Genomic DNA, 230,686 nt, shown 5'->3' with positions numbered 1-230,686 from the left:
TTCGCCGAACGCGAGAAGCCGATGATCGCCATGCCGATGCCGCCCGATTGCGACGACAACGCCGCCTTGCCTTGCACATCGTACGGTGTGCAAAACGTTGCACACAGATTCTTCGGCGTGTAGTAGAAGCCGTAAATATTCGGCCCCATCAGGCGAATATCGTATTCGCGCGCAATCGCCACGATTTCCTGCTGGCCTTCCACGTTGCCTGTTTCGGCAAAGCCCGACGGAATCAGCACCGCGCCCGGAATGTGCTTCTTGCCGACTTCCGTCAACGCGCCGGCGACGAACTTCGCGGGAATCGCAAACACAGCGACGTCGATATTCCCCGGCACGTCCAGCACACTCTTATAGGCCTTGTGGCCCATGATCTCGTCGGCCTTCGGGTGGATCGGATAGATCTCGCCCTTGTAGCCACCGTTGATCAGGTTCTTCATCACCGAGTTGCCGATCTTGCCGTCTTCCGCCGATGCACCGATCACCGCGACCGAATCCGGCTTCATGATGCGGTTCATTTGCCGCACGATGTCTTCCTGACTCGGCCGATAGCGCTCTACCGGCGGGGCGAAATCGAGCACGATGCGCACGTCGGCGGCAATCGCACCACGCTTGCTCGCGAACACCGGGTTCAGATCCAGCTCGGAGATTTCAGGGAAGTCCGACACGAGCCGCGAGACGTTTTCGATCAACCCGGCGAGCGCCTCGCGGTCGACCGGTTCGCCGCCGCGCACGCCCTTGAGCATGTCGGCAGCCGCAATGCCGTCGAGCATCGAGCGAGCGTCGTCGCGCGTGGCCGGCGCGAGGCGGAACGTGATGTCCTTCAGCACTTCGACCAGCACGCCGCCAAGACCGAACGCGACCAGCTTGCCGAACGACGGATCGGTCACCGCGCCGACAATCACTTCCTGCCCGCCGCCGATCATCTGCTGCACCTGCACGCCAAGCAGATTCGCGTTGGCGTTATAGCGCTTCGCGTTCTCCATGATCGTGGTGAATCCTTGCGCCACGTCCGCAGCGTTCTTCACGCCGACGAGCACGCCGCCCGCTTCGGTCTTGTGCAGAATTTCCGGCGAGACGATCTTTAGTACCACTGGAAAACCGATGTCCGCCGCGAATTGCGCGGCTTCGTCCGCGGTCGTCGCAAGCGCTTCCTTCGGCACCGAAATGCCGTAGACGTCGCACACGAGTTTGCCTTCCGGCGCGGTCAGCGAGTTGCGGCCTTCGGCTTTCGCGTGATCGAGAATGTGCCGCACGACGTCCTTGTTGGCGACCTGCGCGCGGTCGTCCGGCGTGTGTGCGGTACCGCGTTCTTTCAGTGAGAGCGTGTCTTCGTATGCCATGTCCTGCCGTCTCCAATGCGGGTTCGAAAGGCGCCGCCCGGCACCGCGCTCGCCTGAATGGCGAGCGGCGGGCGGCCTGCACTACGGGTTTTTCTATGCGCTAGATGGCGCCAGCGGTGCGCAGTGCGCTGATCTGCTCGGGCGAGTAGCCCAGTTCCGCCATGACTTCGTCGGTATGTTCGCCAAGCAGCGGCGAGCGCTTCACTTCGGTCGGGCTATCGGACAGTTTGATAGGATTGCCAACGGTCAGATATTTGCCGCGCGTCGGATGATCGACTTCGACAATCGTGCCGGTCTTGCGCAGCGAGGGCTCCTCGGCGATCTCTTTCATCGACAGAATCGGCCCGCATGGAATGTCGTACTTGTTGAGAATCTGCATCGCCTCGAACTTGGTCTTGGTCATCGTCCAGCGTTCGATTTCCGCGAAAATGTCCTTCAGACGCGGCAGGCGTGCGGCGGGCGTCGCGTAATCGGGGTCCGTGGCCCACTCTTCCTTGCCGATCACGTTGCAGATCTTGGCCCACACCGGCGCCTGCGTGATGAAGTAGATGTACGCGTTCGGATCGGTCTCCCAGCCCTTGCATTTCAGAATCCAGCCCGGCTGGCCGCCGCCCGACGCATTGCCCGCGCGCGGCACCGCTTCGCCGAACTTGCCGTTCGGATATTGCGGATACTCCTTCATCACGCCGGTGCGTTCGAGCCGCTGCTGATCGCGCAGCTTCACGCGGCACAGATTGAGCACGCCGTCCTGCATCGCAGCGAGCACGCGCTGGCCGCGGCCCGTCTGCGTGCGCTGATAAAGCGCGGTGACAATGCCGAGCGCGAGATGCAAGCCCGTGCCGCTATCGCCGATCTGCGCGCCGCTGACGACCGGCGGGCCGTCGTCGAAACCCGTGGTGGACGCCGCGCCGCCCGCGCATTGCGCGACGTTCTCGTAGACCTTGCAGTCTTCGTACGGACCTGGGCCAAAGCCTTTCACCGACGCGACGATCATGCGCGGATTCAGCTCCTGGATGCGCTCCCACGTAAAGCCCATGCGATCCAGTGCGCCCGGCGCGAAGTTCTCCACCAGCACGTCGCATTTCTGGATCAGTGCCTCCAGAACCTGCTTGCCTTCGGGGTTCTTCGTATCGATCGTGACCGAGCGCTTGTTGTGATTGAGCATCGTGAAGTACAAGCTGTCCACGTCGGGAATATCACGCAGTTGCTCGCGCGTGATGTCGCCGGCGCCGGCCCGCTCCACCTTGATCACGTCCGCGCCGAACCACGCCAGCAATTGCGTGCAGGTCGGGCCCGATTGCACATGCGTGAAATCGAGAATGCGCACGCCGTCGAGTGCTTTGCCCATGTCGTGTCTCCTAAGGTGTCCGTATTACTTGTACATGGTCTGATTCTTGGTGCCCGGCGCATACTCGCGCGGATCGACCCAGATGTTGACGACTGCGGAGCGGCCGGTGCGATGGATCGACTCGCGTGCACGCTGCAATGCGCTTGCGATCTGCGCGGGATCGCGCACTTCCTCGCCGTAGCCGCCGAGCATTTCGGCGAACTTGCTGAACGGCACATCGCTCAGCAGATTGCCGACGTTGCCGCGCTCGTCGCCGTATTTGGCGAGCTGGCCGTAGCGGATCTGGTTCATCGCCGAGTTGTTGCCGATCACCGCGAGGTACGGCACGCCGAAGCGGTTGGCCGTTTCCATGTCGAACGCGGTCATGCCGAACGAGCCGTCGCCGTAGTAGCACAGCACTTCCTTGTTCGGATGCGCGATCCCCGCTGCGAGCGCAAAGCCGGTGCCGACGCCGAGCGAGCCGAGTGCGCCTGGGTCCATCCATTGACCAGGGCGGCGCGGGCGAACCGCTTGGGCGGAAATTGTCACGACGTCACCGCCGTCGCCGATATAGATCGTGTCGTCGGAAAGGAACTCGTTGAGTTCATAAGCGACGCGGTACGGATGAATCGGCGTGCTGTTGGACTTGAACAGCGGCATCAGTTTTTCGGTCGCGGTTGCTTCGGCATCCTGAAGTTGCGCCATCCACTTGCGGCGTGCCTGGCGCTTGTCGTCCTTCAGGCGACCGCTCGCGGCTTGCAGCACCGCAGCGAGAATCGCGCCCGGATCGCCGACCAGACCAAGGTCGATGTCGCGATTCTTGCCGACTGTCCGGTAGTCCATATCGATCTGCACCAGCGTCAGTTCCTTGCTGATGCGCTTGCCGTAGCCCATGCGGAAATCGAACGGCGTGCCGACGACGATCAGCACGTCCGCATTCGCAAACGCCTGCGAACGCGTGCGATCGAAGTGATGCGGATCGCCCGGCGGCAGCAAGCCGCGGCTCGCGCCGTTGAAATAACCAGGAACGTCGAGACCGCGCAGCAATGCAATCGCTTCCTCGTGACCGCGCGCGGTCCACACCTGCTGTCCGTACAGGATCGCGGGGCGCTCGGAATTGACGAGGATGTCGGCCAGTTTCTCGATGTCGCGCGGATCGCCAATCGACTTCGTCGACGCGCGATAGTGCCCCGGCTGCGGCACGACGGCGCGCGTGAGTTCGACTTCACGGTCGAGCACATCGCGCGGAATTTCCAGGTAAGCCGGGCCGGGCGCGCCGTTGAAGCACTCGCGCGCGGCCATCGAGATCATGTCCGCGACGCGCTCCGTGCTCGACACGCTGGCGGCGAACTTCGTGATCGGCGACATCATGTCGACGTGCGGCAGGTCTTGCAGCGAGCCCATCTTGTGCTGCGTCAGCGCGCCTTGTCCGCCGATATGCAGCACCGGGCTCTCGGAGCGAAATGCCGTCGCGATGCCGGTCACCGCGTTCGTGCAGCCGGGGCCGGCCGTCGTGACCACGCAGCCGAGCTTGCCGGTCTGGCGCGCGTAGCCGTCTGCTGCGTGCGCCGCGACCTGCTCGTGGCGCACGTCGATGATGCGAATCCCTTCGTCCACACAACCATCGTAAATGTCGATGATGTGGCCGCCGCACAGCGTGAAGATCGTATCGACGCCTTCGTTTTTCAGCGCTTTCGCGACCAGATGGCCGCCCGAAACGACGCCCGCGTTGCGCGTCTTTTGCTTGAGCGTGTCTTCGGCCGTGGTGCTGCTCGTGGCGGAGTTCAGGGATGAAACAACTGCAGACATGGTCGTCTCCTGTGTGTCGACCGGCTTGGCGCGTCAGTGCTTGCGCCGGTCCCGTGCTTTGCATCGGCCGGTGTTGCGCATTAGCGCTTGCGCCGGCCCCATGAAAGACTGCTGCTTATCGGTTGTGCAACGCTTCTCAGAACATGCCGCCCTGCTTGCTCACATACGGTATGTGATATATCAGATTCAGGCAAGGACGATTTCATGCTCCGGGTCCGCTCTGCGTTTCTGCTGCAATCCCTGCGGGACATGGGAAAGCGGCTGTTTCGAGATCCGCTTTCGGCCTTCCGCAAGGGAAAACACTGAGCGCTGGTTAAGATCGCTCACTGTTGATATATCACATACCACATTTCACCAGACGTCAAGCGCGGTGTTTCCCTACGCAGCGCGGACAAACGAAAAAAGCCCGCGGTGCGTGAACACCGCGGGCTTCAATGCCTGCGTGACTTGGTTGCTACAGTGACGGGCGCGGGCAGGCCCGGCGAAACTCCGCGCCGAACGCCAGACGTGCTTAACGTACCTAACGCCGCACGCTACGCCTATTCAGCCGTCAATCGAGAAAATCGCAGTTCTTCTCCACGAAGGCCGCCAGATCGAGCGAATGCTGGCGCGTAAGACGCTCGGCCAGTTCGGTATCGCGCTTCTCGAGCGCCTCGATAATGCGCAGATGATCGACGATGGACCGCGACGCGCGATCGCTCTGCGAGATGGTCATGCGCCGGATAGCGCGCACGTGGATAAAAATATTCTTGATGGTGTCGAGAATGATCTGCGACTTCGACAACTCGACGATCGACTGGTGAAACGCGATGTTCGCGTCCGAATACTCGGCGATGTGCTCGGCCGGCGTGGCGTCGCGGAAATTGTCGAACATGTGCCGCAGGCGAGCGATTTCCTCGTCTGTGGCGCGCTGGGTCGCCAGACGTGCGGCCATGCTTTCCAGCGCGGCCCACATGTGAATCATCTCGACGATCTCGCGCTTGCTTTTGCGGACGATGTAAATGCCGCGCCGCGGCACCATGCGCAGAAAGCCTTCCTGCTCGAGCAGCGTCATCGCCTCGCGCACAGGCGTGCGGCTGACGCCAAGCGTCTCGCTGAGCACGCGTTCGTCCAGACGGATTTCGTCGCGCGTCTGGTAGATGTCCGCATCGGCAATCGCCTGGCGCAGCATCGCATAAGCCTGATCGCGCAAGCTCGCGCTTGCGCCGATAGGCTGCAACGACAACGTCAAAGGTGTTGCCACCGCTTCAGTTTGAAGTTCCGACGACATTCATCGCCTCTGGTTGAACATGCATACGATAAGGCGCCACCGCTGCCCCACGTTGCTCGCTCAATCCGACGAAACGGCCATGTTGCGCTGCAAGTTGCGCGACAGGCTGCGGAATCCAGCGAGCGATAAGAACCGTGGCGGCACTGCCCAAGCCCACAACAGCGACGGCCAGCAGCGAGAGAGGAACAAATTCCATTTGTAGCTCCAACTGATTGAGTGATCGAATGACTCAATCATATGCTGCATCGCCGCAAAAATCAATATTGTGTATGTAGTATATCAGTGACTGTTGTTTTTCGATCAATGACTACGGTAGCATGCGCCGCGTTCTCCCGCCTGCCGCTTGTTGCCGGCGCGCCGCGGCTCCGTGTATACGCCAGGAACGCGCGCTATTCGCGCAGACGCGTTCGACTATCGCGCAATCCACGTCGAGTGCCGATTGTGCGGCAAGCGCAGCGTCATTAATCTTCCGCACAACCTGCAAGCGATCGGCGGCCCGCAGAAGGCGCCGACGCCGCGCCGCCAGCACGCGGCCGGTCACGCAGTAGTCCAAGAATCTCACGGAGACCCCGTCATGAGCACCACTCTCTCGCCGGCCGCCACAGCCGACAACCGCATCGCCCGCAGCCGGGCACGCAAAGCCGCGCTGGGCAGCTTCGTCGGCGCAGTCGTCGACTGGTACGACTTTCTGCTGTACGGGATTGTCGCGGCGCTCGTCTTTAACGCGGAGTTCTTTCCGAAAGTGAGCCCGGCAATGGGCACGCTTGCGGCCTTCGCGACATTCGGCGTCGGCTTTCTGTTCCGGCCGCTCGGCGGCTTCGTGTTCGGCCATTTCGGCGACCGGCTCGGCCGCATGCGCATGCTCGTGCTGACCGTGATGATGATGGGTCTCTCCACCGCGGCCATCGGCCTGCTGCCGTCGTTCGCGACTATCGGCTGGCTCGCGCCGGTGCTGCTCGTCACGCTGCGCGCGATCCAGGGCTTCGCGGTCGGCGGCGAATGGGGCGGTGCGGCGTTGATGGCGGTCGAAAGCGCGCCCGAGAAAAAAAAGGCGTTCTACAGCAGCGGCGTCCAGGTCGGCTACGGCGTGGGCCTCGTGCTGGCGACGGGGCTGGTCGCGCTGATCAGCCGTTCGATGGATAACGCGTCGTTCATGAGCTGGGGCTGGCGCCTGCCCTTCCTCTTCAGCGTAGTGCTGGTGCTGATCGCGATGTGGATCCGCTCGAGTATGGAAGAGTCGCAGGAATTCGTCGAAAAAGTCGGCGCGCACGGCGAGCGCCGCGTGCGGCTGCCGATCGTCGAAGCGCTGCTGCGTCACCCGAAAGCGTTCCTGCTGATCATCGCGCTGCGCCTCGCCGAACTGTTCACGATGTATATCGTGACCGCCTTCGCGCTCAATTACTCGACGGCGAACCTGCACATGCCGCGTGAGTTCTTCCTGACCATCGGTCTGCTGGTCGGCGCGGTGAGTTGCGTGACGATTCCGCTTTTCGCGATGCTCGCCGACCGCTTCGGCCGCCGCCGCGTGTACATGATCGGCGCGCTCGTCGGTATGTTCAGCGCCGTGCCGTTCTTCCTGGCCCTTGAAGCACGCTCGACGGTATGGATCGTGGTTTTCGCCGTGATGCTCGCGAACATCGCGCACGACATGGTGGTCAGCGTGCAGCAGCCGATGTTCACCGAACTCTTCGGCACCGAGTACCGCTACAGCGGCGCGGGCGTCGGCTATCAGGTGGCGAGCGTGGTGGGCGGCGGCTTCACGCCGTTCATCGCCGTTGCGCTCGTGAGCTTTGCCGGCGGTTCGTGGCATCCCGTGGCCGGCTATCTGGCGATCGGCTGCCTGATTTCTGTGCTCGTGGCCGCAAAAATGAAGACCGGGCGCAGCGTTTGAACGGTTGATCGCGGTTCGAAGAGGCCGGCGTGGCGTTGCAGCCACCGCCGGCCTTTTTTGCTTTGAAGGCGCGGTTCTGGCCGCACGCCAAGTTGCGCCAGACCCGACATCTGGGACCCACTGCCGCGATCCGGCAGATGCGCGTCGCATTTCCTCGGGCAATGCCTTATGCATTTCTATCTCATATTGCCAACCTAGGTCCGCCGCCCTATCGTTCGACCAGGCAAGCTCCATCCGGGACTTGCGCACGTTCATATGAAGCCCAGCCGCATATATGAGCGCCCCATCGGGTAGCAATTCTCACGCCGAAGCACTAAAGGATTCGGTCTGATGCGCCGATAACAAAGACTTCGCTTTCCGGGAGACCGACCATGAGCAGCATGACCGAGCCACAGCACAATTCAGGCTCCGCACCATTTTTTTCGAAAGAAGCCACCATCGCGAAACCGGGGTTCTCGCGCTGGATGGTTCCTCCCGCGGCACTCGCCGTCCATCTCTGTATCGGCCAGGCGTACGCGTTCTCCGTGTTCAACGGCCCGTTGACCAAGGTGATCGGCATCACGCAATCCGCGCCCGATGACTGGTCGCTGACTTCCCTTGGCTGGATTTTCTCGCTGGCGATCGTGTTCCTCGGTTTGTCGGCGGCGTTCGCGGGCAAGTGGCTCGAGCACGTCGGCCCGCGCCGCACCATGTTCACCGCGGCCTGCTGCTTCGGCGGCGGCTTCCTGATTTCCGCGCTGGGCGTCTACTTCCACCAGATCGCGTTGCTGTATCTCGGCTACGGCGTGATCGGCGGAATCTCGGGCTCGGCCTCGGCTATGTGTCGCCGGTGTCGACGCTGATCCGCTGGTTTCCGGACCGCCGCGGCATGGCGACCGGCATGGCGATCATGGGCTTCGGCGGCGGCGCGATGATTGCCGCGCCGCTGTCCGTCGCGCTGATGAACCACTTCAAGAGCGCGACGAGCATCGGCGTGGCCGAGACGTTCATCGTGCTCGGCATCGTCTATTTCATTTCGATGTCGATCGGCGCGTTGGCCATTCGCGTGCCGCCGACGGACTGGAAACCGGCAGGCTGGACGCCGCCCGCGACCTCGCAGCAAAAGATGATCACGCGTAACCACGTGCACATCGACCAGGCGCTGAAGACGCCGCAGTTCTATCTGATCTGGCTCGTGCTGTTCCTGAACGTGACGGCTGGCATCGGCATTCTCGGCCAGGCTTCGGTGATGATCCAGGAGAGCTTCAAAGGCACCGTGACGGCTGCCGCCGCTGCGGGTTTCGTCGGCCTGCTGTCGCTGTTCAACATGGGCGGGCGCTTCGTGTGGGCATCGGCGTCGGACTGGATCGGCCGTAAGAACACCTACTTCATCTTCTTCGCGCTTGGCGCCGTGCTGTATTTCCTCGTGCCGAGCTTCGCCGCGTCCGGCCAGATGGCACTCTTCGTGCTGGCGTACTGCATCATCCTCACGATGTACGGCGGCGGCTTTGCGACGGTGCCCGCGTATCTCGCGGACATGTTCGGCACGGCGTTTGTCGGCGGCATTCACGGACGCCTGCTGACCGCATGGGCCGCGGCCGGCGTGGCGGGTCCGGTGCTCGTGAACTACATCCGCGCGTACGAAGTCGCGCACGGTGTCGCGAAAGCCGACGCCTACACGATGACGGTTCACATCATGGCCGTGCTGCTGGTGGTCGGCTTCATCTGCAATCTGTTGGTCAAGCGTGTGGACGACAAGCATCACATGACCGACGCACAAGTCGCCAAAGGCGCATAAGGAGACTCGCATGTCGACCATTGAACCCGTGCACCCGACCAACAAGGTCAAGATCGCCGTCTTCTGGCTGTACGTGATGATCCCGCTCGCGTGGGGCGTGTTCAACACGCTATCGCAAGCGATGAAGCTGTTCCAGTAAGCGTACCCGCGCCCCGCCGCCCGCACCGCGGGGCGCGCGGGGCGCCTTCGATTTGCCGCCGGCAGTTCTCGCCGGCTGGCTTCCCTTGCTACCACTGATAAGCGGCGCCGGCGCCGACCGCCGTGGTCACCGAACTTATGCCCGCGCTCAGCTTCACCTTGAAGTTCTGCGCGACGCGCGCCGACAGCCCCACGGCCACCGCCTGATAACCCATGTAACCCGCCGTGCCTACGCCGATGGCGAGGTTCTTCGTCGCGTCGACTTCGGGGACCATGGTCATTGCCATCGCGGACGCCGTTCCCGCATACGCACGCCGCGCCAGATCGCCCATGCCGCCCTGGAACTGCTGCATGTTGACGGCGTCGCCGGGCGCCTGGCCTGCGGCGAGGTTCGTGATGCGGCGCTCGTTACCCGACGAGCCGACGGAAACCGTGTTCGGCTGATCCGCGACCGAACCTTCGCCCAGCGCGACGGTGTTCGCCGCCGACGCTTTCGCTCCGCCGCCGACCGCCACAGAACCGTTGCCGGTTGCCTGCGGCGCGCTCGCGGAACTGTTCACGGCCGTATAGCCGTTGCCGCTCGTCGCATAGTTTCTGACGGTCTGGTCGATGCTGCTGATCTGCTGATTGGTTTGCCAGAGCTGCGCGCCGGTTACCGCATCGCTGCTGGTTGCCGATACTTCGCCGTTCTTCAGGTTGGTCAACTGCACGGCCGGCGCATTCGCCGCCGTGCCGCCGAGCGTCATCTTGTCGTGCGCGGAACTGTCGTACTGAACGGCATTCGCCACCGTTCCGTTGATGCGGCCAACCGTGTTCTGCAGACCCGCAATGTCGTTGCTGTTTTGCGTGACGCGGCCGTCGAGATTGCCGAGCGCGCCGCCGACGTTGTTGATGACCTGCCCGCCCACCTTGTACGAAGGCGCGCTGACCGAGCCGTCCGCGTTCACCGTCGAGCCGCCGCCGAGCGCCGTCGCCGTGCTCGCGGCTTGCGCGAACAGTTGCGAGCCGTTGACCGCGTCGGTGCTCGCCGCGTTGAGCGAGCCGCGTCCGACGCCGGTGACGACGCGGTTGCCCTGCGTGCCCGCCACATTGATCGCCCGGCCGTCGGTCGAGGCGCCGATCTTGATGACGCGCGAAGACGGGTCTTGCGTCACCATGCCGGCGCCGCCCTGCTGGACGTTCTGCTGCAGTGTGCTGAGCCCGCTGTCGAGCGAATCGAGCGCGTCGCCGACGTTCTTCTGCGTGCCGCCTTGCACGTGATACGACGGGCCGGTCACGGAGCCGTCGATATTGACCTGCGCGCCGCCGCCAAGCCCGGCGACCACCGGCCTCAACTGCGCAAAGTTGACCGCGGACGTGTCGGCCAGGCCCGCCGCGACGCCGGTCAATTGACGCGCGCCACTCGTGCCCGCGAAGTCCACGCGCGCGCCGCCTGCATCTTGCCCGACGCTAATGACGCGCGAGGTCAGGTCCTGCTGAACCAGCCCGATCTCGCCGTTCGTGATCTGCTTCGCGACGTTCGTCACGTTGCCCTCGAGCGCTGTAGTGCGCGTGTCGAGGCCGGCGATTTTCGTCGTGTTGACGCTCACGCGCTGGTCGAGATTCGAAATGTCGCTCGCGTTGCTGCCGACGCGCCGATCCAGGCTTGCAATGTTGTCGCCGTTTTGCGCCACCGCCTGATTGGTCGCGAACAGCTGGCCGCCGTTCACCGCGTCCAGGCTGTCGCTGTCCAGCCTCGTGGCGCGTACGTTGGTCACGCGGACCGGCGCGCCGGCGTTGCCGAGCGTCAGGGTGTCGTGCGCGGCGGAGTCGTACTGGACGGAGTCCGCCGTGGCCGCTGCAATCGCCTTCGCGCTTGCTGCGGCACTCGCCGTGGTGCTGGTTGTCACGCTCGTGTTGACGGCCGCCGCGAGCGCCGAGCCGACGTCGCCAAACGTGTTTCCGCCGATGGTGTAAAGCGGCGGCTTGACCGTGCCGTCCGCTTTGACCGCCGCCTGGCCGCCGAGCGCGGCCGCCACGCTCGCGGCATTGCCGTAAAGCTGCGCGCCGTTGACCGCGTCGCTGCTGGACGCGTCGATCGCGCCGCGCGCGAGCCCTGTAAGCGTGCGGTTGCCGTTCAGGCCGGCCACGTTCATCCGGATACCCGTCGACGACGGCGCGATCAGAATGTCGCGCGTTCCGAGGTCCTGCTTGACGAGACCGATGCTGCCCGACACGACTTGCGACTGCAGCGTGGCGATGCCGGTATCGAGCGAACTCAGCGCGCCGCCGACGGTGGTTTGCGTGCCCGACTGCATGTAGTACCGCGGGCCGACGGTCGAGCCGCTCGCGCTCACCGACGCGCCGCCGCCGAGCGTCGACACGACTTCCTTAAGCTGCGTAACGTTGACCGCCGATTGAGCAGTCGTCCCCGCCGCGACGCCGCGCAGTTCGCGCGGGCCGCCGGTTCCGGTGAAGTCCACGGACGCGCCATCGGTGCCCGCGCCAATGCTCAGATTGCGCGTGCCCAGGTCCTGCCGCGCGAGTCCTGTCTGACCGCTTTCGATGTTGCCCGCGAGGTCCGAGATGCTTGCCGCGTTCTGCGAGACGGCATCGTTCGTGGCGTGCAGTTGCGCGCCCGTTACCGCGTCCGTGCTGTAGGCGTTGAGCGCGCCTTGGGCGACGTTCGTCACTCTGACCGGTGTGCCCGCATTGCCGAGCGTCGCGCTGTCGTGCGCGTCGCTATCGTAGAACAGCGCGTCGGCGACATTCGGGCAGCCGGAGGGCGCGCACTCCTGGGCGCCGGCCGGTTGCGCGAACACCAGCGCGCCGAGCAAGCCCGCCGCCGCGGCGGCCAGCGCCCAGCATACCGAAGCGCACTTCGCACCCCCGCTTTTCGTGACTTCCGATGCGGCCACATAGACGCGCCTCGCTTCATTCCATACCGCTTTATAGGTCTTGTTCAACATTCCTCCTATTCTTTTTATTTACTGTCTCTTGCCGAGACTTTTCTTATGCCATCCTAAGTATTTGATCGACTAAACAGACTCAGGACGCACTGCGCTTTTACTTGGCCAACAAGGCTGGAGCGACGAGTGTGCAACCGCGTCCGCGGTTCGCGAATACGATTAATCCTAAAAGCGATTTTTTAGCTTTAATTAGCTAAATGGCATAGTGCGATTCAGACGAAAACTGCCAAAGCTCTTAATTCCAAATGCGGACGATTAAGCGTTTTTAGTCGAATGCTGAGAGTGGCCGAGAACCGGCATGGAGGAAATGCGAGCCCGTCGATGCCGGCTCGCAATCAAAGCATGAACGCGCGACGCAGACGCCGCGCGTGCAACTTGCATGGGCGTCCGAAAAACGCCCGGCGATGCTCAGATCTTTTCGAACAGCACGTCTTGCGCGCCTTCCCACAAAACCTGGACGCCGACTTCGCGCAGCTTCTCCTTACCTTCGACGATGGTCAGGAAGTGGTTGCCCGCGAGCTGTCCCATCTTGCTCGCGAAGCAGCACGAGCCGTAGGCGATCAGAATTTCGGTTTCGCTATAGCCGCCCGGATAAAACAGAATGTCGCCGACCGACGGATGGCTCGTGTGATTTTCGAAGCCGACCGCCGCGCCGTCGTTCTCGAGCTTGAATTCGCCGAGCGGCACCCAGCAGCCTTCGCCGCTCCAGCGTACGTGGATGATCTTCTGCCGGTACGGCAACAGCTTCAGGAAAGCGGCCACGGTTTGCGGCGCGTCGGGGTTCGTTTCGGCGATAAAGACATGGCCGCAGGAGGTGATTCGAAGTCGGGTCATCGCTTGATATCCGGTATGACGGTGAATGTTGGATGAAGTGGTCGGTCAGACGCGGCTCGGGCCAAGCCGTGGGCTGGTCATTCTGTCGTGCCGTGCAAGGGTTCGACAGATACAGTTCGCGCGGGCCCGGTCAGGCCAGTTCGACCGCAAGCGCCACGCGCCAATCGGACCGTGCGTGAGTCGACATAGCATGGCCATGCCAGCTTTGCAGGTTGTCGCGCCACGAAAGTTCGTAGTTTGCAAGCCGCGCAATGCACAGCACACTTCGAAAGGTGCGTGATTCCTACAGACGGCTTCCAGCTTCGCTTCTTCCTGCGTGGCGCAGTCCGGCCGGCCGCCAAACCAAGCGCGAACGAAAGGCGCAGCGCCGCCATGCATCGGAGGGCACCGCTCGCAGCGGCGAGCGCAGCGGACGCCGTCCATCACCGGCTGTTGCCGCTGTTGCCTAGTGTTGCCGGCCGTTGCCGGCCCTTGTCCAATAACCTGTCTGAGGCTGAACTGGCCATTTTGCTGGTCGGCTGCTTGTCCGTTGCTGATCGCTTACCGGCGCAAGCGTTGGCTGCCGCACGGTCCGCACGTCAGCCGCGCAACCGGTAAGCCAGCGGCGTCACGCCGTAATCACGCTTGAACTGCACGGAGAAATGACTGGCATTCTCGTAACCAACCGCAATTGAGATCTGCTGCACGGTCTGATCGGTCGAACGCAAGAGCCTGGCCGCTTCTTCGAGTCGCAAGCGCGTCACGTATTGATGCGGCGTTTCGCCGGTTTCGCGGCGGAACACGCGAGCAAAGTGGAAGCTGCTTAAGCCGGCCTGCGCGGCAAGTTCGCCGATGGTCAGGTCGGCACTGAGATTCGCCCGGATGTAATCGGTTACACGCCGGATGCGGCGCGGCACCAGCCGTTCGGGTTGATCTAAGCGCGCCGTGCCCGCTTCCCGGCCGCGCGAATAATGTTGAAGAAGATGCGCGGCGAGCGCGTGAACCAGCGCATCGACATACAGGCGCGAGTCGGCCGGATCACTGGCGGCGCGATGCAATGCAGAAAGCATCGCGGCAACCAGCGGATCATGAAACCGCATCGCGTCGCCGAGCGACAGTTCGCGGCACGACCCGCCAAGCTCCATCTGATCTGCGACGCTGTCGATCAGACTGCGCTCGATATGTAAATGGACGGTCGACAGCGGCTCATCGCTGATCGAACGCCAGCGCCAGGAAATCGGCGCGGGCGGCACATACCAGAGTTCGCCCACTCGCAGTTCGGCGCTTTCCCAGCGCCCGTTCAGATTGCGCTCGAGATGCTCGGCGCCGCTTGCCAGCGTCATCAGCGTGAGGTCCTGCAGGCCGGGCGCTTCCAGCAGTTCCTGCTCGTCCGGCTCGAGATAGGAGCGCAACACCAGATGCCGCCACGGGCGATCCACGCTCGACACCAGTTTCTGGCCCGCCATGTAGCGGTCGTAGGCAAGCGTCGTTGTCAGCTTTGGAATTCGTGTCTTCACGTCCATTCCCAAGGAGGTGCCGTATGCAAAAGAGAGAAACCCGTCAAACCCGCGTGGCCGGTCGGCTGTCAGCGCAAGATCGCAAAAATGATAGCAAGGAACCGGCTACCGTAATTTTTGGAAATAGCTAATCATTCAGGTTGTCGTCTTTCACGCGTTTCGAACGCCGGAGCTACCGTTTCATGGAACACGAATGCGATACGCTGCCGCATTGGCTGACCGGTTCGCCGCAGGGCGAAGCCGGCCATGCGTCGGCAGCATACAACCCAGCGGTCACCGCACAACCGGCCTACCCGGCCGGTACGCGGCAGGCCGCGAAGTCAGCCCACGCGGCTGAAGCATCGATCGTATCTGGCCGCGCGGCAACAGGCGCGGCGCCCGCAGGCTTCCTCACGCTGTTCACCGAGGAAGAGATCGGCACGCCCGCGCCGGCCGCGCGGCGCGCGCCGGTCATCAGTCCGCTGGTGCGTTTCGGCAGTGCGCAGGACCGCATCGAATTCGTGCGGCAGCGCATCAGGCAACTGGGCTTCAACTCGTTCAGCTATACGGCCACGCGCACGTCGGCGCATCGCAAGACCATGTTCGTGCTGACAAGCTACGAGTCGCAAAGCTGGCTCACGCGCTATTTCCGCGAGCGTTATTTCGAGCTCGATCCGCGCGTGGCGCTCGCATCGCCGACCGGCATGCCGTTCCTCTGGAACACGGTCGACATGCGCGCCGATCTGCCGCGTGCGCAAATGCGCAGCGAGCGGCTCGGCGGGCTGATCGACATGCTGGAGGCAACCGGGCGCAAGAGCGGCATTCTCACGCAGATGCCGCTGCCCGAGCCGGAACTGAGCGCGAGCCTGTGCTTTAACTCGGAGATCGCCAATCCGCGCTGGATGACCGAATCGATCGTGGCCGAAACGCTGATGTTCGCGCACACGATTCATGAGTTCATCTGGACGCACGCGAAGAGCGTGATCGGCATGACGCCCGCGCAGCAGCATCGCGTGACATTGAGCGAGTTGCAGCACGCAGTGCTGAAGGCGGTGGTTCAGGGGCAGCGCGACAAGGAAATCGCGTATTTCCTCGGGCTGTCGCCGCACAATGTGGACTACCATCTGCGCCGCTTGCGGCAGTTGTTCAATGTGCGCAATCGCGTGCAACTGATCAACGTCGCGAAGGCTTACGTGTCGTAGCCGCGGGTAGTACGCGGAGTACGCACGGAGCACGCACGTAGTGCAGGCAGGCCACGAAAACGGCGTGGCGGCTTCCCGCCGCCACGCCGTTTTTTTAATTCGTGCGCTTTGCGCCTAACTCTTCAACCGGTAGCCCGTCTTGAAGATCCACGCAACGATCGCAAGAAACACCGCGAGAAAGAGCGCCGTCATGGCGAGGCTTATTTCGACGTTGACATCCGCGAGACCGTAGAAGCTCCAGCGGAATCCGCTCACCAGATAGACGATCGGATTGAACAGCGTCACGATCTTCCAGAACGGCGGCAGCATGTTCACCGCATAGAAGCTCCCGCCGAGGAACGTCAGCGGCGTGATGATCAGCAGCGGCACGAGTTGCAGTTTCTCGAAGCTATCCGCCCAGATGCCGATGATGAACCCGAGCAGACTGAACGTGACCGCGGTCAGCACGAGAAACAGGATCATCCAGAACGGATGCTGCACTTGCAGCGGCACGAACAGGCCCGCGGTGGCGAGAATGATGAGCCCGAGCAGGATCGACTTGGTGGCCGCCGCGCCCACATAACTCACGACGATCTCGAGATACGACACGGGCGCGGACAACAACTCGTAGATGGTGCCGGTAAAGCGCGGAAAGTAAATGCCGAACGACGCGTTCGAAATACTTTGCGACAGCAGCGACAACATGATCAACCCCGGCACGATGAACGCGCCGTAGCTGATGCCGTCCACTTCCTTGATACGCGAGCCGATGGCCGCGCCGAACACGACAAAGTAAAGCGACGTGGAAATCACCGGCGCGATGATGCTTTGCATCAGCGTGCGCCAGGTGCGCGCCATCTCGAACTTGTAGATCGCGCGAATGGCGTAGATGTTCATTGATTACCTCGAAGCAGGCTCACGAAGATGTCTTCAAGCGAACTCTGCGTGGTGTGCAGGTCCTTGAAACGGATGCTGGCGTCGTCGAGCGCCTTGAGCAGCGCGATGATGTCCGTGCGGCCGCCGTCGCCTTCATACGTGTAGATCAGTTCGTTGCCGCCTTTGGCGACATCGAGCCCGTAGCCGGCGAGCGCGGGCGGCAGTGCGTCGAGCGGGCTCTCCAGTTGCAGCGTCAATTGCTTCTTGCCGAGCTTGCGCATGAGTTCGGTCTTCTCTTCGACGAGCATGATCTCCCCGCCGTTGATCACGCCGATGCGGTCCGCCATTTCCTCCGCTTCGTCGATGTAGTGCGTGGTCAGGATGATCGTCACGCCGCTTGCCGCCAGCGAACGCACGAGCTTCCACATATCGCGGCGCAATTCGACGTCGACACCGGCCGTGGGTTCGTCGAGGAACAGCACGCGAGGTTCGTGCGACAGCGCCTTCGCGATCAGCACGCGCCGCTTCATGCCGCCCGACAGCGTAATGATCTTGCTATTGCGCTTTTCCCACAGCGACAGATCGCGCAGCACCTTCTCGATATGCGCGGGATTCTTCGGCTTGCCGAACAGGCCGCGGCTGAACGAGACGGTCGCCCAGACGGTTTCGAACGAATCGGTGGTGAGTTCCTGCGGCACGAGGCCGATCAGCGAGCGCGCGCCGCGATAGTCGGCGGCGATATCGCGGCCGTCCACCATCACGCTGCCTTCGCTAGCGTTGACAATGCCGCAGATGATGCTGATGAGCGTGGTCTTGCCCGCCCCGTTTGGCCCCAGGAGGGCAAAGATTTCTCCGCGGTTGATCCCGAGGTTGATGTTTTTGAGCGCCTGAAAACCGCTTGCATAGGTTTTCGACAGATTCGTGACTGAGACGATTGGCTGCATGGATTCGACGATGGCAGACACCGTTGTTTAAGTGGATGAAATGACGCGCAAGCGCGGCCGCACCCGCAATGTAATGGAAACTGCGAAAGCCTGCAGCGCAACGGATCGAAGTCTACGGGAAGTCGCGTACCGCCGAACTCATCGCCGAGCCGTTTCGCTGCAGCGCAAGATAGTTCGGTTTCCGTAACGATATGGGCGCGATGCGCGTCGTCTCCCGCAGCGTTCCCCGATCGCCCAGCAGACTCCCGCCGCCACCGTCCCGGGAACGCCGCGTGCTCGATTTCAGCCGTGCTGCTGCGCCCGTGCGCGTCGCGCCGGCATCCAAGGCACAGTGCTTGCGGCAGTTTGTTCATGTGAGTGCAAGGCGCTCGCGTGACATCAATCGACTCTATGGAGATGAACCATGAAACGCTTTACCAAAACGATTTTTGCTTCAGCGCTCGTAATGGCACTCTCGGGCGGAGCCTTTGCACAAGCGGGCGGCGGTGCCGGTGCCGGCGGTAGCGGCGGCATGGGCGGCGGTGGTGCGGCAGCGGGTGCGGGCGGCTCGGGCGGCGGTAACGGCGTGGGCGCCGGCGGCGGCACGACGGGCGGCGCGGGCGGCACCGCGGCGCCAGGCGTCGGCCCCGGCACGATGAAGCACCCCGGCGATTCCGGCTATGGCTCGCCGGGCGTGACCGGCACCGGCGGCGGCATGGGCACGGGCACCGGCGCATCGCCGAACAGCGCAACCACGAACCGTTCGAATAGCGGCAGCATGAGCAACGGTACCCGCAGCGGCACGAGCGGTACTAACGGTACGATGCAGAACGGGCAGTAATCACGTTAAGGGAAGACTCGCGCTCGGGCCGGGGCAGTCGTATGAATTCGAGGCCCTGATTTAAGAGCGCGAGGAAAGATGGACGGCGGCGCCGCTTGACGGCATCGCCGTCCATTTGTTTTTTCACCCGCAATCAGAGCGCTTGCAATGCTCCAGCGTCGATGGTGGATTTTGCAACGGCTCCAATGTAAAGAAGTCGCGCTTCGCTTTACGGCTCGCCGTCACGGCTCCGCGCATACGAAGCTGCTCGCGAGATTCACATTGCCCTTGCCCGCGTAACGCGGAAACGTCGGATAGCGGCACAACGGTCGCGAGCGTCCATTGGTTGCGGCGGCGATGTCGGTGGCGATCAACGTTTCCGGCGATGCGCCGCGCGTGACCCAGCTATCGAGCGCGCCAAGCAGATCCACCGACGGCACGAACGCGCCGCTGCCATGCTGAAACCCCGGCACCATGTACAGACGCATGAAACGGTTGACCTCGTCCACACCGTAACGATCGACGAGCGCCTGACGGTAGGCAATCGTCTGATTGGGGCTGATGACTTCGTCCGCGAGACCTTGCAGCGTGATGAGCTTGCCGCCGCGCGCCATGTAGCGCGCGAGGTCCGTGTTCATTGCGCCGATGGTCTGCGACAGCGCGATCAATTGCGTGCGATATTTGCCGGGACGTTGCGGGTCGAACTTCAGCGAGTCGAAGTCCGCGTCGTGTGCAACGAAGTAACGCACATAGCCGTCGCCCTGCGCAAACAGGTAACCGTTGGCGAAGAATCTCGGCGTCGGGAGCCGCTCCGCCTGGTGCCCGAGGCCCAGCGAACCGGCGAAATACGTGCCCTGAAAAACGTTGTAACCGCGATAGCCGCCGACGTTCCAGGCGAGCTTGTACGGCAGCGACAAACCATCGCGCAGCACCATCAACGTAGCGAGTTGCGGCTCGTTGACGCATTCGTCGCGTGAGAATGTGTGCCCCGCGCAACGCAACGAATCGACGATCTCCGCTTCATGCTCCCGGCATGCGGCGACGTCGCTCACGATGCCGTCGGCGGCGCCGTCGAGCCGGTCGCAAACCGCAAGCGTTCGTCGATACACATGATCCAGCAGCAGCGGTGGAATGAAGCCGCCCGGCGTCGCATATTCGGCCTGGCCGACCTTCACGCCGATGAGCCGCACGCCGGAAAAATTGAGTGCCGGCGAATTGGCGATCACGCCGTCGTAGTCGTCGGGAAAGCGCTGCATCACCGTGTAGCCTTCGCGGCCGCCCGTCGAGCCGCCGGCGAAATACATGCGCTGCGGCGGCCGCCCATAAGCGCGCGCGATCAACGCAAGCGCGGCGTCGTGTGTCTTCTTCAGATGCGCGTAGCCGAAGTTCGTCACGGCTTCGTCGACGAGACCGAACACCGCCAACGACGAATCGCCCACATGCCCGGAATCGTCGCCGAACGTCGCATAGCCTTGCGCAAGCGGCGCGCGATCCGGTGAAAACGGCATCACGCCGACGCCGCTCACCACCACGCCGTTATAGCCGCCGCCGCCCACTTGCAGCGCGCGGCCGTTCCAGTGGCGCGGCAGATTCAGGTCGAAGCGGATGTCGGGCGTGGTCGGCTTCGCCGCCTTGATGCGCCCGGTGATGCGGCAGTATTCGCCGCCCTGCTGATTGCCCGGCGCGGTCGCGCCGACCATCGACGCGCTCTCGATCTGCGCGCCCGCAGTCGGCAATGCGATGAGTTCCGGAGGCAAGACGGCGCCCGCGAATTCGGCGCAACGCATCGAAAGCGGCGCCTCCTTTTGCGCGGCGAGCACCGTACGCGAGCCGGGTCCGAACAGCACGCCGGCAAGCGTGGCCGCTATTGCGACCGAGATTGCTAATGCGCGTAGCCGCGAAGCTCGCGGAACAGCCGTGCGGCGCGAGCGCGCCCTCATCCTCAACGCGCCCCGCTCGCTGCCGCGCGCAGTTGCTGCCCTTTCCATCCGTGCCAGCCGCGCGCAAGAATCAGCAGTGCGCCGATCGCGACGACATCGCCGGCCAGCCCGATCAGCACGCCGCGAAAGCCATGAAACATGTGAGGCGTCGCCGTATCGACGATCAGGGACACGAGCGTGCCGCCGACAAAACACACGAGCCCCGTGCGCCCCACGGTAACGACAGCAGGCAGGCGCTGCGCAAGCCGCGCGATGCTGCCCAAGCGCACGAGCCGCGCGGCAAGCCATGCTATGACGATGAAATTGATCACGCGGTCCACGGAAAGATTCTGTTTAAGGGTGCCGGGCAAAGGCTGCGTCAGCACGGAAAGTTTAACCGCGGCAAACGCGAGCACGGCGGCGACGGCCGCCCACGTCAACCAGCGAGCGGCCTTCCCTGCATGAAAGCGCTCGCTGACCGGCGCCAGGCGGCACACGATGCCGAGCACGAACATCAGTTGCCACGCAAACGGATTAAAAGCCCAGTCGGCGATGTCGTCAATGCTTAGAAGCGCCGCAAGCGGCCGCGCGAGCCACCATACGGCGGCGCTCAGGGCCAGCGCCGCCACGCGCGAGCGCATGGCCAGCGGCACCATGGCCGGCACCAGCAGCGCGTAAAAGACGTACATCGGCAGCACGCTCGATAGATACGGCTGCCGGCGCAACACCGCGATTTCAAGCACCTGATGCAGCGGCTCCGCGGCGAAAGGCGACCAGCCGGTGAGTTCGATCATCGCGTGATTCAGATTGAGGAACGCGAGCACCGCGCCCGAAAGCAGCGTGAGCAGCGCCGTCAACAGATAGGCGCGGTAGATTTCCCAGCAACGCAGCACGAAGCGCAGATTAGCGGCCTTCTCGCCGCGCGTGGCGAGCACCGCCGTATAAGCCGCCGCCGACGCATAGCCGCCGAGAAACACGAACACTTCCGCCGAATCGCACAACGCGTACGCATGCAGCATCAGATGCGAAAGCGTGCTGCCCGGCATGTGATCGAGCACGATGACGATCAGCACGACCCCGCGAAAGAAGTCGACTTCGACGGAGCGTCCGCGGCGAATGTCCATTCGGTTCTCGCAGCAAGGTTATCCAGCAACACAGCACGATATAACGTTTGGGGCGGCGTCGTGCGATGAGTTCATGCACGCTGACAGGCAGCCTCCTGTTTGCAGTGGCGCGGTGGCAATCTGAAATCGCGCTGTCGGCAAGCGGTAATTGTGATTCAGGCGATTGGCGCGATTACGGCGATTCACGCAATTCAGAATTCGCGATGGAAATGGCATTCGATGCGCGGCAAGTTTTGCGGCTTTCACAGCTATTTGCGAATGCACCGGTAATTGCCGCCGAAAAAAATCCGCGCATTGCGGTGTGCGATTTTTTTCGCTTTTTTTCATCGTAGGATGGTTTCATGCACGACCGTCGGAGTTCGCGCGTCCCGCTCGAACGATGCTCCGCACGGCGGCCACTCATGTGGACCGGATACGCCTGCCCGGTCATTCACGCGGCACCGGTCCTTCCATTACCGACCTGAACGGTTCGCGCACGCGCACCGCCTTCGCATTGGAAGACACTCACATGAACAAAAGAATTGCCGGCTTCGACGGACTGCGCGCCATTGCAGTCCTGATGGTCTTTCTTCAGCACCGGCTATTCGGCGACATCGGCGAAATAGGCCATCTCGGCGTATGGATCTTCTTTGCGCTGAGCGGCTTTCTGATTATCGGCATTCTCTCGGCACAACGGCTTCGCATCGAAGAAAACGGCAGCGGGTTCGTCGTGGAGCTGAAGCGTTTTCTGTTTCGCCGCACGTTGCGCATCTTCCCGACTTATTACCTGATGCTGACCGTGATGTGCGTGCTGATGCTCTTCGGCATCGCGAGTCCGGAACTGGCGAGCGGCATGCCGTTTCATTTCGCTTATCTGTCGAACTTCTGGATCGGCTCAGTGTTGCATTACTGGCCAGGGCGCTACTCGCATTTGTGGAGTCTCGCGATCGAGGAGCAGTTCTATGTCGTCGTCGCGCCGCTGCTGTTGCTGCTTGCCGCGCGCCGCCATTTCGTCGCGTGCGTGATGATCGCGGCGACGGGACTCGTTGCGCTCTTCGCGATGCGCGCCGGGCATTGGCAGGAGATCACGATCTACACGCATCCGTTGAGCAACTTCTGGCTATTGGCGCTCGGCGGAATGGGCGGCCTGATGGTCGCCGGCAACGCAGCCGGTGTGCGTGCGTGGCTCGGCCACGGCGCCACGCTGTTTGCGTTGAGCGTTTGTCTCGTGGGCTTTTGCGCGAGCGAGCCGGTGTGGAGCGAGTTGCACGATCCGCTGCTGTTCACCGTCGTCAATGCCGTGTACGGTACGGGTATGCATCGCGGCGCTCGTGTGTTCGATTGCATGCTGCCGCAATGCGGTCGTCGTGGGTCTGCTGGAAGCGCGCTGGCTCGCGGGGCTCGGGCGGATCAGCTACGGCTTCTATCTGTATCACAACCTGATTCCCGACCTGACCCGCAACCATCGCGCGCAGGCGTTGTTCGGCGGTGCGGTGCCGCTGTGGGCGCATACGCTGGGAATTGCGGCGTCGTTCGGCATCTCGCTCGGGCTCGCGCTGCTGTCATGGCGGCTGATCGAGGAGCCGATTCTTCGATTGAAGACGCGGGGGGTTTCGGTGGATAACGCAAAGTCTGCAGCGCCGCAGCACGATAAACGCGGCGCGCGCGTGCTGACAGACGATGATGCGGCTTCCGAGGTCGCTTGAGGTTGTCGAAGTCGACCCCTTGGGCACGCGCATTGCTGCCTGCCTGTCGTGACTGCAATCAACTGGAGATGCGCCGTGGCCACTCAGCCCGATAGCCCGAACGAGCACGACCAGAAGCCAGACGAAACAAAAGACCCCGGCGGTCCACCCACCGAGGTCTCAAAGCCTATCGGCGATGCAATCCCGACGCCGGTCGAACCGGGGCTTGATCAGCCGCTGCCCGAGAAAGGCGAAACGCCGCCATCGGATGACGACGAAGCGAAGCGCGACCCTTTGGGCGAAACGGAGACGCCTCCGGGCGTTCCGCCGCCGGGGCCATCCGACTTCGCCTAGCGCGCGTCGGCTTATCCGCCTTTACGCGGCTTCCGGCTCAGGCTCCTGCTCGTGCACGATCTTCAGCGTGCTTTTATGCTCCCTGATCAGCCGATACACCGTCTCGCCAGGCACCGTTTCGTGCTCGAGAAGTTCGTCGGCGATAGCGCGCAGCACCGGCTCGTACGCATGCAGCAGGCCATAGCACTGCTCGTTCAATTCCTTCAGCAGCACGTTCGCCTGCTCGATCGCGCTCTTCATCTGAAGACCCGCGTATTGCGAAGGCAACGCGGCGAGGCTGAACAGATTGCCGTCGCTGTTAAAGCCGAACTTGGACACCATGTCGAGGCCGATGCGCGAAGCCTCCTGCAAATCTGAAGCCGCTCCGCTCGACGCTTCGGAGAACGCTAGAATTTCCGCGTTGCGCCCGCCGAGCAGCACCTTGATCTCGTTGCGGATCTCGGTCTCGCGGTACAGATGCTTGTCCTGCGCCTTGGTGATCAGCGCCACGCCGAGCGCGCCGCCACGCGGCAAAATCGTGACTTCTTCGAGTACGCCTGTGCCGAGCAGCGCGGCCACGAGACCATGCCCCGCTTCGTGCACGGCGATGCGCGTGCGTTCGTCTTCGGTCAGCGCGCGCTCGGCGCCGCTCACGTCGCCGATACGCGCAATCTTGATCGCCTCGATGAAATGCTTCGCCGCGATTTCCGTGTCGCCGGCCTTGCGCGCGACGAGCCCCGCCTGGTTCACGACCATCGCGACGGTCGCGGGTGACAGGCCCGTGGTCAGACGCGCGAGCTGATCGTAGTCGATGTCCGCCGCTTTCGATTTCAGCTTCTCCGCATAGAAGCGGAAAATCTTCGCGCGGTCTTCGCGATCCGGCAGGCGAACCTGCACCGTGCGATCGAAACGGCCCGGCCGGCGCAATGCTTCGTCGAGATTGTCGGGATGGTTCGTGGCCGCGACGATGATCACGCCTTCGTTCGAAGCGAAACCGTCCATTTCCGCGAGCAACTGATTGATGATGCGGTTGCTCTCGGCTTCGACAGGGCCGCCGCCTGTGTCGGTGCGCTTCGCGAGGCCGTCGGCTTCGTCGATGAAGATCACCGTCGGCGCATTCTTGCGCGCCATTTCGAACAGGTGCTTGACCTTCTGGATGCCGACGCCGTAATACTTCGCGCTGAAATAGCTGCCGGTGATCGAGATGAAGTTCGCGCCGCATTCGCCGGCGAGCGCCTGCGCAAGCCGCGTCTTGCCGACGCCTGGACCGCCCACCATCAGAATGCCGCACGGCGCGCGCACACCCATCGACGTGAATTGCTTCGGGCTCGACAGATAACCGCGGATGTCCGCGAGCGCCGCCTTCGCTTCGTTCGCGCCGATCACGTCGTCGAAGCGCAGCGTGGGCGCCTTCGTCAACAGCGACGCGCCGCCGCGCATTTCGCGGCGCATGAACCACACCATGCCGCCGATCAGCAGTAGCGGCAGAAGCAGGCTGATTACGTCGCGCGTCTGGTCGAACACCTGAAGCCAGCGCGAGCCGCCCGTGCGAATGTCTGCGTCGGGCAACCACACGAGCTGATAGGAAGCGGCGTCGCCGGTTTTAGGTTCGCCAAGCAGCAGCGCATGCGAGAACGTCGCGTTGTGGTCGGTCACGAAGTACTTCGAACCGTCGCGCTTCGACACGAGAATCGCACTCGGACTCACGCCGATCGCCGCAACGTTCGCGTCATGAATGTCGCGCAGCATTTGCGACGCGTCTTTCTCCTCGCGCGTCCACGCGGACGTATCGTGTGCCGCATCTGACTCGCGACGCCGGTTAGCGCGGGCGCAACCTGCGCCGAGCGCTGCTGGTAATGCCACAAACTGAATGCGAGCACGAATGCAATGAGCGCGGCCACAGCCGCCACGGTGATTTTGCGCGCACGTCTTTTCTCAAGCGAGTTCTTTCCCGGCTTCATGAGTCACTTCCAAAAACAGGCCCGAGCGAGCCCTAATACATGTCAAATCAGAGGATGAGCGGTTGGGAGAGGAATCGGCTTTCGCGACGCCACGCCTGCCCGGAAGAGAGGATGCCCAACCATGCATCCCTTTTACCAGTCGCGTACGAGCCAGTATGCCGTGCGGCTGCTTCTTCCAAATCGCAGAAAAGGCCTGTTTCTACCGCCTATCCCGCCGTTTGATGAAGGCGGAATATAGGGCGCAAGCCGCGCATGAGATGCGGTAGAAAACTGCTCCGGCGCACAGTTTAGCAGCGTAAAAAAGGCCGTGTATTCTGTAGACCTATCATTTTCAACCCGCCCTATTTTTTGTCATGCGCTGTCGAGCGGCGATCGGTCAGTTGTTCCTGATTATTCGTTTCTGGACCGCGCGCATTTTTTTGTTAGGCTTCGCCATTCTTCATGCTTGATCCCGCAGACGACGACATCGCCTTGCGCGGCAAGCACATTCAACACGCCACAACTTATGCTTCGATTCGAAAACCTCAGCAAGCGCTATAACGACCGCATCGTTTTCGCGGGACTGCATCACGACTCCGCCGCCGGTTGCGTCGCGCTCAACGACGAGTCGGGAAGCGGCAAATCCACCTTGCTCGCGATTCTCGCCGGCGCGCTCGCAGCCGATTCCGGCGATGTCTGGGTCGGTGGCCATTCGGTGAACGCGGCGCCCGTCGCCGCCAGGTCGCTTTTGACGTACGTGCCGGAGGATTGCATGCCGTCGCCCGATCCGGCCGGCCGCGAGTACTTGCAGCGCGTGGCCGCGGCGCGCAACGCGAGCGTCAGCGACGCCACGCTGACGCTCGCCGATCGTTTCGGGCTCACGCCGCATATGGACAAGCGCTTCGAACAGATGTCGTTCGGCACGCGCAAGAAGTTCTTTCTGACGTCGGCGATGCTCGGCGAAACCAGCGTGCTGATCGCCGACGAGCCCGTAGGTGGACTCGACGCCGCCGCGCGCGCCGTGCTGGTCGATCTCTTCACGACACTCGCCCAAACTCGCACGGTGTTTTTCTCGAGCTATGACGAGGCGTTCACTGAAGCCTGCGCGGCTAGCCGCATCACGTTTGCCGATCTCGCGCAGCGCGGCTAAACCTGGCGGCCCGTGCACCGCGCCGCGCTCAAATCGACACGCAGATCTTCCCGAAGTGCGCACCCGACGCCTCGTGCCTGAACGCATCCGCGAGTTGCGCGAGTTCGAACGTGCTGTCGATCACCGGCTTGATGCCCGTCACTTCGAGCGCGCGAACCATATCGCGCTGGTCCTGCCGGCTGCCGACGATCAAGCCTTGCAGCCGCTGTTGCCGCGCCATCAGCGCCGCGGTCGGCACGGGGCCGGCGCGACCCGTCAGCACGCCGATCAGCGCAATATGCCCGCCGATCCGGCACGCCGTGATCGACTGCGGCAACGTGCCCGGACCGCCCACTTCGATCACATGATCGACGCCTCGTCCGCCGGTCAGCGAGCGCACTTCCTTGCCCCATTCGGGATTGTCGCGGTAGTTGATCGTATGATCGGCGCCGAGCGCGCGCAGCTTCTCGAGCTTCGCATCCGATGAAGACGTCGCGATGACCGACGCGCCCATGGCTCTCGCAAGCTGCAAAGCGAAGATCGACACGCCGCCGGTGCCGAGCACGAGCACCGTGGCGCCCGCCTTCAACTGACCGTCGACCACGAGCGCCCGCCACGCGGTGAGCCCCGCGGTCGTCAGCGTCGCGGATTCGGCATGGCTATAACCCTGCGGCGCATGCGTGAAATACTGGCTCGGCAGCACGACGACTTCACGCGCATAGCCGTCGACGCCGTCGCCCGGTGTGGTCGTGAAATCGCCGATGGCGGGCGGGCCGTTCTCCCAGAACGGGAAGAAACATGACACCACGTGATCGCCGGCCTTGAATCCGTCGACGCCTGCGCCGACCGCCTCGACGACGCCCGCGCCGTCCGCCATCGGAATGCGCCCGGCCTCGGCGGGCAGCACGCCGCTGACGACGCCATAGTCATGGAAGTTCAACGAGCTCGCGTGAATGCGAACCCGAAGCTGGCCCGCGCCGGGCTGTCCAGGATCGCTGATATCGACGACCTGGAGACTATCGACGCTGGCGGGTGAACCAATCTTGACGGCTTTCATATCGCGGCTCCTTTAGGTTTTGTCAGGCGCTCGACGCGCGCCCTGCTTCGCCAAAGAATATCGCAAGCAGGTGTTGCATGTCGGCGAGCGCGGCATCGCGAACTGTGCGTTTATCTGTGTTCTACCGGGCCAACGTGAACGCGCGATGCCACCCCACTAGCGCACAAAAGAGCCGTAGGTCTTGCCCAGTTCATAACGACGCTTCAACTCGTCCGCGATACGCGCGATGACGTCCGTCCAATTGTCCCGCTCCGGCTGCGTGAAGATGCGCACGCCCGGATACCACGGACTGTCTTCGCGATCGCGCAGCCAGCGCCAGCAACCGGCGAAGCGATTGAGCAGCCAGACCGGCTTGCCCATCGCAGCGGCGAGATGCGCCACAGACGTATCGACGGAAATGACCAGATCGAGGTTGTCGATAATCGCCGCGGTGTCCGCGAAGTCCGCGACTTCATCCATCCAGTCGGTCAAGTACGGTTTCGTGGCGGCGCTCGGACGCTTCGCGAGGTCGTCGGTCTTTTGCAAGCTGATCCAGCGAAGCGGCGACGACGCGAACAATGGCGCCATTTGCGCCGAGCTCAGACTGCGTGCGCGGTCTTCGGTAAGCCCCGAGTGACCGCCCGCCCACACGACGCCGACGCGCGGCAGCCCTTGTTGCGGCAACGCGTCGAGTCTCGCGCGCCAGGTCGCGGAGCGCTGCGGGTCCGCGTACAGATACGCGTCGGCTGGAATGTTGTCGAGGCGCGTGCCGAACGCGCGCGGCAGCGACATCAACGGACATTGCCAGTCCCATTGGCTGATGTCCGGCATGACGTCGTCGAGCATCACGAGACCTGGCCAGCGGGCGCACAACGACTCTTCGTAAAGCCGCCGCAACGACGGCGGACAGATATAGCCCACCTGGGCAAAGCGTTCGAGCGCGAGCGGCAGATAACGCACGAATTGCAGGCTGTCGCCGTGGCCCTGCTCGGGCAACACCAGCAGACGCGCGCCGCTCGCGTTGAGACCATGCGCGCCGCCCACCGCGTCGGGGCGCTCGCCCTTCCATTGCGGCAACGGCAGTTGCGGCGCCTGCGACGCGGGCTGCCCGCGAGCATCGACGAAATTCGCGGTGCGCTCCTCGAAGTACGGCCACGCCTCTTCGTAGCGGCCTGCCGCGAGCAGCACCAGGCTGAGACTCGCGCGCGCACCGCGATTCGCGGGATCAAGCGCGATGGCTTGCCTGATATGCCGCTCCGCGTCGCTCAACGAGCCCAGATCCTTGACGACGACGCCGAGGTTCGCATGCGCCTGCGCGTAGTCCGGCTTCAGCTCGATCAAACGCCGATACACAGCCGCGGCCTCGTCGGCACGCCCTTGCAATTGCAGCGCCACGCCCAGGTAGTAGTGAAGCGGGAGCGAATCCGGCTGATGGACAAGTCCCGCCTTCGCGGTCTGTGCGATGCTCGCGAACATGCGCAGCTTGATCTGGACGAGGCACAGCATGTCGAAGAACGGCGGCTGCGGCTCGACTTCGATCGCGCGCTCGATCCAGCGCTGCGCCAACGGAAGCTGATCCGACGCGAGCGCCACCAGCCCACGCGCATAAAGAGCCCCGGCGTGCGTCGAATCGTGCATGATGATCCGGTCGAGCAGCGCCTGCGCCGTATCGAGCCGGCCTGCGACGCGCGCCTCCTCCGCCTCGTTGAACCAGAGCGAGATGACTTCAGACGAGACTTCAGATGACAGCGGAGTTGGGCTTTGCATGATCGCAAGAATGAGATTGCGTTGATGAACCGTGGAGGCGTTGCCCGGGCGCGGGCTGCGAACGCTGCGTTGCTGCGAGCTGCGTCGATTATCGATGCCCCGCGCGCGAGCTTGTGTAGGACCGTTCCGAATCGGACGCGCACATTGGCGTCAGCAATAAAGTAAAAACGCCGGGATACGGACTTGACCTTACCCCCGTGGGAAGGTCCAAGATCGCCCTGAGATTTATCTCAGGAGATTCGAAATGGAACTGGAATTAGCGGTGAAAGATATGTCGTGCGGCGGCTGCGCCAACTCGATCGCTCGCGCGCTCACCGGTGTCGATCCGGCTGCGGCCGTCGACATCGACGTGTCCACAAAAATCGTCAAGATTGCTTCGACGCTGCCGGCCACGCAACTGATCGAGGCGATCGAAGCGGCGGGCTTTCATCCGTCGATAAAAAACTGATCATGTATGTTTCGCTCGAAAGAGCTTTTAAACGGGAATCGACTATGAACAAATTTCGCGCGTTTCGCCCGCTTCGTGTCCTATGCGTATCGGTATCCGCCGGCCTCGCATGCGCCGTTGCCGCCGTGCCTGCCCATGCGCAGCACACGGCGTCCATGCCCGGCATGGACATGTCCTCACCGGCCGATGCCGGCTCGGGCGACTCGACGCCGGCATTCAAGGCCGCCGACGACAAGATGATGAAGAACATGAGCGCGCCGGCCTACACCGGCGACGCCGACAAGGACTTCGTCGCGCACATGATCCCGCACCACGAGGGCGCGGTCGACATGGCGCAGGTCGAGCTCAAGTACGGCAAGGACCCCGAACTGAAGCGCCTTGCCAGGAACATCATCAAGGCGCAGCACGAAGAGATCGCCTTCATGCAACGCTGGCAGGCGAAACACGGCGCGAAGTAGTCTCGCAGGCGAGGACGGAGCCGCTCAGTGCTGGGTGGCGCCCGCTCCGGAACCGGCTTCCATGTCGTCCGCCAACGCGTCGTCTGCCGACTCCGCCTGCTCGGCGGCCGCGCTGTTCGCGGCCTCCTGCAGCAGGCGCGCGGCATGGCTCGCCGTGATGCGCTTGCGGGCAACTCCCTTTGCATCCAGTCCGATAACCTGGAACAATTCGCGGTCGCACGCGAGTTCCTGCCGATACTGCTCGCCAGTACTGACGAGTAATTCGAGCATGCTCTGCTGACGGTGGCGCTCGTCGGCCGTGACGGCAGGATTCCTACATATCGTGGACGCAAGTGCAACCAGCGTATCCAGTTTGCTCATCTGCCGGTCACAGAAATGGAAAGCCGACAACGCGAGCTTTTCGTACTGGAGAGCATCGACAGGCGGGCGAGAATCGGCTTGCGGCGGCTTCTTGTTCTTACTCATTGTGCGATCTCTCTAAGACATCAGTGGGTCGCCCGCATCCTGCTGCTGGACGATGCGGTTACGATCGCAGGCGGTCAAACCTGGTCATCGGTTGTTCTTCAACGGGCTGTTGATTATAGCGAGTACCGAGCCGTGAAAGTACAACCAGGCAAGCTAAATATGACGATGTTTCGTCACCCGAATTATTTCGTTTAGCCTGGCAGCCGCGATCGTCCATCGACGCACAAATCCGAGATACGTCGCACGGCTAAACAGCCGCGGGCACCCTCACCCAACCTTCCATCAACACGCGCGCGCTGCGGCTCATTACCGCCTTCTTCACGACCCACTCGCCGCCTGCGAGCGCCGCCTCGGCCCCGACTCGCAGCGTGCCCGACGGATGCCCGAATCTCACGGCTTCGCGCTCGCCGCCGCCGGCCGCCAGGTTCACCAATGTGCCCGGAATCGCCGCCGCCGTGCCGATTGCGACCGCCGCCGTGCCCATCATCGCGTGGTGCAGTTTGCCCATCGACATTGCGCGCACAAGCAAATCGACATCGCCCGCATTGATCCGCTTGCCGCTCGACGACACGTAATCAGCGGGCCGCGCGACGAACGCGATTTTCGGCGTGTGCTGCCGCGTCGCGATTTCGTCCAAATTCTTAACGAGTCCCATACGCAGCGCGCCATGAGCGCGAATTGTCTCAAACATGGCCAGCGCTTTTTCATCGCTATTGATGGCGTCCTGCAACTCCGTGCCCTTGTAGCCGATCGCTTCCGCATCCACGAAAATGGTCGGAATGCCGGCGTTGATCATCGTCGCCTTCAACGTGCCGACGCCCGGCACGTCCAGGTCGTCGACGAGATTGCCCGTCGGAAACATCGAGCCGCCCGCGCCGTCTTCTTCCGCGGCCGGGTCCATGAATTCGAGCTGCACTTCCGCAGCCGGAAACGTCACGCCGTCGAGTTCGAAGTCGCCGGTTTCCTGCACCGCGCCGCCCGTCATCGGCACATGCGCAATGATCGTCTTGCCGATGTTCGCCTGCCAGATGCGTACGGTCGCGATGCCATCGCGCGGAATGCGGCTCGCGTCGACCAGACCCGCGCTGATCGCGAACGGTCCGACCGCCGCCGACAGATTGCCGCAGTTGCCGCTCCAGTCGACAAACGGCTTGTCGATCGACACCTGGCCGAACAGATAATCCACGTCATGATCGGGCCTGCTGCTTTTGCCGACGATCACGGTCTTGCTGGTGCTCGACGTCGCGCCGCCCATGCCGTCAATCTGCTTGCCATACGGATCAGGACTGCCGATCACGCGCAGCAGCAGCGCGTCGCGCGCGGCGCCGGGCATTTGCGCCGCGTCGGGCAAATCCTGCAAGCGAAAAAACACGCCCTTGCTCGTGCCGCCACGCATGTACGTGGCCGGAATCCTGATTTGCGGTTGATGCGCCATGAAAGTGTCCTTAAACGAAATCGTGATCAAGCCGCCGCTCGCGACGACTCCAGAAAGTCCTGCGCAAAGCGCTGCAACACGCCGCCGGCCTCGTAGATGGAAACCTCTTCGGCGGTATCGAGCCGGCACGTCACCGGCACCTCGACGCGCTCGCCGCTCCGGCGATGAATCACCAGCGTCAGGTCCGCGCGCGGCTTGCGTTCGCCGACCACGTCGAAAGTCTCGGTACCGTCAATCGCGAGCGTGATGCGGTTCACGCCCGGCTTGAACTCGAGCGGCAACACGCCCATACCGACGAGGTTCGTGCGGTGAATGCGCTCGAAGCCTTCGGCAACGATCGCTTCCGCGCCGGCGAGGCGCACGCCTTTCGCGGCCCAGTCGCGCGACGAACCCTGACCGTAATCCGCGCCCGCGATCACGATGAGCGGCTGCTTGCGCTCCATATACGTTTCGATGGCTTCCCACATGCGCGTGATCTTGCCCTCGGGCTCGATGCGCGCGAGAGAACCGGCCTTCACCTTGCCGTCCACCACGACCATCTCGTTCTTCAAGGTCGGGTTCGCAAACGTCGCGCGCTGCGCGGTCAGATGATCGCCGCGATGCGTCGCGTACGAATTGAAATCCTCTTCGGGCAAGCCCATTTTCGTGAGGTATTCGCCCGCTGCGCTGTCCGGCAGAATCGCGTTCGACGGCGACAGGTGATCCGTCGTGATGTTATCGCCGAGCACGGCAAGCGCACGCATGGCCTTTAACGTGCGCTCGCCTGCCAATGCGCCTTCCCAATACGGCGGACGGCGAATATACGTGCTCGTCGGGCGCCAGTCGTAGAGCGGGTCGGCTTTATCTCCAGTGTCGACGGAAACCGCGAACATCGGCTCATACACTTTGCGGAACTGCTCGGGCTTCACGCTCGAAGCGACGATCGCGTCGATCTCTTCGTCCGACGGCCAGATGTCCTTCAACGTCACCGCATTGCCTTCGGCATCGACACCGAGCACGTCTTTTTCGATGTCGAAGCGAATCGTGCCCGCAATCGCATACGCGACCACCAGCGGCGGCGACGCGAGAAACGCCTGCTTCGCAAAGGGATGAATGCGTCCGTCGAAATTGCGGTTGCCCGACAGCACGGCAGTCGCGTAAAGATCGCGCTCCACGATCTCCTTCTGAATGACCGGATCGAGCGCGCCCGACATGCCGTTGCACGACGTGCACGCATATGCGACCACGCCGAAACCGAGCTGCTCGAGTTCGGGCAGCAAGCCGGCTTCTTCCAGATACAGCGTGACGGCTTTCGAGCCCGGCGCAAGCGATGTCTTCGCCCACGGCTTGCGAGTCAATCCGCGCCGGTTCGCGTTGCGCGCGAGTAGACCGGCCGCAATCATGTTGCGCGGATTGTTGGTGTTCGTGCAGCTTGTAATGGCCGCGATGATCACCGCGCCGTCCGGCATCAGGCCCGGCTCGTTTTCGACTTTGCCGCTGATGCCGCGCGCGGCCAGCTCCGAGACCGGCAAGCGCCGATGCGGATTCGACGGCCCGGCGAGCGTGCGCACGACCGTGGACAGATCGAATGTGAGCACGCGTTCATACCCGGCTTGCTCGAGGCTGTCGGCCCACAAGCCGGTTTGCTTCGCATACGTTTCGACGAGCGTCACGAGTTCGTCGTCGCGGCCCGTCAGCTTCAGATACTTGATGGTCTGTTCGTCGATATAAAACATCGCGGCCGTCGCGCCGAATTCGGGCGCCATGTTGGCGATGGTCGCGCGGTCGCCGAGCGTGAGCTTCGTCGTGCCTTCGCCGAAAAATTCCAGGTACGCGCCGACGACTTTCTCTTTGCGGAGGAACTCGGTGAGCGACAGTACGACGTCGGTTGCAGTGATGCCTTCGCCGGGCTTGCCCGTCAACTCCACGCCGACGATATCCGGCAGCCGCATATACGACGCGCGGCCGAGCATCACGCTTTCCGCTTCGAGTCCGCCCACGCCGATGGCGATCACGCCGAGCGCGTCGACCATCGGCGTATGCGAGTCCGTGCCGACGAGCGTATCGGGAAACGCCACGCCGTCTTGCACCTGCACGACGGGGCTCATGCGTTCGAGGTTGATCTGATGCAGGATGCCGTTGCCCGGCGGAATCACGTCAACATTCCTGAACGCGCGCTTCGTCCAGTCGATGAAATGAAAGCGGTCTTCATTGCGGCGATCTTCGATGGCGCGATTCTTCGCGAACGCATCGGGATCGAAACCGCCGCATTCCACCGCGAGCGAATGATCGACGACGAGTTGCGTCGGCACTACCGGATTGACGAGCGCCGGGTCGCCGCCCTGCGCGGCAATCGCGTCGCGCAAACCTGCGAGATCGACGAGCGCGGTCTGGCCGAGAATGTCGTGACACACGACGCGCGCGGGAAACCACGGAAAATCCAGCTCCCGTTTGCGCTCGATAATCTGTTTCAACGACGCGACGAGCGTCACCGGATCGCAGCGTCGCACGAGATTTTCCGCGAGCACGCGCGAGGTGTACGGCAGCTTGTCGTAGGCGCCGGGCTGGATTGCGTCGACGGCGGCGCGCGCGTCGAAGAAATCGAGCTCGGTGCCGGGAAGGCGTTTGCGGTAGGCAGTATTCATGGCTTGGGGACGATCGGTAATGAAGCGCAAACAAGGCGGCGACGTGCGTCGAGCGCGCCCTAAGCGCAGGCGCGTTCCGGTATTTAAAGCAGGCGCTTCGGTCTAGTGTAGCTCGCGGCTGCGAAAGCGCGGCCTCCGTTCGCTATCGAACCGAGGCCGTCAACATCAAACGCGCTTTTCCAGCGGCACGAACGACAAATCGTCAGGCCCCGTGTAATTCGCGCTCGGACGAATGATCTTGTTGTCGATCCGCTGTTCGATGATGTGCGCGCTCCAGCCCGCAGTGCGCGCGATCACGAAGAGCGGCGTGAACATCGCCGTGGGCACACCCATCATGTGATACGACACAGCGCTGAACCAGTCGAGATTCGGAAACATCTTTTTCACTTCAGCCATAACTGTTTCAAGACGCTCGGCGATATTGAAGAGCTTGTTGTTGCCCGCTTCTTTCGACAGCTTCTTCGCGACTTCCTTGATGACCTTGTTGCGCGGGTCCGAGATCGTATAGACCGGATGACCGAAGCCGATCACCACTTCCTTGTTCTCGACGCGCCTGCGGATGTCGGCTTCCGCTTCGTCCGGCGTCTGATAGCGCGACTGGATTTCGAACGCGACTTCATTGGCGCCGCCGTGTTTCGGTCCGCGCAATGCGCCGATTGCGCCGGTAATCGCCGAGTAAATGTCCGAACCCGTGCCCGCGATCACGCGCCCGGTGAACGTCGACGCGTTGAACTCGTGTTCTGCATACAGATTGAGCGACACATGCATCGCCTCGACCCACGACTTCGGCGGCTCGACACCATGCAGCAGATGCAGGAAGTGGCCGCCGATCGAATCGTCGTCGGTTTCGACTTCGATGCGCTTGCCGTTGTGCGAGTAGTGATACCAGTAAAGCAGCATCGAGCCGAGCGACGCCATCAGCTTGTCGGCGATGTCGCGCGCGCCCGGCAGGTTGTGATCGTCCTTTTCCGGCAGCACCGTGCCGAGCACCGACACGCCGGTGCGCATCACATCCATCGGATGCGCGGCGGCGGGAATCCATTCGAGTGCGGCCTTGACGTTCGCGGGCAGGCCGCGCAACGCCTTCAACTTCGTCTTGTAGGCGGTGAGTTCGGCTTGCGTCGGCAGCTTTTCATGCACGAGCAGATAGGCGATTTCTTCGAATTCGCAATTGCCCGCGATGTCGAGAATGTCGTAGCCGCGGTAATGCAGATCGTTGCCGGTCTTGCCGACCGTGCACAGCGCCGTGTTGCCCGCGGTCACGCCGGACAGCGCGACGGATTTTTTCGGTTTGAACGCGCCGGCGTTGGTGGTGCTGGTGCTGTTGTCTGCTTCGCTCATCGTTGTCTCCAGATGCGTTAGGGATTCTCGAACGCGGCCTTAAATGCAAGGAACGGGCCATCGTCGCAGGCTTGCGCTAAGTGCCTGATTTGTCACGGCGGACCGCTTTGCGCGAAACGGCGCACGTTTCGGCAATGAAATCATGAAATTTCATTTTTGAAACCGACGCGCGCATAATAGCCGGACCCTGCCACTCACCTCGCGCGAGCCGCAACTTGAGCACTCCATCGTTCGATACAGCCCGACGCCCGCGCATCTGGGCGCTCAGCATCAGCCGTCTGCGCGACCTGTTTATCGACATCGCGGGCGAATACGTGGAACGCGCGGATCTGCGCATCGTCGCACAAGGTTTCGAAGACGCCGTGCGCGAAATCGACGCCGCCGGCGCGGGTCGTCCCGACGTCGTGATTGCGGGCGGCTCCAACGGCGCTTACCTGAAAACGCGCGTCGCGGTGCCGGTCGTGATGATCACGCCGACGGGCTTCGACGTCATGCACGCGCTCGCCCGCGCGCGCCGCGACGGCGCAAAGGTCGCGCTGGTCACGCACGGCAAAACGCCCGACGAAGTGCGCCGCTTCGTCACGGCGTTCGGGCTCGACGTGACGTTCGCCTCGCATCAATCCGCGCAGGACGCCGAAAGCGTCGTGCTGGACCTGCGCGATCGCGGCATCGACGTGGTCGTCGGCCCCGGACTCGTCACCGATCTCGCCGCGCACGCCGGCATGGGCGCGGTGTTTCTGTACTCGCGCGATTCGGTGCGCGCCGGCTTCGACACGGCGCTCGAAGTCGCGCAGGCGACGCGGCGCGAAACGATACGCCGTCAACGGCTCGACAACCTGCTGCAACACTTGCGCGATGGCGTCGTCGCGCTCGACGCCGAGGGGCGCGTCGAGGCGATGAACCAGCGTCTTGCCGCCGTGCTCGGCGTCGACGCCGCTAATGCAGCGGGCCGCGCGCTGCTCGAACTCGCGCCCGATCTCGCCGGCAGCTTGCCCGACTCGGACGGCGACGCGTTCTGCACCGTGCGCGGCGCGAGCTACGTCGTGCATCGCGGGCCGCTTGCGAGCGGCGGCGCAGCGGCGGGCACGGTGCTGACGTTTCAGGAATCGCGTGCGGTCGAACGGCTGGACCGCACGCTGCGCTCGCGTCAACGGGTGCAGCAGTTCAGCGCGCGTTACCGCCTGGAAGATATGGTCGGCGCGGCGGAATCCATGCAGCGCGTGCGCGCGCTCGTGCAGCGCTACGCGAGGTCGGACGCCACCGTGCTGATTCTCGGCGAAAGCGGCACAGGCAAGGAAATGGTCGCGCAGAGCATGCATCAGTTGAGCGCGCGGCGCGACTTCGCCTTCGTCGCAATCAATTGCGGCGCGTTTCCCGAGGCGTTGCTCGAAAGCGAACTGTTCGGCTACGAGGAAGGCGCGTTCACCGGCGCGCGCAAAGGCGGTAAGGCGGGGCTCATTGAAGTCGCGCACCGCGGCACCTTGTTTCTCGATGAAATCGGCGAGATGCCGTTGTCGTTGCAGAGCCGTTTGCTGCGCGTATTGCAGGAGCGCGAAGTCGTGCGGCTCGGTTCGACGGAACCGACGCGCGTCGACATTCGCGTGGTTGCCGCGACGCACCGCGCGTTGACCGAGGGTATCGAAGCAGGCCGCTTTCGCGCCGATCTTTACTACCGGCTCAACATTCTCAGCATTGCGCTGCCGCCGCTGCGCGAGCGTCCAACCGATCTGCTGCCGCTTGCCGCCGAACTGCTGTTGCAAGCCGCGGCGCGTGAGCCGAGGCTCGCCGCGCGCCTGCCCGACGCCGCTGCCGCCGAACGCATTCTGGCCGCGCTCGCCGAGCCGTTGCGGCGTTACGCGTGGCCGGGGAATGTGCGCGAGTTGCAGAACGTGATCGAGCGGATTGCAGTGGAGCTTGCCGAAATGGAGTCAGACGCCGACTCGCCGGCGCAGACGCAACCGCTCATCACGCGAGACATGCTGCGGACCATCGCGCCGGAAATCGTCGAACCGCAGCAGCCGCGCACGCAGAAGACCGCGCTTACGCTGCGCGAACGCAGCCGTCATGTCGAAGCCGATGAAATCCGCGCCGCGCTGGCTGCGCACGACGGCGACCGCGATGCGGTGTGCGACGCGCTCGGCATCAGCAAGACGACGTTATGGCGGAAGCTGAACGGGGCGCGCTAGCTTTTGCGATGCTCGCGGCAGCGCCGTGCTTGCCCGCATTAACCGCCGCGCGCTGCTGGATGAACATGCTCGGCGTCATGCCGCAGCATCGCTTGAAATGCCGGCCAAAATGGCTCTGATCGAAGAAGCCGACCTCGGTCGCGACCACCGAACCAGGCACGCCTTCGAGCAACAGCATCTGTGCCCGCTGAATCCGCACGCCGCACAGATAGCGATACGGCGACGAGCCGTACTGCTGCCGGAACACCGTCGCAAAACGCGACACGCTGAGCGCGGACAGCGCCGCGAGTTGCGCGAGCGTCACCGGCTCGTTGAAATGCGCTTCAATAAAAGCCCGCGCGGCATTGAGGCTGAGGGACTGTTTCATGACGTCGCGATGGGCTCTTTTGCAAAACGCTGGATGGAGAACCTGTCGAGCGGAATCGGCGTGCTGCCCGTATCGACGAGTTCCGCCATCGTCTCGCCGACGCCCGGCCCGATCTGAAAACCCGAGCCGCTGAAGCCGAACGCGTAGAAGAGTCCGTCGACCTTGCTGCTCGGGCCGATCACCGGTTCGCTGTCAGGCAGATAACTTTCCACGCCGCTCCACACGCGGATCACGTGCAGCGGTGCGAGCGCGGGCACGAGCCGCCGCATCTGCGCGAGCTGGCGCACCGTGTTCTGCGGCAGCACCGACGCGCGGCTCGTCGCGGCATCGGCCGGACCCGCGGGACCGCCGCCGACGATGATATTGCCGCGCGGAATCTGCCGGAAGTAAATGCCCTCCTGCTTGATCGACGTGAACACGCCCATCGACGATTTGAAGACGTACGGCACCGGCTCCGTCACGCACATTTGCGGTCCGCTGACGACGAGCGGCGCGCTTTCGCCGAACTGTTCGGTCAGACGCGTGGCCCACGCGCCCGCGCAGATCACGAGTTGAGCCGCGCGATACACGTCGCCGCGCGCGCTTTCCACGCGAAAGCGAGATCGCCCTCTTTTTCCACCCGCACGATCTCCGTGTTCTCGATCACCTGCGCACCGAGCCGCGCGGCCGCGCGTCCGAATGCGGGGGCGGCGAGCCGCGGATTCGCGTGGCCGTCGAGCGGCGAACTGGACGCCGCCAGCACTTCGCGGCTCAGAAACGGAAAGCGCCGGAACAACGCGTCGCCATGCAGCACTTCGAGTTCGAGCCCGTAGGCGCGCGCGTCGATTGCATATTGGTCGAAATTCTCGACGTCCTTCTGGTGATAGCACACGCGCGTATGGCCGACCGGCAAGAATTCGACGTCCTCGCCGAGCAGTTCCGCCGAACGCTGCCAGGTGCGCAGCGCGCGATTGGCCATCGCGAGTTGCGGCAATGCGCGGCCTTGCCGCCGCACGCCGCCGAAGTTCACGCCGCTCGCCTGCTGCCCGGTCAGTCCGCGTTCCAGCAGGATCACCGAGCGATTGCGCCGGCGCAAAAAGAACGTGGTCGTCGTACCCATGATGCCGCCGCCGATCACGATGACATCCGCTTCGTTGCGAGTCGCGCTCATTGCGCTGCCTCCTCGGTGAGCGCGACAGGCAGCGGCTTGACCGGCGCCTGGCCGCGCAGGCGTCCCACGGAAGCGAGCGGCACGCACGCCGCCGCGGCAATGACTTCCGCGCCCGCATGTCCGCAATAACGCCCCTGGCAACGTCCCATGCCGACGCGCGAAAACGCCTTCGCGCGATTGGCTTCCTGCGCGCCGGTTTCGCGAACGACGCGGCGCAATTCGCCCGCCGTGATCGCTTCGCAGCGGCACACAATCGTCTCGTCCGGCAACGCGGCGGCGAATTGCGCGGGCCACGGAAACGCTTCACGCAAGCCCGCGGCAAAGCGCGAGAAGCGCGCGAGCTCGTCGCGCAAACGCTGCATATCGCCGATGCCCGCCGCTTGCACGCCGTGGTCCTGCAGCGCGGCGAGCGCGGCGAGGCGGCCCGACCGTTCGGCTGCGTCCGCGCCGCGCACGCGCGCGCCATCGCCCGCGAGATAGACGCCCTTGACGCTGCTGCGGCCATCGCTGTCGATTTGCGCGAGCCACTGCTGCGCGGCGTCGTCGAAGATAAAGCGGCAGCCGGCGAGATCCGCGAGCTGCGTTTCGGGGCGTAGGTGGTAGCCAAGCGCAACGGCGTCGCACGCGAATTCCATGCGCTTGCCGCCGGCCAATGCGACTTCGACGCCGCTCACACCCGTTTGCGGCGAACCTTTGATTTCGACGGGCTGCACGCCGCGATAAACCGGCACGCCCGCCTTCGACAACACGCGCGTCAACGCAATGCCTTTTTTCAGCGCGGCGGGAATCGCCAAGAGACGCGGCAACGCGGCGATGCGCTGCATGAACGTCGACGTATCGAGCACCGCCGCGATCTGCGCGCCGGCCTTCACGTATTGCGCGGACACGAGGTAGAGCAGCGGCCCGCTGCCCATCATCACGATGCGCGAACCGATCGCGCAGCCCTGCGATTTCAGCGCGACCTGCGCGCCGCCGAGACTATAGGTGCCCGCCTGATGCCAACCCTTGACGGGCATGAGCCGATCGGTCGCGCCGCTGCACACGATGAGCGCGTCGAACGGCAGCGTGCCGTAACGCGTGCCGCTCACGGTATGCACCGCGTTCGCCGAAATATTCCAGACCAGCGTTTCGGGCAAATAGTCGATGCTGCGTTTCAGCGCATCGAAGCCCGTATGCAACGACGCCGCGCGCTCGGCCTCGGTGCCGTACAGCGTGTCGTAGCTGCGCGAAAAGCCTTCCGGTTGACGCCGGTAGATCTGTCCGCCGTCGCGCCGGCCTTCGTCGATCACAGTCGGGCGCAGACCCGCTTCGACGCATGCCTGAGCGGCGCGCACGCCCGCCGGCCCCGCACCGATGATGACTACACGCGGGGCCATACGCCCTCCCCGTCTTCAGCGAGACTCGTGACGATCGACATGCCCGGCGCCGCCGGCGTGCTGCACGCGCGCACGCGCTCGCCTTGCGCGGTCCACACCCAGCAATCCTGGCACGCGCCCATCAGACAGAAACCGGCGCGGCGGCCGTCGCCGAATTCGGAGTCGCGCAGCGTGGTGCCGTTGGTGAGCAGCGCGACCATCAGCGTGTCGCCTTCGGCGGCTTCGCGCACTACGCCGTCGACGGTAATCGGAAAGGTCTTGCGACCGGTTTCCGCGAGCCGCACAAATCGCTGGTTCATGCCGGGATCGTCTCCACGTTTTGCAAACGGCTCAACTCGGCCGCCGAGTGATGACAAAGAATCTCCGCGCCCGAAGGCAGTTTCTTCAGCGACGGCGGCGTCATGTTGCAGATACCGTCGATGCGCACCGGGCAGCGTGAGCGGAACGAACACAGCTCGGGCACGGCGGCGCTCTCGCCCATCGCGGGCAACTTGCAGGCGGCGACGTGGCGGCGCGCGTCGAGCCAGCCCGGTTTTAGTTCGGGCACCGAATCAACCAGCAAGCCCGTGTACGGGTGATACGGCGGCGCGGCGAGCACGTCGCGCTGCCCGGCTTCGACACGCTGCCCGGCGTACAGCACGATCACTTCGTCGCAGATCGCGCGCACCGTCGAAATGTCGTGGCTAATGAACATGTACGAGACGCCCAGTTCGCGCCGCAATTCCGCGAGCAGATCGAGAATCGCGGCGCCCACTACCGTATCGAGCGCGGACGTGACTTCGTCGCAGAGAATGAGCGCGGGATCGGCGGCAAGCGCGCGCGCGAGGTTCACACGCTGCTTCTGGCCGCCCGACAGACCCGCGGGGGTGCGCGTTGCAATCGAAGCCGGCAGCTTCACCAGATCGAGCAACGCGAGCATGCGCTTCTTCGCCGCCGCGCCACGCAGATGGTGATAAAACGCGAGCGGCCGGCCAAGAATATCCGCGATAGAATGGCTCGGATTCAGCGCGGTATCCGCATTCTGAAACACGATCTGAATCTGCCGATACTGCTCCGGCGTGCGGCGCGATAGCTGCGCGGGCAACGGCTCGCCGTTGAACAGCACATCGCCGCGCGCACGGTCGACGAGACCCGCGACCACGCGTGCCAGCGTCGTCTTGCCCGAGCCCGATTCGCCGATCACGCCGAGCGCGCTGCCGCGAGCAATGCTGAGGCTCACGTCGTCGAGCACACGAACGGCTGGCACGCCGTCACGGCCGATACGTCCGTAGCCCGCCGACAGCCCGCGAATCTGTAGCAGCGGCGGCACCTGTCCCGCGCCGTCCTGCAACGCGGCCGAGGGCGCTTCCGGGCGGCGCGTCGCGGCGAGCAACTGGCGCGTGTAGGCATCCACGGGCGCATCGAGCACTTGCGCGACCGCGCCGTTTTCCTTCACCGCGCCGCCGTTCAGCACGACGATGCGGTCGGCCATCTGCGCGACGACGGCAAGATCATGCGACACGTACACCGCCGTCGTGCCGAGTTCGCGCACCACCTTCTTGAAGGCCGCGAGCACTTCGATCTGCGTGGTGACATCGAGCGCCGTGGTAGGTTCGTCGAACACGACGACCGCCGGATCGGTGATCAACGCCATCGCCGCCATCAGACGCTGCAATTGCCCGCCGGAAACCTGATGCGGATAACGCTCGCCAATGGTATCCGGCGCGGGCAGCGCGAGCGCGCGAAACAGTGCGATCGCTTTGGCGCGCGCGGCGTCTTTCGTCATCAACTGATGCAGCAGCGCGGGCTCGGTCACCTGATCCATGATCGTGCGCGCCGGGTTGAAGCCCGCCGCCGCGCTCTGCGCGACATACGCGACCGTGCGCGCGCGCAACGCGCGGCGTCCTTTGGCATCGAGCGAGAGCACTTCCACCTCGCCGATGCGCACCGAGCCGCCGCTGATCGAACAGCCCGCGCGTGCATAACCGAGCAGCGACAGCGCAATCGTCGTCTTGCCCGAACCGGATTCGCCGATCAACGCGAGCACCTCGCCCTTCTTCACCGAAAAGCTGACGCCCTTGACGATCTCCGTCACCGGCCCGTGCGCCGCGCCCGCGACGACACGCAGCCCTTTCACTTCAATCATGTCCCGATCGGTCATCATGCGTCTCCGTGGCTACGGCTGCGACGCCGCAAGTTGTCGATCAGCAGATTCATGCCGATGGTCAGCGTGGCAATCGCGACGGCCGGCATCAGCACCGCAGGCGCGCCTTCCGACAAGCCGCCGATGTTCTCGCGCACGAGCGAACCCCAATCGGCGTTCGGCGGCTGCACGCCGAGGCCGAGGAAACTCAGCCCGCTCAGCAGCAGCACGATGAACACAAAGCGCAGGCCGAAATCGGCGAGCATCGGATGAATCATGTTCGGCAATACCTCGACACGCGCGATATATAAGAGCCCTTCGCCGCGAGCCCGCGCAACCTGCACGTATTCGAGTCCCATCAGGTTCAATGCGAGCGAACGCGAGATGCGAAACGCGCCGGGAATGTAGGCGAGCGCCGCGACCGTCGTCAGCATCGGGATCGACGAACCGAATGCCGCGATCACGACGAGCGCAAGCACCTTGCTCGGAATCGAAATGAGCGCGTCGAACAGGCGGCTCAGCACTTCATCGACCCACTTGCCCGACACCGCGGCAAGCAGACCGAAGAACGTGCCGATCACGCTCGCCAGCACGGCCGCCGCGAGCGCGAGGCCGACCGTATAGCGTGCGCCGTAGAGAATGCGGCTCAGCATGTCGCGGCCGAGGTAGTCGGTGCCAAGCGGATACGCCGCGCTATAACGCCCGAAAATTTCCGTCGACGTCAGCGCGCCGCCCTGGTAAGGCGCGACGAGCGGCCCGACGAACGCGACCAGCAGCCAGAACAGCACCATCACGAGGCCGAGCAGGCCGAGCACCGAAAAGCGGTGGACGAGGCGTTGCAGCGGGTTGTACTTCGCCGGTGCGCTCGTGGTTGCGGTATCGGCGGCCAGCGTTTCAGCCGCCATGTCAGCCGGTATATCGGCGACGAGTTCGTCGCGGCTCACGCCGTACAGCTCGGTGCCCGCGTGAGGGACGTGGTGATCAGGTTGGCTCATCATCGACGTAGCCTCGGGTTGGATACGATTTGACACAGGTCCGCGATCAGCACGAGCGCGAGATACGCGGCGCAGAACACCATCACGCAGCCTTGCACGAGCGGCATGTCGCGGTTCGTCACGGCGTCGACCATCAGGCTCGCGAGGCCCGGATAGTTGAAGATGGATTCGACGATCACCACGCCGCCGAACAGGTACGACAGGCTCAGCGCGACCGCATTCGCAATCGGCCCGATGGTGTTCGGCAGCACGTGCCGCAGCACGACGCGCACGGGCGACGCGCCCTTGAGCATCGCCATTTCCACATACGACGAATTGAGCTGGTCGAGTACTGCGGCGCGCGTCATGCGAGCCATCTGCGCGACGATCACGCAGCACAGCGTCATGACGGGCATTGCATAGATACGCAATAACGCGCCGAACGAATTCACTTCGGACAGGTAAGACAGCGCGGGCAGCCAGCGCAGCTTCACGGCGAAGATCAGCACGGCGATGGTCGCGACGAGAAACTCGGGTACGGCTACCGTCGAGAGCGTCAGCACGTTCAATGCGCGATCGAGCAGCGAGCCGCGGAACATCGCGGATGAAATGCCGATCAGCAGCGCGAGCGGCACCGAGACCACCGCGGTCAAACCGGCGAGCACGAGCGAGTTCGGCAGACGCGTCGCGATCAACTGACTAACGGGCAGATTGTTCGACATCGACGTGCCGAAGTTGCCGGTGACGATATGAAAGAGCCACTGGCCGTAGCGCTGAAGCGCCGGCTGATCGAGCCCGAACTGATGCCGCAATGCGGCGACGGCCTCCGGCGTGGCGGCCTGGCCGAGCGCCTCTTGCGCGGCGTCGCCAGGCAGCAGTCCTGTCACGCCGAACACGATGGCCGACACCAGCAGCAGCGTGAGCAGCGCGAGGCCGAGGCGCGCGGCGATGAGTCGTTGCGCGTGTGCTTTCATTGAAAGTCGCCTCCAGTTGAAGCATGCGCGCGGCGTCGCGGCGCCGCGCCAGTGCATGTATTGCGTGTATTGCGTGTATTGCGCGCAGGTGCGAAGTCGTGGCGCTCCGGCTCAATGAGCCGGAGCGCCTTCGCGTTACGCCTCTAGCCAGACGTTTTCCGCGAACGCAAAACCCATCAGACCGGCAAGCGGAATCGAACCGAGTCCCTTCAGCTTACTCGTATAGCCATCGAGCGAGCTATGAAAGAGCGGAATACCGATGCCGCCGTTTTCATGCACGAGCACCTGCATGTCGCCGTAGATCTTCTTGCGCTTCGCGTCGTCCGGTTCGCCGCGCGCGGCGACGAGCATCTGGTCGAACTTCGGGTTCTTCCAGTTGGCTTCGTTCCACGGCGCATCGGACTTGAAGAACTGCGTGAACAGCACGTCCGCGCTCGGGCGCGCATTGATGTTGCCGAAGCCGAGCGGATGCTTCATCCAGTGATTCGACCAGAAGCCATCCGAGGGCACACGGCTCACCTGAAGGTTCAGGCCCGCGCGCGGCGCAGCCTGTTGCAGCAGCATCGCCATTTCGACGGAACCGTCCGCAGCCGGAGAGGCGAACACTTGCAGCGGCGCCGAGCCGAGCTTGGCCTTCTGGAAATAGAACTTCGCCTTGTCGGGATCGAAGCCGCGTTGCGGCAGGCCGGCGAGATAGTATTTGTTGGTCGGGTCGATCGGCTGATCGTTGCCGATCGACCCGTAGCCGCGAAACACCGAGCGGCGGATCTGTTCGCGGTCCATCAGGTACATCATGCCGCGGCGGAAATCGTCGTTGCCGGTAATGCCGCCCTCGTCGCGAACGATCAGGTCCGTGTAGCCGCCGGTCTTCGTTTCCAGCACCTTGAAACCCGGCGCGGTCTTCAGGCGTTCAGCCGAATTCGGCGTAAGGCCGTTGATCAGTTGCACGTCGCCCGACAGCAACGCGTTCACGCGCGCCGATTCGTCGCCGATACCGATCAGCTCGATCTCGTCGAGATACGGCATGCCCGGCTTCCAGTACTTGTCGTTGCGCACGCCGACCGTGCGCACGCCCGGCGAGAATTCCTTGACCTTGTATGGACCCGTGCCGACGGCCGTTTTGAAATCGCTCGTGCCGTCCTTGATGATGAGGAAGTGCGACGTCGCGAGAATCACCGGCAAGTCGGCGTTCGCGCCGTCGAGCGTGATCGTCACTTCGTTCGGGCCGGTGGCCTTCACTTCCTTGATCTGATCGGCGATCGTCTTCGCCTTCGAAGCGGTGGCCGGGTCCTTGTGGCGCATGATCGAATAGACGACGTCGGCGGGCGCGAGCGACTTGCCGTCGTGGAATTGCACGCCGTTGCGCAGCTTCACGACCCATACCGTCGCGTCTTTCGTCTCGATCGATTCGGCGAGCGCCATCTTTGCGCCGAGATGCGAATCGAGTTCGGTCAGGCCGTTGTAGAACATGTTGCAGCGGACGTAGTCGGTGCTGAGCGCGCCCTTCGCCGGATCGAGCGTGTCGGCTGCGGAGGCCGACTGCGTCGCCACGCGAATCTTGCCGCCCTGCTTCGGCTTCGCTTGCGCGAGCGCGGAACCGCTTGCGGCCATCAGCCCGGCGCCCGTCAGCGACATCATCCCGGCCGCGGTCAGCGCGCGCAGCACGTCGCGCCGCGACGCGCCTCTCGCTGTCAATTGCTCGAGCCCGTTGTCGAGGCCAGGAGCGCCGTGGGGTGAGTTTTCCTTATTCATCGAACTTCTCCGCGAGGTAAGGCAGTTGTGGGGGCTGCGTGGGTTTGTAGTTGTCGACTGCAACAGCGGGTGCAACAGCGGGTGCAACAGCGGGACTTCAGTAGAAGATGTCCTTGATACGGTAGTACGTGCCGACCAGCGGCAAGAACCAGGGCTTGCCGGTGTGCCCAGGAATCGCGGCCCATTCGGACTCGTCCCACGGGTTGCGCTCCGCGCGGCCGTCCATCACATCGGCCATCACCTGACCCATGTGCGTCGACATCTGCGTGCCGTGGCCGCTGTAGCCCATCGAAAAATAGATGCCGTCGTGCTGCCCGGCATGCGGCAGGCGATCGGCGCTGATGTCGACGAGACCACCCCAGCAATAGTCGATGCGCGCACTTGAGAGCATCGGAAACATCGCGGCGAGACCTTGCTGCAGGATGCGCCCGCTCTTGGCATCGGATGGCCGCTCGGACGCCGTGAAGCGCGCGCGTCCGCCGAACAGCAAGCGCGAATCGGGCGTCACGCGAAAGTAGTTGTGCATCAGCCGCGTGGTCGTGTACGCACGCCGGTTCGGCAACGTCTGCACGAGCAAGGCGGGCGGCAGCGGCTCAGTCACGACGATGAACGAGCCGACCGGCGCAAGCCGCCGCCGATACCAGCCGAACGGTCCATGCCGCGACGGCCCGGTTGCTATCAGCACCTGCTTTGCGCGCACTTCGCCGCGCGCGGTGACGACACGATGCGCGCCGCCGTCTTTCACGATCGACGTAACCGGCGCGTGCTCATACAGTTTTGCTCCGCGCCGAACCGCGGCTTCAGCGAGCCCGACCGCGAACTTGCCCATATGCATCTGGCCGCCGTGACGATGCAGCAGCCCGCCGTAAAAACTGTCCGACTGCACTTCGCCGCGAATCCGCTCGCCGTCGATCAGTTCGATGTCGGGATCCACCGCGCGACGGATCAGATCCGCCGTCTTCTCCAGATGCGCAAAATGATGCGGCTTCGACGCGAGCTTGAGCTTGCCGGTCGCGGCGTAATCGCAGTCGATCTGTTCTTCGTCGATCAGACGCTCGACCGTATCGACCGCATCCGAATACGCGCGATAGCACGCGCTCGCACGCTCGAGGCCGAGTTGCGCGGCGAGCGCGACGAAGTCTTGCGCGACGCCCGTGTTCACCTGGCCGCCGTTGCGGCCCGACGCGCCGCCGCCCACGCGTCCCGCGTCGACCACCACGACCGACGAGCCGCGTTTGCCGAGCGCCAGAGCCGCCGACAAACCCGTGAAGCCCGCGCCGATCACCACCACATCGGCGTCACCGTCGAGCGGGCCTTCGCACGCCGACACAAAGGGCGGCGCAGTGTCGAGCCAGTAAGAGTCGAGCTTCATCCTGTGCGGGTCCATGATTGCAATCAGCGAGGCAACGTGGCGGGCGGCGGGTTCGTCGCGCGCTTACAGGCCGAGTTCGGCGGCCAGTTCCGGAATGCCCTTCACTTCGTAGTACTGGTAGTACGGCGTCGACGGTTCATGGCCGCGGTTGATGAACGCCTTGTGCTTGACGCCCATGTCGTGCACGGTCATCAGGTCGTAGCGCAGGCTCGACGACACATGCAGCACGTCTTCCGGATTGCAGCCGAGCTTGTCGAACATGTACTCGAAGCCTGGCATGCGCGGCTTGTACGACTGCGCCTGCTCGGCGGTGAACACCGCATGGAACGGCGCGCCGAGTTTGTCGACGTTGCTCTGGATCTGATCGTTCGACGCATTCGACAGAATCACGAGCTTGTACTTCTTCGCGAGCCGCGACAGACCTTCGGGCACGTCGGGATGCGGGCCCCACGTCGGCACCGCTTCATAGATCTTTTGCGCGCCGGCTTCGTTGAATTCGACGTTCATGCGCGCGCACGCACGGCGCAGCGCATTGACCACGACGTCGCGATACGGCTTCCATGCACCCAGCACTTCGTCGCGGCGATAGCCGGCGTAGAACGCGACCAGCTTTTCCAGGTCGTCGCTCTTCAGAATGTGGCCGTACAGTTCGCGCGTCATGTCCGCCATGCGGAACTTGGTCAGCGTGCCGTAGCAGTCGAAGGTGATGTATTTCGGTTCGAATTCGATCATGGTGCAGTCGTCCTATCGTGGTAAGGAACTCGGCGTCGAGCTCATTGGCGAAAAGTAAAAGCTGATTCCTGTAAAAGATTTAATCAGCGCAAAAACATAGATGTTCCTGATTCGCGCGCTGCCTGTGACACAAACCATGCGTTTTGAGGCCGTTGCGCAGCAGAGTCTGCCGTGATCGGGCGCAACCCTTAGCCGGCGTGGGTTTGCGGCGTTACGAAGGGAATCTGTCGGGCGTCGGTCAGGCTCCAGGGCGGCCGCAAGACCGCCCCTGCATCACTGCCGCAAATCGATCAGCACGCTTTTGAAGCGCAGGTTCGCCTCGTAAGCCTGGCGGCCGAGATCCTTGCCGATGCCGGAGCGCTTGTAGCCGCCCGTCGGGATCATGAAGTCGGACGTGCGGCCATAGCGGTTGACCCACACGGTGCCCGCTTCCAGCGCGCGCACGAAGCGCAGCGCGCGGCCGAGATCGGCGGTATGCACGCCCGCGGCAAGCCCGTACTCGGGATGCTGTGCGAGCGCGAGCGCTTCTTCTTCGCTGTCGAAGGTTTGCAGCGTGAGCACCGGACCGAAGACTTCCTCGCGCACCGCCTCGGACTGAGCGGTGACATCGGTGAGCAAGGTCGGCGTATAGAACGCGCCCGCCGATGCGCCGCGAACCTCGGCACGCTTGCCGCCGTGGCGCAAGGTCCCGCCCGCGTCGAGCGTGCGCCCCACGATGCTTTCGATGCGCGCCGCCTGCGGCTCGGAGATGATCGGCGAGAGCGTCGTGCCCGCGGCCCAGGTCGCGCCCGGCGTCAGCTCCGCGAAAATCCTGCCGATGCGTTCGGCCAGCGGCTCGGCAAGACTGCGCTCGACCAGCAGCCGCGAGCCCGCGACGCACACCTGCCCCGCGTTGCCGGTGATCGCGCCCGCGATGCGGCGCGCCACATCGTCCAGACGCGGCGCGTCGGCGAAAACGATTTGCGGGCTTTTGCCGCCCAGTTCGAGCGTGACCGGCTTGGTGCCGCTCGCCGCGCAGGCCGCCATGATCGCGGCGCCCGTGCGCGTCGATCCGGTGAACGTGACCTTGCTGATCTTCGGATGACGCACGAGTTCGTCGCCGGTCGTGCGTCCGTCGCCCTGAATCACATTGAAGATGCCGGCGGGCACGCCGGCCTCGACAGCCAGTTCCGCGAGGCGCAGCACGGAAAACGGCGTCATCTCCGAAGGCTTGAGGACGACCGCGTTGCCCGCGGCGAGCGCCGGGGCGATCTTCCACGAAGCCATCACGAGCGGGAAATTCCACGGCGCGATGGCGCCGATCACGCCGTACGGCTCGGCGATCGTCATGCCGAGATGATCGTGGTCGGTGGCCGCGACATCGCCGCCCAGCTTGTCGGCGAACTCCGCGTAAAAGCGGATGCCCTCGGCGGTGAACGGCACGTCCCACGACACGGCCTGGGCAACCGGCCGCGTCGAGCCGAGTGCTTCCAGGCGGCCGAGCGCGGGTGCGTCGGCTTCGACCAGATCGGCGAAGCGCCGCATGATCCTCGCGCGCTCGCGCGGCGCCATGCGCGCCCAGCCGCTCGTGCGAAACGCCTGCCAGGCGTTCTCGACCGCGCGATCCACCATGTCCGCGTCGGCGACCGGCACGCTCGCGTAGACGACGCCGTCGGACGGCCGCGCCACGTCCATGCGGCGCGTGCCCTGCCCGCTGCCTTCCACCCACTCGCCGCCGATGAAATGGCCGCTGCGAATCGCGACGTCGTCCGGATTGAAGCTGTCCATGAGAAAGTGTCCTAGTGAATGACGCTGATGGAAACCGCCTGCGCCGCGCCGTCGCCGCGACGCCCGCCATAAGTAAAATCGTAGAGCCGCGCGCCTGGCATATGTCGCCGACAAAAATCGCCGCGCAGCAGAACCCGCCTGTAATGCGGGCGCATACGGCATGTTTTGCATCGAATTGCGATGCGGCCTTGCGCGGCGCGCCGGATAGAAAGATCGTCCTAGTCACACCGCGCCGTGGATGACACAGTGACGCGTAAGCCTTTAGCCATTCAGGAGCACGGCGTGCCCGATTCGAAGACAGATCCGATAGCTGATCCGATCACATACAGACGCTTCACCCTCGACGACGTTGCCGCGGCGCATGCGTTGACGGTCGAACTCAAATGGCCGCATCGCGCGGACGACTGGAAGTTCGTCGCGCAACTGGGCGTGGGTTTCGTCGCCGAAGATGCGAGCGGCGTGATCGGCACCGCGCTTTGCTGGAAGTACGGCGCGGATTGCGCGTCGCTCGGCATGGTGATCGTGTCGCCGGCGCGGCAAGGGCTCGGCATCGGCAGAAAGCTGATGGAACTGCTGCTCGAGGAACTCGGCGGCCGCATCACCTTCCTGCACGCGACCGCGGCCGGTCAGCCGCTCTATGAAAAGCTCGGCTTTCGCGCGACGGGCACGCTCGATCAGCATCAAGGCGCGGCGTTCCAGCCGCCGCTCGTGTCGTTGCCGGCGGGCGAACGCTTGCGGCCGCTAGGGTCGAGCGACACGGCACGGCTCGTCGCACTGGCCTCACAGGCAAGCGGCCTCGATCGCGGCGAAGTGCTGCCCGCGCTGCTGGAAAACGCCGATGGCATCGCGCTCGACCGCGACGGCGAACTCGTCGGCTTCGCGCTCTTTCGCCGTTTCGGACGCGGCTTTGCGATCGGCCCGGTGGTCGCGCCTGCCTCGGAAGGTTCGAGCCGCGCGAAGGCGCTGATCAGCCACTGGCTTGCGCTCAACGAAGGCGTGTTCGTGCGCGTCGACACGCCCGGCGACAGCGGCCTGACCGAATGGCTCGAACAGCTCGGGCTGCCGCGCGTGGACACGGTCGTCAGAATGGTGCGCAACGCGCAACCGCAGAGCGTGGCGGCCAACGCGACACCTTATGTGCAATACGGCATCATCAATCAGGCGATTTTCTGACCCGTCATGGCCTTACTCTATAAAGCCGACCCGGCGCGCGGCCTGCAATGGGCGAGGCTCTTCGCCGAAAAGGCGCCCGGTTTGCCGTTCCATATCTGGCCCGATCACGGCGATCCCGCTGCGATCCGCTATCTGGTCGCATGGCAGCCGCCCGAAGACCCGACCCGCACGTTTCCCAATCTGGAAGTGGTGTTCTCGGTGGGCGCGGGCGTCGATCAATTCGATCTGTCCGGCGTGCCTGAGCATGTGCCGGTTGTGCGGATGATCGAACCGGGGCTCGTCGAAGGCATGGTCGAATACGTGACGCAGGCGGCGCTCACTATTCATCGCGATCTATTCGACTACGCGCTTCAGCAGCAACAGCAGGTGTGGCGCGAACTGCCGCTGAAGCCAGCCGCGCAACGGCGCATCGGCGTGCTCGGGCTCGGCGTGCTCGGCACCGCGGTATTGGAGCGGCTGCGTCTCTTCGGCTTTGCGTGCGCGGGCTGGAGCCGCTCGCCGCGCGAGATCGAAGGCGTCGAATGCTATGCGGGCGAAAGCTCGCTCGACGCTTTCCTCGCCCGCACCGACATTCTGGTTTGCCTGCTGCCGCTCACGCCGGCCACGCGCGGCCTGCTCGATGGACGCCTGTTCGCCAAGCTGCCGCGCGGCGCCTCGCTGATTCAAACGGGCCGCGGCGCGCATCTGAATCAGCAGGACTTGCTGACGGCGCTCGACAGCGGCCAATTGCAGAACGCGATTCTCGATGTGACCGATCCCGAGCCGTTGCCCGCCGGTCATCCGCTGTGGACGCATCCGCGCGTGCGCATCACGCCGCATATCGCCAGCGCCACGCGGCCCGACACCGCCGTCGACGTCGTGCTCGATAACCTGCGCCGCCATCGCGAAGGCCTGCCGATGCTCGGCCAGGTCGACCGCACGCGCGGCTATTGAGCGCTCCCGCATTCCACCGGATACGCGCGCGCCACGGCTTTTCAACGTCCGCAGCACAAAATGCTAAGGGCATGCATCAAAACGCGTCGCGCGCGCTTTTCAGGCAATTGTTTAGGTAAGCGGACCATCGCCGTGGATCAGTAGTATGGAACCGTCAACAGCCCTTTCGCGACGAGAACCCACCATGCCGATCCAATCGCTCATTGAAGCCGACCGCCAGCACCTGATCCATCCTGTCATCAACTACCGTGCGCACGAGGCGCGCGGCGTCACGGTGCTCGAATCCGCGAGCGGCGCTTTTCTGCGCGACGCGGCGGGCAACGAACTGCTCGACGCCTTCTCCGGCTTGTGGTGCGTGAACGTGGGCTACGGCCAGCAGAGCATTGTCGAGGCCGCCACCGCGCAGATGCAGAAACTGCCCTACGCGACGAGCTATTTCCATTTCGGCTGCGAGCCGGCTATCGAACTCGCGCAAAAACTCGCGCAGGTCGCGCCCGCTTCGCTGCAACACGTGTACTTCACGCTCGGCGGCTCGGACGCGGTCGACTCGGCAATCCGCTTCATCACGCATTACTTCAATGCGACGGGCCGTCCGTCGAAGAAGCACATCATCGCGCTGCAACGCGGCTACCACGGCTCGTCGAGCATGGGCGCGGGGCTGACCGCGCTGCCCGCGTTCCACCGCAACTTCGATCTGCCGCTGCCGAACCAGCATCACCTGCCGTCGCCGTACGCGTACCGCAATAATTTCGCCGACGACGCCGCGTTGATCGCCGCCTCCGTCGCCGCGCTCGAAGCGAAGGTGGCGGAACTCGGCGCGGATAACGTCGCCGCGTTTTTCTGCGAACCGATTCAGGGCTCGGGCGGCGTGATCGTGCCGCCGGTCGGCTGGCTGAAGGCGATGCGCGAGCGTTGCCGCAAGCTCGGCATTCTGTTTGTCGCCGACGAAGTCATCACCGGCTTTGGCCGCACCGGGCCGCTGTTCGCATGTCAGGGCGAGAACGTCGAGCCGGATCTGATGACGGTCGCCAAGGGTTTGACCGCCGGCTACGCGCCGATGGGCGCCGTGCTGATGTCTGACGAAATCTATCAGGGCATCGCCGATGGCGACGCCGAGGCGATTGTCGGCCACGGCCATACGTATTCGGCGCACCCGGTGAGCGCGGCGATCGGTCTGGAAGTGCTGCGCCTTTATCACGAAGGCGGCTTGCTGGCGAACGGCGTGGCGCGCGCGCCGCGTTTCGCGCGCGGCCTTGATGCATTGCTCGCGCATCCGCTCGTGGGCGATTCGCGTCACCGCGGCCTGCTCGGCGCGCTCGAACTCGTCACCGACAAGGACACCAAGGCGCAGTTTGACCCCGCGCTGAAACTGTCGGAGCGCATTGCCGTCGCGGCCTATGAAAACCGCCTGATTTTCCGTGCGTTCGGCGACAATATTCTCGGCTTTGCGCCCGCGCTTTCGTACACGGAATCGGACTTCGACCTGATGTTCGAGCGGCTCGAGAAAACCCTGGACGACGTGCTTGCACAAGCCGACGTGCGGGCCGCGCTGCGCGGCAAAACCACGGCTAAGCACCAGGCCAAAAGTACCGCCGCTGCATGCTAGAGTAGAGGGCCGCCTGAGTCCCTTTTCTCAACCGCCGGAGCCACAACGTTACGATGAGCAGCGACTGCAAGCTAGACCGTATCGACCTGCGCATACTTTCGCAGTTGCAAAAGAAAGGCCGTATCACCAACGTCGAGCTTGCCGATGCGGTCGGCCTTTCGCCGAGCCCCTGCCTGATTCGCGTCAAGCGGCTGGAAAAGGCCGGCTACATCGTCGGCTATGGCGCGCAGATCCAGCTCGAAAAGCTCGGTGACGTGCAGATCGTGTTCACCGAAGTCACGCTCGCCGATCATCGGCGGGAAGACTTCGTGAAGTTCGTGAATGCGATTCGCGACGTGGACGAAATCGTCGAATGCCATCTGGCGAGCGGCGGCTACGATTACCTGCTGAAGTTCGTCACGCGCAGCGTGAGCCATTATCAGAGCATTATTGAAGGCTTACTGGAACGCGACATCGGCATTGAAAAGTACTTTAGCTACGTGATCATCAAGTCGCCGTTCGTGAAAAGCCACTATCCGCTCGAAACGCTGTTCTCGCAGAATCACCACTAAAGCAGTAACCACTAACGGCTAGGCGGTGTCGTCCGGCGGGTTCCACTGCGCGAATTCTTCGCTGAGAAAGTCCACGCAAACCCGCACTTTCGCCGACTGCGCGAGTCGCGCCGGATACACCGCCCACAGGTTCGCCGGCTGCGTCACCTCCGGCAACACCTGCTGCAACTGGCCGCTTTCCAGCAGCGGCCGCACGTCCCACATCGAACGCAGCACGATGCCGCGCCCGGCCAACGCCCACTGCACCGCGACCTCGCCGTGATTGGTCGACAACGGTCCCGTGACCTTGATCGACGCCGCCTCGCCGCGCACGGTCAAACGCCACAAACCGAACGGATGATCGCGCTCCTTGATCGCGAGGCACGCATGCGCCGACAGATCCGCCAGTTGACGCGGCGCGCCTTCTCGCGCGAGATAATCGGGCGACGCGCACAGCACGCGATGATTCGACGCGAGCCGCCGCGCGATCAGATGCGGCGCGATGTCGTCGCCGATGCGAATGTCCAGATCGAAACCCTCGCCGGCGACATCGACGAGACGGTCGAACAGATCGAGCCGCACGCTCAATTGCGGATAACGTTCGGAAAAGCGCGCAAGCGCGGGCGCGACGAAGCGCCGGCCGAAACCGAAGCTGCTCGAAATGCGCAGCTTGCCGCCCGGAATGCGGCGCGTGGTGGACACGTCTTCAACGAGCTGATCGACGTCGTCGAGAATTTTTTCGGCCCACGTGTAGACGCGCTCGCCCGCCTCGGTGATCGCGACGCGGCGCGTGGACCGGTGCAGCAGGCGCGTGCCGAGCGTAGTCTCCAGCACGTTGATGCGCTTGCTGACATACGCCGCGGACACCGACAGCGATTCGGCCGCCGCGCTGAAACTGGCTTTGCGCGCGACTTCGCAAAACACGCGCAGGTCGCCGAGATCGGGTGACGGGACGGCGTTCATAGGTTGCCTGGTAGTGTTCGGTGGCGTTCCGCTTTGTACACGAATCGTGCACAGTGGCTTAACTAAAGCGACCATTTTATGGCCAAACAGCAGGAATAAAATAACTGTTATCGGATCGGTACAAGCCCTAATGGAGGAGCACAGCATGTCGAAGAAATATCGGATCGCAGTCATTCCCGGCGACGGCATCGGCGTCGAAGTCATGCCCGAGGCGCTGCGCGTGCTCGACGCGGTGAAGACGCGCTTTGGCATCGAGCTCGAGTATCAGCACATTGAATGGGCGAGCTGCGACTACTACGCGAAGCACGGCCAGATGATGCCGGACGACTGGAAAGCGCAACTGCAATCGGCCGACGCCATTCTGTTCGGCGCAGTCGGTTGGCCCGACACGGTGCCCGACCACGTTTCGCTGTGGGGATCGCTGCTCAAATTCCGCCGCGAATTCGATCAGTACATCAACCTGCGTCCGGCGCGCCTCTTTGCCGGCGTGCCTTCGCCGCTCGCGGGCCGCAAGGCGGGCGACATCGACTTCTGGATCGTGCGCGAGAACACCGAGGGCGAGTATTCGTCGGTGGGCGGCGTGATGTTCGAAGGCACCGAGCGCGAGTTCGTGTTGCAGGAATCGGTATTCACGCGGCACGGCAGCGAGCGCGTGCTGAAGTTCGCGTTCGATCTCGCGCAGCGCCGCGAACGCAAGAAGATCACCGTCGCGACCAAGAGCAACGGCATCGCGATCAGCATGCCGTGGTGGGACAAATGCGCGGCCGGCATTGCCGCGCAATATCCCGATGTGACGTGGGACAAGCAGCACATCGACATTCTGTGCGCGCGCTTCGTGCTGAATCCCGATCGCTTCGACGTGGTGGTCGCGACCAATCTGTTCGGCGACATTCTTTCCGACCTCGGCCCTGCATGTACCGGCACGATCGGCCTCGCGCCGTCGGGCAATCTGAACCCGGACCGCAAGTTTCCGTCGCTGTTCGAGCCGGTGCACGGCTCGGCGCCGGACATCGCCGGCAAGAACATTGCCAATCCGATTGCGATGATCTGGTCCGCCGCGATGATGCTCGACTTCCTCGGCAACCACGAAGGCAAGGAGCGCGAGGCGCACGACGCGATTCTGGCCGCCATCGAAGCAACGCTCGTTGAAGGCCCGCATACTGGCGACCTGGGCGGTAAGGCGAACACCACGCAAGTCGGCGAGGCGATTGCGGCGAGGCTCGGCTGAACATGGAAACCTATCCGATCGAAGTCGCGTTTCCCGATATTTCGGTGCACGAACAATCTACGTCGGGCATTGCCTACGTTCACACGTTCGACTCCGGCGTAGACGGTCCGCACGTCATGATCAACGCGCTCACGCACGGCAATGAGGTGTGCGGCGCGATTGTTGTCGATGAACTCTTGCGCCTGAAGCTGCGCCCGCGCCGCGGACGGCTCACGCTCGCGTTCGCCAATGTCGATGCCTACCGGAGCTTCGATCCCGCGAAGCCGGACGCGGCCCGTTTCGTCGATCAGGACTTCAACCGCGTGTGGACCGCGGCGGTGCTCGACGATGCCGCGCGCAACTCGAGCGAACTCGCGCGCGCACGGGCGATGCGGCCGGTGATCGACAGCGTTGACGCGCTGCTCGATCTTCATTCGATGCACGAAAAAAGCAAGCCGCTGATCGTGGCCGGGCCGCTGCAAAAAGGCATCGACCTCGCCGTGCAGCTCGGCACGCCTGCCACCGTGATCTGCGACGAAGGCCATCCCGAAGGCCGCCGCATGCGCGACTACGAAGGCTTCGGCGACCCGGCGAGCGCAAAGAACGCGTTGCTGATCGAATGCGGGCAACACTGGGAGGCGAGCGCCGTCGCAGTGGCGCGCGACACCACCGCGCGGTTTTTGCTGCTTGCCGACGTGATCGACGAAAGCGATCTGCCGCCGGACTGGCTCGCGCCGTTACCGCCCGTGCAGCACATCGTGCGCGTGACGCAACCGGTCGTCGCGACGAGCATGGATTTTCGTTTTGCCGGTCCTTATACCGGGCTCGAAATCTTTCCCGAAGCCGGCGCCGTGATCGGCTGGTCGAACGGCGAAGCCGTCGCCACGCCTTACGACAACTGCATGCTCGTGATGCCTTCGTTGCGGCAATTGCGCCCCGGCGTCACCGTCGTACGACTCGGCAAGGTCGAGCAGACCGTTGCGAACTCATCAACCCGCAGCCTGTGAGCAGGCTGCGTGCATCCATCGAATAAAGGCGCTGAAAGCCATGAAGGTTCAACAAATCAAACAGAGCGTGACTCTGCCGAATCTCGAGGATTGGGGCACGGCCGGCTTGCCGGGCACCACGCCGATCCGCGTGTCGGGTGTGCAGCGCGTGCTCAGTAGCGCCGAGGCGATCGACACCGGCATCTTCGAATGCTCGGCCGGCACGTATCGCCGCTCGGTGAAGCAGGCGGAGGTGATGCACATTCTCGCCGGACGCGGACGCTTTACGCCGGACAATGAAGAGACGGTCCATTTCGCGGGCGGCGACACGCTATTTTTCGAAGCGAATACTGAGGGTCTCTGGGAAGTCGAGGAGACCATGCGCAAGGTGTACGTCATTCTCTGATTTAAACCGCTGTATCTGCTCTTCAGTCTTACCCGGCGCGCGCGAGCGCGCGCCGCGGCTGCCTCGCCCTTCCCCATTGTCCTTTCGACGCCGACCGCCCACAGTGTCGGGTAATCCCGCGTTGACCCGTCGTCGGGAAATTCCTTACAGTGTCGCTTGTTCGCTGAGAGAATCACAGTTCTATATACGAACAAATCAAAACTCATGGCGACAGGCACACCGTCCGCATACCATGCATGAATGAAGCGGACCGTGCGACGCGCATCGTAAGGTAAGACAAGGCTCGCTCCGACGAGCCTTTTTGCAGTCAGGAGACCCATCATGAATCGCAGCGACGCTGTGAACGTTCAGACCTTCCTCAACGAGCATCCGTTTTCGCCGTTCCAGTGGCTGGTCTTTGCCATGTGTTTCGTGATCGTCCTGCTGGATGGTTTCGACACGGCCGCCATCGGCTTCATCGCGCCGTCGCTGCTCGCGGAATGGGGCATCACCAAACCGGCGCTCGCGCCCGTGCTGAGCGCGGCGCTGTTCGGCCTCGCGTGCGGCGCGCTGGCCTCCGGGCCGCTGTCCGACCGGCTCGGGCGTCGTTCGATGCTGCTCGGCTCGGTGCTGCTGTTCGGCGCCGCGTGCCTCGGCTCAGCGTTCTCGACGAGCATCGAATATCTGACGGTGCTGCGCTTCGTTACCGGCGTCGGCCTCGGCGCGGCCATGCCGAACGCGGTCACGATGATGGGCGAATACTGCCCGGACAGCCGCCGCGCGACGATCATCAATCTGATGTTTTGCGGCTTTCCGCTCGGCGCGGCATTCGGCGGCTTCCTCGCCGCGTGGATGATTCCGCACTTTGGCTGGCGCAGCGTGCTGCTGCTCGGCGGCATTGCACCGCTCGTACTCTTCGTGCTGTTGTTGATCAGGATGCCGGAATCGGTGCGCTACATGGTCGCCAACAATCAGCCGGTCGCGCGCATTCGCGCGGCGCTCGGGCGCGTCTCCAGCACGGCCGCCGACGCGGAAGCGTTCACGATGACCGAGACCGCGCCGGCAACCGGCGGCAAGGGCGCGGCCGTCGTGCTGTCGCGCGCGTACATCGTCGGCTCGGTAATGCTGTGGATCACCTACTTCATGGGCCTCGTGATTTTCTACGCGTCGATCAACTGGATGCCGATTCTGCTGAAGGACGCCGGCCTCACGCCGCAACGCGCGACACTCATCTCCGCGTTGTTCCCGCTCGGCGGCGTGGGCGCCGTGGTGTGCGGCGTGCTGATGGACCGCTTCAACGCGAACCGGATCATCGCGGCCTGCTATGCGCTGACCGCCGTGAGCGTGTACTTCATCGGCCAGGCCGCGGGCAATGTCGGCGCGCTCGTGTTCATCGTGTTCGTCGCGGGCGTGCTGATGAACACCGCGCAATCGTCGATGCCCGCGCTCGCCGCCGCGTTCTACCCGACGCAAGGCCGCGGCACGGGCGTCGCGTGGATGCTCGGCATTGGACGTTTCGGCGGCATCGCGGGCTCGTTCCTCGTGGCCGAACTGACGCGCCGTCACTTCACGTTCGCCGGCATCTTCGCGACGATCGCGGTCGCCGGCATCATCGCGTGCATCGCGTTGCTGATCAAGCAGATGGCGCGGCCGTATGTGGCGAACGCGCCGGTGTCGAAGGCGGAATCGTTTGGGCATTGATTGAGGAGCCCAGCGCGCGAGAGCGCGTGCCGGTTTGCTTGCTTCGAGTTTGTTCAAAGCCGCCTTTCGAGGCGGCTTTTTATTTGCAGGTTCAACGTGCGTGAGCGGGCTCGCGGTTTGCTGAAATCATATGGACTCTCTTTTGGAGCGCACGTCATGAACCTGAATCCGATTGCCTATACGCTGCCCGCTCGTCACATTCTGTCGATGATGACAGCCGCCGAATCCGACCCGCCCGCTGGCGAAAACGACGACGACCTCGACGACGAACTCGATGAGACCGGCGCCGTCACGAACAGAAGCAACGGCAAAAGCGGGACGAACACCGAAGCCGAGCCCGACAAGAAATAGCAGCAGCCAGCGACGAATCGACGCGGGCAGCTATCGCTTGCTCGCGCGTAAACTGCGGGCTTTGCGCCCAACAGGATTCGTCGTCATGAAACGCGTAGTCGTATCGGCATTGCTTGCAACGTGTCTCGCACAAGCGGCGACTCAGGCCGCGGCACAAACGGTCAGCAATCAATGCTTTGCAATCGGCGATATTGCCGGTCAGGTGGCGTCATGGCGCGCGCACAAAAAGACCAAAGCGCAGGCGCTCGATCAAGCCGCAAAGTACTATCGCGACGATGCGGACCGCCAGACCTTCGCCGCGATCATCGAGAAGATCTATGCGCCGAACGCGCCGCGCATGACACCGGATCAGGCCAGCATGGCATTCACATCCGACTGCGTGAAGGCGCGCACGCAGCAGACGTCAGCGCGCTAACGCCTGCTTTGCGATGCAATGCGTTGACGGCTTTACGCCCGTTTACAGTTTGCGAAACGCATCCAGCGAACTCAGCACGTTGCCGTGAAAATCGAACAACGTGTTGTTGTCCCACTGATCGCCCGCGCCGACTTTCCAGCCGACATTCGGCGTCGGAATCCATTCCGGCTCCCACCAGAACACGCCTTTGCCGTGGCCGTCGGGTATTGCCTTCACGATGTCGGCGACAGCCGCAAGAAACTGCGCTTGACCCGCGGGCGTTTGCGGGAAAGTAGTCGAGCCGGTGTTGGTCATCGCATTCGGCTCGGAGTCGCCGTCGCTCGTCGTCCACGGATACGCGGTCTCCACCACCATCACGTCCTTGCCGTAGCGCGTCGCGAGATCGTTCGCATTGGTTTGCAGATCGCTCAGCGCGCCCTGCCATTGCGGGTAATACGACAAGCCGATCATGTCGAAGCTCACGCCTCGCTGGATCGCGCTGTCGAACCACCAACGGCTCGTCGCGTTGTTGCCGCCGCTGTCGATGTGCAGCATGACCTTGATGCGCTCATCGACCGATTTGACCGCATCATGACCCGCCTTCAGCAATTGCGCGAGGTTGTCCCACTGATCGTATTTGCCGAGCGGCCACAGCATGCCGCCGGTGATCTCATTGCCCACTTGCACCCACTCGGGACGAACGCCGTCGCGCTTGAGCATATTGAGTACATTCGACGTGTACTCGGACAGCAATGCACAAGTCTCCGTAATGTTCTTGCCGGCCCACGCATGCGGCGGGTACTGCTTGCCCGGATCGGCCCACCAGTCGCTATAGTGAAAGTCGATCAGGATGCGCATGCCGAGCGCCGCGGCACGCCGCGCCAGCACACGCACATGCTCCGCGTTGTTGTAACCGGCGCGCGGGCTTTGATCGGCGGGAAAATAGTTCGGATTGCCAGGATCATTCCAGACCTTGATGCGAATGGAGTCGACGCCGTGACTCCTCAGAAGCAGCAGACAGTCGTGCGGCACGCCATGATCGTAGAACTTCGCGCCGTTCGCTTCGAGTTCGAGCAGCGTGGAAACGTCCGCGCCCTTTGCAAACCGGCCGCTACGTGAAGCCGTTTTGACGTCGTCAGCGGCCATTGCCGGCGTGCCGATCATCGAGCCCGCGCCGGCCGCTGCCGCCGCGGACGCGAGCCATCCCAGCATTTCTCTTCTGTTCATCTGTCATCCTCCATCTATCGAATGGCGACTCGTCGTGGCTCGCCTGGTTCAGATTGAAGCTGCTCAATGCCACTACTGACTTGCTGCTCGGTACTTCATGCGTCTTTCCATGCGCAGACATCGCCGGTGCGCAGTTGCGACTGTCCAAGCACGAACGTTGCATTGGCCGGCGCGGGAACCTGCACCTGCTGCGCGCCGAAGTTGAACGCGAACGTCAAATCCGCGCGACGCCGAATGCGCAAGCCTTCCGGCAGCAATTGCGTCGCAATGCCGGCTTCTTGCGCCGCCCGCTGCAATACCGCGCGATGCAATGCGTGCGAAAGCCAAGCCGCCACGTAACTAACGCGCCCGTGAGTGAGAATGGCGGGCCACGTGTCCGCGAATTGCGCATCGACGCGCGTTTCGCTATTAGCGCGCACATGCTCGCGCCAATGCATTGCGATACCGTCGACACCATCAATAGAAACAGCGGGTGCGAGCGATGCACGCAGCGACTCGACTTCGAGCACTTGCATCGGCAGTACACGTTGCAGCGCGCCGGGCGGCAGTTCTTGTGGAATCGCAAACGCCTCGGTCTTTGAGCCGCTGCGCGGCCCGAATACCCATTGCGCCGAACCACGCTCGACTTGCGCGACCAACGCATCGTCGATCACAGCGAGACTCGGCACGACCACGAGCCGGTATGACGACAGATCGGCCTTACTGGAAACAATGTCCACGTCGAGCCCAAGTTCGCGCAGCGACTCGTAGTAGTCGAACACGAGCGCCTGATAATCGAAGCCCTTGCCGTGACGCTGGATCTCGAACATCCACTGCGTTTCGTAGTCGAATACGACCGCAGTAGCCGCCTGTGTCGGAGCGTCCAGTCGTGCGAACTCCGGGATAGAAGCAATCTCACGCGCCGCCTGTTGCACTTCCAAACCACCGGGCGACAACTCATTGTTCGGCAGATTGAGGCCCGAATGCATCTGCTCCTGTGCATACGGGCACTGACGCCAACGGAAATACGACACCAGTTCAGCGCCGTGCGCGAACGCCTCATAGGCCCAGAGTCTGACCATGCCTTTCGCGGGCACCGGATTCCACGGCGCCCAGTTCACAGGACCCGCCTGCTGCTCCATCACCCAGAAACGCCCGCGTCCGATTGCACGGTAACGGTCGTGATCGAATGCGGATACATCGGGATGCGCGGTGCGCGCGTAACGCGCTTTCTGCTCTTCAGGCAACGCAATCGATTCGGTGCGCGCAATCGGATAGCTGTCCCACGCGGCGACATCGAGTGAATTGTTTTCGGCGAAACGATAGTGATCGAACGTGGTGAAGAAGCCCATGAAGTTATGCAGTACATCGGCCGTAGGTGCATAACGGCGCAATACATCGACTTGCTCGCGATGAAAACTCGCCACTTCGTCGGACATGAAACGGCGAAAGTCGAGCAGATGAATCGGGTTCGCGTCCGTCGGCGTGAGATTCGGCAATTCGATTGCTTCGAACGACGCGTACTCCATGCTCCAGAACACGTTGCCCCATTCACGGTTGAGCGCATCGACCGTTTCATAGCGTCGACGCAGCCATGCGTGAAAGCGTGCTAAAGCAGCCGGCGAATAGCTCGGCACGGTTTCATGACAACCGAGTTCGTTATCGGTTTGCCACGCAATGATCGACGCATGCCGTCCGTAACGCTCCGCCATTGCACTGACAATACGCAAGCACTCTCGCCGATAAATCTCACTGCAAACATCGTAATGACGGCGCGAGCCGAAATTCCAGCGCGTGCCGTCGGCGCGTACAGGCAACACGTCCGGATGCGCGTCGATCAACCACTTCGGCGGCGACGCGGTAGGCGTGCCGAGCACGAGTTTCAGTCCGGCATTCGCGAGCGTGGCGACCGCTTCGTCGAGCCATTCCCATACGAATTCGCCCGCGCGCGGTTCCATCCGGCTCCACGCGAATTCAGCGATACGTACGTGCGTGATGCCGAGTTCGACCATACGCTTCGCGTCGTCGGCCCACATCGTGCGCGGCCATTGTTCGGGGTAGTAGCAAACACCAAGTTGCATGTGAAAGTCTCTTTATGAGTGACGTCGAATAGCCGGTTAGCCCTTGCTTGCACCAAAAGTCAGGCCGGCGACGAAATGCTTTTGCATCGCGAAGAACATCAATACGGAGGGCAGCGCGGCAAGCACCGAGCCGGCCGCGACCAGATTCCATGCGGTCGTCCATTGCCCTTTGAGTCCGGCGACGCCGACAGTGATCGGCGCGGCTTCATCGCCTTGTGTAAGACATAGCGCCCAGAAGTAGTCGTTCCAGACAAACGTGAACACGAGAATGCCGAGTGCGGCGAGCGCGGGACGAATCAGCGGCAACACAATGCGCCAGTAGATCGCCCATTCGCTCGCGCCTTCCACTCGTGCGGCCTCGATCATTTCAAACGGCAACTGCTTGATGAAATTGCGCAGAAAGAGCGTGCAAAAGCCGGTCTGAAATGAAACGTGAAAGATCACGAGCGCCCATACGCTATTGAAGAGGCCGAACTTCAAGGCCATGTCGCGCACCGGAATCATCAGAATCTGGATCGGTACGAAATTGCCGGCGACGAAGCCGAACAGGATCACGGTATTGCCCGGGAAACGATAGGTGGCCAATGCAAAGCCCGCCATCGACGCCAGCACGATCGCACCGAGTACTGAAGGCACCGTAATGAGCACGCTGTTCGCGAAGTAATGCAGCATCGGCGTTTGCGTGAGCGCGGTGCCGTAGTTTTCGATCAGCGCAAAATGCTTGGGCCATGTCCAGTACTCGCCTTGCGAAAGTTCGTCGGAAGAACGAATCGACGTGACGAGTACAGCAAGCATCGGCAATAGCCAGATCAGCAATGCAATCGGCAAAGACGCTTTATATAGCGTGCGATTCAGGGGTTTCCAGCGTTGTACGGGAAGTGGATACATGACGCGTGACTCCGGTAATCAACGTTCTTCGCGCAGCATGCGGCGCAAATGGAACACGATGTAGACGAGCATGATGGCGAACAGCACGACGGCAATCGCCGCGGAATAGCCTTCGCGGTAGTACTTGATCGCCTGGTCGTACATGTAATAGGCGAGCACGGTTGAACTGTCGAAAGGACCGCCGCCGCTCATCACGGCAATCAGATCGAAGCTGCGCAGCGCGCCGATTACCGTCAACACCACCGCCATGAAAGTGGCGGGCCGCAATTGCGGCAGAATCACGTGCCACAAAAGACGCAATCCTTTCGCGCCTTCCATGCGCGCGGCCTCCACTACTTCCGGGTTAATGCCGGTGAGGCCGGTGAGATACAGCACCATGCAAAACGGCGTTTGCGGCCACAACGCGGCGAAGATAATGCCGAACGTCACGGTCTTCGGATCGCCGAGCACAGGAATGCCGTGACCGACAATCAGTCGCAGCAGGCCGAAGCCTGGGTCGTAGAACCAGCTAAACACGAGACCGACTACCACGCCCGACAGCACGAACGGCGCGAAGAAAAGCGACTTCACGACGCGCATGCCGCGAATGTGCTGATTCAGATAAAGCGCGAACAACAGGCCGAGCGGCGGGGCCAGCAGAAACAGCGCGAGCCATAGCAAGTTGTTCTTTAGCGCCGTATAGAAGGTATCCGCGTGAAATAACTCGACGTAGTTGTCGAAGCCGGCGAAGGTCTTCGGCGTCATGCCGTCCCAGTGATAAAAGCTGAGCGAGATGCTGCTGATAATCGGATAAATCACGCATAGACAGAACAACGCACAGCCCGGCAACAGGAACAGCAATGCGGCGCGATGCTGATGACGGCGCGTCGTGGAGACGTGACGATGCTGGGCCGCGGGTAGGCGGCGCGCTGCGGAATGAGACATGGATCGAGCCTCGTCGAAAGTCGAAGGCGTACGCCGGCGCCGCATGGGCGCCGACGCGGTGGACTTACTTCTTGTAGATACGCTTGCGCGTCGTTTCGAGGCGCGTGAGTATCGCGTCGAGTTGCGACGGATCGCTGTAGAACTGCTGCATCGCTTTCATGCCCTCGTCGGCCATTTCTTTTTGCATGTCGCGATCGTAGAACTGCGCAATGCCGCCTTTCGTATTCGCGAGCGTCTGAAAGCCAACTTTGGAAATTGGGTCTTCCGGCTCCGCTGCCTGACTATTCGAAGGCAATTGGCCCCAGCCGCGCGCGAGGTCCGCATTGATCTGCGGCTGCTCCATGAATGCGAGCAGTTTGCGTGCGTCGGTCTTGTTCTTCGCTTTTGCCGGAATCAACAGTACATTGACGGGACCGTCTTCGGCCATTGGCACATTCGCGTCGATCACGGGGAAGCGGAAAAAGCCCGTTTGCGGCTTCACGGATGCGGGAATGCTCGCCGAGAAGAACGTGCCCATCAACATCATCGAGGCTTTGCCGCTCACGAGAAACGGTGCAATGGAATCGAGATCATAGGAGAGCGCGTTGTCGATGTAGTAATGATCGTCGATCAACGTTTTCCACGCGGTGTAGACCTTTTTCACGCGCGCGTCCGTGTACGGAATCTCGCCCGCCATCAGCTTCTGATGAAACTCGTTGCCGTTGATGCGCAAATCCAGATAGTCGAACCATGCGGCGAGTGTCCAGCTATCGCGAGCAGCAACTGCAATAGGCGCGACGCCACTCGCCTTCAGCTTCTTGCAGGCATCGAGAAATTCATCCCATGTCTTGGGCTCGCTTTTAACGCCCGCCTTCTCGAACAGATCCTTGCGATAGAAGAAGCCATACGCGTCATAGCCGAGCGGCGCCGCGTACTGCTTGCCCTTATAGGTCGATGCTTCCTTCACCGACGCATATTGCTGGGACCAGCCGTTCTTGTTCCAGTCCGGCGTGAGATCTTCCAGCAGGCCGCGCTGCGCGTAATACGCCATGCGCTCGCCGTCGTGCCAAGACACGACATCGGGCGGATCGGTCGCGAGCCAGCCGCCCATCTGCACCTTGTACGCTTCCTCGGTGATGTAGGTCACTTTCAGATCGACATCGGGATTGGCTTTCTTGAACTTGTCGAACGCGTCCTGCCATGTCGAGCGCTGATTGCCGCGCGCCGACACATTGACGGTGAGCGTAGCGGCGTCGGCTGTCACGTAGCCGAGCGTGCCGGCAACGAGCGCGGCTGCAACCGACACGCGCGCTAGACGGCGAAGGCGTAGAGCAATCATCTTTTGTCTCCTTGACTACCTTGTTGGCTGGCAGCGATTCACTGCCAACGTGGTGAACCGCTCTATGGCGGCATCCTGCTTTAAAAATCGACTACTGCTATGGCTTGCGGTAATGCATGAATCGCGGCCTGTTCACGCGGCGATGCGCTCAGGGTCGAACGTGCTACGGCGCAGCGCGATACCTTGCGCGTCGAACAGATGACACGCCTGAGGCGGCACGTGAACGCGAATGCGCTCGCCGGAACCGATCGGCGTATCGCCCGGTGCCTTCGCGACAAGCGAGCCGCCTGCATGGTCCGCGTGAATGTAGCTGTGTTCGCCGAGTCGTTCCGATAGAACGGTTGCGCACTCAATGAACTGATCGTCACCATCGAGACGCAGATGCTCGGGGCGCACGCCAAGCGTGACCGGCTGGCCGCGCTGCAGGCGACGGCCATCCACGTAAGCGGTCAACTGCTCGTCTTGTCGAGCGAGTGTCACCGACACTTTGCCTGGTTCTATCGAGTCGACGACACCGTCGATAAAGTTCATCCGCGGCGAGCCGATAAAGCCCGCGACGAAACGCGAATTCGGGTGGTGGTACAACTCGAGCGGCGCACCGCTTTGCGCGATGCTGCCGAAGCGCTCGGCATCGGCGCCCGCATGCAGCAGCACGATCCTGTCCGCGAGGGTCATCGCTTCGACCTGATCGTGCGTGACGTACACGACGCTCGCGTCCGCAAACCGCTGATGCAGGCGTGCAATCTCCACACGGGTTTGCCCACGCAATGCGGCGTCGAGATTCGATAGCGGTTCGTCGAAGAGAAAGACGCCCGGCTCGCGCACGATCGCGCGGCCAATCGCAACGCGCTGACGCTGGCCGCCGGACAGCGCTTTCGGATAGCGGTCAAGCAAGCTGTCGAGTTGCAGAATGCGCGCAGCTTCGCGGACCTTGCTGTCGATCACGCTCTTCGGCTGCTTCGCGAGCTTGAGACCGAACGCCATGTTGTCGAACACCGTCATGTGCGGGAACAGCGCGTAGCTCTGGAACACCATCGCCACTCCTCGGCCGGCTGCGGGCACGTCGTTCATCAGACGGCCGCCGATGCGCAGTTCGCCCGCGCTGAGATCCTCGAGACCCGCGATCATGCGCAGCAACGTCGACTTCCCGCAGCCCGACGGGCCGAGAAACACGCAGAACTCGTGCTGCGCGACTTCGAGGTTGACGCGCCGGATCACCGGCGCGTGGTCGCCGTATGCCTTCTCCACGTCGATTAAACGAATCGTAGCCATCTTGTCTCCCCTTGATTTAACCGCTTAAATCGCGCGAAAAAATAATTCGCCGGGTCTTGCGCACACGGCATTTAATCGCTTAAATTCAAGGTCGAGCGGGAAAGCCATTGACTGTCTCCTTGTTCACCGCGGTTCGTGTGGAAGGCGGCGCTGCGGGTTATCGAAGTTGTGTTTTCCAGCAAGTTATCAACGTCGCTCGCTGCTTGCAACATTTGAAGCGCGCTCCCTGAATTTGGGATAAACGAGAAAAATGGTCACCCTGTCCGAAGTCGCGAAGCGCGCACATGTCACTGCCGCGACGGTCTCCAACGTGTTGCGCAACCGCGAGAAGGTGCGTCCGGAAACAGCGGAGCGCGTGCTGAAGGCCATCGCGGATCTCGGCTACCGGCCGAATCTGAACGCGCGCGCGTTGGCCGAGGGCCGCTCGTCGACACTCGCGTTGATGCTGTCGAACATCTCGAACCCGTTCTACCCCGAGTTCGTGCTGGCCGCCGAACGCGCGGCGCGTAAAGCCGGCCATTTCCTGATGGTCTGCAATACCGACGACGACGCCGAGATAGGCCGCGCGTATCTGAACCAGATCGCGGGCACGTTGGCGGACGGCGTGCTCGTCATGAACACGGACATCGCGATCAACGACTTGTGCGCGTCGGCCACGCATAGCGCGCCGATCCTGCTGGCGATGTGGGAGCACCCCGAGACGCCGCCCGCGCTGCCGTGCATCGCCGTGGATTTCGCACGCGCCGGCGAACTCGCCGCGCAGCATTTGCTGGAACTGGGCCATCGCGAGGTCGGGCTGCTGGTCGGCGACGGTTGCGGCGGCTTGCAGGACGCGCGCTCCAATGGTTTTCGCGCGACGATGCGCGCCGCCGGCGTGGAAGCGGATACGGCCGCGGTACTGCAGGTGCGCGACTCGATCGACGCCGGCTACACCGCGTGCATGCAGTTGATGGCCGTGCGGCCGTTCGTCACCGCGATCTTCGCGACCAACGACCTGCTCGCGATCGGCGCGGCGCAGGCCTTGATCACGCTCGGGCGCGCGGTGCCCGACGACGTGTCGGTTATCGGCATCACCGACATTCAACTCGCGCATCAGGTGCACCCCGCGCTGACCACCGTCGCGATCCAAACGGCGCAGATCGCGGAGTTATCGATCAACAGTCTGATCCGCCTGATCCAGACGCCCGAGCGGCAGCCGTCGATGGTGCTTGGGCCGCCGCCTCAACTCGTCGTGCGCGCGTCGACAGGACCGCGCCGCCGCCGCTGATTGCAGCGCTGATTGCAGCGCTCTTTGCAACGCTCGCCTCCAACGGCGGGCAACGCATTCAGCAGAAAATGCTGTAGCGGCTCGAAAAAAACCACATGCACACCGTGGGCCGCTTTTTGAGGCGATTCATTGATCGCGCGACACGCGTAGCATCGATCTATCGCATCGCCGTGCATGACCGCATGCGTGCCGCCGCGCCGCCCGGCGCAATGGCGAAAAATGCACGCCCGATTCCGTCAAAAGGCCACCAAGGAGCAACGCAATGTCTCTCGCATTGACGCGCAATGAACTGATCCGTCCGCTGAATTTTATCGACGGCAAATGGATCGCCGCCGCGAACGGCGCGCGCTTTCCCGTCACGAATCCGGCGACGGGCGAGACGATCGTCGAGGTCGCGAACAGCAGTGCCGCGGATGCGCGCGCCGCCACCGACGCAGCCGCTCGCGCGCTGCCCGCGTGGCGCGACACGCTGCCGCGCGAGCGCGCGGAGATTCTGCGCCGCTGGCATGCGCTGATCGTCGCGAACACCGAAGATCTCGCGAAGCTGATGTCGACGGAACAAGGCAAGCCGCTCGCGGAAAGCCGCGGCGAAGTCGCGTATGGCGCGTCGTACGTCGCGTGGTTCGCCGACGAAGCCACGCGCATTTACGGCGACATCATTCCGCAGCAGCAGCGCGGCAAGCGCATGAGCGCGGTGAAGGAGCCGATCGGCATCGTGGCCGCCATCACGCCGTGGAATTTCCCGCTCGCGATGATCGCGCGCAAGATCGCGCCCGCGCTCGCGGCCGGTTGCACGGTGATTGCCAAGCCCGCCGAAGACACGCCGCTGACCGCGCTTGCACTCGCCGCGCTCGCGCAGGAAGCCGGCGTGCCCGACGGCGTGCTGAACATGCTGTCGGCTTCGCGCGAACAAGGCATTGAAGCCGTGGCCGACTGGCTCGCCGATGGCCGCGTACGCAAGATCACGTTCACCGGCTCGACGCCGGTCGGTAAGCATCTTGCGCGCGAGTCCGCGGCCACCTTGAAGAAGCTGTCGCTCGAATTGGGCGGCAACGCGCCCTTCATCGTATTCGACGATGCGGACCTCGACGCGGCCGTCGCTGGACTGATGGCCGCCAAGTTTCGCAACGGCGGACAGACCTGTGTATGCCCGAATCGCGTCTACGTGCAGGCCGGCGTTTATGAACGTTTCGCCGATCTGCTCGCCAAACGCGTTGGGGCGCTGAAGGTTGCGCCCGCAACGGACGCCGGCGCGCAAATCGGCCCGATGATCAACGAGCGCGCGATCGACAAAATCGCGCGTCACGTAGAAGATGCCGTAAAACAAGGGGCAAACGTGTTGACGGGCGGCAAGCGTCTGACCGAGCTGGGCCCGAATTACTATGCACCCACGGTGCTGACCAACGCGCAGGACGACATGCTGGTGTGCTGCGAAGAGACCTTTGGACCGGTCGCGCCGCTGTTCCGCTTCAACGACGAAGCCGAAGCGATCCGTCTCGCAAACGACACGCCGTTCGGTCTTGCCGCTTACTTCTATACGCAGGACGTGCGGCGCATCAACCGCGTGGCCGCGCGGCTCGAAGCAGGCGTGATCGGCATCAACGAGGGCGCGGTGTCGAGCGAAGCCGCGCCGTTCGGCGGCGTGAAAGAATCAGGCTATGGCCGCGAAGGCTCGAAGTACGGACTCGACGATTATCTGTCGATCAAGTACTTGTGTCAGGGCGGCCTCGATTGATAGACCTCGATTAATAAGCCTCGCGTAATGCGTCAGCCGGTGGCCGACTGCGCAATGCGCGTCTCGGAGATCGCGCGAACGTCGATGCGGCGCGGCAAAATCGCGTCCCGGCTCGCACTGTCGGCCACTTTCTGAAGCGCGGCGATATCGGCGTCGCTGACGAAATGCTGCTTGAGCGACGCGCGGCGCGTGATAGCTCTCGCCGCATCTAGCGGAGAGCGCGTCAGCGTTGCATAGATCTGCGCGTAGGCGTCCGGGTTCGCAAGCGCCCACTCGCCCGCGCGTTGCAGTCTCAACAGAACGTCCGCGATTGCCGCGCGCTTGCGTGTGTCGGCAAGCGACGCGCCCGATGCGGTGATAAAACCGAGTCCGCTATTGATGCCCGTGCCGTCGCGCAAGATGCGCGCGCCGCGTTGCACGGCGATGCCGTAGTACGGATCGAACGTCGCCCACGCTTCGATCGAGCCTGACGCGAACGCCGCGAAGCCATCCACCGGCAAGATGAAGCGCACGGTCACGTCGTCTTTCGACAAGCCTGCTTCGGCAAGCGCGCCGTATAGCTGGAATTGCGAAATGCTGCCGCGCGCCGACGAAACGAACACGGTGCGCCCTTTCAGTTGCGCGACGCTGCGTATCGTCGAATCCGGCGCGATCAGAATGCCGAGTTGTGCGCCGGAGCCCACGCGCGTCGCTACGATTTTCAACGTGGGGTCGCCGACCGCTGCGGCGAGCACGGGCAAGTCACCTGCGGGCGCGAGATCGACGGCGCCCGCGCGTTGCGCTTCGAAGAGCGGCGCCGCGCCCTGAAAATTAGCCCATCGATATGCATACGGCGCACCGTCGAGCACCTTGGCGGCCTCCACAAGCGCACGCGTACCGCCGGCCTGGTCGCCGAGTACGAGCGTGGTCGACGCGAGGTCCGCGGCCTGCGCAGAATGCGATTGGAAGAGGCTCGCCGCGGCGAATGCGGGCGCGGCGCCGAGCAGCCTGAGTGCGCGCCGCCGCGTTGAAAACGATGTGGGAACAGACACTGCGATAAGCCCTCGCGTTCGGTTGATGCGTCAGCGTACCGAGCCGCGAGAGCCAAGGGAATGAAGCGATTTTTATAACGTTATCTAGCGACGCTCTTTAGCGTGGACGGACGCACTGTGCGCGCCCATTGCGTTAATGATCGTCGTCGTCGCGCTCGGCTTCGCACACATGCTCATCGTGACCGCGCCCTTTGCCCGCCGCAGCGCCCGTCAGTTTTTGTGCGACGTAGGCCGGCAGTTCGCTCGCGTCCCATGCGAAGACGAAGAACTGATTCGGATTGGCAATGCCCGCCGGATGATTCGAATCGGTGACCGTGCCGATAAAGTCGTTGTCGTTAGCGATAAAAAGCGTGTGCTTCTTGACGCCGCCGACCACCACGTCCGGCCCGAATGCGAGTCCTTCGAGCTTCGCGGGAATGTCGTTCGCGCTGTAGCCGTGCGCAGTCAGTTGCGCGACGACATCGAGGAACAGCGTTTTTTGCACCGCATACGGCGCGAGCCCGGCTTGCCCGCTCGTGTTGCTCACGTCCTGCGCGCTCGCCAGATCGATATGGAAAACACGCTTGAAAACAGCGGTCGAATTGTCGCCGAGACCCTTGCCGTCACGCTCGTCCACCAGCAGTTCATGATCGTTCACGGCGACCACGTCGCTGATGGTCGGATACTTCGGTTTTGCTGTCGTGCCGATGTTCGTGAGCGGATACGCAAACTGTGTGGTTTTACCGCTGCGCACGTCGATCTTCACGATGCGCGTGAACGCGCCGTCCGTGCCGCCGTCCTGAATCAACGGGCTTTGCATCGCGCCGAACAGCGTCTTGCCGTCGGGAGAAATGGCGAGACCTTCCATGCCTTTGTTCGCGACGCGCCCCGTCGTGTTCTGCGCAATTTCATTGCTGCCGATCGGGCTCAGCGTGGACACCGCAAACGTGTCGGGCAGCTTGTAGGTGTCGATGCGCCGGCCACTGCGCCGATCGAAACGATAGACATACGGACCGTACTCATCGGAGATGAACACGCTCTCGCCGTCATTGCTCACGCGCACGCTTTCGGGATCGAAGCGCGCGTCGCGGTCGTTGGTGGACAGACGCGTGGGATCGAAATTATCCGAACTGCCGGTGAAGTAGTACGTGTGGTTACGGCTGTTGAGCGCGGGCGCGCCATTGGGCACGCTCGCGGCGGCGCCCGTGCCATAGACCAGTTTGTCCGACGTATGCAGGAGCGTCGTGGCGATCAGCTTCGGCGTGAGCGAATACGGCAAGGCGGAGCCCGCTGCGTTGTGCTGCAGACGCAGGCGCAAGGTCTGGAAACGGTTGATGTACGACGCCGTGTCGTCGATGGCCGCGTTATACGACACCGCGTTCGGCCCGCGATCGGGCACCGCGACGAACGTATGGCAGCCCGCGTACGCAATGCCCGAACCGAGGCCGCCGAGCAGATTGCCCGCCACGCCGTTCTCCAGCGGCGCCGCCGTTTCCTTCGACAAGTCGCCGGTGAGGCCGCTCAGCTGACCGACCGCAATGAGGTCGACCGCGGCGTGTGCGGCCGTCGCGAATAGAAGCGACGAAGCGATTGCCGTCAGTGCAAACAGTCTTGAACGAGACACGATGTCATCCTTAATGGAATGCTTGTTGTAGACGTGTCTGGCGCCGGGCCTCATCCAGAAACTTGCCGGCATGGATGTTCGCAACATGAGAGGAATAGCCGGCGCGCAGCCGTTGGCCGAGGGATGGCCGTCGGCAATATTGAGCGACGCATGTGACGCACCTGTGACGTAACGGTGACGCAGCAGTGACCGCATGTGTTGTATGTGCGTGCTGCAGTCCACATGCAAAACCGCCAGCAGGTCGCGATGAATGCCGCTTTCGGCTAGCTGCGTTTCAGGCTTGCAACGAATCGGTCCGAAGCGAGCCGAAAAAACCGCCGCAAATTAACGGCAGCATTCACTTTCGGCTCACCTGGGTTAAATCCCTAAGTCTGGGTTTGAAGTCATGCCCATAGCCGACGAGCGCCATATTCCGCAGCGGCAACGATGACCTGCCGATGATGCAGTTCTGAGCCAAGTCGGTCAAATTTCCGCGGGCTGTCATTCGAAAGAAGGCGCTTGTCGGGCTACAAGTCCGATGGCTCCGTGAACCTGACGACGCTGGCCTACTCCTTGCCTTTACCTTTTTACGCAGCCGGCGACATGACACATGACCAGGTCGATGCCGTCGGGGGCTTCTCCGATACATGCCCGCCAACGGCACGGAGAAGAACAATCCGGCTGCGAAAGAAGAAAACAAGGAGTAGTGGAAGATGCACTCTTTCATTCGGATTCAAACGCGGTTGCAAACGCGGTTGCAAACGCGGTTGCAGACGCGCTTGCGGTACGCAGTGCGCTTTGCGCAGCGCCTGATGGCGCTGCATGCCGAAGCGTTCTTCAACGCGATGTTCCCCGCTCTGGCTTGCCGCCAGCTCATCCCGCTGCGTGTCACGCAGCACCATCCTTTGCACACGAATCCCAGCGAGCCGCTTATGGCTCCTGCCCGGCCGCGCTCTCACCGGGCGTCCGCGCGCCATTTCCTGTAGCACCCTGTAGTCAAGCAGCACGCAGTACCCACCGTCGTCATCCGATGACACTTAAGTTAGCCATCCTAAGGGAGATAAACCATGAAATCCATCATCAACAGCACGAAAGCATTCATTCGCGACGAAGACGGCGTGACCGCCATCGAGTACGGCCTGATGGCCGCCCTGATCGCAACGGCAATTCTCGCCGGCTACACCACGCTCGCCAATGCAGTCAGCGCCAAGTTCACCGCAATCGCGGGGAAGCTGGCTTAACCCCGAGCGATGCGACAGACGACTTGGGCCTGCCTGCCCGTCTGTCGCATCACGGCTTTTTGCAACACGCTGCAGCGCTCAACACGCCGTGGCAAGTTCAAATGGAGAGTAATGATGCAATCGTTCATCAACAGCACTGGTGCATTCATTCGCGATGAAGACGGCGTGACTGCCATCGAGTATGGCCTGATGGCCGCACTGATCGCGACGGCAATCCTCGCAGGGTACTCGACCCTCGCGACGGCGGTCAGCGACAAATTCACTGCTATCGCTGGGCACGTGACCTCAGGAACCTGAGAGGAACGGCGGGCGAACCGCCACGCTGGTTCGCCCGCCGCATCCGCGCTTGTCCTGACCGCTGCCCACACCAACGAGGCCTTGTCATGCTCATTGCCGCAACTGCACCACTACCGCCGATCATTCCGTGCGTCATTGCACTGGTGATCGCTGCCGCAAGCACAGACATCCAGTGCCGCCGCATTCCCAACGTACTCGTCGGCGCCGGTCTGCTCGGCGCGCTGCTTGTGCAGTGCTGGCTGCAAGGATTCGCGGGCGGCGTGGGGGCGTGGCTGGCGGGCGCTGTCGTCGGACTGCTTCTGTTCCTGCCGCTCTATCTGCTGCGCGGAATGGCTGCGGGAGACGTCAAGCTGCTCGCGATGGTAGGCGCATGGATCGGACCCCTACTGGTTTTTGAGGCCGCACTGGCGACATGTCTGATTGGTGGCGTGTGGCTGCTGGCACTGACTGCGCGACGCCGGCAGTTCAAGAAGGCGCTGGGGAACGTGTTGAGCCTGGTCCATCCGGCGATGCGCGGCGGCGGCGCCGCTTCAATCGAGTCGGTCGGATCCGTGCCGTACGGAGTCGCGATTGCGACGGGAACCGTAGTCGTGCTGCTCGCGACGGCGGCACAGCTATAGAACGAAACGTAGAACAAAACGCACAACGAAAGTAAGCCGGCCACATGCGATCCGGCTATCAGAATCACATACCGTGCCGCACCGAAATCGGTGGCGCCGCACCCGGGGAGCGACAGATGGACCAGCACAGCACACAGCAGTCCAAGGCAGAGAGCACTACGTGCCTCGACGATTCTGCCGCAACGGGCGCCGACCGGGCGCAAACGCCGGCACTTCCGCTACGCGCGCCGCGCACTGTCGCAGACACCGGCCTGCCCGCGCTTTTCATCGCGCATCTGCTACTCAAGTCGATTCTGCAGAACGGCAAATCGTCGCTGGGCGATCTCATCGCGAGACACTGTCTGACGGCCGCGGTACTCGACGAAACGATTGGCTTTCTCGTGCGCGAGCATCTCGTCGAGATCGCGCATCGCGGCGCGGCCGATGTCGATATGCATCTGCGCCTCACCGAAGGCGGCCGCGAACTCGCCGCTCACGAAGCGCGCCGCTCGACGTATTGCGGCCCCGCACCGGTCTCGCTCGAAGCGTATATGAGCGTGATCGGCGCGTACTCGGTGAAGCGCATCCACGTCGCGCAATCGGACGTGCGCGCGGCTTTCGCAGACTTCATCGGCGATATGTCGCTGCTCGATTCGGCAGTGGCCGCGTTGAATGCCGGGCGACCCGTCATGCTGTACGGCCCGGCGGGCAGCGGCAAAACCTATCTCGCCGAACGCCTCGGCAGCTTGCTGCGAGGCGCGGTGCCCGTGCCTTACGCGCTTTATGTCGCCGGCGACGTGATCCAGTTGCACGACCCGCTGATTCACAAGGACGCGGAACCCGGCGCGCTGCCCGCCGTGACGGATCGACGCTGGCGCGTGTGTGAACGGCCGATGGTGATGTCCGGCGGCGAACTGACCTTGGCGATGCTCGATCTTCAGTACAACGCCAACAGCGGCTTCTATCAGGCGCCGCCGCATATGAAGGCCAACATGGGCCTCTATGTCGTCGACGACCTCGGCCGTCAGCGCGTCGCGCCAGGCGAACTGCTCAACCGCTGGATCACGCCGCTCGACCGCGGCGTCGATCAGTTCGCGCTGCAATCCGGCGCGCGCTTCGTAAGCGCGTTCGACGTGTGGCCCGTCTTCTCCACCAACCTCACGCCCGCCGAACTGAACGACAACGCGTTCCTGCGCAGGCTCGGCTCGAAGATCCATATCGGCGCGCTCAGCGCTGAAGACTATCGACGCCTCTTCGAAACGCAATGCGCGGCGCTCGGTATCGAGATCGCGCCCGGCGCATTCGAGTATCTGCTGCATCAATTGCATCTGCGCAATCGCACGCCGTTTCTCGCGTGTTATCCGGCGGACCTGCTCGGCGTACTGCGCTCGTTCGCGCTGTATCACGGCGACGTGCCGGCCGTCACCGAGTATCAGCTGACGCATGCATGGCACAGCTACTTCGGCAGCGCGCCGGAGCTTGACCAGACGTATTCCTCACACAGCGGGCAATCCGACAAACGATTTGCCGGCGCTTGATCCGCAGCCGCCTAGCACCTGAAAGGAGTCTCACCATGAAAACCAGTCGCGCAATTGTGATGTTAGGGATGGCCTTGCTCGCGGGGCTCGCCGCTGTCGGCTTCGCGTCGCGATGGCTGTTGCAGACGTCGTCGTCGGCTCTGACGCCCGTTGCCGTCGCGACCGCCGAGGTGAGCCTCGGCCAGCCGCTCAATTCGACCATGATCCGCACGGTGAACTGGCCCACCGCGAGCGTGCCGCCCGGCGCGTTCAAAGACCCGAAGGCGCTGGATGGACGCGTCGTGCGCGCGAGCCTCGAACCGGGCGAACCGGTGATCGAGTCGAAGCTCGCACCGCAAGGCACGAAGGGCGGGCTGTCGGCGGTTATCGGCGAAGGCAAGCGCGCGATCACGGTGCGCGTGAACGATGTTGTCGGCGTGGCGGGTTTTGCGCTGCCTGGCAACTACGTCGACGTGATCGTCAACACTCAGGAACCCGAAGCAAAGACGGCTGATCCGCAGCAAAGCATTTCGAAGATCGTCCTCGAAAAGATCCTGGTGCTCGCCGTTGCACAGCAAGTAAGCCGCGACGACACGCAGCCGAAAGTGGTCAACGCGGTCACGCTCGAAGTCACGCCGGACCAGGCGGAGAAGCTCGACCTCGCGCGCAGTGTCGGCAGCCTGTCGCTCGTGCTGCGCAATCAGATCGACGACCGCGCATTGCCCACCGGCGGCGCGACCAAGTTCACGCTGCTCGGCAAGCCCGCTGCACCGGCATCGGCACCGGTTGTCGCGGCGGCACCCACACGCGTGAAATACACGGCGCGGCCGGCGCCGAAGCGCGACTGCGTCGGCGTACTGTCGGGCACGCAAGGTAGTCAGGAATGCTTTTAATTACACACACCATCACGCGATGCCGCAGCGTCTGACGCACGACGGTTCGCTCGCAGCGGGCTACGGGGAGACACGGAAATGAAATCGAATCGGATAAAGATCAAGCAGGGTAGCGCGATGCGCACGGCGTTGCTGACCACAACGGTATGCGCATCCCTGCTCGCCGCGCACGGCGTACAGGCACAGGAAGCGGTAGAGAGCGCGAGGGCCGGCGCGGCGCCCATGCCGCACGGTCCCGTGCAAATGACCATCAGCATGAATGCCGCGCCGGCTCAGCCCTCGAGCGCCATGCAAAACGCCGCTGCGCGCGGCCCGGCATGCACACGCACGCAGAGCGAACAGAGCACGGTGGTGGTGCCCGTCGGCAAGTCCACGCTGATGCAAACCGCCGAACCCGTGCGCAACCGCACGCTCGGCAATCCGCTGATTGCGCAGGCAACCATGGTCTCGCCGAAAACACTCTACGTGGTCGGGATGGCCGTGGGCACCACCAACATGATCGTGCAAGGCAAGAGCGGCGCGTGCGAAGTCATCAACGTGGTGGTGAACGCGGACGCCGGCGGCCTGCAAACTTCGTTATCGCAACTGATGCCCGATGAGCCGAACATCCGAGTGTCGACGGTCGCCGGCGATCTCGTGCTGGCCGGCCGTGTATCGAGCGCGCAGGCCGCGGCCCAGGCGCAGGAAATCGCCAAGGCGTATGCGCGCACCACACTGCCAAACCCGAACGGCGCTGCAAACGGAAACGGCAACGGCAAAAGCGCGACCGTGCTGAACATGATGAGCGTCGACTCGCCGCAACAGGTGATGCTCGAAGTGAAGGTCGCCGAAGTCTCGAAGACGGTCCTCAACCAGTTGGGCGCGGCGATGAACATCCAGGGCGGCTTCGGCTCGTGGAGCGGGGCGCTCATCAGCAGCCTGCTCGCGGGCGTGTCGAGCATCGTCGATGTGAACAAGGCGAACAACCGTCCGTTCAATGTCGCGATAGACGCCCAGCACGGTGACAACCTCGTGAAGATTCTCGCCGAGCCGAATCTCGTCACGCTGAGCGGACAGGAAGCGACGTTCCTCGCGGGCGGCAAGGTGTTCATTCCGATTCCGCAGAGCAACCTGAACGGCGTGTCGACCATCATCCTGCAGGAAGAGGAATTCGGCGTCGGCCTGAAGTTCACGCCGACCGTGCTCGCGGGCGGCCGCATCAACCTGAAGGTCGCGCCCGAAGTGTCGGAGTTGTCGTCGACCGGCGTCACGGTCGGCGCGACGAATACCAACAACCTCACGGTGCTGCCGCTCATCACCACGCGCCGCGCATCGACCACGGTGCAGATGAACGACGGCGAGACCTTCGCGATCGGCGGCCTCATCAAGAGCAATGCGGCGGGCACGCTGAAGGCAATACCGGGTGTCGGCGAAGTGCCGGTGCTGGGCGCGCTCTTCAGAAGCACGTCGTATCAGCAGGACCGCACCGAGCTAGTGTTCATCATCACGCCGCATCTCGTGAAGCCGCTGCAAACGGCGTCGAATCTGCCGCTGCCCACGGACCATCTGAAGACGCCTAACGAAGCCGACGTCTATCTGATGGGCAACATGGAAGGCCGCGATCCGGCCGGCAGCAAAAAGCCCGCGCCGCCGATGCCTGCCCCGGCGCCCTCGCCCGCAATGGCTCCCGCACCGTCGCAACCGCAGGCTCCGGCCACGCCGAGCGCTGCTGAACCGCCCGTCTCCGCGATGGTGCCGACGCCCGCTGCAAGCGCCGCGCCGCTGCCCGAGCCGCGAGCCGTCACGCCCGCGGATACCGGCAAGCCCGCCGACAAACCCGCCGAGAACGCCGCCGACAACGCCACCGCTCGCGCCGCACAAATAGAAGCACGAGCCGCGCAGATCGCCGCACGCGAAGCGCCGCCGTCCGACAAACCGCGCTCGCCGTCCGCACGCGCTCACAACTAATGCACTCCTCGGGAGAACGTCATGACCAATCGCATCCTCTTCTTTTCGCGCTGGACTGCACTGCTCGTGCCGGCGTGCCTCGCGCTCAACGGCTGCATGTCGACGACGCCGAACTTCGACCGGCACTTCGGCGAATCCGTGAAGAGCTTCACGGCGGCGCAGATCATCGATCCGGACGCGGCGACCAAGAATCCGTCGACGCAGGGTGTCGACGGTAAAGCCGCCGTCGGCGCGATGTCGAACTACAACGCGTCGTTCAAGGCGCCGCCCGCAACCGCTAACGCCTTCGTGATCGGCGTGGGCGGCAGCGGAGCCGGCGGCGCGGGCGGAGGCGCGGCGATGCCGCCGCCTGCGAACGGCGAATAGCCAACGTGGGCGACGCGACGGCGCGAGCCGTCGCAAGACCAACCCCGCAACGATTCCGCGGATGACAACATCATGATCAATATCCTCATCAACTCCGAGCACGCGGGCCGAATGTCCGAGATCGTTCGGCTCCTGACGGACTGCGGCAATTGCACGACGACTCGCACGCAAGGCGCGCCTTCCGCGCTGCTCGAGCGGGGCGACAGTCTCGATGCGTTCGATGTCCTGATCATCGACGCGTCGTCGCCCGAACGCGCCGGACTCGATTCGGTCAACGCGCTCGTGCATCGCTATCCGCGCCTGACGTGTTTGCTGCTGTTGCCGCAAACATCGCCCGACACGCTGATCGCCGCGATGCGCGCCGGCATCCGCGACGTGCTGAACTGGCCGCTCGACGCGCGCGCGCTCGGCGCCGCCGTGCAGCGCGCGATGGCTCCGCATGCCGGCGACGCGCGCCACGAAACGCATATGGTGTCGTTCATTTCGTGCAAGGGCGGCGCGGGCACGAGCCTGATCGCGGCCAACGTCGGCCACGCGATCGCGACGCTGCACGGCAAGCGCGTGCTGCTCGTCGATCTGAACCCGATGTTCGCGGACGCCGCGTTTCTCGTCAGCGACCAGGAACCGCCGTCAACGTTGCCGCAGATGTGCGCGCAGATCGAGCGCATCGACGCCGCGTTTCTCGATGCGTCGCTCACGCACGTCACATCGGGTTTTCATGTGCTCGCGGGCGCGGGCGATCCGTTGAAGGCGCTCGAGATTCATGAAGAGCAACTGGAATGGATTCTCGGCATCGCGGCGCCGCGCTACGACGTCGTGCTCTTCGATCTCGGGCAAAGCATCAATGCATTGTCGATCGTCGCGCTCGATCGCAGCGCGGAGATTCACATGGTGCTGCAGGCGAGCATGCCGTATGTGCGCGCGGCGCGCCGTCTGCAGGACATGCTGGTGTCGCTCGCGTATTCGCCGGAACGGCTGCGTCTCTTGCTGAACCGGCATCGCCGTCACGACGAGCGGGCCGCGAGCGCGCTCGAACAGGTGCTCGGCAAGCGCCCTTCGCATGTGATCGCCGACGACCCGCACGCGGCGAGCGAAGCCGTGAATCTCGGCGAACCGTTGTTGAAGGTCGCGCGCAACAGCGCGCTCTCGCGCGGCGTGCAAGCGCTCGCGCAAAGCATCGTCAATCAGTCGACGGGCGTCGTGCCGCAGAAGAAACAGGGCGAGCCACTGCTCGGCCGGCTATTCGGCCGCTCAACTACGCAGCGCCAGTCGGCGGCGTCATAACGTCAGCGAGGAGAATTTCATGTCACTACGCGAACAGATGTCGTCACAGGCGGTGCATGCGCTGCCCGACCGCCAGTCAGGCATGCGCGCGCCGTCAGGTCTCGCGCGCGCCGCCTACCAGACGCTCAAGCGCAAGGTTCACGAGGCCGTGCTCGACCGCGTCGAACTCGAACGTCTCGCGCGGCTGCCCGCCGAACAGGTTCGCCAGGAAATCGGCGGACTGATCGCGCGCATCCTCGAAGAAGACAAGGCGCCCGTCAACGATCTCGAACGCCGGCAACTGACCACCGACATTCACGACGAGATGTTCGGCTTCGGCCCGCTCGAAGCGCTGCTGCGCGACCCGACCGTGTCGGACATTCTCGTCAACACGCACCGCACGACTTACGTCGAACGGCGCGGCCGTCTCGAGTTGACGGACGTGACCTTTTACGACGACGCGCATCTGATGAAGGTGATCGAGAAGATCGTCTCGCGCGTCGGACGGCGCATCGACGAGTCGAGTCCGATGGTCGATGCGCGGCTGCCCGACGGCTCGCGCGTCAATGCGATCATTCCGCCCTCCGCCGTGGATGGACCGCTGATGTCGATCCGGCGTTTCGCCGTGAATCCGCTGCAAATGAGCGATCTGGTCGCGTCGCAAAGCCTCACGCCGCCGATGGCCGAACTGCTCGACGCGCTCACGCGCGCGAAGGTCAACGTGCTCGTTTCGGGCGGCACAGGCAGCGGCAAGACCACGTTGCTGAACATCCTGTCGGGTTTCATTCCCGAGGGCGAGCGCGTCGTGACCATCGAGGACGCGGCCGAACTGCAACTGCGCCAGCACCATGTGCTGCGCCTCGAAACGCGGCCGCCGAATGTCGAAGGACGCGGCGAAGTCACGCAACGCACGCTTGTGCGCAACGCGCTGCGCATGCGCCCCGATCGCATCATCCTCGGCGAAGTGCGCGGCGCCGAAGCGCTCGACATGCTCAACGCGATGAACACCGGCCACGAAGGCTCGCTCGCGACGATTCACGCGAACACGCCGCGCGACGCGTTGACGCGCCTTGAAAACATGATCAGCCTCGCCGGCCTGTCGTTGCCGCCGAAGAACCTGCGCCAGCAGATTTCGTCGGCGATCTCGGTGGTCGTGCAGGTCGCTCGCCTGACTGACGGACGCCGCAAGGTCGTCAGCATTCAGGAATTGACCGGCATGGAAGGCGAGATGGTGAACATGCAGGAGATCTTCACGTTCAAGCGAACCGGCGTCGATCAGAACGGCGCGGTGCGCGGCCACTTCTGCGCGACCGGCGTGAGACCGAAATTCACGGAGCGGCTGCAGGCGTTCGGCATCGTGCTGCCCGATCAGCTATACGACCCAAACCGGCACTTCGACACCGCATGACGCCGGCCGCCGGCGGCACGCCGCTCACTTTTCCGAGGCTTCCATGAATCCGATCTTCTACGCCTTCGCTTTCCTGCTGTTCATTGCCGTGGTCCTCGGGATCGAGGGGATTTATCAGTGGTGGAACAGTCATCACGGGCCCGCCGCGCGACGCCTCGACCAGCGCATTCGCGCGCTGTCGGCCGGCGCGCATGCGAACGGCGAGCGCCTCTCCATCCTCAAGGAGCGCATGCTGAGCAACTCGGCGTCGGTCCATGCGCTGATGATGCGCGTGCCGCGCATCCATCTGCTCGATCGCATCATTCTTCAGTCCGGCTCGAGCCTCACGGTGGGCCGGCTCGCGACGCATAGCGTGGTGGCGCTTGTGCTCGTTCCGCTCGCAGCGAACTTCTCGCCGGTGCAGGTGCCGACGCTCGTGACCGTGCTCGCCGCCGTTGCAGCTCTCGCCTTTCCGACGCTGCGCATGCTGCGCGCTCGCCGCAAACGTCTGCGGGTTCTCGAACGCCAGTTGCCCGAAGCCGCCGACATGATCAGCCGCGCACTGCGAGCCGGGCATTCGTTCTCAAGCGCCCTCGGCATGCTCGGCAGCGAGTTCGCGGAGCCGATGGCCGGCGAGTTTCGCATCGTCTTCGACGAGATCAATTACGGCGTCACCCTCAATGAAGCGCTCCTGAATCTGGCGACGCGCGTGCCGGTAGGCGACCTGCGCTACTTCGTGATCGCGGTGCTGATCCAGCGCGAAACCGGCGGCAACCTTGCGGAGATTCTGGACAGCATCGCGTCGCTGGTGCGCGCGCGTCTGCAGTTGTTCGACAAGGTGCGGGTCCTGTCCGCCGAGGGACGTCTGTCCGGCTGGATTCTCGCGCTGTTGCCGTTTGCATCCGCTGGCGCCATGCAGGTGGTGAACCCGACTTTCTTTTCGGTGCTGTGGGAAGACCCAGCCGGGCTTCAGATCATCGAAATGATGCTTGTCTCAATGGTATTGGGAATCCTGTGGATGCGGCGCATCGTGCAGATCCGCGTGTGAACGCGGGCCCCTCGCGCACCAACGAACCGGAGAACCGTAATGGAAGCGTTCTATTCAACAAACATGCTGTTGCTTGCGGGTCTGTTTGCAGCGGCATTCTGCAGCGCCGTCGCGCTGATGTGGTGGTTGATGCCACGCGACATGCAGCGGCGCATCGAACAGGCGGGCGGCGTGTCGCTCTCACCGGAAGCGCGGCCTTCGGCCGTGTCGGGATGGGCCGAGAGAATCGCCGACATTTCGCGTCCCATCTCGCAGTTGTCGATTCCGAAGGAAGGTTGGGAAGACTCGCCGCTGCGGCTGCGTTTGATGAATGCGGGCTGGCGTTCGTCGACGGCGGCCGGGCTCTATTTCGCGGCGAAAACCGCGCTTGCGCTGCTGCTGCCTTTGCTCGGCCTCGTCGCGTTGACGCACATGCCGTCGATCAACACGGACTACACGGTTATCGCGCTGATTCTCGCGCTGCTTGCCGCGTTCGGCTACTACGTGCCCAACGCCGTGCTCGCACGCTGCCGCGCGCGGCGTCAGCGCAGGATTGTCGAAAGCTTTCCGGATGCGCTCGATCTGCTGACCGTCTGCGTCGAAGCGGGCCTCGGCATGGACGCCGCGCTGATGCGCGTGGCCGACGAGATGACGCTCGCCAGTCCTGAAGTCGCAAACGAACTGCAATTGATGCTGCTCGAACTGCGCTCGGGCTTCACGAAGGAAAAGGCGCTGCGCAACTTCGCGTTGCGCACGGGCGCCGAGGACATCGACACGTTTGCGTCGATGCTGGTGCAGGCGGAACGCTTCGGCACAAGCATCGGCGCGTCGCTGCGCGTGATGTCGGACACGCTGCGCACGCGCCGCAGAATGCGCGCGGAAGAACGCGCCGCGAAGATCGCATTGAAGCTGCTGTTTCCGCTGATCTTCTGCATCTTTCCGGCATTGATGACGGTGCTGATCGGACCGGCCTTCATTCACATCTACCGCGTGCTGTTGCCGACGATGGGAAGCTGATGGTCAGCGGTATTGAGGCATAGAACGCGGCGCTCACCAATCGGATGACCGAACGAGCAGCGCCCAGAGGGGAATAGAAATGAGCCACACAACGAGACCGTTCGCCGGGCATGCCGCATCGAAAAGTTCGGCTGCATCACGTCATGCGCCTGCGCTGCACGCGTCGGGCCGGCGACGATCGCGACGTCAGGCAGGCGTGGCCGCAGTGGAATTCGCGTTGATCCTGCCGCTGTTGCTGCTGCTTATTTTCGGAACCGTCGAACTGGGGATTGCGCTTTACGACAAGGCGGTGATTACGAATGCCAGTCGCGAAGGAGCCCGTGCGGGCATTGTGCTCAAGAGCCCGAAGCCTACCAGCGCGGACATTAAAAACGTCGTCCAGAACTACACGTCTTCCTTTCTCGTGACCTTCGGAACGGCCAACACGCCGACAGTCACGCAGACAGGTCAGGGCGGCGCCTTTGGCACTCCGCTCTCCGTCACGGTTTCCTATCAGTATGCCGGGCTAGGACTGGGCGCAATGCTATCCGCGGTGACGGGGCCGATCACGCTGACCGCCACCACGGTCATGAACAACGAATAAGGGGACTGTCATGCGCACGGGAAAAAGCAGACGGAAACAGGAAGGGGCAGTGGCCGTCACTGTCGCGCTTTGCATGCTATCCCTGTTGGGGATTGCAGCTCTTGCCATCGACATCGGCAATCTGCTGGTTGCACGCAGCCAGCTTCAGAATGCGGCTGACGCCGCGGCGATGGCCGGCGCCGGATGCCTGATGCGGCGCACGGAATGCGGGAACACCACTGCGACGCAGCCGGATTGGATCACGGCATCCGCAAAAGCGTCGTCGTTTTCGACGTCGACCGCGACAAACCAGGTGCAAGCTGCCTACGTAAAAGCCAGTACGGTAGCGACCGGCTACTGGAACGCCACGGGGACGCCATACGGTCTCGAGTCGCTGCCGTTCACACCCGGCGCGTCCGACTTGCCGGCGGTTCAGGTGACCATTCACAAAGATGGCTCGAACGCGAACGGAGCAGTGCCGGTGTTTTTCGGCAGCGTGCTTGGCGTCCAGATTCTGAAAGCCAGTGCGGTGGCGACGGCGGTGCTTTCCACGCCCGGTAATGTGGGCCCTGGCGGATTGTTTCCGTTGGCCATGTCCAAGTGCCTATATGACAACTACTGGAACGCGGCCACCAGTTCCCCGAAGTTGTCGCCGAACAATAATACGTTGCCTGGGACAAGCGTTGCACAACAACAGGGCCAACCTTACTTCTTTCAGATCGGATCGAGTTATCACTACGGCGCCTGTGAGTCGGGACAGTGGACCACGTTTAATGTCAATGACCAGAGTGCCAGCTATGCCAGAGGACTCTTGACGAGTGGCAACAGTACGACTTTCTCCATTGGGGCTTCACCGGGTACGTGGATCCAGAGCGGCACGGAAAATACGCTCTTTAAGGGCGCGGGCGACTGTAGTGCCGCCGGCAATGGGCAGTGCGCGTGGGCGACCGTGGCGGTGGTGAACGATCCGGCGACCAGCGGATTTCAGCCCGTCGTGGCGTTCGCCTGCGTGCACATTCTGGATGCGAAGAATGGCTCGAGTCCCTACGTTCTCGTGCAGATGTCCAACGACATGAGCCATTGCCGCACGCCCAACTCGGGAGGAGTGGGACCGAATTACGGCGCCTACACTCCCCCAAGGCTGGTGCAGTAGGAGTGACACCTTCGCAGCGAACCCACCTGCCGGGAACGTTCGCTGCGGAGATCAATCAGGAACCCGCGTTCGCGACGGCGCAAGCCGCCCGCGAACCCCAGGCGCCAGTCACTTTTTTCAACGCTTCATGTAAGGCTTTCACGGGCGCTTTGGCGTGTCATTAACGGCAGGAGTATCGATATGCAAAACGCGGAACAGAATCCCACCCAGAAGCAGCAGAACGAGATGGCCGCAAAAAGTCCGGCGCGAACGCCCGCAACCGGCACGGCTTCTCCCGACGCCCGCACCCAGGCGAAGGAGTTCGGCAGCACGAGCAACGCCGGCGCGGCCGAGCCGACGGGACGCACGAACAACGCGGCGAATCTGCCGCCCATCGATCTCGATGCAATCACCACCGATTCTCCCGATCCGGTGCAACGCGCGAAGAGCCGCACGGTTTCCGTCGACGCCGCGAACACCGCTTCGACCGACAACACGGTCGACACCGACGGCAAGAGTCTCGAAGCCGCCAAAGAACAGTCGTCGTGGCACGACAATGTGATTTCATCGAACGCGACGCTCGAGAACAATGTGCCGGCACCGGCGGCAGGACTTGGCGGCATCGACAGCCGCCCCGGCGGCAATTTTCCTCTCGTCGCGCCGCGCCACGGCTGGCGCGTCAGCTATCACGGCACGGTGTATATCGAGCGAAGAAACGGCTCGTTGGCGGAGCACGTCATTCAGTTCGACGCAACGGGCGCGATCGACGATACCGCCAGGTAAGCGCACGACTCACGCCCCGCCCCAAGGCATGCCCCTTGCGCAACTCCTTCGCCGGACACATGGAACCCTTTCCCGCATGGAAGGAAAACCTGTCGCCTGCCGGCGCGCAAGTTCGGGAAGGGCACCATGGAACTCGTCGACCACAGCGATCGGGGCCGCGCGAGCCGCGTGCGCGGGCGGCGGCATTCGCGCGTTCTGTCGCGCTACGCCGGCCGGCCGATTCGTCTCATCTGGCGCTACATCGCGCGCCGTAAAACGGCTCACGCCATCGTGCTCGCCAGTGTCGTCGCTGCGGTCGGCTTCGCGCTGGCGTCGCAATACGGCATCCGCAATCTGATCGACGCACTGCCTCAGGGACGCGCGCATCCGCAGACGGTCGCGTATGCGTTCGCCGTGCTCGTCGGGCTCATTTTCGCGGACAACCTGATGTGGCGCGTCGCCGGCTGGGTCTCCTCGCGCGCGTTCGTGCGCGTGACGGGCGACATTCGCCAGGACATGTTCGACTATCTGATGGGCCACGCGCCGACCTTCTTCGCGGACAAGCAACCGGGCGTGCTGTCGAGCCGCGTGTCGGCCACGGCGAACGCGGTCTACGTAATCGAAAACACGGTGGCGTGGACCGCATTGCCGCCGACGCTCACCGTGATCGGCGCGATCGTCATGGTCGCAACCGTAAGCCTGCCGATGAGCATCGCGCTCGTCGCCATTTCGGCGCTGCTCACCGCGTGTCTGTTCTGGCTCGCGCGCAAAGGCACCTCGCGGCATGAGGCGTTCGCGAGCCAGGCCGCTTCGGTGGACGGCGAACTCGTCGACGTGATCGGCAATATGGGCCTGGTGCGCGCGTTCAGCGCGGTGCCCGCGGAGTTGCGGCGCTTCGACGGCCATCTCGAAGCCGAAGCCGTGGCACGCAGGCGCAGTCTGTTGTATCTGGAGAAGCTGCGTCTCGTGCACGCGTTCGCGACTGCGTTGCTGTCGGCGGCATTGCTCGGCTGGACGATCTGGCTGTGGACGCAAGGCCGCGCGACCACCGGCGATGTGGTTCTGGTCGGCTCATTGGGCTTTGCGATTCTGCACGGTTCGCGCGACGTCGCCGTGGCATTCGTCGATTTGACGCAGCACGTGGCGCGTCTCGCGGAAGCATCGCAAACCTTGCTGACGCCTCACGCGATGCCCGAAGCGCCGAAAGCGATACCGCTGATCGTGCGCGAGGCGACCGTCGACTTCGACAACGTTTCGTTCGCTTATCCGGGGCGCAGGCGTGTATTGAGCGACCTCACGCTGCATATCGAAGCAGGCGAGCGCGTGGGACTGGTCGGGCCGTCCGGCGCGGGCAAGTCGACGGTGCTCGCGCTGCTTCAGCGCTTCTACGATCCCGCCAACGGATGCGTGCGCATTTCGGATCAAGACATCTCTTACGTGACGTTGCAGAGTCTGCAGGCGGCGATTTCCGTCGTGCCTCAGGACGTCACGCTGTTTCATCGCTCGCTGCTCGATAACATCCGCTACGGCTGTCCCGATGCAACGGAAGCCGACGTGAAGCGCGCGTGCGAGGACGCGAGCTGCATGGACTTCATCGCCGCATTGCCGGACGGCCTGAACACGATAGCGGGCGATCGCGGCACGAAGTTGTCCGGCGGACAGCGTCAGCGCATTGCGATTGCGCGCGCGATCCTGAAGGACTCGCCGATCCTGCTGCTCGACGAGGCAACGTCCGCGCTCGACACCGCATCGGAGATCGTCATTCAGGCCGCGCTCGAACGCCTCATGAAAAATCGCACGGTGATTGCGATCGCGCATCGACTGTCGACGTTGCAGTCGTTCGACCGGATCATCGTGATGAATCGCGGCCGCGTCGTTCAGGAAGGCACGCCCGCGAAACTGGCGATGGTGCCGGGCATCTATCGCGATACGCTTGCGCGCCATAACCGCCGGACACCCGCGCCTACGATGAATTGACACGTCGCGCATCGGAGATGCATCAATCGCCGATGCGTTCGCCCTCTGTCCTGATCAACTCGATCAGGCGTTTCGCAGGCATCCGGTAACTGGTCTGCTGCTGCACGCCCCATTCGGAACGCTCGGTTTCCACGAGCAGAACGAACTCGCCGTCAGGGCTCGCTTCGAGATGCTGCATGTTGAGCATTTCCTCGCCGGCAACGTCTTTTTCGTGCCCCAACGTCATGACACCCTTCGCGCCGCATCCCATGTCACGCCTCCATGCCCGAGGTTCGGCTTGCCGCCCGCATCGACCCGAACTGAAGGCAGCAAAGCGCGTACCGGCGAGGCACTTTCCGACGATTGACGGATAATCGCGGCTGCGCTCGCGCACTTGCTGCACCGCACGAGGCGCTTCATGGTTTACCGCACTACTGCCCTCGTGTGGCCGGGGTCAGCATCGGGAACACTTCATAACGAACAGCGAACCAGACTTCACATGCGCATCCCACCCGTCAAAGCCATCATCGCTTTCGAGAGCGTGGCCCGCACCGGGAGCGTCAACCGCGCGTCGGAAGAACTCGGCCTGACTGCTTCGGCGGTGAGCCATCAGATCAGCAATCTCGAGTCGGTCATCGGCCAGGCGCTGTTCTATCGCTCGGGCCGCGGCCTCGTGCTGACACCGACGGGCGAGCGCTATCTATCGGACGTGACCGGTTCTCTCGCGGATTTGAGCCGCGCGACCGAACGCGCATCGAGCCGCACCGAGGTCGAAATTCTGCGCGTGCATTCGAGCCCGAGTTTCGGGCTCATGTGGCTGCTGCCGCGGCTCGCATCGTTTCAGGAAGCCAATGGCGATATCCAGTTGAATCTCGCCTGCTCGTATGAAGACGTGTCGTTCACGAGCGGCTATTACGACATCGACATACGGCACGGCTACGCGAACTGGCGCGATCTCGAAGTCCGCACGCTGCGCAACGAATTCATCGCGCCGCTCGCGTCGCCCGCTTATCTGCGCGAGCACCCGGTCAACGCGCCGGAAGATCTGCTTGCGCATCGGCTGATTTACTCCGAAACACCGCTCGTTCAGTGGAAGCAATGGTTCGGGCGCACCGGCGTGCCGGCCGCGCATAAGACCTTCGATTTCTCGTTCGACCGCTCGTATATGTCGCTCGAAACGGCGGCGCTCGGCCTCGGCATCGCGCTCGAAAGCCTGATGCTTGCGTCGGTTCGCATCCGCGAAGGCGCGCTCGTGCCGGTGTTCGACCATTCGCATGCGGTCGAGGTCGGCGCGCATCATCTGGTTTATCCGCCGCAAAATGCGGAGCTGCCGCGAGTCGCACGATTCATCGCGTGGATCGAGCGGGAAATCGGTCATCAGGCGCGCGCGGCCTGAATATCGCGGGCGTTTCGGCACCAGGGTATTCCATCATCACGAGCACACCGCTTGCTGCCTTGCTGCCCGCAAACCGCCGCGCAGCAAGCGTCGCGCTTCCCCGCATGAACACCTGAAAATTTCTCAAGCATAGTTGAGCCGTACCGCGTTGATGCGGGTTGCGGCCTGCCGGACACTTGCGCCATCACATCAACATTCAGGAGACAAGTGATGCTGCTCGAGAACAAGGTGGTTATCGTCACGGGCGCGGCTTCGCCGCGCGGCATCGGCAAGGCGACGGCGAAAGCGCTGGCCGCGCAAGGCGCGCATGTCGTGATCCTCGATTTGCGCGAAGAAGATGCGAAAGCGGCCGCCGCCGACCTCGGCGCCGGACATCTCGGCCTCGCCTGCGACGTCACCGACAAAGCCGCCTGCGTCAAGGCCGCGAAGGCGGCGCTCGAACGCTATGGCCGCATCGACGGTCTCGTCAACAACGCGGGCATCACGCAGCCGGTGCGCACACTCGACATCAGCGCCGAAGGCTTCGACGCGATCGTCGACGTCAATCTGCGCGGCACGCTGTACATGTCGCAAGCGGTGTTGCCCGCGATGAAGGAACAGAAAAGCGGCAGCATCGTGTGCATGTCGTCGGTGTCGGCGCAGCGCGGCGGCGGCATTTTCGGCGGCCCGCATTACAGCGCGGCGAAGGCCGGCGTGCTCGGTCTCGCGCGAGCGATGGCCCGCGAATTCGGTCCCGACAGCATCCGCGTGAACTCGATCACGCCGGGCCTGATCCAGACCGACATCACCGGCGACAAACTCACGCCCGAGATGCGCACCGACATCATCAAGGGCATTCCGCTCGGCCGGCTTGGCGATGCGGCCGACGTCGCGAACGCGTGCCTCTTTCTCGTGAGCGATCTGTCCACCTATCTCACGGGCATCACGCTCGACGTGAACGGCGGCATGCTCATTCATTGACGGACGCCTCGCACCCGGGACTCACCCAGGGCACATGGAAGGAGACAAACATGAAATCGAAATACACCGCTTCGCCTATCGACGGCGAGCTGCTCGCGCCCGCGGACTCGACGAGTTTCGAGTCGCGAACCTACGCGAAAGTCAGCCGCCGGCTGATTCCGTTTCTGATGCTGTGCTATCTCGGCGCGTATCTGGATCGCGTGAACGTGGGCTTCGCGAAGCTGCAAATGCTCAACGATCTGCGCTTCAGCGAAACCGTCTACGGCATGGGTGCGGGCATCTTCTTTCTCGGCTACTTTCTGTTCGAAGTGCCAAGCAATCTGATTCTTCATCGTGTCGGCGCGCGCAAGTGGCTCGCGCGAATCATGCTGACATGGGCGGTGATTTCGGCGTCGTTCGTTTTCGTGAAGACGCCCACCGCGTTCTACGCGCTGCGCTTTCTGCTCGGCGTCGCCGAAGCGGGCTTTGCGCCCGGCGTGATTCTTTATCTGACGTACTGGTTTCCCGCCACGCGCAGAGCGAAGGCGCTGTCGCTCTTTTTCATGGCGATTCCGCTTGCCGGCATACTCGGCGGCCCGCTGTCCGGATGGATCATGCATTCGCTTCACGGCGCGATGAATATGTCCGGCTGGAAGTGGCTGTTCCTGCTCGAAGCGCTGCCTTCGCTCGTGCTGGGCGTCGCGATTCTGCTGTATCTCGACGACAGCATCGCGAAAGCGAAGTGGCTCACCGAGTCGGAAAAGAATCTGCTTGCCCGCAATGTAGCCGGCGACAACGCGCATACCACCGCTCATGTTTCGATTCGCTCGTTCATCGGCGACCGCCGTTTGTGGCTGATGGCCGCGATTTACTTCTGCGTGGTGCTCGGCCAGTACGGCCTGACCTTCTGGCTGCCGACCATCATCCGTAAATCGGGCGTTGCCGATCCCCTGTGGGTGGGCGTGTTCACCGCGATTCCGTATCTGTGCGCGATCGTTGCATTGCCGCTGGTCGGCATGAGCGCCGACCGCCGCCGCGAACGCCGGCTGCATCTCGCCATTCCGATGCTAATCGCCGCCGCAGGCTTCGCGATTCTGCCGACGCTCGGCAGCGTGCCCGCGTCGATCGTCTGCTTGAGCGTTGCAGCGGCGGGCATTCTCGCGTCGTCGTCGCAATTCTGGTCGCTGCCGACGGCGCTGCTCGGCGGCATGTCGGCCGCGGCCGGCATCGCGGCGGTGAACTGCTTCGCCAATCTCGCGGGCTTCTTTTCACCGGCCATCGTGGGCTGGCTCAACGACCTGACAGGCCGTTCGACCGCGGGGCTCATCTTCATCTCGGCCGCGGTCACGCTCGGCGCGTGCCTCGTGTTCCTCGTGCCCGCGAAGTCCGTGAACCGCTGATCCTTTTCAACTATTCGACTGATCTCAGGAGACGACATGAACAGTCCACTCAATGCGCCGGTGGTATCGCTCGCCGAGCGCGCCTATCGCATCCGCAGAAACGCGTTGTTAATGGGCGAAGTGCAGGGCCAGGGCTACATCGGCCAGGCGCTCGACATCGCCGACGTGCTGGCCGTCGCGTACTTCGGCGCGATGCGTTATCGACCGGAAGATCCGGAATGGGAAGAGCGCGACCGCTTCCTGCTGTCCAACGGACACTACGCGATCGCGCTGTACGCGGCGCTGCTCGAAGCCGGCATTCTGCCCGCCGCCGAACTCGAAACCTACGGCAGCGACGACAGCCGTCTGCCCATGTCCGGCATGGCGAGCTACACGCCCGGCATGGAGATGTCCGGCGGCTCGCTCGGCCACGGCCTGACGATTGCGGTGGGCCGCTGTCTCGGGCTCAAGCGCAAGGGCTCGAAGTCGTTCGTGTACACGCTCTTCTCGGACGGCGAACTCGACGAAGGCGCGATCTGGGAAGGCATCATGTCCGCGAGCCACTGGAAGCTCGACAACCTGATCGCCATCGTCGACGTCAACAACCAGCAGGCCGACGGACCGTCCACGCAGGTCATGGCGTTCGAGCCGCTCGTCGAAAAGCTCGAAGCATTCGGCTGGTTCACGCAGCGCGTCGACGGCAACGACATTGGCGCAGTGGCCGCCGCATTCGACGCGGCCCGCAAGCATCCTGGCGCGCAGCCGCGCATGATCGTCGCCGATACGCGCATGGGCTGCGGCGTGCCGTTTCTCGAAGAGCGCGAGAAGAACCACTTTATCCGCGTCGACGCGCACGAATGGCAGCTCGCGCTCGAAGCACTGGAAACAACGAAATCGCATGAGATCGGGAGTCACGCATGAGCAACGTCACCGCAAGCAAACCGCGCCTGAAGACCTCGGCGATGATCGCGTCGATTGCAGGCGAAGGCCAGCTCACTCGCTCGGCGCCGTTCGGTCACGCGCTCGTCGAACTCGCGCGGCACAAGAGCAACGTGGTCGGCATGACGGCCGACCTCGGCAAGTACACGGACCTGCACATCTTCGCGAAGGAATTCCCCGAGCGCTACTATCAGATGGGCATGGCCGAGCAATTGCTGATGGGCGCGGCGGCCGGCCTCGCGCACGAAGGCGCGCAGCCGTTCGTGACGACGTATGCCGTATTCGCGACGCGCCGCGCGTATGACTTCATGCATCAGGCGATCGCCGAAGACAATCTCGATGTGAAGATCGTCTGCGCATTGCCGGGGCTCACTACGGGTTACGGTCCAAGCCATCAGGCCGCTGAAGACCTCGCGTTGATGCGCGCGATGCCGAACATGACCGTGATCGATCCGTGCGATGCGCTCGACATCGAACAGATGGTGCCCGCGATTGCCGCGCACAACGGTCCCGTTTATGCGCGTCTGTTGCGCGGCAACGTGCCCGCCGTGCTCGACGAATACGACTACACGTTCGAGCTCGGCAAGGCGAAGATGCTGCGCGACGGCGCCGACGTTCTGGTGATCTCGTCGGGCATCATGACGATGCGCGCACTGGAAGTCGCGAAGGCGCTGGAGAACGACCGCATCGGCGTCGGCGTGCTGCATGTGCCGACCATCAAACCGCTCGATACGGCGACGATCGTGCGCGAGGCGAAGCGCTCGGGGCGGCTCGTCGTGGTGGCCGAAAACCATACGACGATCGGCGGTCTGGGCGAAGCGATTGCGGCCGAGCTGATGCGCGCGGGCGTGTCGTGCCCGTTCCGCCAGGTTGCGCTGCCCGACGCGTTTCTCGCTGCGGGCGCGTTGCCGACGCTGCATGACCGCTATGGCATTTCGACGTCCGCGATGTCGGCGGCGATCAAGGGCTGGCTCGGCTGAGCTTTGGAAGTTGCGTGAAGATTCGGCGTGGCGCGTGCGTGCATTAGCAGCACGGCCCGCAGCGCGCCACGCCGACAAGCTTCATAATGCGATCATTCGAAGCCACAAATTCGCGCCACAATGATCGACGCTCAAGCCCAAGCTCAGTCCACGCCCTCGCCCCGCCTCACCAGCCTGTCGCACGGCGGCGGCTGCGGCTGCAAAATTGCCCCCGGCCTGCTCGCCGACCTGCTCAAGCGCAGCGCGCCGCTGCCCTTCTTTCCCGACCTGCTGGTCGGCAACGATACCGCCGATGACGCCGCCGTCTACAAGCTCAACGACGAGCAGGCGATTGTCGCGACGACGGACTTCTTCATGCCGATCGTCGATGATCCGTTCGACTTCGGCCGCATTGCCGCGACCAACGCACTCTCCGACGTCTATGCAATGGGCGGCAAACCGCTGATGGCGCTCGCCATCGTCGGCATGCCGATCAATGTCTTGCCGCACGACGTAATTGCGGCGGTGCTCAAGGGCGGCGAATCAGTTTGCGCGGACGCGGGCATCCCGCTCGCGGGCGGCCATTCGATCGACTCGGTTGAGCCCATCTACGGTCTGGTCGCGATCGGCGTGGTCGATCCGCGGCGCGTCAAGCGCAACGCGGGCGCGAAGGCCGGCGACGTGCTGATTCTCGGCAAGCCACTCGGCGTCGGCGTGCTGTCGGCGGCGCTGAAGAAAGACCGGCTCGATGCGAACGGCTACGCGGCGATGATCGGCGCAACCACGAAACTCAACCGGCCAGGCGCGCAACTCGCCGCGCTCGACGGCGTGCACGCGCTGACCGACATCACGGGCTTCGGGCTGCTCGGCCACACGCTCGAACTGGCGCGCGGCTCGAAGTTGACCGCGCGCGTGCGCTATGCCGATTTGCCGTGGCTGCCGGGCGTCGTCGAATTTGCCCAAGCCGGCGTTTTCACGGGCGCGTCGGGGCGCAACTGGGACGCGTACGGCAAGGACATTGCATTGCCCGCGACGTTGCCTTCGACCGCGCGCACGCTGCTCACCGATCCGCAAACCTCGGGCGGCCTGCTGGTGTCGTGCTCGCCGGACGCCGTCAACGACGTCCTCGCCCTCTTTCACGCCGACGGTTTCGGCGATGCCCGCGTGATCGGCGAGATGGTTGCCGGCGACGCACGCGTGGACGTCGTCTAAAAGGAGCCGGCGGCCCACAAGCCGGCCCGTAAGGGTTCAGAAAGCCGCGCCCTGCCGCCACTCGCGGCGCATGCGATAATTTCGGTCTTTCCGGCGGCCTTGTGACGTTGCGGCGCCCCTTGGCACGCGTTGCTGCCCGGTTTCCGTCGTTCTCTGCTTTTTGTCCCATTTCGTATCGGCACGCCCTTGAAAAACCTACTCGTCAGCCTCGATCAAGCCGGTGATTTCGATGAAATCATCGACGTGCGCACGCCTCTCGAGTTTGCCGAGGATCATATTCCGGGCGCCATGAACGCGCCGGTGCTGAGCAACGAGGAACGGGTGATCGTCGGCACCATGTACAAGCAGGTGTCGCCGTTCGAGGCGACGAAGGTCGGCGCGGCGCTGGTCGCGCGCAACATCGCGCGGCATCTGGAAACTACCTTCGCGGACCGGCCGCGCAACTGGCGGCCGCTCGTTTATTGCTGGCGCGGCGGCAAACGCTCGGGCTCGGTCACGTCGCTGTTCAATATGATCGGCTGGCCGGCGCGTCAACTGGACGGCGGCTACAAGACTTATCGGCGGGCGACTGTCGAGGCGCTCGTCACGCTGCCGACGCAGTTCCGTTACGTCGCGCTGGTCGGCCCGACCGGCAGCGGCAAGACGCGGCTGCTCGCGGCGCTCGACGAAGCCGGCGCGCAAACGCTCGACCTGGAAGCGCTGGCCGCGCATCGCGGCTCGCTGCTCGGCGCATGGGCGGGTGTTGCGCAGCCGTCGCAGAAACGCTTCGACACCTTGCTCGTTAGCGCGCTGCGCGGCTTCGACGCCGCGCGTCCGGTGTTCGTGGAAGCGGAGAGCCGCCGCATCGGCGCGATTACGCTGCCGCTCGCGCTGCTCGAGACGTTTCATCGCGGCGCGTGCGTGGAAGTGGCGACGAGCCGCGAAGACCGCTCGGCGTTTCTGCTCCACGACTACGCGCATCTGTTCGACGACCCCGCGTTGCTGAAGACGCAACTGGAGCGCCTGATCGGCTTGCATAGCCGCGAGCGCGTGGCCGGCTGGCAGAAACTCGTCGACGAAAACCGGCGCGAGGAACTCGCGAACGCGCTCATTGAACTGCATTACGATCCCGCTTACGCGCGCAGCAGCCATCAGCATTTCGTGCACTTGCCGCAGGCGCTGCAAATCGAATTCCGGCCGAACGACGCCGACGTCGTCGACCAGGCCAAAGCGCTTCTCGCGCAACTCGACAAGCGCTCGTTCGCGCTTGTTTGACTCAACATCAACGTTTGAAAACAACATGCAATCAACCCTTCGCCAGCCCCGCGTCGCTCTTGGCTGGATCGTGTTCCTTGCGATCGCCGTCGTCGGACTCTTCTATGTGAAGTGGTTTCCGTATTACAACCGCGCGTTCGTCGCCGCGAGCCAGCATTCGATCGGCAAGTCCATTCTGATGGGCACGTCGGCGAGCGCGCCGGAAGCGTCGTGGCAATCCGCAATCGACTACGCGTTCGCGTACGGCAAGGCGATCTGGCAAGCCATGGTGCTGGGGTTGCTGCTCGGCTCCGCGGTCCAGGCGCTGATTCCGCCGCAATGGGTCGCACGCGCGCTCGGCCGCAGCGACTTCAGCAGCGTCGTGAAAGGCGGCCTCATGTCGTTGCCCGGCATGATGTGCACCTGCTGCGCGGCGCCGGTGGTCGCGGGACTGCGCGCGCGTCAGGCGGCGCCCGGCGCGGCCATCGCCTTCTGGCTCGGCAATACCGCGCTGAATCCGGCTACGCTGGTTTTCATGGGCTTCGTGCTCGGCTGGCAATGGATGGGCCTGCGGCTCGCGCTCGGCCTCGTGATGGTGTTCGGCCTCGGCTACCTGGTGAACCGCATGGTCACGCCGAAGGAAGCCCAGGCGTCGCGCGAAGCCATCGCGCAACTCGTCACCGAAGACGAACCGGGCAACGCCTTCACGCGCTGGGTGAAAATCCTCGGCACGATGACGCTGCGTCTCGTGCCCGAATACATCGTGCTCGTGCTGATTCTCGGCGCGGCGCGCGCGTGGCTCTTTCCGCATGTCGGGCCGGATATCGACAACAGCGTGTTGTGGATCGTCGCGCTGTCCATCGCCGGCACGCTGTTCGTGATTCCGACGGCCGGCGAAGTGCCGATCATCCAGGCGATGCTGTCGTTCGGCGTGGCCGCCGGTCCGGCCGGCGCGCTGCTGATGACGCTGCCTTTGATCAGCGTGCCGTCGATGGCGATGCTCGGGCGCTCGTTCCCGAAGCGCGTGCTGAGCGTGGTCGCGCTGGCCGTGGTGATCTGCGGCGTAGTCAGCGGCCTGCTCGCGGCGGTGTTGAGGTTCTGATGAAAAAGCTTGCGGTATTTACGCTGGCGTCGTGGTCGGCGGCGGCGCTTCTCTACTTCGGCCAACATTCGGTGGCGCTCATCGCCGTGACCGGAGTGTTGGTGCTGGCGAGCTTCGATCTGCTTCGTCCTTGAAGCCGATTTGAGCGTGCGTGATTCAGGCTCGTAAATGCATACGGCCGCGCAGTTGCGCGGCCGTTTTTTTGTACCCGTCTATCAGTTCGAACGCAGCGGCGCTGTTTCAAGTGCTACGCGGCGGCGCGCGCCGATCAACGCGGCAATGCCGGTCCCGATTCCCAACGTCAGCAAACATGCGGTCGGCACCAGCATCGGCGCGATCTGGCTGTGCGCCGTCTTGCCGACGTACGGCATCAGGTTCTGTCCCGCGAAGCCGCCGAGATTGCCGATCGCATTGATCGCAGCAACGCTCGCCGCGGCGCGCGCGCCCGAGAAAAAGCGCGGCGGCAGCGACCAGAAGCACGGATAGAGCAACGGAATGCATGCGCCGCCGAGGCACAGCGCCGCGAAGCGCAGGGTTGCGGTGGGCAGCACGAGGCTGGACGCGAAGCCCACCACGCCGACCGCTGCAACAAGGCTCATCGCCTTCAACACCACGCGCTCGCGCTTGAGTTTGCCGGGAAGCCACAGCAGCAGCAGCGTCGCGAGCGCCCACGGAATCATGTTGAGCACACCGTTGAGCGACGACGACACTCCGTCGCTTTTCAGCAGCGTGGGCATCCAGTACGTCACGCCGTACAGCGACGTCGACATCAGCATGTACGTCAGCGCGAACATCAACACCTTGGGATCGAGCAGCGCCGCCCACGGATGCGTCGCCTTCGCGGCGTCCGAGGCCTCGCGTTTCAGCGCGGCGAGCACGACGTCCTTCTCCTGTTGCGAGAGAAACGGCGCGTCGCTGACCGAATTCGGCAGGTACTTGAGCGCGACGAAGGCAACGATCACCGCGGGCAAGCCGGTCGCGATGAACACCCACTGCCAGCCCGCGAAACCCCACGTGCCGCCGAGCGTCAGCAGGAGCCCGCCGATCAGCGAGCCGAGCATGTTCGCGAGCGAACTGCCGAGCGTGAAAAAGCCCAGCACTCTCGTGCGATAGCTCTGCGGAAACCACTGTGTGAGGTAATAGATGACGCCCGGATAAAACCCGGCTTCCGCGACGCCCAACGCAAAACGGAACGAGTAGAACACCGGCAGCGAACGGGCAAACGCCATCAATACCGTGACGACGCCCCACGTCAGCATGATGCGCGCAAGCCACGCGCGCGCGCCGAAGCGATGCAGCGCGAGCGTGCTCGGCACTTCGAACAGCAGATAGCCGATGAAGAACAGCGACGCGCCCAATCCGTACGACGCCTCGGTCATACCGAGCGCGTGCACCATCTCCAGCTTGGCGAAGCCGACGTTCTGCCGGTCGATAAACGAAATCAGGAACATGATGATGAGAAGCGGCATTAACCGCCACGCCATCTTCTTCATGACCTGCTGCTCGAATGCGAGTTGTGTCGACATGGTTTCTCCGCTTGCCGGATTGCATCGGCAATATTGATACAGTCATATATATGATTATATGAATCGCGATGCGACGCCATGAGGTGATACCCGCATAGCGCGGGCGCACGGGGTCTTGCGCGAGAGAGAAGAAAACGCCGGCGTGGCGTTTAGCGGATGTCGACCTGATACTGGAACGTATCGGCCGCGCCGCGCGTGCTGCGCCATTCGAACGGCGCGCCGGCGAAGTCGGAAGCCACGGTTGCCGGCCGGTGACCTGCGAACCGGTTTGCCGGATTCACGGACGGCGCAGCGTTTTCCCGCGCCGCTACCGTCCATGCCGACTGCGCCGGAAACGGACGCGATCCGCATACGCGATGTCGAGCACGCTCCAGCCACCAGCCAGGCTTACGGCCGGGGTCATCACGATCCCGGCAATCAGCACGGCCCGACGGAGCCGGTTCCTTGTTCTGCAATTCACGAGTTCTCTCTCACTTTTTCATACCCCCGAACGATGATGAACTGTTTCGCTCCAAGAAATCCAGGCCCGCGACGGCACTGTTTCATTCCGTCGGCAGTCTCTGAGTGATGTCGCGCATGCTCAGCCGCCCGAGTTTCGACGCCAGCTGCAGTTTCGCGTTATGCCAGTCAGCCAGCGCCTGCACGCGCCGCTGCTGCGCGGTCGCCAGCGCCGTCTGCGTGTTCAGCAGTTCGAGAATGTTGCCGACACCGGCCCGGTAGCGGTGCTCAGCCGCGTCGAACGAACGCCGCGCGATTGCAAGGAGGCTTTCGCTGTGCACCGCGTTCTCTGTCGCTGTGCGCTGCGCCTGGTAGCTGGTCCACACATCAAGCGCGACCTGTTGCCGTGTTCCGTCGAGCGCGTCGTCCTGCCGTTCCGCTTCGGCCTCGGCCTGACGGACCTGATAATGCCGGCCGAACCCTTCGAAGAACGGGATCGTGACCTGCACACCGACATAGGCGTCGTGACCGGTTGCGGGAAAGGTCGGAATTCCGAGCCCGAGAGTTGCAGGCTGGTTGTTATGGCTGTATTTCCCGACCAGGCTGATGTTCGGCAGGCCTTCCGCGCGCGTCTGCGTGACCTTGGCCTGCGCCGCCTCGAACTGCGCCTGCGCGGCGAGAACCGCCGGGTGGGTGCGCTTCACGTCGTCAATCAGTTGCGCCACTGATTCGCTATACGCCGCATCGGGCAGCGGGGTCGCGGTCGCCGCCGGCACGACGAGCGGCTCGCCGGGGTCCAGTCCGATGTCCGACGCGAGCATGCCGAGTGCTGTCTGCGCATCGCCTTCAGCCTTGGTGAGATTGAACACCGCTTCGTCGTGCTGCGTCTGCGCCTGCAGCGCATCCGTGACCGGTGCAACACCGCGGTCGACCCGCGCTTGGGCGGCCGTCAGGCTGTCCTGTGTCATCCGCTCAACCTGGGCCGCTGCTTCACGTGCGCCCAGCGCCGCCTGCGCGGCGTAGTACTCTTTCGCAACCGTCGCGAATGTGTCCTGCAGCGTCGCGTCCTGCGTCGCACGCGCGGCCGCGAGCAGTTCGGATGCGTCACGCAGCGCTGCCGCGCGTGCGCCGAAATCGAACAGCACCCAGTTCAGCGACACGCTTTCCGAGCGGACCGTGGCCGTCGTGTTCGAGCCCAGCTCCGGGTGACCGTTCACGTCCGTCGCCGAATCGTCGCGCACACCCTGCCAGTTGCCCGACATGGTCGGTAGGAATGCGGCACGCGCGACGCCCATAGCAGCCGCCTGCGCCTTCACATCCGCCCATGCTTCGCGCGTCTTCGGGTTATGGCACAGACCGCGCCCGACCGCTTCGTGCAGGGTCAGGGGCTGTCCCGGCGCACCGGACTCGCACGGCCGCTCTCCGGGAGTCATGCTGGCGCCCGGATTGGCTGGAATGCTGCCTTGCGCGAACAGCGGATCGAACGCCCACGCATGGCCCGCCATCACCAGTATCACGCCGGCTGCCGCGAGCCTGGCGATACGCCTACCGTTCACGCATGCTCTCCCCGGTGGTCTGCAGCAGCGGGTCGAGGAAATAGCCGGCCACGCTGCGTTTGCCGGTTTTGATGTCGGCGGTGACTTCCATGCCCGGGGTCAGCGTGATCCACTTGTGGTCAACATGCATACGATTGGTCGCGAGCCGGATGCGCACCGGAAATACGAGTCCCAGCTTCCTGTCCTGTGCCGCGTCGTTGGACACCGATTCGATGGTCCCGCTGATGAAGCCGTAGCGGGTGTACGGAAAGGCATCCACCTTGACGGCAACCGTCTGGCCGACGTCGACAAAACCGATATCGCGGTTCTGGAGTTGCGCTTCGACTTCGAGCGCGTCGTCGGGCACGATCTCCATGAGCGATTGCGCGGTGGTCACCACGCCGCCCAGCGTATGCGTGGCCAGTTGCTGGACCGTGCCCGACACGGGCGCGGTCAGGCTCAGGAGGGCCCGGCGCGTCTGTGCCTTGGTTTCGTCATTACGGCTTTGCGCCACCTGCTGGGTGTCCTTCTCCAGTTCATCAAGCTGCTGGCGACGGAATTTCGATGCGATTGATGCCATATGAGCGCGTTGCTCTGCTACACCGGCGGCCAGCTCGCGCGCATGACTCAGTTGCGCCGCAAGCTCGTGCTCCTGACCGAGCGCGGTCTGTTCCTTGTCGAGGTAGTCGTTGCGCGCGACGTAGCGGTCGGCCACCAGCGCCTGATAGGCATTGGCCTGCTGCCGGGCAAGCGGCGCCGTCGCCTGCAGTTTGGCGATTTCCTGGCGCGTGCTGTCGAGTTCAGCTTCGCGCTTGAGCAGTTCCGCTTTCGCACTGTCGATGGTGTCCTGGTACTCACGGAATGCCCCTTCGGCGAAGCGTTGTGCGTCCTGCTGCCGGTTGTCGGGCGCACCCTCCACCGTGGCGACGACCGGTGCGCGACTGTCATGCTGGGCGGCGAGCAGCGCGTTGGCGCGCGCGGCACCGAGCGCGGCGTCAAGCTTCGACGAGCTGGCCTTATCCGCGTCCGCGGCAGCCTGCGTCGTATCGAGCCTGACCAGCAGTTGCCCGGCCTTCACCTGCTGTCCGTCATGAACCAGAATGTCGCGGACCACGCCCGTCATCGCAGGTTGGATCACCTTGACCCGCGCGTTGGGGACGAATTTGCCGCTCGCCGAAACGACGATGTCCAGCCGGCCGAATATCCCGATCAGCACCGCCACCACCGTCAGCAGCACGAGGATGCGATTGGTCCAGCGCGGCGCGGGATGAACTGGTGTCTCGACCAGTTCGAGGTGCGCGGGCTGGAATGCCAGCTCGTATTCGAGCTTCGCAGGCGCATCCAGCTGCCCACGGATGGACCAGGCGGTGCACCACACGGTCGCATAGCGGCGCAGCAGATCGAGCAGCGCCTGAAGTCGGAGATTCATGAAGCATATCCATTCTGCAGTGACACGAGATGCGCGTAGTAACCGCGTTTTTCAAGCAGTTCGTCGTGCCGTCCCCGCTCGACAATCTTGCCCCTGTCCATTGCGATGATCTGGTCGGCGTGCCGGACCGCGGTGAGCCGGTGCGCGATGATGATGACGGTGCGCCCTGCACAGATCGCTTTCATGTTGTTCTGGATGACGCGTTCGGTTTCGAAGTCCAGCGCGCTCGTCGCCTCATCGAAAATCAGGATACGCGGATTGGTCAGCAGCGCGCGGGCGATGGCCAGCCGCTGACGCTGCCCGCCTGACAGGTTGCCGCCGTGTTCCTCGATGCGAGTGTCATAACCGTGCGGCAGTTCACTGATGAAATCGTGTGCTCCCGCCAGTCTGGCAACGCGCATGACGGCTTCGAGCGGAGCGCCGGGATCGGTGAGCGCGATGTTCTCGCGCACCGTCCGGTTAAAGAGCAGGTTTTCCTGCAGCACTACACCGACCTGACGGCGCAGCGATGCCGGATCGGCCAGCGCAAGATCAATACCGTCGATGCGCACCGTTCCGTGCTCGGGCAGGTAGAGCCGCTGCAGCAGTTTCGTCAGCGTGCGCTTACCGGAGCCGGATCGGCCCACGATGCCGATGACTTCACCGGCCCGGATATCCAGCGAGACCCCGTCAAGAACGGGCGGACTGTCGGGCTGGTAGCGAAAGCGGATCTGCTCGAAACGGATGTCGCCCCGAACGGCGGGTAGCGCCTGCCGGCTGGGTGGCAGTTCGGTGCGCGAGTTCAGGATATCGCCCAGCCGGCTCATCGAGATTCCGGTCTGCTGGAAATCCTGCCATAGCTGCGCGAGGCGCAGCACGGGGGCAGCAACGCGCTGCGACATCATGTTGAACGCGATCAGTCCGCCTACCGTGAGCCCGCCATCGATGACGAGCTTCGCGCCGAGCAGCAGCGTAGCCAGTGATACCAGCTTGCCGACGTACTGGATCATCTGCTGGCCGACATTGCCCAAGGCCGTCACACGAAATCCCGCTGCCACATACGCGGCCAGTTGCGTTTCCCATTTCTTCGTGAACTGCGGCTCGACGGCCATCGCCTTGACCGTTTCAACGCCGGAGACTATCTCAACAAGGAACGACTGGTTATCTGCGCCCCGTGCGAATTTCTCATTCAGACGTTGCCGCAACGTCGGCACCAGCGCCATCGAAATGCCGACGTAAGCGGGCAGCGAGATCACGACGACGAGCGTGAGCCACACGCTGTAGAAGCACATCACCACGATGAATACGACCGAGAAAAGAAGGTCGATGACGGCAGTCAGCGCCTGGCCAGTGAGAAAGTTGCGAATATTTTCGAGTTCACGCACCCGTGCGACGGTATCCCCCACACGCCGGGCGGCGAAGTAATTCAGCGGCAGCGCAACCAGATGCCGGAACAGGCGCGCACCCAGTTCCACGTCGATGCGGTTCGTCGTATGGGAAAAGAGGTAATTGCGCAGGCCGGTCAGCACGACCTCGAAGGTCGAACAGGCGAACAGGGCCACGCCCACCACGGCGAGGGTATTGTAGGTGCGGTTCACCAGCACCTTGTCCATGACCACCTGAAACATCAGCGGTGACACGAGACCGAAAAGCTGCAGCACGAACGACACGGCAAGCACTTCGAGCAGCAGGCGCCGGTATTTCACAACAGCCGGAATGAACCAGGAGAAATCGAAACGGGCCAGTTCGCCAGCGAGCGATGCCCTTGACGCGAACAGGATCATGCGCCCCGTCGAGCGGGCTTCAAGCGCGTCAAGCGGCACCACAGCAGGCGTTGGCGCGCCGGCTTCGAGGACCAGTGCCCCGCCGCCTTCGACGCGGGCGATGACAAAATGCTCGCCGTTGCAATCCAGCGCGAGCGCGGGTAACGGCGTGCGCGCGAGCCTCTCGGTGCGTAGCGGTGCGACGCGCGCTTTCAGGCCGAGCGAACGGGCGCTGAGCACCAGCGTGTCCATGCTGTACGGTTCGTTGCCGGACGCCGCCGCGTGTCGCAGTTGCCCCGCGTCGGCGGCAATGCCATGAAAGCGCGCAATCACGACCAGGCACGCGAGTCCAGGATCGGCTGCGGGCGTGGATTCAGCAGGAGTGCGATGGTCAGGTGCGTTCATTCTGTTTGTGGCACTTTCAGGTGTGCCCGTCAGAAGGCAGGCACACGTGGAGAACATTTTGGGAACGGAGATGGTGGCGTGCGGCTTCGGGTGCGCCCGGCTAGCCAGCCGGTTTGACCGTAATGATGAAGTGCCGCTGCCTGTCAATCTGAGGGGGAGGAAGCGGCGAAGCCTGTCTCACCGCCGCCACCGCGATGGTGTCCCATTCCACATATCCGCTACTTTGCGCGAGGGTTGCGCTCGTGATCTGCCCATCGTCTGCGAGCCGGACCTCGACTACGGCCGACGCATGAGATGGCGTGTCGGAACGGCTGGGCCTGAGATGCGGGCGTACGCGCGACTGGACCTGTACTGCAAATTCACGGTCCTGCCGGCGAATCCCTGTGAGCAGCGCATCAGGTGTTCTGCCCTCGGAATCGCGCTGAAGCGATTGGCCAGCACGAGGCCCGTTGGCGCAGCCCACCAGTGCCAGACATGTCAGCATGCAGATTGCAAAACCGGTTTTCATGTTCGTTCGTTTCACTCTCACACCAGGCGCATCAGGTGCGCGCATCCGCAGCAGCGCATCTGCAGCGATACGCTGCAGATGCGACGCACAATCACGTTAAGGGTCAGTGCAGGCTGGCGGCCAGCATCGTCTGCGGGTGCTGCTGTGCAGCGGCAACCAGTGGGGAACTGGCGGCGGGCTGCGCGCCGAACGTCGCCATGCTGGCAATCAGGTTGTTAATCTGCAGATCAGCGAGGCTTGCGGTCACCGGGCCATCCGGACTTCCGTTGAACATCAGGTTCACGCCAGCGATGTCGCCGGTGGTGCCATCGGCATACGCGAACGTGCTGTCGACCAGGATCTGGTTGCCGTTGCTGTCGCGGTTGACCTGTGTACCGTCGAGGTTGATTGACGTGATGCCGAGCTGGCTGAGGCTGTACAGCTGGCCACTCTGGAACTGGCCGGTGCCGGTCGTATCAACCCAGACCTTCAGGTCATCCCACAGCGCATCGCCCGCCGTGAGGGATCCGCTGCCGGAACCATCGGCCCGTTGCGCAAGTGACTGCAGGGCGCCGAATCCGCCCACGAGCTGGCTGTCCTGCGTGATGACCGTCGTGTTGTCCGCATCGTTCGGGTCAAAGATCAGATACCCTTCGCCCGCCGTACCCCACGCGGTCTGGACCGGCTGGCCGTTGTTCTGCATGTCGAACGATGCGGGCGACACGGATAACGAGGTCGTTTCGACGGATTCGCCATCGAGGTTCAGGATGATCGGATCAGTACCTGTCCCGCAAACGAGGATGTTCAACTCGCCGGTGTCGGGCCCGAGAATGGGCGGCTCCGTGTCCCCCCAGGGTGGCGTCGAATCAGTCCCGGTGTATCCCGCATCAGAATAGTCTGTGCTGCCTGAACCGCCTGAATACCAGGTCCCATTGTTGAAGTATCCTGATTCAAAACCGGTAAAGGGGTCGAAGTTCGCGCCGGATGTCTGCGCGCCCGTGGCAGCATTGAAATTGTCAATCTGGCTGAAGTATGCACCGCCGCTAGCAAATTCCTCCTGATAGGCGTACGGGTTCGTCCCATCCCACCGGTAAACTGAATTCAGCGCGCCCGTGCCCGCGTTGAAATGATCATCCTCCGTTTCCTGGCCGCTTGCGTTGAACTTTATGATTTCGGTCGACCACGGTCCAGCAGCAGGATTGAATTTGATGTCTTCAGTTTCCAGTCGCGTCGACGGACTGAAGTACATTGCGTCCGTGAGCTGGCCGGTCGCCGCATTGAACTGGTCCCGCTCGATTTCCGCGGCGTTCGCATTGAACTTGTCTATCTCGTAGGAGTACGATGCGCCTGGACCGAACTTCGCGTCTTCCGTCTCCTGGCCCGCTGGGTTGAAAAACGCCTCGTCCGTCACACGCCCTAATGTGTCGAAATTGACCAGCTCGCCGAGACTGCCATTCTGGAAGTCGCGCTCCTGGTACTCCAGGCCGGCGGTGGTATAGAACCTTTCCGCGCCGGACACAAGGGAAATGGTGTCGCTTTGCGGGCCAACGATCGCGATCGTTTCATTCGCGCCGCCGTTCACTGTGTAGCCTGAGCCGCCTTGCAGTTGAAGATAGTCGCCGGTGCCCAGATGGATGGAGTCATTTCCGTTCTGCACGATGGCCTGGGTATTAGCATCCATCCAGATGCCGGTGCCCTGACCATTGGCCGAGACGCCACCCGATGTCAGGCCGTTCGCGAAGACCATGTCAGCCGTGCCGTTGGTCCCGCTGACGAAAACCGTCGAGCCAGCCGTCGCGTCGATGGTGTTGCCGCCGCCGATCACGCCCACGCTGTCGCCCGCGGTGACGTTCACGCCGTTGTAGGATCCAAGGATGCTGGCCTGGCTGTTCGCACCCAGCCAGATGCCCGTGCCCAGGCCGTTCGCACTGGTTCCGCCGAACTGAAGGCCATTCGCGTTGATCTGGTCGGCGTTGCCGTTAGTACCGCTGACTGAGGTCATCGTGCCAGCGGCCGCGTTGATCGTGTTGCCGCCACCGTAGGCGGTCACGCTGTCGCCGGCGTTTTCGTTGAGACCGTCGCCGCTGCCCGCGAGATTGACCTGTGTGTTGGCACCCAGCCAGATGCCCGTGCTCAGGCCGTTCGCACTGGTTCCGCCGAACTGAAGGCCATTCGCGTTGATCTGGTCGGCGTTGCCGTTAGTACCGCTGACCGAGGTCATCGTGCCAGCGGCCGCGTTGATCGTGTTGCCGCCACCGTAGGCGGTCACGCTGTCGCCGGCGTTTTCGTTGAGGCCGTCGCCGCTGCCCGCGAGATTGACCTGTGTGTTGGCACCCAGCCAGATGCCCGTGCTCAGGCCGTTCGCACTGGTTCCGCCGAACTGAAGGCCATTCGCGTTGATCTGGTCGGCGTTGCCGTTAGTACCGCTGACCGAGGTCATCGTGCCAGCGGCCGCGTTGATCGTGTTGCCGCCACCGTAGGCGGTCACGCTGTCGCCGGCGTTTTCGTTGAGACCGTCGCCGCTGCCCGCGAGATTGACCTGTGTGTTGGCACCCAGCCAGATGCCCGTGCCCAGGCCGTTGGCACTGGTTCCGCCGAACCGAAGGCCATTCGCGTTGATCTGGTCGGCGTTGCCGTTAGTACAGCTGACCGAGGTCATCGTGCCAGCGGCCGCGTTGATCGTGTTGCCGCCACCGTAGGCGGTCACGCTGTCGCCGGCGTTTTCGTTGAGGCCGTCGCCGCTGCCCGCGAGATTGACCTGTGTGTTGGCTCCCAGCCAGATGCCCGTGCCCAGGCCGTTCGCACTGGTTCCGCCGAACTGAAGGCCATTCGCGTTGATCTGGTCGGCGTTGCCGTTAGTACCGCTGACCGAGGTCATCGTGCCAGCGGCCGCGTTGATCGTGTTGCCGCCACCAGAGGCGCTGACGCTCATGCCAGAGTTTTCGTTGACCGTATCGCTGCCGCCAGCGATGTTAATACTGAAGCCGCCTGGGGCGAAATTGAACGTCTCGCCTGAGGCCGTAACGCTGTCGCCGGTGGCCCAGATACCCACGGTGTTGCCAGTTCCATTCACCGTCGCCGATGAATTCGCGTTGTAGAGCCTGAATATTGCACCAGAGTTTGGGACGAAATTGACAATGCCGCCGGTCCCGTAGAGGGCAGTAGTCGAACTTGCTCCAGCGTTAATCGTGTCGTTGTTCCCGCTGATCGTATCAGTTGCGCCGGTTGAGACATTGATCTGAAACGCGCTGACATCCGCCACCACTCCCGCGCCGGTAACCATCAATTCATCGACTGAACCATTGTAGGCAAGCTGTACCGAACTCGTCTGCGTTCCCTGAGCGTTGTTTTCCGTGTACTGGAATGCCCCGCCGCTGAGTGGCTTTTCAGCCAACGTGTCGCCGCTTGCGCCGGGCATGATGATTTCCGAATCACCGCTGGGGTCATTCAGGTTCAGGAGCATGTCTTCATCCAACTGTGGGGGAGTATTGCCGATCCACTTGTTGAACCCGGGCAAGAACGTGCTGTTGAACCAGTTTCCGACATCCACCGCTGTCCCGACTGCACCAACAGCCAGGGCGAAATCATTGGCGTTCTCCCCAATCTCGCCCATCAAATCAGCAAGACCACTATTCCCAATTGCTGTCGCCCATCCCGCAATTGTAGTAGCCGCAGTGTTGGCAATGCCGGCAGAGTCCACCGCGATCGAGGAAAGTGCCGCTGTTTGATCATTAATCTTTCCGGCTGCAAGTGCGGTCTGATATGCATACACTTGAGCCGGTATGTCAGTCACCCCCGCCAAGGTTCCCAATGCCGAAGCGTAGAGCGGATCCTTGCCAAGCGTCGCTATTGCACTCGAAAGCGCATTCGCGCTCGCGAGCATTCCCTGCTGCGCAGAAGAATCGTTAGGGTTCGCACTGTATTGCTTCGCAGAGTTAACATACGTAACCCATGAATTAAAGAAGGCACCAACATCTTTTGCGGTTTGAATAACATTGATCCCAGACACGACAGTTCCTTTTCAGTCAGTGTTGAATACTTCTGGCAAGACGAAACCCAAAGTCACTCACCCGACTATTGGCAGCCCCCCCTCCGCGCATTGCGGACCGCACTGCGACAGGAACTCCCGCCCAGCTTGTCCCCCGCAAGGTTCTTGATTTACAGGCATCCAGTTTCGACGATAGATTAGGCGGACTGTAATATTCGACATCCACGCAATCCTGAACCCATTGCGTCGCATTGCCCAGCATGTCGTACAGGCCCCACGGATTCGGCCTGAAAGAACCGACCGGTGCGGTATGGACATACCCGTCCGTGCAGGACGCATGGTCTATTTTCGGATCAAGGAGCCTCGCCGATTCATCGCGCGCGTTTTCGTATTGGCATTGATCCTGAGGATTGGTGCCCCAGTACGCGGCGGTTACCGTGCCGGCTCTCGCGGCATATTCCCATTCGGCCTCGGTCGGTAGCCTGTAGGCTGTTTCCGTGGTCCTGCGCAGCTTCGAATTGAGCCACGCAATGTATTTCTGCGCGTCACTCCAGGATACGCAGACTACCGGATCATTCTCGGTCTGCCTGAAACCGGGGTTCTGCCAGTCCGCGTTTGCGTCATTGACCCAGGTTTTTCCGTTGAAAATCTCGCAGCCCTTGCCTTGGGAATCCAGTCTCTTTTGCGAAAACGGCAAACTGACCCCGGGTTACAGCAAAGTTCGCCATGGCAAACGAAGCCACGTGCTCTTCATGGCGCGGTACTTCGTACCCATACATGACTTTATATTTATCTTCCACGCCCCGAAATTCTTCTTCGGTCGCGCCCATCATGTAATTGCCGGAGGGAAGTACAACCATTTCCGAGCAGCCATCGCAGTCGCGGAAATGATCAAGCTGCCCAACCCGGGTCATACGCCCATCGGCCATCGCGGCAATCGCCAGCAATGAAAAAATAACGAGGACCAACAGCTTGCCCAAGAGAGTCGTTTCACGACAACTTTTATCCATCTTTCCCAACTGTAGAATCTATCAGCCGCAATCGACAGGCCGGCGGCGATGGCCGGAAATGCACCACCGAATTTCGGGCAAGCGAACAGATAACCTTCCCGCACCAGCGCGACGTCTGCGCGGATAAATTCAGACCAAGCCCGGATCGTCATACCGCCGTGGCCCGCCCTGCCTCGGGCACGCATCGTTGCCTAGCCGTTTTCGTTCTTCATGTCGGCATCTGGTTGGAAAGTAGGGGCGCCATTGTTAGGGCCGCGATGGCGAACGTCCATCAAATAAAAACTATCAGGAATTGAGTTCACATTATTTGACGGAAATGAAATAATTTAGCGTGCCTAAGCAATCGGACTGGTCTGAAAAATCAATGTCCAGCCGCCGGACTTGCTACTGCATCGTCGTTGTGAACAGCGTGATGGCGTTCGCGCTGTAAACACCGGGTCGTTTCATGGTGCCAGGATTCGTGAACAAGAGGAATCCTGAGTGTACATCCGTTAATGTTCGTGACCTCGAACAACAGATAGCCGATGAAGAACAGCGACGCGCCCAATCCGTACGACGCCTCGGTCATGCCGAGCGCGTGCATCATCTCCAGCTTGTCTTGCGTGAGAGAGAAGAAAACGCCGGCGTGGCGCGTTCAGCGGATGTCGACCTGATACTGGAACGTATCGGCCGCGCCGCGCGTGCTGCGCCATTCGAACGGCGCGCCGGCGAAGTCGGAAGCCACGCGGTGAACGAGAATCACCGGGCTGCCCGTTTTGATGCCGAGCAGCGTGGCGGTTTCGGCGGTAGCCTGTTCGACGCGGAGAATCTCCGTCGCCGATGCGACCATCTGTTTGCACAGCCGTTCGTACAGCGGATACAGCAGGTCCTCGAACTGATCGAGCGGCAACGTGGCGAGCGCTTCGAAACGCGCGCGCGGCAGCCAGATTTCTTCGGCGAGAACCGTTCGGCGTTCGATCATGCGCACGCGCGACAAATGAATCGCTTTTTCCGAGGCCTTCATGCGCAACGCGTCGCGGATCTCCTCGTTCGGTTTGACGATCTCGCGCTTGAGCACACGCGCCGTGGGAAGCACAGGTTGGCCGTCGCGCGAAACGAAGCGGAAAAAGCGGAACAGCGACGAGTCGAAGCGCGGCCGCCGCACGAACGTGCCCTTGCCCTGGGTTCGCGTGAGCACGCCGTCGCTGACCAGCAGATCGATTGCCTTGCGCACGGTGCCGGTGGAAACGTTGTAGAACTGACCCAGTTCGGCCTCGGTGGCGATGGCCTCTTCGGGCGCCCACTCGCCGGCGGCGATGCGGCTGACGAGGTCGTCGCGCAATTGCTGGTAACGGGGCAGCCGGTCGTCCGGCCTTGACGCGAAAGACGCCGTGTTCATGGATTCATACAGTTATACAGAGGAGTCACCACTCTACCGCATCGCGCCGGTTTCAGGCGAGCAAGGGTTATTACCCAATGACCGCGCGCCGGATCGAGTGCAAGATTCATACATTCATATATATGACTGCATGAATTCCGACAGAACGACGGACGGAGATGGCTATGTTCAGGTGGTACAAAGAGAGTACGCCGGTGGAGCGCAACACCTTCTGGGGCTGCTTCGCCGGATGGGGACTCGACGCGCTCGACGTGCAGATGTTCACGCTCGCCATTCCGGCGATCATCGCGGCCTATGGCATCGGCCATACGCAAGCGGGCGCGATCAGCAGCGTCACGCTGATCTCGTCGGCGCTCGGCGGCTGGATTGCGGGCGCGCTGTCGGACCGCTTCGGCCGCGTGCGCACGTTGCAGATGACGATTCTCTGGTTCGCCGGCTTCACGTTCCTGTGCGCGTTCGCGCAGAATTTCCCGCAACTGCTGCTGCTCAAGGCGCTGCAAGGCTTCGGCTTCGGCGGCGAGTGGGCCGCGGGCGCGGTGCTGATGGCCGAGACGATCCGCACCGAGCATCGCGGCCGCGCGATGGGCGCGGTGCAAAGCGCATGGGCCGTCGGCTGGGGCGGCGCGGTGCTGGTCTACGCCGCGGTGTTTTCCTGGCTGCCCGGCGACACCGCGTGGCGCGTGATGTTCGCGGTCGGCCTGCTGCCCGCCGGCCTCGTGCTGTTCGTGCGGCGCAATCTGAAGGAACCGATGCGGGTTGCGCCCGTCGGCGTCGACGCGCACGCCAGGGTATCCGCGCTCGGTCAGATCGTGCAGGTGTTCCAGCCGCGTGTGCTGCGCACGACGCTCATCGGCGCGGTGCTCGGCACGGGCGCACACGGCGGCTACTACGCGATCATGTCGTGGCTGCCCACGTTTCTCGCGAAGGAGCGGCATCTGTCGGTGCTGAACACGGGCGGCTATCTCGCGGTCGTGATCGTCGCATTCTGGTGCGGCTGCATGCTGAGCGCGTATCTGCTCGATCGCATCGGCCGTCGACGCAATATCGCGTTGTTCGCTTTCTGCTGCATCGTCACCGTGCTCGCGTACGTGATGCTGCCGTTGACGAACATGCAAATGCTGGTGCTCGGCTTTCCGCTCGGCCTCTTCGCGGCGGGCATTCCGGCGAGCCTCGGGCCGCTCTTCAACGAACTGTATCCCGCCGACATGCGCGGCACCGGCGTCGGCTTTTGCTACAACTTCGGGCGCATTGCGTCGGCGGGTTTTCCGGTGCTGGTCGGCTACATGAGCCATTCGATGTCGCTCGGCGCGGCCATCGGCATCGACGCGGCCATTGCGTACGGGCTCGCGATGATCGCCGTGCTGCTGCTTCCCGAAACGCGCGGCAAGCGTCTGCGCGGCACGGCGCCGGATCAGTCCGCCGATCGTACCGATGCTGCGGACGCGACTGACGCCGCGCATCTCACCCTGAATCACCCGCGTAGTTGAATATGAACGCACTGGCCTCCTCACTCCCGTTTGCACACAGCGGCGTGGACTCGCACGCGCACGTTTTCGAGCGAGGCTTGCCGTTGAGCGGCGAGCGGCGCTACGCGCCCGCCTACGATGCAACACTCGACGACTATCTACCGCTGCTCAACGCGCACGGAATGACGCATGCGGTGCTGGTGCAGCCGAGCTTTCTCGGCACCGACAACGGCTATCTGTTGCAAGCGTTGGCCGCGCAGAGCGAGCGCCTGCGTGGCGTCGTCGTCGTTGCGCCCGACATAAGCACGAGTGAATTGGCGGACATGCACCGCCGCGGCGTGACGGGCATTCGTCTCAACCTGATGGAACAGACGCTGCCGGATCTCGGCGCACAACCTTGGACGTCCCTCTTCGATAACGTCGCGCGGCTCGGCTGGCATGTCGAGCTGCACAGAAACGCAGTCGATCTCGCGCCGATGATCGACCGGCTTCTCGAGCGCGGCGTGCGAGTCGTCGTCGATCATTTCGGCCGGCCCGATCCCGCGTTGGGCACACAGGACCGCGGTTTCAAAGCGCTGCTCGGTTATGGCAGCACGGGCAGCGTGTGGGTCAAGGTGTCGGGCGCGTATCGCTGTGCGGCGCCGGGCTCGCCGTTCGTTGCCGACGCAACGGCGCAACTGATCGAGCACTTCGGCACGCATCGCCTGATGTGGGGCAGCGACTGGCCGCACACGCAATACGAAGCGGTCACGAGCTACGGCGAATCGTTGTCCGCGCTGCTCGATCTCGGCCTTCATGCGGAGGATCTCGATTCAATCGTGCGCAAAACGGCCTTGTCGTTCTATAGATTCGATACGGAATCTGCCGCGCCGCAGGACGCAAGCGCATCGAACGCCGCTTTGCAACGCGCGATCTAAGCCTGAGCCGGATTCGAAAGGGAAAAGAGAACTGAAGCGACTTGCTGCTGATAGGACAGTAGACGAAAGCGAAGCCGCTTTCGTCTACGTCGCAATGCGTTGGTAGGCTCGATTGGATTCGAACCAACGACCCCCACCATGTCAAGGTGGTGCTCTAACCAACTGAGCTACGAGCCTGTAGAGGCGCGAATTATAGAGAGTCTCTCGAAACTGCACAAGGGCCGGACGTCATTCAATGCGCCGGGTTCCATTCGGCGTCGGCATCGAGCGGGAACACGGGGCGCTTCACGTTCTTGAAAGCGAAGAGCCCATAGTCCGAACTCGTCACGCCGCGGCTATCGCACTCCACGAGTCCCGCCGAAATCGGCACGAAAACCGGACGGCAATACATGCGCGATTTGAGCAGCAGAAAGCGCGCGCGACGCGGATCGATGCCGACGCTTTCGAATACGCCGAGGTCCCACGGTTCGTGCGTGTGCTCGGTCACGACGAGCTTCACCGTGCCCGTGTCGAGCACCGCCGCGCGCCCCATATGCGCGCGCTGGCCGGTGTAGGTCGGGCCGGTGATCACGTATTCGCCGTCGGTCAACGCGCGCACGACGCCGGTCATCGCGACCGGCGCACGCGGCGCGCCTGCGCCGCTCTCGACCTTGTTGCCGATCGTGATGGTGACCGTGCTGCCGACGCCCGCGGCCATCAGCGCGGCCACCGCCTGCGGATCGCACAACGGCCCGGTGACGATGCCGTCGAGTTGCCGTGCAAGCGCTTCTTCGAGCAGGTCCATCGTGTCGCACGTACCGCCCGACATGCAGTTGTCGCCATGATCGAGCAGCAGCACCGGCTTGTCGGCGTCTTTCGCGAGCGCGGCGGCTTCTGCAACCGATTCCGCGAGCGGTGCGCTGCGGTAGACGAAATCCTCGCGCTCGTTCCAGATCTGCCGCGCGATGCGCTCGGCGACCGCTTCCGCTTGCGCGTGATCTCCGTTGCCGACCACCACGACGCTGATGCAGGGCGCCTCGATATCGGCGAGCGAAAAGCCCGACAGCACCGAGACCGCGAGCATGCCGTCCGCTTCGGCGGCGCGGGCGGCATCGACCGCACGCTTCATCGCGCCTTCGGCCGTCGAGCTGCGCAGCGTATGCGTGAGCAGCGGCGGCTGACGCCACGCGATCACCGGCTTCACGTCGCCATGCATCGACGCGAACAGCAAACGCGCGGCGTGCGCGCCGGTCTCGTACATATCGACGTGCGGATAAGTCTTGAAGCTGACGATCACATCCGCGTTGTCGATCATCTTCTGCGTGACGTTGCCGTGCAGATCGAGTGCGACGGCGATCGGCGCATTCGGCAATGCGGCGCGCACGCGTTCGAGCAGATCGCCTTCGCCGTCGTTCGAATTTTCCGCGACCATCGCGCCGTGCAGATCGAGCATCACAGCGTCGCATCCGTTTGTGGCTGCAACGATTGCATCGCAGATCGCGTCGTAGGCCGCAGCGTCGACGGGTCCGCTCGGGTTCGCCGCTGCCGACACGGGCGTCACGATATGCGCGCCCTCGCGCGCGGCGGCGTCGATGAACGCGGCCATCGCGGTCTGCATGCCCTTGTTGTCGTTGAACGCGTCGTCGCCGAAACTCGGGCCGAGCTTCCCGCCGTTCAGACCGAAAGCGGACAACGGCGTGGCCACCGGCGAGAACGTGTTGGTCTCGTGATTCATCCGCGCGATGAGAATTTTCATATGCACGAGCCCTCCGGCACCGGCGCGCTCGGCACGGTTTGCGCCGCCTTCAGCATCGCGTGCAGCAATACGTTGCAGCCGGCTTCGAGATGATCCGCGCGTGCGTCCTCGATCTCGTTGTGGCTGATGCCGTCCTTGCACGGAACGAAGATCATCGCGGCCGGCGCGACGCGCGCGAGATAGACAGCGTCGTGGCCCGCGCCGCTGATGACGTCCATCGACGAAAAGCCGAGCATGTCGGCGCCTTCTTTCACCGCTGCCACCAGGTTTGCGGCGAACGGTTGCGGCGGGAAGTACACGACCGGCTCGATAGTCACGTCGATGCCCGCTTGCTCGCCCGCGGCCTTGCATGCTTCACGCAGTGCGCTGTCCATTGCGGTGAGCGTGGCGTCGTCGGCGGCGCGCAGGTCGACCGTCAGCTTCACGCGGCCAGGAATCACGTTGCGCGAGTTCGGATGCACGTCGACCCAGCCGACCGTGCCCCGGCCATGCGGCGCATGATCCAGCGCGATGCGGTTCACCGCGTGGATCAGATCGGCGGCGACGAGCAATGCATCGCGGCGCAACGCCATCGGCGTGGGTCCCGCATGCGCTTCCATGCCCTGCACGGTCACGTCGTACCAGCGCTGGCCGAGTGCGCCCTGCACGATGCCGATGGTCTTGTCATGCGCCTCGAGCACAGGACCCTGCTCGATGTGCGCTTCGAAATACGCTGCAACGGTATGCGGTTTCGTGTTTTCGCCGACGTAGCCGATGGCCGCCAACGCGTCGCGCACGGAAATGCCCTCGCGGTCGCGCTGATCGAGCGCATGCTCGAGCGTGAACGCGCCGGCGAAGACGCCCGAGCCCATCATCACCGGAACGAAGCGCGAGCCTTCCTCGTTGGTCCACACGGCGACTTCGAGCGGCGCGAGTGTCGTGACGTTTGCATCGGCCAGTGTGCGCAGCACTTCGAGGCCGGCGAGCACCCCGTAGTTGCCGTCGAATTTGCCGCCGGTCGGTTGCGTGTCGATGTGGCTACCCGTCGTGACGGGCGGCAGGTCGTCGCGCAAACCCGCGCGGCGCGCAAAGATATTGCCGATCGCGTCGACGCGCACGGTGCAGCCGATTTCCTTCGCCCACGCGACGAACCGGTCACGCGCGATGCGATCGAGTTCGGTGAGCGCGAGCCGGCAAACGCCGCCCTTCTCCGTCGCGCCGATCTGCGCGAGTTGCATGAGGCTGTTCCAAAGCCGTTCGCCGTCGACGCGCAGACGAGCAAGCGCGTCGCCGCGTTGTGAGTCATGAACTTGCATCAATGCTTCCTCATAGTGAAGTCGGGCGTAGCTTCAAACGACGCCGACGCCGAGATAGCGATCCTTGATCGAATCGTCGGCAGCGAACGATGCGTTATCGCCCGAATAAACGATCACACCTTGCTCGATGATGTAGTGGCGATCCGCGAGTTGCGTGCAGACCTCGAGGTTTTGTTCGACGAGCAGAATCGCGACGCCCGCCTCGCGAATCAGCTTGAGCTGCGCGACGATTTCTTCGACGATGACGGGCGCCAGACCTTCGACAGGTTCGTCCAGCATCAGAAGACGCGGGTGGTTCATCAGCGCGCGGCCGATGGCGAGCATCTGCTGTTCGCCGCCCGACAACTGTCCGCCGCCATTCGTGCGCCGCTCCTTGAGCCGCGGAAAAATCCGGTAGATGTCGTCGAGTTGCCACGGCGAATCTTTGCGCGCGCCGAGCCGCAAGTTTTCCTCGACGGTGAGCAAACGAAAAATGCCGCGATGTTCGGGCACGAAGCACACGCCGCGCGACGCGATCTTGTGCGGCTGCAGGCCGCTTATCGTCGTGCCGTTGAATGCGACGCGCCCGTTCTTCGGCGCGACGATGCCGGCAATCGCCTTTAATGTGGTGGACTTGCCCGCGCCGTTGCGGCCCAGCAGTGTGACGGTCTCGCCTTCGCCGATCTGCAAGGAAACGCCTTGCAGTATGTGACTTTTGCCGTAGAAGCCGTGAATGTCCTGCACGTCGAGAATCATGCGCGGCCTCCGGTGATCATGTTGCCGAGATACGCGCTGCGCACGCGCTCGTCGCCGCGAATTTCGTCGGGGCGTCCTTCCACTAGGACGCGTCCTTGCTGCATCACGGTGATGGTGTCGGAGATGTCCATCACGATGCCCATGTTGTGCTCGATCAGCACGACGGTGTAGTCGTCGCGCAGGCCGCGAATCAGTTGCTTCATATCGTCGAGATCGTCGATGCCCATGCCGGACGTCGGCTCGTCGAGAAAGATCGCCTTCGGTCGAGCGGCGAGCGCCATGCCGACTTCGAGCCGCCGCTGCTGACCATGCGACAGCGCGCCCGCCGGTATTTGGCTGAAGCGCTGCAACGCGAGACGTTCGAGCACACTGTCGACGGTATCGGTGTGCGCCAGCGCGCCGCGCGGCGGCGTCCATGCATTGAGCGCGCGCACGGCATCGACGCCTTGTGCGGCAAGCCGCAGATTTTCGCGCACGCTCAGATTGGCGAACAGGCTCGTCACCTGAAACGATCTCGCGACGCCGCGGCGCACGCGTTTGTGATCGGGCTCGTGCGTCACGTCGTGGCCGTCGAACACGATCTTGCCTGCGGTGATCGGCAACGTGCCGGTAAGTACATGAAAAAGCGTGGTCTTGCCCGCACCGTTTGGGCCGATCACCGAATGCACGGTGCGCGGCATGATGCGCAGGTTGACCTCGGAGAGCGCCGTGAATTTGCCGTAGCGCTTCATCACGCCGCTTGCGTTGAGAATGGGCTCGGTCATGTGCGCTCCGTTGCGGTGTCGTCGCTGCTACCCGTTGCGGGAACGGTCTGGGCGTCGTCTTGCGGATGACGGCGCAGCGCTTGCCAGATTCGCTCGCCAAGACCCCACAGACCGCGCTGCATGTAAAGGCTCACCGCCATCAGTACGATGCCGAGCAGCAGCAGCCAGCGCGGCCACAACGTGGAAAGCCAGTCGGCGAACAGCACATAGAACGCGGCGCCCAGCACCGACGCAAACAGATTGCCGGTGCCGCCGATCACCGTCATCACGAGGATCATTTCGCTCGTGTGGTAATCGATGTTGGATAGCGGCGCGATGCCCGTCATCAACGCATGCAATGCGCCGGCGAGCCCCGTCACCGCGCCCGAGATCACGAACGCCATGAGCTTGAACCGCTTGACGTCGTAGCCGACCGCGGCGGCGCGCGCTTCGTTGTCGCGAATCGCGAGCAACGTGCGGCCGAATACGGAGTGCGAGACGCGCATCAGCAGCCAGAACACGATGAGAAACAGCACGGCGACGAATCCGTAGTACTGCCACGGAGACGTCAACGCGATCAGTTCGTGGCCGAACAACCTGAGCGCGGGCCGCGGAATATCGAGCAGGCCGTTATCGCCGCCGGTCAGGTCGGGCGTCGTGTATGCGAGAAAGTAGAACAGTTGTCCGAACGCGAGCGTCAGCATCACGAAGTAGGTGCCGCGCTGTCTGATCGAAAACCATCCGACGAGTGCAGCCGCTGCCGCGCCAACCACGAGCGCCGCAAGCAGCGCAACGGGCACCGGCAATGCGGCTTTGGTCAGCACGAGCCCCGCGCTATAGCTGCCGAGTCCGAAGAAGATGCCTTGCCCGAACGACAACAGCCCCGTGTGGCCAAGGAGAAGATTGCAGCCCAACGCGGCAAGGGCGAAGACGAGGACCTCGGTGGCGAGCGAGCCGGAGCGCAGCGTCAACGGCAGAATGCATACGACCAGCAACGAGAGCAAAAGAAAACGGTAGCGATGCAGCGTGTGGCCCAACGCGCGCCCGCCGGATGCCTGCGGCGCCGCCTTCGCGACGCCGGATTTGGAAGTGTCGATCACGCGGCTCTCCCCAGTAGGCCATTCGGCCGCAACAGAAGAACGGCGGCCATCGCGACGTAGATCATCAGGCGCGCGCCCTCGGGCCACAGCGTGCTCATCACGCTTTGCACGATGCCGACCAGCAGGCCGCCCACCAGCGCGCCGAGAAAGTTGCCCATGCCGCCCACCACGACGACGACGAACGCGACGCCGAGCGCCTCGATGCCCATGAAGGGATCGACGCCGCGAATCGGCGCGGCGAGCACGCCGGCGAGCGCAGCCGTTGCAGCGCCGAGCGCGAACACGAGGCTGAATACACGCAACACGTTGATGCCGAGCAGCGACACCATTTCCGTCGATTCACTTCCCGCACGCACCGCGCTGCCAAGACGCGTGCCCTCCAGCACCCACCACAGTAACGCGGCGAGCACGGCCGTGAAGCCGATCACGAACAGCCGATACTTCGGATACACAAAGCTGCCCCAGATGACCACGCCGTTCAGCATGTCAGGAACCGGCACGTTATCGCCGAGCGGTCCCCACACGAGGATCGCGCACTCCTGCACGACGAGCGCGAGGCCGACCGTCACGAGAATGTGGAACTCGTGCTGCTGTGCGTAGACGTGCCGCAAGATCAGCTTTTCGACGACCCATGCCAATGCGCCGACTGCTATCGGGACGACGACGAGCGCTGTCCAGAAGTTCAGCGACCACTGCATCGCCTGATAGCAGAAATACGCGCCGAGCAGATAAAAGGCTCCGTGCGCGAAGTTCACGAAGCGCAGCAGGCCGAACACAATCGACAAACCCGACCGCGAGCAGGAAGTACAGCATCCCGACTCCGATACCGTTGACGATCTGCAGAAGATAAACGTTCATGGCGACTGTCTGGTGATTGAGCGCAACGTCGCTGCATTCATGGATGCCGGCACGACGTGGCCGGCGCTGCTCGGCGCGGCGTTGCGCGTCAGGTCAGTTTGCAACCGGTCTTGTCGAGCGGCAGGAACGATTGACCGGAGCTCACGATATCCGCGTAGTCGTCGGCGTTTTTCATCTTGTTCTTCGCCTTGCCCTTCAGCAGATAGTAGTTCTTCAGCACCTGATGATCGCCCTTGCGGACTTCTTCCGGACCTGTCAAACCATCGTATTTCATGCCTTCGAGCGCCGCAGCCACTTTCTTCGGATCGACATTGCCGGCCTTGACGATGCCATCCAGCAGAATCTTCGTGCAGACGTACGAGCCCGCGAGGCTGTAGTTGGGATTCGTCTTGAACGCCGCTTGCGTGCGTTTGACGAGATCGCGGTTCAGCGGCGAATCGATACCATGCCAGTACTGCGCGCCGAAATACACGCCGTCGCACAGATCCGCACCGAGCGACTCGAATTGCTCGAGACCGGAAGCCCACGCGAGCAGAATCGTGCAGTTGTTCTTCATGCCGAAGCTCACGGCCTGGCGCAGCGTGTCCGACGATTGCGAGCCGAAGTTGAGGATCAGCAGCACGTCGGGCTTCGCGGCAACCGCGTTCGTCAGATAGCCGCTGAACTCTTTTTCATTCAGCGAGTGATAACTGTTGCCCACATGCTCGATGCCCTTCTCCTTGAACACCGCTTTCGCCGCGGACAGAAGACCGTCGCCGAACACGTATTGCGGCGTGATGGTGTACCACCGCTTGGCCTTCGGCAGCATCTGGATCAGTGGGCGCACCGTCTGTTCGATCGCGCCATACGTGGGCACGGACCAGCGGAAAGTTGCGTCGTTGCAGTCCTTTCCTGTGATTTCGTCGGCACCTGCCGTCGTGATGAAAACGCCGCCGGCTTTCTGCACTTCCTTGCCCATCGCCAATGCTTCGGACGACAAAATACCTCCGGCAAAGAAGCGCGCGTTCTTCTGCTGGGCGATTTCCTGCACGCGGCGAACCGCCGTTGCCGGCTTGCCTTCGGTGTCGAGCACCGAATAAGCGAGCGGTTCGCCAAGCACCTTGCCGTATTGTTCGATGGCGAGCTTCATGCCGAGGTCGGCGTACTTGCCGTTGGCCGCGAACGCGCCGGACATCGGCACGGGACACGCGAATTGCACGCTGCCCGCCTGCGCAAAAGCACTGCGCGCGACGAGCGAACCCAGCGTCCCCGGAACGGCCGACAGCGCGGCCAGCTTCAATATATTTCGGCGATTCAAATCACGCTCCTTGGAGAGACACGCAGTGAACGACTACGAAAAGTGGCTGGCCGCGGTGTAGTCTTTGGTCTTAGTGCCGCGGTTCGTGCTATTTATCATGATAAATAGGATTGACTTGATCGTAGGTACAATAAATTCCAGTGTCAATAAGGCAAAATTCCTGGCGGCGACGCGGCGGCTTGTACTTGCGCCTCCGGTTGACGTCCGCGAAACACCGACGGTGCAGCACACAAAATTGGAGTACGAAACATGGCCATTGACCGAGCCAAGGCTGGCGCCGCGATCGAGATCAAGCAGCAAAAGCGCGGCGATCTGGTCGCGGAGGAAATCAAGCGGTTGATCACGGAGAAGGATCTCAAGCCGGGCGATCGGCTGCCGCGCGAGGTCGAGTTGCAGCAGCTGTTTTCGGTGAGCAAGAGCACGATTCGCGAGGCGCTGAAGTCGCTGGAGGTGCAAGGGCTTATCAAGGTGACGACCGGACCGAGCGGCGGCGGGATGGTCGTTGAAGTGCCGCTCGACCGGACGTTGCAGCTTCTGCAGAACTATCTGTTCTTTAAGGACGTGTCCATCGACGACATTTACACCGTGCGCAAGCTACTTGAGCCCGAGCTCGCGGCGGGCGCGGTGCCGCATCTGACGGAGCAGGACTTCGAGGCGCTCGAGGCGAGCATCGCATGTTGCGATCGGCCGGCTTCCGCGCACGGCGGCCAGGACATCGTGCGTCAGCGCCAGGAGGACGTGAATTTTCACGACATTCTTGCGGCCGCGAATCCGAATCCTTTTTTGCGCTTCAGTTGCGAGCTCATCAACGAAATGATCCGGCAACTGATCGAGTTCCGTAACGATACGCCGCAGGCGGAACACGAGCGATTCGGACAGGCGAACGTCAAGATTCATAAGGCGATCACCAAGGCGGCACGCGAGCGTGACGTCGAGAAAGTGCGCGAGTTGATGACGGTGCATATGACCGAGGCGCCGCGATACGTCAAGCGGATGAAAGGGAAGCTGCGGGGGCGATTGATTCTCGACTCGGAGATCCGTCGGCGGGTGCGGGCGCGAAGTGTTAGTCCTGCGGGGTTGGGCGAGGAAGATTCGGCGGGCAGTGGGGAATGATGCGGTTTCGGCTTACGGTGGGCGGGATTACTCGCGGAGGATAGGTCTCGACGGCCTGGCAGCGGCAGGTTGCTTGATGGTTTGTGGCGTCTGACAGGGGCTTCTTGATGCGCCGCGGCGCGGTGGTTTTTTCGGCCTGGGCGGCGGGAAGGCTCAATCTTTTATCGCGCGCGCCGTTATTGCATCTGCACAGGCAAAATCTTGAACCTTCATGGCACAACCTATTCCGTTTTCCCGACACACCGGCGCCGCGCGCGCCCGGCATGCCAAGGCAATGCTGTTGCCCATCGCCCGGCAAATCGCAGATGACCTCGCGCTGCGCGTGCATCTTGCGCTCGACGCGTTGCGACGGGGCGACGGCGGAGTGAACGATGCGCAAACGCTCACGCAGGCCATGCTATTGACCGGGTTCCTGGCCGAAGCCGGCTACGGGTCGACGACCGGCGAGCAACTAGGCGCAGCCGAGCGCGAGATAGCCAAGGTGTTCGATACCGGACGAGATACCGGAAGATGGGCGATAGACGAGGGTGGATTCGCGCTTTTCGCCGACATTGCCACCCACTACGATCGGCAATTGCACGGCGCACCGCTATGGGCAGTCACCGATGCGAGCGAACGGCTGGACCGCTTTACTGCCGGGCTGCCGTATCAGCTTCCGATGCGCAAGAGGGCCTGACGGCCTGAGGTTGATTGGAAATTGACCGGGTGTGGGGGCGCGATGCGCGCGGGCGGGTCTTTCTGAAATGGCTGCGGATCGGCTGCCGGTGTCCTGTTCTGGACGCCTGCGTTTGGCGCAGCGTTTGCGAGCTTGCCGGTTGCGAGGTTGCGTCCTTTGCAGCCGTGTAAACGCAGAAACCCCACCTTTTCGGGGTGGGGTTTCTGACACTGCTGGGGAGCCTGACGATTACCTACTTTCACACGGGTAATCCGCACTATCATCGGCGTGGAGTCGTTTCACGGTCCTGTTCGGGATGGGAAGGGGTGGGACCGACTCGCTATGGTCATCAGGCATGACTTGTTGTCGTGCTGGGTTTTGGGCCAACACAACCAATCCGGAAGAAGTAGTTTCTGGTGATGCTCACCAGGGTAAAGCTGTTTGGGCTGTGTTGTTCGAGGCACAACATCGATCACTCAACCGTGCGTCCTGTTCTCCCTGGCGGGGAGTTCCAGCGCATCCCCTTCGGGGATCGGACCAGTGTAAGCGCTAAAGCGCCAACGCTGGTCGAGACACACCTGTTATAGGATCAAGCCTTACGGGCAATTAGTATCAGTTAGCTGAACGCATTACTGCGCTTACACACCTGACCTATCAACGTCCTGGTCTTGAACGACCCTTCAAGGGGCTCGAAGCCCCGGGGATATCTCATCTTAAGGCGAGTTTCCCGCTTAGATGCTTTCAGCGGTTATCTCTTCCGAACATAGCTACCCGGCGATGCCACTGGCGTGACAACCGGTACACCAGAGGTTCGTCCACTCCGGTCCTCTCGTACTAGGAGCAGCCCCCTTCAAATATCCAGCGCCCACGGCAGATAGGGACCAAACTGTCTCACGACGTTTTAAACCCAGCTCACGTACCTCTTTAAATGGCGAACAGCCATACCCTTGGGACCGGCTACAGCCCCAGGATGAGATGAGCCGACATCGAGGTGCCAAACACCGCCGTCGATATGAACTCTTGGGCGGTATCAGCCTGTTATCCCCAGAGTACCTTTTATCCGTTGAGCGATGGCCCTTCCATACAGAACCACCGGATCACTATGACCTGCTTTCGCACCTGCTCGACTTGTCGGTCTCGCAGTTAAGCACGCTTATGCCATTGCACTATCAGCACGATTTCCGACCGTACCTAGCGTACCTTCGTACTCCTCCGTTACACTTTGGGAGGAGACCGCCCCAGTCAAACTGCCTACCATGCACTGTCCCCGATCCGGATTCACGGACCAGGGTTAGAACCTCAAACAGATCAGGGTGGTATTTCAAGGATGGCTCCACGCAAACTGGCGTTCACGCTTCACAGCCTCCCACCTATCCTACACAGACCGGTTCAAAGTCCAATGCAAAGCTACAGTAAAGGTTCATGGGGTCTTTCCGTCTAGCCGCGGGGAGATTGCATCATCACAAACACTTCAACTTCGCTGAGTCTCGGGAGGAGACAGTGTGGCCATCGTTACGCCATTCGTGCAGGTCGGAACTTACCCGACAAGGAATTTCGCTACCTTAGGACCGTTATAGTTACGGCCGCCGTTTACCGGGACTTCAATCAGGAGCTTGCACCCCATCATTTAATCTTCCGGCACCGGGCAGGCGTCACACCCTATACGTCCACTTTCGTGTTTGCAGAGTGCTGTGTTTTTATTAAACAGTCGCAGCCACCAGTTTATTGCAACCCCTTCACCCTTCTGGCGCAGGCCAGTCAGGCTACAGGGGCGTACCTTATCCCGAAGTTACGGTACCAATTTGCCGAGTTCCTTCTCCCGAGTTCTCTCAAGCGCCTTAGAATACTCATCTCGCCCACCTGTGTCGGTTTGCGGTACGGTCACTGTTGAACTGAAGCTTAGAGGCTTTTCCTGGAACCACTTCCGATTGCTTCGTCGCCTAAACGACTGGCCTCGCACCCTTGAATTCCGCGCCCGGATTTGCCAAAGCGCCTTCTCCAATGCAAGGACCGGGACTTCCAACACCCGGACAACCTTCCGCGATCCGTCCCCCCATCGCATTCAACACTGGTGCAGGAATATTAACCTGCTTCCCATCAGCTACGCATTTCTGCCTCGCCTTAGGGGCCGACTCACCCTACGCCGATGAACGTTGCGTAGGAAACCTTGGGCTTACGGCGAGGGGGCCTTTCACCCCCTTTATCGCTACTCATGTCAGCATTCGCACTTCCGATACCTCCAGCACACTTTCCAGTGCACCTTCGCAGGCTTACGGAACGCTCTCCTACCATGCACATAAATGTGCATCCGCAGCTTCGGTATATGGCTTAGCCCCGTTACATCTTCCGCGCAGGACGACTCGATCAGTGAGCTATTACGCTTTCTTTAAAGGATGGCTGCTTCTAAGCCAACCTCCTGACTGTTTTAGCCTTCCCACTTCGTTTCCCACTTAGCCATATTTGGGGACCTTAGCTGGCGGTCTGGGTTGTTTCCCTCTTGACACCGGACGTTAGCACCCGATGTCTGTCTCCCGTGATTGCACTCTTCGGTATTCGGAGTTTGCTATGGCGTAGTAATCCGCAATGGACCCCACAACCATGACAGTGCTCTACCCCCGAAGGTGATACACGAGGCACTACCTAAATAGTTTTCGGAGAGAACCAGCTATTTCCAGGTTTGTTTAGCCTTTCACCCCTATCCACAGCTCATCCCCTAACTTTTCAACGTTAGTGGGTTCGGACCTCCAGTACGTGTTACCGCACCTTCATCCTGGCCATGGATAGATCACCTGGTTTCGGGTCTACACCCAGCGACTGAACGCCCTGTTCGGACTCGCTTTCGCTACGCCTGCCCTAATCGGTTAAGCTTGCCACTGAATGTAAGTCGCTGACCCATTATACAAAAGGTACGCCGTCACCCTCTTTCAAAGGCTCCGACTGTTTGTATGCATGCGGTTTCAGGATCTGTTTCACTCCCCTCCCGGGGTTCTTTTCGCCTTTCCCTCACGGTACTGGTTCACTATCGGTCGATCACGAGTATTTAGCCTTGGAGGATGGTCCCCCCATCTTCAGACAGGATTTCACGTGTCCCGCCCTACTTGTCGTACACCTAGTTCTTCCTCGCTGTTTTCGTCTACAGGGCTATCACCTGCTATGGCGGCACTTTCCAGAGCCTTCGACTAACAATGAAGATAAAGAGTACAGGCTGGTCCCATTTCGCTCGCCACTACTCTGGGAATCTCGGTTGATTTCTTTTCCTGCGGTTACTTAGATGTTTCAGTTCACCGCGTTCGCTTCACATGGCCTATGTATTCAGCCACGGATACCTCAAAAGAGGTGGGTTTCCCCATTCGGACATCTACGGATCAAAGCTCGTTTGCCAGCTCCCCGTAGCTTTTCGCAGGCTACCGCGTCCTTCATCGCCTGTGATCGCCAAGGCATCCACCACATGCACTTGTTCGCTTGACCCTATAACGGGTGTGTCTTCTCGGCCAGTGTTAGTGCTTTAGCACTTACTCTGGCCCGATCCCCGAAGGGGACCAGCGATCCGATCACTCGCTACAGGTTGAGTATTCGTGTTGCGCCGTATTCCAAGAGCAATCTTTCGATTACCTTTAAAATACATCGATACAATCACAACCCTGATTCACCTACTCGCACACCCATCTCTAAGTATGCTTTCGTGAATCTCTTTACTACTTCTTCCTGATTGTTAAAGAACGACAGCCGATACAAAGCTCTGCTTCATACCACTTGCTGACTGGCTCAATCGCCAATGCACAACGCTCTGCCTGTTTCACAGAACGCTACGCATTGAGGATTGGTGGAGGATGACGGGATCGAACCGACGACCCCCTGCTTGCAAAGCAGGTGCTCTCCCAGCTGAGCTAATCCCCCGGTCATACAGAGATCGCAGGAGTCACAGCCGACCAGCTCACCAGACATGACAGTGGTGGGTCTGGATGGATTCGAACCATCGACCCCCGCCTTATCAAGACGGTGCTCTAACCGACTGAGCTACAGACCCCTGAGTCTGTCTGCGTTTCTTCACTACAGCCGATAAGCGTGAGCGCTCAACGTTTGACACGTTCAGCTCTGGAAAGGAGGTGATCCAGCCGCACCTTCCGATACGGCTACCTTGTTACGACTTCACCCCAGTCATGAATCCTACCGTGGTGACCGTCCTCCTTGCGGTTAGACTAGCCACTTCTGGTAAAACCCACTCCCATGGTGTGACGGGCGGTGTGTACAAGACCCGGGAACGTATTCACCGCGGCATGCTGATCCGCGATTACTAGCGATTCCAGCTTCACGCACTCGAGTTGCAGAGTGCGATCCGGACTACGATCGGTTTTCTGGGATTGGCTCCACCTCGCGGCTTGGCGACCCTCTGTTCCGACCATTGTATGACGTGTGAAGCCCTACCCATAAGGGCCATGAGGACTTGACGTCATCCCCACCTTCCTCCGGTTTGTCACCGGCAGTCTCCCTGGAGTGCTCTTGCGTAGCAACTAGGGACAAGGGTTGCGCTCGTTGCGGGACTTAACCCAACATCTCACGACACGAGCTGACGACAGCCATGCAGCACCTGTGTTACGGCTCCCTTTCGGGCACATCCACCTCTCAGCGGACTTCCGTACATGTCAAGGGTAGGTAAGGTTTTTCGCGTTGCATCGAATTAATCCACATCATCCACCGCTTGTGCGGGTCCCCGTCAATTCCTTTGAGTTTTAATCTTGCGACCGTACTCCCCAGGCGGTCAACTTCACGCGTTAGCTACGTTACCAAGCCAATGAAGGCCCGACAACCAGTTGACATCGTTTAGGGCGTGGACTACCAGGGTATCTAATCCTGTTTGCTCCCCACGCTTTCGTGCATGAGCGTCAGTATTGGCCCAGGGGGCTGCCTTCGCCATCGGTATTCCTCCACATCTCTACGCATTTCACTGCTACACGTGGAATTCTACCCCCCTCTGCCATACTCTAGCCCGCCAGTCACAAATGCAGTTCCCAGGTTAAGCCCGGGGATTTCACATCTGTCTTAGCGAACCGCCTGCGCACGCTTTACGCCCAGTAATTCCGATTAACGCTTGCACCCTACGTATTACCGCGGCTGCTGGCACGTAGTTAGCCGGTGCTTATTCTTCCGGTACCGTCATCCCGCCCGGATATTAGCCAGGCGGTTTTCTTTCCGGACAAAAGTGCTTTACAACCCGAAGGCCTTCTTCACACACGCGGCATTGCTGGATCAGGCTTGCGCCCATTGTCCAAAATTCCCCACTGCTGCCTCCCGTAGGAGTCTGGGCCGTGTCTCAGTCCCAGTGTGGCTGGTCGTCCTCTCAGACCAGCTACAGATCGTCGCCTTGGTAGGCCTTTACCCCACCAACTAGCTAATCTGCCATCGGCCGCCCCTGTAGCGCGAGGTCCCGAAGGATCCCCCGCTTTCCTCCGCAGAGCGTATGCGGTATTAATCCGGCTTTCGCCGGGCTATCCCCCACTACAGGACACGTTCCGATGTATTACTCACCCGTTCGCCACTCGCCACCAGGATTGCTCCCGTGCTGCCGTTCGACTTGCATGTGTAAGGCATGCCGCCAGCGTTCAATCTGAGCCAGGATCAAACTCTTCAGTTCAAACCTGTTACTGTTTTCGGGCTCTTTCGAACCCGGTCGCTCACTCAACGTACTGACGAAGTGTTCAACCATCTCTCGATGACCAAACCTTCCTTTCATTACTGTGTGAGACTTGATACTTTCGCTTTTCGCCCGGCTCCGGAGAAAACCCCGCAACCCGGCGCGCGTCGCGCATCAAGCGCCCACACTTATCGGCTGTTAGTTTTTAAAGATCGGTTCGCACACTTCACAGCGCCCATTTCAACCACCCGGCACTGCTTCGTTCTGCGTCGCTGCATCAGCAGCAGAGAAGCGAGATTATGAAGATCGAGTGACAAGCCGTCAACCCCCTCCTCGAATTTTCTTTTGCATGCGCGCACGACGCTCGTCACGTTCGCGCGCTACATATATAGATAAGCTTCCACATAGGACGACGAGGACCACCAGGACAACGCACTCGTGTGAACACGCGCAAGTTGGTCTATAGTTACAGGTCTGCCATTCGTCGGTCGCGCACAGTATGAAGACCGGCAACAACATGCGACGAATTGCTGCGCACAATGCGCGCGGAGGCGCAAGCTCGTATATAATGCGAGCCGCGCGAATTTCGCACATTCTATCGGCCCGCTCCAAGCGGGCTCATCTTTTTTGCTCCCCAGAGCACACAGCCTTATAACCGCGTTGAGTCACTCAGGTGATGTTGAGCCATGCTCGAAACGCCTGACGGTCGCGTCTTGCGTCTCATAGCGAAGCCTCTCGAGGAGAATACGTGAACCCTTTTGATCGCGAAGATTCGCAACACGAAACCGCAGCCTACACAAAGGCTCCGTCGGGCCGTACGCCCAAGGGCAAGGGTGCGGGCAAAGCGATCCCCGTGGCGGCCGAACTGCCGCCGCAGCAAGCCGAAGAGCGTCAGCGCCAGATGCGTGCGCTGATCCAGTTGGGCAAGGAGCAAGGCTACCTGACCCATGCCCAGATCAACGACCACCTGCCCGATAACTTCGCGCAGACGGCGGCGATCGACAGCATCGTCAGCGCGTTCAACGACATGGGCGTGCAGGTCTACGAGCAGGCCCCGGACGCCGAAACGCTGCTGCTGAACTCGAACGCCCCCGCTGTCGTCTCCGACGATCAGGCGGACGAAGAAACCGAAGTTGCGTTGTCCACGGTCGACTCCGAGTTCGGCCGCACGACCGACCCGGTGCGCATGTACATGCGCGAAATGGGCGCAACCGAGCTACTGACGCGCGCGGGCGAAATCGCGATCGCGAAGCGCATCGAAGACGGCCTGCACGAAATGGTGCAGGCAATCGCCGCATGCCCGCTCGCAATCTCCGCGATTCTGGCCAGCGCCCAGCAAGTCGCGGACGGCGAGTTGCGCATCGACGAACTCGTTGACGGCCTGAACGAAGACAACGTCCCTGCGGAAGAAGAAACCGCCAGCGCGGACGCCGCAGCCGACGTCGACGCGGATGCCGACGAAGACGACGACAGCGATAGCGACGACGACGTCGGCCCGGCCGACTCGTCGGCGGCAGACGAAGCACGCCTGAAGCAGCTCACGAGCGACTGCCTCGAAATCTTCGCGCAAGTCGGCATTCTGTACGACCAGATGAACGCGTCGCACACGCGCGGCGACGTCAGCTCGAAGGCGTACCAGAAGGCGCGTGAAGAGATCCAGCAGCATCTCGCGAAGATCCGCTTCACGGCGCGCACCATCGACCGTCTGTGCGGCGACGTGCAGCATCAGGTCGCGCAGGTGCGTGCAATCGAGCGCAACATTCTGCAGATCGTCGTCACGAAGAGCGGCATGCCACGCGAGAAGTTCATCGAATCGTTCTCGGGTCATGAAGCCGACCTCGGCTGGACCGAGCGTGCGGCGCGCGGCAACACGCCGTACGGCGCGGCGCTCGAGCGCCATCTGCCGGCAATTCAGTCGGAACAGCAAAAGCTGATCGACATCGAAGCCACCGTTTCGCTGCCGCTCAAGCATCTGAAAGAGATCAACCGCCAGATGGTCGCGGCTGAATCGAAGATGCGCAAGGCGAAGAGCGAGATGATCGAGGCGAATCTGCGTCTCGTCATTTCCATCGCGAAGAAGTACGTCAATCGCGGCATGCTGTTCCTCGATCTGATCCAGGAAGGCAACATCGGCTTGATGAAAGCGGTGGACAAGTTCGAATATCGTCGCGGCTGGAAGTTCTCGACGTACGCAACGTGGTGGGTCCGTCAGGCCGTGACGCGTTCGCTCGCGGACCAGGCGCGCACCATCCGCGTGCCGGTGCATATGATCGAGACGATCAACAAGCTCAACCGCATTTCGCGCGAGATTCTGCAGCAGACGGGTCAGGAAGCGCATCCGTCGGTGCTGGCCGAGCGCATGGATCTGTCGGAAGAGAAGGTGCGCGGCATTCTGAAGATCGCCAAGCAGCCGGTGTCGATGGAAACGCCTGTTGGCGACGACGGCGATGCCACGCTCGGCGACATGATCGAAGACTCGGCGGCTTCGTCGCCGGCGGATGCGGCGATGCAAGCCGACTTGCGCGCCGCCATCGACGACGCGCTCGACTCGTTGTCGCCGCGCGAAGCGAAGGTGCTGCGTATGCGCTACGGCATCAACACGAAGTCGGATCACACGCTGGAAGAAGTCGGCAAGCAGTTCGACGTCACGCGTGAGCGCATTCGCCAGATCGAGAGCAAGGCCATGCGCAAGCTCATGCATCCGAGCCGTGCCGATCGACTGAAGTCGTTCCTCGACCGCTAAGCAACAACCTCCGCATCACATCGCGCTTGCCGTGCACATCGCACGGCAAGCGCGCCCCGCCTCAAATCCTCAAGTCCTCAAGCAGCAGTTCGTCCGTTCAGCCGGACACGCTCGCGAACAGTCAAATAAGCAGCGAAATGATGCCGCCAAGGGTGATGCCCGCCGCGAGCCAACGTCCCGCTGTGTAAAAAGCATTGCGCTCTTCGTGCGGCTGATCCGGCCGTTCGAGTCCGAGCGTGCCATACGCAAACGACTTCACCGCCGACGAGTCCGAACCCGAAGCGCCTTCGCTTGCCGCATCAGGCGCAAGAGCCGCCGCAGCGGCGCCTTCGCTTGAGATATGCACAGCCGCGTCCTGCTCAGACGTGTTCGAGTTAGAGGAGCGCGACGCAGCGTCATCGCCCGAGCCGGCAGACGATAACGAAGCATTCTTCGCTGCACGAGCAGTGGCTTGTGATGTCGACGGCAATGCGCTGTCGATTTGCATTGCAACCTCCGTTCGTTTCTTCAAGGCTTGCGGCGCAGAGCCGCTTACAAGCTGTATCGACCGTGACCGGCTGAAACTTGAAGCCCTGTAAGGGAGGGTAAGTGCAAGCGCCCAACACCACTATCATTGTTGTCCACAGAAACTGGGAACAAGCCTGTGGATATCCTGCGCAAGACTCGCTCAAGTGTCTGAGCGCGCACAGTTTTCATCGCGTGCACGTGCTGCGGCTCGATCGTACGCAAGCGAACAAACACCCACCGCTCAAGGCATCACAAACGTCTTAACAAGCGTCAGTTCGCCGGCTTTGCGCATCGGCACGCGGATCGTCTCGCTCTTTTCGCTGGGCGTGTTTTCGTTGCTGATGATCGTCACCTGAGCGACCGTCATGTCGCTGCGGCCGCTGCCGCTGCCGTAGTAATTCACGTAGACGAGATAGGTGCCCTTCAACGGCGCGGCCGACGAATAAATCTCCGGCCCATAGCCCGTCGTCACGTCGACGTCCAGCGCGCCGCCGTTCGGCGTCACGCGCTCGCCGTACCATGCATGCGCGCCGTCGGGCGACACCACATGCAAGTCGAGGTCCGTGCCGTCGGTGTCCCACGCGAGCACGACGCGCAGCTTCGGCTGCGTCTTGCCGCTGTAGGCGTCGTAGAACTGTACGCGCTTGCGGCTGCCGTCCGGCGCGCGCAGTTCTACGCTGTTGCTGCCCGCCGGGAACGCATAGGGCCGCGAAAACTTGCCGTCCTCTTCGATGCGTTGCGGCAACGGCGTGCCGTCGACCACCAGCGTACCGACCGTGTTGCCCTTCTTCTTCGGCGCGTTGCGAATCTGCCCCTGGATCAGCGCGAATCTCGACTGCCCTTCGGGCGTCGTCACCGATACCGCCGGATAGTGCACGTCCTGCGTATAGCGTTCGTTGTCGCCGCTGGTATTACGCCAGCCGTTCAGCGGCGCGCTCATGTCGATGTCGCTCGCCTGCGCGGCCGACATGCCCTGCAAGCATGCGAGCAGCAGCAAGCCGCGGCCCGCGTTCATCCATCCCGTCGTTCTGCGCTTCATCGTTACTGCTCCCGTCCCGCTATCAAAGTCGCTCGCTCTTCACGAGCATCAGGTCGCCGATTTTGCGCAGCGGCACCATCATCGTTTCGCGCCGTTCGTTCGGCGTGTTTTCGTTGAAGACCAGCGTCAACGTCGCGGTGATCACGTCGCGGTCGTGCGCGGCGGCGTCGAAGTTGTAGCCGGTCGAATCGAAATTGCCCCAGTAGTTCAGAAAGAAAAGCCACGTGCCATGCTCCGGCGCCGCCGACGAAAAAATCCCCGGCCCCGCGCCGTCCACGGAATCGACGTCGAAGCCGCTGCCGTCTTCCAAAGTCGGATTGCCGAAGAACGCGTGCAGGCCGCCGGGCGTAATCACATGCAAATCGACCTGCGCACGCGGGTCGTCCCACGTGACCATCGCGCGCAGCTTCGCCTGCGGCTTGCTGCGGTCCGCTTCGTAAAACTGCATGCGCTGACGCTGCCTGCCATCGGCGGAAATCAGTTCGATGCTGTTCGAGCCCGCACCGAACGCCCACGGCCGCGCGAACGCGCCTTCGTCGTCGGTATAGAGCGGCGTTGCATTGCCGTTGACGACGAGCGTCGGCGGCTTACGCGCGTGCTTGTCGATCTGCCTGAGGCGTCCTTCGATCAGCGTGCGATAGCGCTGCGCGCCGCGATCGATCGGCGGCCGCGGATAAGCCGCGACGAATTGCTCGCCTTCGTTCGTCAGCCCGCTATGACGCCAGCCGCCGAACGCGCCGGTCAAATCGGCAACGGCGCCGTCTTTCCCAGCCGCGTAGGCGTCAGCGAAAAGACCCGCGCCGAATGTGCCCACCACGCCCAAAGCAGCCGCACCCAGCAGCGTCGCAACACGCGAGCGAGCCCAACCCGCCGCCGAAGACCGCCTCAACCGGAATAAAAACGTCACGTCGTTCATTGGATCGGATTGTCGGTACGAATCAGCACGCGCGCGGTGCGCTCGACGAAATCTTCATCGAGCCCACGCGGATGGTGCTGAAACGCGAGGTGAACATATTCATGTGCGAGCGCGATGCGATCTTCCTCGCTCTGCAGGCGATACACATACACGCGATTGCGCTGCGCATCCGCATACGGACGTCCTTCGCGGACCGCGCACACGGCGGGCAAATCGGGCGTCTCGTAGCCGGCTGCACCGTCCATGCGCCGCGCCCACAACGGCGCGTTGCGCTGCAGCCATTCGCGTGCGCCGGCCACCGCGACGCAATCGCCGGACAACGGACTCTGGAACGAAGTCAGCGTCGCCTGCGGCCACGTGCGCGCGAGGATCGCGTCGAACGTCAGTCCCGTTTGCGCGGACGCCTTCGCGGCGAGCCAGCTCATTTGCCCAGGTGCGGCCTTGTCGTGGTGATACTGCACGGGCACGCCGGTCAGCACGAGCGCGTCGGTCAGGTCCGCGGCACGGCGCGCCGCTGCGGTCGGCGCATGCGGCAGAACGCGCTGCGTGTTGCTGCTGTCGTCGATACGCAAGCAGCCGTGATCATGCGCGCCATGCTGTACGGCGTAAGTGCGCGCGGCCACGGCCAGCGCCTTGGCCGCTTCCGGCTGCGCCGTGTCGCCTTCGCGCTCGACCACGCGCGCCACATAGTCGTTCATGCCGAAGCGGCCGATCAGTTGCGGCACGCCCGCCGCATTGCGATCGAGCCGCAGTTCTCCGCGGCTCGTCACGCGCGCCCAGTTGCCGTTCACAAAGCCCACGCGAAACTCGCCGTTCAGCGGCCCGTCGGGCACCATCGCCGCCGGCCGCTTTGAACTGTGCTCGCCGAGCACTTCGCGAATCGGATAGCGGCTGAAAAAATCGACGACGACGCATGCGCCGTCATCCGGCACGGCGAATTGCGTGAGCAGCGGCGCGATGCGCGGCGCGGCGGACGCGAGCACGCGCGCGCTGCCGCCAGGGCCGCCGAGCCAGATCGGCGGGCCGTCCGCGAGCCAGCCTGCCGCGCCGCCCACCGATGCGCCGGGCCGCGCCGCGTCGGGCATCGTCCAGGTCTTCGCGCGCAGCAGGCTGCCGTAGAGCGACACGGTGCCTTCGCCCCGGCCGCTCGTCAGCACCGAGACCAGCGTGCTCGCCGCCGCTTCGCGCGGGCGCGCCGGCATCGCCTGCAATGCGGCAAGCAGTTGCGCGACGGGCACGCGCTGCGTCGGCGTCATCGCGTGAAGATTGCGCAGCCAGGCCGGCGCATTCGCGGCGGTCCAGTACTTGCGCCAGTCGACGGGATCGAGCTGCAGGCGCGCGGGCTCGAAAAAGCGTCCGCACGATTGCACGAGTGCGTGTTCGCGATCGATACGACCGCCGGTCATGCAGCAATACACTTCTTCGGGATCGCCGCCGCTGCATGTGTAGTCCGGCGTCGCGATGTTCCGGTCCACGAGATAGCCGTAGACGAAGAGTTTCCATACGCTGCCGAGCGGCGTCTCCAGTGTCGCGGGCAACGGCACCGCGGATTGCGGCGAGAGACCGACAGCGGCGCCGCCGGCGTCGGCCTGCCAAAGCTGGCTTTGTCCATCACGCAGCCACGCAAAGCGCAACGCCTGTTTGGACGCGGCACCGGACGCAACGAAAGCGGACGCCGATGCCAACGGCACCGCCGCATACCCGCGCTCGACATTCGCTGCAAACAACACGCACATCGCGGCCACGGCGAACGCGATCCGCAGCATTGCTGCAACGCGACCGCGTACCGACCTGACGAGCGTGCCGAGGAACATTTCCGACGCCTCGCTATTGAATGCGCAGCGTCGTCGCGCGATCGCTCTTGCCGCCTTCGAACGCCTTCGCATCCGGCTGATACATGCGGAAGTAGCGCGCGGGCGGCAGCGCGAACGTGCCCGGCAATGCGAAGCGCACCAGTTGCCGCAACGCGACCGGACGGTCGAGCAAGGGCACCGGCTGATGATACGAAAGCTCGCCCATTTCATACGACGCCGCGCGCGCGAACGGTTGCGGCCCGCTCTCGCCTTCTTTCTCGCCCGGCAAGCCGTCGATCGACACGCCCCAACTCGTCGCTTCGACGCTGCCGCCAGGCGGCAGCGGCACGTCGAGCAGCCCATAGTGATAGGCGTTGCCCGAACGCGGCGTGAGCGTCACTTCGTCGACGTACAGCGCATTGCTGTCGATTGCATCGCCCGATTTCACGAGACGTGCGGTGAACGCCGAGCGACCCACGCTGCTCTCGGCGGCGCCCTGCTTCTTCGGATCGGCCTTCACTTCGAGCGGCTCGAGTTTGTAGAAGCGACGCGCGACCGTGATGTTCAGGCGACTGTCCTCGCTCGCATGACTGCGGAACGAGACGATTGCGCTGACGTCCGCGCGCGCGGCGCCTGCGTCGAGCGCGGACGGCAGCGCGGCCCCAGTCCATTTCCACAACGGCGTGCCGGTCGCTGTCGCAGCGCGCGTCCAACCCGCGCCTTGCAGCGACGGCAACGACGCAGCCGCCACGTCGCCGCCAAACGCCTTGCGCAACCAAAGCAACGTCAGCGCGCGGTCGAGCGTCGGGTAGTCGGCGCTGCTTTTCGCCAGCAACGCAGTTGCATCGACGCCCACGCCGTCGCCTGACATCGCAAGCAGGCTTTGCACGAGCGGCGCAGGATCGTTGCCCAACGCGACGCGTGCCGCGCTTGCCGCGGCATCAAAACCGTCCGGCATTTGAGCGCCCGTGCCGCGCGCCATGCTCGCGACCAGCAGCGTCGCCATCTGTTTGCCGCGCGGCGAGTCGGCTTGCGCGAACACGATGCTGTCCGTCGGGCTGTATGCGGCATTGGCCGCAGCGCGAGCCGATGCTTTCGCCGTGGCCGCCGCATCGCTCATCAAGTCAGCCGCGACGCCCGATACCGGTGTCGCAACCGGCAAGCCCATCTGCTGCATGAACCACAGCGCCAACGCACGATGCAACAGCGGCTCTTTCGCGCCGGCGTCGCGATACACCTCCATCGCGTGCTGCCAGTTGGCGGCGGGCAAGCTGATGCCGAGGCTGCGGCTCGCGAGCCAGTCCGCGTAATACGCGTAGGCCGTGACAAGCGCGCTGCCGCCGGTCGTGTCGCCCCACCAGCCGAACGTGCCGCCGACGCCCGCAAGCATCGCAAGACGTTGCCGCTGATTGCGCAGTAACGCTTCGATGCCCTGCGTCGAACTGGCGTTGTCACCACGGCCGATCGCGTCGTGTGCAAGCGCGAGCGGAATCAGCCGGCTCGACGTCTGCTCGGCGCAGCCATACGGATAGTCGATCAGATCGTCGGCCACGCGCATGAACTGGCTCGCCGCATTGCCGACGAAACGCACGCTCACGTCCTGCGCGTCTTGCGGTAGATTGAGCGGCTTGCCGGTATCGTCGAGTGTGACGGTGTTCTGGTGCAGATCGAGCCAGCCGCTTGCGTCGAGTCGAATCGTGGTCTGCAAGCGGTCCACGTCCTTATCGCCGCGGCGCAAGCTCGCGTTGATCACGCCGGCCTTCAACGCGCCGCTCGGCAGACGCAGATAATTCGCGCCGCGCTTGAGCGTGACCTTCTGATTCAGCGACAAACCGCCGCCCTCGACGAGCCACTGCGCGTCCATGTCCGCATCGGTCTGATTGAAGGCGATCATGTCGATGGCCGGCTGATCGTTGACGCGGAAACGCGACGGCCCGCTCCACTTCAGATACAGCGCCTTGTCCGAGCGCAGGTATGCGGTGCGCTGACCGACCATGCCATCGGGCGCGGCCGCGCGCACGGTGATGCGCCAGCGCGCGAGCGAGTCCGGCATCTTGAAGGTCATCGTCGCGTGACCGCTCGCGTCGGTTTTCAGATTGCCTTCCCACGCGGCCGTGTCCTGATCGTCGCGACGCGGCCGTTCCAGCACCTTCACGCCGCGCTCGTTGTAGTTCGCGCGTTGCGGGCCGCCGGGCGCGCCCTTGAGCGGCGAACGCGCGAGGTCGTAGGTAATGAACGACAGACTCGACGAGGTCCGCACGTTGTTGCGTCGCGGGTGATAGAAAAAGTCGACGATGTTCGGCGCGATCTCCGGCTGCAGCACGTAGACCATTTCATCGACCACGCTCACCGTCAGATTCGCCGCTTCCGGTTTGCCGTTCAACGTGCTGTCGAAGTTGAGCGTGACCGTGTCGCCGGGACCGTACACCGGCTTGTCGCTTTTCACATTCAGTTCGATCTGCGGCTGCGCGACCACGATGCCCGCGTTCTGAAACGCGTATTCGCCGGCATGCACGTACAGCACCGAAAACGTCATGTTGGGCGCGAAGTCCTCGCCGACCTTGATGCGCGCTTTCCATTGCATCGGCGTCACGCGTTGCAGTTGCAGCCAGTCGCCGCCTGCGCTAAGCAGCGCCCGCCGCTCGACGTTATCGCGTTCGAGCGTCAGCAACGCATCGTCGACGGGTAACGGGAACGTGATCAGCGCCTCGGCCGTATCGCCGATCTTGTACTTGTCGCGATCGAATACGATCTCGACGCTGCCCGGAATCGCCTTGAGCCCGTCGCCCGCGACCCAATGGCTGACGGCGGCGAGCAGATTGCCGCTATCGTCCTTCACCGACAGCATGTACGAACCGGGCTGATCGAATTGGACCGTGAACGACAGCTTGCCGCCTGCGCTCTTGGACTCCCTATTCGCTTCGCTCTTCAACGTGCCTGCGGCATGCGTTTGCGATTCGAGGCGCGTCCATTCCCATTTTGCTGGCGCATGCGCTGCGGGGTCGAGCGCGGCCAGCGCTTGCAGATCGAAGCTCACCTCTTCCTTCGGCTGCGAGAACGACTTCGCGGTCGTCAGGCGATACGGCGTCGCGCCGCGAGCAATCAGCACTTCGCGCGTCACGCGCACCTTGTACGCGGCGCCGTCCTGCGCGAAGAGCGTCAGCGCGTAACGGCTAGGTTGGGTCGCGGCCGGTAGCGTGAGGCTTGCGTTGCCGTCGCTGTCGGTCTTCAGTTCCTGCTGCTCGAGCTTGACGGGAAAGAGCCCCGCATAACGCAATTCGCCGTCGACGATCGTCACTTTCTGCGCGCGCAGCGTGACCGAAATCTTGCTGTCGCGCACTGGCTTGCCGTCGGGATAGCGCAACTGGATCTTGCCCTTCAGCGGCTCGCCGGTTGCGTAGTCGGCCTTGTCCATCGACAGGTTGACGTCGAAATGCGGCTTCACGTATTCGGCGACGCGAAACGCGCTGCCATACACGTCGCCGTTGTAGTCGAAGCGCAGCGTGTAGCCGCCGGCGGTCGCGTCGGCGGGCAGCGTGAACGACGTGTCCGCGCCTGTATCGGAAGCGAAATGCGCCTTCGTGGTCGCGACCGGCGAGCCGTTCGGATCGAGCACGTCGAGCTTGATGTCGGCCTCCGCGGGCGCCGACGATTGCGTCGCGTTCTGGAACGTGCGCCCGATGAATTTCACATGCACCGGGTCGCCCGGACGATACATCGGCCGGTCCGTGACTGCGTAGATTTTCGTGTTGTAGATCTCGCTGTCGTAATAGAAATTCTCGGACACGAACACGCCGCCCTGCGGATCGACGCCGAGCACATAGCTGCGCTCGGGGCTGACGTGTTGCAGCAGAAGCGCACCGTCGCCGCCCGTCGTGCCGCTTTGCAAAACGCCCACGCCGTCGGTCCAGTTCACGTCCGTATTCGCGACCGGCTTGCCGTTGTCGCGCCGCGTGGTCCACACGAGCATTCCGCTCGATGCCGCCTTCACGACCGCGACTGTATCCGACACGAACAGCAGCGTATGCGCGCGATAGTTGCCGATCACGGCTTCGACGATATAAAGCCCCGGCGGCAGCTTGCCCACCGGAATCATCACGTTGCCCGCGCTTGCCTCGATAAAGTTACTGCTGCTGCCCGCGAGGTTCACGCCTTTGGGCGGCTCGATCACTTTCGCGTCCCAGATCGGATAGCGAAAGCGCGCGACCATGTCATAGCCCTTCAGCGGCGCGAATTGCGAGTTCTGTTCAAATTGCGTCTGCTTGCCGGTTTGCTCGCCGAGCCTGAATTGCGGCGCGGCTTCGGTTGCCTTGCTGCGGGTCGCGAACGAAAGCACACGCTGCCATGCGCGGCGCGCCTCGGTGAACCAGCGGTCCCACAAATAAGCGAGCGTGTTCGCGAGCCCTTCGCCCTGATAATTCGGCGCGACATTCAGCCGATGCAAATTCTTCTGCGCCTTCAGAAAGTCGAGCGGTTTGCCCACGCGATACACGACGATGTCCGCGCCGCCGTAGGGCTGCAATGCGTCCTTGAAATCGCGGCCGGGCGCTTCGAGCCGAACCTGCGCGGTCTGATTGCTGCCGAAGCTCGCATCCGAGAGCAGGAAGAACGGTTGACCGTCCACCTTCTGCGAGCTGTAGTTGCTCGTCGGCGTGGCGTTCAAGGTGGGATTCGCGGCGATGCTGGACTCGGCGGCGGCAGCGCTCGACGATGCGTCGTCGCCGGCGAACGCGGCGCTGCTTGTCGCCGCGAGCGCGATGGCCGCAAGCAGCGTCGCCAAGATAAGTGCCGAGCGACGGCGCGTGCTGCGCAACCAGTGGCTCATCGCGACAACGGAATTCATTCGGGTCATGGTGTCAAAAAGTCCAAACGAAACACGCCGACGAAGTTCGGATTGCCGTCGAGCGGTTGCCAGCGGGAATCTTTCCATTGCATCAGGTCGGAAACGGCGACCGCGCGCAGACCGGTATCGGTCGGCGTGACGGTGCCTGTGTGATAAGCGATGTAGCGCTCGAGCCAGATCATCAGATGCTGGTCGTCGCCCTGATCGAAGAACAGCAGGTCGCCCGGCAGCGCCTTGTTGACGTCCTTCGAAACGAAACGGCTATTGCGTTGAATCAGCGCGATGGCCGACGCATACGCGCCCGTGGAGCCGTCGATCTGCGTCCAGCGATTCGCGATCGTGCGCTGCGACGCGGACAGTTGCAGTTCGGGCGGCAGACTGCTTGTGTCCGCAAGACCGGTCATGCCGTTCGCGCGCAGCCATTTGCTGTCGTGTGTGCGCAGCGTTTCGCCGACGGCAAAGCGCACGAGGCCCGCGCAGTCGCGTTGCGTCCAGCGCGGCGTCGGGCCGCGGCGCATTTGCTGATCGACGATGCGCGTGAACCACGCGCGAAACGCAGCGGATTGTTGAGTGGTGAGTGCGTCGTGGTCGGGCGCTGTCGTGGTGATGCCGAGCGCGTGTGCGTAGGGCGCGGCGGCGGTTAGCGCGAAAAACGTGGCGATGCGCGAGAGGCATGCGCGGCGAGAAGCCGTGGTGACGCTTGCGGTGTTCGCATCCCAGGCCGCGAGCGCGACTCCTCGCGCCGCGTGCGACTCGCGAGGCGCACGCATAGCGCCTGCTACACGAAGGCGGCGCACTTAATCGCCCTCGGTGCCGGGCTGCTCCGCGGGCGCCTGAGTCGCGGCGTTGTTCGACGCGGTGTCGCCGCTGGCATCGCTGTTTGCATCGCTCTTCGCACGATCGAACCACCACTCGACCGGCACCCAGCCCGTCGAGCCAGGCAAGCTCTGCGGCAGCGACAACGACAGCGCCGGATAGTGCGCGAGCGCGCGCAGCTTCGGCGTCAGATGCGTGCGCGACGCGTTGCGGAATACGGCCTCCTGATCGGCCGGCAGCGCGGCGCCTGCTTCGCGTTCGATCAGCGCGGCCGCCGATGCAGGCGTCAGCGTGAGGATAGTGCGCGGCAAACGCTCCGGCGCGAGCGTATCGGCGAGCGCGGGGTAACGCTTGTCGAGCACTGCGAGCGTGTCGTCGACGAGACGCGCATCGGGGGAGAAAATCACGTAGCCGTGCGCGAGCGCGAGCGTCACCGGGAAATAGCGTTCCGCCGATAACTGCGAGGCGAACGACGCCTTGCTGCTCAACGCCGTGCCCGAGCGAGCGCTGACCGGCCGCTGCCACACGGTGACATTCGCGCCCTGCCCGCGCGTGCTGACAGGCAAGCGACGATAGCCCGCGTCGTTGCCGTCCGCCTTCGCCGCCTTCGCTTCATAGGCGCCGATCACGTCGCCGAACGTCTTGCCGAGCGCGCTTTTGAGCGCCGCGATGGACGCGGCATCCTGCGCCTTCACGCGCGCGATGAACACCGGCGCGACCAGCGTCGACTTCGCGTACCAGCAGACAGCCGCCGGTCCTGTCAGACGATCGCCGATTGCCGCGGCCGCATCGCCGCCATCGGCGACCTTGCCCAATAGCGCCGATGCCTCTTTCCAGTCCGCCGGCAAGCTCGTGCACGCCGCAGCGTTGGCCGGCAACGCACGCCACAAGTCAGCGCTGTTCCACTGCTGCGGCAGCTTGCCAGGATCGATCAACGCCGAGGTGCGCCAGCTCGCCGCGGCGTTGCCGTTCGGCGAAAAATCAAAGCGCAACGCGTCGATGCCGGAAAAGAACGCCTGATAGCCGAACGACAGATAATTCGCCGACACGATCAGACGATGACCCTTCGGCGCATCGCCGGCCGCATCCAGCCGATAGGCGCGCGCGGCATCGTCGCGACCGGACGAGAGCATGTCGGACACAGCATCGGCGCGTTCGCTCAGCACACTGCCCTTTTCGTCGAGCAGCACGCCCGGCGCGGACAGCACGACCAGACGGTCGTCTTTCGTCGCGAACAAAAGCGTGCGGCCGACTGCAAGTTTCAATGCATAGACCGGCACGTCGCCCGAGAGCTTCGCGACCTGGCTCAGTTGCGAGTCGCTTGCAGCGACGTTGCCCACGCCTTGCAGCAATTTCGCAAGACCGTTGCGGCGGATGGACATGATCCAGTAGCCGAGCCGGCCGTCCGGCGAGCGCCACAGCAGCACATGCGCGGGTTCATCGAAAACACGGCGAATCAGTTCGTCGCGCCAGTCCAGTTGATGTTCGAATGCAAGGCGCCGCAAAGCACCTTCGGCGGAAAGGCGCGTATTGGCCGATTCGTAATAGTCGACGAAGTCTTGCGTGAGCACGTCGTGAAGTAATGGCACACGCAACATATCGCGCGGCAAACGCGAGAGTGCTTCGCTGTCGATCACCGCGTCGGGATGGTGAATATCGAGAACGACTTCCCCGGTATTGGCCGCCTTGCGATGTGCGAATGGACGCCACACCGCCTGAATGACGACGGCAGCCACGATCAGAAGCACGGCCACGAGGATTGCAATCTTTTTACGCGACATCTTCATCTGATTTTTTCTGTTCGATGCGACGATATTAACGTCGATGCCGGTCGCATTAAGCCGCCGTAACCGATCGCTGAAGGCAGCGATGATAACCGATATTTTTAACCGCACAACAGCCAAAACTGCATTTAACAAAATCGAGCTGACCGCGATTAATGCAGCAGGAGATTATAAAACCGTGCGTCGCCGTGCCAGTCGGCTAATGCGGTAGTCGCCCCACAACTCGTGCAGCAATATCGTTTTCATTAGAGGCAAAAAACCTACACGAGCCGAGTCTTTGGATTACGTGCAATTTTAAACGTCGCGCAGCGTATGCAGAACGGAATCACTTCCGTTCTGAAGTTAGCCAATTGCCGCCGTCGCCCGCATCGTCAAAAATCCTTCATGATCTTTTGCCCATAATTCGACGGTTTTACCATCCGTCGACGGCGCGCCGCACACCTTGAAAGGCTGACCGGCAAAGGTCGGGCGAAGCGCCTTGTAGGCAAAACTCTGCAGCGTGGCTTCCGGCTGCTCGCGGCGCACGAGGTCGGCGAGCAGCGTCGCGATCAACGGACCGTGGACAACCAGCCCAGGATAGCCTTCCACCTGCGTCGCATAAGGCTGGTCGTAGTGAATGCGATGGCTGTTGAAGGTCAACGCCGAATAGCGGAACAACATGACGGCGTCGGCGTCGATGGTGCGGCTCCACGTTTCGCCTTCCGGCGCGAGTTGGGGCCGCTGCGGCCGCGCGTCTGCCGGCGGCGCATCGCGGTAGACAATGTCGTGCTCTTCTTCGAGCTTCAATTGACCGTCGACCTCGATCGTGTTCTGCACGGTCACGAAAACGAGGCGGCCGGAGCGCCCCGTCTTTTCTTCGATGTTCGCAATCGTCGACGTGCGCGTGGCGTGCTCCCCCACTTTCAGCGGCGCATGGAAGGTCAAGCGGCCGCCCGCCCACATGCGGCGCGGCAGCGGCACTGGCGGCAGAAAGTCGCCGCGCTTCGCATGGCCGTCGGGGCCGGCTTCGGAGAGCGGCGAGATCGGCAAAAAATAGAGCCAATGCCAAAGCGGCGGAATGGTATCGCCGGTTTCCTCGCGATTCAGCGTCGCGGCCAAGGCCGCCAGCGGAAACGCGGTGATGTGGTCTTTGGCGACTTGCTCTGCGCCGAGCCAATCGTCGAGCTTTTCTATTACATCGGACATGGCATGCCTCCGGTGAGCATTCAGATTCACAGCACCTACTATGGACGACGCGATACGGTTCCGCAAAGCTCAACGTTCTATCGCATCGATGAGAATTGCAGAGCAAGAGTCGGAGTGCGCGGCGGCGGACACGCGCTTACACTGAATCATCGTTCGTATATCGCAGAGGGAGACAGTCATGAATACGGTGGCGAAGCCGTCGCGCCATAACCCGGCTCACGCAAGTTCGCTTGCACCGCGCATCGAGGCGATCGACTGGTTCAACGTCGAAGAAGAACTGAACGGCTATGGATGCGCGATGTTGCCCAAGCTGCTGACCGGCGACGAATGCGACGCGCTCACCGCGTTATATCCGCACGAGGAGTTGTATCGCAGCCGCGTTGTGATGGCGCGGCACGGTTTCGGGCGGGGCGAATACAAGTACTTTGCGTATCCGTTGCCGCCGTTGATCGCGGAATTGCGCCACAGGCTTTATCCGCATCTCGTGCCGGTGGCGAATCGCTGGAATGAAGTGATGCGAATCGATGTGCGTTATCCGGCGGCGCACGCGGAGTTTATCGAGCGCTGTCATGCCGCGGGGCAGACGCGCCCTACACCGCTGATCCTTCAATACGCCACCGACGACTACAACTGCCTGCATCAGGACCTTTACGGCGAGCACGTTTTCCCGCTACAGGTTGCGATTTTGCTGTCAGAACCCGGCGACGACTTTACCGGCGGCGAATTCGTCATGACCGAGCAGCGTCCGCGGATGCAGTCGCGCGCGGAAGTCGTGCCGCTGCGCAAGGGAGACGCCGTGGTGTTCGCAGTTCATCATCGGCCTGTGCAGGGCACGCGCGGGGCGTATCGGGTGAATCTGCGGCATGGTGTGAGTCGGTTACGGTCGGGGCGGAGGTGTACGGTGGGGGTTATTTTTCATGATGCGAGTTGAGGGGGTTGTGCGGGTTACCTGCTGCCAATCGACGTAGTGCCGGGACAGGCAACGCCCACCACGCGAGACAGCAATGGCCTGCATGTTCTCAATGGTCAACGGCTTCGTTCGGCTTCCGCGGTTTTGGCGGGCGCGAGTGGCAGCCCTGTCGCCGGGTCGAGATTCTTTTCACGCGCCAGTTTTGCAACGAGCGATTCGGCAGGCTTCTGCGGCGGCTTGGCCGCGTCCTGTTCCTTTTGCCACTGGAAGGTGCCGTCCCATGCGGGCAGTTTCGCCGGCGGCAGCGGCACGATCTGGTCGACATCGGGGACTTTCGGATTTAGACCTTCGTTGTCGTCGAGGAGTTTACCGATCGCTCTGTAGCGGCGCGAGCGTTCGGGATCGTTGGGAAGGGCGAGGTAGTTCAGCAGATTGTCCGGTGGGGGGCCCTTGAAGCCCGTTTCAAGAGCCCATGCGGCCATGCTGTCTCCCGCCATGACACCCTGCTGGAATGCCTTGAGGGCCTCGGCATAGAACTTATCTGTCTTGCGGTCAACAGCCATCGAAGTCGCGGCCTTGCCATGTCCCTGGTCGGCTGCACACCGGTACATTTGCAGCGCAACCTCGGGGGCGGCATCGATAGGGTCCAGTTTCTCCGCGAGGTAATACTGCGCATCCGGGCTGCCGAGGTCCGCCGCCTCGCGGAAATAGCGCAAGCCAGTCACGCTATCTTGCTTGAGGCCGTAGCCGAGTTCGAGGTAATGCGCGATGTCGTAATAACCGCCCGGCACGCCCTGTTTCACCAGTTGCACCGCCAGATCGACCGTCTCTTTCGGTCCGTTCGGTGAATCGGCCAGTCCCGTCGACACCAGCGCCTGAAGGTTCGTGTTGGCCTTGTAGTGATCGTGCGCTGCCGCGATCCGGTAATACCGCGTGACATCACTGAAATCCTTTGGGCCGTCCTGCTTCTGCAGCCAGCGGGCGTATTTGAACAACTGGTCCGCATCGGAATCGAGCGACGGCAAATGATCGGCCTCATGCACGCAGGTAAAGGCGAGATTTGCGCGCACGGCGCTCAGGTCAGGCAGTGAAGTCAATGGGCTTCTCTTCGTGCACGCGCAAAGAAGGCTCGCCAGCACGGCGACAACAACGCCTCGCCTCATGAAATTGCCCCGGAATTATCAACGGCTTCATACATGGTTCAGGCTGTCTCGTCGGTGTAAGCCACAAGACGCCAGCGCGCATTGGTCCGGTAAATGCGCATGCCGAGCAGCGCGTCGAGTCCCGGAATGGGCCGGGGATTCTTCATCGCGAGTTGCGGCATCGTTTCGCCTTTTCTGAAACGGCATGTCGCTTCGAGATTCCGGTCTGCCCAGCGCCCGTCGCTCCAGATGCCGTCCTGCGGACATACCGCGCCCGTGGACACCACCGTGCCGAGCGGCACGCGTTCGGCTTCCGCGGTTTTGGCGGGCGCGAGTGGCAGCCCTGTCGCCGGGTCGAGATTCTTTTCACGCGCCAGTTTTGCAACGAGCGATTCGGCAGGCTTCTGCGGCGGCTTGGCCGCGTCCTGTTCCTTTTGCCACTGGAAGGTGCCGTCCCATGCGGGCAGTTTCGCCGGCGGCAGCGGCACGATCTGGTCGACATCGGGGACTTTCGGGTTCAGACCTTCATTGTCGTCGAGGAATTTGCGGATCGCTCTGTAGCGGCGCGAGCGTTCGGGATCATTCTGAAGAGCAAGGTAGTTCAGGCGATCGTCCGATGGTGGGCCCTTGAAGCCGTCTTCCATAAACGACGCGGCCATGCTGTCTCCCGCCATGACGCCCTGCTGGAATGCCTTGAGGGCCTCGGCATAGAACTTATCTGTCTTGCGGTCAACAGCCAGTGAAGTCGCGGCCTTGCCATGTCCCTGGTCGGCTGCACACCGGTACATCTGCAACGCAACCTCGGGGGCGGCATCAATTGGGTCCAGTTTCTCCGCGAGGTAATACTGCGCATCCGGGCTGCCGAGGTCCGCCGCCTTGCGGAAATAGCGCAAGGCCGTCACGCTATCCTGCTTCAGGCCGTAGCCGAGTTCGAGGTAATGCGCGATGTCGTAATAGCCGCCCGGCACGCCCTGTTTCACCAGTTGCACCGCCAGATCGACCGCCTCTTTCTGTGCGTTAGGTGAATCGGCCAATCGCGTCGACACCAGCGCCTGAAGGTTGGTGTTGGCCTTGTAGTGATCGTGGGCTGCCGCAATCCGGTAATACCGCGCGACATCACTGAAATCCTTTGGGCCGTCCTGCTTCTGCAGCCAGCGGGCGTATTTGAACAACTGGTCCGCATCCGGATCGAGCGGCGGCAGGTGGTCGGCCTCATGCACGCAGGTAAAGGCGAGATTCGCGCGCACGGCGCTCAGGTCAGGTAGTGAAGTCAATGGGTTCTCCTTTGTGCAGGCGCAGGCAAGGCCCGCCAGCAGCGCGACAACAATGCCTCGTCTCATGGTTCAGTCCGCGTAAGTGCGCTTGGACGACGTACGCAGAAAGCCCACAAGAGACGCCATTGGGGCCAGTCTTTTGTTCTGGTTTTTGGTGTTCTGGACAATGACTTTGCTCCACTGCGTGTACGCCTCCGGAATGTCGTCCTGCGCGCCCAGATCGTTGGTATGAAGCGCCCACAACTGCTTGCGCAGCGCGCGCGTCGCTCCGCCATGCTCATGGCAGATATTCAGTTCGCTGTCGACTTCCATGCTGCGCCGGTTGACGTTGGCCGAGCCGTGCGTCGTAAACACGTCGTCGACAATCATCAGCTTCTGGTGGATGTAGACGTAATCCCACGCCTGACCTGCCGGCGTATCCGGGGCGACCAGGGTACAGACCAGCACTTTCATGCCGGGCATATCCTGCGGCGGCACGAGATCCCCGTCCTTCGTCAAGCCGTCCGCGCTGACGCTAGCCGTCCGGCGTTGCTCCTGCCTGGTCTGCTCGAGTTTCTGCTGTAACTCGCTCTGCCGGGCCTGTCCGTCCTGAAGGTAGTTGGCCAGCCCTTGCATATGCGAGAAATCCGCGCCCTGCATCATCGCGCGCTTGCTGGCTGCCTGTTCGTCGGCGAGCTGCTTCTCCAACGCCTGTTCCTGCTGCGCAAGCTGGTCGTTCCTCTCCAGTTTCTCGATACCGGGCATCCGGTCGCCGTATCCGAGCGCATCGAGCATCTGGTAGGTGCTGACCGTCCCGAGCCCGATGCCGTCGTCGTTCGAATTCGTGATCACGAACAGATAGACGACGCCGTGCTTCGCGGGATTGCGTCCGCCCGCTATCTGCGCGTTGACGTTCTTCCGCAGCTTGTCCGCCACGGGCATGTAGCGGAAATACTGGTTTTCGATATACACAAACTTCGTCGTGTTGTTCACCGCCTGGAGGTACAGCGCTGAGATGTCCTTGGTGGCGTCCTTGCTGCCCTTGCCGTTCTTGCCGAACTGTGACTGCGTGCGCACAATCTGCGCCATGACCGGCGTACCGTTTTTCGGGTCGCGGCGCAGCGTCAGTCTGCCAGCCAGTGCCGCCCGAGCGTGAGTCAGGTTCTGGCCGGTTGCGTCGTCCCAAGCCTGGCAGAAGTTACGGTTCAGGCAGTCGAGGATCGGCCCCGTTACCTTGGCGGACATGTCTTGTCTGGGATGAAGGCCGTTGCGCCCCATCCGCGGCGCCTGCCTCAGGTAGGTGTGGTCGTCCCTGTCCCAGTATTCGTCAAGCGTGTTGTGCCCCATCACGAACCCGATTGCCTGTTCCGGAACCTCGTAATCGACAAGCACCATCTTCTGGTGATGCGAGGGCTCAGCCGTCATCGCCGCAGTGTTGACATCTCTAAGCTTGGGATCGCCGTGCGGGCCGCTCATCCACGTCCGCCATGCGATTTCAACGCGTTCCCTCAGATCGAAATCGCGCGTGGCGAATTCGATGTTCTTCAATGGCTTCAACGCGCCCGGCAATGCGCCGAGTACCGCCGTGGCGGTAGACTTTGCCTTCGACAACGGATTAACTCTCGTCTCGGCTGAAGTCCGCGTCACATTATTCAGGTTAGCTCGTCGGTACCAGAGCTGATCGAACTCCTGCTGGGCACGGGTACGGCCGTCGCTTGCGGCACCCGCCAAGCCGAATATTCCGTGGTTACCAGGCATCATGTCTTCCGAGAAGGAAGCCACGTGCAGCGAATCGCTCCAGACCAGCAGCCGGATCTTGATGCCGGGTTTTTCGAGCCCCTTGAATTCGAGCAGTTCACCAATTGACGGCGAACCGTGCGCATCGCCGCCGCGTCTGAAATACATCGACGGCTGGAAACCCCAGCACAAAATATCGATGCTGTGCTCCGCCTGCCGTATCGCGTCGAACACAGCCCCAAATGCCGCCTCGCCGTTCACGAGCGGAAGGTACGTTGCGGGCGCAGGGTTGTATTCGGTGTTCTGCACAAACCACGGGGACGGGACCGTTGCACTGCGGGTGCTGGACAGCGCGACCGGAACGGTAATGGATTGTTGTTTTGTCATTCAGACGTCCGTATCAGGGTTGAGCAGCTTGTTGTAACTCGTGCGGTGTTCCGCGCGATCAACCGCCCCAGCAGCCGTACCGGGCCGGCCTTGGTGAAACGGAATGCCCTGATTGGCGAGTGCGCCGTTGTCAGCGTTGCCCCGGTATTCTTCCGCAACGGGAATCGTGTAGCTGACGCCGTTCGCGAGCTTCAGCGAGTATTCCTGCGTCGTGGGATGGTGATCGATCTGAAGCAGCCCGGTTTCATCGAATACACCCTGCTTAACCAGCGCGCCGCCAGCGAAAAGCTTGTAGGGCATGCCGGCCGACATAGCTGCTCTCGTCGCCGGCGATCCCGCTGTATTTACCGTGAACGGCACGGTCGGCAGACCGGCCAGCGAAGGATGGTTCAAGTCGAGCGGCATGTTCAGCGACGCTTTCCCCTTCTTCTGAACGGTAATGGTCTTGATGAACAGATCGAGCGGGCCGCCCAGCGTGATGCTGCCGTCCTTCAACTGGATGAACGCGCCGCCTGACTCGAGTGTGAGTTCCTTCTTCGCACTGATGCGCACTGTGCCGTTGACGCTTGCCATCGTCAGGTCTTGTGCGGCGATCAGCGACATGGCATCGCTCTGTGCCTGCACTTCAATCGGGCCTTTGGCCGCAAAAATCTTGATGCCGAGCTTCTGCGCGAACAGTGAGATCTTCTCGCCCGCCGCAACCGTGAAGCGTTTCGCCACGCTCCAGTCGGCGTTCTTGCCGGCCACCGTGTTGATATTGCCCTGTGCCGCGAACTGCACGCCGTCGCCCGCGACAATGCCCGCCGATGCGGGCGTGCTCATCAGCAGTCCCGGCTTCTTCAGGCCGTCGAAATCCTCCTTCATCTGCTGCTGTGCGTCCGTGTCGGCAGGCTCGGCCTTCGCGCTGCTGGCGGACGCAGCGAGGGCCTTCGCCATCGCCAGCGCGCTTTCCAGCTGCGCAATGGTTTCCTGCATGTCGAGCTGCTTGCCGCTCGCGCCGGGGCGGTCATAAGTCGTGACCATGATGCCCTTGCCCGCGCGCAGCGCCCCCCAGCCCGATGACCTCAACTCATAGCCTTCGCCCCGATATTCGAGCTTGCTGTTGACGAGGTAACCCAGATTGAGTTGCGACTTGCCCGAATGCTCGGTGCTCAGCTTGATGCCTTCCTGGCCCGCCCAGTCTTCCATGCGCAGCTTGTTGTTCGCCTGCGTGCGGATCATGTTGCGTGAGAGCCAGCGCCGGTCGTTCGTCACCAGGTCGCGCGCCTGGCTGTGATGGTGGAACGCGGTGATTTCTGGCTTGTCCGGGTCGCCGTCCCGGAAGGCAATCACGGCCTCGTCGTTGTCCAGCGCGACGAAGTGCATGCCGGTTTGCAGCTTGCCCGCGAACGGCTTTGCAAGCCGCAGCGGTACGCTCTCACCACCCTTGGGCCAGTTGCCGAAATCCGCATCCAGACGGACGATGTAATAGCCGGCGGCATTCAGATAGCCGTAGGTGTATTTGTCCGGGCTGCAGATACGGGCGCTGAGCGTGCCAGAAATGCGGGCCCATTTTTCGGGTTCGAGCGGGAGCCGGAAACGCCGGTCGGCAGGGATCGCCTTGAAGCTGTTCGAATACGACGTATCGCGCGCGCCGCTGTGCGTGACCTCGGTAATCACCATACCTTTCGGCGCGTCGGGCAGGACAATATCCGTCTCCAGCACGCTTGCGCACTGCAATGCGAGTACGTTGCTTTCGCCCTCGTAAATGACCTGTCGTGCGATGACCGCCTCGTGGCGCAACTGCGCTTCCCACTTGGCGCCCGCCTAGTCGAGATGATGCGTGCCGTAGATGTAGGGCTGTCCGTAGGTCGTGGAATCGCCAGGCGCGACGTTAGCCGAATCCCGGTATCGCTCCCATGCTGACTCAGGGTTATAGTCCGCAACCATGAACGACTGCGGCACTGTCTCTGTGTGAGTCTTCAGTGTCGTCACCGCCTCCACGCCGCCCGCTTCGAGACCGGCCGCTTCGCGGTACGGCACGATCCGCCGTGGATCGTCGTAGAGGTAATGATCGATGTCATCTGCAAAGACGACCTCGTCACCGTATTCCGTTTCTACGATAAAACAGTAGATCCCCGCCTTCTCCATCAGCATGTGGACATAATCGAAATCGGTCATCTGGTGCTGGAAACGCCAGAGATGGACCGGATACTGACGGCGCAGACGGAACGATGTCTGGTGATCCCGGATGCCGTGACGGCGCAACACCGCCGTGAGGATCTGCGGTGTGGCGACGCGCTGGTAGACGTGCGTGTCCGTAACCGCCTGGAGCCGTCCGAAGTGCGACTTCACCACGACCTCGTACTTTACGTAGTCCTTCGTGGTCTGGATGGTGGAGAAGCGCTCGATGAAACCACTGAATTTCCGCACTGTTCCATCGTCATTCTCGATGCCGAAAACCGCATCGAGGTTCAGATAGTCAGCCCGTGCAAGCTGCTGCGGGTGGGTCAACTCGATGCGCACCTCGGTGGGCGCGCCCATCTTTTCGGTTACCGTGAACGACACGACCGACAGCGCCGCCGCGCTGTCCGTGCCAGGTACGTCGAGAAAATATGCCTGGCGCCCGGTTATGGCACGCAGCGCGTCTTGCAGGTCTGCCATGACCCGGCCTCCTTGCTGATTGTTGGAGACGCGGCCGGGTACATGAGGACTGCAAACGTCAGGCTGGCCGCGATCTGGAGCCATTTCAGCTCTTCACGCGTTTTTACCTGGCGGGGTGATTCACTTCAATCAGATGTGTCTGAAAGTCCGTAGTCTGTTGTCAAACGGAAAAGGGCGACCGAAGTCGCCCTGTCGCCAAAGAACTGTCATGGACCGAATAGCGTCGCCCAACAACCTCAAACCACCCTCGCCCCCACCCGCCGATTATCTGCACGCGTAAATGAACTGTGCTCAACAACCGCGCCAAACAACAACCCGATCGTCGCCCACATAATCGCCTGCATCCCAAGCGCAGCGACGCGGAATTTCCACAGCAGCGCTGCCGGAAAACCCGCAGGAACTTCATCGATAACCGGCATCGACATCTGCACAACGGCAATGATCGCGACGAACACGAGCCCAGCCACGATCGAGCCGTTCCATGCACCGAGCTTGATGGCCGCGTGGCGTCGGACCTTCAGCGAAAAGACCAGCGCTGTCAGCGAGATCGCGATCATCAGAAAGAAGAGTCCCGTGCGCGGGCCGATCGTCGCGGGGTCGCCGACCGCGGGCGGATTCGCCGGATACTTGATGTTCGGAACGATCACCAGCGCGACGAATGCGCCCAGCGCGAGCCACGCCGACAACGCGCGCGCACTCATCGGGCCGACTCGCCCGTAAGCGTAGGCAAACACGAGCGAGAACAATCCGCCGAACGCCGCGCCGTACACGACCACGCCGGTCAGCAATCCCAAACCGGCTTGCGTCTCGCGACTGACGAGTTCCTCCTCATGTGCATGCTGGTGCTCATCGGCATCGGCAGCAGCAGTAGCCGCATGTTCATGCTCATGCCCATGCGCTGCACCACCCGCCTCGCCGGCTTTCTCTTCGAACGCAATCGCCTGATTGACCTGCGGCTCGCCCACCACTCGGGCGAACGCGAACGTGACGAGTCCTGCGGCGATGCCTGCAAGCATGCCGCGCAACAACAACTTACCGACCATGTTCTGCTCCGTTAGTGGCAGGGAAAGCCGAGCAGATGGCGGCCGTCGTGCACGAACTCATGCACGTACATGCCAGGCACGAGAGACGTGGCGCCCTGTTCCGCGCCGACGAAGTACAGCGCGAGCAGCAACAGCAATCCGCCGAACACGGCCCAGGGCAACAATTCGCGCAGCGGAATCGGCGTGGGCTGAACAGCGGGCTCGCGAGCGGGATCGAAAACAGCTTCAGTCATGAAGGACATCTCCTGGGGTAACGCGCCCCGTAGTCGATTGCAGAGGAATGGTGCGAAGCTCAGGTCTGGCTTTCGGCTTGCGATGCCGATTACAGTGGCGCGACCGCGCCGGGCTCTCACCGGCTTCCGCGCTTCGCAGTCCGGCTATTCTACGCGGTAAACTTCGGCGCCAGCTAGCGCGGACTGACGCGCGCGCATATTGAATGGAACGCGAAAAATGAACCTTCGGCTGCTGCTGATCAGCCATGCGCCAACCGCGGCCATGCGCGCGGGCCGCTTTTCCGCCGACGATCCACTCGACGCTCGCGGCCTCGCTGAAGCGCAAGCCGCGCAAGCGCGCTTGTCGCATCTATCGCATCTGACCGCGTTCAACGAAGCGCCCGCTTTTGTCAGCCCGGCCGCTTGCGCCCGCGATACGGCCTCGGCCTTGGGTCTCAACGCGAAGGTGGACGCAGCGCTCGCCGACATCGACTACGGCAACTGGAAAGGCCGGCGCCTTGCCGACCTCGCGGCGCAAACGCCAATCGACCTAACCGCATGGATGCGCGATCCCGACGCCGCCCCGCACGGCGGCGAGCCATTCAGTCAGGCAGTGAAGCGCATCGGCGAATGGCTCGACACGCTCGACGTTGCGCTCCACGATGCACAAGGCAAAGCGTCAGGCAACGCGCGCGACGTCATCGCCGTCACCCACGCAGCGATCATCCGCGCCGCTGTCATACATGCGTTGAGCGCCTCGCCGGCCATCTTCCCTCGCATCGAAATCGCACCGCTAACAGTGGTCGAATTGCATCGCTCGGAACAACGCGGCTGGACATGGTGGCCCGCATCGTCGTGAATCTCGCAGAGCACACATCGTCATTTGCCCGATACCGATAAACGCAGCTTTCCCGATCCCGCAGACGTCAACGTGATCTGCGTGCGCCTCGCCGGCGCACCAAGATAAAAATGCTGACGTCCCGGCGAATTCTGATCGTGCGTGGCGTCCGGCAGACAGGAAGCAATGTCGGCGGCGACCGCTTGCAATGCGTCCGCGCTCGACCCTGCATCGCGATGCGGCGTCCACATGCACTGATAGCTTCCCCGCGCCGCCGAGCATTGCGCGTCGTCGCCATACGGTTGCGCGACGCCTTTGCCGTCGTCCGGCGAAAGCGCAGTGAATCCGTCCGGCGCCGCGGCCACGATCCGCTTCAACGACGAACACGGGCTCGGCGAATCATCGGCCCTCGCGCGATACGGCGTGAGGCTTGCGAGTAACGCGACAGCGAGCGTGCTGGTGAACAGCGTGCTGGTTTTCATAGCGGCGCGCGTCCTTGAAAGTGGCTGATGGATTGCGCCAAAGCAGCAGGCTTCGTGCCCTCGCGGCGAAGCAAAGCGAATGCACCCTGCAAATAGGCATGCAACTTGCATCCTGGCGATACCGGCTGACCGAGCCCGGTTTATTCATTGACGCCACGACTACGCCATGTCAAACGACGCGAACAATCACACGCCTAAACGCCTTTGCTCGGGAATCGACGGGATCGACGACGTGCTGGGAGGCGGCCTCACGCCGCACCGCATGTACCTCGTCGAAGGCGCGCCGGGTACGGGTAAAACTACCCTGGCATTGCAATTCTTACTCAAAGGCGTTGAGCAAGGCGAGGCAGGTCTGTACATTACGCTCTCGGAAACGCGTTCCGAGTTGATCTCGGTCGCGGACAGTCACGGCTGGGATCTCGGCCGCTTCCACATTCTCGAGCTGCTTTCCGACGAAGGCCTCGACCCGCAATTCGAGCAGACCGTGCTGCATCCGGCTGAAGTGGAACTCGGCGAGACTGTGCGCAACGTAATCAAGCAAGTCGAAGAACTCAAGCCCGCGCGCATCGTGCTCGACAGTCTCTCCGAGTTGCGGCTGCTGTCGCAGAACACGCTGCGCTATCGTCGGCAGATCCTTGCGTTAAAGCGCTATTTCGCCACGCGCGCATGCACGGTGCTGCTGCTCGACGACAACACATCCGATCCGTCCGACGTTCAATTGCATAGCATCGCGCACGGCGTGATCTCGCTCGACAACGTCGTGCACGACTACGGCGGCAACCGGCGGCGCATGCGCATCGCGAAGATGCGCGGCATCAAGTTCCGCGAGGGCTACCACGACTTCTCGCTGGACACCGGCGGCATCAAGGTCTATCCGCGGCTCGTCGCGGCCGAACATCACGCGGACTTCGACACGCAGACGGTGAGCACCGGCACGACCGGTCTCGACGTGCTGCTCGGCGGCGGCCTGATACCCGGCACCAACGCGCTGATCGTCGGCCCCTCGGGCGTGGGCAAAACCACGACCGTGGTCTCGTGCCTCATCGCGGCTCTCGAGCGAGGCGAGCGCTGCGTCTACTACGTGTTCGACGAAACGCTGGTGACGCTGATCGCGCGCTGCACGACGGTCGGCCTGAACCTGCAGCCCTATGTCGAAAGCGGGCTGCTCACATTGCGTCAGATCGATCCCGCCGAAATCTCTCCCGGAGAATTCGCGAGCGACGTTCGCATGTCCGTCGAGAAAAAAGGCGTGAAATACGTAGCGATCGACAGCCTGAATGCGTACTTGCAAGCGATGCCGGGCGAACGCTACCTGCTGCTGCAAATGCACGAACTGCTCGGTTATCTCAACCAGCAAGGCGTTATCACGATGCTTGTGCTGGGGCAGCACGGCATCATCGGCGAAATTCAGACCGACATCGACATCAGCTATCTGAGCGACGTGGTCGTTCTGTTCCGTTACTTCGAGCACCACGGCGAAGTCCTGACCGCCGTGACCGCCGTGAAGAGCCGCGCGAACGCGCACGAACGCTCGATCCGTCAGTTCAGGCTGTCGAACAACGGCGTGGAGGTGGGCGAAGCGCTGCGCGACTTCGAAGGCGTGCTCTCCGGGTTGCCGTCTTATAGCGGCAGCACCGCGCTGCTCGGTGCGACCGATCACCTCATCGATACGTCGCGGCAGTAAGCTCATGGAGCAACGCGTCCTGATTCTCGCGCCGTTTGGCCGCGACGCCGATGTCATTGCCGAAGTCCTGAGCAAGGACAAGCGGACGTGCGTCGCCTTTAGCGATGCGGACGCGCTGACCGAAGCGCTCGACGCCGGCGTGGGCACCGCGCTGATTGCCGAAGAAGCGCTCGCCGACAGCCGTGCAACGCGCCTGTTCGAGTGGCTCGAACATCAGCCCGCATGGTCCGACTTGCCGTTTATCCTGCTCGCGGCGACGCGCGTCGGTCATCGGTCGGCGCGCGGACTGGAAGTGCTCGAGCGGCTCGGCAACGTCGTCGTGCTGGAACGTCCGCTGAACTCGGAGACGCTGCGGCGAGCCGTGGCGTCGGCGCTGCGGGCGCGCGCACGGCAATACGAATCGCGCCGCCATCTCGCCGAACGGATCGAAGCGCAAGAAGCATTAGTCCAGCTAAACGATTCGCTCGAAAGCCGGATTGCCGAACGTACGCATGAACTCGCTTCGGCCAACAACCGGCTGATGATGGAGATCCACGAGCGCGCGAAGGTGCAGGCCGTGCTCGTGCAATCGCAGAAGATGGAAGCGCTCGGCCAACTCACGGGCGGGATCGCGCACGACTTCAACAATCTGCTGAACGTCATCATGGTCAACTCGGAGTTGATCGCGCGCGTGAGCGGCGACGAGCGCATTCGCGGCATGGCCGCGACCGTCAAGCGCGCGACCGAACGCGGCGCCAAACTCACGGGCCAGTTGCTCACGTTCTCGCGCAACAGCAACCTGGACCTGAAGGCCGTCGACGTGGTCACGCTGCTGCAAGGCATGCGCGACATCATCACCGTGTCGCTCGGATCGGGTATCAGCTACAGCAACGACTTCGAACGCAAGGAGATGTGGACGCACGCCGACGCGAACCAGCTCGAGCTTGCGGTGCTGAATCTCGCGATCAACGCGCGCGATGCGATGCCGGGCGGCGGCGAGCTCAGCGTGCGCGTGAAGGAGCGCACTGCGCCCGACCAGACACTCGCCGAGGGCCGCTATGTCGTGATCGAAGTCGCCGACACGGGCGCAGGCGTGCCGCCCGACCTCGTCACGCGCGTGTTCGATCCGTTCTTCACGACCAAGCCGATCGGCAAGGGAACCGGCCTCGGCCTGAGCCAGGTGTACGGCATCGCGCGCCAGGCCGGCGGCACCGCGCGGCTTTTCAGCCAGGAAGGCGTCGGCACCACGGTCGAACTGTGGCTGCCGCTGCGCGAGCGCGTCGCGCCGCAGAATGCCAAGACTTCCGATACCGAAGCGAACGCCGTCGGCGAAAAGCGCGTGCTCGTGATCGAAGACGACAGCGAGGTGCGGGCCATGCTCGTCGAGTCGCTCAAAATGCTCGGCTACAACGTGACGGAAGCCCCCGACGGCCGCGCCGGACTCGCCCGTCTGGCGGACGACAACCCGGACCTGCTGATGGTCGACTTCGCGATGCCTGGCATGAATGGCATCGACGTAATCGCGGAAGCGCGTAAGATGCGCAGCGATCTGCCGGTGATTCTCGCAACCGGTTACGCCGACGTCGATATATCCGGTCTTTCGGTCGAGCGCTGCACGGTATTGCGCAAACCTTTCCAGCTCGACGATCTCGCGCGGACCGTCCGGCTCGGATTGATTGGCTGATAAAAACGCCCGCTTCAGCCGGCGCGCAGAAAATTTTCCAACTACATTGCTTGGCTAACGATTGTCTGACAGTGCAGCGTAACGCGCCATGATCTACCCCTCCCTTCGCGACTGGCTCTTCTCGGTCAAGACGTTTGCCGCCGCGATGATCGCGCTGTACATCGGCCTCGCACTGCAGTTGCCGCGGCCTTACTGGGCGATGGCGACGGTCTACATCGTGTCGAATCCGTTCGTCGGCGCGACGCGCTCGAAGGCGATTTATCGTGCGCTCGGCACCGCGCTCGGCGCGTCGGCGGCCGTGCTCCTGGTGCCGCCCTTCGTCGAATCGCCGTATCTGTTCAGCGTGGTCCTCGCGCTGTGGGTCGGCACCCTGCTCTTTCTCGCGATCTCGGATCGCACGGCACGCAGCTACGTGTTTCTGCTCGCGAGCTATACGCTGCCGATCATCGCGCTGCCCGCGGTCACGAATCCGGCAGGCGTGTTCGATCTTGCGGTGAGCCGCACCGAAGAGATCACGCTCGGCATCGTCTGCGCGAGCATCGTGGGCAGCGTGGTGTTTCCGAGCCGGCTCGCGCCGACCATCATCGAGCGGACGGATGCATGGTTTCGCGACGCCGCTTTCTACTCGACGGAAACGCTGTCGGGCCGCATTGCTGGCGCGGCGATTTCCGGCGCGCGGCAGCGGCTCGCGGCGACCATCAACGGTCTGGAATTGCTGCTCAGCCAGCTCGCCTACGATCACACGCGCCCCGACCTTCTCACGCGCGCGCATGAACTTCGCGGACGCATGCAGTTGCTGCTGCCGCTCATGTCGGCGCTCGCCGATCCGCTGATCGCGCTCTACAACGCAGGCAGCCACAAGTGGCCGGAAGGGCTCGAGGCGCTGCTTGCCGACATCGTCAAATGGTTCAATGCGCCGCTGCCGGCCGCGAGCGCGGGCCATCATGCGGACCCGGCCGCGAATGCGCTGCGCGAGCGCATTGCCGCGATGCAGCCGCCGCCCGAGGCACTCACCACCTGGGACGGCGCATTGCTGTCCAGCGCGTTGTGGCGCATGAAGCAGGTGATCGACGTCTGGGAGGACTGCCGCTCGCTGCGCATCATCATCACGCGTGAAGAAGGCTTGTGGCGGCCGCGTTTTCGCCATTGGCGGCTCGGCGGCACCGAGCGCTTTTTCGACCGCGGCATGATGCTGTTCTCGACCGGCTCGACCGCGGCCGCGGTGATACTCGCGTGCAGTCTGTGGATCGCCTCCGGTTGGGCGGACGGCGCAAGCGCCGTGACGCTCGCGGCGGTCGCCTGCTGCTTCTTCGCCGCACTCGACGAACCCGCGCCGATGGTGTTCCGCTTCTTCGTCGCGACCGCGATCAGCGTATTAGCCGCGGGCGTCTATCTGTTTGCCGTGTTGCCGCACGTACACGACTTTCCGATGCTCGTGATCCTGTTCGCCGCGCCGTTCATTCTGGTCGGCACGCTGATTCCGCGCCCGCAGTTCAATATGGTCACGGTGCTCGTCGCCGTGAACACGGCCACGTTCATCAGCATTCAGGACGCGTACGACGCCAACTTTCTGACCTTCCTCAACAGCAACCTCGCCGGCCTCGCGGGACTTCTTTACGCTTATCTGTGGACTCGCGTGACGCGGCCGTTCGGCGCCGAACTCGCGGCGGCTCGCCTGCTGCGCTCGAGCTGGAGCGATGTCGCGTTGACCGCGTCGACGCGGCCCATCGAAGACCCGCGCAATCACGCCGCGCGCATGCTGGATCGTCTGATGCAACTGATCCCACGGCTCGCCGCGACCGACGACCATCGTCATCCTTCCATCGAAAGTTTTCGCGATCTGCGCATCGCGTTCAATTCCCTCGACCTGCGCCGTCTCACGCGCAAGCTCGGCGGCGAGGCGCCGGCCGCGATCGAGCAGGTGCTCGACGGCGTGCGCGGCTATTACGAAAGCTGCGCGAACCGCCACGCGCGCGAGCCCGTGCCCGCGAGCCTGATGTCGTCGATCGATTCGGCCGTCGCGCGCGTCACCGCGCAAGGACTCGCGGATGCCGGCACGCCCGACGCGACCGCGCAAACCTCGGCACGTCACTTGCGCGACGCGCTGCACGCGCTGATCGGCTTACGTCTCTCGCTCTTTCCGGCCACGCTGCAAGCCGCAACGCCACCCGCGCAGGAGGCAAGCGCCTGATGCGCCGTTCAACCCCTTGGCCCCATTCCCACGATGATCGGTGAAATAGACATCTTCGGCGTATTCGTGCCGGCCGTGCTCGTGCTGATGCTGGTCGCCTATCTGATCAACCTCGCGATTCGCGCGGTGCTCGCGCGTGTCGGCTTTTACCGCTTCGTGTGGCATCGCTCGATCTTCGATCTCGGCATCTATGTGCTGGTGCTGGGCCTTGTCGTCGTCGTTTCGCACAGACTCGTTTCGTGAAATCAACGTGAAAAAAACCTGGTTCTCCGTCGGTCAGATCGTGCTGACCCTGATCGTCGTCGTGGCCGCGGCGCTCGTGCTGTGGAAGCTGATCGGCTACTACATGTTCGCACCGTGGACTCGCGACGGACACGTGCGCGCCGACGTGATCCAGGTGGCACCGGACGTGTCGGGGCTGATTTCATCGGTAGACGTGGTGGACAACCAGCAGGTCAGGCAAGGCCAGGTGCTGTTCGTGATCGATCACGCCCGCTACGCGCTCGCGCTGCGTCAGGCGCAGGCCACGGCGCAGCAACGGCGCGCGACGCTCGACCAGGCGCGCCGCGAAGACGTGCGCAATCGCAAGCTCGGCAACCTCGTCGCCGCCGAAGTCGCGGAAGAGAGCCGCTCGCGCGTCGACCAGGCGGAAGCGGCGCTGGCGGATGCGAACGTCGCGATCGACACCGCGAAGCTGAACCTGCAGCGCGCGACGATCGTGAGCCCCGTCGACGGTTATCTGAACGATCGCGCGCCGCGTGCCGGCGAATTCGTCGCGGCGGGACGCGCGGTGCTGTCGGTGGTGGACATGCATTCGTTCCGCGTCGACGGCTACTTCGAAGAGACGAAGCTCGGCGGCATCCACATCGGACAGCCGGTCGACATCAGCGTGATGGGCGAGCCGCAGGTGCTGCGTGGGCATGTGCAAAGCATCGTCGCGGGCATCGAGGACCGCGACCGCACGCAGGGCACCAATCTGCTGCCCAATGTGAATCCTGCGTTTAGTTGGGTGCGGCTCGCGCAGCGCATTCCAGTGCGTGTCGCGCTCGATGAAGTCCCGCCCGATTTCCGCATGATCGCGGGGCGCACCGCTACCGTATCGGTGCGCGAGTTGGCGGAGGCGCGCGCCGCGCATCCCGCGCAGGCTTCGGAGGCGTCGAGTGTCTCCGCAACACCGCCCGCGACTGCCGCAGCCACTTCGGGCGCCTCGCAATGAAAGCGTCCCGCTTCGCGCCGTTTCTGCGCCTGCCTTCGCGCGCGTTCGCGCTGCTCCCGCTCGCCGCGTTGCTCAACGGCTGCATGAACGTCGGCCCGAACTACTCGCTGCCGAAAGACGCACTCGTGAACGCGCCGCTTGCGAATGCGCCGATCGAAGGCGCGGACTCGGCGCTCACGTCACACGCCGACGTGCCCGCGGTGTGGTGGAAGCTGTACGACGATCCGGTGCTCAACGGTCTCGTCGACGAAGCGCTGCAATCCAATACCGACTTGCGCGTCGCCGCCGCGAATCTCGCGCGCTCGCGCGAGGCGCTCGGCGTGGCTCAGGCGCAAGGCGGCTTTTCCGGCAAGACGTCGGCGGTGTTTGAGCGCGCGCAGGAATCGGCCGAACAATACCTGCTCACCGAGAAACTGCCGGTCGTGAACGAAGGCGACGTCGGCATCAGCGTCGCGTATGAAATCGATCTGTTCGGCAAGCTGCGGCGCGGCGTGGAAGCGGCGCAAGCCGACGCCGACGCCGTGCAGGCCGCGGGCGATCTCGCGCGCATCTCAGTGGTCGCCGACGTGGTGCGCGCCTACGTCGAGCAATGCTCGGCCGCCGAGGAACTGAAGATCGCGCAGCAGTCGCTCGCGTTGCAAAGACAGCGCGTGGATGTCTCGCGGCGTTTGCGTGACGTGGGCCGCGGCAATCAGACGGAAGTCACGCGCGGGCAAACCCAGGTCGATACGTTGTCCGCGGACATTCCGCGCTACACCGCACGTCGCAAGATCGCGCAATACCGGCTCGCGGCACTGCTCGCGCGCGCGCCGTCCGACTTGCCGCCCGCGGTTCTCGCCTGCGAGAAGCTGCCGCAAATCCGTCAACCGATTCCCGTCGGCGACGGCGCCGCGCTGCTGAGGCGCCGGCCCGACGTGCGCGAAGCCGAGCGTCAACTGGCGGCATCGACGGCGCGTATCGGCGTTGCGACCGGCGCGCTGTATCCGACCGTGAGCATCGGCGCATCGGCGGGTTTGACGGGCGTTCTCGAAGATCTCGGCACGTCGCCGACAGCGCGTTGGGGCTTCGGTCCGCTGATCAGCTGGACGTTCCCCGCCAACGGCGCGCGCGGCCGCGTGCGCGAAGCGCAGGCGTCGAGCCAGGTCGCGCTTGCCCGCTTCGACGGCGTCGTGCTGACCGCGTTGCGCGAAACGGAGACCAGCCTTGCCACCTATGCATCGGACTACGCTCGCACGGAAGCGCTACAGGCCGCGCTGAAATCCGCGGCGCAATCCGCGGACGAAACGCACCGGCTGTATCGCGCGGGCCGCGAGTCGTTCATCTCCGATCTGGACGCGACGCGCACGCTCACGTCGACGAAAGCGCAAGTCGCAGCGGCTGAAGGTCAGGTGGCGATCGACCAGGTGAATCTGTTTCTGACACTCGGCGGCGGGTGGGAGCGGGATGGGCAAGCTGCGCCTGGGGTGGCGGGGGCTTCGGCTTCGACACCGGCTTCGGCTTCGGCTTCGGCTTCGGCTTCGACACGAGCATCGGCAGCAAAAACCCAAGCCCCGTAGCCGCATCGCCCGACCTTACGTTTTATTTTTGAATAACTTTCTTTTGCCTTTCATTTACGGTTAAATACTTGGCACTCACCACACGTTACGAGGCCAAGGTATGTCGTCATTCATGAAAAGCGCAGCAGCATTGGGCGGATGCATCGGCATCTTCACGGCGGTCGTGGCCATCGTCGAAATTCTGGCAGGCTAAGCCCGTTGCTCGCTCGCGAAGCGCCGGCTTGCGCTACGCAGGCCGGCGCTTCGCCGCTTGATGAATCGCGGCGCGCACCCGCGGATACGTGCCGCAACGACAGACGATATTGCTCATGGCCGCGTCGATGTCGGCGTCGCTCGGATGCGGCTTCTGTTTGAGCAGCGCGCAAGCGGCCATCAGTTGCGCGCTTTGACAATAGCCGCACTGCACGACATCGAGATCGATCCACGCGGCCTTCAGTGCCTGCGCTTCGCCGCCTTGCAACCCTTCGATGGTCGTGATCTTCTGCGTCGTCAAATCGGACATGGGCGTCTGACACGACAGGCACGCCTTGTCGTTCAGATGCACCGTGCAGGCGCCGCAAATGCCGACGCCGCAGCCGAACTTCGTGCCCGTCATGCCGAGCTCGCAACGCAGCACCCACAATAGCGGCATATCCGGCTCGACTTGCACAGCCACCGCGCGTCCGTTGATGTTGAGCGCTGCCATATCGGTCTCCGGCTTCAGGTGAACTTCAAAGGCAACGTACGCAGTCGCTTGCCGGTCAGTGCAAACACTGCATTGGCAACAGCCGGCGCGATTGGCGGCACGCCCGGTTCGCCGACGCCTTGCGGATGCAACTGGCTCGGCATGATGTCGACTTCGATGATCGGGCAATCGTTGATCCGCACAACCGGAAAGTCGACGAAGTTCTTCTGCTCGACCTGGCCGTTGACGATCGTGATCTCGTCCTGCAACGCGGCCGAGAGGCCGAATACGATTCCGCTCTCCATCTGCTGACGGATCAGATTCGGATTCACCGGCAAACCGCAATCGATCACGCAAACCACGCGGTGCACGCGAATCATCCTGTGCGGTCCAATCGATACCTCCGCGACCTGCGCGACCACGCTGCCGAATGCCTCATGAAGCGCGACGCCACGCGCGCGCGGAGCGCCATCGGCGGCACGCGTCAACGGATGCGTCCAGTCGGACAACGCAGCCACTCTCTGCAACACTTTCAGATGCCGCGGATGCTGCGCAAGCAGTGCGCTGCGAAACGCAATCGGGTCCTGGCTGGTGGCGGCGGCGATCTCATCGGTAAAGCTCTCGGTGAAGAAGGCCTGGTGCGAGTGGCCGACCGAACGCCAGAAGCCGACCGGCACGGGCAAGTCCACGATCTTGTGCGCGACGCGCGCCGTGGGCCACTCGTACGGCTGATCGAACGCGCCTTCGGCTGTCGTCTTGTCGAGCGGAATGCGCGGCGCGCCGTAATAACGCGCGAGCGCTTCGGGCACGATGGCCTGACTCGCGGACGCGCTGTGCCACGCGACGAGCTTGCCGTTATCGTCGAAGCCCGCCTTCAGGCGCGATACGCATGCGGGGCGATAGAAGTCGTGCGTAAAGTCCTGCGCGCGCGACCATAGCGTTTGCACCGGACGTCCGCCGGCCTCGCGCGCGATCGCGGCGGCCTGCGCAATGTAATCGGTTTCCAGGCGTCGCCCGAATGCGCCGCCGAGCAACTGCGCATGCACATGAACCTTGTCGTCGTCGATATGCAGCACTTTGGCGACGTGCCGCCGCGCGAGCGCGGGCGTTTGCGTCGATACCCAGACGGTCGCCGCGCCGTCCGCGACCTGCACGGTGCAGTTGAGCGGCTCGACCGCGCCGTGCGCGAGATACGGCGCGTGATATTCAGCCGTGATGGTGCGCGCCGCGCCGCTTAGCGCATCGTTGATGTCGCCGCGGCGGTAGTACGCGTGGCCGTCGCCGTCGTCGAGGGCGAGCGCGAGACGGCGCTCCACTTCCGCGCTCGAAAGCGTGGCCGCGGCGCCATGCTGCCATGTCACTTTGATCGCGTCGACGGCGTTCGTCGCGCGAAATGGATTGTCCGCGATCACGGCGACGCCGCCCGTGCCGCCCGCATACGGCTCGAAAGCGAGCGCCTTCACGAAGCCGCGCATTCGCTGCGCCGCGCTCGCGTCGAAGCTCGCAACCGTGCCGCCGAGCGTCGGACACATCACGACACTCGCGTAGAGCAGGCCGTCGGGCAACACGTCGATGCCAAATCGCGCGCTGCCGTTGATCTTCGACGCGGCCTCGATGCGGCGCAGCGGTTTGCCGATCAGCGTGAAATTCGCGGGGTCTTTCAACGCCACCTTGCGAGGCAGCGGTTGTTGCGCCGCCATCGACGACAACTCGCCGAAGCTCGCCTTATGTCCCGACGGATGCGTGACATACCCGCCTTGCGTCACGCACTCGCCGGGCGCGACGTGCCATTGCGCGGCGGCCGCGCCAATCAGCATCGCACGCGCCGAGGCGCCCGCTTCGCGCATGGGCGTCCACAGGTCGTTGATGCTCGACGAGCCGCCGGTCATCATCGTGCCGGCTTCACGCGTGAGCTTGCGCGTGTACCAGACGACCGCGCGCTTCGTGATGCTGTCGTGATCGGGACGAAACGGCAGATCGTCGATGACGTTCTGCACGCTGTTGTAGATGTTGTCGATCGGCGCGTCCTCGACACGCACGCGCGACCAGTCGGCGTCGAGTTCTTCGGCAAGCAGCATCGCGAGACCGGTGTGAACGCCCTGGCCCATTTCCGCCTTGCTCATCATGATCGTCACGCTGTTGTCGGCGGCGATCTTGACCCAGCCGTTGAGCGCCGTTTGCGTGCCTTCGACGGGTAACGGCGCGTCGGTCGTGAGACGCTGCCGCGCCGGCAGCACGGACCAGCCGACCAACAACGCACCCACCGCGCCGGCGCCGCCGATGACGAAGGTTCTGCGCTTCATGATGAATGGCCCATCGGCTTGCCCGCCGGTAACAAGCTGCAAGGGCGCGATGCGCGCCCTGCGTCCCCACGCAATATTAGTAAGACGGAGGAACGGCCGCGGACTTAAATTCGTCGGATGAAGCCGTGCGCGCGCGGGGCGGGCGCGAGGGGCACGCTAGCGAGGCGGACCGCCTGGCTAGCGTGCCGTGGGGCGTTTCATTAAATGTGCAGAGCGTGCGGCTTAGCTCTGCCTTGCTTTGGTCAACAGGCTCAGCGCCGGTTCGAGCCCGACACGACATCGATCCATACGGCGAGCACCAGAATGCCGCCCTTCACGATCATCTGCCAGTAGGCATCGACGTCGAGCATCGACATGCCGTTGTCGAGACTCGCCATCACGAGCGCGCCGATCAATGCGCCGTAGACCGTGCCCGAGCCGCCGCGCATCGACGTTCCGCCGATAAAGCACGCGGCAATCGCGTCCAGTTCGCCCATCGAGCCCGCCGACGGCGAACCCGCGGCCAGGCGCGCCGTGTTCACGATGCCGGCGAACGCGCACATCAATCCCATCAGCGCGAAAATGGCGAGCTTCACGCGATTCGTGTTGACACCGGACAGGCGCGTCGCTTCGAGATTCGATCCGACTGCGTAAATGCGTCGGCCAAAGACGGTCTGCGTGGCGACCCAGGTAAAGATGCCGAGCAACGCGAGCAGCAGAAGAACGGGCACCGGAATGCCGCCGTAACGATCGAGCGTCGCCACGAAGCCCGCGAGAATCGCGCCCGCGCCGACCACTTTTGCAACGTCCTGCCAGACCGGCACCACGCTTAACTGATAGCGCTCGCGATTGCGGCGCTGACGTATCGTCAGAAATGCGAGCAATAGAAACAGCACGACGGCAAGCGTATCGCCGGCCAGTTTCGGTAGATAGCCCTGGCCGACGAACACGAAACTGTCGGAGACCGGCGCGATGGTCGAACCGCCTGTCACGCCGAGCAGAATCCCGCGATACGCGAGCATGCCGCCGAGACCGACAATGAACGACGGCACGCGCCGGTATGTCGACCACCATCCGTTGAAGAGGCCGACGAGCACGCCGAGCAGCATCACGGCCGGCAACGTGACGCCTATCGGCCAGTGACGGTTGACGTCGAGTATCGCGGCCACGCCGCCGAGCAAACCGAGCAGCGATCCGACCGACAGATCGATCTCGCCCGCGATGATCACGAACACCATGCCGCACGCGAGCATGCCGGTGATCGACATCTGCCGCAGCAGGTTCGACAGATTGCGCGGCGTCACGAAGGCGCCGTGCGTGAGCACCGAAAAGAAAATCCAGATGGCGGCCACGGCGATCAGCAGCGCGAGAATCTTGTAGCGCGCGAACAGTTGCTGAACGCGTTGCGGGCCGCCGAATGCGCCTCGCGGCGCAGTATTGTCGGCGCGTTGGGAAGTAACGTCGGGCGTCATGCTGCACTCGCTGCGGTTGGGTTCGGGACTCGCTGCACGGGACGGATCGCGGCGCTGAGAATGTCTTCCTGCGTGAGGCCGTCGTTGACGAAATCGCCGCGCAATTCGCCTTCGCCGATCACGAGCACGCGATCGCTAATGCCGAGTACTTCCGGCAATTCGGACGACACCATCACGATCGACATGCCGCGCTGCGCCAGTTGAAAAATGAGTTTGTAGATTTCGAATTTCGCGCCGACGTCGACGCCTCGTGTGGGTTCGTCGAGAATCAGCACTTTGGGATCGGTCAGCAACATGCGCGTGAGCACGGCTTTCTGCTGATTGCCGCCGGAAAGGCTCGCTATCGACAACATCGGATGAGCGGCGCGCACGGAAAGCCGCTTCATTTCCGTATGAATCGTGTCGAGCTCGGCCGCCGAATCGATGCGTCCACCCGATGCAAAGCGCTGCAGCACCGCGAGCGTGATGTTGTGGCCGACGCTCAGGCACGGCACGATGCCGTGGCGCTTGCGATCTTCCGGCACCATGCCGATGCCCGCGCGAATCGCATCGATAGGCGCGCGAATTTTCACGGGCTTGCCTTCCATGACGACCGTCGCTTCGCTCGTGCCGGGATAGGCGCCGAAAATCGCCTGCATCAATTCCGTGCGCCCCGCGCCGACGAGCCCGGCCACACCGAGAATTTCGCCGCGCCGCAACGCGAACGACACATCGTTCACGCGCTTGCGGCGCGGATTCGTCACGTCGAAACAGGTGACGTTGCGCGCTTCGAAAACGACGTCGCCAATCGGATGCGGTTCGCGCGGGAACAGGTTCTTGATCTCGCGTCCGACCATTAGCGAAATGATGCGGTCTGTCGTCAACGCGTGCATGGGCTCGGTGGCGACATGGCGTCCGTCGCGAATCACGCTGATCGTGTCGCAAACGGCGGCGACTTCGTCGAGCTTGTGCGAGATGTAGACACAGGCCACGCCGCGCCGCTTCAGATCGCGCACGATGTCCAGCAGAATGGCGATCTCCGAGGAAGTAAGCGACGACGACGGTTCATCCAGAATCAGCAGCTTCGCGCGCTTATTGAGCGCCTTCGCAATCTCGATCAACTGCTGATGGCCGCCGCCGTAGTTCATCACCGGTTGCGCCGCATTGATGCCCTGAATGCCGAGCTCGCGCAGCAATTCGTCCGCGCGTTGATACATCGCGGCGTAATTCATGCGGCCGCCCGGCAGCGTGATTTCATTGCCGAGAAAAATGTTCTCGGCCACCGACAATTCGGGCACCAGCATCAATTCCTGGTGAATGATGATGATGCCGGCGCGCTCGGTGTCGCGTATGCCCGCTGCTTTCAGCGGCGTGCCTTCCCAGGTTATTTCGCCATCCCAGGTACCGTGCGGATATACGCCGGACAGTACTTTCATCAGCGTCGATTTGCCTGCGCCGTTTTCGCCGCACAAGCCGACGCACTCGCCCGGCGCGACCGTCAGGTCGATTCCGTCGAGTGCTTTCACGCCTGAAAATGCCTTGACGATGCCGCGCATCGTCAGTAACGGTTGCGTCATTCGCTATGCCTCGCTGCAAGGCGCGCGATCGCGCCGATACGCGACAGCCGTATCGGCGCAAACCGCGCGCGCGTTACGCTCATTGGCTCGCGAGCTGGGCCTGGGTATAGAAGCCGTCCTTGACGACTACATCGACGTTGCTCTTGGTGAGCAACGTGGGCTGCAGCAGCACCGTGTCGACTTTCTTCTTGCCGTTGTCGTACTGCGCGTTAAACGCGGGCTTCTCGCCCTTCGCCAATGCAACCGAGAGCTTGGCGGCTTCGCCGGCAATCAGCTTCAACGGCTTGTAGACCGTCATGGTCTGCGTGCCCGCAATCACGCGCTTGACCGCGGCGAGGTCCGCGTCCTGACCCGACACCGGCACCTTGCCCGCCATGTGCTGCGCGGCGAGCGCCTGGATCGCGCCGCCTGCGGTGCCGTCGTTCGACGCGACGATGGCGTCGATCTTGTTGTTGTTCGCGGTCAGCGCGTCTTCGACGATGCGCAGCGCCGTGGATGCGCTCCACTCCGGCACCCACTGCTGGCCCACCACTTTGATGTCGCCCTTGTCGATGGCAGGCTTGAGTACCTTCAACTGGCCTTCGCGCAACATCTTCGCGTTGTTGTCGGTCGGTGCGCCGCCGAGCAGAAAGTAGTTGCCCTTCGGTTGCGCGTTAAACACGCCTTGTGCCTGCAATTCGCCGACCTTTTCGTTATCGAACGAGATATAGCCGTCCACGTCGGCGTCCAGAATCAGGCGGTCATACGACACGACCTTGATCCCCGCTTTCTTCGCTTCGGCCACGACGTTGCCGAGCGTCTTCGAATTGAACGGCACGATCACGATCACATCCACGCCGCGCGAGATGAGGTTCTCGATCTGCGAGATTTGCCGCGCCTCGCTGGCGTCGGCGGATTGCACGGATACTTTCGCACCGAGTTTTTCCGCAGCAGCGACGAAATAGTCGCGATCGCGCGACCAGCGCTCGACGCGCAGGTCGTCGATACAGAAGCCGATTTCAGGGTGATCCTTGCTTGCGTGCGCAAGCGGCGCGATAAGCGAAAGGCTCGCCAACACCGCTCCACATACGAGCGAACTCAATACAGTACGACGCGTTGCGAATTTCATCTCTGTCTCCTTCTTCTGATAGCCGGAATTCCGGATTGGACGGCCTGCGCTGCGAGCCGCAGGTCCGGACAAGCGACAACCCAAAGCTTCTTTTTATGCGCGCGAGTTGCACCCGCGCGCTTTCTTCATTTGCAACGATGATGCCCTTTAGCGTCCGCTATAAATAGCCTGATTCACGATGTTTTCCATGCGCTCCTGGTGGCCGCTTGCATGCTGCGGATTGAGGTCGCGCGACAGTGCGTCTGCGGCGAGTGTCGACAGCGAGTAGTCGCCGGAAAGAATCTTGCGGCCAAAGTCGGCGTCCCAACCGGCATAACGCTCACGCTTGAATTGACCGAGACGGTCATTTTCGATCAATACGGCCGCGCGTTCGACGGCGAGCGCGAGGTTATCGATTGCGCCAACGTGGCCGTAAAAGAGATCTTCCGGATCGACGCTTTGCCGCCGCACTTTCGAGTCGAAGTTCATGCCGCCTGTCGTGAAGCCGCCGTGGCCCAGGATTTCGTAGAAGGCGAGCGTCAGTTCTTCCACGCTATTGGGGAATTGATCCGTGTCCCAGCCGTTTTGCGGGTCGCCGCGATTGGCGTCGACGCTGCCGAAAATACCGAGCGCATAGGCCGTCGCGATCTCGTGATGAAACGAGTGGCCCGCAAGCGTCGCATGATTCGCCTCGATATTCACGCGGATTTCTTTCTCGAGACCGTATTGCAGCAAGAAGCCGTGGACGGTCGCGACATCGTAATCGTATTGATGCTTGGTCGGCTCTTGCGGCTTAGGCTCGATCAACAGAGAACCTTTGAAGCCGATCTTGTGTGCATGGTCCACGACCATATGCAGGAAGCGCGCGAGTTGATCGCGTTCGCGCACGAGGTCCGTGTTAAGCAGCGTGTCGTAACCTTCGCGCCCGCCCCACAATACATAGTTATCACCTCCGAGCCGTTGCGTCGCGTCGAGCGCATGGCGCACCTGGGTCGCGGCAAACGCGAAGATGTCCGGGTTGGGACTCGTCGCGGCGCCGGCCGCATAACGCGGATGCGAAAACAGATTGGCGGTGCCCCATAGCAGTTTGATACCCGTGTCCTGCTGCTTGCGCGCGAGGTAGTCCACTATGCGGGAAAAGTTCTCGCTGTATTCCTTCAGGTTCGCACCTTCGGGTGCAACGTCGGTGTCATGAAAAGTGTAATACGGCGTGCCGAGCTTCGAGAAGAATTCGAACGCAGCGTCTGCTTTCAGATGCGCCATTTCCATCGCGTCGCCCGGTTGCTGCCAGGGGCGCTTGAAGGTGCCCTGCCCGAAAATATCGACGCCCGGCCACACAAACGTGTGCCAGTAACACACCGCTATCCGCAGATGTTCTTCGAGCGTTTTGCCGAGCACCTTTTTGCTTTTATCGTAGTGGCGGTACGCAAGCGGATTGTCCGATTGCGGGCCTTCATAACGAATCTCGGGAATATGTTCGAAGTAGGACATCAGCGTCTCCTTCCCATCTAAAGGGATTATGTTGCACCGCAACCCGTGCGACGTGGCCGGGGCGGTCGATAAGGTGACGCCATGCTGCCGCTTGCCGGAGGCATCGGCAATTGCGAAATTGCGCAGTGTGCTTGATGTTTCTTACCGCCCGCCATTTTGTTTGCCCCCGCGCGCTATTGGCGGCCTAGAATAACCGGACGCTTAAAAATACGGATTCAAAGGAGACAAAGGTTGTGCGGGTTTCAACGTCCGCCTGCCGCTCACCGCCATGACCCGTCCGCAAACACCACAGACGACGCATCGAATCGCGCTGCTCTTCAACGCGAACAAGGTCTACGACCGCGAGATCATTACCGGCATCGGCAACTACTTGCTGTCCACGCGCGTGGCGTGGGACCTCTTTCTGGAAGACGACTTTCGCTGCCGGTTGACGGGCATCGAGCGCTTCGACGGCGACGGCATCATCGCGGATTTCGACGACCCTGCCGTGAGCGAGGCGCTGCGCGACTGTCCATTGCCGGTGGTCGCTGTGGGATCGTCATTCGAGGACCCCGCGCAATATCCCCCGGATTTACCCTATATCGCAACGGACAACAGCAAGCTCGTCTCGCTCGCGTACACGCATCTGATTGGCGCGGGCCTCGAACACTTTGCGCTATACAGCCTGCCGCAAGCGCAAGAAAACCGCTGGGCGCAGCAGCGCGAACTTGCATTCGCACATTTGCGCAATGCGGACGGCCACAGTGCCGAGCAGATTCAAAGCGAGATCTATCGCGGTCTTTCCACGAGCGCGCCTTCATGGAACCAGGCGACCGAACAACTCACCGCGTGGCTGCGCGAATTGCCGAAGCCGGTCGGCATTATTGCCGTGACCGACGCGCGTGCGCGGCATTTGCTGCAAGCGTGTCTGATTGCGGGCATTCCGGTGCCGGAAGAAGTGGCGATTATCGGTATCGACAACGATCCGCTCACGCGCACGCTCACTCGTATTCCACTTTCTTCCGTGATTCAGGGTACTGAGGAAATGGGCCGCACCGCGGCTCACCTGTTGCATCAGATGCTGCATGGCGCGCGCTTTCCTGGGCGGCGCATTCTCGTGCCGCCTGTCGGCATCAACGTACTCGAATCGACCAGGCATCAGCCGCTCGCGAGTCCCTATGTAATGCGCGCGCGGCATTTTATTCGCCAGTATGCTTGCCAGGGTATTCGCACTGAACAGGTGGCCGACTATGTCGGCGTGTCGCGTTCGTCGCTCGAAGAGTACTTTCGACGCGAGCGCAAGTGCACGGTGCATCAGGAGATCTTGCGCCATAAACTCGACGTCGCGAAAGCGCTGCTTGCAAAACGCGATGCGTCGAGCGCGGAAGTGGCAATACGTTGCGGCTTTACGTCGCTGCAATACATGTACGCCGTATTTCGTCGGGAGCTTGGGTGCACGCCGCGCGAGTACCAGGAGCGCGCGAGTTTGACTCAGGCTTCGACGCCAGGCTGAGCATGCCTTTACTTTTTTATTTTCTATCGACGACATGATCAGCATCGCACAACTTTCTTCCGAGCCGTGGGGCACGCTCAATGGCGGCGATCCGGTACGGCTCTTTACATTGCGTAACGCGCACGGCATGAAGGTCGCGATTAGCGATCTCGGCGCGACGCTGGTTTCGTGGCATGCGCCGGATCGCGCGGGACGTCTCGGCGATATTCTTCTCGGCCACGACACACCGGCCCAGTACTTCGCGGCCACGACTTTTATGGGCGGTCTGATCGGCCGCTGGGCGAACCGCATTGCCGACGCGCGTTTTACGCTCGACGGCATCGAGTACACACTCGACCGCAATGAAGGCGCGAAGCTGCTGCATGGTGGAAGCGTCGGTTTTCATCGCGCGATATGGGACGTGAGCGAAGACAATGGCTCGCTGTTGATGCGGCTCGAGTCGCCGGAAGGCGATGCCGGTTTTCCAGGCAATGTGACCGCGCAAGTGCGCTACACGCTCGACGACGACGGCACCTTGACCATCGAATACGAGGCCATTGCCGACGCCGCGACGCCGCTCAATCTCACGAGTCATGGGTACTTCAACCTGACGGGCCGCGCGGGTGCCGATATTCGCGGACATATGCTGTCAATCGACGCGGACCGGTTCTTCGAAGTCGACGCAGCGATGATCCCTTCGAAGTTGGCCGACGTAGCGGGCAACGCATTCGACTTCCGGCAAAGCGCGCCGATCGGCGCACGCCTCGAATGGCCGCACGCGCAACTCGTGCAAGCGGGCGGATTCGATCATTGCTACGTGTTGCGCGATGCACCAGGCGGCGCAGGCAAGGTGCGAGAAGTCGCGTGTCTTTACGACCCCGGCAGCGGCCGCGAACTGACCGTGTCGACGGATCAGCGCGGCTTGCAGTTTTATAGCGGCAACTTTCTAAAAGGCGATGCAGGACGCGGCGGAGCTCGCTATCAGACACATGCGGGACTGTGTCTGGAAGCGGGCGGCTTTCCGAACCAGGTCAACATGCCGGAGGAACAGAATGACGTGATCCTGCGACCCGGCGACACGTACCGGCAAGTGACTGCGTATCGCGTGGGTGTGCGCGAAGGGCGTGTGACAAAACGCCTTCATTTGCAGTCGCTGGGATTACAGCACGCCGACTTATCAATTGCTGCAAGAGTGAATTACTGCATTGGGGGTTTGCCCTCGAATAACCGCTTCCTACAATCCGCGCATGGTGCCGACGATCCACAGCGGCATCGGACGACACCATTCCCGGAGGGAAGCATCATGAACACGCTGATCAAGGCAGTGACTCTTGCTGTTGCGCTGGCCGCGCCAGTCGCATCGTTTGCACAATCGGAACAGCCGCTCACGCGCGCGGAAGTGAAGGCTCAGTTAAAGCAGATCGAACAGGCCGGTTATAACCCGGCGGCTGCAGTGGATGCCAATTATCCCGCCGACATTCAGGCGGCCGAGGCTCGCGTTGCCGCACAGAATGCAATGGCTCAGAGCGACACGACGGGTTACGGATCGACGGCAACGGGAACGTCGCAAACAGGAGCGGCCGCGCCGGCTCAGTGACGACCGCTTTTCCGTAGATACGACATCGCACAGATTCGCTTTAAGATGACCGCTCGAAACGAGGAGCGGTCATGGGATCAACCGTCAAGAATTCATTGCTGTGGGTGTTCGAGCCTATCGAGGACGACCCCGGTTTCATGAGGAAGCGCTTATTCGGCTTTGAAGCAGCTTATGTCGATGGCTTGCTTTGTCTTTCGGTCGGCAATGGCGAAGAGCCGTGGAATGGATTGCTGGTATGTACATCGCGCGATCGCCACGCAGATCTTATTCGCGAGTTTCCTGAGTTGGCGCCGCATCCTGTACTCGGCAAGTGGCTTTATTTGTCGCAGACGCATGAAGAGTTTGAAGCGCTGGCGGGCGCGGTGGTTGAAGTAGTCAGAAGGCGCGACTCGCGTGTCGGCGTCGAGCCCGCGGCAAGAAAGAAGAGCGCGAAAAAGAATCGCTTCGTCTGACGGCAACGCGATCGACATCTCGCGATGGGTCCCATCGTCACCGACGAGACGAAGATAAACGGAAAGCACCCGCTTGCGAAGTACGGCGAGTTTCATGGCAACCGCGACGGTTGCTTTTTGATCCAATCAGACGCGGGCCTGCACGCTCGTCGCGACAACTCATTCGCGCGCGGCGACTCAATCTTTCGCCTGCGCGTTTCCAATCAGAAAGGCAACGACTAAGCACCAGCGCCGTCGCCGGTTTGCGACGAGCGCCGCGTCGGCATGCTCAGCCACGGCGAATGTTATTATCGGAAACACGCAATACAATCGCCCTTCAGTCGCAAACAAAGCAGCAACTCATGGACACGCACATCACGAAGCCCGCCGAACCCTTGACGACCGATCTGGGCCGTCGCGTACGCGCCGCCCGTCAGTCGCAAGACCTGACGCTCGAAACCGCGAGCCGCCTGTGCGGCGTCTCACGCTCGACGCTCTCGAAAGTCGAAAACGGCCTCATGTCCCCGACTTTCGACGTGCTGCAAAAAATCGTCCTTGGACTGAAGATCGAGATCGGCGAATTGTTTGGCTCTGCGCCGAAGATCAGCGCAAATGGGCGTCGCGCACTCACGCGCAAAGGCGAAGGACAGCGCCACGCATATCGCGGCTATCAAATGGAACTGCTCGCGACCGATCTCGCGCACAAAGCCATGCTGCCGTTTCGCATCCGCATTTCGGCGCACACGCTCGATGCGTTCGACGACTGGGGCCGCCATGAAGGCGAAGAGTTTCTCTACGTGATTAGCGGCAGCGTGTGCCTCTATTCCGAGTTGTATGCGCCGACGCATCTGAACGCCGGCGACAGTCTCTACTTCGACAGCCGCACCGGCCACGCCGCAGTGTCGACGAGTGAAGAGGATGCCGAAGTATTATGGATGGCGACAAGCGCCGACATTCCGCAAGCACCCGCAATAGACGAATCGCCCCGGAAATAGCGCAACGTCTCAAGCGTTCGCTTGTCCTCGCGCCTGTGCGAGCGCACTGAGATTGCCTTCGCCGAAACCATGATGTCCCTTGCGCTGAACGATCTCGAAGAAAATCTCGCCGGGTCCGCGGCGCACGAAAGTCTGGAAAAACAATAGCGGTATACCGTCCGCGCCAATCTCGCCATCCACGAGAACATGCGTGCGCTTCAGGCGCTCGACGTCGAGTCCATGTCCCGGCAAACGCGCGTCCAGTTGCTCGTAATAGCGCGGCGGCGGCTCGACAAATTGCACACCGTTGGCAAGCAACTGCTCGACGCAAGCGAAGATGTCGTCGGTTGCAAGTGCAATGTGCTGCACGCCCTCTCCCGGATGATCGGGCAAGTATTCGTGCATCAGGTTCGTACGGCGCGTGCCTTCCTCGTAAAGCGGAATACGGATCGCGCCGCACGGCGACACCATCACACGCGATTCCGCCGACACATGCCAATTCGCGTGCAGTTCGTGAATCTCGCGGAAATTGAGCAGATCGCGATAGAAGTCGAGCCACTCCTGCATGCGGCCTTCGCCGACCGTTTGCGTCAAGTGATCCACTGCGACGAGGCCGGTGCCCGCATGGCTCAGATCCGCCTGCGCGGTGTCGATCTGGATCGGACGGAAGTCGATGTCGAAGATCGAAATATCGCCAAGCCCGCCGCGCTGGCCGCCGCGTCCGCGCCAACGGTCGACAAAGTAAATGTGTGAATCGCCAATGCCCTGAATGGCCGGAATCAGCAACTCGCCTGCGCCGATTCGCTCGCCTTCGAACGCCCACGCGCCGAGTTCGATTGCGCGGTCGAAAGCGCGCTGCGCATCGGCCACGCGAATGCCGATTGCGCAGATGCCGGCGCCGTACTCTTCGGCGTAGCGCGCGGCGAACGAATCCGGCTCCGCGTTGATCAGGAAATTCATTTCGCCCTGCCGGTATAGCGTGACGTCCTTGCTGATGTGGCGCGCAATCGCCTTGAAGCCGAGTCTGACGAACGTGTCGCCGAGCGCCTGCGGATCGCGCGAGGCGAACTCCACGAATTCGATCCCGGCCGTGCCAAGCGGATTGTGCTCAGGCGCCGACACAGCGCGAAGCGCGGCCTCTGGAGTGGGCAAGTCGCTGGGCATGGCAATCTCCTTGTACTGTGTTTCGACGCTGTTTTCTGTGTGGCTCATCGCGGTGGAAGCTGTGCAGCACTCGCAGTGTGACACTGCGTGGGCGAGGTGACGCAACCGCGCGCGGTTGTCGACGGCTTTCGCACCGTGTTTTTACACCGGCTCGCGCCTGGTTCGCAACTTGAATTTGTACTGGATGGTTCACAAACACCGTGAGTCGCGCGCTCGAATATCCGGTGCTCCGGTGAGCGCAATGAGCCTGAAACGCCAACTCTGTTACTTCGCCGCCGCCGTGCGGCGCACCCGCTTGCGCACAGGCTTGCTCGCCAGTTTGCCACCGCTCGCAGCCATCCTCGATTGCGCGACCTCTCGCACCGCGTCGATAAACGCCCGTCCCACTGGCGAAGGCTGCGTGTCCGAGCGCCGGATCAGACCGACAGGCTCGTCGGTGCCCGCAAACGGCAACGGCAAACGCACGAACATGCCGTGCGCCAACTCGTACTCGACTGCACTCAGCGGCACGAACCAGACGGCGTCGTTCTCGAGCGTCAGCGCGCGCCCCGTCGACACCGACAACACTTCGACAAACGCGGACAACGGCAGCACGCCCCATGCGCTCAGCAGACTGTCCGCCGACTGCCGGATCAGCGTGCCGAACGGCGGCAACACCACCGGGAAATCCTGCAATGCGGCGGACGGCAACCCCGGCGTGTCGCCGAGCGGATGCCCCGCCCGCACGACGGCGATCAGCGGTTCGCTGAACAACTGCTCGAAGCTGAGGCCGACCATGCGCTCGGGATCGGCGAGCCGGCCGACTGCGAATTCAATCGTGCCCGCTTTCAGACGCTCGAGCAATTCCGGGTTCGCGCCGGTTGCCAGACGCACGATCACGCGTGGCCAGAGCGACGCAAAGCGCTTGAGGACAGGCGGCATCAGCGCGGCGGCCACGGTCGGCAGAATACCCACTTCGAGCGTGGCCGCGGCGGCGCCTTCGGCGCGGGAAAGCAGATCGACGCCTTGCCGCAATGCGCTGACGCAGGCGCTCGCGTGCGGCATGAAGAGTTGCCCTTCGCGCGTCGGCACGGCGCCATGACGGCCCCGTTCGAACAGTTTCACGCCGAGAATGGCTTCGAGTTCCGCGACCGTCTTGGAGACGGCGGGCTGGGTGATCGACAGGCTGTCAGCCGCCCGCTGGACGCTGCCGAACTGGGCAACGGCCAGAAAGCACTGAAGATGACGGAATTTGACGCGACTGTCCGCGAGGCTGCGTTGCATAACGGCAGGTTATACGAAAAACGCCAAAACGTCATTTTTCATAACCAGTCAGTTTGGATAAAGTGACTTCATAAACTTGCATCCCACAATCCCCGAAGGAGACATCGATGGACGATTCCTTTCTCAGCGCGCGCGATTTCGCGTCGCATCCCGAGTACATTTATCCCGGCTACGGCTCGTCGGTTAAACGCGGGCCCACGCGTCCGCTGATTCCGTTGAAGGAAAAGCTGCGCGATCAGCGCGTGCCCGTCTACGGCACCGAAGACCTCGGCGCGCTCGACAACGATCTGACCCGCAACGCCGTGCGTAATGGCGAGCCGCTTGGCGAACGTATCATCGTGACGGGCCGTGTGCTCGACGAGGGCGGCCGACCGGTGCGCAACACGCTCGTCGAAATCTGGCAGGCGAACGCGGCGGGCCGTTACGTGCACAAGGTCGATCAGCACGACGCGCCGCTCGATCCGAATTTTCTCGGCGCGGGCCGCTGCATCACCGATAACGAAGGCCGTTATCGCTTTCTGACGATCAAACCCGGCGCGTATCCGTGGGGCAATCATCCGAATGCATGGCGCCCGAATCACATCCACTTCTCGCTGTTCGGCGAGCATTTCGGTTCGCGCCTCGTCACGCAAATGTATTTTCCGGGCGACCCGCTGCTGGCGTTCGATCCGATCTTCCAGGGCACGCCGGAGCATGCGCGTGACCGGCTGATAGCCAACTTCTCGCTCGACACGACGCAAGAGTCGTACGCGCTCGGCTACGACTTCGACATCGTGCTGCGCGGCCGCAACGAAACTCCGATGGAGCGCTAAGCCATGACCACTCTCAAGCAAACGCCCTCGCAGACGGTCGGACCGTACTTCGCGTACGGCCTGTGCCCGCAGCAATACGATTTCGACTTCAAGAGCCTGTTCACGCCCGTTCTCGCGGACCGCGAGGCGGCCGGCGAGCACATCACGATCGTGGGCCAGGTGTTCGACGGCGACGGCAACGTGATCGGCGATGCGATGCTCGAAGTGTCGCAAGTCGACGCGGACGGCCGCTATCCGGAATCGCGCGAGGACATCCTGAAGACCGGTTTTCGCGGCTTTGCCCGCGTCGGCACGGGCACGGACCCGCACAAGCGCTTTGTCGTGGAGACCATCAAGCCCGGCCGCGTGAGCGCGGACGAAGCTCCGCATCTGAACGTGATCGTCACGATGCGAGGCATGCTGCTGCACACGTTCACACGCATTTATTTCGAGGACGAAGCGAATGCCAATGAACGCGATCCGGTACTGGCGGCCGTTCCGGCCGATCGCCGCGATACGCTGATCGCGCGGCGCGACGCGAATACGGCGAACGTATATCGCTTCGACATCCACATGCAGGGCGACAAGGAAACGGTTTTTTTCGACCTGTGACGCGGAATCCCTACACTTTCATATAGCTTTCGCCTACACTGAAAGCGATCCGTCAAGCGACTGGATCGCGAAACTCCGAGTAGTTGAGCCCGCCTTAGTGCGGGCTTTTTTTGCGTCCGCTGAAAATGCAGGCTCGATCTGGAGGCTCGATCATCACAACGAGCAACGCAGCCAGCGGCGGATTCTGATCACGTCCGCAATATGGTCATGCGGACCTGGCGCGCCGAGCACGACAATGTCGATCGGTCTGCCGTGCACGATCATTCGCACGACAACGCAGTGTCCCGCCTCGTTAATGAAGCCGGTTTTCTGCAATACGATCGACCGGTCGCCGCTTCTCACCAGCGCATTCGAGTTGTGATAACTCAAACGCGCGCGCGGACCGCCAGGAAATACCCATTGATCGCGATCGGTCGAATAGGCGCGAATCAGCGGATAGCGGCTGGCGGCCGCCACGAGCCGAGCCAAGTCGCGCGCCGTCGACACGTTATGCGGCGACAAGCCCGTGCCGTTTACAAACGACGTATGACGCATGCCGAGCGCGCGCGCCTTCGCGTTCATCGCGGCCACGAAGCCCGGCCTGCCGCCGGCGTAATCGCGGCTCAACGCGGCAGCCGCGCGATTTTCCGACGACATCAGCGCAATGTGCAGCATGTCGTGGCGCGACAAAACCGAGCCGACGCTCAGACGCGAACCTGTGAACTTGTCGAAATCCTGATCTTGGACGGTGACGTTCAGCGGTGCATCGAGCGCGTGCCGTGTATCGAGCGCGACGACGGCCGTCATTAGTTTGGATACTGAAGCAATCGGCATCACGCGATCGGCCTGCTTTTCGGTGAGCACGGTTTGCGTTCGTTCGTCGACCACGAAGACTGAACGCGCGCGCAGCAATGCGCGGGACTTTGGCGTATATCCGCAGCGGGGCAACAGGCGGAGCCCCGCATGGGCCCCATGTGCGGTATTCATCGATGTGCGCGATGCGGGTTCTCGAGGCTGCCGGTTGCGATGCGCGGTCACTCCGGCAGTACGCCGTCCATTGCGCGGCTCGCGCGCAATGCGTGCGGCGTGGCGGCGCGATTTCGGCGCGAGCTTGCTTGCGTGCATGGAACGCTCGTCGTCGGTGACATGCTTGCGCCTGTGCGCCTTGCGCGTGGCAACCTTGTTCGCTTTGCCGGCGCTTCGCGCTTTGGCCTTCGACGTATGCCGCGCGGGCGGCGAGATATGACGGCTCACGCGAACCGACGCATGCCGAACAGGCTCGTGAGTCGCGCCGAAGGTCCAGCCGACGTTCAGGCACAACAGGCCGAGCACGGCGACATAACGGAGCCACGCAGCAAAACGGAATTCAGGGAATGACGATGAAGGAGTGGGTCGACGGTACGGCATGCAGCTTCCAGTTCTGTGCCGCGCGCGCCCGTGATGAAGAACTGCAGCGGAGCGCGTGGCCGGCAACGACCCGGGGATGTTAAGGGAGATCGCGCACACGATCAACGGCAAATGTCCACGCCGGTTCGTCGTAAGCGGCGTGGATGCCGCGACAGCACCGCGAACGCTTAGCAGCGAAAGTGGTCGATGTTCTGTCCGGCGTAAATGGCGCGCGCGAGCCAGTCGGGCTTGTCGCCGTGGCCGTCCCACGTATTGCCGAACGCGTCGCGATACATGACCGCGCGCGTCGCGGCGACGTCTGCGGCTATCGACTCGCCGAGCGCTTCGATCGTGACGCCGTATTCGTCCATGCGCCGGCGTATCCACGCGATCAGGCGCTCACGCGCATTCCCGTCGAGGTCGAACAGCCTTTGTTGTTCTTCTCGCTCTTTCATCATGACCGGTTGCAGCTAATAATGTTTGTGATGGAAATAAAATGGCTTGGCTAAAAGAACGCGAAGCCAGTGCGCTATTCACGCATGATTGAGATGAGCTGCGTGCAATTGAGCTTGCAATGCCTCTCCGATGCGCAAAGAAACGCATCTGGAAATCATGCCCAGCAAGTCTCGGATTTAAGGGGAATTCGCCGCTACTGCTTGAATCGCACCGCGCTTGCCCGGAGTCCCGAAGCATCTTCAGCGTATGAAACCAATTCTAGCATTCAAACAATTCTGCTTGCAGCCAGCGTGTACTTCTTTGCATTGCGCGGCGCTTATTGTTTATTGCATTGTGAATATCGCCGATGTGAAACCGATTCAATAAAGCAGAAGCGGCACGCTCACGCCCGTGCTATGTTTCGGCACATCCTCTGTTCATACTCAGTGGAAACGCAAAGGAGACACGCCATGCCTGCCTCAACCGCCATCCTCACTATTCTTGCCGCGCTGCTGTTAGGCGCGATGAGTCCGGGACCGAGTTTCGTCATCGTCGCGCGCAATGCGATTGGTCTGTCGCGCGGCGACGGTCTGGCAACGGCGCTCGGCATGGGCATCGGCGGCGTGTTTTTTAGCGGCATTGCGCTGCTCGGCTTATACACGTTGCTGGCGACCGTCGAATGGCTTTATATCGGCCTGAAAGTGGCCGGCGGGCTTTACCTCATTTATCTGGCCTCGAAGATCTGGCGCGGCGCGGCCAAACCGCTTGCGTTCGACGCGACGCAAAGCGTGCCGACCAATCCACGTCGATCTTTCTGGATCGGTCTCAGCACGCAACTCAGCAATCCCAAGACAGCGGTTTATTACGGCAGTATTTTCGCGGCGCTTTTGCCGCAGCATCCGCCGCTCTGGTGTTATTTCGCGTTGCCGCCCGCCATCTTCGCCATCGAAGCGGGCTGGTACACGATCGTCGCCTTGTGCTTTTCGAGCAAGCGCCCGCGCGAAATCTATCTGCAGTGGAAAGCGTGGATCGATCGCATCGCCGCAAGCGCCGTCGCGGCACTTGGCTTGCGTTTGATCGTGACCGCGCACAAGGTCGGCATCTGACATTGTGCGGACCAACGGCTTTGCTTGCATCGACGAAAAGCCGTTGGCCGGGAACAGGACGGCTATCAGGGCGGCATTGCCAGGCCGCGGCGGGCTGCGAGCGAACAACTCTCCAACGATAGTTACAAGATAAGTGTTGACGCCGGTATGCCCCAGCGGTTACTGTTGCATCCGAAGTTCAAGAAGTTCGATTGCTGTTCATCAATGTCTCGCTCCCTCAGCGGTATTCGTTGTCCTCTCCCTCCTTGACGCTTCAGCCGCTCTTTCGCAAGAGCATATTTTCTATTTCTTTCCTCAAGGATTCTTCATGGATACCGGTACCGTTAAGTGGTTCAACGACAGCAAAGGCTTTGGCTTCATCACCCCGGACAAGGGCGGCGACGACCTGTTCGCGCACTTCTCCGAAATCAGCGGCAACGGCTTCAAGACGCTCGCTGAAAACCAGAAGGTGAGCTTCGAAACCAAGCAAGGCCCGAAGGGTCTGCAAGCGGCCAACATCACGCCGCTCTAAGCAAAGTTTGAAGGGCTCGGTGTCCGGCAACGGACATCGGGCTGCAGCGACATCCTCGCGGAGCTTCGTCTCCCACAGTTGGCGCGCGATCGCTTCAGAGTTGCAGCTATGTCGGCAACTCGCCCGAGCGCCAAACGCCTCGTTGCACGTCATTCCCCTTTCGGCTTCAACGCCCTTTTAGCTTTCCGGCTGCGCCCTGATTCGGCTCGCAATGGCTTTGAATCGGCTCGTCCGCGCGACTCAATGACAGTTCGCATGGCGGCCGCGCACCCGTACATTATTAAAATACAAATGCAAAACAAACATATTCATCATTACAACGGCTATGCCGTTCAACCTTCGGCGCACCGTCTGCCCGATGGCACCTTCTCGTCCAACCTGCTGCTCGAACGCGCCGACAGCGCGCGCGCGGATGGCCTCTACCAGTTCTATTCGCTCGACTACTTCGCCGACGAAGAACAGGCATTGGAGCATTCCGCACGTTGGGCACGCGAGTGGGTCGATACGCGCGGTTGACGCCACGATAAGCGCGCGAAGTCAGAAGCTCTGATCTATTGGCGCTTATCGTCAAAAGCACAGGCCAGAACGGCCACGCTTTTCCTGTCCAATTTATCGGCACGCGGATAAAGAATCCGCTTCGACAGCCGTTATGCGAACTATGGCGCGGCCTCGCCCGCGCTCCCTATTTCGCGCTCAACGCACCGTCGAATCCGATAAATGAACCGTCTGACACTAAAACAGAAGTTGTGGGTGCCCCTGCTGCTTTGCTGGGTAGCGCTGCTGATCGTGACCGTCGTCAACGCGCTCGAAGCGCGTAGCGCACAAATGGACGCGCGTCGCTCGGCGCTTGCCGACGTCACGGACATGGCGGCGTCGATCGTCGCGGACTACGCGAAGCAGGCGGACGCCGGCAAGCTTTCCGTCGACGACGCGAAGCAGCAGGCCATTGCCCGTGTGACGGCACAGCGTTATGGCAAATCGGGCTATGTGACGATCGTGCGCAGCGACTCCGTAATGGTCGCTCATCCGATGAGCCCGCAGCTCAACGGCAAGGACATGAGCGGCTTTCGCGACGCCAAGGGCACCGCGCTCTATCACGACATCGCAGCGGCGGGCGGCTCGTCGGCCGGCTCGGGCTACCTGCGTTACTGGTGGCCGAAACCCGGCGAGACCAAACCCAGCGAAAAGATCGGCTACGTGAAGCGCTTCGCGCCGTGGAACTGGGACTTCATCGCCGGCGCCTATATGGACGACATTCAGGCGCAGTTCTACGAGACGCTGCTGCGCTCGGGCGGCATGCTGCTCGTACTCGGCGTGCTCGTGTCGTTCGTCGCGTCGCGCGTGGTGCGCAATGTCTCGCGTTCGATTGGCGGCGAGCCGTCCGCGGCTGCGCAGATCGCCATGCGCATCGCTCGCGGCGACCTCGCGACGCCTATCGACTTGCGTCGCGACGATACCTCCAGCCTGCTCTTCTCACTGCGCGAGATGCGCGATCAGCTCGCGGCCACCGTCGCGCGCATCAAGAATTCGGCCGAGACAATCACGGTTGCTTCGAAGGAAATCGCCGCGGGCAATCTGGATTTGTCGAGCCGCACCGAAGAACAGGCGGCGTCGTTGCAGCAAACCGCCGCCAGCATGGATGAACTCACCAAAACCGTCACGCAGAACGCGGACAATGCGGCGACCGCGTCCGAACTGGCGAAAGACGCGTCGAGCATCGCGGCACGCGGCGGCGAGGTCGTCAACGACGTCGTCGAGAAAATGGCCGGCATTACCGATAGTTCGCGCAAGATCGGCGAGATCATCAGCGTGATCGAGGGCATTGCGTTCCAGACGAACATCCTCGCGCTCAACGCCGCGGTCGAAGCCGCGCGCGCCGGCGAAGAAGGCCGCGGTTTCGCGGTCGTCGCGGGCGAAGTGCGCAATCTCGCGCAGCGCAGCGCGACGGCGGCCAAGGAAATCAAGGTGTTGATCGACCAGTCCGTCGAGCAGGTCGGCGAAGGTTCGACGCTGGCCGGCAAGGCCGGCAGCACGATCGGCGAGGTCGTCGAGGCGGTGCGCCGCGTCACGGCGATCATGAACGAAATTTCGGCGGCGTCGAAGGAGCAAAGCTCAGGCATCGGCGAAGTGAATCTCGCGATTCGCCAGATGGACGACGTCACGCAGCGCAACGCCGCGCTTGTCGAGCAGGCCGCGGCCGCCGCAGGCTCGCTGGACGAGCAGACCGAGCGGCTGCGCGAGGCCGTCGCGGTGTTCAGGGTCGGGCAAGCCGGCTGATCTTTGCCGACGACACACGCACGCCCACACGTTTCTCGCACGCATAAAAAAAGGTGCCGCGAACGGCACCTTTTTGTACAACAAGCAGCTTCTGGTGAAGCTTAGAAGCGGTGACGCAGACCGACCGTAGCAGCCGTCTGGTTCTTCGACGACGACGGAGCTTGCGTGATATCGCCGCTGTAGATCGAAGCGACACCGCCGTCGCCCATTGCGTGCTGGTACACGGCTTGAGCGTAGACGTCCGTACGACGCGACAGCGAGTAGTCAGCCTGCAGGCCGATCTGGTGGTAACGAACCGAGGTCGAGCCACCGTTTGCGGCAACGCCATAGCCCTTGCCGTCGGTGAACGTGTACGCCACGCCCAGGCCGAGAGCCGGGGTCAGGTTGTACTTGCCGTTGACTTCGTAGTTGTTAGCGCGCAGCGATTGCTGAACACCTGCAACGTTGTCGATACGCGATTGCGTCCATGCCAGACCGACAGTTGCCGGGCCGAACGAGTACGAACCTGCCGCGCCGAATTCGCGCTGACGGAAGTTGCCCGTCAAGCCTGCGAACGCGCCGTCCGAAGCGCCGCCGTTGCTAGCCGTGCCTGCTGCGTTCGTTGCGCCCGGGTTGTTCTGCTGTGCGTAAGCAGCGCCCAAACGCAGACCTTGCCACTGGTAAGCAGCGCCCAAGCTGTATTCGCGGTTGTTTGCGAATGCGCCAGCCTGGTTCGAGAAGCCGTACGTGCCGCCGAACGTGAAGCCAGCGTAGTTAGCGCTCGAGTACTTGACCGAGTTGTTGACTGCGAAGCCGCCGTTCGTGTTCAGGTTGTCGTTGTTGAACGGGTGCGCGAAGTACGTGCCGCCCCAGCTGCCCGTTGCGGTCAGCGGTGCCAGGTAGTCTTGCGCTGCGTCGTATTGACGGCCCAGCGTGACCGAACCGAATTGCGCGCTCGACAGACCGACGAATGCCTGACGGTTGAACATGCCGTTGTTGTTAGCGAAACGGCCGTTGTTGATGTTAAAGCCGCTTTCCAACGTGAAGATTGCCTTCAGGCCGCCACCCAGGTCTTCCGAACCGCGCAGACCGAAACGGCTCTGATCGATGCCGCCGCTGCCGGCTGCCCACTTCGAGTTGTGAGCAACGTTGCTCGTGTACGTCACGCCAGCGTCCAGCAGGCCGTACAGGGTAACGCTGCTTTGTGCGTGAGCAACGGATGCGAACGATGCGGCAACCGCAACGACGATGAGACTCTTTTTCATGCGTGGGACTCCTGTTCGATAAATTTTCGTTGGGGAGCGGGACCAGCCTCGGCGGTGCACGGAGGCGCCGCCGCCCTTGACGCCGCCCCGTTCTGGGACGGCCGGGCACCCTTGAAACGAAGCGTGAGTGTAGGGGGTCACCCTAATAGCGGCGCGCGCAATTTACGCAACACGGTCTTTCCCGATCCGCAATAATCGAACGGCCGTTTCCGCTAAGTTATTGTTTTTGGAGAATTAACCGGAATAAGGGACAGGCGGGCCGACTGCCTTCGCCATAAAATATTTGCAACTTTTCAATAACTCAAGTTGCGCAAATGCAACAGGTTGTAATACGCGCGAAGCAATACGGGGAGCAGGCGGGCAATTAACCGCTCGCGGAGTTTGCTTATTAATTAAGCAGCATTGCCAGCGGGCAATGAGCGGTTAGGTTTATTTACGAATTCCGGGAACTAAATCGAATTAATATTGTCTTCTCGCGTGGATTGCCTATTAATACCGTATCCAGTTCTCGCGCAGAAAATGAAAAGCCGCCCATTAGGCGGCTTATTGCGATTGCGGAATGACGCCGCACTCACATTATTCGATGCTGATAAGTGAATGATAAGTGAAGCCTTCAGCACGGGCGTTGCCCGGAGGTGAACTGCGGCGCCGACCGCCGCGTGACAAACCCGGTGCTGAAAGCGGACGGCAATGCATCGAACAGCCTTCCATCTACATTAACGGCACGGCCGTTCGCCTTTTCACGAGTAGTTTCCCCAATTCCGTCGGCTGGACTCCGTGATCTAGGAGTCGTCTTCGGGCAGCCCGAGCGCGTCCTCGTCCTCTGGGGAACTGCCGGGCGCCAGCGGATCGGTGTCGGGCGGCGTGTCCGTCAACGGACGTGGCTGCTCTTCCGGCGCATCGAGCGGCTGGTTCGACGGGTCGGCAATGGGGTCGATGGTGGGATCGGTTTGCATGGTCAGCCTCCTGCGGATGGGAACATCTCCCACCGTGAGCCGCGCAACGGGTATTCCCGCTGTGTGCCGCTTCAGCGGCTTGGGCCGAAGCCCTTGATCGTCGATGTAGAAACTGCGCTTGCGCGTAGCGGAAATTTCCCGCGTCGTTGCTGCGGCGACATTCCTTTAAGGGCGATCCGCGCCGGACGTCGTCGGATTATCGGCGGCGCCTGTCAGAAAAGGCTCCAGCCCAAACAGCCACGCAAAGCAGAACGTGATGCACGCCAGCAGGCTGAGTTGACGCGACGGCGCACCGTCGACGACGCCGTGCAACGGCGTGACGAGCACGGGCTGGGACTGTGAAAACTCTATAGCGGTCTGGTCTTGTGGCATGGCGTTCTCGTTATTTGACTTCTGTCTGTGCGCCGAGCTTTAGCAAGGTGCGTGCCGCGCTTGCCACTGTTCCTATTAGCGCTCGGACGAAGGCCGATGACGTGCTCGCGCCAGGTCGGTGTTTACCCGTCAACCGCGTTTTCGACTTGCACACACGCTCAGTGCAACACAAAATGTAAGCGCTATCATCGCGACGAATCCACCTTAGATGCGGGCGCCACCGCGTTTAAACGCCACCCGATGAGTCGTAATGTAAGCGCTAACACAACATCCGAACGTAGCAACGCCTGCGGCAGCAGCACAGCAAGACAAGCCGCCAAGGCCCCGAACCACCGCGCGCCGCCCGCCACGACGCGCAACATCCACCCGCCCGGCACCGCATCGGCGCGGTCACCCAGCAGAACCGCAAACATGAAACGGAGACGACGATCATGAGCGCAACCCCGAGCCACGAGCTGGCCCCGCCCACCATCCGCCGCGCGCAGGTCGTGGCGCTCACGCTGCTGATGGTGAGCGGCATCGTCAACTATCTGGATCGCGGGACGCTGGCCGTCGCCAATCCGTTGATCCGTCACGACATGGGCCTGTCGCTCGGGCAAATGGGCCTGCTGCTTTCGGCGTTCTCGTGGAGCTACGCGCTCTTCCAGTTGCCAGTCGGCGGACTCGTCGACCGGATCGGACCGCGCAAGCTGCTCGGCATCGGCCTGATCGTCTGGTCGCTCGCGCAGGTGGCCGGCGGCTTCGTGTCCACCTTCGGCTGGTTCGTGCTTGCGCGGATCGTGCTCGGCATCGGCGAAGCGCCGCAGTTTCCGTCGGCGGCTCGCGTGGTCAGCAACTGGTTTCCGCTGCGCGCACGCGGCAAGCCGACCGGCATCTTCAATTCTGCGTCGCCGCTCGGCACCGCGCTCGCGCCGCTCTGCCTCTCGGTGCTGGTCGTGAATTTTCACTGGCGCTGGGCGTTCATCGTGACCGGCGTCGTCGGGCTGATCGTGGCGGCCGTCTGGTTCGCGCTCTATCGCGACCCGGCGAAGGCGACGATGAGCGAAGCCGACCGCCTCTATCTGGAAGGCGACGAAGCGGACCTAAAGCCGCAGCCGACCGTCACGTTCGCGGAATGGCGGTCGCTCTTTTCGCACGGCACGACGTGGGGCATGCTGATCGGCTTCTTCGGCTCGGTCTATCTGAACTGGGTCTACCTGACATGGCTGCCCGGCTATCTGACGATGGCGCGTCACATGAGCCTGATGCACACCGGCGTGGCCGCATCGGTGCCGTTTTTCTGCGGCTTTCTCGGTTCGCTCACGGCCGGCTGGTTCTCCGACCTCATCACGAGCCGCAGCGCGAGCCCGGTCGCGAGCCGTCGCAATTCCGTGGTCATCGCGATGCTCGGCATGGTCGCGTTCACGATTCCGGCCGCGCTCGTGCAGAGCAATACGCTCGCGATTGTGTGCATCTCCGTCGTGATCTTTCTGGCCAACGCGGCGTCCGCCAGTTCGTGGGCGCTCGCGACAGCGGCCGCGCCGCCGAACCGCGTCGGCTCGCTCGGCGCGATCCAGAACTTCGGCGGCTTTCTCGGCGGTGCGCTCGCGCCCATCTTCACCGGCTACATCGCGCAGACCTGGTCGTTCGTGCCCGCGCTATTGACGGCCGCGGGCATCGCGTTCATCGGCGCAATGAGTTACCTGCTGCTGGTGCGCAAACCCATCGCCGACGAACCCGCCGCCAACGAACCGATGCAGGCGCCGGCATGAGCGCGCCGGACTCACGAACCCACTTCAGGAGCATCACACCATGACAAACGCGCAGCAAACTACCTCGTCAATTGAAGGCATCGTCCCCGTGATGCTGACTCCCTTCGACGACTCCGGCGCAATCGACTACCCCGGCCTCGAACGTCTGATCGAGTGGTACATCGCGAATGGATCGGACGCGCTTTTTGCAGTCGCGCAGTCGAGCGAAATGCAGTTCCTCACGCTCGCCGAGCGCGGCGCGCTGGGGCGCTTCGTCGTCGAGAAAGTCGCGGGCAGAATTCCTGTCGTGGTGTCCGGCCACATCAGCGACGATCCGGACGCGCAAGCCGAGGAACTCAACGTAGCCGCGGCCACGGGCGCGCAAGGCGTCGTGCTCGTGACCAACAGACTCGACCCCGCTCGCGAAGGAACGCAGGCATTCGCCGCGAATCTCGAGCGGCTGCTCGCGCGCCTTCCGTCGGACGTGCCGCTCGGTCTCTATGAATGTCCCGCACCCTACCGACGGCTTCTTTCGGATGACGAACTAAAGCTCTGCATCGACACCGGTCGCTTCATCATGCTGAAAGACGTAAGCTGCGATCTGCCGACGGTCAAGCGCCGCGTCGCACTTGCAGAGGGCTCGTCGCTGAAGATCCTCAACGCCAACGCGGCCATTGCGTGGGACGCGATGAAAGCCGGCTCCGCGGGCTTTAACGGCGTGTTCACGAACTTCCATCCTGACCTGTACAAATGGCTGCGCAACGACGCGGCGCAAGATCCCGCACTCGCCGAAGAACTCGCGACGTTCCTCGTGCTGGCTGCCGTCAGCGAATCGCTCGGTTATCCCGCGCTTGCGAAGATGTACCACCAGCGCATCGGCACGTTCGGCTCGATCCGCTGCCGCGTGATCGACTACGACGTGCGCGAACGGTTCTGGGCGCTGGATGCGATCCTCGACAAGATCGTCGCCGGCACCGAGCATTTTCGCGCGCGCATCGCGGCGCTCCGCTAGTACTGCGCGCGCTATGCCGCGCCATGCGTTCCATCGCCGCGATTACGCTGTGCGAAGCGCGGCGGTAAGATGGCAGGCTTCCCGCTTCGCGTTTGCTTTTCGAACTCATGTCCGACACGCCCGAGTCACCCGCTTCCACTGCCCGAACCCAGACGAACCGTGTGCGCCGCGGCACGGGCCGCACGGTGCTGTCGGACGTCGCGAAGCTCGCGGGCGTTTCGACGGCGACCGTATCGCGTGTCTATAACGAGCCCGAGAAAGTATCCGCCGCCGTGCGCGAGCGCGTCGAGCAGGCCGCCGTCACGCTCAACTGGTTTCCCAACGCCGCCGGCCGCGCGCTCGCGTCCACGCGCAGCCACATTGCCGGCATCATCATTCCCACGCTCGACGATCAGGTGTTCGCGTCGCAGGTGAGCGGCATGCAGGCCGCGTTCGCGGCGCGCGGCATTACGCTCGTGCTCGGCTGCTCGAACTACGATCCCGCGCAGGCGCTCGTGCAGGTGCGGGCGATGCTCGCGCGCGGCGCCGAGGCGATGGCCGTGGTCGGCGAAGCGCATCCACCCGAACTCTTCGACGCGTTGCGGCTCTACCGCGTGCCGTATGCGGTGACGTACGCGTATCGCAAGGAAAGCCCGCACGTTTGCATCGGTTTCGATAATTTCGCCGCCTATGTGCAGATGACCGAGCATCTGATTGGCCTCGGTCATCGCTCGTTCGCTGTGTGCATCCAACCGACGCGCGACAACGACCGCGTGCAGGCGCGCGTCGCCGGCATTCGCGCGACGCTCGAACGCCACGGCCTCGCGGTGCGGCCGGAACACATGTGCGAAGGCGAATCCACCATTGCATTCGGGCGCCGCAGTCTGCGCGCGATCTGGGAAGCGCCATGCGAACGTCCGACTGCGATCATCTGCGGCAACGATCACATTGCGCTTGGCGTGCTGCGTGAAGCGCAAGAACTCGGCATTGCGATTCCCGATGAACTCTCGGTGACGGGCTTCGACGACCTCGAAATATCCAAAGCGATTCGCCCGACGCTCACGACAATGCGTGTGGACACCTACGAAATCGGACAGCTCACCGCGCAACATCTGCTCGACGCGCTCGACGGCAAGCGGCCGCAACGCAGCCATGAAGTGCGCGCGCTGCTGCATGTGAGAGAGTCGTCGGGGCCGGCGGCTACGCGCGCGGCCGGCTAAGCACCGCCTGCCGTCACCTCGCCATACGCGCGCTTGAGCCGCGTTACGCCTTCTTCGATGTCGGCGATACCCGGCGCCGCAAACGACAGGCGCAGCGACGCAGCGTCGACGTTGTCCGCGAAAAACGCCTTGCCTGGCACGAACATCACCTTGTTGCCGATCGCACGTTGAAGAAGCGCGGACGCGTCGATGCCGTTGCCGCTCTCACTCAAACGCGCCCACACAAACATGCCGCCTTCGGGCCGATGAAACTCGAGCGCATCGCCGAGTTGCGCGTGCAGTGCGTTGCATAGCGCTTCGCATTTGCGTCCGTACATTGCGGTAATGCGCGGCAGATGCCGTTCGAGCGCGCCGTCGGCGAGGTATTCGGCGGCGATGGCTTGCGTCCACGGCGCGCTGCAAAGGTCGACTGTCTGCTTGGCGATCACGCAACGGCGCGTGATTTCCGCGGGTGCAATCGTCCAGCCTACACGCAGGCCGGGCGCAACGATCTTCGAGAGGCTCGCGAAATGAACGACCCAGTCACGCGCGCCGTCGACTTCGGACGCAAGAGAAAGGATGGACGGCACGGCTTCGCCGGAAAAAACGCAGGTCGCCGTATGGGTCGTCCTCGACGATAAGGAATCGGTACTGCACCGCCAGCTTCAGCAATGCGATGCGGCGCTCGCGCGTAATCGTTGCGCCAGTGGGGTTCGCAAACGTGGGGACAGTGTAGAGCAGCTTCGGTCGCGCAAACGTACCGGACGCAAGAAGCGTGGCGAGACGGGCGACGTCGAGGCCGTGTGCATCGACGGGAACCGTAACGATTTTTGCCTGCTGAAGCCGAAGTGCCTGAAGCGTCGCGGGATATGCAGGCTGCTCAGTCACCACGACATCGCCAGGATTCACCAGCACGCGAAGCAACAGGTCGAGTCCCTGCTGCGATCCGGTTGTGACCAGCATCTCGTTCGGCTCGCACGATACATTGCGGCGCGCCATCAACTGGATGAGTTGGTGCTTGAGTAAGGGTAGCCCGTCGGTGGGTCCGTATTGAAGACACAGGTTCGGGTCGTGATACGCGCGGCCCGCTGCTTGCTTTAGACCGTCTACATCGAACAGATCGCTCGCGGGATAGCCGCCGGCAAACGAAATCATGCCGGGCTCGCCGAGATACTTGAACAGTTCGCGAATCGGAGAGCCCGAAGGATTCTGGAAAGGCGCGGTGAATTCGTACATGTTGTGATGGGCTCGAAGCGGGCGATCAGACTACGTGGATAAAACGCGCGCTACACCACGTTCTTTTCCACAATAGGACGGTTTTCCAGCAAGCGCTGCCAACTCAACGAAGAGAGATCGAGCGACACATAGCGTCCGTTCAGAATCAGTTCGCTCACACCGCGCCCCGTCGCCGGACCTTGCTGAAGACCATGTCCGCTATAGCCATTGGCAAACACACAGTTTTCGATCTGCGGGTGATAGCCGATGATCGCGTTATGGTCGAACACGTTGTACTCGTAGTAGCCCGACCAGCAGTTCTCGACACGCAGCGCCTCAAATTCCGGTACGCGATGCGCGAGCGTCGGCCAGATGATGTCGTCGAAAAGGCGCGTGATCGACTTCGTCGAGCGGCAGATCGTCCGGGTCGTTATCCGCGCCCGGCGATGTGCCGCAAATATAGGTCTTTCCTTCAGGGCGGAAGTACACGCCAGTCGGGTCGATCAGCAGCGGACAAGCTTCGAGCCGCGCCGGCGACGACACGTTGAAAATGCTGCGGCGGCGCGCGAACACCGGAATGTCGATGTCCATCATGCCGGCGATCTTGCGCGCCCACGCACCCGCGGCATTCACCACCGTATCGCATGGATAGCGCTCGCCATTGCCGGCGATTACGTGAGTGATCTTGCGGCCCTCGCGAACCACGCCTGTTACGTCGGCCGCGACATAGCGCGCGCCGAGCGACTGAGCTTTCTTGCGAAGCGCCTGCACGAGCCCGTAGCCGTCGAACCATCCTTCGCCGCTTTCGCCGAATGCACCCGACACGAGATCTTCGACATTCAGCCACGGGAATCTCGCCTTCAGTGTTTGCCGGTCCATCAGATTGATGTCCGCGCCAAGGCTCGTCTGCAACGCGTGATTCTCGCGCAGCGTTGCATCGCCGGCGGGCGTCGCGAGAAACAGATAGCCGCCTTCATGCAGATCGATCGACGGCCTATTCCCGTCCACTTCGAGAAGCTCGCCGATATTGCGCAGAAATTCGATGCCGTACAGCGACATCTGAATCGATAGCGGCGTGGAAAACTGCTGCCGGATCGAAGCGGCCGATAACGCCGACGACGACCTCGCATAACTCGGATCGCGCTCGATCACGGTCACCGAAACCGTCGGATCGGAAGCGCGCAGGAAGTAAGCGATAGAACTACCGATAACGCCGCCGCCGACAATAACGACTTGAGAACTCAAGACTTGCTCCCGATTGCACACGGCGAGGCGATTTCAAAAAACGCCAGCCGACGCAGAGTAATCGACCTTGCCCGACAGACCCGCAAAAGCGGGGCCGGCTTAAAAAAACGGCCGTCTCGCAACGGCCGTTATATGCAAAGAAACCCGCTTAACCAATATTGAAGTCGATGCCCTGGGCAAGCGGCAGTGCCGACGAATAGTTGACCGTGTTGGTCGCGCGGCGCATATACGCCTTCCACGAGTCGGAGCCCGATTCGCGCCCGCCGCCGGTTTCCTTTTCGCCGCCAAACGCGCCGCCGATCTCCGCGCCGCTCGGTCCGATGTTCACGTTCGCAATACCGCAGTCGCTGCCCGACGCCGACAGGAATCGCTCGGCTTCGCGCAGGTCTGTAGTGAACACGCACGAAGAAAGGCCGTGCACGGCTGCGTTATTGCCGTCGATCGCGTCATTGAATTCGCTGTACTTCAGCACGTAAAGAATCGGCGCGAAGGTTTCCTTCAGCACGATCGGCGTTTGCGAAGGCATCTCGACAATGGCGGGGCGCACATAGAACGCCTTCTCGTTGCCGGCCACCGCGTGGCGCTCGCCGCCGAATACCTTGCCGCCTTCGCTCTTCGCCTGTTCCAGCGCGGCCTGCATGCGGGTTGAACGACTGCTCGTCGATCAACGGTCCCATCAGCACACCCTGCTCCAGCGGATTGCCGATCACGACTTTGCTATAGAGCGTCTTCAGTCGCTCGACGGCCTTGTCGTACACGCTTTCGTGAACGAACAGGCGGCGCAGCGACGTACAGCGCTGACCTGCCGTGCCGACCGCCGAAAAGACGATGCCGCGCAGCGCCAGTTCCAGATCGGCGGTGCCCGAGACGATGCCTGCGTTATTGCCGCCGAGCTCGAGAATCGAGCGGCCGAAGCGGCGCGCCACTTCGACGCCGACGGTGCGGCCCATTTCCGTGCTGCCCGTCGCGCTGACGATATTCGAGCGCGGGTCCGCAACCAGTTTCGCGCCGACATCGCGGCCGCCATTGACGACGCGCGTCAGGCCTTCCGGCGCATCGCCGAATTCCTTCAACGCGTCTTGCAGGATTTTGTCGGCGGCAAGCGCGGTGAGCGGCGTTTTCTCGGACGGCTTCCAGATCACCGCATTGCCGCACACGAGTGCAAGCGCCGCATTCCACGACCACACGGCCGCCGGAAAATTGAACGCGGAAATGACGGTGCACACGCCCATTGGATGCCACGTTTCAGCCATGCGATGCCCCGGGCGCTCGGACGCGATGGTGAGGCCGTAAAGCTGACGCGACAGGCCGACCGCGAAGTCGCAGATGTCGATCATTTCCTGCACTTCACCGAGGCCTTCCTGAAGAATCTTGCCGGTCTCGAGCGTGATGATGCTGCCGAGCGCATGCTTCTGCTCGCGCAGTTTGTTGCCGAGCAGGCGCACCAACTCTCCGCGGCGCGGCGCGGGCACGCTGCGCCAGCTTGCATAAGCCTTCTGCGCGTTAGCCAGCGCGGCGTCGACGTCGGCAACCGTGTTGCTCGCGACGCGGCCGATGAGTTCGCCATTGATCGGCGAGTGAACGGCGATGTCGCCCGCTTCCGCGAGGTGGGAAATGCCGAGTTCGGAGAGAATTGTCGATGCTTTCACGATTGAGACCTCTTTGAATTTCCAATACGAAATTTTGGTACGTTCGGAAACTATACACGCCCCGGTTTTAGGCGGCAACACTAAGCGTGCGGCGTGGGTTGCGCGGCGTGCGCGGGTTGCGAGCCGTCATTTCTGATCGGAAATGGCGCCGTCTCCGCCATCGGTTCGAACGCTTTCACGACCAATTGCGCGATATGCAGCGTGTGTCTGCCAGCTCCCTGCTCGATCTGCTCGCGGCAGCTAAAGCCGTTCGTCACGACAATCGCTTCAGCGGGAGCGTTGCGCACAAGCGGCAAGAGCTTGTCTTCGGCGATTTTCATCGACAGTTCGTAGTGGTCGGCACTGAAACCGAACGAGCCGGCCATGCCGCAACAGCCCGTGTCGAGCAGCGTCCAGCGCACGCCCAGTTTGTCGAGCAACTCCGTGTCGCCCTTCATGCCGAAGATCGACTTCTGATGGCAATGTCCATGCACGACGACATCCGCGTCGAGCTTCGGCCATTCGTAATCCGCGCGCGCGACAAAGTCGGCGAACAGAAACGTCTGGTCCGACAGCCTCTTTGCAACAGGGTCGTCGGGAAGCTGCTTGAGTAGTTCGTCCTTGAAGATGGACAGGCATCCGGGTTCGAGTCCGACTACCGGCACGCCGGCTTCGATGTCGTCGGCAAGTTCATTCACGGCGCTGCGAAGTAGAGCGCGCGCTTCGTCCAGCAGCCCATAGTCGTACAACGGCCGGCCGCAGCAAAGACGCTTGCGCGGCAATACGACGTGATAGCCGATGCGCGTCAGCACCTCGAGCGCGGCCGTCGCGATCTCGGGCGAGAAGTGGTCGTTGAACGTGTCGACCCACAAAATGACCTTGCGTGAAGGCTCATTTGCCGCGGCGCTGCCGACCTTCACGCGACGCGCCTCCATAGCGCGGAACGTGCGCGGCGCAAAGACCGGCAGATGCCGCTCGCGAGCCACGCCCGCGATCCACTTGCCGATATGAGCCAGCGGTTTCGCCGACGTCATCAAATTGGTCACGCGCGCGAAGCGGCTCGCAAGCGGCGCCCACTGACCGATGCGGCCCATGAACATCGCCTGACGCGGCCGACGATGCCTCTCGTAGTAATGCGACAGAAACTCGGCCTTGTACGAGGCCATGTCGGTATGCGTCGGACAATCGGATTTGCAGCCCTTGCACGCGAGGCAGGTGTCGAGCGCGTCCTTTACTTCCGTGCTATTCCAGCCGTCCTCGATCACTTCGCCCTGAAGCATTTCCCAGAACAGATGCGCGCGGCCACGCGTCGAGAACTTCTCCTCGCGCGTCGCGCGAAAACTCGGGCACATCGTGCCGCCGTCGAGCGAACGGCATTTACCCATGCCGATGCAGCGTTCCACCGCGCGCTGCATACCGTCGCCCTCGCGACTCGCGAACGTGAGCTTCGTTGTCAGCGTGACCGGCTTATAAGCGGGACCCATACGAAGGTTTTCATCGGCGCGATACGCATGAACCACCTTGCCGGGATTCATGCGATTGAGCGGGTCCCAGATCGCCTTGAACTCCTGCATCGCCTGCAAGATTTCGGGCCCATACATGATGGGCAGAAACTCGGCCTTGGCCTGGCCGTCGCCATGTTCGCCCGATAGCGAGCCGCCGAAATCGACCACCAGTTGCGCCGCCTCGCGCAGAAAGCTTCGCCATTTGCCGACGCCTTCGGCGGTACGAATATCGAACGTGATGCGCGCATGCACGCAGCCGTCGCCGAAGTGACCATAGAGGCACGTCTCGTAACCGAAGCGGTCCACGAGCGCCTGAAACTTGCGCAGATAATCGCCTAGCCGCAGCGGATCGACTGCCGCATCTTCCCAGCCGACAATCGGGTCGGGCTTCGACGGATCGATCGACAAAGCGACCGCCGACGCGCCCGTCTCGCGTATCGACCAGATCTTCTGCTGCTTGTGCTTGTCTTCGACGACAAGCCCGCTGATATCCGCGCCCGCCGCGCCTGACTTGAAGTACGCAGCTGCGTCGTTCGCTTGCGTGAGCGCGTCGGCAACCGTGTCCGAACCGAATTCGAGCACGACCCATGCGTCGCCATCCGGCAGCAGCGCGATTTCGTCGCTCTTTAAACCGCGCGCCTGCAAGCCGCGAATGATCGCGCGGTCGAGTCCTTCAATCGCGATCGGCGAAAAACGGTTGAAGTGCGGGACGGCATCGGCGGCGGTATAGATGTCGCTGAAACCGAGCACGAGCAGCACACGGCACGCCGGGCTATGCACGAGACGCACCTTCGCTTGCAGCGTCACGGCGCAAGTGCCCTCGGTGCCCACGAGCGCACGCGCGACGTTAAAGCCGTTTTCCGGCAGCAACTGATCGAGATTGAAGCCGGACACGCGGCGTCTGATTTGCGGAAATTCGCCGCGGATGCGCTCGGCGTAGCGGTCGCGCAAGTCGCGCAACTTCGCGTAGATTTCGCCTTGGCGTCCGCCTGTCGCGATGATGTCGTCCAGTTCCGCGTCGCTGGTCGGGCCGACCCAGAAGCGCGCGCCGTCATACGTCGCAATCTCCAATGCTTCGATATTCTCGACGGTCTTGCCGCCCATCACCGAGTGCGCGCCGCATGAGTTGTTCGCGATCATTCCGCCGAGCGTGCAACGGCTGTGCGTGGCAGGGTCCGGCGCAAACGTGAGGCCGTGTTCCTCGGCCGCATCGCGCAGCGTGTCGCAAATCACGCCGGGCTCGACAAGCGCCGTTCTGTTTTGCGGATCGACGCTGACGACGCGATTCACATACTTGCTCGTGTCGGCCACGACCGCGACGTTTACGCACTGCCCGTTTTGCGATGTGCCGCCGCCGCGCGTCAGAAACGGCACGTCGTTGCGGCGGCAGACTTCGAGTGCTGCGACGAGATCGTCCACGTCCGCGGGCACGACGGCGCCCAACGGAATCTGCCGATAGTTCGACGCATCCGATGCATACAACGCTTTCGAGCCCGCGTCGAAGCGCACTTCGCCTCGCAGCGTAGCGCGCAAATCCGCCTGGACGTGTTCGAGCAGGCGCGGGCTTGCGACGAACGGTGCGGCCGGCTTTTGTGCGTAGCGTGGTGCGTCGCTCATCGCTCCCTCGACCGTTTCGTTCAGCGCATTATCCACTCTACTGCGCCGCGTTCGCGGTCATTTTGAAAATGCCTTGTGCGTTGCCGGCATCGAAACGCAGATCGGTCACCCAGCTACGCGATGCCTGATCGAACGTGCGCTTACGCGTGATGAACTCGTAGAACGAACCCGGAACATCGCGCGTGACGAGCTTGCCGCCGACGGACCTGAACTGACGCTCGACCGTATCGGCGCGATAGGCCGTCTGAAACACGCGGCCGGAGCGCGAACGCTCGACCTCCGGCTTCATCGGCCGGCCCTTGTTCTTCTCTTCGTCCGAAAGCGTGAAGACGTCTTCGACGCGATCCGTCGCGTGATTGAACGCATTGCCTTCGGTTGAAATCCACGCCATTTCCGCCGATTCGCGCAACAGCACTTCGTAGTCCGCCTCGTTCGGCACATCGTGCTGACGCGCAAACGCGCCGACAATCACCGGCAGCAGCTTGTGAGCCGCGTCCATAGGAAGCGAGCCTTCGCGCTCCAGCTCCCAAAGCTGCGAAACGGCGAGCGGCGTCAACGGATCTTTCGACGAACTCACCACATTCGTCACCGCCTGCTGGAATTCCGCGGAGAAGCGTTCGGGATGCAACTCGCTCACGAAGAACTGCGCGATTTCGTCCGGTGCATCTTCGTGCGCGTACGCGCGGCCGGTCATGCCCAGTTTGTCGAGCGGATAACGGCCATTCAGTTTGAAGCCGAGCGGCCGGAGGATGCGGGTAAACGCCGCCTCGCCCGGAGGCAATGCGCCATTGTTGTCCCAACGCACCGTGCGCAATGCGCCGTGATCGAAGTAGACGGAACCGCCGTTCGCGATTGCCTCGTTCGTGTAAGCGCGGCCATTCGGCGAACGCTCGAGCAGATCTTCGAACAGCGCCATGTTCATGGCCTGGGCGAGTTCGGCGCGCGTGACCGTGCCGTCTTCCCAGTCGCTCAGTGCGGTCGGGAATGTCAGCGTCGTAAAGAGCGACTCCGTTTTTTCCGGACCCAGCAGCTTCAATAACAGGCGTTCGACGTTCGAATTGCGCATTGGTTTTTCTCTCACTACGGGCTAGCCCGACATACGTGAACCGCATTATTCAAACTGTTGCGCACCTCGTAAAGCGAGATTAAATTGTCACTTGATGACCTTTCGGAACTAACATGCGCAAGTTCAAGATTCCCAACATGAGTGCGCTGCTCGCCTTCGAAGCTGCCGCGCGGCACGAGAGCTTCACTCATGCGGCAAAGGAACTGTTCCTCACGGAGAGCGCGATCTCACGGCAGATCGCGACGCTCGAATCGAATCTCGGCGTGCGTCTTTTCGTTCGCTCGAAGCAGCGCGTGATGCTCACTCGCGCCGGACGTCTATATGGCACACAGGTGCGCCGCGCGCTGGAGAATCTGGATCGCGACACGCTGTCCATCATTGCGCACGGCAGCGGCGGCGGCTACCTCGAACTCGCGGTGCTTCCCACGTTCGCGTCGCAATGGCTGATTCCGCGAATGAAGGATTTCAACGACCGCAATCCGGACGTTCGAATCAACATGGGCATTCGCACCGACCTGTTCTCTTTCGAGGAGTCGCATTTCGAAGCCGCCATTCACTATGGCAAGCCCACGTGGCCAGGCACGTCGTCGGACTATCTGTTCGGCGAGGAAGTCGTGCCGGTGTGTGCGCCGTCGCTGCTTGCAAAGCGCATCCGCAAACCGCACGAACTGCTGAATTATCCGCTGCTGCATTCCACCACGCGCCCCGATGCCTGGTCGCGCTGGTTCGCGAATCTCGGCGTCGAAGACAACGCCACGATGCAGGGCGTGCGCTACGAACTGCATTCGATGCTGATCAGCGCCGCCGCCGCAGGGCTCGGCATTGCGCTGGTGCCCAAATTTTTCGTCGACGAACAACTGACGCAGTTGGGTCTGGTGATTCCGTTCGCCGCTACGGCGGTCGAAGAATCCGCGTACTACCTGGTCTATCCAACCGAGCTCAGTCACGGCAAACCACTGGAACTGTTCAGGACATGGTTGCTCGAGGAAGCCGCCGCGTACAACGCGCAAAGCCGCTGATGCGCGCGGACCGACTCCCTCACGATCAGCAGTTCCCCTTCTTCGCCTGCCCCGGCGGACAGAAACCATTGCCTGGACCGCCCTGAGGATGGCCTTGCGGCACGACGACCACGCCCGGCGAATCGGGCACATAAAGCGCACAGCCGCTCAACAGCGCGGCGCTTGCAGCAAACAGGCAAAGGATTTTTTTCATCAGGTTCCCCGACGAAGGGCTTGCGCGACGAGCGGAAATTCAAGCACGCACGTCGGCGTTTTAAACACGGTTTTCATTGGCGATTCCTCCATCATCGTTGTTGTGCCCTGAAGGATATGGAAACTCTACGTAAAAGAGATCGGCCAATTTGAAACGGACGGTAACTTCGGCCGATTTGACATTCTTTGTCATAACGGGCGAGACTGGGACTCGCGGCTCGCATATCATGCTTTCTGAGTGAGCTAAAACGTAGCATCCGCGCTTTAGCGGCGTGGTTAATAGCCGATCGAATTGGTTATTTGCCGCATTTGGACTAAGGTTTAGTAGCTCTTGGTTACACAACAAGAACGAACGTTGCGAGGTGAGGCATGCACACGCTAATCGACCTGGAGATCGCGCATCTTGCGCGAGTCATGAGTGCATCAATGGCCGGAGATCTCGCGGGGCCCATTCTGCCGGCCGCCTACTGGCGCGAGCGGCTTCATCAACTGCTCGATTCCCAGCACCTGACCAATGCGCAATTGCGTTCTATCGACGTCCTTCTGCTCCAACTGGACGAACTCGAAGCGCAAAGCTCGAATAGCCACGCTCACGGCGTCGCAATCAGCACGAGCTAATAATCCACAATACGCCACAATAAAGCGCGCAAGTTTTCCAAAGGAATTTTGGGCGCGCGGCATTGTCCGTATCGCGGATGCCAACGCGGTGGTTCCGGCGCTTCGTTAACCCGTCGTTAGCCTTTAGCAAACGTTTTCACAGGAACGAACTAATGAACAAATCCCGTCTATTGCTCGTGTCGATGATGGCCGCGGGTATGCTCGCATCGCCGCTCGCGCTTGCACAGCCGCCGCACGACAACCCCGGCCACGGCGGAGATCACGGGCAGGGACCGAAGCACGGCAAGGGACCGAAGGGTCACGACAGCTACGACAGCCACGGCCATAAGCCGATGCCGCCGGGACACCGCCCCGACGGTCCTGGCAACTCGGCGAACGCGCCCGGACATTGGCGCAAGGGTGATCGGCTGCCTCCCGAATACCGCGACCGTCAGTATGTTATCGACGACTGGCGCGGGTATCGGCTCGCGCCGCCGCCGCGCGGTTATTCGTGGGTCGGCATCGGCGGCGACTATCTGATGGTGCAGTTGTCCACCGGCGTGGTTCTGCGAGTCGGACCGTAAGCGGCAACATCGCACGGCGGCCGCTGCATGCGGCCGTTCAACATCCCTTGAGCGTGGCGATGACACATCGCCCGCTCGTCACATTTCGGCGGCAGGCCCGACGCGGTTTAACGCAAACCGAAGCGTCGCAGTGGCTGCTCAAACGCTCTCGCCTCGTACCTCGGCCACGCAAGCGGCTATCTTTGCGCAATTCCGTCCAGCTCCTAAAGAATCGTCGCCGCGCCGCCGTTATATCCGTCATGCATACAAGCCACGTTGGCGCGCTTGCAGCGAGCCGCTGTAACTCGTCCGATATGCAGAATTTCAGCTCGCGATCCAACATGCGCGGCGCTTTGCGTCAGCGCCGCAAGACGTTGTGACGACACGCGCAAGTCCACCGGCACAAGGATTAATTTCGAAAGACAACATCGACAGCAAGCCGTCATACTCTGTCTCTCCTTGGGGCGGAACATTCCGACAGCGGAATCGGAAGTTTCGCCAGACACCAGATCGATGCATGACCGCCGTCGCTTGACGGCACTCTCCGCGTAGCGCCGCACGCGGATCATGTGGAGCGTACTTGTTAAATGAGTTATAGCCCTGTCGTTCCGTTCGCTCACGACAAAGCCGCATCCGGCTCCTTCGTGGGCGGCGCGCCGGCGTTTCGCCAACTGGTTCGAATGATCGATCGCGTCGCGCCCACCGATCATCCGCTGCTGATTTTCGGGCCGACCGGTTCCGGCAAGGAACTCGTGGCACGCCGTGTTCACGCGCACAGCCAGCGCCAGGATCAACCCTTCGTCGACGTCAATTGCGGCGCGATTCCCGAGCATCTCGTCGAAGCCGAACTATTCGGGCACGTCAAAGGCGCGTTCACCGGCGCGGGCGAAAATCGCCAGGGGCTGTTGCAGCAGGTCGGCAAAGGCACGCTGCTGCTCGATGAAATCGGCGAGTTGCCGCTCGCGCTCCAACCGAAACTGCTGCGCGTGCTGGAGACGCGCACTTTCCGTCCGCTTGGATCGACCACCAACCTTCACTTCGGCGGACGCGTGGTGGCCGCAACGCATCGCGACCTGCGCGAGCTCGCACGCGAGGGACTCTTTCGCGAGGATCTGTTCTACCGGCTCGCGGTGTTCGTCCTCGCAGTGCCCGGACTGGAACAGCGCGTCGAAGACATTCCCGCGCTCGTCAACCACTTCGCTTCACAGCACACGCGCCGCCTCGAGTTTTCTCCGACCGCGCTGCGGCGTCTTTCGCAACATCCGTGGCCGGGCCATATCCGGCAATTGCGCAATCTGATCAGCCAGTTGAGCGTGCTTGCCGAGACCACGCAGATCGACGTGGATACGCTCGAGCCGTTTCTCGCCAACGAGGCGAGCGGGCCGGTGTCGCGCGCGAGTCTCGCGGACATGCTGTTGCAACTCGAAGGCCGCGACAAGCTCGGCGCCGCTGAAGATTATGCTGATCGACCGCGCGCTCGAACGCACGAGCGGCAACAAGAGCGCGGCGGCGACATTGCTCGGCGTGGGCCGCAAGACCATCGAACGGCGTCTGAAGTCGCGCGAAGAACATCACCGCGAAGCGCGCAAATGCCTCGAACATGCGAGAGCGCTGATCGAGGAATCGAAATTCGCCGAAGCGATTCCACCGCTGCGCCGCTGCCTCGATGTGCTGCAGACACCGAATGAACAGGGCGCCGTGCGCCGCTTGCAGTTCGACGCATATCGCCTGCTTGGGATGAGTTTGCGCAGCGTGCACGGCTGGCTGTATGCGGAAGCCACCGCCTGCTACGCCGCGGCGCTCGCGATCGGCGAAGGCGTTTGCACGCCCGCGGAAATCGCCGCGATCCAGTTCGGCATCTGGACCACGCAGTTGACCACGCTCGAACTGAAGCAGGCGCGCGCGACCGCGCAGAACATGCTGGAGCGCGCGCAAAACGGCGGCGACCGCGTCTCGCTCGACGAAGCGCACGTCGCGATGACCAACACGCTGTTCTGGCTCGGCGACAGCGAGGAAGCGCTTGCCTGTCTCGCGCGCGGCAATCTGCTCGGCGTGGGACGCAACGACGTGCGCACCGGCTCGCAAGGCATCGACCTCGCGAGTCTGGCGCTGACTTTCGAAGGACTCGCCGCGTATCAGATCGGCGCCTTCGCGCAGGCACGCCGCGCGATGGAGATGCTGATTCTGCGCGCGTCGGAGCCCGGCGTGCACGCGCTCGCTCACGTCGTCAATCTGCAGGGCGCCGCGTGGCTCGCCGCGCTGTTCGACGACGTCGAGCGGCTCGGCCGGCTTGCGAGCGAACTGGAATCGGTGTCGATCGCGTACGGCTTTGCGTTCTATCGCGGCGTCGGCCAGGTGCTGCGTGCCTGTCATCTGAGCGCGCTCGGTCAAACCGACGAAGCGGAAACGATCATGCTCGACGGCTACGATAATCACGTCGTCTGCAATGGCGGCGCGCTGTTCTATTCGTTCAAGGCGTGGCATCACGGGGAATTGCTGCTGCGCGCTGGACGTGCAAAGGAATCCGAAGCAATGCTCGCAGCCGCGATCGATGAAACGCTCGCCCGTCAGGAGCGCGTCTATCTCGGCAAGCTGCTGGTCACGCGCGCACGCGCGCAGTGGGCGCTCGGCGATGTGAACGCGGCGGAACTGGGCCTGCGCACCGCGCTATCGACCGCGCTCGCGTTCGGCTCGGTGCCCGCGCGCGTGGACGCGGCGCACTACCTCGCGGATCTGCTGCGCTCGACTGATCGCGTGCCGGAAGCGATCGAGACGCTTGAGCGCGGCTTGCGTTCGTTGCCCGCGGACGCCACGCCGCGCGTCACGGGCGCGGCCAAACTGCTTGCCGAACTTCAGCAACAGAGTTCTTTCGATAACTACACTAAAGGAATCGTCAATGGCATTTGACCTACGCCGGGAAGATCTGGAGCCGCTGCTATTGGGCGCGGCTTTTTTCGGGAGTGGCGGGGGCGGCACGATCGAATCCGCGCGGCATCTGGCCGCGCATTTCGTCGCCGGCGACTACTACCCGAGCGACACAGTGAAGGTCGTGTCCGTTGAAGAAGCCACCGAGGGCGCGGCCGTCATGGTCGCCTATCTCGGCGCGCCCGAAGCGATCAATTCGGCGACCTATCCGCTGGGTCCGGTGACGGCCGTGCAGAATGTGCAGGCACAGCTTGGGTCGCAATCGACGAAACTCGCCTACGTCATGCCGCCGGAAAGCGGCGCGCTCGGCTTCACGGTCGCCGCGCTGGTGGCGGCAAAGCTCGGCCTCGCGGTGATCGACGCCGACGGCGCCGGCCGCGCGGTGCCTTCTTTGCCGATGCTCACTTTCGCCGCCGCGGAGATCGACCCGCGCCCGGCGTTCCTCGTGAGCCAGGGCGGCCTGTGCGTCGAACTCGACGTGACGCCGCGCAGCGGCAATGCGGGTGCGCCGACTCATCAGCGCGACGTGTCGGCGATTGTCGAGCAGATGATGCGTCCCGTTGTCGCCGATCCGGAATTCGGGCAGTTCGGCGGACTCGCAATGTGGGTCATGCAGCCGGCCGATATCGGCCGCGCGACGCCGATCCGCGGCACGCTGACACGCGCGCTCACACTCGGGCGCGCGTTGCACGCGGGAGGAATCGGCAGTGCGCGGCAGATGACCGATTATCTCGTCGAATATTGCGGCCTTGCGGCGCGCGCTGTGTCGGAGCCGGGTGAACTGGTTTCCGCGGAAGTGGACACGAGCGGCGGCTTCGACGTCGGCAAGATCCGCATTCAGGCCGGGCAGCGTACCTACACGGTGATGTATCAGAACGAGTCGCTGCTCGTATGGGACAGCGAACGTCCGCAGCCGATCGTGCTCGCGCCCGATAGCGTCGCGTATTACGTCGGCGGGGAAGGTCAATCTGTGTTCAGCAATGGCGATCTCGTGAACGCCGACGGCTCGCTGAATCCGGCGATCGGCAAGCGTCCCGTGACGTTGATCGCCTGGCGCGCCGAAGCCGAACTGCGCAAGCCGGGGCTGATTCTCGACAGCTTCATGCAGTTGCTGAACTCGCTCAACTACCTCGGCCCGTATGTGCCGCTTGAAGCACTGCAGTCGCTGCAATCCGCGCGCAAGGGGGAGGCATCTTGAACTCGCCCATTCGCATCTGCGTGCTCGTGCCGGTCGCCACGTCGCAATACAACGACCGCATCATGAAGGCCATTGCGCCGGTCGTGCCGCCGGACGTGCATGTCGAGATTCGCAACATCGCCGAAGGACATCCCGACATCGAGAACCGCACTAACTGGCTGCAAAACGGCATGCCCGTAGTCGAGCTCGCGCAAGCCATCGCCAACGACGGCTTCGACGGCATCTGGCTGACCGACTTCGACATGTGCGGCGTGGAAGCCGCGCGTGAGGTGATCGACATTCCGATCATCGGCGGCTTTCCGGCTTCGGCGTTCACGGCGCTCGCGCTCAGCCAGCGCTTCTCGATCGTCACGATCCTGCAAAGCACGCTGGCGATGCAGCGCGCTCATCCGCAGACCTATGGCATCGAGGATACGTTCGCGTCGATTCGCGCGATCAATTGCCCGGTCGCGCAACTGGAGGATATCGACGTCGTCATCATCCGCACCTTCGAAGCCGCGCTGAAGGCGATCAAGGAGGACGGCGCGCAATCCATTCTGCTGGGCTGCACCGGTTTCGTGGACGTCGCGAGCCGCGTCTCACGAATGCTGAGCGACGAAATGGGCGGCTTCGTGCCGGTCATCGATCCGAATCAGGCGGGCTTCAGCTTCCTCGTCTCGCTGGTGCGCATGCAGTTGCGCCCGAGCCGGCTGACTTACAGCAAGGTCAGCCTGCAGTCGTAGGTCTCGCGTCTGCTTATTCCAGTTCTTTCCAGTTCGTTGCAGTTGGTCCGGCGCGGCGCTCCGTCGCCTCGCCGGGCGTCTCCGCCGTGGCCGCTTCTGTGGCCGTTTTCGGCTTCGCTCTGCCTCCATCGCGCCCTCGCCTTTCGATCCTAACGGACGAAATCGCCGCTCCACGCCCCTTGCATGGCCACCTGGACGAAAACGTCCACTTTTAGGGCTGTACCTGGACGGGTTTGACCAGAATCATCGAGCGAATTTCGTCGATCCCCTACGCACAGCCGCATCGGCGAATGGCACGGTCATTGCTTATACAAATGCTCGTGGCCTTGAGCCCAAAGAAATGCAAACGAATTCGTCCGAAATGCAGGGCGCCTGAGAGACCAGACAAGATTGCGTCGCGCCGCCGCTAACCGAGCGATCGCCGCACATGATCGCGATGATTCGATTAGTTATACGAACGAGTGTCGATGCGCCAATTTCGCCGATAGCAAAAGGTTGTCGGCATCAGATTGAGAGAGGGCTGTGCTGTAGCAGTGACAGTGTCGAAACATCGCGAGGGCATGCTTCCACAGAGAAGCAGCTCGAGTTGCAACGCACTGAATGGCGGAAAATCTTTTGGCTATGTACCAGACGATCCGCTGCGGGGTTGGTCTGGCCGCCGTTGCCTGCGCCTGCGGGAGCAGCAACGGCGGCTCGTCCTTTGCAGTAGTCGCAAAGAGCAAGCTGCACGAGCAGTCCACGCAGCGTCAGACCGTTAGCGACGCCGCGAATAGACCAAGGCTGGCCACCCACGGGGGTTCACAATGCATCACCACATTCTGGAAAACGAGCTCCTTCATCTGGAGCGCGTGATCGCATGGGCATCGCAAAAGCCTTTTCCGCCGACCTATTGGCGCGACCGCATCGAACATCTGAAGAGCTCTCCGCAGGCGCCGATGTATCACAAGCGCCTCGATCGTCTGTCGCGTCTCGTCGCTGAGCTGAGCGAATAACGCGGCCTTCAGGCAAGCGCTCTCATCAGGTGTTGCCGGCGACGAAAGGCGGCGCACTCTCGCCACTCACTCCTGGCACTGCACGTCCTTGCTCGGCACGACGATCAGGATAGGATACGTGCCGTGATCGAGGTCGACGCGCGCAACCACGGCGGTCAACGAGCTGTCGATCTGGTCGTACACGCTCACCTGTTCGCGGCGAAGCGTCGTAATGCCGGTACACGCGGACGCGCGGCCTTCGTCGGAGATCCGGCATTGAATCGGATGATCGGCGAGGTAGCGATACTGATCGCGCCCGGGCGTCGCAAGGTATTCGCGCACGCTCTGCTCCGAGCCGCCGACGCCCGTCACTTTTCCGATCGCACATTGCAGCGCGCCCGTCTCGCCGCTCGCGGGCGTTTGCGCGTTAGCGGCCGCACTCGCTGCGACGGCCGTCGCAAAGGTGAATGCCAAGGTCAATGCAAAGTGGTATCTCATCGCGCATGTTCGTCTGTCGGATTGAAGTGCTGAATTGTAAAGGCGCCGCGCGCATTGCGTTGCCGGCGTGGAATTTACAAGCCGTTGTAATAACTGAGAAAGCGCGATTCGCGGACGTTGTCCGCGCGCTCGGCGGGCCGGTTGGCCGAGCGTCGGCATAGCCGATGCTGCGCATACGACAACCTCACTTCAATCGCAGCACTGCAAGGAGCCACCGATGAGCGAAACACCCGCGCCCAACAAGCCCGATCCCCAGCAGTCCGAAGTCAGTCGCGGCACGCCCCCTGCCCGCACGCCCGAGTCGCTCCCGGAAACGGATCTCGAGCCGGACCAGCAGCCCGTGCGCGATATACCCGGCGTGGGTACGCCCGGCAGCCAGTCGCCTGCTCCGTGAAGCCGGTCTACATGGTCTATTGGTCGGAGACCATAGACGACGGCATCGTGCCGCGCTGCGCGTCGTTTCCCGCCGGCGCGATGGCGGACGCGTTGGCGTTCACCGAAACGTTGCGACGCCGTCAGTCGCGCGGCGAGTCCGTGTCTTTCGTCACGCTGTGCTCGGAGAATCCGAATTCGGTGGGACGGCCGGGCGTCGCCGATCCGCCGCCAGACTACGCGTGGAAAAAGCGCCGCGTTTGATCGAATCGACGCGCGGCTCAGAACCTCGTGCGCAGTCCGACCATCACGCTTCGGCCGCCCTCGGGCGCAATGTCCCGGACCACCGAGCTTGCATAGCGGATGTCCTGGTTCGTCAGGTTGTCGCCGCGAAGATAGGCGAGCCAGTCCGTCGCGCCGACGTGGAACTTGTAGGTGACGAGCAAGCCGAGCTTCGTATAGCTGGCTGTCGGCAGATCGTTTTCGGGCACGCGGTGCTGTCCCCATGCGTGTTCAAGTTCGGCACGTGCGCCGAACGGTCCGTAGCCGTAGTCGACCGCGAGCGTCGCACGCAACGGCGAAATGCGCGGTAGCGGCTGATCGTTGTCCATGTTGCGCGCATGCGTGTAGTCGCCGGTGAGTTCCACGTCCACCTGATGCGCGCCCTTCTGAAACACGCGCCATTTGCCGTCGAGTTCGATGCCGTAGAACTCCGCCCGAACGCCGCGATAGACGGCTTCGTTCAACGCATCGTCGGTGCCGGGCGCGACGACCTGGTCGGAGTCGTCCACGAGGCGCCCTGTGTTGAACTCGGTCAGATAGTTCTTGAAGCGGCTGTAAAACACGCCGACGCTGCCCTTGTTCGGACCGCTCGCAAAACGCAGCGACAGATCGCTCGACACGGCCTTTTCTTTCTGCGCATCCGGGTTGCCGATCAGATACTGACCGGTCGCGTCGTGCGGACCGTTTGCATACAGCTCATAGAGCGCCGGCGCGCGCTCGGTATAGGCGACATTGCCCGCCACGGACCAGAGCGACGTCAGCTTGTAGAGCGCGCCGAGCGACGCACTGACCGCATTGAAATCCCGGTCGTGAGCGCTTGCGAACTTGTCGTTGCCGGCTGCCGTCGGCTGCTGTTTGACGTGCTCGTAACGCGCGCCCGCGCTCAGCTTGAACGCGTCGGTCACGTTCCACTCTTCGAGGCCAAAGAGCGCGACGTTGGTTGTTTGCGTCGTCGGAACGAGCGCCTCGTCGCCTAACGCGGAAAACGTGTTCTGGCTGAGCTGAACGCCGATCGCGCCTTCGAACGGACCGATCTTGCGATGACGCGCCTCGATCCGCGCCTCGTAGCCGTGATTGCGGAACGTGGTGCTGGTCTCGCCGTTGTCGATCTCCTTGTGCTCGTAGTCCGTGTAGCCGAAATCGAACTTGAGCTGCGAGAACGGCCCGCGCAGATTGCGCACTTCCGACGCAAACGCGACGTGGTCCTGGTGCATGCGCAAACGCACGTCGTCTTCGGCGACCGAGCCGTAGTTCGCCTCGAAGCCGTTGTACGACAGGCCCGCGTAACCGTCGGCCCACGTATAGGCGCCGCCGAGCGCGCCGCCGTGCCAGCGGCCGTCGCTGTTGGGCAGGCTGCCGTAGGCTTCGTCCGCATCGGGACCGTCGAGCGCGCGCTGGCGGTCCGAGTGCGCGAAGCCGGGAATGCGCTCCTTGCTGGTCTCGCGATCGAACGCGTCGACGTGGAACGCGAAGCGTCCGTTGCCGCCTTCGACCTGAGCCGCGCCGGCGCGCGCATCGTTTGCGCCGCCGTAGCTGGCATCGACGCCGCCCGTCAGTCCGTTGATCGGCTCGCGCGGAATGCGGTTGTCGATCGTGTTCACCACGCCGCCGATCGCATTGCCGCCATACAGCAGCGCTGCCGGTCCGCGGACGATCTCAACGCGCTCGATCGTCAACGGCTCCTGCGGCACCGCGTGATCGTAGGACAGCGACGACGCATCCCACGCGGCCACGCCGTTCTGCAGAATGCGGATGCGGTCGCCATCCATGCCGCGGATGATGGGGCGCCCCACCATCGGTCCATATGTCGTGGTCGAGACGCCAGGCAAGCCGTTGAGCGTCTCGCCGAGCGAGTTCGTCTGGCGACGCGTCAGCGCGTCGCCGTATAGCGCGGTGGCCGGAGCGATCAGGTCGGTTTCGCCCAACGGATTCGCGGTGACGAAGACAGGCGCCAGCGAGCCGCCAGGCGCTTGCGTCGAATTCTGCGTGGGATTGACGTTGCCGGACTGCGCATGAGCCAACGCGGCGAGCAGCCCAAAGGAAAGCGGCGACAGCCGAAGCGCGCGCACGGAAGCGCGTGGAGGTTTTTTGTTCACGGTCTTTTCGAGAATTGTCTTTTTATGTCGGCCGCGCGTTTTCGTGAAATGTTATAACGTTGCACTAGAAAGACGCATTTCCGCCGGGCTCACACTGGGCGACCCGAACTATCGCCGATGCCGACAGGCCATCGCCCGACCGCGCCCAATGTCGACGGAATGATATAACGTAACATCTATTGCGTAAAGTGACGAAAGCCTCGCACACGCCGAACGAGCGTCGCCGGGACCGCTCAGCGACGCCTCATCAAAACGCGGCAAACCTCACTTCACAGCACACTCAGCCCGCGACCTCGCCAACGCAACGGCCCGCTCGCAGGCAGCCTGCCGCGCCGCATGATCGACCTCGGGCCCCAACAGCGTCTTCTCGACAACGATAGATTCGACGTCCGTCACGCCCACTGAGCGCAACCAGGCTTCCATGAACGGCCGTTGATAATCGAACGAATGCGCGGGCGTGATCGAGTCGATCGAATAGTCGAGGCCGCGCGCGTAAATCACCACCGCGTTCTTGTCTTTGAGCAGCCCGTTGAGCCCTCGCTCGTCGAAAGAAAACAGCACGTTTCGTTGCGACACGACGTCGATAAAGTGCTTCAGCTTGTAGGGAATCGAGAAATTCCAGAGCGGCACCGAGAACAGCAGCGTGTCCGCGTCGTGCAACCGCTGCGCGAGTTGGCGGATCTGCGACCACGCTTTCTGCTGGCCGTCGGTGAACGGCGTGCCGCTGAGATCGGCATATTTGGCGTCGAGGGCATCGCCGTCGAATTCCGGCAGTTCGGTCGACCACAAATCGAGCACGTCGATTCGCGCGTCCCGATGAACCTCCCAGTAAGTGTCCAGATAAACGCGCGCCACTTCGAGCGACGCGGATCGCTTTTTACGCGGCGACGCTTCGACATGCAGCAGAGTCGGCATGAGATTGCTCCACACGGGTTAAGGTGCAGCCATCTCAACATAGTTCGACGCGAAATTTAAACGAAGTATAGTGAGCCGATTCAGTCGCAATCGCACTGAATCCCTGAACCGAGGAGTACGCGCCGTGTTCGATACCGTTTTGTTGCGTTCATTCGTGGCCGTCGTCAAGGAAGGCGGCTTCACGCATGCCGCCGCCCGCCTGAATCTGACGCAGTCCGCGGTGAGCGCGCACGTGCGGCGTCTCGAGAATCAGATCGGCCGCGAACTGCTCGCGCGCACCACACGCTCGGTCGCGCTCACCGCCGATGGCGAATTGCTGCTCGGCTACGCGCGCGCCATCCTCGCGCTCAATCAGGACGCGCAGGCGCAACTGTCGCGTGCGCCGAGCGAGGGCGAAGTCCGCGTCGGCCTGTCGGAAGACCTGTCCAACGTGCGGCTGATGAACGTCATGCAGGCGTTCGCCGTGCGCTACCCGCGCATCGCGTTCAGTGTGCGCGTCGGCATTCCCGCCGATCTGCTGGTCGCGATGGATCACGGCGAACTCGACGTCGTAATCGGCGGACGCTGCGACGGCGGCCGCCCAGGGCAAGTGCTGTGGCGCGAGCCGCTCGTGTGGGCGGGAGCGGAATGGTCTTCGCTGACGCACGGCGCGCCGGTGCCGCTCGCGCTGTTCCCCGAACCGTGCCCTTATCGCGAGGCCGCGCTTGCTGCGCTCGCTCGCGGCGGCGTCGAGTATCGGATCGCGCTCGTGGGCTCGAGCGTCGCAGGTCTGCGCGCCGCGGCGCAGGCCGGCTTCGCGGTGACGCCGATAGTTCACACGCAACTGGTGAACGGCTTGCGTGTGATGCCGCCGGATGCCGGTTTGCCGGTGCTGCCCGATGTCGAGTTCACGATGTTCGCGTCGGGGGCTTCCTCGCCAAAGATCGCCGACGAACTCGCCGGCGCGATCGTGGAGGCGTTCGCGCACAAAGCGGAGGCGATAGAAGCGCGGCGCCCGCGGGCCGCGACGTCTGCGGCCACGATTAGCGAATAGCCAGAGCCCAAGCGAAGCGCCGAACCCTCACGTAATCGACGCCCCCAACGCAAACGCCTTCTGAAGAAAATTCGCCGTCTTCGCCGGCGCGGCCTCCATCCGCGAGGCCAGCGACAGCCGGATCGAAATGGCGTTGCCGAGCACGTCGGTATAAGCGACGCCTTCCACGCGTATCTGACACACGGACGCCGGCACCAGCGACACCCCGAACTCCGCCGCCACCAGATTCACCACGGACGAAAGCTGCGGCGCCTGCTGTCCGGCGATCGGCTCGAATCCCGCCTCCCGGCACGCTCCGACGATGACGTCGTGCAGCGTCGGACTCGCCTCTCGCGGCAGCATCACGAACGGGTCGTCGGCCAGAGCGGACAGCGGGATTCTGCGTTTCTTCGCGAGACGATGCGTTGCCGGCAAGACGACCCTCATCGGCTCGATGGCGATGTGATGGAACTGCACGCCCGCCGGCGACTGGCTGCCAAGGCGCACGAAGGCGACATCCACGCGGCCGTCGCCGAGATAGGCAAGCAGTTGCGCGGTGTTGCCCTCGGCAAGCGTGAGCGTGACGTTCGGATAATCCTGCCGATAAGCGCGAATCAGCTTCGAGACGACCGGGTTGAACGCGGCGGAGCCCGTAAAGCCGATGTTGAATTGCCCGATTTCTCCGCGCCCCGCGCTCTGCGCCTTTTCGACCGCAAGACGCGTGTCGTGCAGGATGCGCTGCGCGTCGGCGGCGAAGGCCTCGCCCGCCTCGGTCAACACGACGCCGTGGCCGGTGCGGCGAAACAGCCGCACGCCGATTTCGTCTTCGAGCGCATGAATCTGCTGGCTGAGCGGCGGCTGGCCGATGCCCAGTCTTTCGGCCGCGCGAGTGACGTTGCGCTCCTCGGCGACCGCGAGAAAGTAGCGGATGTGACGCAGCTCCATGCGATATCTGTAAAAGCTATTTCAGTAAGACGCGATAGATATTGGACAGTATATCAGCGGTGCGACAAAATATCGCCATCGCGCAGTCCGCGTCCTATAAGTCTTTCCCGCAATACATGGGCTTTTATCTTCGACGATGAAGGCAGGACGAGCCGCTCTTCAGGGAGCGCGCGGCGGTATGCGCCGTTGTGTTTATCTAATGAAGCGAAGGGGTCTACTGTGGCTGACACATTAAAAAAACCGAGGCCGGAATTCCGGAACATCGGTATCGGGCAGATATTGACGGCGTATCGCCTGCCTCTTGCGGGGCGCGTGTCGATTCTGCATCGGCTGAGCGGCGGCCTGCTGTTCGTCGCGTTGCCGTTCCTGCTGTACCTCTTCGACCAGAGCCTGACTTCCGAGCTGAGCTTCGAGGTCTTCAAGGGCTTTCTCTCCAACCTCATCGTCAAGCTCATCACGCTGGTGCTCGCGTGGGCCTCCCTGTTCCATTTCTGCGCCGGCGTTCGCCACCTGCTGATGGACACCAACCATGAAGCCGTCACCAAAGAGAAAGGCAAGCAGACCTCGATCGTGGTGTTCGTGGTGTCGTCGCTGCTGACCATCGTGTTCGCGCTCAAACTCTTCGGAGCATTCTAAACATGGCAGCCAATAACCGAATCGGCTCGAAGCGTCTGGTCGTGGGCGCCCACTACGGTCTGCGCGACTGGCTCGCGCAGCGCATCACCGCCTGCGTGATGGCGCTCTACACGGTGATCCTGCTCGCCTGGTTCTTCGGCGCGCGCGACTTCTCCTATGAAGGCTGGGCGTCGATCTTCGCCACGCAATGGATGAAGCTCGCCACCTTCGTCACGCTGCTCTCGCTCTTCTATCACGCGTGGGTCGGCATCCGCGACATCTGGATGGACTATGTGAAGCCCGTGGGCGTGCGTCTGCTGCTGCAGGCGCTGACGATCGTCTGGCTGCTCGCGTGTGCGGGCTACGCCGCGCAGATTCTCTGGAGAGTGTAAAAGCATGGCTGCAATCAAGAATGCCCTGCCGCGTCGCAAGTTCGACGTGGTTATCGTCGGCGCGGGCGGCTCGGGAATGCGCGCGTCGCTGCAACTGGCGCGCGCGGGTCTGTCGGTGTGCGTGCTCTCGAAAGTGTTCCCCACGCGCTCGCATACGGTCGCCGCGCAAGGCGGCATCGGCGCGTCGCTCGGCAACATGAGCGAGGACAACTGGCACTACCACTTCTACGACACGATCAAGGGCTCCGACTGGCTCGGCGACCAGGACGCGATCGAGTTCATGTGCCGCGAAGCGCCGAACGCCGTGTACGAACTCGAACACTTCGGCATGCCGTTCGACCGTAACGCCGACGGCACGATCTACCAGCGCCCGTTCGGCGGCCACACCGCAAACTATGGCGAGAAGCCCGTGCAGCGCGCGTGCGCGGCGGCTGACCGCACCGGTCACGCGCTGCTGCATACGCTGTATCAGCAGAACGTTGCGGCGAAGACGCAGTTCTTCGTCGAATGGATGGCGCTCGATCTGATCCGCGACGCCGACGGCGACGTGCTCGGCGTGACCGCGCTCGAAATGGAAACGGGCGACGTCTATATCCTCGAAGGCAAGACGACGCTGTTCGCCACGGGCGGCGCAGGCCGCATCTTCGCGGCATCGACGAATGCGTTCATCAATACCGGCGACGGTCTGGGCATGGCGGCGCGCTCGGGCATCGCGCTGCAGGACATGGAGTTCTGGCAGTTCCACCCGACGGGCGTGGCGGGCGCGGGCGTGCTGATCACCGAAGGCGTGCGCGGCGAAGGCGGCATTCTGCGTAACTCGGACGGCGAGCGCTTCATGGAGCGTTACGCGCCGACGCTGAAGGATCTCGCGCCGCGCGACTTCGTTTCGCGCTCGATGGACCAGGAAATCAAGGAAGGCCGCGGCGTCGGTCCGAACAAGGACCACGTGCTGCTGGACCTGTCGCACATCGGCGCCGAGACGATCATGAAGCGTCTGCCGTCGATCCGCGAGATCGCGCTGAAGTTCGCCAACGTCGATTGTATTAAGGAGCCGATTCCGGTCGTGCCGACCATTCACTACCAGATGGGCGGCATTCCGACGAACATCCACGGTCAGGTGGTCGGTACGGCGCGCGGTCACGAGGAGCCGGTCAACGGTTTCTACGCGGTCGGCGAATGCTCGTGCGTGTCGGTGCACGGCGCGAACCGCCTGGGCACGAACTCGCTGCTCGATCTGGTGGTGTTTGGCCGCGCGGCGGGCAATCACATCGTGAAGCACGTGAAGGAAATCAAGGACCACAAGCCGCTGCCGGCCGATGCGGCGGACTTCGCGCTGTCGCGTCTGGCGAAGCTGGAAAGCTCGTCGTCGGGCGAGTATGCGCAGTCGGTGGCGAACGACATCCGCGGCACGATGCAGAAGCATGCGGGCGTGTTCCGCACGTCGGCGCTGCTCTCCGAAGGCGTCGAGGCGATCCGCGAAGTGGCCGCACGTGTGGAGAATATCCACCTGAAGGACAAGTCGAAGGTGTTCAACACCGCGCGCGTCGAGGCGCTGGAAGTGGCGAACCTGATCGAAGTCGCGCGCGCGACGATGGTCTCGGCCGAGGCACGCAAGGAAAGCCGCGGCGCGCATGCGCAGAACGACTTCGAGCATCGCGACGACGAAAACTGGCTGCGCCATACGTTGTGGTTCAGCGAGGGCGACCGCCTCGACTACAAGCCGGTGCACATGCAGCCGCTGACGGTTGAATCGGTGCCGCCCAAGGCGCGGACCTTCTAAGGCACACGCACAAGTCAAAGGACCCACAATATGGCCAAGCGTACATTTGAAATCTACCGCTACGATCCGGACAGGGACGCGGCGCCGCGCATGCAGACGTATGAGATCGAGATCGACTCGCATGAGCGCATGCTGCTCGACGCGCTGGTGAAACTGAAGGCGCTCGACGAAACGCTGTCGTTCCGCCGTTCGTGCCGCGAAGGCGTGTGCGGCTCGGACGCGATGAACATCAACGGCAAGAACGGTCTGGCGTGTCTGACGAACCTGAACGATCTGCCGCAGAAGATCGTGCTGCGTCCGCTGCCGGGACTGCCGGTGGTGCGCGACCTGATCTGCGACTTCACGCAGTTCTTCAACCAGTATCACTCGATCAAGCCGTACCTGATCAACGACACGCCGCCGCCGGAGAAGGAGCGTCTGCAGTCGCCGGAAGAGCGCGACGAGCTCGACGGTCTGTATGAGTGCATTCTGTGCGCGAGCTGCTCGACGTCGTGCCCGAGCTTCTGGTGGAATCCGGACAAGTTCGTGGGTCCGGCGGGTCTGTTGCAGGCTTATCGTTTTATCGCGGATAGCCGTGATGAGGCGACCGGCGAGCGTTTGGATAACCTCGAAGATCCGTACCGTCTGTTCCGTTGCCACACGATCATGAACTGCGTCGACGTCTGCCCGAAGGGGCTCAACCCGACCAAGGCGATTGGCAAGATCAAGGAATTGATGGTTCGCCGCACTGTCTGACACGCACGCATCGACGCACGCATCGCTGCGTTGGCTGGAGTCCTGTTCCGGGACTCCAGCATCTTCATTCTTCCCTATGACGTCGCTCGATCGCGCTTACAGATAGCTGCAAACGTAGTCGAGCGTCTCGATCACGTCGATGTCGAAACGGCTTTTGCCCGGCACCGAAAACGACTCTCCCGCGCTATAGGTTTTCCACTCGTCGCTGCCTGCGAGGCGGATGCGGCATTGGCCCGCCTGCACTTCCATCAGTTCCGGCGCGTCAGTGCCGAAATTCAGCGTGCCCGGCAGGATCACGCCGAGCGTCTTGCGCGAGCCGTCGGCGAACAGAACGGTGTGCGACACGCACTTGCCGTCGAAGTAGACGTTGGCGCGTTTGATAACGGAAACCTGATCGAATTGAGTAGCGGCCGTCATGGCGATGTTCCTGTGAGTCGTCGTGAAAGAATGCGCGTGCGCCGCGTGGCGGCAGCGCTGCTGTATGCATTTTGCGCCGACCATCGACGCAAGCGCGCGGTCGGATGCAAGCCCGCCATGATACAGGCGAGCGCGGCCGTGTAACGGCATGCGCATCGCGCTGCGGATCAGTCGGCCCGGCGCCAGCGGCCAGACTCCTCGCATACGACTACCGGTTCGCCGTCCAGCAACACTTGCTCTGTGTCCGGATGCGAGGCGGGCAATGCGGCAACGTCGAAGTCGATGTGGAGCGCGCGTGCCACATGCGCGTCTTCGATAGGAAGCTCCCACGTCAGGAAGATCTGCACGCAATGCTGATCCAGCGTGAAGTCGCTCGCACTAAAACCGCTGCTGTCGCGACGGATTACACCATGAGGCTGGCCGGTGTCGAATATCAGCGCCGTGCCGCGCGTCAACGGAATACGCTGACCTGTGCCCGCGAAATGCACGTCGAAGCCCTGGTCTTCGGTGAGGAAGAGATTGCAGAAGGCCGCGCCGCCATACTGCTCGGCGTCGTGGTGATACCTCGCGCCGCGGCACGCCATCAACGCTACGTCGCTCGAGGCCAGCACGCCGGCTAATCCGAGTGAGTGCGTCCAGTCCGACATCGCCTGCACGCAACGCGGGTAGTCCGGCCAACGCACGCGCGTTCGCGCGAAAGGCATCGCCTCGACGTCGCCAGGTTCCAGGTTCATGCGCGACGAGGTTTCTCTTTCCCAATCCATTAGCACACGCTGCGGGGGCACGGGTATATCGACGACGCCCGACAGTACTACGTCGCTCACGCGACGACTGCGAATCGCATCGCCGCTGGAGAAATAGGAGATCAGCATATCTCGCGCGTTAAACTGTTCGGATGACGAATCATCTATGTATCGTAACCATTAGAAGCGACGTTTGCGTCCGACTTAAAGCCAGCGCCGGATGCCTGCCGCGAAGCCCGAAAGCGGAATATGCGCCCACGTAGCGGCAAGCCACACAACCAGGCCACCGAGCAACGTGTGTGCGAAGTGACCGCCCACGAAGGCAAGCGCGGCTGCGATGACTGTGATGCTGGTTTCCATTGAATGGCTCCTGAACGAAGGTTCGAAACGCGGCCGCATTGCCACTACCTGGAAACCAGATGAAGAACAACGCAGTTCGTCGCGCAGTCGCCGCGTGCTTCGTATTGTGCCTGAGTGCCTGTGCACACCATGCAAGGGATCAAATGGCAAGCCTCGCATTGGCTCTCGGCAGATTACTCGTGATCCTTTAAAGTAAGCGCTGAAGTTCACAGCGAAGACGAGTTCAACGAGGATTTTTCTTCCGCTCAACAGTCGCGCTTTGCTACACCTTCTTCGCCCGTCACGGAGATCGCCAAATTGCTCATTCGCCAACTTGTTCCATCCGACGCGCAGTCCTTTCAAGCCCTGCGTCTTTCAGGACTGAAGGAGACGCCCACATCGTTCGCGTCGAGCTATGAAGAAGAAGTGCATCGTTCATCCGATGACATCGAAAGGCAGTTAACGAAGCAGGACGACGGCGGAGTTTTTGGCGCGTTCGACGACACGCAGCTAATAGGCATTGCAGGACTCGGACGCGAGAACCACACCAAGTTGCGCCACAAGGCGTTCGTGTGGGGCGTCTACGTCGCACCGGAACAAAGAGGCCGCGGTGTGAGCAGAGCCCTCGTCAGCGAGGCGATCCGTTTCGCGCAGTCCGTGCCTGGCATTACGCAAGTCAATATCACGGCCAACGCATGCAACGATGTCGCTATCCGGCTTTATTCATCGCTCGGATTTAAACAGTTCGGACTCGAGCCTGGCTCGATGATTGTCGAAGGAAAGCGGTACGACGAAGTGCATATGTCGTTGCACTTCCAACCACGCTGAGATCTACAACCGCACATAAGGTTGCGACAAGGCCTTCGCCGACCTGATCAGATCTTCAAGCATCGTCGCGCGCTTCTCGGGATCGGTATCGCGGCTCGTCATGAAGCACAGCGCCGCGACGGGAAGACCCGTGCGGTCGCGTATCGGCGCGGCCATGCAGAGCCGGAAAGTGTGAGACAAGCCTTCCGTGCAGCAATATCCCTGTTCGGCGGCGCGCTGCACGTCATGAACGAAATTGTCGAAGTCAATGCGTCTGCCGTTGTCGAGCACGAAGTCATCGTCCGGAATCAGGCTGCGAATTTCGTCGGCACGCAAATGAGCGAGCAGCAGGCGTCCGGACGCCGTCCACGGAATCGGCACCTTCACGCCAATGTCGGAGCTGATATTGAACGGCCGCGAGCTGTTCTCCGACAGCACTACCGTGTACTTGTTGCCTTCGAGCATGCACAACTGCGCGGTCTCGTCGTGGGTTCGCACGAGTCCGAGAATCGCCTGGTGCGCGCGGCTGATCAGGTCATTGTGAACCGCATAGTCGGCGCCGTAGTAATGCATCTCGCGGCCGAAGAACACGCTGCCGTCGGGCGTTGTCTCGAGCCAGCCCGCTTCCGTGAGCATGGTCACCAGTTCGTAGATGCTCGAGCGCGGCGCGCCCGTCGCTTCGATCAACTCGCGCATCGTCATCGGGCGTCGCGCAATATGCAACTGCTTCAGAATGCCGATCACGCGATCGACTCCCCTGGCCCTGGTTGATTCCGGTGCAGACATTCATTCAACTCCGTCAGCGATAGGGTTCGCACTGTATCTGTTATGTGACGCGAGTCTGGCATGCGGCGGGCGATGCGCCGTGCGGCGCCTCAATGGTCGAGCACGCGATGCAGGAACTGCCGCGTGCGTTCGTTCTGCGGATTGACGAAGATCTGCTCAGGCGCACCTTGCTCCGCGATCACGCCTTTATCCATGAACACGACACGGTCGGCCGTTTTGCGCGCGAAACCCATTTCATGTGTGACGACGACCATCGTCATCCCGTCGCGCGCGAGTCCGCGCATGACTTCCGTTACTTCGCCGACGAGCTCCGGGTCGAGCGCGGACGTGGCTTCGTCGAAGAACATGATGCCCGGTTCGACGGCCAGCGCTCTTGCAATGGCCACACGTTGTTGCTGGCCGCCGGAGAGCTGGCTCGGATAGTGTTCGGCGCGGTCCGCGAGACCTACTCTGTCGAGCGCTTCCATGCCGCGCTTGCGCGCGTCGGCCGCATTCATCTTGCGCGCCTTGATGAGCGCCAGCGTCACGTTGCCGAGCGCGGTCTTATGCGGAAACAGATTGAACTGCTGGAACACCATGCCGACGTGCCCGCGAATCTCCTTCGCGCGACGTGCATCGTGAAGCGGCACGTCGTTCACCCAGACTTCGCCCGCATCGGCTGTTTCAAGGCCGCTCATGATGCGCAGCACCGTGCTCTTGCCGGAACCCGATGCGCCGATCAGCACGAGTACTTCGCCCGGCCGCACGTCGAGATCGATTTCCTTCAGGACCTGCGTGGCGCCGAACGATTTGCCGACGCCCGTGAGTTTGATAATCGGCTTCGACGTAGTGACTGTGGTCATGACAGCAGGCTCCTTCTTCGGTCATGGTGGCGCACCCACTGCGATAGTGGAAAGCACACGATGAAATAAAGCACGGCAACGAGTCCATAAATCTCAACCGGCTTGCCGATCCGGTCGACGATGGCCTGCCCGCCATGCATCAATTCCGACATGCCGATCATGCTCACAATCGACGTGTCCTTGATGAGCGATAAGTACTGGCCGATGAGCGGCGGCATCACGATCTTTCCCGTCTGCGGCAAGATCACCGAGAAGAACGCCTGCGTCTTGCTGAGCCCGAGAATCTGCGCGACTTCCCATTGGCCTTTCGGCACCGCTTCGATGCCCGAGCGGAACACCTCGGCAATGTAGGCGCCCTGATAAACGCTTAAGCCGACGACGCCCGCGGCAAAGACATCGATCGCGTAGCCGAAGTAGGACACGCCGAAGTAGATGAACATCAGCGTGATGAGCACCGGCGTGCCGCGAAACAGTTCGGTATAGAGCCGTGCGACGGTCGGCGTGCCCCACGGCCCGAACGAACGCAGCACAGCTGCGAGCAGGCCGATCAACGTTCCGCCGACAATCGCCGCCGCGGACAACAGCAGTGTCGCGAGCAATCCCTGAAAAAGGATGGCGAGGCTCGTCATTAACAATTCGCTCGACATGTTCGGTCTCCGGTTTCAGCGGTCAGGTGCGATCGGCCTGTCGTGCGACAAGAAAGAGTCGCCGCGTGCGTTTCTTCACTTCGAGCGGCGGATGAAAAACGCGCACGCCGATTTGGCCCGCGACCCACGACAGCACATTGCTAAGGAACAGATACGCAATCAGCGTGATCGTGAACGTCTGGATATAGAGCAGCGTGCGAGCGTTGATGACGGTCGCCGTGCCGCTCAATTCGGGCAGCGCAATTGCCGACAGAAGCGACGTGCCCAGCAGCAACTGAATCAGGTTGTTGACGATCGCCGGATAAACCGCGCGCGCCGCCTGCGGCAACACAACCTCCATGAAAATCTGCGAGCGTTCGAGCCCGAGAATCGACGCGGCCTCGAGTTGTCCGCGCGGCACCGACTGAATCCCCGCGCGAAATACCTCGGCGAGATAGGCGCCGACGTTCACGCCCAACGCGATCACGCCTGCCGTATAAGCGTTGAGTGTGATGCCGAGTGAAGGCAACCCGAAGAACACGATGAAGATCTGCAATAGCACCGGCGTATTGCGGATCGCCTCGATATAAACACTGGCAATACCTCTCAGCAGCCGCACGCGCGACGCGCTCGCCAGCGCGGTCAGCAAGCCGAGCACCATCGACAGAACGAAGGCCAGCAGCGTGACCTGGAGCGTCAGCCACGACGCGCGAACGAAATCGTTCAAATAACCCGCGAGGGTTATCCATTCATAGCTCATGGTTCCTCCGTCCGTCGAACAACAACTTGCATGCGCGCATTCAGTACTGCGGATTCAGCGGAAAACGCGGCTCTGTTCCGAACCACTTCTTGTAGAGCTGCGCATTCTGTTTCGACGCATTGATGTTGAAGAGGAACAGGTTCAGGTAATTGAGCCACACCTGATCGCCCGCCTTGACGCCGAACGCGTTGTACTCCAGCGGCACAAGCGCTTCGTTGGTGACCGTCAGATTCGGATCGAGCGATGCCTGATAGGCCAGAAAGTTGTTGTCCTCGATCATCGCGTCCGCCTGCCCCTGCTTCACCGCGAGAATCGCGGCCTGCGAGCTGTCGAATTCCTGGATCTTGACCTGCATGTTCAGCGAGCGCACTTCGTCGCCGTTCGTCGAACCCTTCACTGTCGCAATCGTACGATTGGCCATATCGTTGATCGACTTGATGCCGCTGCTTTTCTTGACCAGCAGCGCCTCGCTCGCCACCACATACGGATTCGTGAAGGCGATTTCCTTCGCACGTTCCAGGTTGCGCGTGAAGTTGCAGAACACCACGTCGACCTTGCTCGTTTGCAGGTTCGGAATGCGGTTCGCGCTCGTCGTGTTGACGACCTCGAGCTTGACGCCCATCTGCTTCGCCAGTTCTTTCGCGAGGTCGACGTCGTAGCCGTCGGGTTGGCCGTCCTTGTTGTAGAAGCCGAACGGTGCGAAGGTCAGGCAATCGCCGACTCGCAGCGTGCCGCGCTGCAAGACCTGCTTGAGCGTCGAATCGGCTCCGGCGCTTTGTTCCGGCGGCGCGACCTTGGTACAGCCCACGAGCGTGAGCAACGCGGCCACGGCAAACAAAGAGGCAAGTCGTGCGCTTTCCCTGACAAATCTCATTTTCGATCCCGGTCTGGTGATAAAGCTTCGTGCGTGGAAGAAACGGCGATCAGCATGGTCTTCGCGGCATGTCCGCTATAGGCGGGACAGAAGTGATCGCACGGCTGAAGTTGGTCGTCTGATATACCGGAATTGTGTCCGGCACAGCAGATAGCCGCAGTGTTCCATGCGAAAAAAATGCTGGCAATGGGGTATACACCGTCGAGCGCGGTGGTTTTTCGGCGATGGCGGGGAAGGAGGCGATGGCGGACGGGGCGCGAAAGCGCCCGTCCGTTTGCTGCTAGCCGAGGCGGCGATTTATGCGCGCGCGTCTCTGACGGCCGCGCGGAGGGCATCGACGAACATATCGAGGTCCGCTTCGTTCATGTAGATATGCGGCGACACGCGCAGGCCTTGCAGCTCGCCGACGCAACGGTACTTGACGTGAATCGCGAACGATTCCCGCAATGTACGCTCGACGCGCAGGGCGTCGACGCCTTCGATAGAAAAGAGGCTCACGGCGCCGAGCGTTTCCGTGTCGAGCGGCGTGTGAAAGCGTAAGCCGGCGATGTCCGCGGCGCGTGCTGCCCAGTAACGGGTCAGCGCGCTGAGCCGTGCATGAATGTTGGCGGCGCCGATCGCCTGATGGAAGCGAATCGCCGGTTCGATGCCCGCTTGCAGCGCCGAGTTATAGGTGCCGAGATTCCAGTGATCGAATTTGTCGATGGCATCCGGCGCGGCATCGAACGGAGCGAGCAGCGGCCAGGTCTCGCTTATGCGCTGTCGATTGACGATCAGCATGCCATTGCCGACGGGCGCGCCGAGCCACTTATGCAAACTCGTGACGAAGAAATCGCAGCCGAGTTCGCGGAAGCTCACCGGCATCTGCGCGAACGACTGCGCTGCATCGACAACGGTGATGATGCCGCGCTCTCGCGCGAGCGCGCACAAGCGGCCGACAGGCAGCACTCTGCCGGTCCAGTGAAGCATATGCGTCAGGTGAAGCACGCGCGTGCCGGGACGCATCGCGGATAAGTACGCGGCGACGATTTCGTCGTCGCTTGCAAGCGGATCGAACGCGGCCGTGTCGACAACAATGCCCTCGCGCGTCTGCCGCTGCTGCCAGCCGCCAAGTGCGCTCGGGTAGTCCCACGGAGACACGAGCACCCGCTCGCCGGCCGACAACGGAATGCCGAAAATCGCCACGCTCAGGCCTTCGCTTGCGTTCCGGTTGAGCGCGATTTCGTCGGCGGCGCAATCGGCTAGTGCAGCCAACTGCCGCTTGATGTCCGGCAGCTTCGCATCCAGACCGGTCCACATGTTGACGTCCGGGTTTTTGCTGACGAAGCGATAGGCGTCGATGACCGCCTGCTCGACAACGAGCGGCGGCGGACTCACGGCGGCGTTGTTCAGATTAAGCAGCGGATGCTGCTTCGGGTATGACTCGCGCACGCGTGCCCAGTCCACGCCGGCGTTGGTTTTTGTGAAGCTCAAAGTGTCCGTGTGCATTCGCTCGTCCTCTGCGTGGCGCGACGCGGGGGCGCGTCTTTCGGTGCCGACGTTAACTTAGCCGGTAACCGGGTGCGTGTCTCGTCGTTGAGGCGGCGAAAACCGCACGCAGAAAATGTTTTTACGGCCGGGGGAAAGAGGTTGTGCCGTGGGGACCGCTGCCGACGATGCCGCGGCAGATGCGGTCCGCCGACAACGGTGTATTAGGAGAGGCGCGCATGTAGCGCATAGATTGACGTTGTTCTTTTTGACGAGGGCGCGCACCAAAAGATGCACGCCCTCGCAGACACGCCCGACCGATTGCATCCGGTCAGGCGTAGTTCCTTCGCTCGCTTAACGATCCAGTTGCTGAATGCCCGCGAGTCGCCACGTATCTCCGGTATGCGCGCTCCGGACAATATTCCAGACCTCTTGGAACGGTTGCGCGGTCGGTGCATCGTCCTCACGCATCTGGCCGTAGAAGCGCACGCTGACAAACGTTTCGTCCGCCGTACTTTCGACGCCGAGCACTTCCGCATCGAGTTGCGGCACCTCCGTGCGGCTCGGCTGGCTGCCGCGGCCCTCCAGATCGCGCTTGAGTTGCGCGAACATCTCAGGCGTGGTCAGCTCGAACAGGTCGCCCTGCTCGTTGGCGTCCCATGCACGTTGAAGACGCATGAACATGGTTTTCGCCGACGTCACCAGTTCAGCCTGATCGAGCCCGTGCGGCTGCGACGGCGCGCTGAATGCGCCCGTTGCAGCGACCGGATTCGTCGCGGCGCGCTGCGTGCCGAAAAAATTCGTATCGGGCCGCGCCTGGCCGTTCTGGTTCGGGTGCTGGAACGGCGAACCGTTGCCCTGCGACCGGCTCGCGGCGCCCTGTCCATAAGCCAGATCCGGACGACGACGATTAGCGATGAAGCGGAACAGCATCACGCCGGCCATCACGACGAGGCCGATCAGCAGCATGTTCGACAGCATTTGCGCAAGCCCCGCGCCCAACCCGAGCGACGACAGCAACGCGGCGATGCCGAAGCCGGCGGCGAGACCGGCCAGCGGACCGAGCCAACGGTTGCGCGCGGGCGCCGCGGCCGGCGCCTGCGCGGCCTGCTGCGCCGGCTGAGCCTGCTGGCCTCGTTGCGCCGGAGCGGACGGCGACGCCATCTGCGACTGGCGTCCGATGCTTTGACTGCCGCCGACGCGCTTCGCTTCGGCGTCATTGGCCGCCAGCGCGCCAAGCGCCAGCACGGCCGCGAGACCGAGCGTCGCGGTGCCGCGCGTCACCTTACTGGCGACACGGCGGAACTGATTGATGGCTTGCGTATGCATATAAACCTCTCTTGATGAACCGGGGCGCCCGCCTCGCGCGTCGTCTTCACACGCGACTAGCTTACGGACGGTAATTTTCTTCGGTCGCCATGTTTGCCGCTGGTCTGCCGGCAATTTGCAATGTACGACCTGCGAGCCTTCAATCTAGCCGAAGTCCAGACGACGGAAAATTCGTATTTTTATTGCTGATCGTTCGTAAAAACCGTAACGTTGCTGAATCGACGGAGGAACGCGTGAACTTCAAGCATCTGTATTACTTCTGGGTCGCGGCGCACGCGGGCGGGATCGTGCGCGCGGGCGAGCAACTGCATGTCACGCCGCAAACGCTGAGCGGTCAGATCAAGCTCCTCGAAGAAGCGCTGGATAAGAAGCTGTTCAGAAAGAGCGGACGCACGCTCGAACTCACCGACGCGGGACGGCTCGCGCTCGACTATGCGGACGAAATTTTTTCACTGGGTTCGGAACTGGAAAGCGCGGTGCGCCGCGAGAAAGAGGTCGGCACGCAATCGCGGTTTCGCGTCGGCATCGCGGACTCAGTGCCGAAGGCAATCGCCTACCGGCTGCTGGAACCCGCGCTGAGCGCGCCGGTGTCGCTGCGCGTGATCTGTCACGAGGGCAAGCTGCATGCACTGCTCGCGCAACTGGCCGTGCACCGGCTCGATCTGATCATCGCCGATGCGCCCATTCCCGCCGACGTCAACATCAAGGCGTTCAATCACCGGCTCGGCCGTTCGACGTTAAGCTGCTTTGGCGCCGAGTCG

General features: G+C 62.6%; 184 protein-coding genes, 3 tRNA genes, 3 rRNA genes and 12 pseudogenes (2 of these 202 only partly in view). 92 read left to right on the top strand and 110 right to left on the bottom strand.

From position 1 onward, the window contains the following. The 5 genes from ABIE53_RS24685 to ABIE53_RS24665 all read right to left on the bottom strand — a co-directional run. Positions 1 to 1,340: the 5' portion of an acetate--CoA ligase family protein gene (locus ABIE53_RS24685; RefSeq protein ID WP_192699385.1), read on the bottom strand. Its footprint begins 856 nt before the window's first position; 1,340 of the gene's 2,196 nt are visible here — the first part of the coding sequence; its start codon is at positions 1,338 to 1,340; its stop codon lies off the left edge, out of view. A 100-nt stretch (positions 1,341 to 1,440) separates the two neighbouring features. After that, positions 1,441 to 2,688: a formyl-CoA transferase gene (gene frc, locus ABIE53_RS24680; RefSeq protein WP_006049166.1), complete on the bottom strand. Its 1,248-nt coding sequence runs from the start codon at positions 2,686 to 2,688 to the stop codon at positions 1,441 to 1,443. Positions 2,689 to 2,712: 24 nt separating this feature from the next. Further along, positions 2,713 to 4,476 carry a thiamine pyrophosphate-binding protein gene (locus tag ABIE53_RS24675; protein ID WP_006049165.1) on the bottom strand — a complete coding sequence of 588 codons (1,764 nt, stop codon included), beginning with the start codon at positions 4,474 to 4,476 and terminating at the stop codon, positions 2,713 to 2,715. Positions 4,477 to 5,026: 550 nt separating this feature from the next. After that, the gene (locus ABIE53_RS24670) at positions 5,027 to 5,746 is read right to left on the bottom strand and encodes a GntR family transcriptional regulator (protein ID WP_006049164.1); all 720 of its coding nucleotides are present in this window, start codon (positions 5,744 to 5,746) and stop codon (positions 5,027 to 5,029) included. Then, positions 5,724 to 5,942, bottom strand: coding sequence for a hypothetical protein (locus ABIE53_RS24665; RefSeq protein ID WP_006049163.1), 219 nt, complete (start codon positions 5,940 to 5,942; stop codon positions 5,724 to 5,726). Before ABIE53_RS24665 ends, ABIE53_RS24670 begins: the two co-directional genes overlap by 23 nt. 378 nt (positions 5,943 to 6,320) lie before the next feature. Here ABIE53_RS24665 and shiA point away from each other — a divergent pair, with 378 nt between their 5' ends. The 3 genes and pseudogenes from shiA (at position 6,321) to ABIE53_RS24650 (ending at position 9,553) form a co-directional block, all read left to right on the top strand. Continuing rightward, positions 6,321 to 7,637 (top strand): shikimate transporter, encoded by a 1,317-nt coding sequence (gene shiA, locus ABIE53_RS24660; RefSeq protein ID WP_192699386.1) that lies wholly within the window; start codon positions 6,321 to 6,323, stop codon positions 7,635 to 7,637. A gap of 371 nt (positions 7,638 to 8,008) precedes the next feature. Next, positions 8,009 to 9,414 (top strand): annotated as a pseudogene (locus ABIE53_RS24655) (L-lactate MFS transporter). 10 nt (positions 9,415 to 9,424) lie between these two features. Then, on the top strand, positions 9,425 to 9,553 hold the full coding sequence (locus ABIE53_RS24650; protein WP_006049160.1) for an MFS transporter small subunit: 129 nt from the start codon (positions 9,425 to 9,427) through the stop codon (positions 9,551 to 9,553). Positions 9,554 to 9,641: 88 nt separating this feature from the next. Here the strand turns inward: ABIE53_RS24650 and ABIE53_RS24645 are convergent, their stop codons facing one another. From ABIE53_RS24645 to ABIE53_RS24635, 3 genes are all read right to left on the bottom strand, one after another. Continuing rightward, positions 9,642 to 12,500, bottom strand: coding sequence for a YadA-like family protein (locus tag ABIE53_RS24645; RefSeq protein ID WP_192699387.1), 2,859 nt, complete (start codon positions 12,498 to 12,500; stop codon positions 9,642 to 9,644). Positions 12,501 to 12,908: 408 nt separating this feature from the next. Beyond that, a complete protein-coding gene (locus ABIE53_RS24640) occupies positions 12,909 to 13,334 on the bottom strand; it encodes a DUF3830 family protein (protein WP_192699388.1) in 426 nt (141 codons plus the stop codon). Positions 13,335 to 13,912: 578 nt separating this feature from the next. After that, positions 13,913 to 14,836 (bottom strand): AraC family transcriptional regulator, encoded by a 924-nt coding sequence (locus ABIE53_RS24635; protein WP_107709039.1) that lies wholly within the window; start codon positions 14,834 to 14,836, stop codon positions 13,913 to 13,915. A 176-nt stretch (positions 14,837 to 15,012) separates the two neighbouring features. On the opposite strand from ABIE53_RS24635, the gene ABIE53_RS24630 reads away from it, so the two are divergent. Next, positions 15,013 to 16,011, top strand: coding sequence for a helix-turn-helix transcriptional regulator (locus ABIE53_RS24630; RefSeq protein ID WP_006049156.1), 999 nt, complete (start codon positions 15,013 to 15,015; stop codon positions 16,009 to 16,011). A 114-nt stretch (positions 16,012 to 16,125) separates the two neighbouring features. Here ABIE53_RS24630 and ABIE53_RS24625 read toward each other — a convergent pair whose 3' ends face one another. Further along, positions 16,126 to 16,887, bottom strand: coding sequence for an ABC transporter permease (locus ABIE53_RS24625; protein WP_006049155.1), 762 nt, complete (start codon positions 16,885 to 16,887; stop codon positions 16,126 to 16,128). Next, positions 16,884 to 17,810, bottom strand: coding sequence for an ABC transporter ATP-binding protein (locus ABIE53_RS24620; RefSeq protein ID WP_006049154.1), 927 nt, complete (start codon positions 17,808 to 17,810; stop codon positions 16,884 to 16,886). Before ABIE53_RS24620 ends, ABIE53_RS24625 begins: the two co-directional genes overlap by 4 nt. A gap of 403 nt (positions 17,811 to 18,213) precedes the next feature. Here ABIE53_RS24620 and ABIE53_RS24615 point away from each other — a divergent pair, with 403 nt between their 5' ends. Then, positions 18,214 to 18,630, top strand: coding sequence for a hypothetical protein (locus ABIE53_RS24615; protein ID WP_181324929.1), 417 nt, complete (start codon positions 18,214 to 18,216; stop codon positions 18,628 to 18,630). A 221-nt stretch (positions 18,631 to 18,851) separates the two neighbouring features. Here ABIE53_RS24615 and ABIE53_RS24610 read toward each other — a convergent pair whose 3' ends face one another. Beyond that, positions 18,852 to 20,549, bottom strand: a complete 1,698-nt coding sequence (locus ABIE53_RS24610; RefSeq protein ID WP_192699471.1) for a tannase/feruloyl esterase family alpha/beta hydrolase — start codon at positions 20,547 to 20,549, stop codon at positions 18,852 to 18,854. A gap of 2 nt (positions 20,550 to 20,551) precedes the next feature. Then, positions 20,552 to 21,652 (bottom strand): OpgC domain-containing protein, encoded by a 1,101-nt coding sequence (locus ABIE53_RS24605; protein ID WP_192699389.1) that lies wholly within the window; start codon positions 21,650 to 21,652, stop codon positions 20,552 to 20,554. 65 nt (positions 21,653 to 21,717) lie between these two features. Here ABIE53_RS24605 and ABIE53_RS24600 point away from each other — a divergent pair, with 65 nt between their 5' ends. The 3 genes and pseudogenes from ABIE53_RS24600 (at position 21,718) to ABIE53_RS24590 (ending at position 23,670) form a co-directional block, all read left to right on the top strand. Continuing rightward, positions 21,718 to 21,984, top strand: a complete 267-nt coding sequence (locus ABIE53_RS24600; RefSeq protein ID WP_192699390.1) for a hypothetical protein — start codon at positions 21,718 to 21,720, stop codon at positions 21,982 to 21,984. 176 nt (positions 21,985 to 22,160) lie between these two features. Beyond that, positions 22,161 to 23,337 (top strand): annotated as a pseudogene (locus tag ABIE53_RS24595) (acyltransferase family protein). A 75-nt stretch (positions 23,338 to 23,412) separates the two neighbouring features. After that, on the top strand, positions 23,413 to 23,670 hold the full coding sequence (locus ABIE53_RS24590; protein ID WP_029966536.1) for a hypothetical protein: 258 nt from the start codon (positions 23,413 to 23,415) through the stop codon (positions 23,668 to 23,670). Positions 23,671 to 23,691: 21 nt separating this feature from the next. On the opposite strand, the pseudogene ABIE53_RS24585 reads toward ABIE53_RS24590, so the two are convergent. Then, positions 23,692 to 25,610 (bottom strand): annotated as a pseudogene (locus ABIE53_RS24585) (AAA family ATPase). Between the two features lie 505 nt (positions 25,611 to 26,115). Here ABIE53_RS24585 and ABIE53_RS24580 point away from each other — a divergent pair. Beyond that, positions 26,116 to 26,739 (top strand): ABC transporter ATP-binding protein, encoded by a 624-nt coding sequence (locus tag ABIE53_RS24580; protein ID WP_192699393.1) that lies wholly within the window; start codon positions 26,116 to 26,118, stop codon positions 26,737 to 26,739. Positions 26,740 to 26,767: 28 nt separating this feature from the next. Here ABIE53_RS24580 and ABIE53_RS24575 read toward each other — a convergent pair whose 3' ends face one another. Further along, on the bottom strand, positions 26,768 to 27,775 hold the full coding sequence (locus ABIE53_RS24575; RefSeq protein ID WP_192699394.1) for a zinc-dependent alcohol dehydrogenase family protein: 1,008 nt from the start codon (positions 27,773 to 27,775) through the stop codon (positions 26,768 to 26,770). A 156-nt stretch (positions 27,776 to 27,931) separates the two neighbouring features. After that, positions 27,932 to 29,521, bottom strand: a complete 1,590-nt coding sequence (locus ABIE53_RS24570; RefSeq protein ID WP_192699395.1) for a tetratricopeptide repeat-containing glycosyltransferase family protein — start codon at positions 29,519 to 29,521, stop codon at positions 27,932 to 27,934. 250 nt (positions 29,522 to 29,771) lie between these two features. On the opposite strand from ABIE53_RS24570, the gene ABIE53_RS24565 reads away from it, so the two are divergent. Together ABIE53_RS24565 and copM are read left to right on the top strand one after the other, a co-directional pair. Next, the gene (locus ABIE53_RS24565) at positions 29,772 to 29,969 is read left to right on the top strand and encodes a heavy-metal-associated domain-containing protein (protein WP_053860767.1); all 198 of its coding nucleotides are present in this window, start codon (positions 29,772 to 29,774) and stop codon (positions 29,967 to 29,969) included. A gap of 44 nt (positions 29,970 to 30,013) precedes the next feature. Beyond that, a complete protein-coding gene (gene copM, locus ABIE53_RS24560) occupies positions 30,014 to 30,427 on the top strand; it encodes a CopM family metallochaperone (protein ID WP_006049142.1) in 414 nt (137 codons plus the stop codon). Positions 30,428 to 30,451: 24 nt separating this feature from the next. Here copM and ABIE53_RS24555 read toward each other — a convergent pair whose 3' ends face one another. The 4 genes from ABIE53_RS24555 to prpC all read right to left on the bottom strand — a co-directional run bounded on the left by ABIE53_RS24555 (position 30,452) and on the right by prpC (position 36,292). Continuing rightward, positions 30,452 to 30,892, bottom strand: a complete 441-nt coding sequence (locus ABIE53_RS24555; protein WP_192699396.1) for a hypothetical protein — start codon at positions 30,890 to 30,892, stop codon at positions 30,452 to 30,454. Positions 30,893 to 31,139: 247 nt separating this feature from the next. After that, positions 31,140 to 32,327: a 2-methylaconitate cis-trans isomerase PrpF gene (gene prpF / locus ABIE53_RS24550; RefSeq protein WP_192699397.1), complete on the bottom strand. Its 1,188-nt coding sequence runs from the start codon at positions 32,325 to 32,327 to the stop codon at positions 31,140 to 31,142. Between the two features lie 26 nt (positions 32,328 to 32,353). Beyond that, positions 32,354 to 34,951 (bottom strand): Fe/S-dependent 2-methylisocitrate dehydratase AcnD, encoded by a 2,598-nt coding sequence (gene acnD / locus ABIE53_RS24545; protein ID WP_192699398.1) that lies wholly within the window; start codon positions 34,949 to 34,951, stop codon positions 32,354 to 32,356. Positions 34,952 to 35,116: 165 nt separating this feature from the next. Then, complete coding sequence (prpC, locus tag ABIE53_RS24540; protein WP_006049138.1) at positions 35,117 to 36,292, bottom strand: bifunctional 2-methylcitrate synthase/citrate synthase; 1,176 nt, start codon at positions 36,290 to 36,292, stop codon at positions 35,117 to 35,119. 215 nt (positions 36,293 to 36,507) lie between these two features. On the opposite strand from prpC, the gene prpR reads away from it, so the two are divergent. Beyond that, positions 36,508 to 38,478, top strand: a complete 1,971-nt coding sequence (gene prpR, locus ABIE53_RS24535) for a propionate catabolism operon regulatory protein PrpR (protein ID WP_192699399.1) — start codon at positions 36,508 to 36,510, stop codon at positions 38,476 to 38,478. On the opposite strand, the gene ABIE53_RS24530 is transcribed toward prpR, so the two are convergent. From ABIE53_RS24530 to ABIE53_RS24480, 11 genes and pseudogenes are all read right to left on the bottom strand, one after another. Beyond that, the gene (locus tag ABIE53_RS24530) at positions 38,435 to 38,845 is read right to left on the bottom strand and encodes a helix-turn-helix domain-containing protein (protein WP_029966547.1); all 411 of its coding nucleotides are present in this window, start codon (positions 38,843 to 38,845) and stop codon (positions 38,435 to 38,437) included. The two genes, prpR and ABIE53_RS24530, sit on opposite strands and share 44 nt — an antisense overlap. Continuing rightward, positions 38,842 to 39,995: pseudogene (locus ABIE53_RS24525) on the bottom strand (NAD(P)/FAD-dependent oxidoreductase). Before ABIE53_RS24525 ends, ABIE53_RS24530 begins: the two are co-directional and overlap by 4 nt. After that, a complete protein-coding gene (locus ABIE53_RS24520) occupies positions 39,992 to 41,371 on the bottom strand; it encodes an FAD/NAD(P)-dependent oxidoreductase (protein ID WP_192699400.1) in 1,380 nt (459 codons plus the stop codon). The pseudogene ABIE53_RS24525 and the gene ABIE53_RS24520 overlap by 4 nt, the downstream one beginning before the upstream one ends. Then, the gene (locus tag ABIE53_RS24515) at positions 41,356 to 41,670 is read right to left on the bottom strand and encodes a (2Fe-2S)-binding protein (RefSeq protein WP_192699401.1); all 315 of its coding nucleotides are present in this window, start codon (positions 41,668 to 41,670) and stop codon (positions 41,356 to 41,358) included. Before ABIE53_RS24515 ends, ABIE53_RS24520 begins: the two co-directional genes overlap by 16 nt. Continuing rightward, positions 41,667 to 43,511, bottom strand: coding sequence for an ABC transporter ATP-binding protein (locus tag ABIE53_RS24510; RefSeq protein ID WP_107710736.1), 1,845 nt, complete (start codon positions 43,509 to 43,511; stop codon positions 41,667 to 41,669). The genes ABIE53_RS24515 and ABIE53_RS24510 overlap by 4 nt, the downstream gene beginning before the upstream one ends. Further along, on the bottom strand, positions 43,511 to 44,491 hold the full coding sequence (locus ABIE53_RS24505; protein WP_171800007.1) for an ABC transporter permease: 981 nt from the start codon (positions 44,489 to 44,491) through the stop codon (positions 43,511 to 43,513). The genes ABIE53_RS24510 and ABIE53_RS24505 overlap by 1 nt, the downstream gene beginning before the upstream one ends. Further along, on the bottom strand, positions 44,488 to 45,441 hold the full coding sequence (locus ABIE53_RS24500; RefSeq protein ID WP_006049130.1) for an ABC transporter permease: 954 nt from the start codon (positions 45,439 to 45,441) through the stop codon (positions 44,488 to 44,490). The genes ABIE53_RS24505 and ABIE53_RS24500 overlap by 4 nt, the downstream gene beginning before the upstream one ends. Positions 45,442 to 45,576: 135 nt before the next feature. Continuing rightward, entirely contained in the window at positions 45,577 to 47,193 is a 1,617-nt protein-coding gene (locus tag ABIE53_RS24495; RefSeq protein WP_192699402.1) for an ABC transporter substrate-binding protein, read from the bottom strand. Between the two features lie 97 nt (positions 47,194 to 47,290). Next, positions 47,291 to 48,565 carry an NAD(P)/FAD-dependent oxidoreductase gene (locus ABIE53_RS24490; protein ID WP_192699403.1) on the bottom strand — a complete coding sequence of 425 codons (1,275 nt, stop codon included), beginning with the start codon at positions 48,563 to 48,565 and terminating at the stop codon, positions 47,291 to 47,293. 63 nt (positions 48,566 to 48,628) lie between these two features. After that, positions 48,629 to 49,297 carry a haloacid dehalogenase type II gene (locus tag ABIE53_RS24485; protein WP_006049127.1) on the bottom strand — a complete coding sequence of 223 codons (669 nt, stop codon included), beginning with the start codon at positions 49,295 to 49,297 and terminating at the stop codon, positions 48,629 to 48,631. A gap of 273 nt (positions 49,298 to 49,570) precedes the next feature. Continuing rightward, on the bottom strand, positions 49,571 to 51,064 hold the full coding sequence (locus tag ABIE53_RS24480; protein WP_192699404.1) for an aldehyde dehydrogenase family protein: 1,494 nt from the start codon (positions 51,062 to 51,064) through the stop codon (positions 49,571 to 49,573). Positions 51,065 to 51,370: 306 nt separating this feature from the next. Between ABIE53_RS24480 and ABIE53_RS24475 the strand changes: the two genes are divergently transcribed. The 4 genes from ABIE53_RS24475 (at position 51,371) to ABIE53_RS24460 (ending at position 55,327) form a co-directional block, all read left to right on the top strand. Next, complete coding sequence (locus tag ABIE53_RS24475; RefSeq protein WP_192699472.1) at positions 51,371 to 52,237, top strand: GNAT family N-acetyltransferase; 867 nt, start codon at positions 51,371 to 51,373, stop codon at positions 52,235 to 52,237. A gap of 6 nt (positions 52,238 to 52,243) precedes the next feature. Beyond that, positions 52,244 to 53,170, top strand: coding sequence for a 2-hydroxyacid dehydrogenase (locus ABIE53_RS24470; RefSeq protein ID WP_192699405.1), 927 nt, complete (start codon positions 52,244 to 52,246; stop codon positions 53,168 to 53,170). Between the two features lie 184 nt (positions 53,171 to 53,354). Continuing rightward, positions 53,355 to 54,776: an aspartate aminotransferase family protein gene (locus ABIE53_RS24465; RefSeq protein ID WP_006049123.1), complete on the top strand. Its 1,422-nt coding sequence runs from the start codon at positions 53,355 to 53,357 to the stop codon at positions 54,774 to 54,776. Positions 54,777 to 54,829: 53 nt separating this feature from the next. Next, entirely contained in the window at positions 54,830 to 55,327 is a 498-nt protein-coding gene (locus ABIE53_RS24460; RefSeq protein ID WP_006049122.1) for an Lrp/AsnC family transcriptional regulator, read from the top strand. Positions 55,328 to 55,345: 18 nt separating this feature from the next. Here the strand turns inward: ABIE53_RS24460 and ABIE53_RS24455 are convergent, their stop codons facing one another. Further along, a complete protein-coding gene (locus ABIE53_RS24455) occupies positions 55,346 to 56,269 on the bottom strand; it encodes a LysR substrate-binding domain-containing protein (protein ID WP_029966558.1) in 924 nt (307 codons plus the stop codon). Positions 56,270 to 56,414: 145 nt separating this feature from the next. Here ABIE53_RS24455 and ABIE53_RS24450 point away from each other — a divergent pair, with 145 nt between their 5' ends. From ABIE53_RS24450 to ABIE53_RS24425, 6 genes are all read left to right on the top strand, one after another. Then, complete coding sequence (locus ABIE53_RS24450; protein WP_053860771.1) at positions 56,415 to 57,497, top strand: tartrate dehydrogenase; 1,083 nt, start codon at positions 56,415 to 56,417, stop codon at positions 57,495 to 57,497. A 2-nt stretch (positions 57,498 to 57,499) separates the two neighbouring features. After that, on the top strand, positions 57,500 to 58,483 hold the full coding sequence (locus tag ABIE53_RS24445) for a M14 family metallopeptidase (protein WP_374710200.1): 984 nt from the start codon (positions 57,500 to 57,502) through the stop codon (positions 58,481 to 58,483). A 40-nt stretch (positions 58,484 to 58,523) separates the two neighbouring features. Continuing rightward, positions 58,524 to 58,868, top strand: coding sequence for a cupin domain-containing protein (locus ABIE53_RS24440; RefSeq protein ID WP_029966561.1), 345 nt, complete (start codon positions 58,524 to 58,526; stop codon positions 58,866 to 58,868). 321 nt (positions 58,869 to 59,189) lie between these two features. Beyond that, positions 59,190 to 60,548 carry an MFS transporter gene (locus tag ABIE53_RS24435; protein ID WP_006049117.1) on the top strand — a complete coding sequence of 453 codons (1,359 nt, stop codon included), beginning with the start codon at positions 59,190 to 59,192 and terminating at the stop codon, positions 60,546 to 60,548. A gap of 156 nt (positions 60,549 to 60,704) precedes the next feature. Then, positions 60,705 to 60,899, top strand: coding sequence for a hypothetical protein (locus ABIE53_RS24430; RefSeq protein WP_192699406.1), 195 nt, complete (start codon positions 60,705 to 60,707; stop codon positions 60,897 to 60,899). A gap of 85 nt (positions 60,900 to 60,984) precedes the next feature. Continuing rightward, the gene (locus tag ABIE53_RS24425) at positions 60,985 to 61,314 is read left to right on the top strand and encodes a hypothetical protein (RefSeq protein WP_006049114.1); all 330 of its coding nucleotides are present in this window, start codon (positions 60,985 to 60,987) and stop codon (positions 61,312 to 61,314) included. A gap of 42 nt (positions 61,315 to 61,356) precedes the next feature. Here ABIE53_RS24425 and ABIE53_RS24420 read toward each other — a convergent pair whose 3' ends face one another. The 6 genes from ABIE53_RS24420 to ABIE53_RS24395 form a co-directional block, all read right to left on the bottom strand. Further along, a complete protein-coding gene (locus ABIE53_RS24420; protein ID WP_006049113.1) occupies positions 61,357 to 62,520 on the bottom strand; it encodes a glycoside hydrolase family 53 protein in 1,164 nt (387 codons plus the stop codon). Between the two features lie 95 nt (positions 62,521 to 62,615). Further along, positions 62,616 to 64,580, bottom strand: a complete 1,965-nt coding sequence (locus ABIE53_RS24415; protein ID WP_192699407.1) for a beta-galactosidase — start codon at positions 64,578 to 64,580, stop codon at positions 62,616 to 62,618. Positions 64,581 to 64,616: 36 nt separating this feature from the next. Continuing rightward, positions 64,617 to 65,468, bottom strand: coding sequence for a carbohydrate ABC transporter permease (locus ABIE53_RS24410; RefSeq protein WP_192699408.1), 852 nt, complete (start codon positions 65,466 to 65,468; stop codon positions 64,617 to 64,619). Positions 65,469 to 65,486: 18 nt separating this feature from the next. Then, a complete protein-coding gene (locus ABIE53_RS24405) occupies positions 65,487 to 66,392 on the bottom strand; it encodes a carbohydrate ABC transporter permease (protein WP_053859594.1) in 906 nt (301 codons plus the stop codon). A 64-nt stretch (positions 66,393 to 66,456) separates the two neighbouring features. Further along, positions 66,457 to 67,710, bottom strand: a complete 1,254-nt coding sequence (locus ABIE53_RS24400; RefSeq protein ID WP_192699409.1) for an ABC transporter substrate-binding protein — start codon at positions 67,708 to 67,710, stop codon at positions 66,457 to 66,459. 132 nt (positions 67,711 to 67,842) lie between these two features. Continuing rightward, complete coding sequence (locus ABIE53_RS24395) at positions 67,843 to 68,982, bottom strand: ABC transporter ATP-binding protein (protein ID WP_192699410.1); 1,140 nt, start codon at positions 68,980 to 68,982, stop codon at positions 67,843 to 67,845. A gap of 250 nt (positions 68,983 to 69,232) precedes the next feature. Here ABIE53_RS24395 and ABIE53_RS24390 point away from each other — a divergent pair, with 250 nt between their 5' ends. Further along, positions 69,233 to 70,249, top strand: a complete 1,017-nt coding sequence (locus tag ABIE53_RS24390) for a LacI family DNA-binding transcriptional regulator (RefSeq protein WP_006049106.1) — start codon at positions 69,233 to 69,235, stop codon at positions 70,247 to 70,249. 262 nt (positions 70,250 to 70,511) lie between these two features. Continuing rightward, on the top strand, positions 70,512 to 71,984 hold the full coding sequence (locus ABIE53_RS24385) for an NAD-dependent succinate-semialdehyde dehydrogenase (RefSeq protein ID WP_192699411.1): 1,473 nt from the start codon (positions 70,512 to 70,514) through the stop codon (positions 71,982 to 71,984). Between the two features lie 32 nt (positions 71,985 to 72,016). Here ABIE53_RS24385 and ABIE53_RS24380 read toward each other — a convergent pair whose 3' ends face one another. Both ABIE53_RS24380 and ABIE53_RS24375 read right to left on the bottom strand, forming a co-directional pair. Further along, positions 72,017 to 73,021: an ABC transporter substrate-binding protein gene (locus tag ABIE53_RS24380; RefSeq protein WP_192699474.1), complete on the bottom strand. Its 1,005-nt coding sequence runs from the start codon at positions 73,019 to 73,021 to the stop codon at positions 72,017 to 72,019. Positions 73,022 to 73,148: 127 nt separating this feature from the next. Continuing rightward, positions 73,149 to 74,618, bottom strand: a complete 1,470-nt coding sequence (locus ABIE53_RS24375; RefSeq protein ID WP_192699412.1) for an esterase-like activity of phytase family protein — start codon at positions 74,616 to 74,618, stop codon at positions 73,149 to 73,151. Between the two features lie 1,046 nt (positions 74,619 to 75,664). On the opposite strand from ABIE53_RS24375, the gene ABIE53_RS24370 reads away from it, so the two are divergent. The 15 genes from ABIE53_RS24370 (at position 75,665) to ABIE53_RS24300 (ending at position 90,584) form a co-directional block, all read left to right on the top strand. Next, entirely contained in the window at positions 75,665 to 75,838 is a 174-nt protein-coding gene (locus ABIE53_RS24370) for a Flp family type IVb pilin (RefSeq protein ID WP_006049101.1), read from the top strand. 114 nt (positions 75,839 to 75,952) lie between these two features. Further along, a complete protein-coding gene (locus ABIE53_RS24365; RefSeq protein ID WP_006049100.1) occupies positions 75,953 to 76,135 on the top strand; it encodes a Flp family type IVb pilin in 183 nt (60 codons plus the stop codon). A gap of 86 nt (positions 76,136 to 76,221) precedes the next feature. Beyond that, the gene (locus ABIE53_RS24360; protein WP_192699413.1) at positions 76,222 to 76,755 is read left to right on the top strand and encodes an A24 family peptidase; all 534 of its coding nucleotides are present in this window, start codon (positions 76,222 to 76,224) and stop codon (positions 76,753 to 76,755) included. A gap of 116 nt (positions 76,756 to 76,871) precedes the next feature. Beyond that, positions 76,872 to 78,272 carry a DUF8689 domain-containing protein gene (locus ABIE53_RS24355; RefSeq protein ID WP_192699414.1) on the top strand — a complete coding sequence of 467 codons (1,401 nt, stop codon included), beginning with the start codon at positions 76,872 to 76,874 and terminating at the stop codon, positions 78,270 to 78,272. 35 nt (positions 78,273 to 78,307) lie between these two features. Continuing rightward, entirely contained in the window at positions 78,308 to 79,144 is an 837-nt protein-coding gene (cpaB, locus tag ABIE53_RS24350) for a Flp pilus assembly protein CpaB (RefSeq protein ID WP_006049097.1), read from the top strand. A 78-nt stretch (positions 79,145 to 79,222) separates the two neighbouring features. Then, complete coding sequence (locus ABIE53_RS24345) at positions 79,223 to 81,091, top strand: type II and III secretion system protein family protein (protein WP_192699415.1); 1,869 nt, start codon at positions 79,223 to 79,225, stop codon at positions 81,089 to 81,091. Between the two features lie 21 nt (positions 81,092 to 81,112). After that, positions 81,113 to 81,457 carry a hypothetical protein gene (locus tag ABIE53_RS24340; RefSeq protein WP_006049095.1) on the top strand — a complete coding sequence of 115 codons (345 nt, stop codon included), beginning with the start codon at positions 81,113 to 81,115 and terminating at the stop codon, positions 81,455 to 81,457. A 72-nt stretch (positions 81,458 to 81,529) separates the two neighbouring features. After that, complete coding sequence (locus ABIE53_RS24335; RefSeq protein WP_192699416.1) at positions 81,530 to 82,741, top strand: CpaE/TadZ family protein; 1,212 nt, start codon at positions 81,530 to 81,532, stop codon at positions 82,739 to 82,741. 19 nt (positions 82,742 to 82,760) lie between these two features. Further along, on the top strand, positions 82,761 to 84,128 hold the full coding sequence (locus ABIE53_RS24330; RefSeq protein WP_107710753.1) for a TadA family conjugal transfer-associated ATPase: 1,368 nt from the start codon (positions 82,761 to 82,763) through the stop codon (positions 84,126 to 84,128). Between the two features lie 43 nt (positions 84,129 to 84,171). Next, complete coding sequence (locus ABIE53_RS24325; protein ID WP_192699417.1) at positions 84,172 to 85,155, top strand: type II secretion system F family protein; 984 nt, start codon at positions 84,172 to 84,174, stop codon at positions 85,153 to 85,155. Between the two features lie 39 nt (positions 85,156 to 85,194). Further along, positions 85,195 to 86,151: a type II secretion system F family protein gene (locus ABIE53_RS24320; protein WP_192699418.1), complete on the top strand. Its 957-nt coding sequence runs from the start codon at positions 85,195 to 85,197 to the stop codon at positions 86,149 to 86,151. Positions 86,152 to 86,230: 79 nt separating this feature from the next. After that, entirely contained in the window at positions 86,231 to 86,734 is a 504-nt protein-coding gene (locus ABIE53_RS24315) for a TadE/TadG family type IV pilus assembly protein (protein WP_006049090.1), read from the top strand. Positions 86,735 to 86,783: 49 nt separating this feature from the next. Further along, a complete protein-coding gene (locus tag ABIE53_RS24310; RefSeq protein ID WP_310074455.1) occupies positions 86,784 to 87,866 on the top strand; it encodes a TadG family pilus assembly protein in 1,083 nt (360 codons plus the stop codon). A gap of 180 nt (positions 87,867 to 88,046) precedes the next feature. After that, a complete protein-coding gene (locus ABIE53_RS24305) occupies positions 88,047 to 88,628 on the top strand; it encodes a DUF3005 domain-containing protein (protein ID WP_192699420.1) in 582 nt (193 codons plus the stop codon). A 126-nt stretch (positions 88,629 to 88,754) separates the two neighbouring features. Continuing rightward, on the top strand, positions 88,755 to 90,584 hold the full coding sequence (locus ABIE53_RS24300; RefSeq protein WP_029966597.1) for an ABC transporter ATP-binding protein: 1,830 nt from the start codon (positions 88,755 to 88,757) through the stop codon (positions 90,582 to 90,584). Between the two features lie 22 nt (positions 90,585 to 90,606). Here ABIE53_RS24300 and ABIE53_RS24295 read toward each other — a convergent pair whose 3' ends face one another. Beyond that, positions 90,607 to 90,834: a hypothetical protein gene (locus tag ABIE53_RS24295; RefSeq protein WP_006049086.1), complete on the bottom strand. Its 228-nt coding sequence runs from the start codon at positions 90,832 to 90,834 to the stop codon at positions 90,607 to 90,609. Between the two features lie 228 nt (positions 90,835 to 91,062). On the opposite strand from ABIE53_RS24295, the gene ABIE53_RS24290 reads away from it, so the two are divergent. The 9 genes from ABIE53_RS24290 (at position 91,063) to ABIE53_RS24250 (ending at position 99,856) form a co-directional block, all read left to right on the top strand. Further along, positions 91,063 to 91,959, top strand: coding sequence for a LysR substrate-binding domain-containing protein (locus ABIE53_RS24290; RefSeq protein WP_107710757.1), 897 nt, complete (start codon positions 91,063 to 91,065; stop codon positions 91,957 to 91,959). Between the two features lie 210 nt (positions 91,960 to 92,169). Next, positions 92,170 to 92,919: an SDR family NAD(P)-dependent oxidoreductase gene (locus ABIE53_RS24285; protein ID WP_006049084.1), complete on the top strand. Its 750-nt coding sequence runs from the start codon at positions 92,170 to 92,172 to the stop codon at positions 92,917 to 92,919. Positions 92,920 to 92,969: 50 nt separating this feature from the next. After that, on the top strand, positions 92,970 to 94,298 hold the full coding sequence (locus ABIE53_RS24280; protein WP_029966601.1) for an MFS transporter: 1,329 nt from the start codon (positions 92,970 to 92,972) through the stop codon (positions 94,296 to 94,298). A gap of 36 nt (positions 94,299 to 94,334) precedes the next feature. Continuing rightward, positions 94,335 to 95,198: a transketolase gene (locus tag ABIE53_RS24275; RefSeq protein WP_107710759.1), complete on the top strand. Its 864-nt coding sequence runs from the start codon at positions 94,335 to 94,337 to the stop codon at positions 95,196 to 95,198. Further along, positions 95,195 to 96,196: a transketolase family protein gene (locus ABIE53_RS24270; RefSeq protein WP_107710760.1), complete on the top strand. Its 1,002-nt coding sequence runs from the start codon at positions 95,195 to 95,197 to the stop codon at positions 96,194 to 96,196. Before ABIE53_RS24275 ends, ABIE53_RS24270 begins: the two co-directional genes overlap by 4 nt. 120 nt (positions 96,197 to 96,316) lie before the next feature. Beyond that, positions 96,317 to 97,387 (top strand): selenide, water dikinase SelD, encoded by a 1,071-nt coding sequence (selD, locus tag ABIE53_RS24265; protein ID WP_107710761.1) that lies wholly within the window; start codon positions 96,317 to 96,319, stop codon positions 97,385 to 97,387. Between the two features lie 186 nt (positions 97,388 to 97,573). Then, positions 97,574 to 98,641, top strand: coding sequence for a tRNA 2-selenouridine(34) synthase MnmH (mnmH, locus tag ABIE53_RS24260; RefSeq protein ID WP_053859609.1), 1,068 nt, complete (start codon positions 97,574 to 97,576; stop codon positions 98,639 to 98,641). A 25-nt stretch (positions 98,642 to 98,666) separates the two neighbouring features. Beyond that, positions 98,667 to 99,722 (top strand): permease, encoded by a 1,056-nt coding sequence (locus tag ABIE53_RS24255; RefSeq protein ID WP_006049078.1) that lies wholly within the window; start codon positions 98,667 to 98,669, stop codon positions 99,720 to 99,722. Further along, complete coding sequence (locus ABIE53_RS24250; protein ID WP_006049077.1) at positions 99,722 to 99,856, top strand: hypothetical protein; 135 nt, start codon at positions 99,722 to 99,724, stop codon at positions 99,854 to 99,856. The genes ABIE53_RS24255 and ABIE53_RS24250 overlap by 1 nt, the downstream gene beginning before the upstream one ends. An 81-nt stretch (positions 99,857 to 99,937) precedes the next feature. On the opposite strand, the gene ABIE53_RS24245 is transcribed toward ABIE53_RS24250, so the two are convergent. From ABIE53_RS24245 to ABIE53_RS24205, 9 genes are all read right to left on the bottom strand, one after another. Next, on the bottom strand, positions 99,938 to 101,248 hold the full coding sequence (locus tag ABIE53_RS24245) for an MFS transporter (RefSeq protein ID WP_053859611.1): 1,311 nt from the start codon (positions 101,246 to 101,248) through the stop codon (positions 99,938 to 99,940). 542 nt (positions 101,249 to 101,790) lie between these two features. Beyond that, positions 101,791 to 103,242 (bottom strand): TolC family protein, encoded by a 1,452-nt coding sequence (locus tag ABIE53_RS24240; RefSeq protein ID WP_376916192.1) that lies wholly within the window; start codon positions 103,240 to 103,242, stop codon positions 101,791 to 101,793. After that, positions 103,232 to 104,650, bottom strand: a complete 1,419-nt coding sequence (locus tag ABIE53_RS24235; protein WP_192699421.1) for an HlyD family type I secretion periplasmic adaptor subunit — start codon at positions 104,648 to 104,650, stop codon at positions 103,232 to 103,234. The genes ABIE53_RS24240 and ABIE53_RS24235 overlap by 11 nt, the downstream gene beginning before the upstream one ends. Continuing rightward, the gene (locus ABIE53_RS24230; RefSeq protein ID WP_192699422.1) at positions 104,647 to 106,797 is read right to left on the bottom strand and encodes a type I secretion system permease/ATPase; all 2,151 of its coding nucleotides are present in this window, start codon (positions 106,795 to 106,797) and stop codon (positions 104,647 to 104,649) included. Before ABIE53_RS24230 ends, ABIE53_RS24235 begins: the two co-directional genes overlap by 4 nt. Before the next feature lie 100 nt (positions 106,798 to 106,897). After that, on the bottom strand, positions 106,898 to 107,305 hold the full coding sequence (locus ABIE53_RS24225) for a TonB family protein (RefSeq protein WP_192699423.1): 408 nt from the start codon (positions 107,303 to 107,305) through the stop codon (positions 106,898 to 106,900). A 103-nt stretch (positions 107,306 to 107,408) separates the two neighbouring features. Beyond that, positions 107,409 to 111,293 (bottom strand): beta strand repeat-containing protein, encoded by a 3,885-nt coding sequence (locus ABIE53_RS24220; RefSeq protein ID WP_376916189.1) that lies wholly within the window; start codon positions 111,291 to 111,293, stop codon positions 107,409 to 107,411. 16 nt (positions 111,294 to 111,309) lie between these two features. Continuing rightward, on the bottom strand, positions 111,310 to 111,969 hold the full coding sequence (locus ABIE53_RS24215) for a formylglycine-generating enzyme family protein (protein ID WP_376916187.1): 660 nt from the start codon (positions 111,967 to 111,969) through the stop codon (positions 111,310 to 111,312). Further along, complete coding sequence (locus ABIE53_RS24210) at positions 111,893 to 112,252, bottom strand: formylglycine-generating enzyme family protein (protein ID WP_376916185.1); 360 nt, start codon at positions 112,250 to 112,252, stop codon at positions 111,893 to 111,895. The genes ABIE53_RS24215 and ABIE53_RS24210 overlap by 77 nt, the downstream gene beginning before the upstream one ends. 664 nt (positions 112,253 to 112,916) lie before the next feature. Continuing rightward, positions 112,917 to 113,660 carry a GntR family transcriptional regulator gene (locus ABIE53_RS24205; RefSeq protein ID WP_114156858.1) on the bottom strand — a complete coding sequence of 248 codons (744 nt, stop codon included), beginning with the start codon at positions 113,658 to 113,660 and terminating at the stop codon, positions 112,917 to 112,919. 164 nt (positions 113,661 to 113,824) lie between these two features. Between ABIE53_RS24205 and ABIE53_RS24200 the strand changes: the two genes are divergently transcribed. Both ABIE53_RS24200 and ABIE53_RS24195 read left to right on the top strand, forming a co-directional pair. Beyond that, positions 113,825 to 115,147 (top strand): MFS transporter, encoded by a 1,323-nt coding sequence (locus ABIE53_RS24200; protein WP_192699426.1) that lies wholly within the window; start codon positions 113,825 to 113,827, stop codon positions 115,145 to 115,147. A 2-nt stretch (positions 115,148 to 115,149) separates the two neighbouring features. Next, positions 115,150 to 116,043 carry an amidohydrolase family protein gene (locus ABIE53_RS24195; protein ID WP_053859614.1) on the top strand — a complete coding sequence of 298 codons (894 nt, stop codon included), beginning with the start codon at positions 115,150 to 115,152 and terminating at the stop codon, positions 116,041 to 116,043. A gap of 100 nt (positions 116,044 to 116,143) precedes the next feature. Here ABIE53_RS24195 and ABIE53_RS24190 read toward each other — a convergent pair. From ABIE53_RS24190 to ABIE53_RS24155, 8 genes and pseudogenes are all read right to left on the bottom strand, one after another. Beyond that, positions 116,144 to 116,220: transfer RNA gene (locus tag ABIE53_RS24190), tRNA-Val, on the bottom strand. Positions 116,221 to 116,275: 55 nt separating this feature from the next. Then, entirely contained in the window at positions 116,276 to 117,778 is a 1,503-nt protein-coding gene (locus ABIE53_RS24185) for a M81 family metallopeptidase (RefSeq protein WP_006049071.1), read from the bottom strand. Then, entirely contained in the window at positions 117,775 to 119,073 is a 1,299-nt protein-coding gene (locus ABIE53_RS24180) for a Zn-dependent hydrolase (protein ID WP_192699427.1), read from the bottom strand. The genes ABIE53_RS24185 and ABIE53_RS24180 overlap by 4 nt, the downstream gene beginning before the upstream one ends. 33 nt (positions 119,074 to 119,106) lie before the next feature. Further along, on the bottom strand, positions 119,107 to 119,808 hold the full coding sequence (locus ABIE53_RS24175; protein ID WP_029966616.1) for an ABC transporter ATP-binding protein: 702 nt from the start codon (positions 119,806 to 119,808) through the stop codon (positions 119,107 to 119,109). Then, entirely contained in the window at positions 119,805 to 120,572 is a 768-nt protein-coding gene (locus ABIE53_RS24170) for an ABC transporter ATP-binding protein (RefSeq protein ID WP_192699428.1), read from the bottom strand. The genes ABIE53_RS24175 and ABIE53_RS24170 overlap by 4 nt, the downstream gene beginning before the upstream one ends. Further along, on the bottom strand, positions 120,569 to 121,651 hold the full coding sequence (locus ABIE53_RS24165) for a branched-chain amino acid ABC transporter permease (protein ID WP_192699429.1): 1,083 nt from the start codon (positions 121,649 to 121,651) through the stop codon (positions 120,569 to 120,571). Before ABIE53_RS24165 ends, ABIE53_RS24170 begins: the two co-directional genes overlap by 4 nt. Then, positions 121,648 to 122,509: pseudogene (locus tag ABIE53_RS24160) on the bottom strand (branched-chain amino acid ABC transporter permease). The gene ABIE53_RS24165 and the pseudogene ABIE53_RS24160 overlap by 4 nt, the downstream one beginning before the upstream one ends. 88 nt (positions 122,510 to 122,597) lie before the next feature. After that, on the bottom strand, positions 122,598 to 123,806 hold the full coding sequence (locus tag ABIE53_RS24155) for an ABC transporter substrate-binding protein (RefSeq protein ID WP_006049065.1): 1,209 nt from the start codon (positions 123,804 to 123,806) through the stop codon (positions 122,598 to 122,600). 249 nt (positions 123,807 to 124,055) lie between these two features. Between ABIE53_RS24155 and ABIE53_RS24150 the strand changes: the two genes are divergently transcribed. Then, positions 124,056 to 124,919: a FadR/GntR family transcriptional regulator gene (locus ABIE53_RS24150; RefSeq protein WP_053859620.1), complete on the top strand. Its 864-nt coding sequence runs from the start codon at positions 124,056 to 124,058 to the stop codon at positions 124,917 to 124,919. A 211-nt stretch (positions 124,920 to 125,130) separates the two neighbouring features. After that, positions 125,131 to 125,595, top strand: coding sequence for a hypothetical protein (locus ABIE53_RS24145; protein WP_053859621.1), 465 nt, complete (start codon positions 125,131 to 125,133; stop codon positions 125,593 to 125,595). A 219-nt stretch (positions 125,596 to 125,814) separates the two neighbouring features. Here the strand turns inward: ABIE53_RS24145 and rrf are convergent. From rrf to ABIE53_RS24120, 5 genes are all read right to left on the bottom strand, one after another. Continuing rightward, positions 125,815 to 125,928, bottom strand: a 5S ribosomal RNA gene (gene rrf, locus ABIE53_RS24140). A gap of 231 nt (positions 125,929 to 126,159) precedes the next feature. Continuing rightward, positions 126,160 to 129,042 (bottom strand): 23S ribosomal RNA (locus tag ABIE53_RS24135). 353 nt (positions 129,043 to 129,395) lie between these two features. Beyond that, positions 129,396 to 129,471 (bottom strand) — tRNA-Ala (locus tag ABIE53_RS24130). A 53-nt stretch (positions 129,472 to 129,524) separates the two neighbouring features. Then, positions 129,525 to 129,601: transfer RNA gene (locus ABIE53_RS24125), tRNA-Ile, on the bottom strand. 72 nt (positions 129,602 to 129,673) lie between these two features. Continuing rightward, a 16S ribosomal RNA gene (locus ABIE53_RS24120) occupies positions 129,674 to 131,206 on the bottom strand. The 16S, 23S and 5S rRNA genes sit together here with 2 tRNA genes alongside, the layout of an rRNA operon. Before the next feature lie 748 nt (positions 131,207 to 131,954). On the opposite strand from ABIE53_RS24120, the gene rpoD reads away from it, so the two are divergent. After that, positions 131,955 to 133,949: an RNA polymerase sigma factor RpoD gene (rpoD, locus tag ABIE53_RS24115; protein ID WP_053859622.1), complete on the top strand. Its 1,995-nt coding sequence runs from the start codon at positions 131,955 to 131,957 to the stop codon at positions 133,947 to 133,949. Between the two features lie 121 nt (positions 133,950 to 134,070). Here the strand turns inward: rpoD and ABIE53_RS24110 are convergent, their stop codons facing one another. From ABIE53_RS24110 to ABIE53_RS24075, 8 genes are all read right to left on the bottom strand, one after another. Next, a complete protein-coding gene (locus tag ABIE53_RS24110; protein WP_192700486.1) occupies positions 134,071 to 134,436 on the bottom strand; it encodes a hypothetical protein in 366 nt (121 codons plus the stop codon). Between the two features lie 261 nt (positions 134,437 to 134,697). Continuing rightward, positions 134,698 to 135,495, bottom strand: a complete 798-nt coding sequence (locus tag ABIE53_RS24105; RefSeq protein ID WP_192700487.1) for a YfaP family protein — start codon at positions 135,493 to 135,495, stop codon at positions 134,698 to 134,700. A 22-nt stretch (positions 135,496 to 135,517) separates the two neighbouring features. Further along, positions 135,518 to 136,411 carry a YfaP family protein gene (locus tag ABIE53_RS24100; protein ID WP_192700488.1) on the bottom strand — a complete coding sequence of 298 codons (894 nt, stop codon included), beginning with the start codon at positions 136,409 to 136,411 and terminating at the stop codon, positions 135,518 to 135,520. After that, positions 136,408 to 138,225, bottom strand: a complete 1,818-nt coding sequence (locus tag ABIE53_RS24095) for a DUF2300 domain-containing protein (RefSeq protein ID WP_310076512.1) — start codon at positions 138,223 to 138,225, stop codon at positions 136,408 to 136,410. The genes ABIE53_RS24100 and ABIE53_RS24095 overlap by 4 nt, the downstream gene beginning before the upstream one ends. Positions 138,226 to 138,238: 13 nt before the next feature. Next, positions 138,239 to 143,056: an alpha-2-macroglobulin family protein gene (locus ABIE53_RS24090; RefSeq protein WP_192700489.1), complete on the bottom strand. Its 4,818-nt coding sequence runs from the start codon at positions 143,054 to 143,056 to the stop codon at positions 138,239 to 138,241. Further along, the gene (locus ABIE53_RS24085) at positions 143,053 to 143,817 is read right to left on the bottom strand and encodes a DUF1175 domain-containing protein (protein ID WP_107711030.1); all 765 of its coding nucleotides are present in this window, start codon (positions 143,815 to 143,817) and stop codon (positions 143,053 to 143,055) included. Before ABIE53_RS24085 ends, ABIE53_RS24090 begins: the two co-directional genes overlap by 4 nt. A 27-nt stretch (positions 143,818 to 143,844) precedes the next feature. After that, entirely contained in the window at positions 143,845 to 145,650 is a 1,806-nt protein-coding gene (locus ABIE53_RS24080) for a DUF2138 domain-containing protein (protein WP_192700490.1), read from the bottom strand. A gap of 339 nt (positions 145,651 to 145,989) precedes the next feature. Continuing rightward, positions 145,990 to 146,832: an HTD2 family dehydratase gene (locus ABIE53_RS24075; RefSeq protein WP_192700491.1), complete on the bottom strand. Its 843-nt coding sequence runs from the start codon at positions 146,830 to 146,832 to the stop codon at positions 145,990 to 145,992. A gap of 178 nt (positions 146,833 to 147,010) precedes the next feature. On the opposite strand from ABIE53_RS24075, the gene ABIE53_RS24070 reads away from it, so the two are divergent. Then, entirely contained in the window at positions 147,011 to 147,763 is a 753-nt protein-coding gene (locus ABIE53_RS24070) for a 2OG-Fe(II) oxygenase (protein WP_192700492.1), read from the top strand. Between the two features lie 104 nt (positions 147,764 to 147,867). Here ABIE53_RS24070 and ABIE53_RS24065 read toward each other — a convergent pair. The 6 genes and pseudogenes from ABIE53_RS24065 to ABIE53_RS24040 form a co-directional block, all read right to left on the bottom strand. After that, positions 147,868 to 148,905: pseudogene (locus ABIE53_RS24065) on the bottom strand (SEL1-like repeat protein); the annotation flags it as partial. Positions 148,906 to 148,943: 38 nt separating this feature from the next. Further along, positions 148,944 to 150,224: an SEL1-like repeat protein gene (locus ABIE53_RS24060; protein ID WP_192700494.1), complete on the bottom strand. Its 1,281-nt coding sequence runs from the start codon at positions 150,222 to 150,224 to the stop codon at positions 148,944 to 148,946. 3 nt (positions 150,225 to 150,227) lie between these two features. Further along, a complete protein-coding gene (locus ABIE53_RS24055; protein ID WP_192700495.1) occupies positions 150,228 to 152,261 on the bottom strand; it encodes a phospholipase D-like domain-containing protein in 2,034 nt (677 codons plus the stop codon). Next, positions 152,262 to 154,904 (bottom strand): annotated as a pseudogene (locus tag ABIE53_RS24050) (type VI secretion system Vgr family protein). Positions 154,905 to 155,140: 236 nt separating this feature from the next. Further along, a complete protein-coding gene (locus ABIE53_RS24045) occupies positions 155,141 to 155,947 on the bottom strand; it encodes a CbtA family protein (protein ID WP_192700496.1) in 807 nt (268 codons plus the stop codon). A gap of 11 nt (positions 155,948 to 155,958) precedes the next feature. Continuing rightward, on the bottom strand, positions 155,959 to 156,180 hold the full coding sequence (locus ABIE53_RS24040) for a CbtB domain-containing protein (RefSeq protein WP_006047732.1): 222 nt from the start codon (positions 156,178 to 156,180) through the stop codon (positions 155,959 to 155,961). A gap of 217 nt (positions 156,181 to 156,397) precedes the next feature. On the opposite strand from ABIE53_RS24040, the gene ABIE53_RS24035 reads away from it, so the two are divergent. Further along, on the top strand, positions 156,398 to 157,018 hold the full coding sequence (locus ABIE53_RS24035; RefSeq protein ID WP_192700497.1) for a histidine phosphatase family protein: 621 nt from the start codon (positions 156,398 to 156,400) through the stop codon (positions 157,016 to 157,018). A gap of 20 nt (positions 157,019 to 157,038) precedes the next feature. Here the strand turns inward: ABIE53_RS24035 and ABIE53_RS24030 are convergent, their stop codons facing one another. Continuing rightward, a complete protein-coding gene (locus ABIE53_RS24030) occupies positions 157,039 to 157,479 on the bottom strand; it encodes a hypothetical protein (RefSeq protein ID WP_192700498.1) in 441 nt (146 codons plus the stop codon). Between the two features lie 166 nt (positions 157,480 to 157,645). Between ABIE53_RS24030 and ABIE53_RS24025 the strand changes: the two genes are divergently transcribed. The 6 genes from ABIE53_RS24025 to ABIE53_RS24000 all read left to right on the top strand — a co-directional run bounded on the left by ABIE53_RS24025 (position 157,646) and on the right by ABIE53_RS24000 (position 165,789). Then, on the top strand, positions 157,646 to 159,163 hold the full coding sequence (locus ABIE53_RS24025; protein ID WP_006047729.1) for an ATPase domain-containing protein: 1,518 nt from the start codon (positions 157,646 to 157,648) through the stop codon (positions 159,161 to 159,163). A gap of 4 nt (positions 159,164 to 159,167) precedes the next feature. After that, the gene (locus ABIE53_RS24020) at positions 159,168 to 160,826 is read left to right on the top strand and encodes an ATP-binding protein (protein WP_192700499.1); all 1,659 of its coding nucleotides are present in this window, start codon (positions 159,168 to 159,170) and stop codon (positions 160,824 to 160,826) included. A gap of 88 nt (positions 160,827 to 160,914) precedes the next feature. Further along, on the top strand, positions 160,915 to 163,017 hold the full coding sequence (locus ABIE53_RS24015) for an FUSC family protein (RefSeq protein ID WP_053859634.1): 2,103 nt from the start codon (positions 160,915 to 160,917) through the stop codon (positions 163,015 to 163,017). A gap of 33 nt (positions 163,018 to 163,050) precedes the next feature. Beyond that, a complete protein-coding gene (locus tag ABIE53_RS24010) occupies positions 163,051 to 163,260 on the top strand; it encodes a DUF1656 domain-containing protein (protein ID WP_006047726.1) in 210 nt (69 codons plus the stop codon). 7 nt (positions 163,261 to 163,267) lie between these two features. Beyond that, entirely contained in the window at positions 163,268 to 164,233 is a 966-nt protein-coding gene (locus tag ABIE53_RS24005; protein WP_192700500.1) for an efflux RND transporter periplasmic adaptor subunit, read from the top strand. Continuing rightward, positions 164,230 to 165,789 (top strand): efflux transporter outer membrane subunit, encoded by a 1,560-nt coding sequence (locus ABIE53_RS24000; RefSeq protein WP_192700501.1) that lies wholly within the window; start codon positions 164,230 to 164,232, stop codon positions 165,787 to 165,789. The genes ABIE53_RS24005 and ABIE53_RS24000 overlap by 4 nt, the downstream gene beginning before the upstream one ends. 226 nt (positions 165,790 to 166,015) lie before the next feature. Here ABIE53_RS24000 and ABIE53_RS23995 read toward each other — a convergent pair whose 3' ends face one another. The 6 genes from ABIE53_RS23995 to xylA form a co-directional block, all read right to left on the bottom strand. Beyond that, positions 166,016 to 166,474, bottom strand: a complete 459-nt coding sequence (locus ABIE53_RS23995) for a (2Fe-2S)-binding protein (protein ID WP_006047722.1) — start codon at positions 166,472 to 166,474, stop codon at positions 166,016 to 166,018. A 14-nt stretch (positions 166,475 to 166,488) separates the two neighbouring features. Beyond that, the gene (locus tag ABIE53_RS23990; protein WP_192700502.1) at positions 166,489 to 168,756 is read right to left on the bottom strand and encodes a xanthine dehydrogenase family protein molybdopterin-binding subunit; all 2,268 of its coding nucleotides are present in this window, start codon (positions 168,754 to 168,756) and stop codon (positions 166,489 to 166,491) included. A gap of 251 nt (positions 168,757 to 169,007) precedes the next feature. Then, entirely contained in the window at positions 169,008 to 170,207 is a 1,200-nt protein-coding gene (locus ABIE53_RS23985) for a sugar ABC transporter permease (protein WP_053859637.1), read from the bottom strand. Beyond that, positions 170,204 to 171,763, bottom strand: a complete 1,560-nt coding sequence (gene xylG / locus ABIE53_RS23980; RefSeq protein WP_192700503.1) for a D-xylose ABC transporter ATP-binding protein — start codon at positions 171,761 to 171,763, stop codon at positions 170,204 to 170,206. The genes ABIE53_RS23985 and xylG overlap by 4 nt, the downstream gene beginning before the upstream one ends. 79 nt (positions 171,764 to 171,842) lie before the next feature. After that, on the bottom strand, positions 171,843 to 172,871 hold the full coding sequence (xylF, locus tag ABIE53_RS23975; RefSeq protein WP_029971564.1) for a D-xylose ABC transporter substrate-binding protein: 1,029 nt from the start codon (positions 172,869 to 172,871) through the stop codon (positions 171,843 to 171,845). Between the two features lie 147 nt (positions 172,872 to 173,018). Continuing rightward, entirely contained in the window at positions 173,019 to 174,341 is a 1,323-nt protein-coding gene (gene xylA / locus ABIE53_RS23970) for a xylose isomerase (RefSeq protein ID WP_006047717.1), read from the bottom strand. Between the two features lie 268 nt (positions 174,342 to 174,609). Between xylA and ABIE53_RS23965 the strand changes: the two genes are divergently transcribed. From ABIE53_RS23965 to ABIE53_RS23940, 6 genes and pseudogenes are all read left to right on the top strand, one after another. Beyond that, positions 174,610 to 175,833 (top strand): XylR family transcriptional regulator, encoded by a 1,224-nt coding sequence (locus tag ABIE53_RS23965; RefSeq protein ID WP_006047716.1) that lies wholly within the window; start codon positions 174,610 to 174,612, stop codon positions 175,831 to 175,833. A gap of 34 nt (positions 175,834 to 175,867) precedes the next feature. Further along, a pseudogene (locus ABIE53_RS23960) lies at positions 175,868 to 176,935 on the top strand (aldose epimerase family protein); the annotation flags it as partial. A gap of 180 nt (positions 176,936 to 177,115) precedes the next feature. Then, positions 177,116 to 177,409: a DUF4148 domain-containing protein gene (locus ABIE53_RS23955; protein ID WP_192700504.1), complete on the top strand. Its 294-nt coding sequence runs from the start codon at positions 177,116 to 177,118 to the stop codon at positions 177,407 to 177,409. Positions 177,410 to 177,480: 71 nt separating this feature from the next. Next, positions 177,481 to 177,861 (top strand): hypothetical protein, encoded by a 381-nt coding sequence (locus ABIE53_RS23950; RefSeq protein WP_192700505.1) that lies wholly within the window; start codon positions 177,481 to 177,483, stop codon positions 177,859 to 177,861. Positions 177,862 to 177,885: 24 nt separating this feature from the next. Next, positions 177,886 to 178,083 carry a hypothetical protein gene (locus ABIE53_RS23945; protein WP_192700506.1) on the top strand — a complete coding sequence of 66 codons (198 nt, stop codon included), beginning with the start codon at positions 177,886 to 177,888 and terminating at the stop codon, positions 178,081 to 178,083. Between the two features lie 119 nt (positions 178,084 to 178,202). After that, positions 178,203 to 178,835: a helix-turn-helix domain-containing protein gene (locus tag ABIE53_RS23940; protein ID WP_029971560.1), complete on the top strand. Its 633-nt coding sequence runs from the start codon at positions 178,203 to 178,205 to the stop codon at positions 178,833 to 178,835. Positions 178,836 to 178,844: 9 nt separating this feature from the next. Here the strand turns inward: ABIE53_RS23940 and ABIE53_RS23935 are convergent, their stop codons facing one another. Continuing rightward, positions 178,845 to 179,978: a 4-hydroxyphenylpyruvate dioxygenase family protein gene (locus ABIE53_RS23935; protein WP_053859640.1), complete on the bottom strand. Its 1,134-nt coding sequence runs from the start codon at positions 179,976 to 179,978 to the stop codon at positions 178,845 to 178,847. 264 nt (positions 179,979 to 180,242) lie between these two features. Continuing rightward, positions 180,243 to 181,241, bottom strand: a complete 999-nt coding sequence (pcaQ, locus tag ABIE53_RS23930; protein WP_029971557.1) for a pca operon transcription factor PcaQ — start codon at positions 181,239 to 181,241, stop codon at positions 180,243 to 180,245. A gap of 107 nt (positions 181,242 to 181,348) precedes the next feature. Here pcaQ and pcaH point away from each other — a divergent pair, with 107 nt between their 5' ends. Both pcaH and pcaG read left to right on the top strand, forming a co-directional pair. Further along, positions 181,349 to 182,053, top strand: a complete 705-nt coding sequence (gene pcaH / locus ABIE53_RS23925; RefSeq protein WP_006047708.1) for a protocatechuate 3,4-dioxygenase subunit beta — start codon at positions 181,349 to 181,351, stop codon at positions 182,051 to 182,053. Between the two features lie 3 nt (positions 182,054 to 182,056). Further along, on the top strand, positions 182,057 to 182,644 hold the full coding sequence (gene pcaG / locus ABIE53_RS23920) for a protocatechuate 3,4-dioxygenase subunit alpha (RefSeq protein WP_053859642.1): 588 nt from the start codon (positions 182,057 to 182,059) through the stop codon (positions 182,642 to 182,644). Positions 182,645 to 182,797: 153 nt separating this feature from the next. Here the strand turns inward: pcaG and ABIE53_RS23915 are convergent, their stop codons facing one another. Then, positions 182,798 to 184,030, bottom strand: a complete 1,233-nt coding sequence (locus ABIE53_RS23915; protein ID WP_053859643.1) for a serine hydrolase — start codon at positions 184,028 to 184,030, stop codon at positions 182,798 to 182,800. 167 nt (positions 184,031 to 184,197) lie between these two features. Continuing rightward, positions 184,198 to 184,464 (bottom strand): H-NS histone family protein, encoded by a 267-nt coding sequence (locus tag ABIE53_RS23910; protein WP_053860776.1) that lies wholly within the window; start codon positions 184,462 to 184,464, stop codon positions 184,198 to 184,200. A 450-nt stretch (positions 184,465 to 184,914) separates the two neighbouring features. On the opposite strand from ABIE53_RS23910, the gene ABIE53_RS23905 reads away from it, so the two are divergent. The 4 genes from ABIE53_RS23905 (at position 184,915) to ABIE53_RS23890 (ending at position 188,338) form a co-directional block, all read left to right on the top strand. Beyond that, positions 184,915 to 185,550 carry a LysE family translocator gene (locus ABIE53_RS23905; RefSeq protein WP_006047704.1) on the top strand — a complete coding sequence of 212 codons (636 nt, stop codon included), beginning with the start codon at positions 184,915 to 184,917 and terminating at the stop codon, positions 185,548 to 185,550. A 307-nt stretch (positions 185,551 to 185,857) separates the two neighbouring features. Next, on the top strand, positions 185,858 to 186,061 hold the full coding sequence (locus ABIE53_RS23900; protein ID WP_006047703.1) for a cold-shock protein: 204 nt from the start codon (positions 185,858 to 185,860) through the stop codon (positions 186,059 to 186,061). A 291-nt stretch (positions 186,062 to 186,352) separates the two neighbouring features. Continuing rightward, the gene (locus ABIE53_RS23895) at positions 186,353 to 186,577 is read left to right on the top strand and encodes a hypothetical protein (RefSeq protein ID WP_029971551.1); all 225 of its coding nucleotides are present in this window, start codon (positions 186,353 to 186,355) and stop codon (positions 186,575 to 186,577) included. A gap of 201 nt (positions 186,578 to 186,778) precedes the next feature. Further along, positions 186,779 to 188,338, top strand: coding sequence for a methyl-accepting chemotaxis protein (locus ABIE53_RS23890; RefSeq protein ID WP_192700507.1), 1,560 nt, complete (start codon positions 186,779 to 186,781; stop codon positions 188,336 to 188,338). A gap of 101 nt (positions 188,339 to 188,439) precedes the next feature. On the opposite strand, the gene ABIE53_RS23885 is transcribed toward ABIE53_RS23890, so the two are convergent. From ABIE53_RS23885 to ABIE53_RS23875, 3 genes are all read right to left on the bottom strand, one after another. Then, positions 188,440 to 189,582: a porin gene (locus tag ABIE53_RS23885; protein WP_006047700.1), complete on the bottom strand. Its 1,143-nt coding sequence runs from the start codon at positions 189,580 to 189,582 to the stop codon at positions 188,440 to 188,442. Between the two features lie 782 nt (positions 189,583 to 190,364). Continuing rightward, positions 190,365 to 190,538 carry a hypothetical protein gene (locus ABIE53_RS23880; RefSeq protein WP_165919888.1) on the bottom strand — a complete coding sequence of 58 codons (174 nt, stop codon included), beginning with the start codon at positions 190,536 to 190,538 and terminating at the stop codon, positions 190,365 to 190,367. A gap of 165 nt (positions 190,539 to 190,703) precedes the next feature. Beyond that, positions 190,704 to 190,910 (bottom strand): hypothetical protein, encoded by a 207-nt coding sequence (locus ABIE53_RS23875; RefSeq protein ID WP_192700508.1) that lies wholly within the window; start codon positions 190,908 to 190,910, stop codon positions 190,704 to 190,706. 431 nt (positions 190,911 to 191,341) lie between these two features. Between ABIE53_RS23875 and ABIE53_RS23870 the strand changes: the two genes are divergently transcribed. The 3 genes from ABIE53_RS23870 (at position 191,342) to ABIE53_RS23860 (ending at position 194,851) form a co-directional block, all read left to right on the top strand. Continuing rightward, positions 191,342 to 192,661: an MFS transporter gene (locus tag ABIE53_RS23870; protein WP_192700509.1), complete on the top strand. Its 1,320-nt coding sequence runs from the start codon at positions 191,342 to 191,344 to the stop codon at positions 192,659 to 192,661. 40 nt (positions 192,662 to 192,701) lie between these two features. Continuing rightward, positions 192,702 to 193,652, top strand: coding sequence for a dihydrodipicolinate synthase family protein (locus tag ABIE53_RS23865; RefSeq protein ID WP_053859648.1), 951 nt, complete (start codon positions 192,702 to 192,704; stop codon positions 193,650 to 193,652). A 107-nt stretch (positions 193,653 to 193,759) separates the two neighbouring features. Further along, positions 193,760 to 194,851, top strand: coding sequence for a LacI family DNA-binding transcriptional regulator (locus ABIE53_RS23860; protein WP_006047695.1), 1,092 nt, complete (start codon positions 193,760 to 193,762; stop codon positions 194,849 to 194,851). Here the strand turns inward: ABIE53_RS23860 and ABIE53_RS23855 are convergent. The 5 genes and pseudogenes from ABIE53_RS23855 to ABIE53_RS23835 all read right to left on the bottom strand — a co-directional run bounded on the left by ABIE53_RS23855 (position 194,848) and on the right by ABIE53_RS23835 (position 203,106). After that, a pseudogene (locus ABIE53_RS23855) lies at positions 194,848 to 196,066 on the bottom strand (aminotransferase-like domain-containing protein). The gene ABIE53_RS23860 and the pseudogene ABIE53_RS23855 sit on opposite strands and share 4 nt — an antisense overlap. Positions 196,067 to 196,116: 50 nt before the next feature. Then, positions 196,117 to 197,290, bottom strand: a pseudogene (locus ABIE53_RS23850) (NAD(P)/FAD-dependent oxidoreductase). Positions 197,291 to 197,438: 148 nt separating this feature from the next. Beyond that, positions 197,439 to 198,939 (bottom strand): annotated as a pseudogene (amaB, locus tag ABIE53_RS23845) (L-piperidine-6-carboxylate dehydrogenase). A gap of 80 nt (positions 198,940 to 199,019) precedes the next feature. Further along, the gene (locus ABIE53_RS23840; protein ID WP_192700513.1) at positions 199,020 to 202,040 is read right to left on the bottom strand and encodes an FAD-binding and (Fe-S)-binding domain-containing protein; all 3,021 of its coding nucleotides are present in this window, start codon (positions 202,038 to 202,040) and stop codon (positions 199,020 to 199,022) included. Between the two features lie 37 nt (positions 202,041 to 202,077). Further along, the gene (locus ABIE53_RS23835; RefSeq protein WP_029971541.1) at positions 202,078 to 203,106 is read right to left on the bottom strand and encodes a DUF1338 domain-containing protein; all 1,029 of its coding nucleotides are present in this window, start codon (positions 203,104 to 203,106) and stop codon (positions 202,078 to 202,080) included. 113 nt (positions 203,107 to 203,219) lie between these two features. Between ABIE53_RS23835 and ABIE53_RS23830 the strand changes: the two genes are divergently transcribed. Next, on the top strand, positions 203,220 to 204,125 hold the full coding sequence (locus ABIE53_RS23830) for a LysR family transcriptional regulator (protein WP_006047689.1): 906 nt from the start codon (positions 203,220 to 203,222) through the stop codon (positions 204,123 to 204,125). Between the two features lie 25 nt (positions 204,126 to 204,150). Here ABIE53_RS23830 and ABIE53_RS23825 read toward each other — a convergent pair whose 3' ends face one another. After that, the gene (locus ABIE53_RS23825) at positions 204,151 to 204,318 is read right to left on the bottom strand and encodes a YajG family lipoprotein (RefSeq protein ID WP_107710921.1); all 168 of its coding nucleotides are present in this window, start codon (positions 204,316 to 204,318) and stop codon (positions 204,151 to 204,153) included. 368 nt (positions 204,319 to 204,686) lie between these two features. Between ABIE53_RS23825 and ABIE53_RS23820 the strand changes: the two genes are divergently transcribed. The 6 genes and pseudogenes from ABIE53_RS23820 to ABIE53_RS23795 all read left to right on the top strand — a co-directional run bounded on the left by ABIE53_RS23820 (position 204,687) and on the right by ABIE53_RS23795 (position 211,314). Continuing rightward, complete coding sequence (locus tag ABIE53_RS23820) at positions 204,687 to 204,935, top strand: hypothetical protein (protein WP_006047687.1); 249 nt, start codon at positions 204,687 to 204,689, stop codon at positions 204,933 to 204,935. A 152-nt stretch (positions 204,936 to 205,087) separates the two neighbouring features. Beyond that, positions 205,088 to 205,498: an RcnB family protein gene (locus ABIE53_RS23815; protein WP_053859652.1), complete on the top strand. Its 411-nt coding sequence runs from the start codon at positions 205,088 to 205,090 to the stop codon at positions 205,496 to 205,498. Between the two features lie 566 nt (positions 205,499 to 206,064). After that, positions 206,065 to 208,384 (top strand): annotated as a pseudogene (locus ABIE53_RS23810) (sigma-54 interaction domain-containing protein). Further along, positions 208,374 to 209,600 carry a DUF917 domain-containing protein gene (locus ABIE53_RS23805; RefSeq protein ID WP_192700514.1) on the top strand — a complete coding sequence of 409 codons (1,227 nt, stop codon included), beginning with the start codon at positions 208,374 to 208,376 and terminating at the stop codon, positions 209,598 to 209,600. The pseudogene ABIE53_RS23810 and the gene ABIE53_RS23805 overlap by 11 nt, the downstream one beginning before the upstream one ends. Beyond that, a complete protein-coding gene (locus tag ABIE53_RS23800; RefSeq protein ID WP_029971535.1) occupies positions 209,597 to 210,322 on the top strand; it encodes an aspartate/glutamate racemase family protein in 726 nt (241 codons plus the stop codon). Before ABIE53_RS23805 ends, ABIE53_RS23800 begins: the two co-directional genes overlap by 4 nt. 803 nt (positions 210,323 to 211,125) lie before the next feature. After that, entirely contained in the window at positions 211,126 to 211,314 is a 189-nt protein-coding gene (locus ABIE53_RS23795; protein ID WP_006047682.1) for a hypothetical protein, read from the top strand. A gap of 66 nt (positions 211,315 to 211,380) precedes the next feature. Here the strand turns inward: ABIE53_RS23795 and ABIE53_RS23790 are convergent, their stop codons facing one another. Continuing rightward, positions 211,381 to 211,791 carry a hypothetical protein gene (locus ABIE53_RS23790; RefSeq protein WP_192700515.1) on the bottom strand — a complete coding sequence of 137 codons (411 nt, stop codon included), beginning with the start codon at positions 211,789 to 211,791 and terminating at the stop codon, positions 211,381 to 211,383. A gap of 217 nt (positions 211,792 to 212,008) precedes the next feature. Between ABIE53_RS23790 and ABIE53_RS23785 the strand changes: the two genes are divergently transcribed. Both ABIE53_RS23785 and ABIE53_RS23780 read left to right on the top strand, forming a co-directional pair. Continuing rightward, complete coding sequence (locus ABIE53_RS23785; protein ID WP_006047680.1) at positions 212,009 to 212,185, top strand: hypothetical protein; 177 nt, start codon at positions 212,009 to 212,011, stop codon at positions 212,183 to 212,185. A gap of 11 nt (positions 212,186 to 212,196) precedes the next feature. Continuing rightward, the gene (locus ABIE53_RS23780) at positions 212,197 to 212,427 is read left to right on the top strand and encodes a hypothetical protein (RefSeq protein ID WP_192700519.1); all 231 of its coding nucleotides are present in this window, start codon (positions 212,197 to 212,199) and stop codon (positions 212,425 to 212,427) included. Positions 212,428 to 212,444: 17 nt separating this feature from the next. On the opposite strand, the gene ABIE53_RS23775 is transcribed toward ABIE53_RS23780, so the two are convergent. Both ABIE53_RS23775 and ABIE53_RS23770 read right to left on the bottom strand, forming a co-directional pair. Next, complete coding sequence (locus ABIE53_RS23775; protein WP_374710231.1) at positions 212,445 to 214,514, bottom strand: TonB-dependent receptor; 2,070 nt, start codon at positions 214,512 to 214,514, stop codon at positions 212,445 to 212,447. A gap of 291 nt (positions 214,515 to 214,805) precedes the next feature. Continuing rightward, positions 214,806 to 215,456, bottom strand: coding sequence for an FMN-dependent NADH-azoreductase (locus ABIE53_RS23770; RefSeq protein WP_006047677.1), 651 nt, complete (start codon positions 215,454 to 215,456; stop codon positions 214,806 to 214,808). Positions 215,457 to 215,580: 124 nt separating this feature from the next. Here ABIE53_RS23770 and ABIE53_RS23765 point away from each other — a divergent pair, with 124 nt between their 5' ends. Then, entirely contained in the window at positions 215,581 to 216,489 is a 909-nt protein-coding gene (locus ABIE53_RS23765) for a LysR substrate-binding domain-containing protein (protein WP_192700517.1), read from the top strand. 27 nt (positions 216,490 to 216,516) lie between these two features. Here the strand turns inward: ABIE53_RS23765 and ABIE53_RS23760 are convergent, their stop codons facing one another. Continuing rightward, positions 216,517 to 217,413, bottom strand: coding sequence for a LysR family transcriptional regulator (locus tag ABIE53_RS23760; protein WP_029971530.1), 897 nt, complete (start codon positions 217,411 to 217,413; stop codon positions 216,517 to 216,519). Positions 217,414 to 217,632: 219 nt separating this feature from the next. Here ABIE53_RS23760 and sdhC point away from each other — a divergent pair, with 219 nt between their 5' ends. The 4 genes from sdhC to ABIE53_RS23740 are packed head-to-tail and all read left to right on the top strand — an operon-like array spanning position 217,633 to position 220,935. Beyond that, positions 217,633 to 218,049 (top strand): succinate dehydrogenase, cytochrome b556 subunit, encoded by a 417-nt coding sequence (sdhC, locus tag ABIE53_RS23755; RefSeq protein WP_376916159.1) that lies wholly within the window; start codon positions 217,633 to 217,635, stop codon positions 218,047 to 218,049. 2 nt (positions 218,050 to 218,051) lie between these two features. Next, positions 218,052 to 218,420: a succinate dehydrogenase, hydrophobic membrane anchor protein gene (gene sdhD, locus ABIE53_RS23750; protein ID WP_006047558.1), complete on the top strand. Its 369-nt coding sequence runs from the start codon at positions 218,052 to 218,054 to the stop codon at positions 218,418 to 218,420. Positions 218,421 to 218,424: 4 nt separating this feature from the next. Continuing rightward, complete coding sequence (gene sdhA, locus ABIE53_RS23745) at positions 218,425 to 220,200, top strand: succinate dehydrogenase flavoprotein subunit (protein WP_006047559.1); 1,776 nt, start codon at positions 218,425 to 218,427, stop codon at positions 220,198 to 220,200. A 30-nt stretch (positions 220,201 to 220,230) separates the two neighbouring features. Next, positions 220,231 to 220,935, top strand: coding sequence for a succinate dehydrogenase iron-sulfur subunit (locus tag ABIE53_RS23740; RefSeq protein WP_006047560.1), 705 nt, complete (start codon positions 220,231 to 220,233; stop codon positions 220,933 to 220,935). Between the two features lie 96 nt (positions 220,936 to 221,031). Here the strand turns inward: ABIE53_RS23740 and ppnP are convergent, their stop codons facing one another. The 3 genes from ppnP to ABIE53_RS23725 form a co-directional block, all read right to left on the bottom strand. Continuing rightward, entirely contained in the window at positions 221,032 to 221,352 is a 321-nt protein-coding gene (gene ppnP, locus ABIE53_RS23735) for a pyrimidine/purine nucleoside phosphorylase (protein WP_016347619.1), read from the bottom strand. A gap of 167 nt (positions 221,353 to 221,519) precedes the next feature. After that, positions 221,520 to 222,224 (bottom strand): hypothetical protein, encoded by a 705-nt coding sequence (locus ABIE53_RS23730; protein ID WP_192700441.1) that lies wholly within the window; start codon positions 222,222 to 222,224, stop codon positions 221,520 to 221,522. Positions 222,225 to 222,299: 75 nt separating this feature from the next. Further along, entirely contained in the window at positions 222,300 to 222,455 is a 156-nt protein-coding gene (locus ABIE53_RS23725; RefSeq protein ID WP_310076464.1) for a hypothetical protein, read from the bottom strand. Positions 222,456 to 222,752: 297 nt separating this feature from the next. Here ABIE53_RS23725 and ABIE53_RS23720 point away from each other — a divergent pair, with 297 nt between their 5' ends. Next, positions 222,753 to 223,262 (top strand): GNAT family N-acetyltransferase, encoded by a 510-nt coding sequence (locus tag ABIE53_RS23720; RefSeq protein ID WP_192700442.1) that lies wholly within the window; start codon positions 222,753 to 222,755, stop codon positions 223,260 to 223,262. Positions 223,263 to 223,265: 3 nt separating this feature from the next. Here the strand turns inward: ABIE53_RS23720 and ABIE53_RS23715 are convergent, their stop codons facing one another. The 7 genes from ABIE53_RS23715 to ABIE53_RS23685 form a co-directional block, all read right to left on the bottom strand. Continuing rightward, positions 223,266 to 224,027: an IclR family transcriptional regulator gene (locus ABIE53_RS23715; RefSeq protein ID WP_192700443.1), complete on the bottom strand. Its 762-nt coding sequence runs from the start codon at positions 224,025 to 224,027 to the stop codon at positions 223,266 to 223,268. An 89-nt stretch (positions 224,028 to 224,116) separates the two neighbouring features. Then, on the bottom strand, positions 224,117 to 224,869 hold the full coding sequence (locus ABIE53_RS23710; RefSeq protein ID WP_006047669.1) for an amino acid ABC transporter ATP-binding protein: 753 nt from the start codon (positions 224,867 to 224,869) through the stop codon (positions 224,117 to 224,119). Continuing rightward, positions 224,866 to 225,516, bottom strand: coding sequence for an amino acid ABC transporter permease (locus ABIE53_RS23705; RefSeq protein ID WP_006047668.1), 651 nt, complete (start codon positions 225,514 to 225,516; stop codon positions 224,866 to 224,868). The genes ABIE53_RS23710 and ABIE53_RS23705 overlap by 4 nt, the downstream gene beginning before the upstream one ends. 22 nt (positions 225,517 to 225,538) lie before the next feature. Then, the gene (locus tag ABIE53_RS23700; protein WP_006047667.1) at positions 225,539 to 226,255 is read right to left on the bottom strand and encodes an amino acid ABC transporter permease; all 717 of its coding nucleotides are present in this window, start codon (positions 226,253 to 226,255) and stop codon (positions 225,539 to 225,541) included. Positions 226,256 to 226,295: 40 nt separating this feature from the next. After that, on the bottom strand, positions 226,296 to 227,129 hold the full coding sequence (locus tag ABIE53_RS23695) for an ABC transporter substrate-binding protein (protein ID WP_192700444.1): 834 nt from the start codon (positions 227,127 to 227,129) through the stop codon (positions 226,296 to 226,298). Between the two features lie 297 nt (positions 227,130 to 227,426). Next, positions 227,427 to 228,617: an aminotransferase class V-fold PLP-dependent enzyme gene (locus ABIE53_RS23690; protein WP_192700445.1), complete on the bottom strand. Its 1,191-nt coding sequence runs from the start codon at positions 228,615 to 228,617 to the stop codon at positions 227,427 to 227,429. A 333-nt stretch (positions 228,618 to 228,950) separates the two neighbouring features. Continuing rightward, complete coding sequence (locus tag ABIE53_RS23685) at positions 228,951 to 229,925, bottom strand: Tim44 domain-containing protein (protein WP_192700446.1); 975 nt, start codon at positions 229,923 to 229,925, stop codon at positions 228,951 to 228,953. Positions 229,926 to 230,158: 233 nt separating this feature from the next. On the opposite strand from ABIE53_RS23685, the gene nhaR reads away from it, so the two are divergent. Continuing rightward, on the top strand, positions 230,159 to 230,686 hold the 5' portion of the coding sequence (nhaR, locus tag ABIE53_RS23680; protein WP_006047663.1) for a transcriptional activator NhaR. Its footprint extends 369 nt past the window's final position; the window shows 528 of its 897 coding nt (coding positions 1–528); it begins with the start codon at positions 230,159 to 230,161; its stop codon lies beyond the right edge, outside the window.

The organism is Paraburkholderia sp. OAS925, from assembly GCF_040543975.1.
Lineage (GTDB): Bacteria > Pseudomonadota > Gammaproteobacteria > Burkholderiales > Burkholderiaceae > Paraburkholderia > Paraburkholderia graminis.
Note: the sequence above shows the minus strand (reverse complement) of the source record. Positions and strands in the feature narration are given on the sequence as shown.

What these genes read in the sequence shown, in the direction of transcription:
- frc (WP_006049166.1), bottom strand. Translation starts at nt 2,688, where the DNA reads ATGGGCAAAGCACTCGACGGCGTGCGCATTCTCGATTTCACGCATGTG.
- ABIE53_RS24675 (WP_006049165.1), bottom strand. Translation starts at nt 4,476, where the DNA reads ATGTCTGCAGTTGTTTCATCCCTGAACTCCGCCACGAGCAGCACCACG.
- ABIE53_RS24670 (WP_006049164.1), bottom strand. Translation starts at nt 5,746, where the DNA reads ATGTCGTCGGAACTTCAAACTGAAGCGGTGGCAACACCTTTGACGTTG.
- ABIE53_RS24665 (WP_006049163.1), bottom strand. Translation starts at nt 5,942, where the DNA reads ATGGAATTTGTTCCTCTCTCGCTGCTGGCCGTCGCTGTTGTGGGCTTG.
- shiA (WP_192699386.1), top strand. Translation starts at nt 6,321, where the DNA reads ATGAGCACCACTCTCTCGCCGGCCGCCACAGCCGACAACCGCATCGCC.
- ABIE53_RS24650 (WP_006049160.1), top strand. Translation starts at nt 9,425, where the DNA reads ATGTCGACCATTGAACCCGTGCACCCGACCAACAAGGTCAAGATCGCC.
- ABIE53_RS24645 (WP_192699387.1), bottom strand. Translation starts at nt 12,500, where the DNA reads ATGTTGAACAAGACCTATAAAGCGGTATGGAATGAAGCGAGGCGCGTC.
- ABIE53_RS24640 (WP_192699388.1), bottom strand. Translation starts at nt 13,334, where the DNA reads ATGACCCGACTTCGAATCACCTCCTGCGGCCATGTCTTTATCGCCGAA.
- ABIE53_RS24635 (WP_107709039.1), bottom strand. Translation starts at nt 14,836, where the DNA reads ATGGACGTGAAGACACGAATTCCAAAGCTGACAACGACGCTTGCCTAC.
- ABIE53_RS24630 (WP_006049156.1), top strand. Translation starts at nt 15,013, where the DNA reads ATGGAACACGAATGCGATACGCTGCCGCATTGGCTGACCGGTTCGCCG.
- ABIE53_RS24625 (WP_006049155.1), bottom strand. Translation starts at nt 16,887, where the DNA reads ATGAACATCTACGCCATTCGCGCGATCTACAAGTTCGAGATGGCGCGC.
- ABIE53_RS24620 (WP_006049154.1), bottom strand. Translation starts at nt 17,810, where the DNA reads ATGCAGCCAATCGTCTCAGTCACGAATCTGTCGAAAACCTATGCAAGC.
- ABIE53_RS24615 (WP_181324929.1), top strand. Translation starts at nt 18,214, where the DNA reads ATGAAACGCTTTACCAAAACGATTTTTGCTTCAGCGCTCGTAATGGCA.
- ABIE53_RS24610 (WP_192699471.1), bottom strand. Translation starts at nt 20,549, where the DNA reads ATGAGGGCGCGCTCGCGCCGCACGGCTGTTCCGCGAGCTTCGCGGCTA.
- ABIE53_RS24605 (WP_192699389.1), bottom strand. Translation starts at nt 21,652, where the DNA reads ATGGACATTCGCCGCGGACGCTCCGTCGAAGTCGACTTCTTTCGCGGG.
- ABIE53_RS24600 (WP_192699390.1), top strand. Translation starts at nt 21,718, where the DNA reads ATGAGTTCATGCACGCTGACAGGCAGCCTCCTGTTTGCAGTGGCGCGG.
- ABIE53_RS24580 (WP_192699393.1), top strand. Translation starts at nt 26,116, where the DNA reads ATGCTTCGATTCGAAAACCTCAGCAAGCGCTATAACGACCGCATCGTT.
- ABIE53_RS24575 (WP_192699394.1), bottom strand. Translation starts at nt 27,775, where the DNA reads ATGAAAGCCGTCAAGATTGGTTCACCCGCCAGCGTCGATAGTCTCCAG.
- ABIE53_RS24570 (WP_192699395.1), bottom strand. Translation starts at nt 29,521, where the DNA reads ATGCAAAGCCCAACTCCGCTGTCATCTGAAGTCTCGTCTGAAGTCATC.
- copM (WP_006049142.1), top strand. Translation starts at nt 30,014, where the DNA reads ATGAACAAATTTCGCGCGTTTCGCCCGCTTCGTGTCCTATGCGTATCG.
- ABIE53_RS24555 (WP_192699396.1), bottom strand. Translation starts at nt 30,892, where the DNA reads ATGAGTAAGAACAAGAAGCCGCCGCAAGCCGATTCTCGCCCGCCTGTC.
- prpF (WP_192699397.1), bottom strand. Translation starts at nt 32,327, where the DNA reads ATGGCGCATCAACCGCAAATCAGGATTCCGGCCACGTACATGCGTGGC.
- acnD (WP_192699398.1), bottom strand. Translation starts at nt 34,951, where the DNA reads ATGAATACTGCCTACCGCAAACGCCTTCCCGGCACCGAGCTCGATTTC.
- prpC (WP_006049138.1), bottom strand. Translation starts at nt 36,292, where the DNA reads ATGAGCGAAGCAGACAACAGCACCAGCACCACCAACGCCGGCGCGTTC.
- ABIE53_RS24530 (WP_029966547.1), bottom strand. Translation starts at nt 38,845, where the DNA reads ATGAAACAGTCCCTCAGCCTCAATGCCGCGCGGGCTTTTATTGAAGCG.
- ABIE53_RS24520 (WP_192699400.1), bottom strand. Translation starts at nt 41,371, where the DNA reads ATGGCCCCGCGTGTAGTCATCATCGGTGCGGGGCCGGCGGGCGTGCGC.
- ABIE53_RS24515 (WP_192699401.1), bottom strand. Translation starts at nt 41,670, where the DNA reads ATGAACCAGCGATTTGTGCGGCTCGCGGAAACCGGTCGCAAGACCTTT.
- ABIE53_RS24510 (WP_107710736.1), bottom strand. Translation starts at nt 43,511, where the DNA reads ATGACCGATCGGGACATGATTGAAGTGAAAGGGCTGCGTGTCGTCGCG.
- ABIE53_RS24505 (WP_171800007.1), bottom strand. Translation starts at nt 44,491, where the DNA reads ATGATGAGCCAACCTGATCACCACGTCCCTCACGCGGGCACCGAGCTG.
- ABIE53_RS24500 (WP_006049130.1), bottom strand. Translation starts at nt 45,441, where the DNA reads ATGAAAGCACACGCGCAACGACTCATCGCCGCGCGCCTCGGCCTCGCG.
- ABIE53_RS24495 (WP_192699402.1), bottom strand. Translation starts at nt 47,193, where the DNA reads ATGAATAAGGAAAACTCACCCCACGGCGCTCCTGGCCTCGACAACGGG.
- ABIE53_RS24490 (WP_192699403.1), bottom strand. Translation starts at nt 48,565, where the DNA reads ATGAAGCTCGACTCTTACTGGCTCGACACTGCGCCGCCCTTTGTGTCG.
- ABIE53_RS24485 (WP_006049127.1), bottom strand. Translation starts at nt 49,297, where the DNA reads ATGATCGAATTCGAACCGAAATACATCACCTTCGACTGCTACGGCACG.
- ABIE53_RS24480 (WP_192699404.1), bottom strand. Translation starts at nt 51,064, where the DNA reads ATGGACAGCTTCAATCCGGACGACGTCGCGATTCGCAGCGGCCATTTC.
- ABIE53_RS24470 (WP_192699405.1), top strand. Translation starts at nt 52,244, where the DNA reads ATGGCCTTACTCTATAAAGCCGACCCGGCGCGCGGCCTGCAATGGGCG.
- ABIE53_RS24465 (WP_006049123.1), top strand. Translation starts at nt 53,355, where the DNA reads ATGCCGATCCAATCGCTCATTGAAGCCGACCGCCAGCACCTGATCCAT.
- ABIE53_RS24460 (WP_006049122.1), top strand. Translation starts at nt 54,830, where the DNA reads ATGAGCAGCGACTGCAAGCTAGACCGTATCGACCTGCGCATACTTTCG.
- ABIE53_RS24455 (WP_029966558.1), bottom strand. Translation starts at nt 56,269, where the DNA reads ATGAACGCCGTCCCGTCACCCGATCTCGGCGACCTGCGCGTGTTTTGC.
- ABIE53_RS24450 (WP_053860771.1), top strand. Translation starts at nt 56,415, where the DNA reads ATGTCGAAGAAATATCGGATCGCAGTCATTCCCGGCGACGGCATCGGC.
- ABIE53_RS24445 (WP_374710200.1), top strand. Translation starts at nt 57,500, where the DNA reads ATGGAAACCTATCCGATCGAAGTCGCGTTTCCCGATATTTCGGTGCAC.
- ABIE53_RS24440 (WP_029966561.1), top strand. Translation starts at nt 58,524, where the DNA reads ATGAAGGTTCAACAAATCAAACAGAGCGTGACTCTGCCGAATCTCGAG.
- ABIE53_RS24435 (WP_006049117.1), top strand. Translation starts at nt 59,190, where the DNA reads ATGAATCGCAGCGACGCTGTGAACGTTCAGACCTTCCTCAACGAGCAT.
- ABIE53_RS24430 (WP_192699406.1), top strand. Translation starts at nt 60,705, where the DNA reads ATGAACCTGAATCCGATTGCCTATACGCTGCCCGCTCGTCACATTCTG.
- ABIE53_RS24425 (WP_006049114.1), top strand. Translation starts at nt 60,985, where the DNA reads ATGAAACGCGTAGTCGTATCGGCATTGCTTGCAACGTGTCTCGCACAA.
- ABIE53_RS24420 (WP_006049113.1), bottom strand. Translation starts at nt 62,520, where the DNA reads ATGAACAGAAGAGAAATGCTGGGATGGCTCGCGTCCGCGGCGGCAGCG.
- ABIE53_RS24415 (WP_192699407.1), bottom strand. Translation starts at nt 64,580, where the DNA reads ATGCAACTTGGTGTTTGCTACTACCCCGAACAATGGCCGCGCACGATG.
- ABIE53_RS24410 (WP_192699408.1), bottom strand. Translation starts at nt 65,468, where the DNA reads ATGTATCCACTTCCCGTACAACGCTGGAAACCCCTGAATCGCACGCTA.
- ABIE53_RS24405 (WP_053859594.1), bottom strand. Translation starts at nt 66,392, where the DNA reads ATGTCTCATTCCGCAGCGCGCCGCCTACCCGCGGCCCAGCATCGTCAC.
- ABIE53_RS24400 (WP_192699409.1), bottom strand. Translation starts at nt 67,710, where the DNA reads ATGATTGCTCTACGCCTTCGCCGTCTAGCGCGCGTGTCGGTTGCAGCC.
- ABIE53_RS24395 (WP_192699410.1), bottom strand. Translation starts at nt 68,982, where the DNA reads ATGGCTACGATTCGTTTAATCGACGTGGAGAAGGCATACGGCGACCAC.
- ABIE53_RS24390 (WP_006049106.1), top strand. Translation starts at nt 69,233, where the DNA reads ATGGTCACCCTGTCCGAAGTCGCGAAGCGCGCACATGTCACTGCCGCG.
- ABIE53_RS24385 (WP_192699411.1), top strand. Translation starts at nt 70,512, where the DNA reads ATGTCTCTCGCATTGACGCGCAATGAACTGATCCGTCCGCTGAATTTT.
- ABIE53_RS24370 (WP_006049101.1), top strand. Translation starts at nt 75,665, where the DNA reads ATGAAATCCATCATCAACAGCACGAAAGCATTCATTCGCGACGAAGAC.
- ABIE53_RS24365 (WP_006049100.1), top strand. Translation starts at nt 75,953, where the DNA reads ATGCAATCGTTCATCAACAGCACTGGTGCATTCATTCGCGATGAAGAC.
- ABIE53_RS24360 (WP_192699413.1), top strand. Translation starts at nt 76,222, where the DNA reads ATGCTCATTGCCGCAACTGCACCACTACCGCCGATCATTCCGTGCGTC.
- ABIE53_RS24355 (WP_192699414.1), top strand. Translation starts at nt 76,872, where the DNA reads ATGGACCAGCACAGCACACAGCAGTCCAAGGCAGAGAGCACTACGTGC.
- cpaB (WP_006049097.1), top strand. Translation starts at nt 78,308, where the DNA reads ATGAAAACCAGTCGCGCAATTGTGATGTTAGGGATGGCCTTGCTCGCG.
- ABIE53_RS24345 (WP_192699415.1), top strand. Translation starts at nt 79,223, where the DNA reads ATGAAATCGAATCGGATAAAGATCAAGCAGGGTAGCGCGATGCGCACG.
- ABIE53_RS24340 (WP_006049095.1), top strand. Translation starts at nt 81,113, where the DNA reads ATGACCAATCGCATCCTCTTCTTTTCGCGCTGGACTGCACTGCTCGTG.
- ABIE53_RS24335 (WP_192699416.1), top strand. Translation starts at nt 81,530, where the DNA reads ATGATCAATATCCTCATCAACTCCGAGCACGCGGGCCGAATGTCCGAG.
- ABIE53_RS24330 (WP_107710753.1), top strand. Translation starts at nt 82,761, where the DNA reads ATGTCACTACGCGAACAGATGTCGTCACAGGCGGTGCATGCGCTGCCC.
- ABIE53_RS24325 (WP_192699417.1), top strand. Translation starts at nt 84,172, where the DNA reads ATGAATCCGATCTTCTACGCCTTCGCTTTCCTGCTGTTCATTGCCGTG.
- ABIE53_RS24320 (WP_192699418.1), top strand. Translation starts at nt 85,195, where the DNA reads ATGGAAGCGTTCTATTCAACAAACATGCTGTTGCTTGCGGGTCTGTTT.
- ABIE53_RS24315 (WP_006049090.1), top strand. Translation starts at nt 86,231, where the DNA reads ATGAGCCACACAACGAGACCGTTCGCCGGGCATGCCGCATCGAAAAGT.
- ABIE53_RS24305 (WP_192699420.1), top strand. Translation starts at nt 88,047, where the DNA reads ATGCAAAACGCGGAACAGAATCCCACCCAGAAGCAGCAGAACGAGATG.
- ABIE53_RS24300 (WP_029966597.1), top strand. Translation starts at nt 88,755, where the DNA reads ATGGAACTCGTCGACCACAGCGATCGGGGCCGCGCGAGCCGCGTGCGC.
- ABIE53_RS24295 (WP_006049086.1), bottom strand. Translation starts at nt 90,834, where the DNA reads ATGGGATGCGGCGCGAAGGGTGTCATGACGTTGGGGCACGAAAAAGAC.
- ABIE53_RS24290 (WP_107710757.1), top strand. Translation starts at nt 91,063, where the DNA reads ATGCGCATCCCACCCGTCAAAGCCATCATCGCTTTCGAGAGCGTGGCC.
- ABIE53_RS24285 (WP_006049084.1), top strand. Translation starts at nt 92,170, where the DNA reads ATGCTGCTCGAGAACAAGGTGGTTATCGTCACGGGCGCGGCTTCGCCG.
- ABIE53_RS24280 (WP_029966601.1), top strand. Translation starts at nt 92,970, where the DNA reads ATGAAATCGAAATACACCGCTTCGCCTATCGACGGCGAGCTGCTCGCG.
- ABIE53_RS24275 (WP_107710759.1), top strand. Translation starts at nt 94,335, where the DNA reads ATGAACAGTCCACTCAATGCGCCGGTGGTATCGCTCGCCGAGCGCGCC.
- ABIE53_RS24270 (WP_107710760.1), top strand. Translation starts at nt 95,195, where the DNA reads ATGAGCAACGTCACCGCAAGCAAACCGCGCCTGAAGACCTCGGCGATG.
- selD (WP_107710761.1), top strand. Translation starts at nt 96,317, where the DNA reads ATGATCGACGCTCAAGCCCAAGCTCAGTCCACGCCCTCGCCCCGCCTC.
- ABIE53_RS24255 (WP_006049078.1), top strand. Translation starts at nt 98,667, where the DNA reads ATGCAATCAACCCTTCGCCAGCCCCGCGTCGCTCTTGGCTGGATCGTG.
- ABIE53_RS24250 (WP_006049077.1), top strand. Translation starts at nt 99,722, where the DNA reads ATGAAAAAGCTTGCGGTATTTACGCTGGCGTCGTGGTCGGCGGCGGCG.
- ABIE53_RS24245 (WP_053859611.1), bottom strand. Translation starts at nt 101,248, where the DNA reads ATGTCGACACAACTCGCATTCGAGCAGCAGGTCATGAAGAAGATGGCG.
- ABIE53_RS24235 (WP_192699421.1), bottom strand. Translation starts at nt 104,650, where the DNA reads ATGAATCTCCGACTTCAGGCGCTGCTCGATCTGCTGCGCCGCTATGCG.
- ABIE53_RS24230 (WP_192699422.1), bottom strand. Translation starts at nt 106,797, where the DNA reads ATGAACGCACCTGACCATCGCACTCCTGCTGAATCCACGCCCGCAGCC.
- ABIE53_RS24225 (WP_192699423.1), bottom strand. Translation starts at nt 107,305, where the DNA reads ATGAAAACCGGTTTTGCAATCTGCATGCTGACATGTCTGGCACTGGTG.
- ABIE53_RS24205 (WP_114156858.1), bottom strand. Translation starts at nt 113,660, where the DNA reads ATGAACACGGCGTCTTTCGCGTCAAGGCCGGACGACCGGCTGCCCCGT.
- ABIE53_RS24200 (WP_192699426.1), top strand. Translation starts at nt 113,825, where the DNA reads ATGTTCAGGTGGTACAAAGAGAGTACGCCGGTGGAGCGCAACACCTTC.
- ABIE53_RS24195 (WP_053859614.1), top strand. Translation starts at nt 115,150, where the DNA reads ATGAACGCACTGGCCTCCTCACTCCCGTTTGCACACAGCGGCGTGGAC.
- ABIE53_RS24185 (WP_006049071.1), bottom strand. Translation starts at nt 117,778, where the DNA reads ATGAAAATTCTCATCGCGCGGATGAATCACGAGACCAACACGTTCTCG.
- ABIE53_RS24180 (WP_192699427.1), bottom strand. Translation starts at nt 119,073, where the DNA reads ATGCAAGTTCATGACTCACAACGCGGCGACGCGCTTGCTCGTCTGCGC.
- ABIE53_RS24175 (WP_029966616.1), bottom strand. Translation starts at nt 119,808, where the DNA reads ATGATTCTCGACGTGCAGGACATTCACGGCTTCTACGGCAAAAGTCAC.
- ABIE53_RS24170 (WP_192699428.1), bottom strand. Translation starts at nt 120,572, where the DNA reads ATGACCGAGCCCATTCTCAACGCAAGCGGCGTGATGAAGCGCTACGGC.
- ABIE53_RS24150 (WP_053859620.1), top strand. Translation starts at nt 124,056, where the DNA reads ATGGCCATTGACCGAGCCAAGGCTGGCGCCGCGATCGAGATCAAGCAG.
- ABIE53_RS24145 (WP_053859621.1), top strand. Translation starts at nt 125,131, where the DNA reads ATGGCACAACCTATTCCGTTTTCCCGACACACCGGCGCCGCGCGCGCC.
- ABIE53_RS24110 (WP_192700486.1), bottom strand. Translation starts at nt 134,436, where the DNA reads ATGCAAATCGACAGCGCATTGCCGTCGACATCACAAGCCACTGCTCGT.
- ABIE53_RS24105 (WP_192700487.1), bottom strand. Translation starts at nt 135,495, where the DNA reads ATGAAGCGCAGAACGACGGGATGGATGAACGCGGGCCGCGGCTTGCTG.
- ABIE53_RS24100 (WP_192700488.1), bottom strand. Translation starts at nt 136,411, where the DNA reads ATGAACGACGTGACGTTTTTATTCCGGTTGAGGCGGTCTTCGGCGGCG.
- ABIE53_RS24095 (WP_310076512.1), bottom strand. Translation starts at nt 138,225, where the DNA reads ATGTTCCTCGGCACGCTCGTCAGGTCGGTACGCGGTCGCGTTGCAGCA.
- ABIE53_RS24090 (WP_192700489.1), bottom strand. Translation starts at nt 143,056, where the DNA reads ATGACCCGAATGAATTCCGTTGTCGCGATGAGCCACTGGTTGCGCAGC.
- ABIE53_RS24085 (WP_107711030.1), bottom strand. Translation starts at nt 143,817, where the DNA reads ATGCGTGCGCCTCGCGAGTCGCACGCGGCGCGAGGAGTCGCGCTCGCG.
- ABIE53_RS24080 (WP_192700490.1), bottom strand. Translation starts at nt 145,650, where the DNA reads ATGAAGATGTCGCGTAAAAAGATTGCAATCCTCGTGGCCGTGCTTCTG.
- ABIE53_RS24075 (WP_192700491.1), bottom strand. Translation starts at nt 146,832, where the DNA reads ATGTCCGATGTAATAGAAAAGCTCGACGATTGGCTCGGCGCAGAGCAA.
- ABIE53_RS24070 (WP_192700492.1), top strand. Translation starts at nt 147,011, where the DNA reads ATGAATACGGTGGCGAAGCCGTCGCGCCATAACCCGGCTCACGCAAGT.
- ABIE53_RS24060 (WP_192700494.1), bottom strand. Translation starts at nt 150,224, where the DNA reads ATGAGACGAGGCATTGTTGTCGCGCTGCTGGCGGGCCTTGCCTGCGCC.
- ABIE53_RS24055 (WP_192700495.1), bottom strand. Translation starts at nt 152,261, where the DNA reads ATGACAAAACAACAATCCATTACCGTTCCGGTCGCGCTGTCCAGCACC.
- ABIE53_RS24045 (WP_192700496.1), bottom strand. Translation starts at nt 155,947, where the DNA reads ATGGTCGGTAAGTTGTTGTTGCGCGGCATGCTTGCAGGCATCGCCGCA.
- ABIE53_RS24040 (WP_006047732.1), bottom strand. Translation starts at nt 156,180, where the DNA reads ATGACTGAAGCTGTTTTCGATCCCGCTCGCGAGCCCGCTGTTCAGCCC.
- ABIE53_RS24035 (WP_192700497.1), top strand. Translation starts at nt 156,398, where the DNA reads ATGAACCTTCGGCTGCTGCTGATCAGCCATGCGCCAACCGCGGCCATG.
- ABIE53_RS24030 (WP_192700498.1), bottom strand. Translation starts at nt 157,479, where the DNA reads ATGAAAACCAGCACGCTGTTCACCAGCACGCTCGCTGTCGCGTTACTC.
- ABIE53_RS24025 (WP_006047729.1), top strand. Translation starts at nt 157,646, where the DNA reads ATGTCAAACGACGCGAACAATCACACGCCTAAACGCCTTTGCTCGGGA.
- ABIE53_RS24020 (WP_192700499.1), top strand. Translation starts at nt 159,168, where the DNA reads ATGGAGCAACGCGTCCTGATTCTCGCGCCGTTTGGCCGCGACGCCGAT.
- ABIE53_RS24015 (WP_053859634.1), top strand. Translation starts at nt 160,915, where the DNA reads ATGATCTACCCCTCCCTTCGCGACTGGCTCTTCTCGGTCAAGACGTTT.
- ABIE53_RS24010 (WP_006047726.1), top strand. Translation starts at nt 163,051, where the DNA reads ATGATCGGTGAAATAGACATCTTCGGCGTATTCGTGCCGGCCGTGCTC.
- ABIE53_RS24000 (WP_192700501.1), top strand. Translation starts at nt 164,230, where the DNA reads ATGAAAGCGTCCCGCTTCGCGCCGTTTCTGCGCCTGCCTTCGCGCGCG.
- ABIE53_RS23995 (WP_006047722.1), bottom strand. Translation starts at nt 166,474, where the DNA reads ATGGCAGCGCTCAACATCAACGGACGCGCGGTGGCTGTGCAAGTCGAG.
- ABIE53_RS23990 (WP_192700502.1), bottom strand. Translation starts at nt 168,756, where the DNA reads ATGAAGCGCAGAACCTTCGTCATCGGCGGCGCCGGCGCGGTGGGTGCG.
- ABIE53_RS23985 (WP_053859637.1), bottom strand. Translation starts at nt 170,207, where the DNA reads ATGACGCCCGACGTTACTTCCCAACGCGCCGACAATACTGCGCCGCGA.
- xylG (WP_192700503.1), bottom strand. Translation starts at nt 171,763, where the DNA reads ATGACGCAACCGTTACTGACGATGCGCGGCATCGTCAAGGCATTTTCA.
- xylF (WP_029971564.1), bottom strand. Translation starts at nt 172,871, where the DNA reads ATGAAATTCGCAACGCGTCGTACTGTATTGAGTTCGCTCGTATGTGGA.
- xylA (WP_006047717.1), bottom strand. Translation starts at nt 174,341, where the DNA reads ATGTCCTACTTCGAACATATTCCCGAGATTCGTTATGAAGGCCCGCAA.
- ABIE53_RS23965 (WP_006047716.1), top strand. Translation starts at nt 174,610, where the DNA reads ATGACCCGTCCGCAAACACCACAGACGACGCATCGAATCGCGCTGCTC.
- ABIE53_RS23955 (WP_192700504.1), top strand. Translation starts at nt 177,116, where the DNA reads ATGAACACGCTGATCAAGGCAGTGACTCTTGCTGTTGCGCTGGCCGCG.
- ABIE53_RS23950 (WP_192700505.1), top strand. Translation starts at nt 177,481, where the DNA reads ATGGGATCAACCGTCAAGAATTCATTGCTGTGGGTGTTCGAGCCTATC.
- ABIE53_RS23945 (WP_192700506.1), top strand. Translation starts at nt 177,886, where the DNA reads ATGGGTCCCATCGTCACCGACGAGACGAAGATAAACGGAAAGCACCCG.
- ABIE53_RS23940 (WP_029971560.1), top strand. Translation starts at nt 178,203, where the DNA reads ATGGACACGCACATCACGAAGCCCGCCGAACCCTTGACGACCGATCTG.
- ABIE53_RS23935 (WP_053859640.1), bottom strand. Translation starts at nt 179,978, where the DNA reads ATGCCCAGCGACTTGCCCACTCCAGAGGCCGCGCTTCGCGCTGTGTCG.
- pcaQ (WP_029971557.1), bottom strand. Translation starts at nt 181,241, where the DNA reads ATGCAACGCAGCCTCGCGGACAGTCGCGTCAAATTCCGTCATCTTCAG.
- pcaH (WP_006047708.1), top strand. Translation starts at nt 181,349, where the DNA reads ATGGACGATTCCTTTCTCAGCGCGCGCGATTTCGCGTCGCATCCCGAG.
- pcaG (WP_053859642.1), top strand. Translation starts at nt 182,057, where the DNA reads ATGACCACTCTCAAGCAAACGCCCTCGCAGACGGTCGGACCGTACTTC.
- ABIE53_RS23915 (WP_053859643.1), bottom strand. Translation starts at nt 184,030, where the DNA reads ATGCCGTACCGTCGACCCACTCCTTCATCGTCATTCCCTGAATTCCGT.
- ABIE53_RS23910 (WP_053860776.1), bottom strand. Translation starts at nt 184,464, where the DNA reads ATGAAAGAGCGAGAAGAACAACAAAGGCTGTTCGACCTCGACGGGAAT.
- ABIE53_RS23905 (WP_006047704.1), top strand. Translation starts at nt 184,915, where the DNA reads ATGCCTGCCTCAACCGCCATCCTCACTATTCTTGCCGCGCTGCTGTTA.
- ABIE53_RS23900 (WP_006047703.1), top strand. Translation starts at nt 185,858, where the DNA reads ATGGATACCGGTACCGTTAAGTGGTTCAACGACAGCAAAGGCTTTGGC.
- ABIE53_RS23895 (WP_029971551.1), top strand. Translation starts at nt 186,353, where the DNA reads ATGCAAAACAAACATATTCATCATTACAACGGCTATGCCGTTCAACCT.
- ABIE53_RS23890 (WP_192700507.1), top strand. Translation starts at nt 186,779, where the DNA reads ATGAACCGTCTGACACTAAAACAGAAGTTGTGGGTGCCCCTGCTGCTT.
- ABIE53_RS23885 (WP_006047700.1), bottom strand. Translation starts at nt 189,582, where the DNA reads ATGAAAAAGAGTCTCATCGTCGTTGCGGTTGCCGCATCGTTCGCATCC.
- ABIE53_RS23880 (WP_165919888.1), bottom strand. Translation starts at nt 190,538, where the DNA reads ATGCAAACCGATCCCACCATCGACCCCATTGCCGACCCGTCGAACCAG.
- ABIE53_RS23875 (WP_192700508.1), bottom strand. Translation starts at nt 190,910, where the DNA reads ATGCCACAAGACCAGACCGCTATAGAGTTTTCACAGTCCCAGCCCGTG.
- ABIE53_RS23870 (WP_192700509.1), top strand. Translation starts at nt 191,342, where the DNA reads ATGAGCGCAACCCCGAGCCACGAGCTGGCCCCGCCCACCATCCGCCGC.
- ABIE53_RS23865 (WP_053859648.1), top strand. Translation starts at nt 192,702, where the DNA reads ATGACAAACGCGCAGCAAACTACCTCGTCAATTGAAGGCATCGTCCCC.
- ABIE53_RS23860 (WP_006047695.1), top strand. Translation starts at nt 193,760, where the DNA reads ATGTCCGACACGCCCGAGTCACCCGCTTCCACTGCCCGAACCCAGACG.
- ABIE53_RS23840 (WP_192700513.1), bottom strand. Translation starts at nt 202,040, where the DNA reads ATGAGCGACGCACCACGCTACGCACAAAAGCCGGCCGCACCGTTCGTC.
- ABIE53_RS23835 (WP_029971541.1), bottom strand. Translation starts at nt 203,106, where the DNA reads ATGCGCAATTCGAACGTCGAACGCCTGTTATTGAAGCTGCTGGGTCCG.
- ABIE53_RS23830 (WP_006047689.1), top strand. Translation starts at nt 203,220, where the DNA reads ATGCGCAAGTTCAAGATTCCCAACATGAGTGCGCTGCTCGCCTTCGAA.
- ABIE53_RS23825 (WP_107710921.1), bottom strand. Translation starts at nt 204,318, where the DNA reads ATGAAAAAAATCCTTTGCCTGTTTGCTGCAAGCGCCGCGCTGTTGAGC.
- ABIE53_RS23820 (WP_006047687.1), top strand. Translation starts at nt 204,687, where the DNA reads ATGCACACGCTAATCGACCTGGAGATCGCGCATCTTGCGCGAGTCATG.
- ABIE53_RS23815 (WP_053859652.1), top strand. Translation starts at nt 205,088, where the DNA reads ATGAACAAATCCCGTCTATTGCTCGTGTCGATGATGGCCGCGGGTATG.
- ABIE53_RS23805 (WP_192700514.1), top strand. Translation starts at nt 208,374, where the DNA reads ATGGCATTTGACCTACGCCGGGAAGATCTGGAGCCGCTGCTATTGGGC.
- ABIE53_RS23795 (WP_006047682.1), top strand. Translation starts at nt 211,126, where the DNA reads ATGCATCACCACATTCTGGAAAACGAGCTCCTTCATCTGGAGCGCGTG.
- ABIE53_RS23790 (WP_192700515.1), bottom strand. Translation starts at nt 211,791, where the DNA reads ATGAGATACCACTTTGCATTGACCTTGGCATTCACCTTTGCGACGGCC.
- ABIE53_RS23785 (WP_006047680.1), top strand. Translation starts at nt 212,009, where the DNA reads ATGAGCGAAACACCCGCGCCCAACAAGCCCGATCCCCAGCAGTCCGAA.
- ABIE53_RS23780 (WP_192700519.1), top strand. Translation starts at nt 212,197, where the DNA reads ATGGTCTATTGGTCGGAGACCATAGACGACGGCATCGTGCCGCGCTGC.
- ABIE53_RS23770 (WP_006047677.1), bottom strand. Translation starts at nt 215,456, where the DNA reads ATGCCGACTCTGCTGCATGTCGAAGCGTCGCCGCGTAAAAAGCGATCC.
- ABIE53_RS23760 (WP_029971530.1), bottom strand. Translation starts at nt 217,413, where the DNA reads ATGGAGCTGCGTCACATCCGCTACTTTCTCGCGGTCGCCGAGGAGCGC.
- sdhD (WP_006047558.1), top strand. Translation starts at nt 218,052, where the DNA reads ATGGCAGCCAATAACCGAATCGGCTCGAAGCGTCTGGTCGTGGGCGCC.
- sdhA (WP_006047559.1), top strand. Translation starts at nt 218,425, where the DNA reads ATGGCTGCAATCAAGAATGCCCTGCCGCGTCGCAAGTTCGACGTGGTT.
- ABIE53_RS23740 (WP_006047560.1), top strand. Translation starts at nt 220,231, where the DNA reads ATGGCCAAGCGTACATTTGAAATCTACCGCTACGATCCGGACAGGGAC.
- ppnP (WP_016347619.1), bottom strand. Translation starts at nt 221,352, where the DNA reads ATGACGGCCGCTACTCAATTCGATCAGGTTTCCGTTATCAAACGCGCC.
- ABIE53_RS23730 (WP_192700441.1), bottom strand. Translation starts at nt 222,224, where the DNA reads ATGCTGATCTCCTATTTCTCCAGCGGCGATGCGATTCGCAGTCGTCGC.
- ABIE53_RS23725 (WP_310076464.1), bottom strand. Translation starts at nt 222,455, where the DNA reads ATGGAAACCAGCATCACAGTCATCGCAGCCGCGCTTGCCTTCGTGGGC.
- ABIE53_RS23715 (WP_192700443.1), bottom strand. Translation starts at nt 224,027, where the DNA reads ATGTCTGCACCGGAATCAACCAGGGCCAGGGGAGTCGATCGCGTGATC.
- ABIE53_RS23710 (WP_006047669.1), bottom strand. Translation starts at nt 224,869, where the DNA reads ATGACCACAGTCACTACGTCGAAGCCGATTATCAAACTCACGGGCGTC.
- ABIE53_RS23705 (WP_006047668.1), bottom strand. Translation starts at nt 225,516, where the DNA reads ATGTCGAGCGAATTGTTAATGACGAGCCTCGCCATCCTTTTTCAGGGA.
- ABIE53_RS23700 (WP_006047667.1), bottom strand. Translation starts at nt 226,255, where the DNA reads ATGAGCTATGAATGGATAACCCTCGCGGGTTATTTGAACGATTTCGTT.
- ABIE53_RS23695 (WP_192700444.1), bottom strand. Translation starts at nt 227,129, where the DNA reads ATGAGATTTGTCAGGGAAAGCGCACGACTTGCCTCTTTGTTTGCCGTG.
- ABIE53_RS23690 (WP_192700445.1), bottom strand. Translation starts at nt 228,617, where the DNA reads ATGCACACGGACACTTTGAGCTTCACAAAAACCAACGCCGGCGTGGAC.
- ABIE53_RS23685 (WP_192700446.1), bottom strand. Translation starts at nt 229,925, where the DNA reads ATGCATACGCAAGCCATCAATCAGTTCCGCCGTGTCGCCAGTAAGGTG.